The sequence below is a fragment of the Caballeronia sp. LZ034LL genome, assembly GCF_031451215.1.
Lineage (GTDB): Bacteria > Pseudomonadota > Gammaproteobacteria > Burkholderiales > Burkholderiaceae > Caballeronia.
Map to the genome: position 1 here is coordinate 1,022,526 of NZ_JARUXR010000002.1, position 228,428 is coordinate 1,250,953.

Below are 228,428 nucleotides of genomic sequence, written 5' to 3' on the forward strand. Positions count from 1 at the left end.
CGAGATTGAAGCCGCTCTCGAGCCTGAAGTGCGCGTTGTAGCCGCCGCCGAGATCTTCCTTGCCGATGAAATCGAGCCGGTTCGAAGTGAAGAAGCCGTTCGAGTTCATCGAATACTGGTTGCCCAGTCCCGTGTGCGTATAACGAATACCGCCGTCCACCACGCCTGCCAGCGTGACATAAGATTGCGCGTGAGCCACGCCCGCGAACTGACAGGCGGCGAGAACGATTATTAGTTTTCTGATCATGAGATTTGTTCGGTGAGATGCGGTATCGCGTTCCCATGCCGTCCGCGCGACCCGGACGGCATAGGCCCGTCTGTCAGTCATTCGGCGTGCTGCTCCGCGCTCTTTCCCGATGATCCGATGTGTGTCTCGTTCGCTTGCTTGCATGCATGGCTGTCTCCAATATGGCGCCTTGTTTCAGGCTTCTTTTATTGCGGGCGTGAGTGCCCCTCACCGCCTTTTCGGGCAGTGATTCCTGCGTTGATGCGTGACGGGGGTACAAAGGCCGAGGGCCTCCGCAAAGCGCGTATCGGCCTTGAATGAAGGCGTCAGCCGCCCTGCGCGATCTCGCGATGCATGTGCTTGTCTCCTTGCGCGGCTGCATACGCCACACTCTTATGCTTGTAGCTCAAGACACTGTCTTGCAACGTGGCTTGCAGCGAGTCGTCTAAGGCTTTCGATGCTTGCATCGTCTCATCGCGACCCGGCAGCGTCCATTGAATAAATTTCTCGACGCGTTAACCTGCGGGTAAAGGCGCCTGCCCGATTCAGTGCGGGAAGTGGACGATCGCACTCACGCGGGCAGCCCGCATTCTTCGCGCAAGCATTCGATGAACGCCTGCTGCACGGCGGTGCCGAGCCAGTCGCTTCGCACCGTATAGCCCACCGCGCGATCCGCCTCCGGCGTCTTCAGTTCGAGCGCGACCATGTCGCTGCCAGGATAGGCCTCGCGTATCTGCGAGCGCGACAGCAAGGTGATGCAATCGCTCTCGACGAGCATCGCGATCATCATCGCGAGCGAACTCGTTTCGACCACGAGCGGCGGCGTGGCGGGCAGGCGCGCGAAGAGGCGGTCGATCACCGCGCGGCGCGGCACCGTGCGCTGCGGCACGACCCAGTCGTAGTCGGCGAGATGGTTGGGCATGATCGACTTCTGCCGCGCAAGCTTATGGCCCTTGCGCACCGCGACCACATACGGGTCCGCGAACAGCTCGGTTTCCTGCACTGCGCCGGTGAGCCGGGGCTCGCGCAAGCCGCCGACGATGATGTCGATGCCGCCCGCGCGCAGATCGCGCAGCAGCGGCGCGTGCGAGCCTTCGTCCACCGTGATGCGGGCCGCCGGATAGCGTGCGCGCAGCCGTTGAATCACGCGCGCGACGAGCCGCGGCGGCAACAGCGGCAACACGCCGATGGCCACGCGCCCGGTGCGCTGGCCGCGCGCATAGGCGAGATCTTCACGGGCCTGCGCGATCTCATACAGCGCGAGACTGAGCCGCCGCGCAAATTCGACGCCCGCCGGATTCGCCGCGACGCTGTGCACGCGCCGTCGATACAACGACACGCCCACGCTCTGTTCGATCTGTCGCGCCGCGCGATGCACGGCCGGCTGCGAGATGCCGAGTTGCTGCGCCGCCTCCGCCGCCGACCCGGCCTGCGCGATGGCGATATGACAGCGCACCTGGGCGTCCGTGAGGTGCCGGCAGATCGTCGCGCTGTGCGGGGAAGGCTCCTCATGGCCGGTCAAGGCCGCGACCGCGCGCTCCATCTGATCGAGCATGCGCCGCGTGCGCCGTTGCAGGATGCGCCCTTCCGCCGTCAGTTCGCTGCCGCCGTAGCCGCGTTCGAACAGTTGCCCGCCGAAGCTGGCCTCCAGTTTGGCAATGGCAAGGCTCACCGCCGGCTGGGTGCGTCCCGCACGCGCCGCAGCCTGTCCGATACCACCCGATTCGCACACGGCGTCGAACAGGAACAGGCGCCGCAAGCGCGTCAGATCGTCGTTCGACGGGTCGTCTTCGCGGTTCGCCATGGCGTTCGACCCCTATGTGAAAACCCTTAGCTTAACCATAATTTATGCCCAAGCGCAAAGTTCATATTGCGGGATTCGCTCGCAACCGGCTTACAGTGACGTCCATTCCACTGCAAAGAAGTCCCCCTGGAGCCGCTTCATGTCCGTTGTCATCGATACTCACACTCACGCCATTTCCCCGGATAAACAGCGTTTTCCGCTCGCACCGGTTGGCGGCCACCAGTCCGAATGGTCGGCCAAGCGTCCCGTCAGTTTCGAAGGCCTGCTGGCCTCGCTCGACGATGCCGGCATCGACCGTGCCGTGGTCGTGCAGGCGTCCACCGTGTACGGCAACGACAATAGTTATGTGGTGGAAGCGGTGCGCAGTCATCCGGACCGCTTCGCCGGCGTGTTCTCCATCGACGTGCTTGCGAACGACGCCGTCACGCAACTGCAACGCTGGCTCGACGCGGGCCTCTGCGGACTGCGCCTCTTCACGACGGGCAGCACGATGCCCGGGCAAGCGGGCTGGCTCGACGACGAGCGCTCGTTCCCGGTGTGGGAATACGCGGAACGTCATGGCGTGTCGATCTGTCTGCAAATGACGGCGCAAGGCATTCCCGCGCTGCTGAACATGCTCGCGCGGTTTCCGAAGATCCGCGTGTTGCTCGATCACCTGGCGCGTCCCGACCTCGCGGGCGGAGCGCCGTATGAAGCGGCGGCACCGCTGTTCAGCCTGGCATCGCATGAAGGGGTGTATCTGAAGCTCACGAACCGCACGATCGCGGAAGCGTCGCGCGGCGCATCGACGCCGGAGGCGTTCTTCCCGCGCGTGCTCGACGCCTTCGGTGCGCATCGTATTGCTTGGGGCTCGAACTTTCCCGCAGCGGAAGGCGCGCTGCCGCAATTGCTCGCCGATGCACGCGCCAGCCTCGCGATGCTGCCCGCCGATGCGCAGCAAGCCATCTTCGGCGGCACGGCGCTGACCGTCTATCCGGCGCTGGCCGTCTGAATACGCTTTTTATGAGTCATGACATGCAACCGCTGCTGCTGAAAACCGCCCTCAAGACCTACCCGCACACGCGCGCCCTGAAGCGTGGCGAACTGACCGATCCCGCCGTACAACTCGTGTTCGACGAAGTCGAGCCGATTCACAACGCGTTCGCGCCGATGGCGCGTCGCCAGGCTTATGACGTGAGCGAGCTCGCCATCGTCACGTACTTGCAGGCCAAGGCTTATGGCAAGCCGCTTATCCTGCTGCCCGCCGTCGTGGCCGCGCGGTTCCAGCAAGGCTGCATTATTTATAATGCGCGGCGCGGCAAGCTCGATATCGATCAGTTGTCGGGCAAGAAGATCGGCGTGCGCACTTATACGCAAACCACCGGCATGTGGGTGCGCGCCATCCTGTCGGGCACGTACGGCGTGCCGGTCGAAGCAAACGAATGGATCACCATCGAAGGCGCGCATCTCGAAGAGTATGCGGACCCGTCGTTCGTGCAACGCGCCGCGCCCGGCAAGCAACTGTTGCCCATGCTGCGCGCCGGTGAACTCGATGCCGCCATCCTCGGCAACGACCTGCCCGACGAAGCGGGTCTCGAACCGCTGATTCCGGAAGCCGCGACAGCCGATCTCGCGTGGTACGCCGCGCATCGCTACGTGCCGATCAACCATGTCGTCGTCGTGACGCAAGCGCTGGCCGATGCCCATCCGCAAGCCATGCGCGCCGTGTACGACCTGCTGTGCCGCGGCAAGGCCTCGGTGGCCGCAGAGAATGCCGGCAAGCCCGACAAGCTGCTGTTCGGTTACGACGCATTGCGCGCGCCGCTCGAAGAAACGCTGGCGTTCTGCGAGGAACAGGGTCTGCTGCCGTGCAAGCTGACCGTCGATGAAATCTTCGCGGACAGCGAACGCATTCTGGGCGACGCGGGGCGCTGAGTCGCCTCGCATGCCGCCTTTTCACTTATTTCATTTTTAGAAGCGAATCCGAATTCGCCACCCGCACCGCAAGGAGACACCCATGAGCTTGCCCGGCAACGCCGCCACGCAACCCAGGAAACGCCGGCCGTTCTATCGCGACCTGTCCTTCCAGGTCCTGGCCGGCATGGCGCTCGGCATCGCCACAGGCTATCTGTTCCCGAAGTTCGGCATCAACCTGCAACCGGTCGGCGACGCCTTCATCCGCATCATCCAGATGCTGATCGGCCCGATCATCTTCTGCACGGTATGCAGCGGCATCGCGGGCGTGAAGGACTTCAAGAAAGTGGGCCGCGTCGCGATCAAGGCGCTGTTCTACTTCGAAGTGGTCACGTCGCTCGCGCTGGTGCTCGGGCTGGTGGTCATCAACGTGCTGAAGCCGGGCGTCGGCATGAACGTGGACATGCACAGCGTGCATTCCGCCGCCGTCGATGCGTATGTCGCGAAGGCTCATCATGTCGTCACGACGAGCGAGTTCCTGCTCAATGTAATCCCGCACACCGCGTTCAGCGCGTTCTCGGGCGGCGATGTGCTGCAAGTGCTGTTCTTCTCGGTCCTGTTCGCTTTCGGTCTTGCCGCAATCGGCGACCGAGCGAAACCCGCACTCGATTTCATCGACTCGGTCTCGGGCGCGCTGTTCTGGATGATTGGCCTGACGATGAAGATCGCGCCCATCGCGGCGTTCGGCGCGATCGCGTTCACGGTCAGCAAGTTCGGCTTCGGCACGCTGCTCTCGCTCGGCAAGCTGATCCTCGAGTTCTACCTGACCTGTGCGCTGTTCATCGTGCTGATCCTGTGGCCCATCGCCCGTGTGAACGGCTTCAGTCTGCTGCGGCTGATGCGCTATATCGGCGCGGAGTTGCTGCTCGTGATCGGCACGAGTTCCTCCGAAACCGTGTTCCCGCAATTGATCGACAAGCTCGAACGACTGGGATGCGAACAGTCCGTCGTGGGTCTCGTGCTGCCGACGGCCTACACCTTCAATCACGACGGAACCTGCCTGTACTTCGCCGCTGCCGCCGTGTTCCTCGCCCAGGCCACCAACACGCCGATGGGCTGGCACGAGCAACTCGTCCTGCTCGCGGTGCTGCTGCTCACCTCGAAAGGCGCGGCGGGCGTGTCCGGCGCAGCCATCGCGGTGCTCGCGGCCACGCTGGCTGCATCGAACACGATTCCTGTCGAGTCCATCGCGCTGATTCTCGGCATTCACAAGGCGATGTCGAGTGCGTTCGTCTTCACGAACATCATCGGCAACAGCGTGGCGACGATTGTCGTCGCGAACTGGGAAAAGGCCCTCGATCGCGTAGCCCTGACGCGCGAGCTGAAGTCCGGATTCCGTCCGTCCGACGTCCAGATCGGACCGATCAAGCAGGCGAGCGGCGGCTCCGCCGGTCATTGACTGACCGCCGCCGGCATCGACTCGATTCCGGCGGCCTTATTTTCGGAAAGAAAAGTTCCGGAAATAACTAGTCATACCGATCGCAAAAAATTCTAATGAAGTTGGAGACACGTTGTGAAAAAGATAGCTTGGAAAAGGCTAGGACTGACCCTGTCCGCAGCCGCCGGAATGTCGTCGGCATTCTCTGTACATGCGCAAACCAGCGTGACGCTGTACGGCACCGTGGATGGCGGCATCCGCCATCAGACCAGTGCGGCCAAGGGCGGCGGCACCGTGACCACGATGAACTCGAACGGTTACTACAGCTCGAACAAGCTCGGTTTTCGGTTGAAGGAAGATCTGGGCGATGGCTGGAACGCACACGCCCAGCTGGAAAGCGGCTTCAATCTCGGTAACGGCCAGTTCGACAACACGGCCAACCGCGAATTCAACCGGCAGTCGTTCGTCGGTATCGGGCATCGGACTTATGGCTCGATCGATCTCGGCCGGCAGTACACGATCGCGCACGACATCATCAGCATCTACGACCCGTTCAGTTTTCATTTCACGCCGATCCTGCCGCTCACCGTCGCCTCTGACGGCACGCGCAACGACAACGACGTGAAATACAGAAACCGGATCGGTTCGTTGCTGTTCGAAGCGGACAACTCGTTCGGCGGTGTCGCGGGCAATTTCAGCAGCGGCGCAGCCCGTGCCGTGGGCATGAGCTACGCGGCGGGCCCCGTGGCCGTGGGCGGCGTGTATGGACACCGCAATGTGCTGAACGGCACGCGCTACCTGGGCGACAGCTACTACATGCTCGGCACCAGCTATGCGATCGGACCGGTCAAACTGTCCGGCGGCTTCATGGCCGAAGACCTGCAGGACCCCGCCGCGCCGCATACGGTGACGAACAATGCGTTCGGCGGGCTGGCATGGACGATCACGCCGTTCATCGTGTTTCGTGGCGGCTATTACCAGACCAACGTCTCCACCGACAAGGCCGGCCGCCGCAGCTTGTCAGCCCTGTCGCTGGCGTATCTGCTGTCCAAGCGCACGACGCTCTATGCCGAAGCCGACTACACGTCCTATCGCCACGCTGTTGTCAGCACGCTGAACCCGGCCGGGGCGAACAGTCAGACTGCGTTCACCATCGGCATCGATCATCTGTTCTGAAGTGACATGCGCTGTTCACGCCGGATGCGGGACAGCGCATAGCCGCCAACCGATACGGCGGCGAACCCCGACAGCGCGCCGATCCCCAATGCCCAGCGCGGCCCCAGGTGGTTGGCGACCCAGCCGACCACCGGCGCGCCAATCGGCGTGCCGCCCAGCGCAATGGCCAGCCGCAGCGCCATGACGCGCCCTCGCATCGCGGGTTCGGTCGAGATCTGCATCAGACTGTTCGTGGTGTTCGTAAAAGTGAGCGCCGCCACGCCGATCACGACCAGCGCACCGGCGAACAGCCAGTAGGTGGGCGCTACGGCCGCGAAGGTGCAGCCCACGCCGAACAGGCCTGCTCCGGCCAGAATGGCGCCGAAGCGCGGCCGGCCGCGTCCCGCCGCGAGCAAGGCGCCGGAAATCGTGCCGATCGCCATGAACGACGAAAGCAGGCCGTAGCCGCGCGCGTCGGTATGGAAAACGCCGACAGCCATCGTCGAAATGAAAATCGGAAAGTTGAGGCCGAAAGTGCCGATCAGGAAAAGCATCACGAGAATCGCCTTGAGGTCGGGGCGTGACCACGCATAGCGGAAACCTTCGGACATGCCCTTGCGGGCGCGCCCGGCCCGCGCGCTCTCGCGCAGCTCGGACCTGCGGAACCACGACATCGAAACCAGCACGGCGACGAAGCTGACACCGTTGACGAGAAAGGCCCAGCCTGTGCCGATCGAGCCGATGACCAGCCCCGCCACCGCCGGGCCGATCATCCGTCCCGCGTTGAACGACGTGGAGTTGAGCGCGACCGCGTTGTGCAGATCCGCGTCGCCCACCAGCGAGCCGACGAAAGTCTGCCGAACCGGCCCGTCGAAAGCCGATGCACATCCAAACAGCAGCGCGAACACATACACATGCCACAGCACGACGACGCCGGTCACCGTCAGCACGCCCAGCGCCAGTGCCAGCGCGCCCATGGTCGCCTGGGTGAACATCAGCAGCTTGCGCTGGTCGTAGTGATCCGCCGCATAGCCCGTCCACGGCAGCAGGACGATCTGCGGCCCGAACTGGAGCGCCATCACCGTGCCGACCGCCGAGGCGTTGTGATGCGTCAACTGCGTCAATACGAGCCAGTCCTGCGCGGTACGCTGCATCCAGGTGCCGACGTTGGAGACGAGCGCGCCGGCAGCCCACAGGCGATAGTTGAAAACCTTCAGGGAACGGAATGCCTGCACTGCTCGAAACCTCACGTCCGCGTAGTCATCCGGCCACCATGGAAGCGGCCGAAGTGCCTGGCTAGAAACAGCCCGATGACCAGCATGCCGAGGCCGAATGCCAGGGCATCAAAGCTGTTGCGAAAATCGAAATGACCGACGTGACACACCAGCGCGTAGCCGATGACGAGATTGAAGAAGCCCCACACCACGTTCACCGTCGATGAGGAAAGCCCCTCGCCGGGTGGTGACGCAAAGGGGCTCTGGAACGGTTCGCCTCGGACGCCGCTGACCAGATGCGGCAATGCGTTGCAAAAAAAGACGCCGCCGAAGAACCAGGCGATGAGATCGAGCCATTCCATTTTTTCAAACGCCTCGTGTGTCGAAAGGGTCAAGGCGTCGCGCTTTCCGGCGACGCAAGAAGACAAGCAGGTTCACTCGTCCACCAGCCGCGCGAGCAATGCCACGGCCGCTACGACTTGCGCCTGCTCGGTGGCGGACAGCCGCGCGCGGATGGTGCGGGACAACCAGTCCTGCCGCGCGCTGCGCCCTTTGCGGATCATCGACAGACTGGTTTTGGTGAGGGACAGGATGGTGCGGCGTCCATCCTCCGGGTCCGGCTTGCCCACGACATGCCCGCCGGCCATGAGCGCCGCAACCGCCGTTCCCATGGATTGCGTGCGGATGCCTTCGGCTTGTGCAAGCTCCGACACCGAGGCCGGGCCATCGCGCTCCAGACGCAGCAGCACGGCTGTCTGCGTGCCGGTCAGATCGCCGTAAGTCGACTGCGCGCGCATGTTGCGCTTCAGCCTGGATACGACGGAACGAAGCGCGGCCGCGAGTTCGTCGGCGCTGTCGAGCTTTGGGTTTGCGGATTGATCTGCCATGGCGTCACTCTGACAGATGCAAAGCAAACTGCCAAGTTAACTTACTAATTTGGGCGAAGCGAAAAGCCGTACGCCCTTAACCAAACCGTCAACTCACACGCCGATAAATTCAATAGACTAGGTAATTACCCTAGTGTGAAATACGACCTGTCGCCGCCGAAAACAATCACGCGGCTCTCATCACGCAGAAAGGTCAAAACATGAAACTCGCCATCCACGCCGTATTGGTCGCCGCCGCCATCCTCGTTCCCGCAGCCGCCTTCGCTCAGACGAGCGAGCCGCTCACGCGCGCACAGGTCCGGGCAGAACTCGTGCAACTCGAGAAAGCCGGCTACAACCCGCTCAGCAACTGCGACGGCAATTGCCCGGACAGCCTCCAGCGCGCCGAAGCCGCCCTGCTGCGCAGCCGGAATGAGGCGACCGCCGCGTACGGTCCCGCATTCGACGGCACGCAACAAGCCGGCCGATGAACCCCTGGCGAACACTCGGCGCTGCGTTCAATGCAGCGCGTCGCGCGTGGCGAGCGGCTTGAACAGGCGGCTCCACGCAAGGCTCACGAGGATCGTCGCAACGCCGCCCGCGACCACTGAGCCGATCACGCCGAGCCCTGTCGCCGTGACGCCGGACTCGAATTCCCCGAGCTGATTGCTGGCCCCGATGAAGAGCGTATTCACCGCCGCCACGCGACCGCGCATGCGATCCGGTGTCTCCAGCTGAATGAGCGTCTGCCGCACGACCACGCTGATGGTGTCCGCACCGCCCGAAACGGCCAGCAGGATGAGCGACAAGGGAAACCATGTCGACAGCCCGAAGCCGACGATGGCAACGCCATAAATGCCCACCGCAACGAGCAGCTTCTTGCCGACGCCGCTGGCAATCGACCGTCGCGACAGGAACACGCCGACACACAATGCACCGACGGCGGGCGCCGAGCGCAGCAGTCCGAGCCCTTGCGGTCCAACATGCAGGACTTGCCGCGCATAGACCGGCAGCAACGCAGTCGCGCCGCCGAACAGCACGGCGAAGAGATCGAGCGAAATGGCGCCGAGCAAAAGCGGATGGCTCCAGATGAAGCGCAGGCCGGCGAGGATCGAATCGGCGGTGACGGGTTCACGCGGCGGCGGCGTGAAGTCATAACGCACGAAGAAGTACAGCAAGGCGCTGAAGCAGAACAGCGCCGCACTGGTCAGATACACCGTGACCACGCTGATAGCGAACAGCACGCCGCCCAGCGCAGGCCCGGCGATGACGCAGGTCTGCTGGACCACGGTGCTCAGCGCCATCGAGCGTGCAAGGAGCCTGGGCGGCACGAGCATCGGCAAAAGCGCCTGCTGGCCAGCCATCTGGAACGGCCTGATGGCGCCGAGCACGAGCGACAGCGCCAGCAACGCGTCGCGCGTGACATGGTGCGTGGAGGTAGCCGCCGTGAGCAGCGCTGCCGCAACCGCTTGCAGCGCGAGACACGCGGCGACCATCCGCCCGCGATGCAGGCGGTCCGCGCAATGACCGGCAACGAGCGTCGTCGCGAGTCCCGGCGCGAACTGGAACAGACCGACGAGGCCAAGGTCCCATGCGCTCGATGTCAGGTCATACATGTGCCAGCTGATCGCCAGCATCAACATCTGCTGGGCCGTGATGGAGCCGATGCGCGCGATCAGGAAGCGCGTGAGCGGTGCGTGGCGCAGCAACGACGTCACGTCATCGGAACGGGTCTGCATGGCGGGTGATGAAGTCATCTCTTGTATCGCGGGGCGCAGCCGCTCACGAGCCTCGTATCAACCGAGGCTGCCGGTCACATCGTCGAAGAGCTCATCCACGGACAGGCGCCGCGGAATGATCTTCTGGTCGAGCGCCCAGTCCACCGCGAGTTGCAGACCCTTGCGGTTCGCCTCCAGCCCGAGCGGAGGAAACACGGCCGGAACGCTCTCCGCAGCCGCGCGGCTCTCGGCCACCATGCGATACAACTCGCGCACGATATCCGGCCGCTCCTTCGACAAGCGCTCGTGCACCACGAACATGTGATTGATCGGCACGACGCCCGTGCGCGCGAACCAGTCTTTCGCGGCGTTCTGCGCATCGGGCACGAGGGTGCGCACGCGCTCGTCCTTGGGCATGTCCTCGCCCAGGAGCGCCGCCGTCAGCTCGCCGTCCATCATCATCTGCGGAATCGACGAACCGGCCGGCAGACGCTGGCAGTTCGAAGGATCGCTGTATTCGGCGAGGTGACCGTCGCCGAGCGTCATCCACGTGACCTTGTCGAGATCGACACCGTACTCATGGCGCAGGATGCCGCGAATCCACAGCGCAGTAGTCTGCGTGTAGGTGCGCACGCCAACCTGCTTGCCCTCGATATCCTTCGGGTCAAGATGACCGAAGTCGAGGTTATAACCCGCGCAGTGATGCTGGAAGCGGCCCGAGATCGGCGCGGGCAGCAGGACATACGGCTTGCCATAAGCCTTTGCCTGCAGGAAGGTGACGATGGCGAGCTCGCCGGCATCGAACTGGTTCTCGCGCACCATCGCCTTGAAGCCGTTGTGCGCGGGCGTCGGTCCGCAGTAGTCGAGTGTGACGAGGTCGGACTTCACGCGGCCATCGCGCATGGCCTTCGTCACGCCGTATTCGGCGAGATTGACGCGGAGCGTCGTTGTCATGATGTGTGCTCCTTCATTGCTTGTATCGTGCTTTGATGGGTTCAGAGGCGCACTTCGATCAGGCAAGGTCCGTCCGCGTGCGTCGAATCGGTCAAGGCCTTGTGGAAGCCCTCGGCTGTCTCGACCGCCACCGCCGGCACGCCCATGCTCTTCGCCATCGCCAGCCAGTCGATGCGCGGCTTGTCGATGTCGATCATCGACAGCGCGCGCTCACCCGGCGCACCCGCGCCCATGTTCGCGTACTCGGCCTTGAGAATTGCGTAGCTGTTGTTGGCGAAGATGATCGTCGTGACGTTCAGGCTCTCGCGTGCCTGCGTCCACAGCGACTGGATGGTGTACATCGCGCTGCCGTCGCCGACCATGCAGAACACGCGGCGATCGGGACACGCTAGCGCAGCACCGGTGGCTACCGGCGTCGCATAGCCGATCGACCCGCCCATGTTGTTGATGAGATCGTGCGGACGCGCGCCCATCGTGAGATTCATCGACTCGCGCCCGGTCGTCAGCGATTCGTCGACGACGATGCAGTGTTCCGGCAACGCCGCCGCCAGCGCATGCGCGATGCTGGTCGGATTGAGCGCGCCCGTCGGTACCGGCGTCTCGATGCGTGCCTGCAGCAACGGCGCCGTGCGGGATGCACCGAGCGCATCCAACAGCATGTCGAACGCGAGTTCGCTGTCTTCGTCGGCTTCGACGAGCGCATGCACCAGCGTGCCTTCGGGTTTCAGCAAGCTCGGCTTGTCCGGATACGCGAAGAACGCCACCGGCTCGCGCGTCTCCACCGTGATGATGTGCTTGAAGTCCTTGAGGAACGCCGTGGCCTGCGCGACCGCATACGGAATGCGCGCGAGCGGCACACGCCCCGCGCCCCGCTCAATGCGCGCCGTGAAGAACTGCGAGCCGAGCACGGCGCCGGTCGCGGCGGCGACACGGCCGGCCTTGTCCAGCGCCACGCCGCGCGTCGCCTTGTTCGCAAGCACGATCAGCGCGGGCTCGCCCGAACGAAGCACGCGCGCAATGTGCTCGATGCGTTGCGCGGACGGCGCCTTGCGGCCCGTCGCTCGCGTCGGCAAGGCTTGCGGCGCGGCACCGGCTTGCTGCCAAGAGGTGTCGCCTGGAAGAATCAGCGTCGCGATCTGCCCCGGATGCTCGCTTGCCTTGGCCACCGCTTGCGCGGCATCCCAAGCGATGGTGTCCGCGGATTCGGCACGCCGCACCCAATGACTCAACGGCCGCGCGAGGCCTTCGATATCCGAGGTCAGCGGCGGATCGTACTTGAGATGCGACACCGAATGCTCGCCGACCACATTGACCATGCCCGACGATGCGCGCTTCGCGTTGTGGATGTTTGCGAGACCGTTCGCCAGGCCCGGTCCGAGATGCAGCAGCGTGGACGCGGGCGTGTCCTTCATGCGATACCAGCCGTCGGCGGCGCCTGTGGCCACGCCTTCGAACAGGCACAGCACGCTGCGCATGCGCGGGTTGTTGCCGAGCGCGGCAAGGAAGTGCATCTCCGAGGTGCCCGGATTCGCGAAGCAGATATCGACGCCCTGATCCACCAGCGTCGCGACGAGACTTTCGGCGCCGTTCATCAGTAGCCTGCCAGTTCGCGTGCGAGACCGACGACGCCATACGTGCGCGCCGGCGCCGACATCAGGAAGCGATAACCTTCTTCCTGCAAGCGGCGATGATTCTTCGCGGTCACATGCGGATTGCCGACGACCACGTTGTGCTTGTGACAGGTCTCGGCAATCTGGCGCATCGCGGCGACCACTTCAGGATGTTCATACTGACGCGGCAGCCCCAGTTCCTGACTCAGATCGCCCTCGCCGATCAGGATGAAGCCGATGCCCGGCACGTTGGCGAGGATGTCGTCGAGGTTCTCGATAGCCTGCGTGCTCTCGCACATCAGGCCCACGAGAATCTCGCCTTGCGGCGCGAGCGGCCAGACATCGGCCTTCTCGTAGTACTGCTGCATCGACAGGCCCCAATAGCGCGCGGCGTTCGCGGGGCCGTCGCCGCGCACGCCCTTCGGCTCGTACAGCGGCGCGTTCTTCGGGCGCGCATAGCGGCACGAGGCCACGGCGTTATAGGCCTGCTCGACCGTCGCCACGTGCGGCCAGATCACGCCGTATGCGCCGCGGTCCAGCACCTGCTTGGCGAAGCTCTGGTTCATCTCCACGCCGTTCGCGGGAATGCGCGCCAGCGGCGTCACCTTGGGCGCGACCGAGCCGGATTCTGCAATCTGCTTGCGGTTCAACATGTACTGGAAGGCATCGCCGAGCGCGGCCACGTCGTACGGGTTGTGCTCCATCTCGAAGACGATGCCGTCATACGGCGAATCGCTCATCTCGATGGCGGTCTGCTTGTCGAGCTTCGCGAATGCCGCGTGCGCGGCCTTGCCCGATTCGAAAGCGCGAATGATGCTGTTCAGGCGAGTGTCTGACATGATGGTCTCCGTTATTGGCTCAATGCCGGATAGAGCTTCTGCGCGGTCTTGCCGAAGATCCATGCGCGATCTTCTTCGCTGAGGCACGCAAGCCCTTGCTGGGCCGTCGCGAGAATCTCGCTGAGCGTGCCGGGCGACGTCGGGAAGTTCGAGCCCCATGCAAGACGTTGCGCGCCGAATGCCTCGACCACGCGCGGAAAGAACGTCTCCGCGCTGGCCTTCTCCTTCTTCACGTCGCCGAAGATGCGCGGCGTGAGCTTCATGTACACGTTCGACAAGTCGCCCAGTTCGAACAGTCCCGCTGACTTCGCATACGGCGGGCCGTCGAGGACATCGGGACGCGCGAGGTGATCGAGAATGATGTTCACGCCGGGAAACTTCTCCGCGAGCATGCGCACCTGCGGCAAGCCGACCGGGCCCGTCTGGATGCACATCGGCAGCCTGAGTTCGGCGAGCATCTCCCACGCCTTGAACGACTTCGGGTTATCGAGCTCGCTCGGATCGAAATCCTTGGTGGAGCCGCCCGTGAAGATGCGCAAACCCGCAAGACCCTTGTCGGCCCATCCCTTGATGACGGCGGCCACGTCGTCGGCCAGCATGTCGACGGAACCCACCGCGATGAGCCGGTTCTTGTACTGGTTGCAGCCATCCACCACGTAGCTGTTGTCGAAACCATAGGTGGTCGACGAATGCACGACGGCGGCCTTCGCAACGCCTGCCTGGTCCATCGCTGCGATCAGCGCCTCGACGGTGTTCGGGCGTTCCTGCGACCAGTCCGAGCGCTTGCCGAACAGCGGCGCCGGCGGATAGCGCGTCTCGTCGTCCGAGATGATGTGCGGATGAATGTCGATAATGTTCATGTCTTCATTCCTGGTCGGGTCACAGGCCGCGCGCCTTGAGTTGCTGGTCCAGGCGCGGATAGACGCGGCGCGCGTTGCCTTCGAAGATCGCGTGGCGGTCCGCGTCGCTGAGCGCTTCGCAGGCGTCGATATAGCGCTTCGTATCGTCGAAGTACTCGCCGGTGTTCGGATCACGCCCGCGCACCGCGCCGATCATCTCCGAACCGAACATCACGTTGCTCGTCGGCACGACCTTGGTCAGCAGTTCCACGCCCGGATGGTGATAGACGCAGGTATCGAAGAAGATGTTGTTCAGCAGGCCTTCGAGCGGACGCTTGGCGATCTCCAGCGACATGCCGCGATAACGTCCCCAGTGATACGGCACCGCGCCGCCGCCGTGCGGAATGACCAGGCGCAGCGTCGGGAAGTCCTTGAACACATCGCCTTGCAGCAACTGCATGAACACCGAGGTATCGGCGTTCAGATAGTGCGCGCCGGTGCCGTGATGGCACGGATTGCACGAGGCAGCGACGTGGATCATGGCGGGCACGTCGAGATCGCACAGCGCTTCATAGACGGGATACCACTCGCGGTCCGTCATCGGCTTCCCGGTCCAGTAGCCGCCGCTCGGATCCGGATTCAGGTTGCAGCCGACGAAGCCCATTTCCTCGACACAGCGGCGCAACTCGGGCACCGAGTTCTTCGGCGGCGCTTTCGGCGATTGCGGCAACTGGCACACCGGCGCGAAGTTCTCCGGATACAGGTCGCATACGCGCCGCACCAGATTGTTCGATACCTCGGCCCATTCGAGGCTCGTGCGCTCGTTGCCGAGGTGATGGCTCATGAGGCCGGCGATCGGCGAGAACAGCGTGAGGTCGCCGCCGCGTTCCTGTTGCAGACGCAGCTGACCATTGCCGACGCCTTCGCGGATCTCGTCGTCGGACACATGCGCGCCGGAGAGCGGCGGCGCATTGGAGGGGTCGTCGGCGGCTGCGATCTGCTTGGCGCGCCAGTCGCGGAAAGAAGCGGGGACGGTCGTGAAGTGACCGTGACAGTCGATGATCATGTTCCTGGCCTTACGTGTGATTTAGACGCGGGGATCGACGAACAGCTCGTTCATGGACATGCGGCGCGGCGTCAGGCCTTGCTTGAACGCGGTCGCTTCGAGCGCTTCGATGGTCTTGCGGTTCTCTTCCACGCCATACGGCAGCGGATCGTTGCCGACGATCTTCTGCAGCTCGATGTACTTCTTGTTCTTCTTGTCGGTCAGTTCGCCCGCGTTGAGCTTCGCGAGCCAGTCCTGCTTGGCCTTGTCGAAGGCGTCGTAGAGTGACTTCGCCACCCACGGATGCTCGGCCAGCACCGAGTCCTTGACGACGATGGTGCCGTGCATCGGGTACACGCCGGTGCGCGCGTAGTACTCGGATTCGAGTTCAGCCGCATTCGGGAACATGTCCGGATAATCCGCTTCGACTTCCTTCCAGCCGCCCGTCGGGTCGCCGGTGCGGCCAATGCCCGCGTTGCCGTGGAAGCCCGCAACCAGTTCGCCCTTGGCCATCATCTCGGCAAGCGACGTGCCCTTCGGCGCATGGATCACGTTCGGCGGCAATTGCAGCTGCGTGACGTGCTCTTCGTCATCGACGACCCACGTGACCTTCGAGGGATCCAGCCCGAACTCGTCGATCAGCACCTGGCGCGTCCACGCACCGGTGGTCACCGAATACGCGCGCACGCCGACCTTCTTGCCTTCGAGATCCTTCGGCGTCTTGATGCCGGCATCCGGACGCACCAGCAGACCCGAATGATGGAAGCGGCGCACGACGAAGATCGGCAGCGCAACGAACGGCGCGCCATACGCACGAGCGATGATGTAAGTGGTTGGCGCGAGTTCGCAGACATCGAATTCGACGTCGCGCACCATGCGGCGGAACGCGCCGATCTGCGGCTGCACCGTGATGAATTCCGCGTCCACGCCTTCGATGGGAATGGAGCCGTCGCGGATGGCCGAGGTATGCGGATGCTCGGCGATCGCGAGCTTGAGATGGACTTTCTTGGTCACTGGAGTCTCCTGGGAGGATTGATCGTGCGAGTCGAACTCGTGTCGGTGCCGACATGATCTTTCGAGACGCCCTGCTCCGTCTATTGAATAAAGAAGCAAGGGGCTTAACCGTTTGGTAAAGAGTGGGGCGAACGTAGCAGATACGGAACCCTAACTAATTGGCCGATGCAAAACCGAAAACACGTCGCCGTGCTTTCGGCAGTCAGGCCTTCGCGCTTTGCAGCTGTTGCGCAGCCTCCTCCAGACACGCGACCATGAGTTGCGCACTCGGCGTCAGGCCGCGATTGCGGTTCCACAGCACGCCGGAGGGGCGCAACAAGCGCGGCAAGCTCAGGGGCAGCGCATACAGCGGTTGCGTGGGATCGTTCGCGGGCGTGCCTACCATGACGGCAATGAAGTCCGATATCTGCAGATGCGCCCGCGTCACGTGCACGGACAAGGTCTCGATGTAGTTGTTGGTCAGCGGTACGTCATGCGCTCTCAGCGTGCGTTCGAGTGAATCCCGCAGGATCGAGTTCTGCGGCGGCAGGATCCAGGGATAGGGAAGAAGGTCGGACCACTTGATCGTCTTCGCCCGCGCCAATGGATGATGCCGCCCGGTCATCAGCGTCACGGGCTCTTCCAGCAGCGGCTTTTCCTCGAAGCTGCCGAGCGTATCCGGCGCGGGCAGGCGCCCGACGATCAGGTCGAGACGGCCCTGCCACAACTCCGGCAGCAACGCGCCGCGCGTGCCCTCAACGACTCTCACGTTGGTGCCCGGCGACTTGTTCTTCAACAGGTTGAGCGCGAGCGGCAGCAGCGCGGACGCCGAAGCCGGCAACATGCCGATATGCACCTTGCCCTCGGTGCCCGCGCTCAGTGCCTTCATTTCATCGCGCGCCTGATGCAGGATGGTCAGCATCTCGCGCGCATGACGGATGAGGCATTCGCCGTGCGGCGTGGGCACGAGCCCTTGTGCCGTCCGCGCGAACAGCGTGAGGCCGAGCCCGCGTTCCAGCTCGGCCAGCGACTTCGATACCGCCGGCATCGTGACATGAGTGACTTCCGCCACCTGCGTCAGATTGCGATAGGTATCGATGGTCACGAGCAGGCGCAGATGTCTCGCCTTGAGATTCACTTGCAGATAACCGTCGAGTTCCGACACGATCTTTCTCCTACTGCCTCATAACCTGAGCTGTTCAGTCTTTGGGCTGCAATGCATGCAAGGTCATGCCGAGCGAGATCGACGTGAAATAACCGATCGTGACGAGAAGTTCGGCGATCACCGCCCGGCCCAACTCAGCATCGTACTGGGCAAAGCGCGCATCGTCGACCGCGCCGCCTGCGAGCAGCGCACTCACCGCGTCGCACACCAGCGCAAGACGCCCCTCGTCCGCCTCGGGCTTGCGCCGCTCCAGGATCGCGGCGACGACCGTTTCCGGAACGCCTGCCTTCAGCGCGTGCCGCCGATGATTGGCGATCACATACGGGGCATTCCAGAACACGGCGGTGGCCAGGATCGCGACCTCGGTTTCCGCTTCGCTCAGCACGGGCGAATGATCCACATGCGTGCCGATGATCTCCATCCCCTCGGCCAGACGCGGGTTATGCAGCCAGATGTTGAACGGCGTGGGAATTCGTCCGCGCCCTGCGCCCAGTTGCGCGATGACGCGCTGCTGATGGTCGGTGGCCTGCTGCGCGTCGATGCGCGCCAGTCGGTCTTGCGTCATGCTTCGCTTCCTTTCGATGATGAATCAGGCTCCGCCCAGTCCAGGCAACCACTGTCCGAGAAAGCTCTCCGGCCAAGGGATATGCAGGATCTGATCGAAGACGATGTACAGGAACACGGTCACGCACGCCGCGAGAATCAGGCTCAGCTTCCACGACTCGCGGCCTTCGATGCGCATGTACGCAACGATCATCAGCGGCACCGTGGGCAGCATGCCGATCACCGACATGCAGGCGAGAAACGCGAGAAACCAGCTGAAAAAACGGGCCGCGCGCTTCAGCACGGTCCTGACGGGAAGCTTCTCGTCGTGGTCGCCGGATACGTCCATGTGAACGCCGCTGCTTGCCCGCGCCACGCCATGCGCCGGAATCACGAAGACCTTGTACGCGAGACTCAATGTTCCCGCGATGACGAGAATGCTCGCGACCACCGTCGGCCCGATGCGCGCCATCAGCAGCCAGTCCTGCGAGCTTGCCAGCATGTAAATCCCGACGACGATGAAGAACACATGCACCAGATCTTCGCGCTTGAAGTGCACCGAGCCGCTCGGCTTGAACTGCGCGAAGCCGCCGCTGCGCAAGGCCGTGAAGAGCGGCTTGAAGAACACCAGCGCGGCGAGCCCCAGCAACACGATGACGACAGGACGCGCGAGCCAGTCGGTGCCGTAGCGGACGAAGGAGATCGACATGTAGCGCTCCATCAGCACGCCGAGCACGAGGCCGAGGATCAGCGGCGGACGCGCCCACCTGAGCCGCTTCATGGTCCAGCCGATGACGCCCGCGATCAGCAGCACGAAGAGGTCGCCCCAGCTGCGCGAACCCTGGAACGCGCCGACATAGATGACGGGCATGATGACAGGCAGAATGAGCGTGTAGCGCAGCGTCGATACCTTCGCGAACTGGCCGCTCAGCAGGAAGCACAGCCCCGCGCCGAAGATGTTGGCGAGCGCGATGGACCAGACCATCGAATAGGTGAAGTCGAGATGCTTGGTCAGCATGTCGGGGCCGGGGATGAAGCCGTGCACCATCATCGCGCCGAGCAGGATGGCCTGCGCCGCGCCGCCCGGCACGCCGAAGGACAACATCGGCACGAGGCTGCCGCCTTCGCGCGCGTTGTTGGCCGCTTCAGGCGCGATCACGCCGCGCACGTCGCCCTTGGTGAACGTCTCCTTCGCGCCCTTCGCGGTCTGCAATGCATGACCATAGGCGATCCAGTCCGTCACCGCGCCGGTGATGCCCGGCACCGCGCCGAGAATCGCACCGAGACCGCCGCAGCGCAGCACCAGGAACCAGTTGCGGAAGCTGTCGAGCACGCCTTCGCGCATGCCTTGCCGCGATGTGAACTGCACGTTCTGCGCAATGGCCGCGCGGCGGATGGCCAGTTCGCACAACTCCGGCAACGCGAAGATGCCGAGGATGATGGGCACCAGCGGAATGCCGTCCTGCAGATAGAGCAGATTGCCGGTCCAGCGCATCTGTCCGGTCGCGACATTGGTGCCGATCATGCCGACCAGAATGCCGAAGCAGGCCGCGACAACGCCACGAAGCGGCGCGTTGCCGGACAGCGCCGACACCATCGACACGCCGAACACGGTCAGCGACAACATCTCCGGCGTGCCGATGGACAACACGAACGGACGCACCAGCGGCAGCGACACCGCGAGGATGACCGCGCCGATCAAACCGCCCATCAGCGAAGACATGTAGCACGCGCTCAGCGCGCGCGAGGCTTCACCGCGCTTGGTCATCGGCAGGCCGTCGAGCACCGTGGCCTGCGACGCCGCATGGCCGGGCACGCCGAACAGCACGGCCGGAATCACATCCGAAGTGGTGATGACGGACGCCATGCCGAGCAGCATCGCGAAGGCGGAATACGGGTCCATCGTGTAGGTGAACGGCACCAGCAGCGCAAAGCCCGTCAGCCCGCCGATGCCCGGCAGCAAGCCGATCGCGAGACCGACCGCCACGCCGAACACGAGAAACATGATGCGGTGGAATTGCAGGAGCGTCGACAGCGCATGTCCGGCCGCCATCAACGTTGCATCGTTGAAGAACTCCATGTCTCATCCTGATGGAATGGCGAGCTGCACAGGCTCGCCTGTTATCGGTCGTGCAGGAACGGACTCAGCCGGCCAGCATCGGATACAGCTTCTTCGCGGTGCCGCCCCAGATCCAGGCGCGTTCGTCGTCGCTCAAGCCCGCGAAGCAGGCATTGCCTTGTGCAACGAGATCCTTCAACGGGCCGGCCGAAGCCGGATAGTTCGAGCCGAACGCGAGATGGTCGGCGCCGAATACCTCGACGAGCTTCGCGAAGAACGGCTGCGCGCCGCCCGGCGCGGCCTGTGCGAGATCGAAGGTACGCGGCGTGATCTTCATGTAGACATTGGGGAATGCAGCCAGCGCGAACAGGTCCGCGCAGTTCGCATACGGCGGTCCGGCTTCGAGGTTGGGCCGGCCGCAGTGATCCAGCACGATGTTCACCGCAGGAAAGCGATCGGCCAGTTCCGCCACCATCGAAAGGCCTTCAGGCGTGGTCTGCACCGCCATGGTCATGCCGATCCCGGCGCAGCGTTCCCAGATCGGAAAGGTCGCGGGATTCACCAGCCAGCTGCCGTCGCTCTGATGCGTGGCGCCGCCGGTGAAGAGGCGAATGCCGCCCATGCCGCGAGCAAGCCAGTAGTCGAACGTCTGCAGCGCGTCGGGCGCCAGCAGGTCGAACGAATAGACGCCGGTGAAGCGGTCCGGATGTTGCGCGACGCTGTCGGCGACGTAGGCGTTGTTGGTGCCGTAGGTCGTCGATGAATGCACGATCGCGGCCTTGGACACGCCCGCCTCATCCATCTCGGCGATCAGTTGCTCGAACGTGATGGGCCGCGTCGCCGACCACTTCGACCGGTGTCCGTGCTGAGGCGCGATCGGATACCGTGCCGTGTCGGTCGAGATGATGTGCGGATGAATGTCGATGATGTCGGGCGTCATGGGAAGCTACCGTAAGGGTGTTGATGTTCTCTCAGGTTCTTTCTCGCTGCGGCTGCTCAATGCGAGCTGAAGATGAGCTTGCGTGCATCGTCGAGCTGACGTTGGGGCGTGGCATACAGCTTCGCGATGATCTGTTCCACCGCATCGCCGCTGATGGGATCGATCGGATAGCCCGACTGCTTCATCGCGTCGATGAAATCCGGATCCGCGATGGTCTTCGCGAACGCCTCGCGCAGCGCATCGAGCCGGTCTTGCGGCACGTCCTTCGGCACGGCGATGGGACGGCCCGCCTGGAACGGCAGGATGAACAGGTTGAACAGCGCCTTCACGTCCGGCTGCGTGATGTAGGAAGAGAGGTTGGGCACGTCGGTGTACCCGGCCGGGCTTTGCCAGCCCAGATGCAGCAGCACCTTCATCTTGCCGTCCTTGAGGAGCCGCACCGGTTCGCCCTGTTGCAGCCCGTCGATGGTGGAGGCCCAGCCATCGACTTCACCGCGCTGCATCGCCAGATACACTTCGCCGCGGCCCGTATAGCCGGGCACGATGCTCATCTTCGCGCCCATGTATTCGTTCAGCAGCGCGGGCAGCGTGCGGTCCTCGTTGGCGAAGCCGGTCGCGCCGATATACATTTTCTTCTTGCTCAGATCGTCCGCCGTGGTGACGCCCGAACGGGTCATCGAGACCAGGCAGTACTCCACCTTGTTGAGGCTGCCGAGCCATCTCACCTTGCGCGGATCGAAGCGGTTCTGCCGCTCATCGAGCAGCGGGATATACAGGTTGTTCCGTTGCAGGAAGCCGATCACGGTACCGTCGCTCGGCTGCCGCGATTGCAGCGATGCCGCTGCCACCATGCCGCCCGCGCCCACCACGTTCATCACGATGGCCTTCGGATGACCTGGAACATACTTGACGAAGAAGCGTGAGAACTGGCGCGCGACGATGTCCGTCACCGTGCCTGCGTCCGCGCTGACCAGAAGCGTCAACGCCTTGCCGCGATAGAAGTCCGCGACCGACTGCGTGGATGCCGGGGCCGCGCATGCATGTGCGGCGAAACCGAACAGCGCCGCGCAGGCGCAGAGCGCGGTCCTCAGATTCATCATCGTTCTCGTCTCCGTGTAGATGCGCGGAACTGTCCGTGGAATGGCCGGGAAAGCGTGCTTCCCGGTGGCAGTTCGCGTCGTCGCCCGTGTCGTTGAGCGTGAATGAATTGTGCCAGCGCCTCGAATGGCCCGGTTTGAGAAAAACTGCGGGCCGGTTGAGGAAATGGTTAAGGGGGCGACGGGACGACGTCAGCCGCGCTTCTGGCCTTCCTGGGACAGGTGCTGCGCGGTTTCTTCGAGGCAGGAGATCATCAGTTGCGCGCTCGGCGTGAGCGTGCGGACGCGGTTCCAGAGCACGCCGGCGGGCCGCAGCAGGCGGGGAAGCGTGAGCGGCAGCGTATGGAGCGGCTGGGGCAGCGTGGCCTCGCGCGCGGAGGTGTCGGCCATGACGGCGATGCAGTCGGACACCTGCAAGTGCGCGCGGATCACATGCAGGGACAAGGTCTCGATGTAGTTGTTGGTCAGCGGCACGTCGTGTACTTCGAGCGCGCGCTCCAGCGGATCACGAAGAATGGAGCCCGCGGGCGGCAAGATCCACGGATAGGGCAGCAGGTCCGCCCACTGCACGTTTTTCCTGCGCGCCAGCGGATGCTGCCGGCCCGTGACGAGCACGACGGGCTCTTCCAGCAGTTCCTTCTCTTCGAAGCTGCCCGGCGTATCCGGAGGCGGCAGGCGGCCGACGACGAGATCCAGATGGCCTTGCCACAACTCCGGCAACAGCGACTCCGCGGACCCTTCGACGATCTTCACGTTGGTGCCCGGCGAGCGCTGCTTGAGCAGGTTCAACGCATGGGTCAGCAGGCTGGACGCAGAGACAGGCAGCACGCCGATCTCGATCTTGCCTTCCGTGCCGGCGCTGAGGGCCTTCAGTTCGTCGATGGTCTGGTGCAGCACATGCAGCATGGCTCGCGCGTGGCGCGTAAGACATTCGCCGTAGGGTGTCGGCACCAGTCCCTGTGCCGTGCGCGTGAAGAGCGTGAGGCCAAGTCCGCGTTCCAGTTCAGTCAGCGACTTCGAGACCGCGGCCAGCGTGACGTGCGAGACCTCCGCCACCTGGCTGAGATTGCGATAGGTATCGATGGTCACCAGCAAGCGCAAGTGCCGCGCCTTGAGGTTGATCTGCAGGTACCAGTCGAGTTCCGCCGACACGTTGCCTCCTCTCCCGGTATGAGTAATTCGTTAAGTCGTTGCCCATTTTACTCAATCGACCCGGCCGCGACGGTTCGGCACAATGCGCCCTCGTGCCAGCGCTCCTCGATTGATAACGACCGGCATCCGGAGACACAAAGATGACCTGTGATTTGAACCGTCGCGGCTTCTTGCGCAAGGCGGGCGCCCTTGGCGTGGGCCTCGCCGCGGGTCCGTTTGGCGCGCCTTATGTCGCACGCGCCGCCAACAGCGAGATCCGCATTGTCAGTAACCCGGGTCTGGAGAACGCGACGCTCAACGCGCTGATGGACGAGCTGGAATACTTCAAGACCTATGACGTCGATGCGCGGATCATCCAGATCCCCGGTCCCACCGGTCCGTTCGACGCCATCGCACGCGGCGCGGCCGATGTCTGCATGGTGTCGGGCTACAACCTCGTGCTCACACGCATTGAACAGGGCGCGCCGGTGAAGATCGTCGGTGCAGGGATGAAGAAGTGTGCGCTGACGGTGTACGCAGGGCCCGGCGGCATGCGGACGCTGGAAGGGTTGCAGGGGAAGACCGTCGCGGTTGGCCCGCAACATGGCCTGCTGCATACCCTGATGCTTCAGCTATTGAAGGAGAAAGGCGTCGATGCTTCGCGCATCACGTTCGCCGATCATGGCAGCAACGACCACTGTTTCGATGCGGTCGCAAGCGGCGCCGCCGATGCCTGCCTCGCCAGCATCTCGCATCTGAACGATGATGCAGGGCCGCAGGTCATCAGCGCAGGAAATCTGTGGCAAGCCTTGCCGGATTGCGTGTTTCAAACGGCCTATGCGGCGGACGCGGCGCTTGGCGCGAAGCATGAAGGTCTGGTGGCCGTCATGGCCGCGTATGGCGCGCTCTATGACTATCTGATGTCGCCCGCCTCGCACGATGCCTTCCTCGATGCCCGCAAACGGGCGCAGAAGCGTTTCGATGCTGCATCGGCCGAGGCGATCTGGTGGTTCAATCAGACGCAACGGCCGTATTCGCGCAACCTGACGCTGAGCGAGCGCGAGATCGGTTATCTGCAGGACATGGATATCGGCGTCGGCAGCCTGAAGCGCAAGCAGGCGTTCAGTGCGGTGGCGGATATGTCGGTGGCACGCGCGGCCGCAGCCAGGTTCACGGCTTAGTCCTTCCTTGCCGAACGCTCCGCGATCTCGCGCATGATGGCCGCGAATGCGGCTGGATCTTCTGCGCAGGACGTGTGGCCCGTATCGAGTACATGCAGCACGGCGTGCGGCATGCCCGCCGCCAGTTGCTGCGCATGGGCCAGCGTGCGCGCGGCGTCGGACTTTCCATGCACGATGGCAGCCGGCAAACCGCCAAGCTGGCCGAGCAAGGGCGTGAGATCCGTCTCCATCTGACTGCGGATGGCCGCCGCGACCGCTTCCTTGCGCACGCGCGACGGGTAGCTGCGCACCTCCTCCAGCAAAGGCTCTTCGGGAAGACGCAGGAAGCAACGCGCCAGGAAAGCCTCCCAGAACTCGACGCCCCATTCGGTTTCGATGCGCCTCACGATGGCATCGGCATCGCCATGACCGCGCGTATTGGCGCCGCTGTTCGACAGCACCAGCCCACACACGCGCGGGTCGTCGCGTTGCATGTCCTGCAATGCGGCGAGCACCGCGAGCGGCGTGCCGAGCGAGTGGCCGACGAGCACGATGCGCGGTTCATCGGCGACGCATTGCAAAGCACGCCCGGCGATGGCTTCCAGCGAAAACGGACCATCATCCTCGAGCCATGCGAGCGCCAGTGCGCGCAGGCCGGACAGGCGCGCGGCCTCCGCGAACACGGCGGGACTGCACATGGCCCCGGGCAGGCAAATCAAGGTAGGCAGCGACCGGTCTCCGTCGCCGATAGGAAGGATGCGCATGCTGTTCGATGGAAGGATGGGCCGCAAGGGCGCCCGAAGGTGACCGACTTTATCAGATCGGTTTGCCTAATGCGTCCGCGCCGGCACTAAAGCTCTCTATGCCTCACGCATATCGCATGCAGAACACAAAATGCCATCCGGCATCTCGAATGCAAACGTAATGCGCTTTCTTCGACGGATCGCAAGGCATCGGAAACCACGCTGAAAGCCTTGACGGAACAGGATCCGGGCGGTGCGAGGGCCGGGCCACGTTCTTGCTGGCAGCGCCTCGGACGTCCTGTGATCCATCCATCTCTTTTACTCGCCAAGGAGCCCTCTTGCGACGCTACACTTCCCTCATTCTGATGTTCGTCACCCTGTTCTCCGGCTGTGCGGCTTACCGGACCCACGAGGCCCGCAAGGACTCCGGCGCGCTGATCGGCTCGAACGTGCTCGACCTGGTGGCCGCTGTCGGCATTCCCGACAAGACCATGAAACTCGTGGACACGAACTCCCCGAATGACCGCATGGTCATGCAGTGGAATTTCTCCAATTCGGATGCCGCATTCGACCTGAACGTGATCCTGCTCGACCTGAAGATCGGCGGCGCGGGCAAGTGCAGCATGACCGCCACCGCCGACCGCTGGGGTGGCAAAGTCCTTTCGGTCAACTTTCCCCAGGCACACAGCGACAGCATGAATTCCGACTACAGCGCGTGTGAGCCGCTGGTCGAAGAAGCGCTCCAGCATCTGGCCCATACGCCCGTCGATCCGTCTTTCGACGCCTTCTCGCTCGTTGGCGCGGCGAAGTAACGATCGCATGGCGGAGCATCGCAAGGGTGCTCCACGCCCCGCTTTCCGATTCGAATAGCACGAGAGAGCCGGCCCGAAGCGTGCGCTTTCTCGTGCTTCCTGCATGCAGCAAGTGTTGTTTTCTGCATGCAGCATTAAAAAACCATAAGCCCCGAACTGGTTCCTCACGGCCCTCGATCAGTGCATCACGGGTGAATCATGCATCGCTTGCGGGCAATTCCACCAGCGCAAACGATCGCCCGCAATCCCTTATGGTGCATGGCTTTGCACGCGGCCGCACGCACTCTTTCGAGCGCATTCTTTTCCGGTTGACGCCAAAAAATCGACTTCATATCGTTCGTCGTCGCGTGCAGTTCTGCATGCAGAAAACAACGACGCAGGGGTGTTTCCATCGCCCCGCAATGGAGCTTCGATGAACTTCGACGTCCGCGAGTGCAGGACCACACTCGCGCAGCAATTGCCCGAGATGACGCACACGCTCGAGCGCCTCGTGAATATCGACAGCGGGTCGTATTGCGTCGAAGGCGTGAACCGGGTCGTCGACATCATGGAAGCCGAACTGCGCGCGCTCGGCTTCACGATCGACCGCCGGCCGATGTCCGCATGCGCAGATCAACTGGTTGCCACGCGCACGCTGTCCGGCAAGGGCCGCCTGCTGATCCTCGGTCACGCCGATACCGTATGGCCCGAAGGCACCGCCGCCGAGTGGCCCTTCAGCATCGACGGCGACCGCGCGACCGGTCCGGGTGTCGGCGACATGAAGGGCGGACTCGTGATGGCGCTGTCGTCGCTGCGCTATCTGCTCGCGCACGGCTTCGACGACCTCGCCTCCATCACCTTCTTCCTCGTCCCCGACGAAGAGCTCGGCAGCGTGCACAGCCGCCCCGCCATCGAAGCGGCGGCGCAAGAAGCGGACTTCGTGCTGGTGCTCGAACCGGGACGCCCCGGCGGCGGCATCGTCACCGCACGCGGCGCGCTCGGCGCGTTCCAGCTCTGCGCGCATGGCCGCAGCGCGCATTGCGCGGTGAACTATGCAAAAGGCGCGAGCGCGATCCGCGAACTCGCCGTCAAGGTCGAACCGCTTGAAGCGCTGAGCGATCCGGAACACGGCGCAGTGGTCAACGTCGGCATGTTCCATGGCGGCGCGGCGCGTCAGGTGGTGCCGCCCGAAGCGCGGATGGATATCGACCTGCGGGCGCGCACGCAAGCGCAAGCCGACGCGATGATCGCGGAGATTCGCCGTATCGGCGCGGAACGGCGCAATGAAGGCGTCGCGCTCGATCTGCGCGGCGGCCTGACGCGCCCGGCCTTCACCGACGCACACAACGGCCCGTTGCGCGACATCGCGCTCGACCTGGCCGCGCAACTCGACATTCCGCTGTTCGAAGTGCCGCCGACAGGCGGTGGCTCGGACGGCAATTTTTCGGCCGCACTCGGCATCCCGACGCTCGATGCGCTCGGCCCGGTCTGCGAGAACATCTGCGCGCGCGATGAATCCATTTCGCTCGCCAGTCTCGCCGAACGTGGCGCGCTCTTTTGCGGCCTCATCCTGCAACTCAATAACACCAGGAAGATTTGACCCATGGCACTGATGACGGGGGATCAATATCGCGCTTCGCTCCGCGATGGACGCGAGGTCTATATCTCGGGCGAGCGCGTCACCGACGTGACCACGCATCCGGCAAGCAAGCCGATGGTCGATGCAATGGCGCGCATGTACGACCTGCAGCACGACCCGCGCTATGCCGACGTCTTCGGCTATCGCACGGAAGACGGCGAGATGGCGAGCCGCGTGTACAAGCTGCCCGACACGCTCGACGACCTGCGCAACCGCCGCGAGATGACCGCCGCGGTGCTGAATGAAGTGAGTCCGGTGATCGACCGCTTCGGCGACGAAACCGTCACGCCGCTGTTCGTGATGAAGGACCGCAAGGACCTGCTCGACCGCTTCGACACGCGTTATGCGCAGAATGTGGAACGCTGGCTCTCGAAGCTGCAGCGCGAGAACCTCTTCATGACGAGCGGCAATACCGATCCGAAGGGCGACCGCAGCAAGCAGCCGTATCAGCAGGACGATCTCGACATGTATCTGCGCGTGGTCGAGGAACGCGACGACGGCATCGTGATTCGCGGCGCCAAGTATGAAACCGGCGCGTGCTATGCGCACGTGGCGTTCTGCAAGCCGACCGTCGGCAACTGGATTCCCGAGAACCGCGACTACGCAGTGGCCTGCATCGTGCCGCTCAATGCGCCGAACGTGCGCCATATCTGCCGCGCGCCGCTGGAAGAAAAGCAGTCCGCCTTCGATCATCCGTTGTCCGCCCGCTTCGACGAACTGGACACGCTGATGGTGTTCGACAACGTGTTCGTGCCGTGGGAGAACGTGATCTTCTCGCGTCAGCCCGAACTCGCCAACCTGATTCGCCAGGACCTGCCGAAGTGGGCCGCGCAAGGTTTCCTGAACCGCTCGTATGCGAAGGCGGACCTGCTGGTCGGCACCGCGTTGCTGCTCGCCGAACAGACGCGCCTCATCAACGTGCCCGCGATCCGCGAAAAGATCGCGACGCTGATGGGTTTCCGCGAAGGCATCCGCTCGTTCATCCTCGCGTCGGAAGCCGCGTATGAAACCAGCCGCACCGGCATGATCATGCCGAACCAGTCGATCCAGAATGCGGGCCGCGTGTTCGCGTCGTCGAACTACTACACGATGACGCAGATCCTGCGCGACCTCGCGGGCGGCGCGGCCGTGATGGCGCCGGACGAAGCCACCTACAACAACCTGGACCTGCGCCGCGATCTCGAGAAGTACTACCGCATCGGCGAAGCGAGCGGCGCGGAACGTCTGCGCACGCTGAACCTCGCGGCCGAACTCACCGCGACGTCGTTCGGCGGCCGCATGCAGGCCTATCAGATGTTCGCCGAAAGCCCACCGCCCGTGCAGGCGATGGCGCTCTTCAATTCGTTCGACAAGCAGGCCTCGGTGGCGCGTGCCCGCGCGCTGATCGGCGCCTGACGAGAAAGCAACGGCCTCGTCCGAAACCGCTTCCGGAGACACGTTCATGAACAACACGATCGACACGCAGGCCGGTGATGCCGCGCTGCTGCTGCCGCCGAGCGACGCCGCGCCCGAACGGGTCGCGGACCAGCTGTATCGCAAGCTGCGCCGCGCGATCATCGAAGGCCAGCTGCCCGCGCGCAGCCGGCTGATCGAAGTCGAACTGGCGCAAGCGCTCAACGCGAGCCGCACGCCGGTACGCGAAGCGATCTCGCGTCTCACGAGCGATCAGCTCGTGCGGCCGCTGAAACACGGCGGCGTGGAAGTGGTGGATACGTCGAGCGAACTCGACGAGATCTACATGATCCGCGAGGCGCTCGAAGGCTGCGCGGCGCGGCTCGCTGCTGAGCGCATCACGGACGAGGAACTGAAGGTGCTCGATGGCCTGATCGACGAGACGCATGCGTCGATGCATGACATCGATGCACGCGTGCAGATCAACCAACGCTTTCACGAAACGATCACCCGCGCCGCGCGCTCGGAACGGCTGGCGCGAATGGTCGAAAGTTTTCAGGAATTTTTCCTGAACGAAAAGATGCTCGCGAGCTACAGCCCGCGCGAAAGCCAGGCGGCCATTGCGCAGCACAGCGAGATTGTCGCCGCGCTGCGGGCCCACGACAGCGCACGTGCCGAGAAGCTGGTGCGCAAGCATCTCGAACAGGACAGAAAGCGCGCGCTGAAGGAAAAGGCCAAGGCCGCCTTGCGCTGAAACAGAACAGCTCGATTTTTATCAACGATTTCCACTACGGGGTAATGCAATGAACCTGAAGCTTGCAATTTCCCGCCGCGTCGCGCTTGCGACGGCGGCCGTACTGACCCTGCTGGGCGCCACCACCGCGCAAGCCGACGAAACCCGTTCCATCACGGTGCTGTCCTGGGGTCTCACGTGGCAGACCGCGCTGCAGGCCGCGAGCGAGGCCTATACGAAGAAGACCGGCGTGAAGGTGAATCTCGTCACGCAGTCGTCGTCGGGCGAAGGACTCGTCAAGCTTCAGGCGATGAAGAGCGCGCCGAGCGTCGATGTGTGGCTCACCACCTCGTCCGTCGCGGAACGCGCGGTGACCGACCAGCAGTTGTTCATGCCGCTGCCCGCCGCGCAGATGCCGAACCTGAAGGACGTGATGCCCGGACTCGCGACGCCCAACTATGTCGCGCTGTATTCGTATCCGCTGTCGATCGTGTATCGCAACGACCTCGTGGACAAGCCCATCACGTCCTGGAAGGAACTGTGGGATCCGCGCTTCGCCGGCAGGATCGCCGTGCCCGCCATGGGCTTCTATCAGGGCCGCATGCTGATGATCGCAGCGAACGTCGGCGGCAAGCCGGGCTCCGCGGACACCGGCTTCGACATGCTGAAGAAGATCAAGCCGAACGCCGCCATGTTCTACAACTCCGATGCACAGGCACGCCAGGCGCTGGCGCAGGGTGAAGTGTCGGTGCTGATCGCGCCGCCGTCGCAGGCCAAGCGGGTCGCGGACGCGGGACGCCCGGTGAAGATCGTCAGCCCGAAGGGCACGCCGATGAACTCCGACGTCGCCGTGCTGGTGCGCACGCCCAACAGCGCGCTCGCCGCCGACTATCTCAACTTCTTGTTGAGCGCAGACATCAACGGCCAGATCGCTGAAAAGCTGAACATGAGCGCGATCAACCGCAAGTCGACGCAGCCCGCCGCGCTGGTGGACGCCCTGCCCAAGCCGGGCGACGAGATGGTGATCGACGAGAAGAACGTCAACGCCAACATCGGCGCATGGACCGACCGCTTCAATCAGGAAATCGCACGATGAGCACCCAACTGTCGGCCGCCGTGACGGCGCCGGATATCGCATCGCCCGTTCGCGGCGAGCCATTGTCGGTCATCGGCGTGCGCAAGCGCTACGGCGATTTCACCGCGATCGACAGTGTCTCGCTCGACGTTCCTGCCGGCGCGCTGCTCACGCTGCTCGGTCCGAGCGGCTGCGGCAAGTCCACGCTGCTGCGTCTGATCGCGGGCTTCGTCACCGCCGACGAAGGCCGCGTGACGCTCGGCCAGCGCGACGTGCTGGGTGTCGCACCGCATCGCCGCGACACCGCGATGGTGTTCCAGAGCTACGCGCTGTTTCCGCACATGGACGTGCTGACCAACGTGATGTTCGGCCTGAAGATGCGCCGCGTGCCCACTGCAGAGGCCCGCAAACGCGCGCTCGAAGCGCTCGAGATGGTGCGGCTCTCCGCGCTGGCCGGACGCTATCCCGCGCAGCTGAGCGGCGGCCAGCAACAGCGCGCCGCACTGGCGCGCGCACTGGTCACGCAGCCGAAGGTCCTGCTGCTCGACGAACCCTTCGGCGCGCTCGACAAGAGCCTGCGCGACCAGATGCAGGTGGAACTGCGCAAGCTGCAACGCGCGGTGGGCGTCACCACCATCTGCGTGACGCACGACCAGCAGGAAGCCATGGCGATCTCGGACCGCATCGCCGTGATGAACGCGGGCCGCATCGAGCAATGCGGCGCGCCCGCCGACATCTACGACCGCCCGGCCACGCGTTTCGTCGCGCAGTTCATCGGTACGTCGAATACCGTGACCGGCATGCTGGCCGCCATGGAAGGTCAGCGCGGCGTGCTGAACCTGCCCGACGGCGGACGCCTCAGCGTGAGCGGGATCGCCGAGCGGCGCGTGGGCGACGCTGTGGACGTGACGATCCGTCCGGGCGCGATACGTCTCGCGGCAGCCGGCGCGGCACGGACCGCCGTGCAGTCGGGCTCGCGTCTCAGCGGCCGCATCGCGCTCGCGATGAATCTCGGCGACAAGGTGACGTATGAAGTGGAATCGCATGGTCTGCGTTTGACCGTCGACGCACCGCGTCATGCCGGCGAGCCGGTCTTTCCCGAAGGCGCGCCGGTCGAACTTTCGATCGCCGTCGCGGACTGCATGGTGCTGCGCGCATGAAGAACCCGCCCATCATCGCTCCGGGCATTGCGCCCATCCTCGATTTCACGCCGCGTGTATCGCGCTGGAATCTGGCGCCGGCCGCCGTGGTGCTGATCGTGTTCTTCAGCGCCTATGCGATCTTCCTTTATACGAGCCTGCTGCATCGGTCGCCGGGACAGGCGGCGAGCGTCGGACCCGTCAGTCTCGACAACTACACCCGCTTCCTGCGCTCCGCCTCCGAGTGGCGCATTCTCGGCGCGACGCTCGGCATCTCCGCCGAACTCACCGTCGCCGCCGCGCTGGTGGGTTTTCCGATGGCGTATGTGATGGTGCGCTGCGCGTCGAGCGGCCTGCGCCAGTTCCTGATGGTGTCGCTGGTCGTAACGTTTCTTTCCGGAACGGTCACGCGCGCTTATGCGTGGGTCATCATCCTCGGCAACAGCGGGCTCATCAATTCGGTGCTGCGCAAGCTCGGCGTGATCGATTCGCCGCTGCACCTGATCTACAACCAGGGCGGTGTCTTCGTGTCCCTGCTGCATTTCGTGATTCCCTTCTTCGTGCTCACGCTGCTCGGCCCGCTGAAGAACGTGCCGCGCGTACTGGAGGAATCCGCCATCAATCTGGGCGCATCGAGGCTGTCCGCGTTCTGTCGCGTCACGCTGCCGCTCAGCGTGCCCGGCGTGATCGCGGCGAGTGCGTTGACCTTCGCGGTCTCGCTGAGTTCGTTCCTGTTTCCGCTGGTACTGGGCGGCGGACACGTGCGCCTGCTGTCGAATGAAATCTACGAACTGATCTTCGTTGCATTCGATCTGCCGTTTGCCGCCGCCACGGCGACTCTCTTTCTTGTTGTTTCGCTCGCGTTCGTGTGGCTGTTCTCGCTGTCGCAACGACTCGCCGGCGGTCATGTTGCCAGGAGCGCCACCCGATGAGCACCGCCCGTGAAGACTATCTCGCCTATGGCCCCGGCGTGCGTCTGTTCGCCGTCCTGGTCGGGTTGTTCATGCTGACGCCGGTGGTGTTCATCGTGTACTACGCGTTCAGCAACGACAGTTATTTTTCGTTGTCCCCTTCCGGTTTTTCCCTGAAGTGGTTTCAGCAATTTTTTTCCAGCGATTCGTTCCGCACGGCGTTCGGCACCAGCCTGCTGATGGGCGCCATTGTCACGCCGGTGAGCCTCATCATCGCGGTGCCGACGGCATGGGCGCTCGTGCGCGGCCGTTTCCGCGGCGTGGAGGCGATCAATGCGCTGCTGATGTCGCCGATCATCATTCCGGGCGTCGTGACCGGCATCGCGTTCCTGATCCTGCTGTATCACACCGGCATCGGCCCGGGATTCACGGGACTCGTGATCGCGATGATCTGCTTCACGCTGCCCTATTCCGTGCGCGCGCTCGTCGCGAATCTGCACGGCATGCGCACCGATCTCGAAGAAGCCGCGCGCAACCTCGGGGCGTCGAACTGGCAGGCCTTTCGCCTGGTCGTCCTGCCGCAACTGAGACCGGGACTGATCGCGGGCGGCACCTTCGTGTTCGTCGAGGCCATCGACAACTTCTCCGTCTCCACCTTCCTCGCCGCGCAGCACAGCACGACGCTGCCCGTCGCCGCCTATGCGTATATGCGCGACTTCGACGATCCCACCGTCGCGGCGATGTCGGCGGTGCTGATCCTGCTCTCCACGCTGCTCGTGCTGGTGGTCGGCCGGCTGATCGGGCTGGAGAAGATCTTCCGTGTCGAATGATCGCGCTGCCCTTCACTGAACATCTGTCGACATGACCTTCTCTCTCGTTGCCCGTTGCGCCGAAACCGGCGCGTTCGGGATGATCGTCACCTCGTCGAGCATCTGCGTGGCCAGCCGTTGCGCATGGGTTCGCGCGGGCGTCGGCGCCGTGGCCACGCAGAACCTGACCAATCCGGCGCTCGGCAACATCGGCCTGGATTTGCTCGCGCAGGGCATTCCCGCCGCGAAGGTGCTCGACGCGCTGCAACGCATCGATCCGCAACCGGACTATCGCCAGTTGAGCGTGATCGATGCGCGCGGCGAAACCGCCGTGTTCACGGGCGCCGCCGCGCTGCCGACTGTCGCGTCGGCGCGCGGGCTGAACTGCGCCGCGGCCGGCAACCTGCTCGCGTCGAGCGAGATTCCCGCTGCGATGGTCGCGGCCTTCGAGGCATCGAATGCGCCCTTCGCGGAGCGCCTGCTCGCTGCCGCCGATGCCGGCCTTGCCGCAGGCGGCGAAGTGCGCGTGCTGCGCTCGGCCGGCCTGCTGTGCGCGCAGGCCGAGCCTTGGCCCGAAACCGATCTGCGCATCGATTGCGCGGAGATGCCCTTACGCGCGCTGCGAGACCTATGGACCGTCCACGCACCGCTGCGCGACGGTTATGTGAGCCGCGCGCATGCGCCGCAACTGACCGTCGTCTGAACCTGTTTCGCCACGAGGACAACTTCACATGCAACTGATGTACGCCGCAACTTCGCCGTTCGTGCGCAAGGTGGTGATCGTCGCGCACGAACTCGGGCTCGATGCGCGCATCGAGAAAGTCGCCGCCACGGCCAGTCCGGTCAGGCGCAATGACACGCTCGGCGCGCTCAATCCCTTGTGCAAGCTGCCCACGCTCGTCACCGGCGACGGCCTCGCACTGTTCGATTCGCGCGTGATCGCCGAGTACCTGTGCGCACAGGCAGCGCCCGAAGCGCCCGTACTGCTGCCCGAAGGCGCGGCGCGCTGGACCGTGCGACGCGCCGAAGCGCTCGGCGATGGCCTGCTCGACGCGGCCTTGCTCATCCGTTACGAGGCGGTGCGTCCTGAAGCCTTGCAGTGGGAACAATGGTCCGCCACGCAATTGCTGAAAGTGACCGCCGCGCTCGATGAAATTGAATGCATGTCGAATGCATTCAATATGCCCGTCGACCTCGGCCAGATTGCCATTGCGTGCGCGCTGGGCTATCTCGACTTCCGCTTTGAATCACTGGACTGGCGCGTGAGCAGACCCGCAGCGGCCGAGTGGTTCGCGCGCTTCGCGCTTCGTCCGTCGTTCGCCGCGACTCGTCCTGCCTGACCTGCCCTGACCAAGGAACCAGAACAATGCTCATCAAAGACCGCCCGCCGCTGCTCGTCCCGATCGAAACCGAAGCCGATGCGCGCCTGCATCTGTGCGCGCTGTATCGTCTGCTCGCTCACTACGGACTCGATGACACCATCTTCACGCATGCCTCGGCCAAGGTGCCGGGCAAAGAGGCCTTCCTCATCAACCCCTACGGCCTGCGCTTCGAGGAAGTGACGCCGGGCGGCCTGCTCAAGGTCGATTACTCCGGCTTCAGCGACGATCCGTCGAACCATCCCGCCAATGCCGCCGGCTATGTGATCCACAGCGCGCTGTTGTCGGCTCGGCCGGATATCGGTTGCGTGGTGCATACGCATACGCGCTCGGGCGTCGCGCTGTCGTGTCTCGAAGATGGTCTGCTGCCGATCAACCAGTTCGCGATCGAGTTCCATGACCGCATCGGCATGCATGAATACGAAGGTCTCGCCTTCAACCTCGACGAAGGTGAACGCCTGCGCCGCGATATCGCCGGCAAGGTGGGGCTGATCCTGCGCAATCACGGCTTGCTTGCCGTGGGTCCGAACATCCCCGCCGCGTTCTATCTGATGTACTACCTGGAGCAGTCCGCCCAGGTGCAGATGGACGTGCTCGCGTCGGGCCGGCCGTTCGTGACGCCGTCGCAGGCGCTGATCGAGAAGACCGTGAGCCAGTTCACCAGCAGCTTCAATCCCGAAGCGGCCGGTCACCGGATGTGGCCTTCGATGCTGCGTCTGCTCGATGAAAAATATCCCGGCTGGCGCGAGGACTGATCCACACGACGCCGAAGGCATGCACGCGGCTCGCCTCCGCTCAAATCACTCGCAGGAGCAGGAATTGCAGATCACCGATCCGGTCATTGAGTTTCAGAAAGCGATGTCGCTGTTCGCCGCCGGCGTGACGGTCATCACCACGATGAGCGACGGCAAGCCGGCCGGTCTGGTCGCGACATCGGTATGCAGTCTTTCATCGACGCCGCCTTCCATCGTCGTGTGTGTCAACAAGAGCGCGGCCACGCACGACGTGCTGATCCAGGAAGGGAAGTTCGCCGTGAACCTGCTTTCGGTGGAGCATCGCGGCGTGGTCGACCGGTTCCGCGACGTGCGCGGCGAAGCCCGCTTCGACACGCATCCGTGGCGCGTGAGCAAGACCGGTTCGCCGATGCTCGACGATGCCGTCGTCGTGCTCGATTGCGAAATCGCCGGGCGCCACGATGGTTTTTCGCATTCAATATTCATCGGCGTGATCCGGGATATTGCATTCGCGCGGCAGGACGATGCCCCGGCGTGCCTGATGTGGCATGGACGGACTTTCGCGCGTTGCAGTCCGTTGAGTGCCTGAACCTTGCATGCAATTCTGATCAGACCCACGCCGCGACGACGGACGCGCCCAGCATCGCGCCCATCGCGAGGTTGAGCACGCGCCATTGAAGCGGCGTGCGGAAGACCCGCGCCAGCACGGCGCCGAGCGCACACCACAGCGCCAGCGAAACGCACGCGGCCACGCCGAACGCCACCGCGAGCAGCATCGCGAGGCGGCCGGGACTGCTTGCGAGCAACTCGAAGGACGCCGCCGCGCCAACGGTCATCGCCCAGCTCTTCGGATTGAGCCAGAGCAGCATCACGCCGTTGATGAGCGTGACCGGCCGTGCGGGGCCCGCTTGCGCGTTCAGCGGGCCGCTGCGCGCAATGCGCCACGCAAGCCACAACAAATATGCGGAGCCGAATGCCTTCACGGCGGTTTGCAGCATGGGCATCGCCAGCAGCATGCCGCCCAGGCCGAGTGCCGCCACCGCCGCAAGCGAAGCGAGACCGGTCGCGATGCCGAGCATCAGCGGCAGCGAACGCGTGAAGCCAAACCGTGCGCCCGATGCGGTGGCGAGCGTGGTGGCGCCGCCGGGCGTGACGGTCGCCACGACGACAAAGAGGCAGAGCGGGAGAATCGAGGCAGTCATCGGCGCAAATCGGGTAATCGATATTTGCACTCTAGCGACCGCCTATGCATCATAAAAGCCAATAATATTGATGCCGTCCATTACCGCGCTTAATGCATCGATGATCCGTAATCTCGACCTCGACCTGATCCGCACGTTCGTGACCGTCGCCGACAGCGGCAGCATGACCGTGGCCGCGCACCTCCTGCACATGACGCAGGGCGCCGTCAGTCAGCAGGTGAAACGTCTGGAAGAGCAACTGGACTGCCCGCTGTTCGTGCGCAAGACGCGCAAGCTGGAGCTGTCGCGCCAGGGCGAACCGTTTCTCGTCAAGGCGCGTCAGCTGTTGAAGCTGAACGACGAGATCTGGGCCGACATGAACGCGCAGCCCTTGCGCGGCAGCCTGCGCGTCGGCGTGCCTTACGACCTTGTCACTCCGCTCGCACCCGCACTGAAGGCGTTCGCCGAAGCCCATCCGCATGTGGACGTGTCGTTGGCGTGCGCAGCCTCGTCCGAAGTTGGCGAAGCGCTGGATGCGGGGCGCGTCGATGTGGCGCTGGTCGAATCCGTCGCAGGCGAAGCCGAGGGCGACGTGATCCGTATCGAACCGCTCGTCTGGGTGAAGGGGCGCGACAGCGTCGCTTGGCAGAAGCGGCCGCTGCCCCTTTCGATGGTGGATGAACGCTGCGCCTTCCGGCCGCTCGTGCTCGGCGCGCTCGCGGACGAAGGCATCGCATGGCGCACGGTCTTCGAGAGCGGCAACATCGAGGCGACCGCCGCCACGGTCAGGGCCGGCCTTGCGATTACGGCATGGCTCGCATCGACGGTGCCCGCCGACCTCGAAACGCTCACGCCGCATCTTGCGGGCTTGCCTTCGCTTCCGCAGTTCGCCATCTGTCTGCGCTTGCCAGCATCGGCCCCGCCTTCAGCGCAGGCCTTCGCGCGCTGTGTGCGGGAAACGATGCCCCAGGAAGTTGCTTCATCAGGGCGGATCGCGAAGATCGCGTGAACGTGAAGCGGCGAACGTATGCTGTCGCTCAATACCCCGCATCCGCATCCAGCGGAAACACCGGACGCTTCAGATTGACGAACGGGAACAGCGCATAGTCCGAACTCGTCGGTCCACGACTGTCGCACTCCACCAGCCCTCCGGCGATCGGCACGAACACCGGCCGGCAATACATGCGCGACTTGAGGATCAGAAAGCGAGCGCCGCGCGGATCGATGCCCACGCTTTCAAACACGCCCAGATCCCACGGCTCATGCGTGCGTTCGGTGAGGAGAATGCGCGCAGCAGGCGTTTCGATAACAGCCGCACGTCCCATGTACGCGCGCTGCCCGGTATAAGTCGGGCCGCTGATCACATACTCGCCGTCCGTCAGCGCACGCACGACGCCGGTCACTTCGAACGGCGGCTTGCCGCGCGAAGTCACACTCGCCAGCTTGTTGCCGATGCCCAGCGTGACCGTCGCGCCTTCGCCCGCCGCAAACAGTTTCGCGACCGCTTCCGGATCGCACAACGGCCCGACGACGATGCCTTCGAGCCCCTGCCGCAACGCTTCCTCGAACGCGTCGGTGGTGTCGCACGTGCCGCCCGACATGCAGTTGTCGCCATGATCGAGCAGCAGGATGGGCTTCGTCGCATCGCGCGCAAGCGCCGCCCCTTCGGCGATGGATTCCGCAAGCGGCGCGCTGCGATACACGAAGTCTTCGCGCTCGTCCCAGATCTGCCGTGCGATACGGTCCGCCACGTCCTGCGCCTTCGCCCGATCGCCGTCCGCCACCACCACCACGCTGATGCACGGCGACGCGATGTCTGCCAGCGAAAAGCCCGACAACACCGAGACGGCCAGCACGCCGTCGCGTCCTTCGGCAGCGCGCGCGGCATCGACGGCCCGCTTCATCGCCCCTGCGGCCGTCGAACTCCTGAGCGTGTGCGTCAGGAGCGGCGGCTGCGCCCATGCGATGACAGGCTTCGCCTTGGCATGAACCAGATCGAACACGAGCCGCGCCGCAAGCTCGCCACTCTCGTACATGTCCACGTGCGGATAGGTCTTGAAGCTCGTGATGACATCGGCGTTGTCGATCATCTTCTGCGTGACGTTCGCATGCAGGTCCAGCGATACCGCAATCGGCGCATGCGGCAGCGCTCGCCGCACGCGTTCGAGCAGATCGCCTTCGCCATCGGGCGAATTCTCGGCGACCATCGCGCCATGCAGATCGAGCATCACGAGGTCGCAGCCTTCGGCGGCATCGACGATGGACTGGCAGATCGCATCGTAGGCCGCCGCATCCACGCGACCGCTCGGATTCGCCGAAGCGGAGATCGGCGTAACGATCTCGGCCTGCGCGCGTTCGGCGGCGTCGATGAACGCGGACATCGCCGTGCGCATGCCCGCATTCTCGCGATAAGCCTCCGCGTCATAACAGGGACCGTCGCGGCCGAAGGCTTCGAGCGGCGTCGGCACCGGCGAGAACGTGTTGGTCTCGTGATTCATGCGGGCGATGAGAATCTTCATGCGCGCGCTCCTTTAACCGATGCATTGGCGGCGCGCAGCATCGCCTGAAGCAGCACGTTGCAGCCCGCTTCCAGATGATCGGCGCGTGCGTCCTCGATCTCGTTGTGACTGATGCCGTCCTTGCACGGCACGAAGATCATCGCGGCCGGCGCGACGCGTGCCAGATACACGGCGTCATGGCCCGCGCCGCTCACCACGTCCATCGATGTCAGACCGAGCGCATCGGCGCCTTCGCGCACCGCCGCCACCAGCGATGCTTCGAAAGGCTGCGGCGCGAAGTAGACGACTTCGTCTACCGTCACCGGCAAGTCCGCCTGCGCGCACAACTCGCGCAGCGCGCGGTCCATCGCGTGCAGCGTGGCATCGTCGGGGGCGCGCAGATCGACGGTCAGCTTCACGCGCCCCGGAATCACGTTGCGCGAGTTCGGATGCACATCCACCCAGCCGACCGTGCCGCGCGCATGCGGCTTATGCGTAAGCGCAATACCGTTGACCGCGCGAATCAGGTCCGCCGCGACGAGCAGCGCATCGCGGCGCAGTTCCATCGGCGTCGGCCCGGCGTGCGCTTCCATGCCTTCGATGGTCACGTCGTACCAGCGCTGCCCGAGCGCGCCCTGCACCACGCCGATCACCTTGTCATTCGCTTCGAGCACCGGACCCTGTTCGATATGCGCCTCGAAATAGGCGCCCACCGCATGCGCCGCAACGCGCTCGCCCGCATAACCGATCGCCGCGAGCGCGTCCTTCACCGTCACGCCTTCGCGATCCGCCTGCGTCAGCGCATGCTCCAGCGTGAACGCGCCGGCGAACACGCCCGAACCCATCATCACCGGCACGAAGCGCGAGCCCTCCTCGTTGGTCCAGACCGCGACTTCGAGCGGCGCCTGCGTGCGCACGTCGTTGTCGTTCAGCGTGCGCAGCACTTCCAGGCCCGCGAGCACGCCATAGTTGCCGTCGAACTTGCCGCCGGTCGGCTGTGTATCGATATGACTGCCGGTCATCACGGGCGGAAGATCGTCGCGCAATCCCGCGCGGCGCGCGAAGATGTTACCGATCGCATCCACACGCACCGTGCAGCCCATGTCCTTCGCCCAGGACACGAACAGATCGCGCCCCTGACGGTCCAGGTCCGTCAGCGCCAGACGGCACACGCCGCCCTTCTCCGTCGCGCCGATTTGCGCGAGTTGCATCAGGCTGTTCCAGAGACGCGCACCATCGATGCGCAAGCCGGCGTGCGCCGGCAGATCGTGAGCTTGCATGCCAGGTTTCCTTCGCTGTGTGCTATGTAGGCGGCGCTCAGACGACGCCGACACCGAGATAACGGTCCTTGACGGATTCATCCGCGATGAAGTCCGCATTCGTGCCTTCGTAGACGATGCGCCCTTGCTCGATGATCGTGTGCCGATCAGCGAGCTGCGTGCAGACTTCGAGGTTCTGTTCGACCAGCAGAATGGTCACGCCTGCCTGCCGAATCAGCTTCAGTTGCGCGACGATCTCCTCGACGATCACCGGTGCGAGACCTTCCACCGGTTCATCGAGCATCAACAGGCGCGGATGATTCATCAGCGCCCGGCCGATGGCGAGCATCTGCTGTTCGCCGCCCGAGAGCTGGCCGCCGCCGTTCGTCCTGCGCTCTTTCAGGCGCGGAAAGATGCGGTAGATATCGGCGAGTTGCCACGGCGAATCCTTGCGCGCGCCGAGCCTCAGGTTCTCTTCCACCGACAGCAGCTTGAAGATGCCGCGATGCTCCGGCACGAAGCACACTCCTCGCGCCGCGATCTTGTGCGGCGGCAGTTTCTCGAGCTGCGTGCCGTTGAAACTCACGCTGCCTTGCTTCGGCGTCACGACGCCCGCGATGCTCTTGAGCGTCGTCGATTTGCCCGCGCCGTTGCGGCCCAGCAGCGTGACCGTCTCGCCCTCGGCAATCTTCAGCGTCACGCCTTGCAGGATATGGCTCTTGCCGTAGTAGCCGTGAAGGTTCTGGACCTCGAGCATCATGCGCGGCCTCCGGTGATCATGTTGCCGAGATAGGCGCTGCGCACGCGCGGATCGCCGCGAATCTCGGCGGGCTTGCCTTCCACCAGCACGCGGCCCTGCTGCATCACCGTAATGGTGTCCGAGATGTCCATCACGATGTCCATGTTGTGCTCGATCAGCACCACCGTGTAGTCGTCGCGCAGGCTGCGGATCAGGTGCTTCATGTCGTCGAGATCGTCGATACCCATGCCTGATGTCGGCTCGTCGAGGAAGATCGCCTTCGGGCGCGCGGCCAGCGCCATGCCCACTTCCAGACGGCGCTGCTGGCCATGCGACAGCACGCCGGCCTGTGTCTGTGCGAACCGTTGCAACGCGAGGCGTTCGAGAATGCCGTCCACCGTGTCGCGATGTTCGAGCGCGCCGCGCGGCGGCGTCCAGGCGTTGAGCGCGCGCTTCGAATCGACGCCCTGTGCGGCGAGCCGCAAGTTCTCGCGTACCGGCAAATTGGTGAACAGACTCGTCACCTGGAACGAACGCGCGATGCCGCGCTTCACGCGCCGATGATCCGGTTCGCGCGTCACGTCATGACCGTCGAACACGATCTGCCCCGCGCTGCTCGGCACGGTGCCGGTGAGCACATGGAACAGCGTCGTCTTGCCCGCGCCGTTCGGACCGATCACCGAATGCACGGTGTTCTTCGCGATGCTCAGGTTCACGTCGGTGAGCGCCGCGAACTTGCCATAGCGCTTGCCTAAGTCTTTTGCCTCCAGTAACACGCTCATGCCGGCTCTCCTCCTTCACGCTTCACCGCGCGCCAGATGCGCTCGCCCAGGCCCCACAGGCCGCGCTGCATGAACAGGCTCACGGCGATCAGCACGAGGCCCAGCAACAGCAGCCATCGCGGCCACAGCGTGGCGAGCCAGTCGGCGAACAACACATAGAAGGCTGCGCCCAGCACCGAAGAAAACAGATTGCCCGTGCCGCCGATCACCGTCATCACGAGGATCATCTCGCTCGTGTGATAGTCGATGTTGGACAGCGGCGCGATGCCGGTCATCAACGCGTGCAGCGCGCCGGCCAGGCCCGTGACCGCACCCGACACGACGAACGCCGCGAGCTTGAAGCGCTTCACGTCATAGCCCACGGCGGCGGCGCGCGCTTCGTTGTCGCGGATCGCGAGCAGCGTGCGGCCAAACACCGAATGCGACACGCGCAGCATGACCCAGAACGCGATCAGGAACAGCACCGCGACGAACGCGTAGTACTGCCACGGCGACGCGATGGATACGAGCGGATGCCCGAGAATCGACAGCGCGGGACGCGGAATGTCGAGCAGGCCGTTGTCGCCGCCGGTGAGGTCGGGCGTCGTGTAGGCGAGGAAGTAGAACATCTGCCCGAACGCCAGCGTGAGCATCACGAAGTACGCGCCGCGCTGACGGATCGAGAACCATCCGACTACCGCCGCCGCCACGGCGCCCACCACGATTGCGCCAAGCAGCGCAGCGGGAACCTGGAGTCCGGCTTTCGTGAGAATCAGCCCGGCGCTATAGCTGCCGAGGCCGAAGAAGATGCCCTGGCCGAACGAGAGCAACCCGGTATGCCCCAGCAGCAGATTGCAGCCGAGCGCCGCGAGCGCGAAGACCAGCACTTCCGTTGCGAGCGATCCGGAGCGGATGGTCAGCGGCAGAATGCAGACGACCACCGCCGCGAGCAGAAGAAAGCGATAGCGGTGCAGCACATGTCGCGGGGAAGGTCGTGACTCGCTCACGTTCAGCGCCTCCGATGTCGGTTTGGAATTCACGCGGCCCTCCCGAGCAATCCGTTCGGACGCAGCAACAGCACCGCCGCCATGGCGACATAGATCATGAGCCGCGCGCCCTCGGGCCACAGCGTGCTCATCACGCTTTGCACGATGCCCACCAGCAGTCCGCCGACGAGCGCACCCAGAAAATTGCCCATGCCGCCCACCACCACGACGACGAAGGCCACGCCGAGCGCCTCGATGCCCATGAAGGGATCGACGCCGCGAATCGGCGCCGCCAGCACGCCGGCAAGCGCTGCGGTGCCCGCGCCCAGCGCGAACACGAGACTGAAGATGCGCGTCACGTTGATGCCGAGCAGCGACACCATCTCGCTCGATTCGCTGCCCGCGCGCACCGCGCTGCCGAGCCGCGTGCCTTCGAGCACCCACCAGAGCAGCGCCGCGAGCACGGCCGTGAACGCGATCACGAAGAGCCGGTACTTCGGGTAGATGAAGCTGCCCCACATCACCACGCCGTTGAGGATGTCCGGCACAGCCACGTTGTCGCCGATCGGCCCCCACGCGATGATCGAACACTCCTGGATCACGAGCGCGAGTCCGACCGTCGCGAGAATATGGAACTCATGCTGTTGCGCGTAGACGTGCCGCAGCACGACCTTCTCGACGACCCACGCCAGTGCGCCCACGATCACGGGCACGATGACGAGCGCGGTCCAGAAGTTCATCGACCATTGCATGGCCTGATAACAGAAGTACGCGCCCAGCAGATAGAACGCGCCGTGGGCGAAGTTCACGAAGCGCAACAGCCCGAACACGATCGACAAGCCGACCGCGAGCAGAAAGTACAGCATGCCCACGCCGATGCCGTTCACGACCTGCAACAGATAAACGTTCATGGCCTTGCGTCAGAAGAGTGACGGAGCGAATGCGGGCCGCACCTGCATTCGCCTGGAAGACACACACGCCACGCGCTTTACGCGAGCTTGCACTGCGTCTTGTCGAGCGGGAGGAACGACTGGCCGGAGCTGACGATATCCGCGTAATCGTCCTTGTCCTTCATCTTGCCCTTGGCCTTGCCCTTCAGCAGATAGTAGTTCTTCAACACCTGATGGTCGCCCGCGCGGATCTCTTCGGCACCCGTCAGCCCCGCGTACTTCATGCCTTCGAGCGCCGCGATGACCTTCTTCGGATCCGAACTGCCCGCCTTCACGATGCCGTCCAGCAAAATCTTCGTGCAGATGTACGAGCCGGCGAGACTGTAGTTCGGGTTCGATTTGTAGGCTGCGTTCACGCGCTTGACGAGGTCATGATTCAGCGGCGAGTCAATGGCATGCCAGTACTGTGCGCCGAAGAACACGCCTTCGCAGATGTCCGGGCCAAGCGCTTCGAACTGTTCGAGGCCCGATGCCCACGCCATCAGGATCGTGCAGTTGTTCTTCATGCCGAAGCTCACGGCCTGCCGCAGCGTGTCCGACGATTGCGAGCCAAAGTTCAGGATCAGCAGGACATCGGGCTTGGCGGCCACCGCGTTCGTCAGATAGCCGCTGAACTCCTTTTCGTTGAGCGAGTGATAGCTGTTGCCCACATGCTCGATGCCCTTTTCCTTGAAGATGTTCTTCGCGGCGGACAGGAGGCCGTCGCCGAACACGTATTGCGGCGTGATCGTGTACCAGCGCTTCGCGTTGGGCATCGTCTGAATCAGCGGCCGCACGGTCTGCTCGATGGCGCCGAAGGTCGGCACGGACCAGCGGAAGGTGGCGCTGTTGCAGTCCTTGCCGGTGAGTTCGTCCGCGCCTGCCGTCGTGATGAAGATGCCGCCGGCCTTCTCGGCTTCCTTGCCCATCGCCAGCGCCTCGGACGAGAGAATGCCGCCCGCGAAGAAATGCGCATTCTTCTGCTGCGCAATTTCCTGAACGCGCCGCACCGCGATTGCGGGTTTTCCCTCGGTATCGAGCGTCGTGTAGGCGAGCGTCTGGCCGAGCACCTTGCCATATTGTTCGATGGCGAGCTTCATGCCGAGGTCGGCGTACTTGCCGTTGGCCGCGAAGGGGCCGGACATCGGCACCGGACAGGCGAACTGGAGCGGCGACCCCTGCGCCAGCGCGCTTCTTGAGACGAGCGCTTCGAACGATCCAGGAATGGCCGACAGAGCGGCCAGCTTCAACATGTTTCGGCGATTCAAAATTGACGCTCCTTGAGAGATGACCTTCGCGACCGCCGCGCTTTTTTTTCGTGATACGTTCAGGCATCGGCTGGCTTCATCCTATTTATCATGATAAATAGGATGAAGCTGATGCTAGGAACAATAAATTCGGGTGTCAATAAGGCAATATTCCGGTCTGCGCGAAAGCGCATGCGAATGAAGGTGCCCGGGACAGGTTGAACGGCCGGCGAGTCGAGAGGAGCAAGGAATGGTGATGGAGCGTGCCAAGCGCGCCGGCGCGGGAATCGAGCTCGCGCGGCAATCGATCAAGCAGCCCAAGCGCGCGGATCTGGTCGCCGAGGAAATCAAGCGGCTGATCACGGAGAAGGACCTGAAGCCCGGCGACAAGCTGCCGCGCGAAGTGGAATTGCAGCAGCTCTTCACGGTGAGCAAGAGCACGATTCGCGAGGCGCTCAAGTCGCTCGAAGTGCAAGGGCTCATCAAGGTGACGACGGGGCCGTCGGGCGGCGGGACCATCGTCGAGGTGCCGCTCGACCGCACCTTGCAGTTGCTGCAGAACTATCTGTTCTTCAAGGACGTGACCATCGACGACATCTATACCGTGCGCCAGTTGCTCGAACCCGAACTGGCGGCCGGTGCGGTGCCGCATCTCACCGAAGAAGACTTCGCGGCACTCGAAAGCAATATCGCCTGTTGCGACGAGCCGTCGTCGGCGCTGGCGGGCAAGGATATCGTCAGGCAGCGTCAGGAAGACGTGAACTTCCACGATATCCTCGCCGCCGCGAATCCCAATCCGTTCCTGCGCTTCAGTTGCGAGCTGATCAACGAGATGATCCGCCAGCTGATCGAATACCGGAACGATACGCCGCAGGCCGAACATGAACGGTTCGGACGCGCCAACGTGAAGATTCATAAAGCGATCACCGAAGCGGCGCGCGCGCGGGACGCCGAAAAGGTGCGTGAGCTGATGGTGATTCACATGACTGAAGCGCCGCGATATGTGAAGCGCATGAAGGGCAAGCTGCGCGGGCGGCTGATTCTCGATTCCGAGATCCGCAAGCGCATGCGCGCGCGCAGCGAGTGATCCAGGAGCGACATGCCATGCCCGGCGAACTGACTTCCTTCTTCTGGAGCGGCGACACGTTGCGTAGCCGCTCGGTCAGCCGCATCGTGCTGTCAGATACGCTCGACGTGCCCGTGCCTTCGGCGCGCGTGCTCGCGGACTGGCAACGGGAGATCGCTTCGCAACTGGATCTGGAAGCCGGCGATGTCGAACCGATGTCCCTCGCGCGCACGCAGGCGCGCTGGCCGGATTATCGCCGCTGCGTGCAGGCCATGGTTGCGTGGACGGATGCGCTCGGATTGCCCGGTGCGCTGGCGTCGAGCGATGTGGCGCTCATGGCCTGTCGTGGCGCTCGCTATCACCATGACGGCGCGCAATACGGCGGCGCGGCGTTCTGCAATCTGTTCCTGAGCGAGGACAAGGGACTGGACGTGCATTTCCCGGTCACGGGCCAGCGCATTCCTTTGGTGCGCGGGACCGCGATGATCTTCGATACGGGGCAGCCGCATGCGGTCATCCCGCGTGGCAGCAGCGGCTTCTGCGAAGCGGACTTCGCGCCGGAAAAGGACCTCACTCAAGTATTCCTGACCTGGGAACTTCCCATCGAAGATGCGCGTGTCGCGCGAGTCTTGAACGTGACCTTCGATACGGCCCGCTCCACTGCCCTGCAACTTGATGACGAGCAAGTGTGGGTGGACGGCGCGCCTGCCAGCTTGTGCCCGGAGACAGGAAGCTGGCGACCAACCGAATAGCCCGGCTAACGCGTACACACGTCAACGCGCTGCCGCGCCCGATGCGGGCGGATATCAGAGCGCGTCGGCGTTATCGTTCGCCAGTGCGCTGAGTTGCTCGAACAGTTTGCGGTTCAGCACGATGCCCGAGCGCTCGCTGGCCGCCGCAATCTCGTGCCGCCGATACCCCGGCAGACGCACGTCGTCATCCGCGAGCATCAGTTTGATCAGCGTCTCGATGCGCTCCTGATAGACCCGCGATCCCGCCAGCGCATCCGGATCGAGCAGCCAGAACAGATGGCCCACGCCCGAGCGCGGACCCTCTTCGGTCAGGAACGATCCCGCCTCCGAACCGAACTGCGCGCCCGACAACGCCGCCGCCAGCAGTTCCACCATCAGCGCCAGCACGGCGCCCTTCGCGCCGCCGAAGGGCAGCATCATGCCGCCGAGCGCGGCGTGAGCGTCGGTGGTCGGCGCGCCATCGGCGGTCGTGGCCCAGCCTTCCGGAATGGGCTTGCCGTCGCGGGCCGCGAGCATGATCTTGCCGCGCGCCACCTGCGACAGCGAAAGGTCGATCATCAACGGCTCGGCCTGCGCGCGCGGAAACACGGCGGCAATCGGATTGGTGCCGAGCAGCGCGCGCTTGCCGCCCCATACCGGCATGGAACCCGGCGCATTGCTGAACGCGAGACCGACGAGTCCCGCCTGCCCCACCGCTTCGAGGTGATACGCGCCCGCGCCGAAGTGATGACTGCGCGTGACGCTCGCCGTCGCCGTGCCGAACGTGCGGGCGCGTTCGATGCCCGTCGCGATGGCAAGCGCGCAGGCGTGGAAGGCGAGGCCATCGGCGGCATCGACGAGAAAAGCCGCGCCCCGGTCGCGCACGATAGCCGGCACGGCCGCCGCATCCACGCGGCCGTTGCGCAGTTGCGCGAGGTACATCGGCAGGCGCGCGACGCCATGTGAAGAGAGACCGCGCGCGTCGGCATAGACGAGCGCCTTTGCCGTGGCTTCCGCGGCCGATGCGGTGGCGCCCGCCGCCAGCAAGGCGCGGCGCGCGAGTGCGTGCAGTGTGTCGGGAGCGAGCGTGATGTCTTCTGAAGCGGTCATTTCTGCAGATCCTGCGCGGGTTCGATCAACATGCGCGTGTCCTCCTGGAGGGCCGCGCGCGGGTCCGCGAGTATCGCACGCGCGGTTTCGACATCACAGTGTGGCCGTCAGCGCGACCCGCGCCGCGCCTGCGCCGCCGCTGTCGATAGTTTTCGCGACGGCGGTCCGCTCGATATTTCGAAAGCTGAACGTTCATTTCCGAAAATTTCTGGTGGGTAGGCGACGCGCGGGCTTATCGTCCGTCCAGGCATCCCGGCCTTTATTGTTGGCTCCGGCCAGGCTGCGGGCGGCTTTACTTTCCATGCGATATTCGATAGATTTTTCGGAAACGAATATTACTGTTCGATTCCGCTTATTTTTGTATCGCACGCTCGCTGGAGAATATCGGAACCATGCAAGGCTTGATCTACGACCTGCTCGTGGCGGGCGGCGGCATTAACGGAGTGGGCATCGCGCGCGACGCCGCCGGACGCGGGCTCTCGGTCTTGCTGGTCGAGCAGGACGATCTGGCGTCGCATACGTCGTCGTCGAGCACGAAGCTCATTCACGGCGGCCTGCGCTATCTCGAATACCGTGAGTTCGGTCTGGTGCGCAAAGCCCTGCAGGAGCGCGAGACCTTGCTGCGCTCGGCCCCGCACATCATCTCGCCATTGCGCTTCGTCATGCCGCACATGCCGGAACTGCGCCCGGCCTGGCTGATCCGCGCCGGACTGTTTCTTTACGATCATCTGGCGAAACGCGAACTGCTGCAGGGGTCGAGCGGCATCGACATGCGCCGCCATCCCGCCGGTGTCCCGCTGGTCGACAGCATCGAGCGCGGGTTCATCTACTCCGACGGCTGGGTCGACGACGCCCGCCTCGTCGTGCTGAACGCCCTCGATGCACGCGAACGCGGCGCAACTGTGCTGACGCGGACGCGGCTCGTCAGCGCGTCGCGGCAGGAAGGCGAGTGGCACGCGCGCATTGGCGGCGGTGAAGGATCGGTCTCGACCGTGCGGGCGCGTTCCATCGTCAACGCGGCGGGTCCGTGGGTCGGCGAGTTGCTGCGCAACGGCATCCACACGCGCGAGAAACCGCAGCATCGCGTGCGCCTGGTGAAGGGAAGTCATATCGTGGTGCGCCGTCTCTTCGCTCACGATGACGCGTACATCTTCCAGAACCCCGACAAGCGCATCATCTTCGCGATTCCCTACGAGCGCGACTTCACGCTGATCGGCACGACCGATCTCGAGTTTCACGGCGATCCGGCGCGAGTGTCCATCGACGCCGAGGAAGTGCGCTATCTGTGCGAATCCATCAATCGCTATTTCAAGCAGAAGATTGCGCCGGCCGATGTCGTATGGAGCTACTCGGGCGTGCGTCCGCTGCTGGAGGACGAGCACGCGCAGAACGCTTCCGCCGTGACGCGCGACTACCGGCTCGAAACCGATCATCCCGATGGCGAAGCGCCGTTGCTTTCGGTTTTCGGCGGCAAGATCACGACCTATCGGAAGCTGGCGGAAGAAGCCGTCGATACGCTCTGCGGCGCGCTTCGGCACGACGGCCGGACCTGGACCGCCGGTGTGCCGCTGCCGGGCGGCGACCTGCCTCATGCGGACATACACGCGTTCATCGCGGCGCTGCAGTCGCGTCATCCATGGCTGCCGGAGTCACTGGCGCGCCGCTACGCACATGCCTACGGTACGCGCGCGGACACGCTCATCGGTGCGGCGCGCAGTCTCGACGATCTCGGGCCGTCGCTCGCGCCGGGCCTCGCTCTTCACGAAGCCGAATTGCGCTATCTGCGCGACGTCGAATGGGCCAGGACTTCCGAAGACGTGCTGTGGCGCCGCTCGAAACTGGGCCTGCACATCGAGGCGGATTCGCGCGGCACGGTCGCTGCCCGCATCGACGACTGGTTCGCCCGGCAGGATGCGGAACACGCGGCCTAGAGCGTACGCGCGGGTCACGCGGGTCAAGAACAATATGCGGAGACGGACAATGAAACGGCGCTTCATCCTGAGCCTCGACCAGGGCACCACCAGTTCACGCGCGATGCTGTTCGACGCCCAAGGGCGGGTCGTGGCATCCGCGCACAAGGAGTTCACGCAGATCTATCCGCGCCCCGGCTGGGTTGAACACGATCCGTGGGAACTCTGGTCGACCCAGTCGGGCGTCGCCGCCGAAGCGCTGTTGAAAGGCGGCGCGGAAGCCGGCGATATCGACGCGATCGGCATCACCAACCAGCGCGAGACGACCATCGTGTGGGACCGGGAGACCGGCAAGCCGATTCACAACGCCATCGTGTGGCAGGACCGCCGCACCGCCGACCTGTGCGACACGCTCAAGGCGGACGGTTTGTCGGCGATGGTGCGCACGAAGACGGGCTTGCCCATCGACGCGTATTTCGCCGCGACCAAGATCCGCTGGATCCTGGACAACGTCGAGGGCGCACGCGAGCAGGCGGCGCGCGACAAGCTGGCGTTCGGCACGGTGGACAGCTGGCTCATCTGGAATTTCACGAAGGGCGCACTGCACGTCACCGACATCACCAACGCGTCCCGCACGATGCTCTTCAACATCCACACGCTCGACTGGGACGACGACCTGCTCGACGCCTTCGACATCCCGCGCAGCCTGCTGCCCGACGTGCGCGCGTCGTCGGAATGCGTGGGGCGCACGGCAGCCGGCGTGCTGACCGCCGAAGTGCCGCTGGCCGGCATCGCGGGCGATCAGCATGCAGCACTGTTCGGCCAGATGTGTACACGTTCCGGCATGGCGAAGAACACTTACGGCACCGGCTGCTTCCTGATGATGAACACCGGCACACAGCCGATCGAATCAAAGAACGACCTCGTCACGACCATTGCCTGGAAGCTCGGCGACGAAGTCCATTACGCGCTGGAGGGCAGCATCTTCATCGCGGGCGCGGTGGTGCAATGGCTGCGCGACGGACTGGGCATCATCCGCAGCGCGGCCGAAGTCGAGGCGCTTGCGCGCAGCGTGCCCGACTCCGATGGCGTCTTCTTCGTGCCGGCCTTCGCGGGACTCGGCGCGCCGCACTGGAGCGCCCGCGCGCGCGGCACGCTGTTCGGCGCTACGCGCGGAACGACGGCGGCGCACATCGCGCGCGCGGCGCTGGATTCGATCGCGTATCAATCGGCGGATGTCCTCAAGGCCATGGAAGCCGACTCGGGCATGCATATCGATGAACTGCGCGTCGATGGCGGCGCCTGCGCAAATGATCTGCTGATGCAGTTCCAGTCCGACCTGCTCGGCATCGATGCGGTGCGCCCGCGCATCATCGAGACGACCGCGCTCGGGGCAGCCTGTCTGGCGGGACTGGCAACGGGATTCTGGCCTGACCTTGAAACGGTGCAGCAGCAGTGGCAGCAAGACCGGCGCTTCAACCCGTCCATGCAACCCGCACGCGTGGCGGCCAATCTGAAGGACTGGCGGCGCGCGGTGGCGGCCGCCAAGGCCTGGGGAGACGACACCGCGTCGCCTGATTCATCACGTCAGAGGGCGTGACGGCGATCGCCCCGGCGAAGCTTATTGCGTCTTCTTGTGCGAAGTGAGATAGGCCAACAGCATGTCGGTATGCATCGCCGCGATGGCTTCGTAACGCGGCTGCTCGCTGTAGTTGCGTCCGGTGAACGCACTGATCGAGAAGCGGTTCGACACCACGTAGTAGCCCATGCCGACCACCGTGATGTAGAAGTCGAGCGGATCGATGCCCGGCCGGAACTCGCCCGACGCCATGCCGCGTTCGAGGATCTCGCGCATGATGGCGATGACCGGCGAGATGGTTTCGCGCAGCGTGCTCGACCGCTCCAGGTATCGACCTTCATGCAGGTTTTCGTTATTGATCAGACTCAGCCATTGGGGGTTTTCACGCAGATGATCCCAGATGGACTCGGCCAGCTTGCGCACGGCTTCGGAAGGCGGCAGACCCGTCAGATCCAGACTGACTTCACGCTCTCCGAAGCGCCCGTACATTGTTTCGAGAACCGAAACGTACAAGCCTTCTTTACTCGCAAAGTAGTAATAGAGCATGCGCTCATTGGTTTCGGCCGCGGTGGCGATGGCATCGACTCGTGCGCCGGCCAGCCCGAACCGGGTGAACTGTTCGGTGGCCGCCTCCAGAATGCGCCGCCGTGTTCCCTCCGGGTCTCGCTTTATTTTTGGTTCGCTCATGATAGCGCTCGCTCAGTTATCAATCCGGAAACGGATTATCTGCATTATGCCGCGCATCATTCGATAGTTAGTCAAAGTATGCATGCGGATTGTTGCTGCCTTGACGTCTCTGTGACAAGACGTTCTCTTATGGCGAATCATTCCTTCACTCACCCCTTCGCAATGCTTGCCGCGACCGCCTCGTCCGCGCAGCGCAGCAAGCCCTGGATCAGCCGCGCGCGCGGCGACGAACGTTGCCACACCATGCCGAAGCGGCGCGGCTCCACTTGCATCGGCAGAGCAAGGCGCGCAATGGAGAGCGCGGCGGTCATCGGCGAAACGATGTCCGGCACGAGCGAGACGCCCAGTCCTCGATCCACCATCATCGCGATGGCCATCAGCGAGTTCAGTTCGAACAGTTCGCGCGGCACGATGCGTGCAGCCCGCAGATAGTTGTCGGCCTGCTTGCCGCCGCCGAGCGTTCGGTCATAGCGGACGAACGGCTCGCGCCGGAGCAACTCATGCGGATCCTCGCGAGCCAGCCTTCCGGGCGCCAGCACGACGAGCGGTTCCTCACGCAGCAAATGCCAGTCATAGGCCTTCGGCAACGCGAACGACGGATGCAGGCAGATGGCGACATCGAGATCGCCGCGTTGAAGCGTGTCGTAGAGCTCCATCGACGTACCCGCGCGAATCAGCACCTTGGCGCGCGGAAAGGCGCGTGCAAAGTTGGCGAGCACATCGGGCAGCAGACTCAGCAGCGCCGTCGTGATGGTGCCGATCCGCAGCTCACCGGTCGGCTCGCCTTCCAGCGCGTGCGCCTTGAGGTCTGCGATATCGGCCACCAGGCCGCGCGCCCGCTCGATCACGCGATGCCCCGCCTCGGTCGGAATCACCGTGCGGCCCGAGCGCACGAACAGCGTGATGCCGAGCTCGCGTTCGAGCGACGCCATTTGCTGCGCGATCGCCGCCGGCGTCACGCCGACGCGCCGCGCCGCTTCCGCCATCGAACCGGTATCGACGACGAGCAGCAAGTTGGAAAGGAACGCTGACTCCATAACGTAGATTTGCTTTTGTTTGAAGATAGACGTGGATAGTTTATCTAAAACCTGAGCCTGCGTAGACTGTTTGATAAAGCAAATACAGTTCAGAACAGTTGGGAGACACATGAGAAGCAAGCTCTTTGTGCCGGCATCGCGCCCGGAACTCTTTGCCAAGGCGCTCGCCGGCGCCGCCGACGCCCTCTCGTTCGACCTCGAAGACAGCGTGACGCCCGAGCGCAAGCCGCAGGCGCGCGCCGACTTGCGCGTACTGCTCGAAAGCAGCGACGCCCTGGCAAGCGACAAGACGCTGATCGTGCGCGTGAACGCGCTGTCCACGCCGCATTTCGCCGCCGACATCGACGCAGTCGCGCGCAACGGCGTCTCCCTCATCAACCTGCCGAAGCCCGAACATCCCGACGACGTGCTGGCGGCCGCCGCCGCGCTGGAAGCGGCCGAGCGCGCCAACGGCGTGAGCGCGCCGATCGGCCTGCTGCTCAACGTCGAGTCGCCGCGCGCGTTGCGCCACGCCGCCGAACTGGCTGCCGCGCATCCGAGAGTCGCGGGCCTGCAACTCGGGCTCGGCGACCTGTTCGAGCCGCTCGGTATCGCGCGGCGCGAGAACGCGGCCATCGAACAGGCGATGTTCGCGCTGCGCATCGCGGCGGGCGAAGCGAACGTCTTCGCCTATGACAGCGCCTTCGCCAACATCAAGGACGTCGACGGCTTTCGCGCGGAGGCGCAACTGGCGCGCGCGTTCGGCTTCATCGGCAAGAGCTGCATTCACCCGAGCCAGATCGCCATCGCCAACGACGTCTTCCGTCCTTCCGACGAAGACATCGCGCACGCGGTGCGGGTCGTCGTTGCCGCGCGCGACGCGGATGCAAAAGGTGTCGGCGCGTATGTCGTCGATGGCCGGATGATCGATCCGCCGTTCGTCGAACGCGCGCGCGTGCTGGTCAGCGACGCCGCCCGGCTCGGCCTGCTCTCCGAAGAGCAGCGCGCCGCTGCAGGAATTTGAAAGGAGAAGGTTTCATGGAACAGAACATGGGGCGCGGCGGACCGCTCTCCGGCGTGCGCGTGCTCGACCTGAGCGCGTACATCGCCGGTCCTTATGGCTGCACGCTGCTGGCGGACCAGGGCGCCGAAGTCATCAAGATCGAGCCGCCCACGGGCGACAACCTGCGCAAGTACCCGTCGACGCTCGAAGCGGAAAGCCGCGCGTTTCTCGGCGTGAACCGTGGCAAGCGCGGACTCGCGCTCGACCTGAAGCAGCCGGAAGCGCTGGACGTGTTGCTCGCGCTCGTGAAGCAGGCCGACGTGCTCGTGCATAACTTCCGTCCGAGCGTGCCGGCGCGGCTTGGCATCGCTTACGAGCAGTTGCGCGAAGTGAATCCGCGGCTCGTCTATTGCGCGGTGACGGGCTATGGCGAAACCGGTCCGAACAAGGACAAGGCGGGCTATGACCAGGTCCTGCAGACGATGACCGGCATGTGCACGCTGCAAGGCCCGGCCGACGGCCCGCCCGAAGTGCTGTACGGCTCAGTGGTGGATTACTACGCGGCGGCGCTGGTGGCGTCGAGCGTGGCGTCCGCGCTGTTCGCGCGCGAGAAGAGCGGCGCAGGACAGTACGTGGGTGTATCGCTGCTGCGAAGTGCATTGACGATGCAGTCCGCGCGACTCATCTGGGCCGACGGCGAACCGAAGGACGTGGGCCGCGACATGCGTTCGGGCGGCATCACGGGCATTCATCCGACGCGCGAAGGATATCTCTACCTCTCCGCGAACACGCCGCATTTCTGGAAGTCGCTGTGCGAGCTGACCGGCCTCGACGCGCTCGCCGCCGACGAACGTTACGACAGCGTGCGCAAGCGTGCGATCCATCGCGACGAGATCGTGCCGCAACTGCATGCGGCGCTCGCGCAACGTAGCGCGCTCGAATGGGAAGCGCGCTTCGGCGACGCGGTGCCCTGCGCCGCTGCACGCAGCGTGGAAGACATGTTCGACGATCCTCAAGTCCTCGCCGAAGAGATGGTCACGCATTTCGAGCATCCGGGCCTGGGCGGCTATCGCGGCTTCCGGCATCCGGTGCGCTTCGGCGCGACGCCGCTGCCCGAGCCGTTCGCCGCGCCCGCCTTCGGCCAGCACAGCGATGCGCTGCTGCGCGAAGCCGGTCTGAGCGAAGCGGACATCGAAGCATTGCGTGCGAAGCGCGCCGTGCTGTGAACGGAGACCTGCCGCGATGAAGTGCGATTCCCACATTCACATCTATGACCGCGCGTTCCTGAAGCAGCCGGCCGCGCACGGCTTCGTCGCCGATGCCGATGTCGCCGCGTACCGCAAGGTGCAGGCGCGCATCGGCACGGAGCGGGTCGTGATCGTGACGCCGCGCGTGTACGGCACCGACAACGCCGTCACCGTCGATGCCATCCGCCAGCTCGGCATCGAGCATGCGCGCGGCATTGCCGTGCTGCATCCGGACGTGACCGACGACGAACTCGCCGCGCTCGACCGGGGCGGCATACGCGGCATCCGCTTTACGCTTTATACGGCGGCAAATGCGGCGGTCGGCTTCGAGATGGTCGAGCCGCTCGCGCGGCGCGTCGCCGAACTCGGCTGGCACGTGCAGCTGCACTGGACCGCCGAACAGATCGTCGAGCATGAAGCGCTGTTGCGCCGCCTGCCCGCGACGATGGTGTTCGATCATCGCGCGCGTCTGCCGCTCACTGACGGCGTGCGTCACGCGGCCTTCGACATCGTGCGCGATCTCGCCGACGCGGGCCGCGCCTGGATCAAGCTGTCCGGTCCTTATCTGGATTCGGCGGCGGGTCTGGAGCAACGCTACGCCGACATCACGCCGATGGCGCGCGCCTGGGTCGATGCCCTGCCCGAGCGTCTCGTATGGGGCAGCGACTGGCCGCACGTGACCGAGACGCACAAGCCCGACGACGCCATGCTGCTCGATCTGCTCGGCGAATGGGCCGAGGACGACAGCACCCGGGAACGCATTCTCGAAACCAATCCCGCCGTGTTGTACGGCTTCGCGATCTAAAAAAGAACAAGACTCACAGGAGACACCGCATGAAATCCACCGCCGCGCCGACGCCCGTTCGCAAGACCCGTTTCACCGAAGCCACCATCCGGCTGTTCGAGCGCACCATTCCCGATCCGTTCGTGCTCGCGATCCTCATCACCGCGATCGTCGCGGCGCTCTCGCTGATCTTCGCGCCGCATGCGTCCGTGCCGGGCATGATCGGCGGCTGGTACAACGGCTTCTTCGGCATCTTCACGTTCGCTTTCCAGATCACGCTCGTGCTCGTCACGGGCCACGCGTTCGCCCACGCGCCGCCGGTGCAGCGCCTGTTCAAGGCGCTCGTGTCGGTCGCGCGCACGCCCGCGCAGGCTGCCACGCTGACCTTCGTGCTGGTGGCCGTCACCTCGTTCTTCAACTGGGGCATGGGGCTGGTCGTCGCGGCGCTGCTCGCGCGTGAAGTGGCCAAGCGCCTGCGCGTGGACTTCGCGTGGATCGTCGCGGCAGGGTTCTCGGGCTGGGTCGTGTGGGCCAGCGGCATTTCGAGTTCCATCGCGCTGGCACAATCGACGCCGGGCAGCGCGATGAACGTCGTGCAGAAGCTGACGGGCGCGGTGCTGCCGTTCGGCGAGACCGTGTTCACGCGCTTCAATCTCGTGCCGACGCTCGTGATGCTCGTCGTCATGCCCTTCGTGCTCACGTGGCTCAAGCCGCGCGACGAAGACGCCGTCGTGCTCGACACCGACAAGCATCCCGACGCCCCGGTGCGCAAGCGCCCCGAAGGCAAGCTGAGCTTCGCGCAGGCCATCGAGCATTCGTGGCTCGGCAGTGCGTTCATCGGCGCGATGGGGATTGCGCTGATCGTGCTGGCGCAGGTTCAGCACATCCCGTTCTCGGGCGTGAATGCGGTGATCTTCGTGATGTTCATCGGCGGCGTGATCTGCCATGGCTATCCGCTCGCCTATGCCGATGCCATCAAGAACGCCGCGAAGCAGACCGGCTCGATGATGCTTCAATACCCGCTGTACGGCGGCATCATGGGCATGATGGACGCCACCGGCCTGCCCGACGTCATCTCGCACTTCTTCATCACGATCTCGAATGCGCACACGCTGCCGTTCTGGAGCTACATCTGCTCGCTGATCGTCACCTTCTTCATTCCGAGCGGCGGCGGTCACTGGGCCGTGCAAGGACCGTTCGTGGTGCCGGCGGCGGTTGCGCTGCATGCATCCGTGCCGGCGACGACGATGGCCGTCGCCATGGGCGAGCAGGTCTCGAACATGTTGCAGCCGTTCTGGGCCGCGCCGGTGGTCGCGATGGCGGGCGTCGGCGTGCAGCGCGTGCTCGGCTTCACCGTGATGACCTTTGCCGTGGGTTTGATCGTGTATGGTGCGGCCTTGCTCATTTTCATCTGACCCGCGATGAACGGAGAACCCTCGATGAAGTCCGCCGCACCCTCGGTCGCCACGCGCGAGAATCCGGGCCTGAAAGAACGCTGGTGGCGCGTGTTCGACGTGCGCATCGGCGCGTTGCCGCTGCCGGTCTATGTGCTGCTGATCCTCGTGCTCGGCGCGATGACCGCGCACGGCAAGCTCGCCGCCGACCTGCCGACCGGCATCGCGCTCGTCACGGTGGGCGGCTTCACCTGCGCCGAACTGGCGAAGCGCATTCCGTGGATCCGCCACATCGGCGCGACCTCGATCTTCGCGGCCTTCATCCCGTCGATGCTGGTGTACTACCACCTGATGCCCGCGCCCATCGCGAAGGCTGTCACGACCTTCACCAAGCAGTCCAACTTCCTCTATCTGTTCATCGCGGCGATCATCGTCGGCAGCGTGCTGAGCATGGACCGGCAGACGCTCGTCAAGGGCTTCGTGCGGATCTTCGTGCCGGTGGCGGCGGGATCCGTGGCGGCGGCGCTCGTCGGCACGACCGTGGGCACGGTGCTCGGACTGGACCTGAAGCACGCGCTCTTTCTCGTCGTGGTGCCGATCATGGCGGGCGGCGTGGGTGAAGGCGCATTGCCGCTCTCGGCGGGTTATGCGCAGATTCTCGGCGTCGAGCAAGGGCCGCTGTTCGCGCAAGTGCTTTCGGCGGTGATGCTCGGCAACATCGCGGCGATCTGCTGCGCGGGTCTCCTGAGCTATCTCGGCACGCGCCGTCCGCAACTCACTGGCAATGGCCGCCTGACACTCGCCCAGGCCGACGATGAAGTCACCGAGGCCCGCGCGCCTTCCTTCGAGTTCGATGTCAGTTCGGTCGCAGCCGCGGGCGCGACGGCCATTGCGCTGTATCTGGTGGGCGTGCTGAGCCATCAATACTTCGACTGGCCTGCGCCGGTGGTGATGCTCGTGCTGGTGGTCGCGGCACAGTTCTTCCAGCTCGTGTCGCCCCGCGTGCGCGGCGGCGCGCGCTTCATGTACGGCTTCTTTTCGACCGCCGTCACCTATCCGCTCATGTTCGCGATCAGCGTCGCGATGACGCCGTGGGGCGAGATCGTTGCGGCGTTCCATTGGATCAACATCGTGACGGCCGTGTCTACGGTGCTCACGCTGACGCTGACCGGCTTCCTCGTCGCGCGCCGCATGGGCATGTATCCGGTCGAGGCGGCCATCGTCAACGCCACGCATAGCGGCCTCGGCGGCACCGGCGACGTCGCCATCCTGACCGCCGCCAACCGCATGGAGCTGATGCCCTTCGCGCAGATCGCCACGCGCATCGGCGGCGCGATCACGGTCATGATTGCGCTCGCGGCCTTCGCCTGGCTGCACTAGCCGCCGCAAGAAAGTTTCCCTCGCCTGGCGCTTCCCCGCGCCAGCTTGACTCCGATTACCGCGTCTTTACGAAACCTCTTTCCGCACCTTTCACATTTCTGCAAGAAAGTCCCGCTAGATTGACGGACTGAATCAGGCGCCCGATTCCATCGGCACGAAGCTTGTCCTCAAGCGCGTGCCGTCCGTCGATCAACCCGCTCCATTCACACCAAGACCACCTACATGACCCGCTTTTTCAAGCCGGGCAGGCCGCTGCTCGCGAGTGCAATCGTTTGCGCTACGCTCGTGCTGGCAGCCTGCGGAGGACATGACTCAGGCTCCGATGCGCCTGCGTCCAGCGACGCTTCCACCTGCAAGACCAGCCACTGCGCACCCGCTCCCTGAGCCACGCGGCCCCTCCCGCCTCTCCTGGCCCTCCAATAACGAGCCCACAAGAACGCATGACTTTCAGTCCATCGAAGAGAAACTTCCTCCGCTCGTCGCTCGGCACGGTCGCATCGGCAGCGGTGCTCTCGACCTTTCCGCCCGCGATCCGCCGTGCCCTCGCCATCGATGCGAACAACGTCACCGGCACCATCAAGGACGTGCAGCACGTCGTGCTGCTGATGCTGGAGAACCGCTCGTTCGACAGCTATTTCGGCACCTTCAAGGGCGTGCGCGGCTATGGCGACCGCTTCGCGATTCCGTCGCCGACGGCTTCGAACGTGTTCTATCAAAGCTATACGAATGGCGGCGCCACCAGCACGCTGCTGCCCTATCATCTCGACGAAAGCCAGGGCAACGCACAGCGCGCCGGCAGCACGCCGCACAGCTGGGCCGATGCACAAGCGGCCTGGGACAACGGCCGCATGGCGGCATGGCCCACTTCGAAGAAGCCGTTGTCGATGGGTTATTACGAGACCGTCGAAGTGCCGTTCCATCGCGCGCTCGCGGATGCCTTCACGCTGTGCGACGCGTATCACTGCGGCATGCATACCGGCACCATCGCCAATCGCCTGTTCTACTGGACCGGTACGAACGGCCCCAACGGCGTGACGCCGGGCGGCAACGTGCCGGTCAGGGTGGCCGCGCTCAACAATGAATTCAACGGCGGCAACGACGTGGGCGCATCCACGGACGGCTGGACCTGGACGACCTATGCGGACCGGCTGCAGTCGGCCGGCGTGAGCTGGAAGGTCTATCAAAGCCTGATCGACAACTTCGGCTGCAACGAGATGATGAGCTTCCGCCACTGGCGCGCCGCCGTCGAGCAGATGCCGGCAGAGCGACGTCCGCTGTATGTCGCGAGCACGGACATCACGCAGGCCGTGACGGCAGCGGGTCCGTTCTACGATGCCTCCATCGACGATCCGTTGAGCCCGCTCGCGAAGGGTTTCGGCAACACGATGCCGCAAGGCTTCCTAGAAACCTTCCGCGACGACATCCAGAAAGGCACGCTGCCGGCCGTCTCGTGGATCATCCCGCCTTCGGTGTACAGCGAGCATCCGGGGCCGTCCAGCCCGACGCAAGGCGGCTGGTACGTGCAGGAAGTGCTCGACGCCCTCACCGCGAATCCGGAGGTGTGGAGCAAGACGGTGCTGCTCGTGAACTACGACGAGAACGACGGCTTCTTCGATCACGTGCCGCCGCCGAGCGCGCCGTCGCATGCGGCGGATGGTTCGATGGCCGGAGGAAGCACGCTGTCGGACATCGAGATGGCGCCCGAATACCATAACTTCACGCCGGCGACGAGCAAGCAGCCCGCCATCGACGGACGGCCCTACGGCCCCGGACCGCGCGTGCCGATGTGGGTGATCTCGCCCTGGAGCCGCGGCGGCTTCGTGAACTCGCAGGTCTTCGATCACACCTCGACGCTGATGTTTCTCGAGAAGCGCTTCGGCGTCGTGGAGCCGCAGATCAGCAGCTATCGCCGGGCGGTGTGCGGAGACCTGACGTCGTGCTTCGACTTCGTGAGCCCGAACAGCGCTACGTTGGCGGCCTTGTCGGGACGCACGACGAAAGACTCTGCCGATTCACTCGCCACCTCGCAGGCGGCGTCCGCGGCGATTGCCGTTCCTGCGGCGACGGCGGCATCGGCGGTGCCCGCGCAGGCCACGGGATCGCGTCCTTCGCGCGCCCTGCCCTATGAACTGCATACGACAGCGCACATCAGCGCGGGGGCGAGTGTTATTGCGCTCGAATTCGCCAATGGCAGCACGAGCGGCGTGGGCGCGGTCTTCCATGTGTACGACCGCAATCACCTCGACCTCGTGCCGCGCCGCTATGTGGTCGAGGCGGGCAAGTCGTTGACGGGAACCTGGACGGTGCCCGCCGCCGACAACGGCCGCTACGATCTCTGGGTGCTCGGTCCGAACGGCTATCACCGCGAGTTCGTCGGCAACCTGAACGAAGTGAGCGCCGCGGCGAACCCCGAGATCCAGGTGTGCTATCTGCCGTGCGATGCGACGTCCGTCAGCGTGAAGCTGCATAACCGCGGCAACCAGCCCGTGACCTTCACGGCCGCCGCGCTCGCCTATCGCACCGATGGTCCGTGGAGCAAGACGGTTGCGGCCAACAGCATCGGCGAACTGAGCTGGCCGGTGACCGACAGCGGCAACTGGTACGACTTCACGGTCACGAGCAGCACGTCGGCTGCATTCAGGCGGCGCTTCGCGGGACGGATCGAGAACGGCAAGGATCTCGTCTCGGATCCGGCGATGGGGATGAAGACGGGCGTGTGATAAGCAAACGGCGCCCCGCACGGGGCGCCGGCTTCATTCTTCTTCGTTCAGTGCATCGAGCAGCAGCGGCAGCCAGGGCGCGGGTTCGCCCCGGCGATGAATCAGCGCGACCGGCCAAGAAGGCAGGCGCGGCGACATGTTGAGGATCTTCACCTGTTCTTCCGCCGGCTGATTCAACAGGGCCAGCGAAGGCAAGACGCTCAGGCCGACGTCGTCCGCCACCATCTGCAGATTCGTCAACGGCTGCTGCGATTCGATCACGGGCACCGGCGGCGGCAAGCCGTCGAGGACGAACATCTCGGCCACCGCCTTGCCGATGATGGAATCCGACGGCGGCAGGATCCAGCGCTTGTCCTTGAGCAAGTCCCAGGGCACTGCATCGAGATTCGTCAAGGGATCGCTTGCGGAAGCGATCACCACGAGATTCATGGTGAACAGCTTCCTGAACTGAAACGATCGCATGGCCGAACTGGGAAGCGCAAAGGTCGTGATGACCGCATCCAGTTCGCCCTGCTCCAGCCGGAACAGCAATTCGGGCACGGGGGCTTCCTTGAGCCGTACACGCAACTGGGGATTCGAGCGAGTGAGCTCGCGAAACACGACCGGCAGATAACCTTGAGCAATGAAAGGGGCGGCGCCGATCTTGATCAGCAGGTCCGGATGATCGCTGAGGGTTTCGCGACGCAGGCGCTCGAGGTCATCCAGCAGGAGCTTGGCGCCTCTCAGCACGGTCTGGCCATACTGCGTGGGCACGACGCCACGGGAATCCCGCTCGAACAGCGCCACGCCGAAGGTCTGCTCCATTTCCGCGAGCGTCTTGCTCAATGCCGGCTGCGTGACATTGAGCTGCTTCGCCGCCGCATTCAGGCTGCGGCACTCCTTAAGCGTTACCAGAATTTGCAGATGACGAAACTTGAGCCAACCAACCAGTCGGTGCGATTTTTCACGACTATTTTCGCCGAATGTGCTCAACATGATTCTCAAAACTCAAGTGGTTGAAATGTTATCACCAATATCTGGATAAACGCCTTGGATTCTCTTGCGGAATGCGCAATTCAACTCGCCGTATTTTCGATTGTTCAATGAATCATTGTTCAAGGCAAAGTCCGTTTTTAACCGTGCAATGTCGATCAAACGATAGCCCGGCATCCGGCCTTGCTCAAGTTCGGCCGCGCACTGCCGTTATCCGCCAGAACGGCGAATCATCGCCTCCTCTCAACGCTTTGCCGCCCGGGCAAACTCACTCGATAAAAACCAGCATGAAACGTGTCGTTGCCTTCTCCGCGCTTACCTTGGTCCTGGCAGGATGTGGCGGAGGCGGCGGCGGTTCGGATGCCGCGCCCGCCACGCCCGCACCAAACGCCGCACAAGGTCTCTATTCCGGCACCGACGCATACGGCCATACGATCGGCGGCGCAGTGCTCGACAGCGGCGCGTTCTACTTCGTCTATGTCGATACGGCCAGCAGCACCTTCGGCCTCGTGCAAGGCACGGCGACTGCCTCTCACGGCACGTTCCAGTCCGACAACGCACGCACCTTCGACATCACCGGTGGCCGCACCAGCGACACCCCGGTGCTCGCCGGCTATAACGGGCGCAACAGCATCCAGGGCGCGCTGTACACGAGCGCGGCGAAGCAGAGCAGCAGCACCTTCAACCTGATGTACGACTTCGCCTATGAACGCCCGATCACGCTCTCGGCAGTGGCAGGCACGTATTCGGGCGCGGCCGGATCCACGCGCGGCGGTGAAACGACGAGCTTCACCATCGGCATGGACGGCTCGATCAAGGGCTCCGGACCGAGCGGCTGCACCTATACCGGAACGACCCGCCCGCACGGCGACAAGAACCTGCTCGACGCCACCATTACGTTCGGTGCCGCACCTTGCCTGTTTCCGGGCGCGACCGTAACAGGCGCGGTGTTCTTCAACAACAGCGAATTGCTGGGCGCGCTGACGCTGGTGGACCGCTCGGATGCATTCGTGGTTGCGGCCACCAAATAAGCCTTCTAAACACGCATGACGACAGCCCGGATAGCCCGGGCTGTCACGCTTCCCTACATTTTCGTTATGTGCGCCGAGCAGCGCACACGTCAATCACGCTATTGACGGACGGTGCGCGAAGAAACCATGATCGACTGGAGATTCAAACAAGAAACTCATCCACGCTAAAGGAATCTTCAATGCTGACACTGGCGCACCCAAGCATAAAACGAATGGAATACATTGAGTGCGGTGAAGCTTTCGTGAACTTGCAAGGCATTCATGAGCGCATTGCCGTGGATATGAGCCGCCAGCTCATTTCCAGCGACGGCGATTATTTCTGCTGGTCCCGGCACGACGTCGCAAAGCGGCTCGTCACGGCGGCACGGCGGCTTCCGCCGCACCTTCGGCTGCTCGTGGTCGAAGCGTACCGATCGCTCGACGTGCAGCGCAGTTACTTCCGCGACTACACCCAGGTGCTCAAGCGCGACTATCCCTGGCTCAATGGCGACGCCCTCTACGAGAAAGTCAGCCAATGGGTCGCGCCGCCGGAAGTGGGCGGCCATCCGACGGGCGCGGCCATCGACCTGACCTTGCAGCATATCGATGGCGGTCATGTCGACATGGGCACCGTCCTCAACGCCAACGACGCCGAGTCATCGGGCGCCTGCTTCACCGACAGCGCCTTCATCACGCGCGAAGCAGCGCGCAACCGCGCCATTCTGCGCGATGCAATGAGCGCCGCCGGCTTCGTGAACTATCCGTCCGAGTGGTGGCACTGGTCCTATGGCGATCGTTATTGGGCCGTGGTCTCCGGCAAGCCGCATGCGGTCTACGGTCCGGTCGAAGAGTTCGAAGTGGAAGGCGTGCGCGTCTAGCCTCCTATCCCAAGCAACGCGTCGCACCCGTCGTACAAACCCCCAATCTCGCGTTTTTGGAAAGTCTTTGCAAAATGCAAATTCTTTCCAATATACTGTGGGCACGCGGCAAGAGCCGCACGAGCCTGGCGGACCAAGCGAGAGGACAGCATGAGTGCGGTGGCGGATCGAATCCTTCGGGTACTGGAAGAGCTGGCGAACGCGCCGGAAGGCAGGACGCTTTCCGAAGTCGCGACCGCGCTCGATGTCCCCGTCAGCGCCGCGCACCGGCTGCTGGCCGACCTGATGGAACAGGACTACGTGCGCAAGGACGAACGGCGCGGCGAGTTCATGCTGACGATGAAACTGCCATCGCTCGGGCTGCGTTTCCTGAGCGCGGGCGGCGTCGTGGATGTCGCCCAGCCGATCCTCGAACGGCTCGCGTCGACTTCGGAGGAACTGGTCCGCCTCGCCATTCTCGATGGCGAGCAACTGATCTACGTGGCCAAGGCCCAGGGCGCGCGCCAGGGCATTCGCTACGATCCCGAGATGGGCAGACCCGTCACGCTGTCATGCAGCGCCGCGGGCATCGTGTGGATGGCCGGCATGAGCGACGAAGAAGCCATGCGCCTGGTGTCCAGACAGGGCTTCGGCGCGCCGTCCGACTTCGGCCCACGCGCGCCGACTACCTTCAAGGCGCTGCTGCCGCTCATCGAAGCCGCGCGCGCCAACGGCTATGCCACCACCCAGGACATGTTCCTGCCGGCCATGAGTTCGATGGCGACGCCGGTACGGACGCCAACCGGCGAGGTGCGCGCCATCCTGATCATCGCAGGCCCGATGTCGCGTCTCACCGAAGAGCGCATGAGCGCACTCGTGCCGGCGTTGATGTCCACGGCGGCTGAACTGTCCGAAGCCAGCGGCGTGTCGCCGATGCTTCGCCGCGCCATGCAGGGCCCCAATTACGCAGTAAGCATGTCGGCATAACTTCGGGCGCGTTCGTCGCCCGTCGCATCAGCATTTTCATTTTAATTAGCATCCCGATGCGAAGGGACGCGCACGCCTGCGCGATCAACGCGCGATCAACGCGCGATCAACAACAGCACATTATCCGGGAGGAGACAAATTGGAATCGGCACACGCAACAAGCGGCAAGCATTCGATGGCGAACCGCGCCGTCAGTGCGGCGACATTCGGCACCGCACTCGAATGGTTCGACTTCACGCTATACGGTTCGGTGGCCGCCACGGTCCTGCCCAAACTGTTCTTCCCGGCGATGGAGCCCAGCTCCGCCCTGCTCGCCTCGCTGGCCACCTTCAGCGTGGGGCTGGCGGCACGGCCGCTGGGCGCGATCATCTGCGGTCACTTCGGCGACAAGATCGGCCGCCGCAATCTGATGCTCGGCACCGTCTCGGTGATGGGCATCACCTCGGTGCTGATGGGCCTCTTGCCCACCTACGCGCAGATCGGCATGCTCGCGCCGATCCTGCTCGTCCTGTTGCGCATCATCCAGGGCTTCGCGCTGGGCGGTGAATCGACGGGCGGTCAGCTGATGGCGCTGGAACACGCCCCCGCCGACCGGCGCGGCAAATACTCCGGCCTGATCGGCATGTGCGCGCCGCTCAGCCAGATCCTCGCCAATGCGGTGCTGCTGCTGTTGTCCGCCACCATGAGCGCCGATGCCTTCACGCGCTACGGCTGGCGCATTCCCTTCGTGATGAGCTTCCTGCTCGTGCTCGTGGGCATCTATATCCGGCTGCGCGTCGCCGAGACGCCCGCCTTCCTGCAGATGAAGCAGTCCGCCGTCGCGTCGGTCAGCAGTCCGCTCAAGGATGCGTTCCGCCTGCACTACAAGACCATCATCCGCATGATGCTGTTCTTCTGCGGACCCACCGCGCTGTTCTATCTCGCGGTCGTGTTCACGCTCGGTTATCTGACCAATACGCTCGGCGTGCCGAAGCAAACCGGCTTCACGCTGTTGATGATCGCCAATGCATGCGCCGTCGCCGGCTCGATTCTCGGCGGCCTGCTGAGCGACCGCATCGGCCGCCGGCGCGCGCTGATGATCGCCTCGGCGGCGACGCTCGTGATCATGTTGTTCTACTTCCCCGTGCTGGGCACGCGCAGCTTCGTGCCGATGGCCATCGCCATGGGCCTGTTCATGGGCTTCACGCAGGTGCAGACCGGCATCCAGCCCGTGGCGTTCGCGGAAGCCTTTCCGACCAACGTGCGCTATTCCGGTTCGGCGCTGGCGTTCACCGGAGCGAGCCTGTTCGCCGGCGGCCCGATCCCGGTGGTCGCGACGTGGCTGCTGAACCTGAGCCATGGTTCGCCGTGGCCGCTGGTCGCGCTCGTCGCGGCATTGAACGTGTTGTCCTTCTGCATGATCGCGATCGGTCCGGAAACGGCCGGCGTGGATCTGAACCGCCTGGATTCCGCCGATGAAGTCCTTGGCAAACGGGACGCCGGCGCGCAGCAGGCCAGCTTTTGAGCGACACCTTATCCACGAATCGAACGAGGAAGCCGATGAACGAATCACACCGCGGCCTGCTGGCGATCTGGAGCACCATCGCCCCGGAAGCCGAAACCGACTATCTGCACTGGCTCACGCGCGAACATGTGTTCGAGCGGGTGAGCGTGCCGGGCTTCTGCTCGGGACGTGTCTTCAGGCGGCGCGACAGCAAGCCGTCCGAGTACCTGATGCTCTATGAACTCGACCATGCCGGCGTGATGTCGAGCGAAGGCTATCTGACGCGGCTCAACGCGCCCACGCCGTGGACTCAGCGCATCATGCCCACGCTGATGCACTTCCGGCGCGGCGGCGGCACGCTGAGCGATGAAGCGGGACATGCGCGCGGCCATGGCAGTCACATCGCGATCGCACGCTTCGAGGATGAACTACCCGCTGCGCTGACCAGCGAGCGCCTGGATGCGCTCGCGCAACTGGACTGGGTCGTCGCGGTCCGCGTGATGCGCGTGCAGTCCGATTCGACCTCCATCTCCACGCGCGAGAAGTCGATGCGCCGCAGTGAGGAAGGCGCGTTCGCCGGACTCATCGTGATCGAGGCGCTGGATCGCGCTTCGCTCGATCGTGCGGTCACGGCAGCAAGCCATGCCGTTCCCGAACTCGACGGCGCCTTTCAACTTCTCGACGCGGTCTTCGGCAGTCACCGATAACTTCGACGCATGAGGCGCGTGATGAAAAGCCACATCACGCGCGTCATGTCCTGCACGATAATGGGTGCCTCAAGAGAACCATAGTCGTGTGACAGGAATTCGCTTCTTCATAGAATATTCCAGTAATATCACTTCGTTGATTTGTAAGTTATCCCCGTCAACGAATTCCGCGATCGATCGATTTGCCGCAACAGAATTCAAACCATCAAAAGCGCGCAGTCGTCATGCAAAACAGTGATATGTCCATTACTGGTTTTCAGCGTCTAGCATTGACTCCATCGATTGTGAAGACGCAGTTCAGGTGCAGCGGATCGGCATGAACGCCGCGCAGGAACTCGAGCTGAACTAGCAAGCCAGCGGCCCGTCTGCCTCTCAAGTCCGGAAGCAGCAGCGCCGCGCGCAAGCAGGATGCGCGCATCATTCAGACGCAAATCATCCCTGAATCGAAGCCCGGTTGCCCGTCGCGCAGTCCAGCGACGGTCGTCTGGTTCCCGTAATTCATTCCGCGTGCTTTCAACTCAACTCTGACGCGCCCGTCATCTTGATGACGTCGATCGCGACATGTTTTAAACCGCCTGACTTCCCTTTCAGATCGAGTGGATTCATTCCACGGCGTCTGGAATGGAAGCCGGGACGGCAGCCGATTCTTATTCGTCGAACTCAAGATGAACATCTCGTCAGATAACGCAGCCGCAATGGAAGCCGATCCGCATGACAGCTCGCTGCTCGAGCCCGTCGCGGATCAGGCGCCGTGTGGCGACGAGCTGACCTACGACCAGGCGTTCATCGATCTCGAACGACTCGCTGTCGGCAAGACCGAACAGCAGTTCGGCTCGACGATCATCCCCGCTGAAAACCCGGACTGGCATCAGGTGGCATTGCGGGCGAGCGGCCTGTTGAAACGCACTAAAGATCTGCGGGTCGCCACGTTGCTGACACGCGCGTGGGCCGAACTCGACGGGCTGGCCGGATACCGGCGCGGCGTCGCGCTGATCGCCGAATTGCTGGAGCGTTATTGGCCGGCGCTGCATCCGCGCATCGAGACCGATGGCGAAAGCGACCCGCTGATGCGCATCAATGCGCTGCGCAATCTCGCCGATCCCGAAAGCATCGGACGTGCAATCCGCAACGCCACCATCCTGCGCCTGAAGCAAGGCAGCCTGAGCATGCGCGACGCTGCCGCCCTCCTCGATGGCCATGCTTCGCAGGCGGCAGCATCGCTGAATCTGGATGGACCCGAACTGCGTCAACAGCTTGCGCTCGCGGCGAATGCGCCGCACAGCCTCACCGCGCCCATCCCCACGATTCTCGCAGCACTGAAGCACATCGCGCAGACCGTGCAGCGGGAACTCGGCGATAGCTGGGTGCCGGACTTCCGCAGTGTCGAAGCGCCCTTGCGCCTCATTGGCGATGCCGCGCAGCCCGTCCGCGGCCATGTCGCCGACGCACCGCCGCGCGATGAAGCCGGCACGTCGCATGAAGCCATCTCCGACGACGCGCCGTCCCACGGTCCCGCAGAGCCGCCAAAGAACCCGGCGCATCACGCGCTGCGTTCGCGCGCGGAAGTGATCGCGTTGCTGCAGAAAGCCTGCGCCTATCTCGAGCTTCACGAACCGGGGCATCCGGCGCCGCTCCTGATTCGTCGAGCGATACGGCTGATGGGCATGAGCTTCTACGAGATCGTGCGGGACATGGTGCCGGCCGGCATTCCGCAACTCGACGTACTGGCGAACAGCCCGAAGCCGGGCGAACCACCGGTTCAGCCAGGCTGAACGATGCGGGATAGACAAGCAACTCAAGCGCACACGACCAAGCTTACTGGAGGCAATCCGTGACGAAAGCAAAACAGACCCGATCGCGTCAGGGCGGTCAGCAATTCATCGGCAGGAATCGTGCGCCGCGCGTGCAGATCGAATACGACGTCGAGATCTACGGCAGCGAGCGGAAAGTCGAGATCCCCTTTGTCATGGGCGTGATGGCGGACCTGGCGGGCGACACCCGCAAGGCGCTGCCCGAGATCGGCGAGCGCAAGTTCCTCGAAGTCGATATCGACAACCTGGATGAACGCATGAAGTCCATCCAGCCGCGCGCCGCGTTCCAGGTCCCGAACAAGCTCGGCGGCGATGGCCGTCTGCAAGTGGATCTGACCTTCGAGAGCATGGACGACTTCACGCCGGGCCGCATTGCCCGCAACGTCGAGTCGCTCAGTCATCTGCTGGACGCGCGGACCCAGCTCGCCAACCTGCTTTCATACATGGACGGCAAGAACGGCGCGGAAGAACTGCTGGCGAAGGCGCTTGCCGATCCGGCGCTGCTCAAGGCGCTCGCTAAAAGCGCGAAGCCGCAGGACGAATCCGCAGCGCCGCCTGACGACACAGAGCCGGACGAACACGACGCCTGAGCGCGCCCTTCCGCGAACGCCACGACATGGACAGCGCAGACTTCACTGACGGAATAAACGCATGACGACCACCAGACACGCCGAGCACGCCGACCATTCGCAGACGATGGAGGTGGATCACTTCAGGGATCTGCTGAACAAGGAGCTCAAGCCCGCGACCGACCAGGCGCATCAGGCCATCGAAAGCGCGGTGAAGACGCTCGCGCATCAGGCGCTCGAACACGCCGCCGTGATGTCCGCCGATGCCTATCAGGGCATCCAGGCCATCATCGCGGAAATCGACCGGAAGCTGTCCGACCAGATCAACGAGATCCTGCATCACCCGACGTTCCAGAACATCGAATCGGCGTGGCGCGGCCTGCATTACCTCGTCACCAACACCGAAACCGACGAGATGCTGAAGATCCGCTTCATGCCGATCTCGAAGAAGGAACTGGCGCGCACGCTGAAGCGCTACAAGGGCGTGGCCTGGGATCAGAGCCCGGTGTTCAGGAAGATCTACGAGGAAGAATACGGACAGTTCGGCGGCGAGCCGCTGGGCGGACTCGTCGGCGACTTCTACTTCGATCACAGCCCGCCCGATGTCGAGATGCTGGGCGAGATGGCCAAGATCTCGGCGGCCGCGCATTGCCCGTTCATTGCGGCAGGCTCGCCTTCGGTCATGCAGATGGATTCGTGGCAGGAGCTTTCCAATCCGCGCGACCTGACCAAGATCTTCCAGAACACCGAGTACGCCGCCTGGCGCGGCCTGCGCGAGTCGGACGATGCCCGCTATATCGGCCTGACCATGCCGCGTTTCCTGGGCCGCCTGCCCTACGGCATCAACACGCTGCCGGTGGATGAATTCGACTTCGAAGAGAACACCGACGGCGTCGATCACCGCAACTACATGTGGATCAACTCGGCCTATGCGATGGCCGCGAACATCAACCGTTCGTTCAAGCACTACGGATGGTGTACGTCGATTCGCGGCGTGGAGTCGGGCGGCGCGGTGGAGAACCTGCCGATGCATACGTTCCCGACCGATGACGGCGGCGTCGACGCCAAGTGTCCCACCGAGATCGCGATCAGCGACCGTCGCGAGGCCGAGTTGGCGAAGAACGGCTTCATGCCGCTGGTCCATCGCAAGAACTCCGACATCGCCGCGTTCATCGGCGCCCAGTCGCTGCAAAGCCCGAGCGAGTACTACGACAACGCCGCCACCGAAAACGCGCGTCTGGCGGCACGGCTGCCGTATCTGTTCGCCTGCTGCCGTTTTGCGCATTACCTGAAATGCATCGTCCGCGACAAGGTCGGTTCATTCAAGGAACGCCGCGACATGGAGACCTGGCTCAACGACTGGATCCTGAGTTATGTCGATGGCGACCCCGTCAACTCGTCGCAGGAAACCAAGGCGAAGAAGCCGCTTGCCGCCGCCGAGGTCATGGTCGAGGAAGTCGACGACAACCCAGGCTATTACACCGCGAAGTTCTTTTTACGCCCGCACTATCAGCTCGAAGGGCTCACGGTTTCTCTTCGGCTGGTGTCCAAGCTGCCGTCTTTGAAGGAAGGCAGTGCTTCGTAGCAGCATTCGTCACGATCACCGTGGCGATAACCTTGTTTCATTTAATCCTGGAGAATCGAAATGGCTGTAGATATGTATATGCGGGTGGATGGCGTTTCGGGTGAATCGAAAGATGCGAATCATCAGAACTGGTCGAACGTGCAGTCCTATGCATGGGGCGCAAACCAGCCCGGCAGCATGGCTTCCGGCAGCGGCGGCGGTCTCGGCAAGGTGAGCTATAGCGATCTGCAAGTGACGGCGCCGATCGACAAGGCATCGCCCGCCATCCTGAAGTACTGCTCGAACGGCAAGCACCTGTCGAAGGTGGAACTCTCGGTCTGCAAGGCCGGCGGTTCGCAGGTCGAGTATCAGCGCATCACGCTCAACGAAGTGCTCGTGACGTCGGTCACGCATGCAGCAGCCAGCCAGAGCGATGCCGTGCTCGTGACCTACACGTTCCAGGCAGCGAGCGTTCAGCAGCAGTACTGGGAGCAGACCGACCAGGGCACGCGCGGCAGCGAAAGCGTGCTCTCGTGGAACATCAAGCAAAACCAGGAAGCCTGATGCACCGGGTCTGAGCGTGCAGGGCCGGGCGGATGCTTTCGCCCGGCATGGCGCCTCATGACCTTCGATCACCTGCCGGCCGCAAGGCCCGCACCCATCTGCATCGACAACCGCTTCGACCACTGCGAGCAGCATGCGCAAATTGCCATCACGTCATACGCAAGCCACCGGCACACCGGCCGGACGCAGGCTGACGCCCGTCTTGCTTGACCGCCTGACCGATCACGCGCCGCACGAAGCGCGCGAGGCGGACGGCGCATTCATGCTGACGCGCGCGTTGCTGCGCGAATCGGTGCTGCGCGACTTGCGCTGGCTGCTCAACACGACGAACCTCGAAGCCTCCGTCGATCTCGCCCCGTATGCGGGCGTGCGCGAGTCCGTCATCAACTTCGGCACGGGCGCGCTGGCCGGGCTGCGGATGTCGGAGATCGAATGGACCGACATCGAACGGACCATTCGCGAGGCGATCCTGGCGTTCGAGACGCGCATCGTCCCCGACAGTCTGCAAGTGAAGTGCGTCGAGAACGACGATTCCCTGTTGCATCACAACCTGCTGGTCCTGGAGATCCGCGGACAGATCTGGGCCGTGCCCTATCCGTTCGAGTTCGTGTTCCGCTCGGAAGTCGATCTCGAGAACGGCTACATGGTGCTGCAAGCGCCGGGGAACGAATGATGGACGGCCGCCTGCTCGACTATTACAGCCGCGAACTGAGCTATCTGCGCGAACTGGGCGCGGAGTTCGCCGCCGAGTATCCGAAGATCGCGGGACGGCTCGGCATGCGCGATACGGAAGTCGTCGATCCGTATGTCGAGCGTCTGCTCGAAGGCTTTAGCTTCCTGGCCGCGCGCATCCACCTGAAGATGGACGCTGAGTTCCCGCGCTTTTCGCAGCGGCTGCTGGAACTGGTTTATCCCGGCTATCTGTCGCCGCTGCCCGCCATGGCGATCGTGCAGATTCCGCCCGATCTCGACGTCGGCAATCTCGCGAGCGGCTATACCTTGCCCGCCGGCACCGCCCTGCGCGCCAACGTCACGGCGGGCGAACAGACGCCCTGCGAATTCAGGACCGCGCACGAGGTCACGCTGTGGCCCATCCGCATCACGTCGGTACGCATGGAGCCGGCGCCGGAGGACTTGCCGTCCGCCTTGCTCGACCCGCAACGCACCGTGCGCAGCGTATTGCGCATCCGTCTGGAAACCGACGGCGCGGCGCGCTTCGCCGACCTGCCGCTCGAACGCCTGAGCTTCTTTCTCGGCGGCCAGACGCAGCAGGCGCAGCATCTGCTCCGGCTGCTGCTCGGCGAGCGCGTGGTGGCCGCGGCTGTGCGCGATCCGGCCAGCAAGACGCCGCTCTACCGAAGCCTGCGCGCCGATGCGATCCGTCACGAAGGACTCGACGCCGGCCAGGCACTGCTGCCGGACGACATGCGCGCATTCAGCGGGCATCGCATCCTGCATGAGTACTTTGCGTATCCGTCGCGGCTGCTGTTCTTCAGCATTGGCGGATTGCGCGACACCTTGCGCACGACCGGCACGGCGTGCGAACTGCTCGTGCTGTTCGACGAGCGCGCGGAAGAACTGTATCGCTCGGTCGATGCACGCAGCCTCGCGCTGTATTGCACGCCCGCCGCCAACCTGTTCCCGAAGCGCACGGACCGCATGCCGGTGTCGCGCCGGCAGCATGAATATCACATCGTCGTGGACCGCTCGCGGCCGCTCGACTACGAGGTGTACCGCGTCAACCGCGTGACGGGACACGGCGGTCCCGAAGGCCGCGAGCAGACCTTCCTGCCGTTCTACTCGCCGCATGCACATCAGCGCAATAGCGCGGGCTGCTACTTCTCGACGCGCCGTGAACCGCGCCTGTCCAGCGCGCGGCTGCGCGGTCATCACCGTAGCGACTACGCGGGCAGCGAAGTGTTCGTGTCGCTCGTCGATCAGCATGAAGCGCCGTTCAGCGGCGAGCTGCGCCACATCTCGGTGGATGCGCTATGCACCAATCGCGATCTCGCCATCCTGATGCCGCTCGGCGCGAAGGCCGACTTCACGCTGACCGTCTCAGCGCCGGCGGGAACCATCAAGGTGCTGAAAGGACCGAGCGTGCCGCGCGCGTCCATCGCGGAGAACGAGATCACCTGGCGTCTCATCAGCCATCTGGGCCTCAACTATCTGACGCTCACCGATCTCGACGGCACGCAGGGCGCCGCCGCCTTGCGCGAGCTGCTCGGGCTCTATGCGGACCTCGCCGATCCCGCGCTGACAAAGCAGATCCAGGGCATCCGCAGCGTGCGCGTCGAGCCGGTGTGCCGCGCGCTGCCGCATGCGGGTCCGATCATGTACGGCCGGGGCGTGTGCATCACCGTGCTGATCGAGGAAGCCGTCTTCGAACCGTACGACATGCATCTGTTCGGCGCCGTGCTGGACCAGTTCTTTGCGCGCCATGTATCGCTGAACAGCTTCAGCGAACTGGTCATCGAAACCTTGCAGAGAGGAGAGATCGGACGATGGAAGCCCCGGATCGGCTGCCGGCCGACAGCCTGACACAGGCGGTCTACGGCCGGACCGAAGAGGCTCCGTCCGTCAGACCCGCCCCGCCGCCACGCGAGGAGCGGCTCGACCGTCTGCTGGAGCAGGCGGCGGGCGCGCCCTACGAGTACGACCTGTTCGAGCTGATGCGCTGGATCGACGCCTGCGCGGTCACGCCGGTGCGGCTCGGCCGTGCGTCCCATCCGCGCGACGAGCCGGTGCGCTTCGGCCAGCGTCCGTCGCTTGCGTTCGCCCCCGCGACACTCGCTGAAGTGCGCCGCAAGAAGCGCGAGCGCGCGCAGGTTTCGGTATATGGCTTCGGTCTGTTCGGGCCGAACGGTCCGATGCCGCTGCATCTGACCGAATACGCCCACGAGCGGGCGCGCAATCACGGCGATACCTCGCTGGCCGGCTTCGCCGACCTGTTTCATCACCGGCTGATCGCGCTGTTCTACCGGGCCTGGGCGAATGCGCAGCCGTGCGCGAGCCTGGACCGCGCAGGCGATGCCCGCTTCGACGACTACATCGCGAGCCTGATTCATCTCGGCCAGCCGTCGCTCAAGGGGCGCGGCGCGGTGGCGGATCACGCGCGCTACTACATGGCCGGGCATCTGGTCAGGCAGACGCGCAACCCGGAAGGCCTGTGCCGGATCCTCGCCGATTACTTCGGCGTGAAGGCGCGCATCAACGAATACGCGCCTGGCTGGATCGCCATTGAACCGGCGCGGCAGTGCAGCTTGCCGCTCCGGCTCGGCGCCAATGCATCGGGCGCAGGCGCGATGCTGGGACGCGCGGTGCGGGATGCGCAGCATGGCTTCGAGATCGTGATCGGACCGTTGCCGATGGAACGCTTCCGCCAGTTCCTGCCCGATACCGAAGCGGCGATGCAGCTGGCGGACTGGGTGCGCTTCTATGCCGGCGACGAACTGGAGTGGAACGTCAGGATCCTGCTGGCGCGGGCCGATGTACGCGGCGCGAGCGTCGGCATGCAGCAGCGCCTGGGCTGGGACACCTGGGTCGGCGAGCGCCTGAGTCCCACCGATGCCGGCGACCTCGTGTACGGCCCCGGCATCGTCGCCCATCATGCGCGCCAGCGGCGCGCCGAACAGACCCGCAACGAATCGCCTGTGACCTGCCATGACTGACATCAACCGTCCCGCCCTGTACGGCAAGCTCAATCCGTTCCTGTTCCGCTCGCTGGAGAGCGCGACGTCGCTGTGCAAGCTGCGCGGCAATCCCTATGTCGAGCTGGTGCACTGGCTGCATCAGATGCTCGCTGAAAGCGACAGCGACCTGCATCGCCTGATCGTGCGTTTCGATCTCAACGCCGGACGGCTCGATCACGATCTGTCCGTCGCGATGGACCGTCTGCCGCGCGGCGCCAGCGCGATCGCCGACTTCTCCGCGTTCATCGATGAAGCCATCGAACGCGCGTGGGTCTACAGCACGATCGCCTATGGCCGCGCGCGCATCCGCAGCGCGTTCCTGCTGGCCGGCATCCTGAAGACGCCGTCGCTGCGCAATCAGCTGCTCGCCACGTCGCAGCAGTGGGGCAAGCTCGTCCCGGATCTCGTGATGAACGAGATTCCCGCCGTCATCGCCGGGTCCGCGGAAGACAACGACAGCGCCGATACGCCCGAAGCCGAAGCCGCCCCGGATAGCGCCGACGCCGAGTCCGCGTTGCAGCGTTTCGCCGTCGACATGACGGCGCAGGCGCGCGCCGACCGCATCGATCCGATCACGGGCCGCGAGTCGGAGATCCGCCAGGTCATCGACGTGCTGATGCGCCGCCGTCAGAACAACCCGCTGCTGACCGGCGAGGCGGGCGTCGGCAAGACGGCCATCGCCGAAGGACTGGCCTTGCGCATCGCCGCCGGCGACGTGCCGCCCGCCCTGCGCGACGTCACGCTCTATTCGCTCGACATGGGACTGTTGCAGGCGGGCGCCAGCGTCAAGGGCGAGTTCGAGGCGCGCTTGCAGCAGATCATCAGCGAGGTCGAGCGCAGCACGCGGCCGGTGGTGCTGTTCATCGACGAAGTGCATCGGCTGATCGGCGCGGGCGGCGCGCACGGCACCGGCGATGCCGCCAACCTGCTCAAGCCCGCGCTCGCACGCGGCCAGTTGCGCACCATCGGCGCGACCACCTGGAGCGAGTACAAGAAGTACATCGAAAGCGATCCCGCGCTGACCCGGCGTTTCGAAGCCATCCAGGTGCGCGAGCCCTCGGAGGACGAAGCCGTCGCGATGCTGCGCGGACTGGTCGGGCGGCTGGAACGGCACCATCGCATCGTCATTCTCGATCAGGCGGTGGATGCGGCGGTGCGCCTGTCGAACCGCTATCTGCCCGCACGGCAATTGCCCGACAAGGCGATCAGCCTGATGGACACCGCGTGTGCGCGCGTCGTCGTGGGCCGGCATGCGCCGCCGCCGGCAGTCGAGGACCTGCAACGCCGGATCAGCGCGCTCGAAGCGGAACAGGCCGCGCTGGAACGTGAACGGCTGATCGGCCTGCCGGTCGAGATCAGGCCCGCGCTGGGCGAGGCGCTGGCCGAACGGCAGCAGGAACTCGCGGCGTCGGAGGCGCGCTGGAAGCAGCAGCGCGAACAGGTGGAAGCGATCGTCGCATTGCGCGCCGAACCTCACGAGGCCCAGGAAGCCGGCGACCGCCGCGCGACGCTTGCGCGCCTGCGCACCGAACTCGCCGCCCTTCAGGGCGATACGCCGCTCGTTCAAGTGGACGTGGACGTGGAAACGGTCGCGGCGGTGCTGGCCGACTGGACCGGCATTCCCGCCGGCCGGATGCTGCGCAACGAAGCGCAATCGGTGCTCGCGTTACCGCAGACGCTGGCGCGCCGCGTGATCGGACAGCCCGCCGCGATGGATGCGATCGCGCGCCGCGTGCAGAACGCGCGCGCCGCGCTGGACGATCCGCAACGGCCGGTCGGCGTGTTCCTGTTGTGCGGTCCGTCGGGCGTCGGCAAGACGGAGACAGCGCTGGCGCTGGCCGAGGTGATGTATGGCGGCGAGCAGAACCTGATCTCCATCAACATGAACGAGTTTCAGGAGTCGCACACGGTATCGACGCTGAAGGGCGCGCCGCCGGGTTATGTCGGCTATGGCGAGGGCGGCATCCTGACTGAGGCGGTGCGTCGGCGGCCGTATAGCGTCGTGCTGCTCGACGAGATGGAGAAAGCCCATCCCGATGTGCAGGAAGCCTTCTACCAGATCTTCGACAAGGGCTGGATGGAGGACGGCGAGGGCCGGCGCATCGACTTCCGCAACACGATCCTGATCCTGACCACCAATGCCGGCGACGCCGAGATCATGCGTCTCGCGCAGGAAGAGCCCGCGCCCGCGAGCAGTCAGGTGGAACGGCGCATCCGCGATGCGTTGCGCGAGTACTTCACGGCCGCCTTCCTCGGCCGCCTGACGGTAGTGCCGTTCTATCCGCTCTCCGGGGCCGTGTACGAGGAAATCATCGCGATGCGGCTGCGCACGATCGGACGGCGCCTCGCTGAACAACACGAGATCGCGTTCCATCACACGCCCGAGGTGGGCCTGCTGATCCACGAACGCTGCGCCGAGGTGGAGTCCGGCGGCCGTCTGATCGACTCGATCATCACGCAGTCGCTCTTGCCGCTCATCAGCCGCGAAATCATCTCCGCGCTGGCCGAGAACCGCACGTTGAATGAAGTGCGGATCTCCGTCGAGAACAATGAATTTCAAGTCACGCTTTGCTGAACCAGATTTCCCCAGGTCTAATCGATAGTGAGCAGAAAGAAATGGCACAGGTAGTAACCGCGTATTGCAGTGCGTTTGATGTCGGCACTCTCAGCTTCCGCTCCATGACAGGTAGTGAAGCCCTTTCCACCCTCTTTGACTTCGAGGTGCAGCTCGTTTCGAGCGACGCCTCGCTTGACCTCAAGAGCGCCCTCGGCAAGTCCCTCACGCTGGAAATCCAGCCGCAGGTCGGCGCTCTGCGTTATCTCGACGGACAGATTGCCCGCTTTGAATTCAATGGCCGCGAGACGCTCACCTCGCGCAGCTATATCTATACGGCCACTGTGCGGCCGTCGCTGTGGTATCTGACGCGTTCCGTCAACGGCCGCATCTTCCAGGAGAAGACGGTGGTCGAGATCATTCAGGAAGTCTTCTCCGCTTATGGGTTTCCGGTGACCAACCGGCTGAGTGCGACCTATCGCACCTGGGGTTATTGCACCCAGTTTCAGGAGACTGATTTCGCTTTTGTCAGCCGGTTGATGGAACAGGAAGGTATCTACTACTACTTCACGCATCAGATGGGCCAGCACACGCTCGTGCTCGCTGATGACATGAGCGGTCATGATCCGTTGCCCGACTATGCATCTCTGCCTTACCTCGCGCCCGATCAGATCGCGTTGCCCGAGACCGAAGGCGTGGATCGCTGGCACACGGAGGACAACGTCACCACGGGCCGCTATGTCGTCGATGACTACGACTTTCGCAAGCCCAAGGCCGATCTGCAAAGCCAGCAGGCCAATCCGCTCAGCGATGAACACGGCTCGTACGAGAAGTACAACTGGCAACTCGGCTATGTCAATGGCGACGAAGGCAATCATTACTCGCGCGTGCGGCTCGAAGAAGAGCAGACCGGCAGCGAAAGCGCTCACGGTCACACCACGATCCGCGCCTTTGCGCCGGGTTATCTGTTCACGTTGACCGGTTGCCCACGCACGGCCGATAACCGCGAGTATCTGATCGTCGGCGCAAGTTATCAGTTTCAAAGCGGCGGCGACGCCAGCGGCAGCAGCACCGCGCGTTACGACACGGAATTCGTCTCCCAACCTACTTCACTGCCTTGGCGCGCGCCCTCCGTCACGCCCTTGCCGAAAGCGACCGGGCCGCAGACTGCGGTGGTCACAGGACCGGCGGGCGAAACCATCTGGACCGACCAGCACGGCCGCGTGAAGCTGCAATTCCGCTGGGACCGCTACGGCAAGAGCGACGAGAACAGCTCCTGCTGGGTACGCGTTTCCGACGCATGGGCCGGTTCCAACTATGGCGGCATCTATATCCCGCGCATCGGTCAGGAAGTGGTGGTGGACTTCATGAACGGCAACATCGATCGGCCGCTCATCACCGGACGCGTCTACAACGCCTCGCAGATGCCGCCGTTCAATCTGCCCGATTCGGCCACGCAGAGCGGCTTTCTTACCCGCACGCCCAACGGCAACAGCAGCAACGCCAACATGCTCCGCTTCGAAGACAAGCAAGGCTCCGAGCAGATCAAGGTACACGCCGAACGCAACTACGACACCTCCGTCGAAGCCGATAGCTCGCTTACCACGGCGGGTTCGCACACGATCGAAGTCGGCCTGCCGCTCGCTTCGGGCGACACCTCGACCTCGCCGCCGCCTTCCGGCGCGCAACGTCTGTTGAATCAGCAAGCGAGTACGAGCACCGGCACGACCGGGCAATTGCAGCAGGGCATGGCCGCACGCAAAGGCAAGCGCGGCTGGAAAGCCTATGCGCGCAGCGGCATGCAGCAGTCCACGCCTGCCACGTCGACAACGACATCGACCTCATCGTCCACGTCTACGTCCACACCCACGTCATCGTCGATCACGCTGGCCAGCCAGGTGCCCGCCTTCCTGCAGAACTTCTCCACGCCCAAGCTCGGCGGCAGCGCGCTGAACATCACCGTGAACGGCATGGAGAAGACGCTCGTGGTCGGCTCGACGCAGAAGGTCTATCTGGGCGAGGAACTCAAGATCACCGACGGTACGTCCACCGTGCTGATCACCGGCATCGAGACCAAGGACGTCGACGGCTCGACCACGACGACGATCACCGGCCTCTCCACCAGCTTCGTGCTAGGCAACCGGGCCGACACGACGATCGGCAACGCCCTCCAGGTCCATGCCGGGCAATTCGAAGGCTTCCAGGTCGCGGCGCTCAACACCTGGGGAAGCAATGTGATCACCGTGGGCAGCCAGGTCCACAACACCGGCAACTGGGTGCAGTCGACCGGCTCGATGATCGTCGACATCGGATCGTCCGTGAACAACATGGGCGTGAAGATGGGACACGTCGGTTACGACGTGAAGTTTTGAGGCAGCGTGTGCGCCGGCGAGTTCGGTTCGATGCCCGGACTCGTCGTGCGGACCGGGAACATCAGCTGCCGGGTCGGGCGCTCTCCACTCGCGATGCTTGGCGAGCGCAGCGCCTGAGATTCATGCAGTGGCAATCGCCATTCCGCTCGAAGTTCGAGGAGACGATCGCCCAACGGCCAATAACCGCATCCGACGAGATGCGGACGCCACCTGTTCAGGCACGCGTGCCTGGCCCTTCATCCGTATCGAGCGAGACGACATGACTCAGATTGTGACCGCCTACAGCGACGCATTTGCATCCGGCATCCTCAGTTTCCGTTCCATGACAGGTAACGAAGCACTCTCCACCCTCTTCGAGTTTGAGGTGCAACTCGTATCGAGCGATGCCTCGCTCGATCTCAAGAGCGCCCTCGGCAAGTATCTGACGCTGGAGATCCAGCCGCAGGTCGGCGCTCTCCGTTACCTCGACGGACAGATCACCCGCTTCGAGTTCAATGGCCGCGAGACGCTCACCTCGCGCAGCTATATCTATACGGCGACCGTGCGGCCTTCACTGTGGTATCTCACACGCTCCATCAACGGCCGCATCTTCCAGGAGAAGACGGTTGTCGAGATCATCCAGGAAGTCTTCTCCGCTTATGGGTTTCCGGTGACCAACCGGCTGAGTGCGACGTATCGCACCTGGGGTTATTGCACCCAGTTCCAGGAAACCGACTTCGCCTTCGTCAGCCGGCTGATGGAGCAGGAAGGCATCTATTACTACTTCACGCATCAGATGGGCCAGCACACGCTCGTGCTCGTCGATGACATGAGCGGTCACGACGCCCTGCCCGATTACGCCTCGCTGCCTTATCTCGCGCCCGATCAGATCGCGTTGCCTGAGACCGAGGGCGTCGATCGCTGGCACACGGAGGACAACGTCACCACGGGCCGCTATGTTGTTGACGACTACGATTTTCGCAAGCCCAAGGCAGACCTGCAAAGCCAGCAGGCCAATCCGCTCAGCGACGATCACGGCTCGTACGAGAAGTACAACTGGCAGCTCGGCTACGTCAATGGCGACGAGGGCAATCATTACTCGCGCGTACGTCTCGAAGAGGAACAGACTGGGAGTGAAAGCGCTCATGGTCACACGACCATTCGCGCTTTCGCGCCCGGTTATCTGTTCACGCTCACAGGATGTCCCCGCACGTCCGATAACCGTGAATACCTGATCGTCGGCGCAAGTTATCAGTTTCAAAGCGGCGGCGATGCCAGCGGCAGCAGCACAGCCCGTTACGACACGGAGTTTCTCGCGCAGCCCACTTCACTGCCCTGGCGCGCGCCTTCCATCACGCCGCTGCCCAAAGCAACTGGGCCGCAGACAGCGGTGGTCGTCGGCCCCGCAGGCGAAACCATCTGGACCGATCAGCTCGGCCGCGTGAAGCTGCAATTCCGCTGGGACCGCTACGGCAAGAGCGACGAGAACAGCTCCTGCTGGGTACGAGTCTCCGACGCCTGGGCCGGTTCGAACTACGGCGGCATCTATATCCCGCGTATCGGCCAGGAAGTGGTGGTGGACTTCATGAACGGCAACATCGATCGGCCGCTCATCACCGGACGCGTCTACAACGCCTCGCAGATGCCGCCGTTCAATCTGCCCGATTCAGCTACGCAAAGCGGCTTTCTCACCCGCACGCCCGGCGGCAACAGCAGCAACGCGAACATGTTCCGCTTCGAGGACAAACAAGGTTCCGAGCAGATCAAGCTGCATGCCGAGCGCAACTACGACACCTCCGTCGAAGCCGATACCACGCATACCACAGCGGGTTCGCACACCATCGAAGTCGGCTTGCCGCTCGCTTCCAGTGACAGTTCGACTTCGCCGCCGCCATCCGGCGCGCAGCGTCTGTTGAATCAGCAGGTCAGTACAAGTGCGGCCGGCCAATTGCAGCAGACCATCATGGCCGGACGACCGCGCAAGCGCGGCAGGAAAGCCTATGCGCGCACCAGCATGCAGCAGTCCACGCCGTCGACATCGACATCGACATCGACATCGACATCGACATCATCGTCAAGCACGTCACAGTCCGGCACGCTCGCCAGCCAGTTGCCCTCATTCGTCCAGAACTTCTTCCAGCCGAAGCTCAGTGGAAGCGCCTACAACGTCACGGTCAACGGCTTTTCGAACACCGTGACCGTGGGTCGCGCGGGCACCTTGATCGCTGGCTTGGGCATGACAACGGTCATCGGCGACTACACGAGCTTCATCGCCGGCAACGAGAACGACTTCAACGTCGGCAACACGTTCGGCGTGAACGTCGGGTCGAACGAGGTGTTTCACACGAGCGATCTCAACACCATCGGAAACGTGGTGACCAATGCGGGCAACGCGGTCAACAACACGGGCCTCTGGGTGGCGAATACCGGCACGATCGTGGCGCAGAACGGCGCCTCGATCAACGAAACCGGCGTGACCATCGTCAAGGTCGGCTATGAAGTCAAGTGGTGAAACCAACTTCCACGCCATAGCCAGCGACGCACTGTTCAACCTCATACATAGCACGGAGAGCAAGGCAGCCATGAGCACCGTTTAAGGAAAGTCCGCCACCAGGGCCGACCCACCAGGTCGGCCGACAGCATCCGGGGTGCGTGCAGCAAAAGACTGCGCCACTCGGGATGACTCACTTGACACGCGTGTCTGAGCAACGATCCGATTATCACAAGAGACCGACATGACCCAGATTGTGATGGCCTACAGCGAAGCATTTGCACCCGGCACCCTGAGTTTCCGTTCCATGACAGGTAACGAAGCCCTTTCCACTCTCTTTGACTTCGAGGTGCAGCTCGTTGCGGGCAATGCTTCGCTCGATCTCAAGAGCGCCCTCGGCAAGTCCCTCACGCTGGAGATCCAGCCGCAGATCGGTGCGCTGCGCTATCTCGACGGACAGATCACCCGCTTCGAATTCAATGGCCGCGAGACCCTCACCTCGCGCAGCTATATCTATACGGCCACCGTGCGGCCATCGCTGTGGTATCTCACGCGCTCCGTCAACTGCCGCATCTTTCAGGAGAAGACGGTTGTCGAGATCATTCAGGAAGTCTTCTCCGCTTATGGCTTTCCGGTGACCAACCGCCTGAGTGCCACGTATCGCACCTGGGGTTACTGCACCCAGTTTCAGGAAACCGACTTCGCCTTCGTCAGCCGGCTGATGGAGCAGGAAGGTATCTACTACTACTTCACGCATCAGATGGGCCAGCACACGCTCGTGCTCGTCGATGACATGAGCGGTCACGACGCCCTGCCCGATTACGCCTCGCTTCCTTACCTCGCGCCCGATCAGATCGCGCTGCCCGAGACCGAAGGCGTGGATCGCTGGCACACGGAGGACAACGTCACCACGGGCCGCTATGTCGTCGATGACTATGACTTCCGCAAGCCCAAGGCGGACCTGCAAAGCCAGCAGGCCAACCCGCTCAGCGATGAACACGGCTCGTACGAGAAGTACAACTGGCAGCTCGGCTACGTCAACGGCGACGAGGGCAATCATTACTCGCGCGTACGGCTCGAAGAAGAGCAGACCGGCAGCGAAAGCGCTCATGGCCACACCACGATCCGCGCCTTTGCGCCGGGTTATCTGTTCACGCTGACCGGTTGCCCCCGCACTGCCGATAACCGCGAGTACCTGATCGTCGGCGCAAGTTATCAGTTTCAAAGCGGCGGTGACGCCAGCGGCAGCAGCACAGCCCGTTACGACACGGAGTTTCTCGCGCAGCCCACTTCACTGCCCTGGCGCGCGCCTTCCATCACGCCGCTGCCGAAAGCGACCGGACCGCAGACCGCAGTCGTGGTTGGCCCGGCAGGCGAGACCATCTGGACCGATCAGCACGGCCGCGTGAAGCTGCAATTCCGCTGGGACCGCTACGGCAAGAGCGACGAAAACAGCTCGTGCTGGGTACGCGTCTCGGATGCGTGGGCCGGTTCGAACTACGGCGGCATCTATATCCCGCGCATCGGCCAGGAAGTGGTGGTGGACTTCATGAACGGCAACATCGATCGGCCGCTCATCACCGGGCGCGTCTACAACGCCTCGCAGATGCCGCCGTTCAACCTGCCGGATTCAGCCACGCAAAGCGGCTTTCTTACCCGCACGCCCGGCGGCAACAGCAGCAACGCCAACATGTTCCGCTTCGAGGACAAACAAGGCTCCGAGCAGATCAAGCTGCACGCCGAGCGCAACTACGACACGTCCGTCGAAGCGAACACCACGCATACCACGGCGGGCTCGCACACGATCGAAGTGGGCCTGCCGCTCGCTTCCGGCGACACCTCGACCTCGCCGCCGCCGTCCGGCGCACAGCGTCTGTTACAGCAGCAAGCCGGCACAGGCTTGGGCGGCCCCTTGCAACAGGCCATGGCCGCCCGGCAAGGCAAGCGCGGCAGGAAAGCGCATGCACGCAGCGAGATGCAGCAATCGACCGCACCTTCGGGCCCGGTCGGACAAATGCTGCAACAGATCCCGGACGTCGTAAATGACTTTTTCACCCCGAAGCTCGACGGTCATGCATTCAACCTCACGGTGAACGGCAATGACAACACGATCATTGCGGGCGAGGCGACGTCCGTGGTGTTCGGCATCGTCAACGACTTTATCGGCGGCGATGAGAACCGCCTCAACATCGGCAACAAACTCGATGTCATCGGAGGGACGCTCGAAGAACTCCATACGCTCGACGTCAGTGCAACCGGCGCGGAGGTCTCGAACACCGGCTCTGTCGTCGAAAACAAGGGCAACGAGATCACGTCGACCGGCTCGTCGATCTCGACTGTCGGTTCGGAAGTATCGACTACGGGATCGTCGGTTCAGACCGTCGGTTACGAGGTCAAGTTTTGAAGCCGGCCTGATCAGGAAATAAAGCGCGCAATGAAGGCCATGAAACTCACCCGGATGATGCTGCGAATGCGCCCTTGTCGCGTCGATGCGACCAGGATCCCGTCACCCAGCATCCCGGGCATGCGCGCATGCCGGGCGTGAAGATCGAAGCAACCATGCGAACCGTTTTGCAAGTTCCGTCACCAGAGCTCGACCCAAGCAGTCGGCCGGCAGCATTCGGGAATAACACGATGCAGTGTGCGTATTCCCGTCAGGATGACAAAGTTTCGCAACACGTTTGTTTGACTAACTATCCGATTATCACGAGAGCGACATGACCCAGATTGTGATGGCCTACAGCCAAGCATTTGAGCCCGGTACACTCAGTTTCCGTTCCATGACAGGAAACGAAGCACTCTCCACCCTCTTCGACTTCGAGGTGCAACTCGTGTCGAGCGACGCCTCGCTCGATCTCAAGAGTGCCCTCGGCAAGTCCCTCACGCTGGAGATCCAGCCGCAGGTCGGCGCTCTGCGCTACCTCGACGGCCAGATCACCCGCTTCGAGTTCAATGGCCGCGAGACCCTCACCTCGCGCAGCTATATCTATACCGCCACCGTGCGGCCTTCGCTGTGGTATCTCACACGCTCCATCAACGGCCGCATCTTCCAGGAGAAGACGGTTGTCGAGATCATCCAGGAAGTCTTCTCTGCTTATGGCTTTCCGGTTACCAACCGCCTGAGTGCGACCTATCGCACCTGGGGTTATTGCACCCAGTTTCAGGAAACCGACTTTGCCTTCGTCAGCCGTCTGATGGAGCAGGAAGGCATCTATTACTACTTCACGCATCAGATGGGCCAGCACACGCTCGTGCTCGTCGATGACATGAGCGGCCATGATCCGTTGCCCGACTATGCATCTTTGCCCTATCTCGCGCCCGACCAGATCGCGTTGCCCGAGACCGAAGGCGTCGATCGCTGGCACACCGAGGACAACGTCACCACGGGCCGCTATGTCGTCGATGACTACGACTTCCGCAAGCCCAAGGCGGATCTGCAGAGCCAGCAAGCCAATCCGCTCAGCGACGATCACGGCTCGTACGAGAAGTACAACTGGCAGCTTGGCTATGTCAATGGCGACGAAGGCAGTCACTATTCGCGCGTGCGTCTCGAAGAGGAACAGACCGGGAGCGAAAGCGCTCATGGTCACACCACGATCCGCGCTTTCGCCCCCGGCTATCTGTTCACGTTGACCGGTTGCCCACGCACGGCCGATAACCGCGAGTATCTGATCGTCGGCGCAAGCTATCACTTCCAGAACGGCGGCGATGCCAGCGGCAGCAGCACGGCAGCCTACGACACCGAGTTCGTCTCTCAACCCACTTCGCTGCCCTGGCGCGCGCCGTCTGTCACGCCCTTGCCAAAGGCTCCCGGTCCGCAGACCGCGGTGGTCACAGGACCGGCAGGCGAAACCATCTGGACTGATCAGAACGGCCGCGTGAAGCTGCAATTCCGCTGGGACCGCTATGGCAAGAGCGATGAAAACAGCTCCTGCTGGGTGCGCGTTTCCGATGCCTGGGCTGGTTCGAACTACGGCGGCATCTATATCCCGCGTATCGGCCAGGAAGTGGTGGTGGACTTCATGAACGGCGATATCGATCGGCCGCTCATCACCGGGCGCGTCTACAACGCCTCGCAGATGCCCCCGTTCAACCTGCCCGATTCGGCCACGCAAAGCGGCTTCCTCACCCGCACGCCCAACGGCAACAGCAGCAACGCCAACATGTTCCGCTTCGAGGACAAGCAGGGTTCGGAACAGGTCAAGCTGCACGCCGAGCGCAACTACGACACGTCCGTGGAAGCCAACACCACGCATGCAACGGCGGGTTCGCACACGATCGAAGTGGGCCTGCCGCTCGCTTCCGGCGACACCTCGACTTCGCCGCCGCCTTCCGGCGCGCAGCGTCTGTTGAATCAGCAACCGAGCACGAGTACGAGCGCGAGTGCAAGCACGGCCGGCCAATTGCAGCAGGCGATGGCGGCGCAAGCCGGCAAGCGCGGCAAGAAGGCCCGTGCCCGCAGCGGCATGCAGCAATCCACGCCGTCGACGTCGTCTTCGAGCACCTCGCAGCCGTCCACTTCGTCCAATACGCTCGCCAGCCAGGTTCCCGCCTTCATCCAGAACTTCCTCCAGCCGGATCTGAGCGGCAGCGTCTACGCCGTCACCGTGAACGGGTTCAAGAACACGCTCGTCGTAGGCGAATCGACCTCCCTGACGTTCGGGGTCGCCAACAACGTCATCAGCGGCATCGAGAACCGCCTCAGCATCGGCAACAAGCTCGACATCATCGCCGGGACGCGTGAGCAGTTTCACGCGGTCAACGTCAGCATCCGTGGCGTTGAAGTCGCGGCCCGGGCCTCCTCCTTCGAGACCAAGGGGGCCGAATTCAAGGCGACCGGCTCCTCCATCTCGACCCTTGGCTCATCGATATCGAGCACGGGCTCGTCGATGCGTACCGTCGGTTACGACGTGAAGTTCTGATACTGGCATTACCTTGAAAGAAGACGCGCAATGAAGATCATGAAACCAACCCGGCTGACGGTGCTCACGCGCCCTTACCGTCATCAGGGCAATGAACTGCTGGGCGTTGCGGTGGCCTGTATGGCAACGCTGGGCGACGCCTCGCGCGTCCTCGGAGAGCAAACGCTGTGGAATACGGTCGGCGCCGAACTGGCCGGCCAGACGCTGGATCTCGGCTTGCCCAAACGGCATCCCGAGTATCTGGCGACCGCCTGGGCCTACGGCGCGCATTGCGACAAGCAGCACGCCTGCGAAGTCGGTCTGCGGGTCGCGCAGAGCAGCAAGCGGATACGCGTCAGCGGCGACCGCGTCTGGGAGGACGGCCGGCCCCGGCCGGCTGCCCCGTTCGAGCGCATGCCGCTCGACTGGACGATGGCGTATGGCGGCGCGGACTATCCGCAGAATCCGCTCGGCCTCGGCTATGAGGCCGATACCCAGGCACAGGCTTCTCCGCGCAAGCTGCCTAACCTCGAATACGTCGACGACCTCATGACGTCATCGGACGCACCGGTGCGCAGCGCCAGCTTTGCCCCAGTGCCCTCTTCCTGGCCGCAGCGCAGCGCGCTGTATGGCGAAGTGGATGACACCTACATCGAAGAAGATTTCCCGGGCTATCCGCGCACCATGGATGCCGCGTACTTCAACATCGCGCCCGCCGATCAGCAGTTCCCCGACCTGAGCGCGCTGCCCGCCGCGTGCGACTATGAACTCGTCAACCTGCATCCCGAGCGCGCGCGCATCGCGGGCCGGCTGCCGGCGCTGCACATGCGCGCCTTCGCCTGGCACACGAACACCGCCCCGGGCCGCGAGATTCCGCTGCGGCTCACGACGCTCTGGTTCCTGCCGCACATCGAGAAGGTCGTGATGATCTATCACGGCGTGATGGCCATCCGTACCTTCGACGCCAGCGATATCGCCTGCCTGATGCTGGCCGCCGAGATCGCCGGCCAGCCGCGTCCCGTCGCGCACTACGAAGACATCCACACGCGCCGGCTCGATCCGCGGCGCGGCGTACTGTACGCGATGCGCGACGGCGATCTGTTTCCGGAAGACCTGGCGGCGAGCGGCGACTCGGCCTGGACGCCCGGCGAACCGAACGCGATGGCCCGCCAGTTCCTCAACCGTCTCGAGCGCGAATCGCAGGCGCTCGGCGCGCCGGCGGCCCCGCCCGCGACGCCCATGCCCGCGCGTCCGGAGCAGCTGGTCGAATACGTCGAGCAGACCCAGCAGGACGCGGAACGCAGGGTTGCCGACCTGCGCAAGCGCGCTGATGAAATCCTCGCGGCTCCGCGCCCGCCCGCTGCCGCCGAGCCCGCGCCGCCTCCGGCGCTGCCGGAGCTGCCGGGAGCGGTCATCGATCCCGCGCTGCTTGCCATGCGCCGCACGACGCAGCTGAAGTCCGCGCAATTCCGGCCCGCGCCGTCGCAGCCGGTCGCGGGTCGGACGGCCCACGCGGCCAGCAGGCGCGCGTGGGTGACGCAGGCGCTCGCGGAAGGCAGGTCGCTGATCGAAGCCGATCTCGCCGGAGCGGACCTCTCGGACCTCGATCTTTCGGGTGTCAATCTCACGCGCGCCAGTCTCGAAGGCGCCGACCTGAGCGGCGCGATCTGCATCGGCGCCTGTCTGAAGGAGGCCAATCTGGTGCGCGCAACCTTGCGCGGCACGCGCCTCTCCAACGCCGACCTGAGCGAAGCGAATCTCTCGCTCGCGGAAGCCGGATCCGCCGATTTCCGCGAGGCCTGCCTGCGGCAAAGCGTGATCGAACAAGGCAATTTCGAACAATGCGATTTCTCGGGCGCGACGCTCGACCGCACGCAGTTCAGCAAGGGACGGCTCGGCACGAGCCTCTTCTGTGACGCGCGCATCAGCAATGTCGTCATGATGGGTCAGGAGATCGGCCAGGCCGACTTCAGCCGCGCGGTGATCCGCAAGTTCGTGCTGTTCCGCTGTCCGTCGCAGACGCTGGACTTCAGCGGCGCCGACATCATCGGTCTCGGCCTGACGGAATCCCCGGTCGAACAGCGCCTGTGCTTCAACGGCGCGCGCCTGCACAAGGCGTGCTTCCTCCAGTGCGCCGCGCTGCATGCGAGCACCTTCGCGGACGCCGAACTGGTCGAAGTGAACCTGCACGCAGCCGATCTCGCCCGCAGCGATTTCACGCGCGCCCGCATTGCCAACAGCGATTTCTCGAACGCCGACCTGCAAGCTTGCACGTTTCTCGACGCCCGCTTCGAGCGCGGCTATCTGGTGCGTGCCGACCTGCGTCTGGCGAGCCTGCAAGGCGCCGATCTGATCGAGGCCCAGCTGCGCGCCGCCGATCTGCGCGGCGCGGATCTGCGCGAGGCCAATCTGTTCCGCGCCAATCTGGGCGACGTGTTGATCGACGACGCCACGCGTCTCGACGACGCCTATCAGGAGCGGGTCATCTGGTGTCCGCGCGCGCGTCCGGAGGCTGCATGATGGATCGGCTCGGCCTTGAACAGCAGGTGCGCGACGGCATGCCGGTGAGGGCGTTGTCGCTCGAAGGCGCTGCATTGCAAGGCATGGATTGCGCGGGCGGCGTCTTCGAGCGGGTGGATTTTCGCGCCGCGAACCTGACGGGCGCACAGTTCGCCGACTGCGTGTTCGACCACTGCCGCTTCGGACACGCGGTGCTGGCCAACGCGCGCGTGACGGGCAGTCAGTTCCTGAATTGCGACATGGAGCAGGCCGACTGGTCCGCCTCGACCCTGCAGAGCGTCAGCTTCGTCGATTGCCGTGCGCCGCACGCGCGCTTCACGCAGGCCGCGCTGGACAGCCTGAATGTCCTGAAGGGCGATCTTGCAGGCAGCGTCTTCGATCACGCGCGGCTCGCGCTCAGCTTCTTCGACGAAAGCGCCGTGGCAGGCGCGAGTTTCAACGCCTGCACGCTGCACAAGGTGTTCTTTCATCGCGTCGATCTGCGCGAGACGCCGTTCCGCGAAGCGTCGTTCGACAACGCCATCTTCGCGGAATGCAACCTGAGCGGCCAGGCCTTGAGCGGCCAGACGCTGCTGCGTTGCCAGTTCATCGAATGCGACATGAGCGAGGTCTGTTTCGAAGACGCGCATCTGCCGCACACCGGTTTCCCCGGCTCGCTGCTGGCAGGCGCGCGCTTCGACGGCGTGCGCGCAGCCTCGGCCTGCTTCTATCGCGCCCGGGCCGAGCGCATCCAGTGCCGCGACGCCGACATGCCCGGCACGATCTGGAGCGAGGCGCACATCGATTACGCCGACTTCTCGCGGGCGCAGTTGCGCGGCAGCCAGTTCCGCCAGGCGCAGGGCCGCGCCGCCCGCTTCGACGCGGCCCGTCTCGAAGCCGCCGATTTCACGGGAGCGACGCTCCAGGACGCCCGCTTCGACGACGCCACCTTCGAGCGCACGCTGTTTCATCGCGCGGAGTCGGAAGAACGGCCCTGGTCGGACAAGGATGGCGCCCGCGACGCCGACGATGAACTGTACGCGGCCGAACAATGGTCGTCCCGGCGCGCCAGCCGGGCGCCTGCCGCTTGATAACCGGAGAACCACTCAATGAGCAATCCTGCCAACCTGTTGACCCAGCAGCACATCGAAGCCCAGTGGCCGCGCATCGGCCGCGTCCAGCAACTCGACGACGACGGCGCGACCGTAGGCGTCGCGCTCGACGGCGAAGTGATCGCCTGCCAGCCCGCGTTCAGCTGCCTGCTCGCGCCGGCCTGCGGCGACACCGTGCTGGTCACGCGCGAACGCACGCACGGGCATTTCGTGATCGCCATCATCGAGCGGCCCGGCGACGCGCCGGCGACGCTGCGCATGGCCCGCCCGATGATCGTCGAGGCCGAAGGCGGCCTGCGGCTGTCGAGCGCGCGCGATATCGAACTCGACGCGGTACAGCGCTGCGCCATTCACGCCGACCACATGACGCTCGACAGCGCGCGTGCCGAGCTGCATACCCAGACGCTGTCGCTGCGCGCGACGGTGGCGCAGGCGAGCGCACAGACGTGGCGCAGCGTGACGCGTTCGCTGGAAACGCTGGCCGATCACATCGTGCAGGTCTGCAAGCAGAGCTTTCGCACCTGCGAAACAGTGGACCACGTGCGCGCCGCGCAGATCGATCACGAAAGCACGGAGCTCATGCGGCTGCACAGCCGCAACGTGCTCCTGAGCGCCGAACATCTGTCGAAGATCGACGGCGAACAAATCCACCTCGGCTGAACTCAGGGAGAACCCACATGGTGATGGTGAATTCGAGCGCGGGCGGCGGCAACGACGCGGTGTCGGTCAACAAGACGCCGCCGGTCGGCACGCCGGCAGGCTACGACAACAACTCGCAGCGCGGGTCCGCGCAGCCCAACGTGACGAACGTCATGGTCGGCGGCGGCTTCGCGCACAACATGGGCACCACGATCCCGGCGTCCAACGGCGATCAGGGCGGCGCGCAGGGCGGCGTGGCGTCGGGCTCGGTATCCGCTTCATCGCGCAATTCGCGCGGCGCGAACACGGTCTTGCTGCAAGGCATGCCGACCACGCGCATGACCGACCCCACCTTGCAGAACAACGCCAATACCACGGGCACCGGCAGTTCGCCCAGCCAGACCAAAGTGCTGAACATGGCGTCGTGACCCGGGAGCACCCATGATGAAACGATTCGCACACCGTGCGGTCTGCGTCGTCGCGGCCATCGCGATGTGCGGATGCGCGTCCACCGAGCGCGACATGGACGTGCCGTACGAGATCACGCTGCACGTCGCCGACGACGCCAATCTCGGCGTTACCGGCAAGCCTTCGCCGATTCTCGTCGGCCTCTACGAACTCAAGTCGACCGGGGCCTTCGAAGCGGCCAGTTTCCCGACGCTTCAGGACCGCGCCAAGGACGCGCTCGGCGAGGACCTGGTCTTCACGCAGCAACTCATCATGCAGCCGGGCGAAACCAAGACGCTCCGCCGCCCGGGCGGCGCGCTCGCCACGCAACTGGGCATCGTCGCGGGGTATCGGCTGATCGACAAGCGTCTGTGGAAACAGACCGTGGCACTCGCGCCGCCGAAGAGCACCAACCTCTACAAGGTGTGGCAGTTCTCGCCCCGCACCGAAAAGATCGCCGTGGAAATCACCCGTCAGAGCGTGACCGTGACGCTCGACAAACGTTGAAGACATCATGAAAAACACCATCCGGGCGCGCGAATCATGGATCGATCACAGCAAGGTCGTGTGGTCCGAAGGCATGTATCTGCGGCCCCAGCACTTCCAGCAACTCGAACGCTACGTCGAGCACTACGTGCAGCACCGCAGCGCGGCCGGCGCGTCGCCCTTCTTCTGGGGTCTCGCCGATCTCGAACTCGATCACGGCGCGCTCAAGATCGGCAAGATCGCGTTGTTGTCGGCGCAGGGCGTGCTGCCTGACGGCACGCCGTTCTCGTTCCACAGCGGCGAGGACGCGCCCGCGCCGCTCGACATTCCCGCCACGCTGCGCGACCAACGCATCGTGCTCGCCGCGCCGCTGCGCCAGCACGGCGCCGTGGACGTGATCTACGAGGACAGCCAGGGCTCGCTCGCACGCTACGTCGCGCAGAACACCGAACTGGCGGACAACGTCGCGGTCTCGCTCGGACCGGCGGCCGTGCAGCTCGGCAAGATGCGGCTGCGCCTGATGCCCGAGTCGGAACTCGGCGCGGACTGGCAGGGCATCGGCGTGGTGCGGGTGCGCGAGCGCCATCCGGACAACCACGTCTCGCTTGATCCGGACTACATCGCGCCGATGCTGTCCGCGATCCGCCATCCGGTCCTGACCGGCCTCGTGCGCGAACTGCATGGCCTGCTCGAACAACGCGGCGCGCTGCTCGAACAGCGCCTCAAGCGTTCCGGGCGCGGCAGCGTCGGCGAAGTGGCGGACTTCCTGCTGCTCGGCCTCGTGAATCGCGCGCAATCCGAAACCTGGCACGTGCAGCAGGCCGGCATGCAGCATCCGGAAATCCTGTTTCGCGACTGGCTCAGGCTCGCCTGCGATCTCAGCACCTTCACCAGCCCGACGCGGCGTCCGGTGGTGTGGCCGGTGTATCGCCACGACGACCTGCAAAGCTCGTTCGGCCCGCTGATGCTCGAACTGCGGCGTTCGCTGTCGAGCGTGATGGAACAGAGCGCGGTGGCCATCGAGTTGCAGGAGCGCGCGCAACGCGTCTGGGTGGCCCGCATCCCGACGCCCGAGCTGCTGCGCCGCGCCGCCTTCGTGCTCGCGGTGCGCGCGGACCTGCCCGCCGAAGCGGTGCAGACGCGCTATCCGGCGCAGGTGAAGATCGGGCCGGTCGAGCATCTGCACAACCTCGTGCATCTGCAACTGCCCGGTATCGGACTGCGCGCGCTGCCGGTCGCGCCGCGCCAGATTCCCTATCACGTCGATCACCACTACTTCGAACTGGACTCCAGCTCGGAACTGTGGGGCCAGCTCGAAAAGTCAGGCGGGCTCGCGCTGCATGTCGCGGGCGATCTGCCCGGACTCTCGATGGAATGCTGGGCGATCCGCAGTCAGGACCGCTAGCCCGACGCGCCGACCCGATCCACTCTTCACCGACCTCAAGACGCTATGGCAGAAGCAATGGCACTGACGCCGCCGGATACGGTTGCGTCGCCGGCAGCCCCGGCACGCGGCGGCACCCCGCTGCTCGCAACGGCAAACAGCCTGCTCGATACGGCTATCCAGATCCGCATCGGCGGGCCTATCGAGCTCGAGGCCTTGCGCACCTATCTCGTCAGCGAGATGCATGCGTTCCAGGAACGCGCGACGCTGTTGGGCATTCCCGTCGAGACGATCATCGGCGCGCGCTATTGCCTCTGCACCGCGCTCGACGAGGCGATCGCGCTGACCCAGTGGGGCGGCGAAGGGCGCTGGTCCACGCACAGCCTGCTCGTCACCTTCCACAGCGAAACCTGGGGCGGCGAGAAGTTCTTCCAGCTGCTGGCGCGGCTGTGCCAGAACCCGGGCGCGCATCTCGACCTGATCGAGTTGCAGTACTACTGCCTGCAACTGGGCTTCGAAGGCCGTTACCGCGTGCTCGACCAGGGCCAAAGCCAGCTCGACGGCATCCGTCAGCGGCTGTTGCGGATCCTGCGCACGCAACGCGGCGAGTACGGCGCGCTGCTGTCGCAGCATGCGCTGCCGGACAAGCGCATCGCGACCGGACGGCGCGGCCGCGTGCCGGTGTGGGTCTGGCTGATCGGCGCGGTGCTGGCGACGGGCGGCATGTACACGGCGTTCAAGAGTTCCGCCGATCGCCGCGGCGACGTCGTCGCGGCCGCGATCCGCCATGCGCGGCTGCCGGACATCGCCGCCCAGAGCGCCAAGGCGCCGACGGCGGCAAGCCTGCTGCAGGGCCTGTGCCGCCTCGGGCTGATCGAAGTGAAGGACCTGCCTGACCGCAGCATCGTGACGATTCACGGCGACGGCCTGTTCGCGTCGGGTTCGGCCAACGAGAAGGACGCGTACCGGCCGGTGCTGGCGAGCATCGCGGGGGCGCTGAACCAGTTGCCCGGCGACATCGTCGTCAACGGCTTCACCGACGACCAGCCCATGCACACCCAGGCATTCCCGTCGAACGACGCGCTTTCGCTGGCGCGCGCCCGGCGCGTCGAACAGATGCTGCTGGTGAACGGTTTGTCGGCGACCCGGCATATCACCGCGGCGGGGCTCGGCGACGCGAATCCGATCGCGTCGAACGACACGGCGAGCGGCCGGTCGCGTAACCGCCGCGTGGAGATCGTGCTGATGCGCTCGGCGTCCTCGCAGATCGGCGACACACCGGGCGGCGATCCGCAGAACACGCAGAGCAGCACACCCCAGGGAGCCGCGCAATGAGCTTTTTCCAACGAATCAGGAACGCGCTGTTCAGCCGCGAAATGGCGGTGACGATTCTGGTGCTGATCGTCGTCTGGCTCATCTGGAACGACTTCTCGCTCATCGCCATCGGCAATGCGCATCCGTTCGAGACGCCCGAGGCCCGCGAGTGGCTGATCGCCGCCGTGCTGCTGATCTGGGCCATCTGGCTGTGCTGGCGGCTCGGCTGGATCGTCGCCATCGCGCGGGCCTGCGGACGCACCCGCACGCGCTGGGTCGACCGCGCCGAGGTGGTGCGGCAACGGCGCGTGCCGCTCGGCGAGACCGAAAAGCGGCTGCGCGACGCCCTCACCGTGCTCCGGCGCGGCACGCACGAGCGCGGCAAGCCGTGGCGCGGCTGGCTCGACCGGCTCACCGGCCATTACGTCTACGCGCTGCCCTGGTACGCGCTGCTCGGTGCGGACGGTGCGGGCAAGACCTCGTTCATCCGTGAAGCCGGGCTGGCGCAGCCGAAGTCGTCCGGGCCTGCTTCGCCGCTCGAAGACTGCTCGTGGTGGTTCGGCAACCGCTGCGTGCTGGTGGACGTGCCGGGCAGCTTCCTCGCGCCCGCCGACGGCGCCGCCGAGCGTTTTCCGCTGATGCGTCTGCTGCGGCGGCATCGCGCGGATCAGCCCGTCAATGGCGTGATCCTCGCGCTGCCCGTCGACGATCTGATGCACGCGGACGAACGCCACTGCCTGGAGCTGATCGCCCGGCATCGCGCGCGTCTCCAGCGCATGCAGGAAGAAGCCGGGATCGTGTTGCCGGTGTATCTCGTCGTGACCAAGATGGACCGTCTCGCGGGTTTCACCGAAACCTTCGACGCCCTGACGAACGAAGCGCGCGCGCAGGTGTGGGGCTGGACCCGTCCCGCCGATCCGGGCGCGGCGCCGGACGTCGCGTTCGAAAGCGGACTCGCGGCGCTGGTCGACCGCCTGAACGACGGCCTCGCCGATACCCTCGCCCGCGAGCCGGACGTGCGCAAGCGCCAGGACATCTATCTGTTCCCGCAGCAGTTCGCCGCGCTCAAGCCACGGCTTGCGCTGTGGTACGGAGAACTGTCGCGCCACTCGCAATACGAAACGAATCTCGCGGTGCGCGGCGTCTACTTCACCAGCGCGCAGCAAGGCGGCAAGCCGCTCGACCTGGTGCTCGGCGAACGGCGCGAGCGGCTGGGGCTGGCGGCGGATCAGGCCATGCCGGCGCTGGCGCCGCGCCACGGCAGCACGTTCCTCGCGCGGCTGCTGCCGGACGTGTTGCTGGAGGAAAGCGCGTGGGCCGGCCGGAACCGCGCGCAGACCGTCAGGCGCATGCTGATGCACGGCGGCGCGCTGCTCGCTACCGGCCTGGCGCTGACCGTGCTGGCCGCGCTCTGGACCAACAGTTATCTCTCCAACCGCACCTTCCTGCGCGATGTCGCCGGGCACACCGCCGAACTCGATCACATCAGCGGCGCGCCGCTGGAAGTGCCGCCCGGCGATGTCACTGCGCTCGCGCCGCTGCTCGAACTGGAGCGCGCGTTGCCGGAGAGTCCGGCCATCGACGTCGATAATCCTTCGACGCTGAGCCACCGCATGGGGCTGTATCAAGGCGACAAGATCGTCGACGCAACCGGCGATCTCTACCGCAAGACGCTGCGGGAAAAGCTGCTGCCGGTGGTTTCGGTGCGCATCCACGACATTCTCGAAGGCGCACCGCCCGCCGACCTCGAATTCACCTACGACGCGCTCAAGGCCTATCTGATGCTCTACGACCAGAAGACCTGGGATCCCGAATTCCTCGCCGCCTGGCTGCAGCTGAACGTCAACCGCGCGCTGCCGGGCAACACCACGAAGGAGGCGCGTTCCTTGATCGACGGGCAGCTCGCGGATCTCGTCGCACTGGGGCCGCTCGCCTCGCCGTTTCCGGTCGACAACACGCTCGTGAGCACCGTGCGCAGCCGCCTGCTGCAAATGCCGTTCGCGCAGCGCACCTACCACTACCTGCGCCGCAAGGAGATGGACGCCATCAAGGCGCCGGCCATTTCGATCGCCTCCGCCGGCGGTCCGGAAGCGAGCCTCGTGCTGACGCGCAAGAGCGGCCGGCCCATCACCGAAGGCGTGCCCGCGCTGTTCACCGCGAGCGGCTACTGGGAGCACATCAACAAGGACATCGACGATGCGGTCGAACAGATGCGCCGCGAGGATCACTGGGTGCTCGGCGTGCCCGCCGACGCCGCCGGCCAGGAAAGCGGCGATTCGCGCCGCCAGTTGATCGACGCGGTCAAGCGCCAGTACTTCGGCGACTTCATCCAGACCTGGGACGACTATCTCGGCGACATCAAGGTCGTGCCGAGCCAGTCGCTGGTGCAGAGCATGCAGATTGCCCGCACGCTGTCCTCGCGCGACTCGCCGCTCAAGCTGTTCTTCACGGCAGTCGCCCGTCAGACCGATCTGCTGGACGGCCACGGCGCGCAGGTCCGGCGCGATACCGGACGCATTGCCGAACGCATCGGCGAGGCGCGCAGGTCGCTGGCGCAGATGTTCGGCGACGAATCGTCGCCCACGAGCAGCAGTTCCGGCGAGCGGCCCGAAAGCATCGTCGACGATCACTTCGCGTCGCTGAGGCATCTGGTGCTGACCGGCGACGTGAACGACAAGGGCCCGGCGCCGATCGACGACGTGCTGAAGACCATCGACGGGCTGTATCAGTATCTGGTGTCGGTGAACGGCGCGGTGGACAGCAACAACCCGCCGCCCCAGACCGATGTGTTCAACCGGCTGAAGGCCGAGGCGGGACGCATGCCGTCGCAGATGCAGGGGATCGTCAACGATGTCTCGAAGACCGGCGAGGCGCAGGTCAACGGCATGATGAAGCGCGACCTGCGCAAGAGCGCCTACTCCAGCGTGGGCGCGGTGTGCGCGCAGACCATCGCGGGACGCTATCCGTTCGCGCGCAATTCGAACCATGACGTGGCGAGCAGCGACTTCTCGCGGATGTTCTCGCCAGGCGGACTGATGGACGACTTCTATCAGAAGAACCTGACGCACGGCATGACGACGAGCGCGGACACGGCGTCGTTCAACTCCGATCCGGGCGGCGGCTTCGCGGCGTCGTTCCGCAATGCGTCGATCATCCGCAACGTGTTCTTCGCGGGCAACGCGGCATCGATGTCGTATGGCTTTTCGATCACGCCGCTCGACCTCGATCCCGCGATCACGGAGTTCGTGCTCGACGTCGGCGGACAGAGCATGCGTTACGCGCATGGTCCGCAGATCCCCGTCAACATGCAATGGCCCGGATCGCGCAGCGAAGTGGTCAGCCTGCAGGTGGTGACGCCGTCGGGCGCGTCGGGCATCCGCGCGCAGGGTCCGTGGGCGCTGCAACACCTGTTCGATCAGGCGAGCATCGTGCCCAACGGCAACGCGGACGGCTTTGTCGCCACCTTCACGGTGGACGGTCACAAGCTCTCGATGACGATTCGCAGCAACAGCGCGTACGACCCGTTCTTCCTGCCGCAGATGAGGGCCTTCGCATGTCCGTCATGAACGCCTTGCACCACAGCACCACTGATAGCGAGTCCCTCATGCGACCTCTCAGACTGACCGCCATTGCGTACGACAACAAGATCCTGACGTCCCGCCTGAGCGCGACCTGCGATGCCGACGGCGCGGGCATCGGCCGGGCGGACGGCAACCTGCTGATCCTGCCCGACGAAGCCTCGCGGGTCATCGAGCGGCACGCGGTGCTGCATCACGAAGACGGCTGGCATATCGAGAACCTGGGGCCCGCCGCGAGCGTGGCGCTGAACGACCGGCCGCTCGCGGCGGGCGAACGGGCGGGCGTCGCGCCGGGCGATCGCATCGCGGTGGGCCCGTACACGCTGCTCGCCAGCGACGCCGCCCCGGCCAACTGGAATCTCGCACCGGCTGCGCCCTCGCCGGAACCCGTCGCTACGGCCAAGGAAAGCACGCTGACCAGCCTGGCCGGCACGGCGCTGCCGGACCTGCTCGATCTGCCTTCCGATCCGCTGCTGCTGTTCGCGCAGCAGGACGGCGTGAACCGCACGCTGCTCAGCGGCCCGGATGATCCGATGGGCATGCCCGGCCTGGCGGAGTTCGGCGCGCCGCTGTTCGCCGAGCGCTCCGGCGGGCTCAAGTCCGAATACTCGCGCACAGCCAGCCTGGACGACGGCGCGATGCACTACGACAGCCACTTCGGCTCACTGCATCCGTATGAGGGCGACGCGCCGGCGTCGTCGTCGCCTTCGCCTTCGCCTTCGCCTTCGACGTCGCCTTCGCCGTCGTCGCGGAACATCGAGGCGAATGCGGACGTACGTGGCGTCCCGGCGGAACTGTCGCGCTGGATCGAACTCGCCCGCGCCCTGGCCGCGGGCGGCGGCTGGCAGGCCGAGCAGGCATTGCCGCCCGCGCGGCTCACGCCGGAACTGATGCACACGGTAGGCTCGCTGCTGCGCTACCTCGAGTTCCGCACGCGCGGCGATCTCCAGTGAACGCCCTCAAGGAGACTTCATGACCTACTGTGTGGCGATCAGCGTGGACGACGGCCTCGTGTTTCTCTCGGACACGCGGGTCAGCGCGGGCGTCGAGGAAGTCGCCGAGGCGCGCAAGATGACCGTGTTCGAAACGCCCGGCGAGCGCGTGCTGGTGCTGCTCGGCGCGGGCAGTCTGGCGCAGACCCAGGCGGTCCTTGACCTGCTGAAGGACGCCTGCGACAACGGCAGCACGTCCCTGTTGACGGCGCCGACGCTGCGCGCGGCAGCCGGCATGGTCGCCGATGCCGTGCGCGCCGTGCATCGGCGTGAAGCGTCGGCGCTGGAGGCGTTCGAGCTCGACTTCAACTGCAGCTTCATTCTCGGCGGCCAGATTCGCGCGCATGCCGCCACGCCGCCCGCCCGTTCACCCGCCGCAGAGCCCGTCGCACTGCCCGACCCGCAGCTCTTCATGATCTATCCGAGCGGCAACACGGTGTGCGCGTCGGCCGCGATGCCGTATCTGCAGATCGGCGAGTCGCGCCATGGCCGTCCGCTGCTCGACTGGGCCTTCACGCGGCGCGCGCTGTCCCTCGACGAAGCCGCCAAGTGCGCGTTGCTCTCGATGGATGCGACCCTGCGCGCGAATCTCTCGGTGGCTTATCCGCTTGATCTGCTGGCTTACGAGCGCGACACCTTTCGCGTGGACCGGTTCACCTCGCTGGACCAGCATCACGACTATCCGCGCAACTTGCGGCGCGCGTGGTGCGAGCGCGTCGATGCCGCGTTGAAAGGCATGCCGTCGCTCATCTGGGGCGAGCCCGAAGGCGTGCCGCGTGCACGCAAGGGAAGACGCACAGGCTGAAGCATGCTCGCTCAGCGGAACCGTCCGAGCAGGCCGACGTCGGCGGCCATGCGGGCGCAGGCGCGGATGTCGTCGAGTCCGAGCTTCTTCTTGATCGACTTGTACAGCCGGTAGACCTGCCGCTGCGTCACGGAAAGATCGGCGGCGGCATGGCGCGCGTCGCCGCCGCGCCGGATCCACTCGAGGATGATGCGCTCGGAGTCGCTGAGCCCGTACTGCAAGGTCGCCGTGCGGCTGAAACGGATCGACGGCCAGTCGAGCAGTTCCTCAGCCAGGCCGCGCAGTTCGCGTTGACCCTGCCAGATCCGCTCTTCGCCTTCCGGCGCGGGCGCATCGGACCCGACGTGCAGAAGGCCAAACACGCGGCCATTGCCGCCGCCGCGGTTGGCGGGAAAGAAGACGTGGTTGAGCAGTCCGTGCTGATGGGCCTCGGCGCCCAGCCAGGAACCGCCCGATCCGGCGAACGTGGCGAGGCCGCGCACCGGAAAATGCTCGTTCCTCGCATATTCCAGCACCGGGTCCGTCACGACGCGGCGCACATAGGTCTGCAGCCAGCCCGGCGAACACGCCGCCAGGATCACATGGGTATCGTAGGTGGCGCGGCCGGGCGCCGAACCCGGCGTGGCCGCGAGCCAGTGGAACAGGGCGAAGGTGCCCCCGTGGCGCCGGCACACCGCGCGCATGAGTCGCGACACGTCGAGTTCGCTCGTGCATTCGGACACGTGCGCCGGATGGTGCGCCGCGCCGTGCGGATGCGCGCGATGCGCAATGGCGTCGAGACAGGTGCGGTAGCGTTGCGCGAGCATCTCCCTGTACGGATCGCTCTCGCGGAATTCGATCAGTTCCGCCACCCCGGACACCGGCAACAACTGCACGACGACGCTGCCGTCACGCCGCGTGAGCACACGCTGGAGCATGACTTCGTCGTCGCCGGCATCGTCGAGCCGCAGTTCGACCGACCCTTCCCGCACCACGACCCGCTGGCTTCCGGCAATGCTGCCGCCCGCCTCACGGTACAGATTGTGGAGCTCACGGCTCATTGCTCGGACTTCCGCCGGACAGGGGTTATCTGTTGCGTGCCCTAGATCCGCACGAGGCCCGAGTTGATCAGCTGCGTGTCCCAGCGCGCGGGTTCGCCAATTTCCTCGATCAGGTGATCGACCAGCACCTTGATGCGCGGCGGCGTGCCCACCGTCTTGCGATACACCGCCGAAATCCGTCCGCCGCACGGCGCGTAGTCCTGCAGCACCGGCACCACGTCGCCCGCCAGGATGGAGTCCGCCGCCAGGAAGGTCGGCAGGATGGCGAGTCCGAGCCCGGCGCGCACGGCCTCCAGCAGCACCGCGCCCGAATCGGCGCGCATGCGCCTGCCAATGCGGAACGAGCGGTACTTGCCGTCCACCATCAGGCTCCACATGCCGTTGGGTTCGAAGTTGCAGTTGTTGAGGCCGTCGTGATGAATCAGGTCGCCGGGATGCGTCGGCGTGCCGCGCTTTTCGAGGTACGCCGGGCTCGCGCACACCAGCGTGTGATTGGCCGTGATCGTGCGGGCCACGAGCCGGGAATCCGGCAGCTCGCCGGTCCGGATCGCGACGTCGTACTGTCCGTCCTGCAGATTGCCGACGCGGTTCTGCGCTTCCACGTCGAGGCACAGGTCGGGATGCCTGGCCGCGAACGTGGTGAGCACCGGCCCGAGATGCGACGCCAGCAGGCTGGTCGGCACCACGATGCGCAGCGCGCCGCGCAGGCTCGACTGGACATCGCGCACCGACTCTTCCGCGAACTCGACTTCCTCCAGGATCTGCACCGCGCTCTTGTAGAACACGAGGCCCGGCTCGGTCGTCCGCAGCGGCCGGCCCCGTTCGAGCAACGCGCAGCCAAGATAGCGTTCGAGCTGGGTGATGCGCTCGCTCACGATCGACTTGGTGGCGCCAAGCCGCCGTGCGGCTTCGGAAATGCTCGCTGCTTCCACGACGGCCACGAACGTCGCCATATCGCTGAACTTGTTCATACTCTTTTCCCCTGATGCGAAAAGCCTGCTCGCGTACCGCTTTTCTGATTCGGCATCCCTGCCTGACCCTTGCATGAAACCGGCAGTGCCGGCGCACATCACGACGCACAGAGATGTCGATTTCGCGAGATTTTCATGCTGCTCAATCGCCACTTAATATCTTTGGCGAATACTGAAATTAAAACCGTATTCAGTGTTTATTTCGCAGGCCAGTTTAGAAAACACTTAATGCCCCGCTTTAGAAAACACTTAAACCGACTGCATATGAAAAGTTTGAACGCGGGTCGCCCCGACGGATAAACCGAGAGTAAGGTAAATGACAGGGAGGCTAAGTCTTTCGAAAAGATTCGGAAAGGCGCCGGCTTTGCCGGGCACCGCCATCAAGGGATTCCGCATGCACGGAGTCCCAGACGGCGTGGCTGATTCATTTCTTTTGGAAAGTCATTCGAGACAACTGGAAAATGACGCGATCGCCCCGGCCCGCGTTGCGCAGTCTACGACGCCATACTCCGGCGCAAATAATGATATTAAATTATAGCGGGATAACTTCGGAGCATCGCTTCCGGAATCCGGCACTCATCCCAACTATTGAAAATACCCGGGATAAACGGACTTATTGCGGAACCGGAAAATCACTTTTGCGTCACTTTTGTAACGCGCGGTAAAGAACCGTATTAGTCCGGCCGATTTTCAGGCGAATGTCATAATCGAATCGGAGTGTGCGGAGGCGCAGAGGGCGGACGCGGGAAGCCCGCAAGCGTGGGCTTGCCGGACTCGTGGAAAAATCAAAATGCGCCGCGGCTCGCCCCGATGGAGTCGACCGGCGCAAAAAGGATCAACGGCCTGCGGTGCGCAGATTGCGGCTTTCGAGTTGCGTGATGACCCGCTGCAACGTGCGTTCCGCGCGACCGGAGAGTTCGATGAATCGGCAGCCGAGGACGGTGCGCGTTTCGCCGGAAGGCGTGATGGTCTGACGCGGCGCGACAATTTCGAGATTGACCGTCACCAGGCTGAACGCGCCCATTTGCAGCGTGACTTCGTTCCAGACGGTCCCGCGCGGCAGCGTTGCAAAGCGCGCGTCGGAGGTCCGCAACGCAATCCCGCCGAGCGACATGTCCTGCAGGTCGAGATCGAACGGTTCGCCTTCCGCATCGATGCCGCTCGCGACGAACGGTTCGCCCACCGGCGTCTCCACGCGATGAAACTCGCGCCGCTGGACGAAATACAGCAGTGCGGGAAATGCGGTTTCGAAGGCCGGGCGGCCCTCGAAGCTCACCGGCGTTGCGCGGCCCGTGTCGAACTCCGTGCGGATGCCGCCCGGATGACTGCGAAACGTGAGGCTGTCGGCGGCGGCGAGCGCGGCGTTGTCGCTACGCGCGCCGCCGTAGTCGAACACGAAGCGGGCCCTGCGGGAATCGACATCGAGGAGTTGCGTGACAATCTGGCCGCCTTCGAACCCGGCCACCAGAAAGTCCCGGCGGGCCACCAGCCCGCGCAGACAAAGCGCCATCTGCAACGGATGGCGCAACGCATAGCGCGCGTCGATCTGGCTCGGGCGCGCGGCGGTATCGGCGAAAGTGAGTTCGGCAGTCATGTTGGGTTGGTCTCAGCGTATGGTTTTTTTTCGGCACATGAAGCGCCGCCTTTCACCATGCAGAGTCCGTGCCAACCTGCGCTGAGGCCGTCTGGTCAAGCGGGAGCGGGTTTCAGCCGCTCCCGAAGTGCCCGACGTTACGTTACGTCACGGTCCTTCGTCACGCACGTCGAAACGCACGCGGCGCGTTACTTCTTGCCGTCCACCACCGCGACCACCTCCTCGCGCGTGTATTCCTTGTTCGCGAGCGCGCCGGCCGGCGTCTTCGCGAGCACGGCATCGAGCTCCTCCGGCTTCACTTCGAGCACCGGCATGCGGATATCGTGCGGCACCTTCTTGCCGGCGAGGATCTGCTGCGTGGCCCAGAACGCAAACGACGACGCCCCCGGCGGAATGGTCACCGACATCGTCTGATAGCCGCTCTTCTTCTGCTCGGCCCACCACGCGAGTTCTTCCTGACGGTTGCCGAGGATGATGATCGGCGTCGGACGGCCGGCTGCCTTGAGCGCCTGCGCCGCGCCGAAGCCGTCGCCGCCCTGCGTGACGACTGCGTCGATCTACGGCAGCGTCGTCAGGAAGCCCGCCACCAGCTGCTGCGCGACCGTTTGCGTCCCGTCGCCCTGCACCGACCCGACGATCTTCATGTCCGGATACTTCTTCAGCTCGTCGACGATGCCCTGATGGATCTCGTCATCCACCGACACCCCGGCCAGCCCGCGGATCTCCAGCAGGTTGCCCTTGCCGTTGAGGCGTTTGGCCAGGTAGTCGACCTGCATGCGCCCCATGCCCTGGAAGTCCACGGCGATGCGATACGCACACGGTTCGGTGGCGATGCCGTCGAACGACACGATGGTCACGCCCGCGCCGCACGCCTGCTTGATGACGCCGTTGAGCGCCGTCGGCGAGACCGCGTCCACCGCGATGGCCTTGTAGCCCTGCAGGATCAGGTTCTGGATCTGCTGCACCTGTTCGGTGGCCTGGCTCTCGGCCGTGGTGAAGCTCGGCGCCGCCGCAACCACCTTCTGCTTGACCGCCGGATCGGCGACATTGGACCAGCTCTTGAGCATCTGCTGGCGCCAGCTGTTGCCGGCATAGTTGTTGGACAGGGCGATCTTCATCGCCGAGGTGTCGCCAGTGGCAACCTGTGCAAACGCGGATGCCGACGATGCCGACAGTGCCGTCATGAGCAGGCCCGCGGCCAGTCGATGCAAGTGCATGCTGAGTCTCCTGTGGTTGTGCTTGCCGCTCAGCGGCCCGCGCCTCGCACGCCCACGTGCAGCGAGTAGATGGACGAGGTCGCGGCAATGAACAGCCGGTTGCGGTTGAATCCGCCGAAGGTGAGATTCGCCACCACTTCGGGGATCAGGATCTTGCCGAGCAGCGTGCCGTCGGGGGCGTAGCAATGCACGCCGTCGTCGGCGCTGGTCCAGACGTTGCCGTGTTCGTCGAGGCGCATGCCGTCGGGCACGCCGCTCTGCATCTCGATGAAGACGCGGCCATTGCGCAACGCGCCATCCGCCGCGACATCGAATACGCGGATATGACGCGGCGCGGCGTCGTCGTGTGACGCGCCGGAGTCCGCCACATAGAGCTTCGTCTCGTCAAGCGAGAACGCGAGGCCGTTGGGCTTCACGAAGTCGTCGCAGGCAATCCGCACCTGCCCGTTCTCCGTCACGCGATACACATTGCAGCGCCCGATCTCGCTGTCCGCGCGATAGCCTTCGTAGTCGCTGAGAATGCCGTAGTCGGGATCGGTGAACCAGATTTCGCCGCGCGAATCGACGATCACGTCATTGGGCGAGTTGAGCCGCTTGCCTTCGAACTTGTCGGCCAGCACGGTCACGCTGCCGTCGTGTTCGGTGCGCGTGACGCGCCTTGCGCCGTGCTCGCAGCTGACGAGCCGCCCTTCGCGGTCGCGCGTGTTGCCGTTGCTGTAGTTCGACGGCGCGCGATACACGCCCACGCCCATGCCGGGCGCCCAGCGCAGCATGCGGTTGTTCGGGATGTCGCTCCAGATGAGCAGGTCCGCGGCCGGGAAATACACCGGGCCTTCGGCCCACAGACACTGGTCCGTCAGCTTGCTCAGGAAGGCGTTCGGCTGCAGCAGCAGTCTGAAGCGCGGGTCATGGACTTCGATATCGCTGGCTTTCATGTCTCCTCGTCCGGTTGGTTCTTCAAGTTATGCGGATCAGCGCAGCGCCTTGCCGCCCGCCGCGACCGTCACCGCGATGATGAGCACGCCATAGACGATCGAGCGCACGCCCGCGTCCGCGCCCACGGCGTTGAGCACGGCGTTGGTCAGGAACAGGAACATCGACGCGCCCCACACGCCCGCGATGCTCGCCTTGCCGCCGGTCACGAGCGTGCCGCCGATCACGACCACGGCGATCGAGATCAGCATGTACTCGACGCCCATGTCGAGCGACGCGCCGCCCGACACCGCCGCGAGCAGCAGCGCCGCGAGCGCCGCGATCATCGACGACAGCACATAGGCGAGGCAGCGCGTGCGATGCACGTTCACGCCGGCGAGCCACGCGGCGCGCGCATTTTGGCCGATGGCCGAAAGCCTGCGCCCGTACACCGCGCGATGCAGCAGCACGGCGAGCGCGCACGACAGCGCCAGCGCGACGAGCGCGATATAGGGCACGTCGAGCAGACGGCCCGTCGCGAACGCGCCGAGCGCGGGCGGCGGCGGCGGCAGCTGGCGGCCCTGCGTGATCGCGACCGACTGGATGATGAAGCTCGAAGACAGCGTCGCGATGATCGGCGGAATGCGCAGCAGGCGGATCAATGCATAGTTGGCGATGCCCACCACGACGCCCACGCCGAGCGCGGCCGCGACGCCGGTGGCGATCTGGGCGTTGTCGGCGTGCATGGCGTGCATGCCGACGACGCCCGCGAGCGCGATGGTCGAAGGCACGGACAGGTCGATGTTGCCGACGCCCGAGGTGATGACGAGCATCTGCCCGAGCCCGACCAGCACCATGAACACGCCGTAGGTGAGCGCCGTCTGCGCGACGTTGCCCGCGATGCCCAGCCCGAAGATCCCGGCGATGGCGATCCACACCAGCACCGCGCCCACGAACGACCACGCCCAGGGCGCCTGGATGTTGCGCAGCCGCGCCCAGCCGCTTTGCGCGGGGGTGGCGACGGCGTCGCTGGAGGATTGCGGATTCATCGGCGTTCTCCCCGTTGCAGCAGCACGCGCAGCGACAGCACGACGATCAGGATCGCGCCCTGCATGCCGACCTGCCAGTCCGCCGAGATGTTGAGGAAGGCTAGGAACGACGCGGCCAGCGTCAGCGTGATCGCGCCGAGCACCGCGCCGATCACGCTGACGCGCCCGCCGACGAACTCGCCGCCGCCGAGGATCACCGCCGCGATCGAGAGCAGCGTATAGCGCAGGGCGAGATTGGCATCCGCGGACGTGGTGAGGCCGAGCAGCGACAACCCCGACAACACGCCGAAGCAGCCCGCCACGCCGTACAGCGTCGCCTTGCTGCGCACCAGCGACCAGCCGAAGCGGCGCATCGCGCGTGGATTGCCGCCCGCGCCGCGAATCCGCACGCCCGCGGAGGTGCGCATCAGCAGCAGATGGCCGATGGCCGCGATCAGCACGGACCAGACGATGGGCGCGGCAATCCACGGCGTCTGATAGCTCATGGCCGTGCCGAGCCACGCGGGACTCGTGCCGCCCGGCGACGGCAGCAGCACGATGGCGAGCCCGCTCCATACGAACGAGAGCCCGAGCGTGACCACGATCGACGGGATCTGCCGCAATTCGATCAGCGCGCCGACGGCGGCATACGCGAGCACGCAGCCAATCAGCGCCAGCACGCCGAGCCACGGCTGTTTGACGAGCAGCGTCGCGCCGATGCAGGCGACCAGGCTCACGAACGGACCGATCGAGAGATCGAGATCGTTCACGGTGATGATCGCGAGTTGCGCGAGCGTCGCAAGCACGATGGGCACCGCCAGATTCAGCAGCAGGTTGGAGCCGAAGTAGCTCATCACCGCGGGCTGCATGACGAGGATCGGCACCAGCACGGCGATCAGTGAAATGGCGGGCAACGCAGCGCGCAAACGCCCTTGGGCAATGGCGAGACTCATGCGGCGTGCTCCTGGAAACTGGCGGCGAGCAGCGCTTCTTCCGTGCATTCGTCGGCGTGCAGGATCCGCGTGACCGCCGAAGAGCGGAACACATAGGTGCGGTCGCAGTGCGACAGCTCTTCGTTCTCGGTCGTGTACCAGACGAAGGTGCGGCCCTTCGCGGCCTCGTCGTGAACGAGCTGATAGATGTCGCGCTTGGTGCCTACATCGACGCCGCGCGTGGGATCGTCCATCAGGATGAGATCGGCGTCCGATGCAAGCGCACGCGCAAACAGCACCTTCTGCTGGTTACCGCCCGACAGCGACAGGATGCCCGCGCTCATCGACGCACCGCGGATGCCGATCTTCGTGCGCCACGCCTCCACCACCGCGCGCGCCGCCGCGAAGTCGATCAAACCGCGTTTCCTGCGCGCGCCGCCGAGCAGCCAGCGCAGGTCGAGATTGCCGGCGATCGACCAGACCGGAAACACGCCGTCGCGGCCACGGTCGCCCGCGACGAACGCGACTTTTGCGCGCGCCGCGCCATGGCCCGTCGCGGCCGTGTAGATGGACAACAGCGCCTCGGTTTGCCCCTGTCCCGCCAGCCCCGCGAAGCCGACGATCTCGCCGCGCGCCGCCTCGATCGCCGTGTGCCTGCGCGCGCCGACCTTCCAGTGGAATTGCGGCCCGGCTTCGCGCACGGCACGCGCGCGCTGCGCGGCGGGCGTGCGTTCGGCTTCGAGATGCTGGCCCATTGCCTGGATGATCGACGCACGGCTCGACGCCTCGCGCGGCAACACGCTGACGATGCCGCCATCGCGCATCACCACGACCCGGTCGGCCACGCGCTCGATCTCGCCCAGCATGTGCGTGATCAGCACGCACGTGATGCCGCGCTCCGCCGCCTGGCGCACGAAGGCAAGCAACTGGTCGGCCGTGTGGGCGTCGAGCGAGGACGTGGGTTCGTCGAGAATCACGAGCCGCACCGGCGTGTCCGTCACCGTGAAGCCGCGCGCGATCTCCACCATCTGCTGCTGCGTGAGCGTCAGGTCGGAGACGAGCTCGTTGCCCTTCAGGCCGTTGCCCGGAAAGATGGCTTCCAGCGTCTCGCGCATCAGCGCCGTCGCGCGACGCCGCCAGCCGCGTCCGTGCAGCTGCGGATGCACGATGCACATGTTCTCGGCCACCGTCAGGTTCGCGCACAGCGACAGTTCCTGGAACACGCAGCGCACGCCCGCCGCGCGCGCCGCGTTGGCGTCGTAGTGCGGCGCGGCCTGTCCGTCCACCTCGATGCGGCCGTGCGTCGGCGGATAGACGCCCGCGAGCACGGCCATCAGCGTCGACTTGCCTGCGCCGTTGTGTCCGGCGATGCCCACGCATTCGCCGCGCTCGAACGCGAAGTCCACGCCTTCCAGCGCGCGCACCCGGCCGAACGTCTTGCCGATGCCTTCGAAGCGAATCAGCGCGTCATTCATCCACACACTCCTTGCGGGCGGTTATTTCTTGTCGAGCAGCGCGACCGTCTGCGGCAGCGTGTAGGTCACGTCGGCGATGCCGCCCGGCGGCGTGGCCGCGAGCGTCGCCGGCAGTTGCTGCTGCGAGATGGCGAGCAGCGGCACGTTGATGGTCACGTCCTTCGGCAGCTTCTTGCCGGCCAGCACCTGCTGCGCGACCCAGAACGCGAAGCTCACCGCGCCCGGCGGATTCGACAGCGAACGCGACTGGTAGCCGCTCTTCGTCTGCTCGTTCCACCACTGGAGTTCGGGATAGGTGCTGCCGATGATCATCGGCGGCGCGGGACGGTTGGCCGCCTTGAAGGCCTGCGCGATGCCGAACGACATCTCGCCTTCGGTCGCGACGCCGTCCACTTGCGGGAGCGTCGGCAGGATGCCCGCGACGGCCTTCTGCGCGACCGACTGCGTCCAGTCGCCATTGACGGAGCCGACCAGCTTCATCTCCGGATGCTTCTTGAGCCCTTCGAGGACGCCTTCGTGCATCAGGTTATCGACGGAAATGCCCGCGACGCCGCGCACTTCCAGGATGTTGCCCTTGCCGTTCAGCCGCGCGGCCAGATACTCGACGCCCTGCTCGGCCCAGCCCTTGAAGTCGAAGTTCACGCGATACGCGCAGGGCTCGTCGACGATGCCGTCGAATGACACGACCACCACGCCCGCCGCGCAGGCCTTCTTGATGGTGCCGTTGAGGGCGGTGGGCGAGACGGCGTCGATGACGATCGCGTTATAGCCCTGCAGGATGAGGTTCTGGACCTGCTGCGCCTGCTCGGTGACCTGGTTCTCGGCGGTCGTGAAGGCGGGCGCGGCGGCGACCTTCTTCTCCGTCACGGCTTGCTGCGACACGGCGTTCCAGCTCTTGAGCATGGACTGCCGCCACGCGTTGCCGGCGAAGCTGTTGGAGAGCGCGATCTTTTTCTGCGATGTGTCGCCGGTGGCGACCTGCGCCTGTGCGGCCTGGGTGAGCATGCAAGCGGCCAGCGCGGCCGTGGCCAGCATTCCTGTGCGGAACATACCGTTGTCTCCTGCTGTTCTTGTTGAGCGAACTGCGCCGATGTTCAGCGGCGGTGACGGGAAGCGCGGCAGGCGGGAAAGCGGGTGTGGCGGGCGTGGCCCGAATGCGGGAAGGACGGATGGAACGACATCATCTTGAGCACGCCTCTTTGGGAGCGCTTCGGTGCGATGACCGAAGCCTTGCTTTCGAACAGCTGCCGGAGTGTTTCCATTTTGGTCAGGCCAATCAGAGTGGTCAGGCCAGACCGCCGACGCAGTATAACGATTGCTCAACGGGCATGCAATTCGTTCGAGGAACGGCTTGAGTGTGGCGCGGAGCGTGTGCCCGCGCGGCTGTCGTCAATTTATGTTGCCGATGGTCAGCGGAACGCGCGCTTCCCTAGAATCTTTAACCGCGCCCGCATTGCATCTCAGGCCGGGCTCCGAACATCCGCACAGGAACGCCTCATGTATCGATTCCCCATCAGGCTTCGAACCGCGCTTCCGAAGCGCAGGCTGGCCACGATTCCGGAACAGGACGAGACCCAGGCGAGTCCTTCGCTGATGCAGGATGCGGGAGCGTCCGCCTCGCCTGGACAGGTCGAGGCGCAGTTGACCGAGGCGCGCGTGCAGGCCCTGCTTAACCTCGCGAGCTTGCCGGAGTGGCAGGCGTTCTGTGACGGCCTGGACCTGAGTGCACCGCTGGACGACGAACTGGAGGGCGCGGCGCCGGACGAGATCTACTCGCGCCGGGCGTTCGCCATGGTCCGCAACCAGTTCAGGAAGGTCGGCTTCAAGTCGGGCAACAAGGTGTGTCCGGACGATCCGGCCAGCGTCCAGCGTGCCGTGATCGCCCACGACATGGTCTGTGCGCTCCAGGATCGTGTGTATGACACCATCCCGCCCGATTTCGTCCTGCCGATGATCTGGGGCTGCGGCAACTGCGGCGAAATGAGTGGCGCCGCAGCGCGCCTGCTCCGACGCGCCGGCGTGCAGGCATCGATCTATGCGGTGGACTACGAGGGCAGTCACGCCTTCACGCTGGTCGGCCAGGTTCCCGATCAGGCGACGGATCACGTCGGGCTGACTGACTATGGCGGCTGCTGGGTGGTCGATACCTGGGCCGGTATCGTGTGCCCCGCACCTGGCTATTGCGAAACCTTTCTCCACAAGATGGACGCGTGGGCGAAACGCGGAAAGAAGATCGTGCACGGCGGCCATTGCATCAACGCCAATGACCCGGATTGGCTCGATGCAGTCATCAACGGGCCCAAACATCCCGCCGTTGCACAGCCGTGAGGTGGCTCGACCGAGGATCGACGCTGAAAACTGCGCGACAGATGCTGCACGGACGCCCGGAGAGCCGAGATTAATTTCTGTCGAAGTGGGGGCGTCCGCGCGTCATATGGAATCTCTGGCGCGCGTCGGCAACGTATTCCGGCAACTTCCTTCGGCAAGATCGTCGCGCAAGCGCGCCTGCGCGCTTGTCAACTGCAAACGCTGTGTGCGGAGTTCTCACATGTTCAAGTTCGAATCGGATTCGAAACGGGTACCGCCGAAAAAACGCATGAGAACTGTGAGTCCGGTTCCTGATCGTACCGTGTCGCCCGTGCCTGGGCCTGCCTGGATGCCGGGCATGCTTCCCTTGCGTCGGGCGGACAGCCTCGAGAATGTTGCGGCCATGCTTGATGAGCCTGATCGCACCCCTGCCGCCTTGAGTGGAAGAATGCCTTTGCTCCGGGCGCTCCAGTCCGCGTGTGGTGCGCTCGGAACGAAGAAGCTGCGTCGCTCAAACAGACGAGGTCTGGGGCATCTCGAAGACGACTCCATCAACGAAAGACGTGACGCGCTCACCGAAGTGGTCTTGTCTCGTCATCAGGATCTTCGTGATCTGCCGAGCGGTCTGCAACAGGCACGCTACGCTGATATCGTTGCCGCCGAATATGCCGGCAAGGAAGATGTAGAGGCGTTTTGCATGGAAATGTCCTATCTGCTTCTGAGTGAACTTCGCAAGACACCGGATATCTCGGCAAACGTCCATGTCATGGAAATCATGGGATGCGAAGACAACGATGAGTCGCATTGCTTCATCCTGTATTCGGAAGCAACATCATTGGATCGGCTGAAGCTCGACTATTACACGGCGGACCTGGACCAATTTGCGGCCCATTTGTTCGAGGGCCGCAAAAAATCCTTGATTGTCGATCCTTGGGGCGAGCAAAAAATGATCGGCTTCGAGCATGTCCAGTCCGAAGCTGAAATAAAGGCAATGCTTCTTGCCCTGGCGGAAAGAAGCGATATTGACCCGGCCGCCCCGATCATTGTGGAAAAAGACCGGCCTTCCGTATCGTTCTTCCAGCCGGATAACGCCGCTTCCGATACATCATCAGACGACGACTACGATGACTAGCCTGCTCATGCAAAGCGTGCTGGACCGCCGTCCGAAGTTCGCAGAGCCCATGAGTCCCATACGGGCTTGAGGAGCGCCCCACGCTACACGGGTCGCTGCCCGGATCGATCGCTCTACCTTGCGCAGCGCTACTTGGCAAGCTTCCTTCCCCGACCGCGCGCCTTTGCCGCAGGCCTGTTCCGGCGCTTTATTACAGTTTGTCAGAAATGTGCTCCACCGCATATTCCGGTGCAGACGTGCACGTGAAACTGGTCGCCGATCTGCTCGCATCGAAGCAGAGAAGCACAACGAGAGGTGGAATTACTCCGCATGGGGCGCTACGTTTGCGCGCCGGCAGGGAAATCACTCATGGGGGCCGGAGACATGAACAGCACATCGGAAGACGGCGGGACGCATCCCGACGGATTCACCCGCAAGGCCGACAGGAAGCTCAGCATCGAGACTTGCCGCGACCTCGAAACCTTTCGGAAACTGCGCGACGAATGGAACGATCTGTCACAACGCGCCCAGGGCCGCTACTTCCAGTCGTTCGAATATTGTCACGGCAGTCTGCTGGCCGAACATGCCGGCACCGCGCGCACGCTGCATTGCGTCGTTGCGCGGCGCGACGGACGGCTCGTCGCGGTGTGGCCATTGCTCACGTCGACGCGGCGTTGCTGGACCTTCGCCGAGCCGCTGGCGCCGCGCAACCAGTCGCCGAGCGATATCCTCGTCGCGCCCGAATCCGACGCCGACGCCATCGTCAGAGCCGTCTGGGAACATGCGGCGCGCACGAGCCGCGCGGATGTGTTCGAGCTGTGGCGCATCCGCAAGAGTTCACCGCTGCACGCCTGCCTGAAGCAGCACGCGATGATGCGTCGCGAAGTCGATGAAGTCACGCCGTTCGCCGCCTTGCGCGAGGAGCGCGACTGGGTCGCATATTGCCGCTCGCGCCCCGCGCGGGAGCGCAATGCGCCCGAGTATCTGAAGCGCCGCCTGGCGAAGCACGGCGCCTTTGCGATCGACATGATCGAGCCGACGGATGCGCGCCTGCCTGCGCTGATCGAATGGTTCGTCGCGCAGAAGCGCAAGTGGGCCGAAGAGAAAGCGTCCGACAGTCAATGGACGTTCTCCGCTGCGAGCCAGCGCTTCTGGCACGCATTGCTCACGACAGATGCAGGCGCGCACACCGGGTTTCGCCTGTTCGTCCTCACGCTCGACGGACAACCCATTGCCGCGAACATTCTCGCCATCGACAGCGATGCGGTCAGCCTCGTCGCCAATACCTACGATCTCGCGCACCGCAAGTTATCGCCGGGAACGGTGCTCGTCGATGAATGCGTGCACTGGGCTTTCGAACGTCAGCTGGACTTCGACTTCGGACCCGGCGAACAGCGTTACAAGACTTCGTGGAGCGCGGGAGCGGCTTATGCCAGCGCGTCGTTCGTCGTCCTCGCCACGCGCTGGGGACACGCGGGCTACATGAGCAAGCAGGCCATCAAGCAGACGCGCGATCTCGTGATGCACGGGGCCGAACGGCTCACGCGCCGCCGCAATTTCAGCGAACGTTTACCACGTGTGGGTTCGACAACAATCGATCCATGCACCAGCAGATAACATTTGGCAACACCTTGCATGCATTGGCAGTTACGCATCGACACGGGATCGGCGTTGGCCGGCGCATCTTTGAAATGTGTCCTTGCCTGTAGCGCTTCGCTACGCATCCCGATGTCGCCTCGAACAGCGCTACGCGACGTATCGACCTGTCCGAACCGTACAACACTAGATAATGGTCCCGAATGTATGGAATCGTCACTCGCCGGAAAATTCCTGAGGTTCGAGCCGAACCGCAAGACCGCGTCCAGCAAGTTTCGCTTTGAAAGCGATCTTCGAACCACGCCGAGCCCCATCGATCAGACAGCGGCGCAGCCGCTCCAGGCCGAAGCGCCGGCAACGGTTCTGGCCGACCCGCTTCCCGCCCGCTCGATCTTCCATGAACCCTGGTGGCTCGACCTCGCGACCGACGGCAACTGGCAAGCGGCCACCGTCCGCCGCGGCAACGAGATCGTGGGTGAAATGCCCTACTCGCTGCAACGCAAGGGATGGTGGACCACGTCGAAGATGCCGCCGCTCACGCGCACGCTCGGCCCGGCGTTCAGGCCATCGACCGGCGATACGACCCGCACGATGCTCGACCGCATCAGCATCACCGAAGAACTGATCGCGCAGATTCCCGAGGTCGACAGCTTCTATCAGATCCTCGATCCGCGCATCGAAGAGGCGCTCGCTTTCGGACTCAACGGCTTCACCGTCGCCACGCGCTATACCTTGCAGTTCGCGCCGGACCGGGACATCGAAGCCTTGTGGAAAGGACTGAACGGCAAGACGCGCAATCTGATCCGCACGGGACAGAAGTTCCTGACGGCGCGGCGCATCGAATCGCCCGAAGAGTTCAACGCGTTCTATGAAGCGAACCTCGCGGTACGCAGTCGCACGAACGTTTATGGCACGCAGTTGATGCGCCGGCTCGTCGAGGCATTCGTCGAGCGCGACGCGGGCTATCTGCTCGGCGCCTACGATGCAAACGGCAAGCTGGTTGCCGCGATCGGCGTGACCTTCGATTCCCATGCTGCCTACTACCTGCTGTCGTCGCGCGATCCCGGGGCGCACGCTGGCGCGATCAGCGTGCTGATCTGGGAAGCGATCCAGGATGCGCAGCGCCGCAATCTGATCTTCGATTTCGACGGCATCCCCAATGCCAGCACGTTCCGCTTTCTGTGCGGCTTCAAGCCGATGCTCAAGCCGCGCCTGGTGATCGAGCGTCACAAGTCGGTGTGGTCGATGGCCCGTGCAGTCAAGCGCGTGTTGCGCCCGGGCCGGTCCGAGTGGTTCCTTCCGACTGCGTGAATGAAGACATGAAATGAAAAGGGCGGACATGATAATTCATGTCCGCCCTTGTTGTTTGCTGCATCGAAACATTCAATACAAGCCGCGGCGCTCACGCGCCGCGGCTTGTTTCATGCTGCCGGATGTTCGGCTCCGTTGCCGCTGGCCGGCACGGTAGCGACATGTCGACGCGAGCGATTCGCGCGCCATTCCTTGATTTTCTTCGACAGCAGTTTCGCGTGGAAAGCAAAGCGCCCCCAGCCCGATATCGCGATCTGATAGCTGCGCGTCGAGTCGACATTGCCGCGGCTCCAGTACGCCTTGAACTCTTCCTTGCCGACGCCGAAGTCAAGATCGAGCCGATGGTCCCAGCACCATTTCACGCAGTGCGCCATCATGATCGCGCCGGGCGAGAAGCGCGAGAAGGCTGGATCGAAACCGGCGATCAGACCGCTCGCCGACGTATCAGCCAGCCCCACGATATTGACGACGAGCGGCACGCCGTCGAGCGTCATCACGAACATCACGCCGAACGGCTTTGCACGCGTGCCGTCGAGCAGATCGACGAGGAAGCTGCGATATTCCTTCGAGTACAGCCAGGGTCCGTTCTTGCCCGAGCGCTCGGCCCATTCGCGCTTGCGCGCAAGCATCCAGTCGACCCATTGCGCGTGGGCGACGGTATCGTCGGCGGCGAGCTCGCGGATCTCGACCGCGCCCTCTTTCATCAGGCGCCGTTCGAGCGCGGCAGGCTTCTTCTTCGAGAGCTTGCCGAGCGAATCGCGATACGCGTCCCAGTCCGGCTCCGCGCGCAGCAGCGCCGTGGCGCAGACATCGGTGGTGGTTTCGGCGAGTCCCGGATCGCGTGTCGCAAGCTGGTCGAGCCGCGTGTCCCGGCCGACGTAGGGCAAGGCAAACACGTCGCCGCGGCATTGCCGGGTCGCCGCCTGCCACGCGGCGTCGATGGCCGCGCGGGCATCGCTGCGGGCAAGGATCGCGCTATGTTCGGCCGAGCCCGGCGTGAGCGGCTCGATGACATTCCACAACACGCGGCGATGACTGACGAGCGGCCACACGAGCACCAGTTCGCCCTTCTCGCGAACCACGATGCAATGCAGCCGACGGCCACGCGGACCGGCCACGCGCGTCCAGCACAGCCGGCAGACCTCGAAGGCCTGGTTGTGCTGTCCTTCGACGGCGCTCCAGAGCGCGTCCCACTCGCTCTTCAGTGCAAGAAACGCGGCTTCATCGCTGATGATGCTCAGGCCGTCGGGCTGAACTTCCGTGTTGCGGTCTGGGTTGCTCTCTGATGGCATGGCGCTGGTCGTTTTGTTTTGATGGTCGTCGATCGTGCCTCGCACGTCCCGATGCATGTTGATACAAGCAGCAGGGACGAACACGGACGCCTCGGGACATCGGCACATGACAGCCGACGGCCTTCGACATCCATCAAGCTATCGGATGTCGCGTTCGGCAAATGGGCGCTTGCGCACGAGCAGCGCAGCGATGGCGACAATCCACTCGGCTTTGTCGCGACACGACTGGAGCCATCCGGCACGACGACCGGCGGACGGCTGCGACGGCATCCGGCGCGCCGCCTGACGACGCGTCGCTGGTTCCCTGAAGGCAATCCCCGGCCTCATGTCGATGGTCCTTTGCTGGTTCTTTTTGTGCGTGGCGGGCATCGCGAAGATGCGCCAACCCGGTGCAAAGTCTAGACCCGCTCGCGTCCGTGCGAACGTTCGATCACGCGCATTGCTGGTTATCGCGGCTGGAAGCTCAGCCCGGACTCGCCCGCATCACGCGATTGCGCCCGCGCGCTTTCGCGTCATAGAGCGCTTCGTCGGCGGCACGGATGAGCGCGCTGACATCGTCGTCGCGTTCCGGCTTCCAGCTCGCGAGCCCGATGCTCGCCGTCACCCGGCCGAACTCGCTGCCTGCGTGCTCGATCGACAGATCGCTGATCGCCTTGCGAATCTGCTCGGCAACGCGCGCGGCGCCGTCGGCGGGGGTATCGGGCAGCACGACGACGAACTCTTCGCCGCCATAGCGCGCCGCCGTATCGAGCGGCCGCCGGATGTTCTCGCCGATGCAGCGCGCAACGGCCGCGAGCGCATCGTCGCCGGCCTGGTGGCCGTAGGCGTCGTTGAAGGCCTTAAAGCGATCGATATCGACGAACAGCAGCGAGAACAGACTCCGGGTACGCCGCGCGCGCCGCCATTCCTGATCCAGGATCTCGCCCAGCGTGCGGCGATTGTGCAGCCCCGTCAGGCCGTCCGTGCGCGCCAGCAATTGCAGCTCGGACTCGGCGCGGATACGCCGGCGGAACTGCGCGGCCAGCACGAATGACAGCGTGATGAAGCCGATCGCGAGCGCGCTCATCGACGAGCCGATGATGATCGCGCGCCGCGTCCACGCCGCATAGATGTCCTGCTCCGCTTCGGCGACCATGATGATGAGCGGCAGGTTCGGGAAGTTGCGATAGAAGTAGAGGCGTCGCGTGCCGTCGATCGACGAGGTCTCGCTGAAGCTGCCTTCGGGCGCGTTCCGGAAGCGCCGGAAGGTGTCGGCGCCGCGAATGTCGCGGCCGATCACCTGCGAGTCGTACGGCTGTCGCATGATCATCAAACCGTCCTTGCTGATAAGCGAAACGGCGCCATGCCGCCCGAGCGACAAGCCCGCGAACAGAGTCCGGAAATAATCGAGATTGATCGTGATCATCGCGATGCCGGCGAACGAGCCGTCCGGATTCTTCAGCCGCCGGCTGAGCGCGATGCTCGGCGCGCCGCCGCGCAACCGCGACAGGAACGGGCTGCTGATGTACAGCCCGGCATTGGGATTGTCGCGCTGCACGGTGAAGTAACTGCGGTCGGCGAAGTTGCCCTTGCGCGGCGTGACGCTGCTCGAATCGATGACGATGGTGCCGTTCGCATCCAGCACCAGCAGCGAACCCAGGTCGCGCGCGGTCGCGGCGCGGTCGAACAGCACGTCGTTGCGCAGCGCCGGCGGCAGCGCGACCACCTCCGGCCGCTCGACGCCCTCGACCACCGCCTGCAACGACAGCTCATACAGCTCGAAGTTACGTTCGATATCGCGTTCGGCGAGCAGCGCCAGGTTGCGCGAGGTGTCGCGTGCGCGGTCCAGTGCGTCGACCCGGCCCTGATACAGCACCAGCGCGCACAGGCCCATCATGACGAGCGCGATCAGCGTGCCGCACAGGACGATGATGTTCGGCGTTGAGATCTCCGGCTTCGCCGCCGGTGGATTCAAGGTCGGGTGAGAGAGTTTGTCGATTGCCACTATTAGGATTTCTCGAATGCCGCAAAGCAAATGCATCTTTGCTCAGCACGGTCCTGGTTAGCGAACGTCGACGGTATTCTCTCCTATTTGTCCGATACGGGTCGAAAGAGGAACAAATCGACCGATTCATTTCGGTTCTTGCAATCATCGGCCGGCACGGAAGCTCAGGCAGCTTTCCGTCGCCTGAGACCATCGTCGATGGCGTCTTTCGCGGCCGGCACGGCGGCGATGGCCGCGGCCAGATCGGCGAAGCCATCATGCGGCAGGCGGCCGTCCAGCTCGTGCAGATCGCGCAGCGGGCACGGCTCTCCGCCCACCGGATCCTCGACGATCAGCACATAGCGCCCCGCGTGATTGGCGCTCACGCGCAGCAGATAGCCACGATGCGATTCGCGATATTCGATCGACGACGGTCCCGTGACCTGCGTCGCGGTGAATGCGTCCGCCCCTGCGGGCGGCTCCGCGCGCCTATTTCGCCGCAACGTCCTCCGGATCAATGATGGCAAGCACATGAAGTTGATACCCCCGAAACGGCCGCTTGGTCATTCGAGCACCATGGGCAGGCGTGAGCGGCCTTGCGCCTTTGTCGTCGCCGCGAGCGCCGCGCCGGTCGTAAACGACCAGCTGACGGAAAACGCGGTGGGCGTGGTGATCGAGGTGTTCGTGAGTGAACCGGTCACTGTCACGAAGTATTTCGAATTGGCCGCCAATGGCGCGTACGGCACGCACAGCGCGAGGCGGGTCGAATCATCGTTGTTGGAGTTGTCGGATTCTTCGCACGGCACCGCGTTGCCGGACGCGTCGGTGATCGCGAAGCGCACGTTCGAAAACGCACCGTTGCCCGACGCATTCAGCGTCACCGGATAGCCGACGCTCTTCATGATGTATTGCGGGACGCGCGCCATCGGGTTCGGGCTTTCGTTCGCGACCCACGAGGGCTTCACGTTCGTCTGGCCGTCGTACGGGTAGGCAATCAGCCGGTTGTCCGGCGTCGCCGCGACGTAATCGACGAAATCGGCAACCAAGGTTGCGTATTGGGTGGGATCGGTCGTCGGAACCTGGCCGATGCCCACGCTCGTCGTGTCGAACAGGAAGATCGAGCGGTGGAACGGGGCGTCGAAGAGGGCTTCGATCGCCTGGGTCGAATTCAGGAAGCCGCCGCCATAGCCCGCCGCGATTTCTCCCGTCGAATTCGTGTTGTAGCCGGCCGCCGCAACGCGGTCCGCAGGCTTCACGCCCGAGAAATACGGTTGCCCCGCCGTCTCATAGTGGCCGATGGCCCCGGCCGCCTGCATGTAGCGCGCGTGATTCGCCGCCGCCACGCCCACCGCCGACACGTACCCGAGCGCTCCAAGGTTCAATTCCGCGCGGCGCGCGTTGATGTAGGCGAAGGAATCGTTGATGGTGTCGCCGGTCATGGCTGTTGCGGGGGCCGCCGCAGCGCCCGCCGGAGCATACAGCGCGATGGCCGCGGCATCCTTCGTGGGAGCCGTCGTGGGCGTGGCGACCGGCGTCTGGGTTGAGCTACCACTTCCATTTCCGCTGCCACTGCCGCTGCCCTTGCTCGATTGCGTCGCACCCGTGGTCTGCGCCGCCGCGCTGCTATCCCCGCCTCCGCCACCGCCGCCACAGGCAGCAAGCAGACATGACAACGCCGTTACGGCAGTCCAAGCCGTCTTTTTCATCCAATACCCCGTCAAAATTCGTTATTCGTCCACGCGCTCGCAGGAACGCACGGTAAGTGTTTGCATGGGTGTTATCGGCGCGTCAGCTCAGGACTTTCGGTTTGCCTCTCAGGTTCGTTCAAGTTCGTGTATCCGCCATGATCTCCCCGCGAAACTGTCGACGTCGGACAAAGTGTCCGCAAAATCTTCCCAAATCGTCCGGAGCTGTGTCTTGCGACGAGCTTTCAGAGTCACCGCGCCACTTAAGCTCCAGCTTAAAACCGCCGATAACCCGGAAAACCTGAAAGAATTCAATACATAACGAGACACCGGCCCCCTTCGCCGCGGACCTTTTCCATGCCGCAACCGCTCCACTTCGACAGTGCATTCATCGACGCCCAGGCCGCCGAGGAAATCTGGCGCGAGAGCCTCAGGCCTATGTACGAGATCCATCGGCCGCGCGGCGCGCCGTTCCGCGCCTCGATCCGCACCTGGGATCTGGGCGGCGCGCTGCTGATGACGCATCACGGCGCCGGCGACGAGGTCCAGTTCCGGCGCACGCGGCGGCGCATCGCGACGAGCGGCGTCGATCATTACCTGCTGCATTGCCTGCTGGGCGGCGCGCTGACGTCCGAATCCGTCGATGGCGAGCAGCGCGTGCCGGTCAACAGCATCGCGATCCGCGACATGGCGGTGGAAAACGTCGGCATTGCCCGCGATGCGCCGATGCTCACGCTCAGCATTCCGCGCGCGGCGCTGGATCGCCGCATGCCGGCTGGCGCGCGGCTGCACGGCGCGTGCTGGGACGCGCAGGATCCGATCGGCGGAATGATTGCCGCCCATCTCTGCTCGCTGGCGAAACTTGCGACCGACATGGACGACGCGCAGGCTGCGCTCGCCGCCGAAGCCACGCTCGAACTGCTCGGCGCGTGCCTGATCCCGAAAACCAGTTTGGATGTGAAGAAGGACGATCCGCGACTCGCGCCGATGCTTCGTGCGCGGGCGTTGTCCTATATCGAGCAGAACCTGTCCGATCCGACGCTCGGCGCGGACACGCTGCGCGGCGCGCTGGGCGTATCACGCACGGCGCTGTATGCCCTGTTTGATCAGACGGGCGGCGTCGCGCGGCATATCCGCGACCGTCGGCTTGACGAATCGATGCGGCGTCTGGTTGCTCCGCGGCATCGTCATGAACGCATCGTGGAAATTGCGTACGCGATGGGCTTCGGCAGCGAGAAGACCTTCAATCGCGCGTTCCGGGAGCGCTTCGCGTGCGCGCCGGGCGAAGTGCGCGAGCAGGACGAGATGCGTCCGGCGAAGCGTGCTGCGTTCGATGAAGCGGGCGATGTCGGCGCGATCGCCGCGCAGTATCACGCGAAGGTGCGCGGCATACGCGGGTGAGAGCGGACCGCGGGCATGCTTGACCGCTGAAGGTCAGCGACTATGATTCGGCGACGGCCATCGCATGCGTGCATGGCGTTCACTTGCCTGTCGATTCAAGGAGACCCACGATGCTCGAACTGCGCCCCAGCTGCGAATGCTGCAACAAGGACCTGCCTCCCGATGCCACCGATGCCCTCATCTGCTCGTTCGAATGCACCTTCTGCAAGGACTGCGCGGATCATGTGCTAAACGGCCTATGTCCGAACTGCGGCGGCGAACTTGTCTCGCGTCCGCGACGTCCCGCTGCGAAGCTGGCGAAGAATCCGGCTTCCACGAATCGCGTGTTCAACGCGCAATGTCGCGAGCAACACGCGAAGGCTTGAGTTATCGCATGGCCATCATGCAAGCCTGAGTATCGAAGGTCTCTCCGCATGCAATTCGAAAGGCGCAGGCGCGGGGGACAGTTAGTTGCTCATGCGACGACGCTTCTGTTCAGCAAGCCCGATCGCGATGAGCATCAACACCACGCCCACCAGTTGCACATTGCCGAGACGCTGATCGAGCAACAGCCAGTCGACGACGATGCCCACCGCCGGATAGACGAACTGAAGTACGGCGATGCGTGCCGTGTCCAGCCGCGCCATGCCGCTATACATGAGCGTGTAGGCAAGACTGGTATGGATGACGCCGAGCCCCGCGAGCCAGAGCCATGACGCGCCCCATGCGGGCCAGCCGTGCTGCATGGGCCAGATCCACAACGTCGACGTGCCGATCGCGCATTGCCACCACGCAAGCGTGCCGGCGGGCAGATCGCGCAAGCGGCGCGCGATGATCGTCACGCAGGCCATGCAGAACGCGCCCAGCAGACACGATGCGACCGCGAGCCAATACCCCTCGCCGTCCACTCCGTGTCCGATGACGCCGGTCGCGAGCACGAGGCCGATCATCGCCACCGCGACCGCTCCGGCGCGCCGTCCGTCGACGCGTTCACCCAGGCACAGCGCGCCGAGCGCCAGTACCCACACGGGTTGCACATGGAACAGCACGATCGCCATGCCGGTGGGAATGTGTTCGATGGCGGTAAAGAACAAGACCCAGCTCAAGACCATCAGCGAACCGGCTGCCAGAACCCACGGCCCCGTTCGTACCGTAAGCCGCAGGAAGCGCGTCTGATCGCGCAGCACGAGCCAGAGCGTCAGGCCGGCCAGACCGAAGACACAGCGAAACCATGTGGCAGTCAGCGGAGCGGCGTGCGCCTCATGCACGAAGAGCCCGATGGTGCCCAGCAAGACACAGCCGAGAACGAAGGGGACTGCGCCGGATGGCTTCGCAAAGCTGGCCGCCGCGGATTGAATGTGCGGGTTCGTGTTCATGCGGCCAGTGTGGTCCGCATCGACCTGTCAGAAAAGCGCATAATTCATCTGGCATCCATTCGAAAATCGAAAGCAGCCAAAGCGATGAAACAAGGCGATCTGCAAACCGACTGGCTCAAGTGCTTCGTCGCGGTGGTCGATGCGGGTTCGTTGTCGAACGCGGCCGGCGAGGTCAATCGCTCGCAATCCGCGGTGAGCATGCAGCTCAAGAAACTCGAAAGCGCGCTCGGGTTGCGGCTCATCGAACGCGGCGCGCGCACGCTCGAACTCACGCACGACGGCCAGACCTTGCTCGGTTATGCGCGCCGCATTCTCGACCTGCACGCGCAGGCGCAGGTCGCGCTGCAAGGCGAGCAGCTGACCGGGCGCGTGCGCCTCGGCGTGCCCGACGACTACGCGGAAAAGTACCTCACCCCCGTGCTGAAGCGCTTCGCGCCGCGTCACAGCGGCGTGGAGATCGAGTTGTCGTGCGAGCAGTCAACTTCGCTGATTCCGCGCGTGGCAAGCGGCGAACTGGACCTCGCGCTGATCTCACGCGATCACGCGCGGCGCGGCACGCTGCTGTTTCACGAGCCGATGGTCTGGGTCGGCGCGCCGCAGTTCGAGTTATGGCGGCGCGATCCTTTGCCGATCGCCGTGTATGAAAGCACGAGCCTCGCACGGCAGAGCGCGATTCATTCGCTGGCGCAGCAAGGAAGACGCTACAAGGTGGTCTATCACAGCTCGAGTCTCGCCGGACAGATCGCGGCGGTCGACAGCGGCCTCGCCGTAGCGGCGCTCACGCAATGCAGCGCGCCCGGACATCTGCGCATACTCGGCAGCGAGGAAGGCCTGGGACCGCTCGGGCCGATGCAGGTCGCGGTCTATCGCAGCCGCGATTCGCGCGGCTCGAAGGCGGTCGACGGCCTGCATGGTCTCCTGCTCAAGACCCTGCGCGAATCGGCTTCACTGTGAGCCGTGGCGCCTCGCGATCCCCTCGATCTCGACGAGCAGATCCGTACGGCAGATATCGACTTTCAGGAAGCGCACCTCGGCGCGCGGATGAAACGCTGCGCGCGCCAGCTGCATCACCTGCGGTAAATCCTCCGCGCGCCGGTAGTAGACCTTGATCTGATCGAGATCCTGCAACGTGTAGCCGTCCGACACCCCATGCGCCGCGAGATTGCCCGCGCTGACGAGATGCGCCACGTTGCCAGTGGCCACGTCCCACTGTCTCGGCAGATCGCCTGCATGCAGCGTTTCGTGTCCGACAATGCTCGCCGTGCCCGACACATACAGCACACCGTGTCGATACGTGGCGCGCGCGAAGCTCGGCGGCTTCGGACCATAGCGCTCGGGATAGCGATACGCGGGCATCTGCCGCGTGTTCTCGATGTGCTGCGCGGCATCGTCACGGCAAGCGAGCAAGTAGAAGCCGACGCCCTCGCCCCAGCTGCCGATCCCCGTGGCCGCGGGCATGCCCGCATGTCCAGCGTCCTCCGCTTCGAACGCGAACGCGCGTCCCCGGCAGAAATCGCGATAGACCTCGAGCCCGTCCGGATTCTCGCCATTGATATCCGGGATGTAGTTCCACATGCGGAAGATCGTCGGGAAGCCGAGCGTGCGAACCAGCGCGAAGGCATCGGCATAGGCCTGGCGCGCGGTTTCCGTATAGCCTGCGCCGGCCGGAATGAAGCCCGCGCAAAAGAGCAACGCGTCATCGTGACCGTAGACGAGACCGTTCTCCATGCCGCAACGCGTTGCGCCGGCCGTGCGCCAGTCTTCGGCGAAGGCGTCGCGGGCGTCGTCGACCATGTGCAGACAGAGCGTCGGCACGCCGTCTTCCAGACGCGGCGCTCCGCTCACCGCACCGAACACGACCCGGCCGAGCACGCCGTCACCGTCCACTGCGCCGCAATCGACGAAGCGCGCCTCGATCCCTCCACGATCAGCCGGTCTCAATCCGTTTCCTCCGCGTGCTCCGTGCCGAACAGATCGGCGGTCGGGGGGTTGTCCTTCGGCGTCGGCAACGCGCCGCTGCGCACTTGTTCCAGCACGTCCGGCGGCAGCCAGGTGTCCTCCAGCGCACCGATGCCGTTTTCGATCATCTGCTGGAGGAAAAACGATTGCTTGCGTCCCGTCACTTCTGCCAGGAGTCGCAGCCGTTGTTCGAATTGCGGATCGACCCGGACTGCGACCACCTTGAGCTTGTTTTCGGCGGTCCTTCTCACTGCGTGCTCCTGTTACGTTGATGGCGCGCCGCCCTGCGGCGCATCGATGCGGTGCTTCTACCATGGCGAATCGCAGCGCAGCAAGCGAAAGCTTCGCTCGGCCTGCCGGCATCCCGCGTGCGCGGCCCGGCGCCCATGCAGGGCGGACGAAAGCTCAACCTGTTAAAGAGTGTCCGACACCCCGACGACCGCCACGGAGACTTTCGCTCATGACCGACGCCGCATCCGTCCGCGTACATCCCGATGCGCTGCGCGCATTTGTTTCGCAAGTTTACCGTTCCGCGGGCGCGCCTCCCGAAGATGCGCTTCTCGCCGCCGATGCAATGGTGCAGGCCGACCTGTGGGGTCATCAATCGCACGGCGTGCTGCGGCTCGGCTGGTACTATGCGCGCCTGCGTTCCGGCGCGATGAAGGCGGTGACGCAGCCGAGCTTTCCCGTCGATGCCGGCGCGATCGCCGTGCTGGACGGCAACGACGGCATCGGTCCCGTCATCGCGCGGACGGCGGCGCTCGATGCCATCCGCCGCGCGAAGGCGCATGGTATCGGCGCGGTGTCGGTGCGTCACTCGAATCACTTCGGCACGTGCATGTATTTCACGCGCATGGGCGCCGAAGCGGGCTGCATCATGCTGGCGATGACCAACGGCGGCCCGAACATGGCGCCCTGGGGCGGTCTCGGCAAGATGATCGGCACCAATCCGTGGTCGGTGGCCGCGCCCGCGGGCCGCTATCCGCCGATGGTCATGGACGTGGCCAACTCGGGCGTCGCGCGCGGCAAGATCGTGCTGGCGCAGCTGCGGCGCGAAAGCATCCCGCCGGGCTGGGCCATCGACGTGCGCGGCCGGCCGACCACGGACCCGGTCGAAGGCCTCAAGGGCTTCATCCTGCCGATGGCCGGGCACAAAGGCTATGCCATCGGCACGATGGTGGACGTGCTGTCCGGCGTGCTGTCGGGCAGCGGCTTCCTGGACGACGTGCGCGGTCCCTATGAACCGGTCGGGCGCAGCAACGTCGGGCACCTGATGATTGCGCTGAACATCGCCGCGTTCCAGCCGCTCGATGCCTTCGAGGCCCGCATGGAGCGGTATGTCGAGACCTTAAAATCGGCGCCGCGCGCGGAAGGCGTCGACGAGATTTTTTATCCCGGCGAAAAGGAAGTTCGCTTGCAGGAAACGCAGCTGAAGCAAGGCCTTTGTCTGCCCGCCGATACCCTCAAGGGCCTTGACGACGTAGCCTCGCAAGCCGGCGTGACGGCGGTGGCGCGGGGCTGATTCCCTGCACGACCGTGCCGGGTGCGTGGCGATGCGCGTGCTAACATCGACCACGCTTCGAGCCGACCGGTTCATGCTGTCGAACGTACCTGCCTGCACTGGCTTCATGGAAGAACCAGAAGAACTTTCCGGCTTCGGCACAGCGGAGCCGCTGCCCGCACTGCCGCCTCTCGACTTTCGCGCCGCGCGCAGGCGCCTGTTTGCCGCGCTCGCCGCGTCCATCGCCATTCCGGTCGCTTTCTTCGCGCTGTACGGTTACTACACTTACGGACGCGCGCTGAGCGAAACCGGCGAGTCGCTGCAACGGCTCGTGCGCGTGATCGATCAACAGGCGAACACCGTCTTCAGCATCAATCGCGAACTGATTTCGCGCGTCGAGGAGATGCTCGGCAGCGGCGATGCGGACTTCATCGCGCGCAGCCAGACGGAACTGCACGACAAGCTGGGACATCTGGTCGAGAGTCATTCGCAGATCGCGGCCATCTCGGTACTCGACAGCAACGGCAAGCTCCTCGCCAGCAGCCGCTTCCTGCCGGCGCCGGACGTGTCGATCGGCGATCGCGAGGACTTCATCGCCGCGCGCGATACGCGTTCGAAGTTCCATGTGTCGATGCCCGAACGCGGCCGCATCAGGAACACCGACATGATCAACACGCTCACGTCGCGCTTCGCGCAGGACGGGCGTTTTCTCGGCGAGATCTCGATTGCATTGCGGCGTGACACGCTGATCGATTTCTATCGCCAGCTCTCGCTGGACGATCCCGCGCTGACGCTCGCCCTGCATCGCGCCGACGGCGGCGTGCTCGCGCGCTTCCCCGCCCCGACCGTACCCAATGCGCCCGCTCGCCACGACGTGCTTGCGAATGCCTTCGCGTTGCAAAAGACCGAGGGCCTGATGCGCTACGTCTCGCCGCTCGACAACGACGAGAAACTCTCCGCATGGCGGCGCGTCGGCGGCTTTCCGTTGTATGCGGCCGCGGGCTTCTCGATCCACGATGTGCGGCTCGCATGGTGGCGGCGCGACGTGTCGATTGCCTCCATCGCGTTGATCCCGTGCGTCGCGGTATGGATGCTGATCGGCTTCTCGTTGCGGCGGCTTCGCGCGGAAGAGGCGGCCTGGCACAACTGGCGCGGCGAACTGGCGCTGCGCCGCAGCGCCGAGGCCACGACGCGCCGCATGCAGCGCATGGGCGCGCTCGGCAATCTCGTCGCGAATGTCGCGCACGACTTCAACAACTTGCTGATGGTCGTCACATCGAACATGGAGATCGCGCGGCGCAAGTGCTTCAACGGGCTCGAGAAGGAAGTGACCGCCGTGGAGCGCGCATCGGTCAACGCGCAGGCGCTCGCGCGCCGTCTGATGAGCGTCGCACGCCGCCAGCCCTTGCAGATGCAGGTCGTTCATCTGGACCGCTGGATGACGGAAGCGGAGCCGCTGATCCATGCATCGGTGGGCGAGAAGATCCGCGTCCACACGCGCGTGCCTGAAGCGACTTGGCCGGTGCGCGTCGATGCCACCGAACTGAACTCGGCGCTCATCAACATCGCCGTCAATGCGAAGGACGCGATGCCGGACGGCGGCACCTTCCATATCCAGTGCAGCAACGTGCGTCATCTGGACGGACAGGAAGGACTGGATGGCGGCGAGTACGTCGTGATCTCGTGCAAGGACAGCGGCACCGGCATGCGGCCGGAGGTGGCCAAGCATGCGTTCGAGCCGCTTTTCACGACCAAGGGCGCGGGCGCCGGCACGGGGCTCGGGCTGGCGCAAGTGCAGGCGATGGCCGAGCAGGCCGGCGGCGGCGCACGGCTCAACTCGGCGTGGGGCTACGGCACGACTATTGTCATCTATCTGCCGCACTGGACCGGCGACGACGACACCCCCGCCGACTCGCCGCCCGTCGCAAACGTTACGCGCGATGCGCCCTCGTCGACGGTGCTGCTGGTGGAGGACAACGAGGAAGTCGCGGCGGGCCTGTGCGCGGTGCTCGAAGTGCTGGGCTGGCAGGCGCGTCACGAACCTTCGGGCGACGCGGCGCTGCGCGTGCTGGAAGCGGGCGACGAGTTCGATCTCGTGCTCTCGGACATCCAGATGCCCGGCGCGTATGACGGCATCAAGCTCGCCGAGTGGATCAAGGCGTGTCGGCCGAAGCAGCCCGTCACGCTGATGACCGGTTATGCGGATCAGCTCGAACAGGCGCGACGCACGGGCTTCGCGATCCTTGCCAAGCCCTTCAACATCGACGATCTGAAGGCGCTGCTGAACGGCCTGCCGATGCGCGGCGCAGGCAGGGCCTGACGCGCTTTCAAACGGTCGTCTGGGCCTTACATCTGGAAGCGTTCGCGCGTGGTGATGTAGTCGCTCGCGCCGAAGCGGCCGACCGGAAAATAATGTTGCAGCCGCACGCGCCATGATTCGAGATCGATAAGTTCGTCGCGTGCATGCAGCATCAGCACCTTGCCGATGAAGATGTGACGGCTCGCGGTCGTCAGCGTCTCCCACAGTTCGCATTCGAATGCGACCGGCGCCTGCGCGATGCGCGGCGGCTTCACGCGCGACGAAGCCATGGCCGTGAAGCCCACTTCGTCGAGTTCGGAGACGTCGGCGGCAAAGCGTTCGCCGCAACGATGCATCTGCTGCGCGATGGCTTCGTCGGCGAGATGCACGACGAACTCCTTCTCGCGCGGAATGTTCACCGCCGTGTCCTTCAACGTGCCGTCCGCCAGCCGGTTGATGCTGAGCATCACGATGGGCGGCTCCTCGCCCAGCATGTTGAACATCGAGAACGGCGCGGCATTCACGGTGCCGTCCGGGCCGAGCGTCGTCACGAGCGCGATGGGCCGCGGCACGATGAGGCTCGCCATCAGCTTGTAGCGCTGATATTCGGTGATCGCTTCGAAGTCGATTTCCATGTCACTCCACTGCGGTTCGTTATGCGGGATCGATGCCGAGCAGATGCGCGAGTCCCTTGGCGCCCGGCATGCGCGAGGTCTCGATACGCGCCTCCAGCGCGCGCAGATGCGCGCTCATGTGAGCGATGGCGCCTTCGGCATCGCGGGCTTCGAGACAATCGAGGATAGCAGTGTGTTCGTCGTGTTCGCAGGGCGCATGACCCGCCGACTCGTATGCGCCGACGATCAGCGAACAGCGCGACACCAACTCCGTCAGATAGTGCTCGAGGATCGCATTGCCGGCAAGCGCCGCGATGCGCAGATGAAACGTGCTTGCGAGCCGCGCCCATGAAGGCTGATCGAAGCGATGCATGGCTTCGTGCTCCTGATGCAATCGCTCGCGCAGCGTGGCGATGTCGGCGGGTGTTGCGCGCTGTGCGGCGAGTTCGACCAGCGCGCGCTCCACGCCGCGGCGCGCCTCGAAGATCGCGCGGGTTTCCTCGCGCGTCGGCTGTGCAATCACTGCGCCCTTGTTCGGACGCAGGACCACGATGCCGTCATAGGCGAGCTTTTCGAGCGCACGCCGCACCACCGCCCGGCCCACGCCGAACAGCGCGCAGAGTTCCGGCTCGGGCAGCTTCGTGCCGGGCGTGAGCTTGCGGCTCAGCACGCCTTCGAAGATCGAGCGATAGATGCGCGCGTCGGCGCTGGCTTCGCGCGGCTTCATGCGACGGACGCCAGGCGCGGTACGACCGCATCGACATGCTGTGCGATTGCACCGGGTGTCGTGAGCCAGATGTCCTGCCGTGCCGACACGATATGCGCGAGTGCGCGCCGCAGATGCCGCAGCCGATACGGCTGCCCCACGACATACGGATGCAGCGCGATGCCCATCACCAGCGTCTGCGGTTCGCGCGCGCGTTGCGTCTGTTCGAGCATCTCGTCGAACTGGTCGACGATCATGTCGGCGAAGTCGCGCATGTCCATCTGCCGCGCCATGATCATCGGCAGATCGTTGAGCTCCTGCGGATAAGGAATGGACCACAGCGGACCGCCGCGCGTGTCCATGCGCACCGGCCGGTCGTCGTGACACCAGTTGAGCGTATAGCGATAGCCGGTCTCCGTGAGCAGGTCCGGTGTGCGGCGCGATTCGGAGATCCATGGCGAGAGCCATCCCGTCGGCGCGATGCCCGAGCGCTCGGCCATGCGCGCGCGGCAATGCGCGAGCAGCGCGCGTTCGCCGGCTTCATCAAGATCGCTCTGGCGGTGCGTATTCGTGTGGCCATGCGCGATCAGCTCGTCGCCGCGCGCGGCGCAGGCTTCGATAAGTTCCGGACAGTGATCGTAGAGCGAAGTGTTGATGAGCGTGCCCGCGGGCATGTCGAGCGCATCGAACAGTTCGATGCAACGCCATGCGCCCACACGGTTGCCGTATTCGCGCCAGCTGTAGTTGAGCACGTCGGGTTGCGGCGACAGCGGTCCCAGCGCGGCGCCGAGTCCCTCGCCGAACGCAAAGTGCTCCAGGTTGAAGCCGAGATAGACGGCGAGACTTGCGCCGTTGGGCCAGCGATATCCATCGCCATCGTGGATCGGGCGATAGCCGAAACGCCCATGCGTCTGCAACGGTTGGAAGTCGTTCATGTGGGTTCCGGATGAACCGGTTTGGTCAGGTCATGCCCCATTGCGGACGTTATCCGCACCTCGATCGCACACGCTGGTCTCGCTCACGTGCCGACGATCGCGCGGCCAAATCGTGTGCAATATGCGCGCCAATTCGTCGACACGCGTTATCGAGCATGCGTCGCGGGGCATCAGGCCATAGTGCTTCGTGACGCTGTGCATCGCGAATGGCATATGTCTTGCAATGGCTTGCGCGCTGCATCCTCCACGCGCTTTTTATTCAGGACAAGCCTTCATGGTTCAGCCGGCATCCACCGTGGTTCACGCAAGCCCTGCCGATATCGAACTCGTGCACGTGACGAAGCGCTATGGCGACGCGCTCGCCGTCGATGCCATCGACTTGCGCATCCCCGGCGGCGCGTACTGCTGCCTGCTCGGCCCATCCGGATGCGGCAAGACCTCGACGCTGCGCATGATCGCGGGCCATGAATGGGTCTCGGAGGGCGACGTGTTGATCGGCGGGCGCAATGTCACGCGCGAGCAGCCCGTCGCACGCGGCACGGCGATGGTGTTCCAGAGCTATGCGCTGTTTCCGCATCTCTCCGCGCTCGACAATGTCGCCTTCAGCCTCAAGGTGCGCGGCGTCGCGAAGGAAGCGCGCAGGAAGCGGGCGGGCGAACTGCTCGACCTCGTCGCGATGTCGCCTTATGCGGAGCGCAAGCCCGCACAGCTCTCCGGCGGCCAGCAGCAGCGCGTCGCGCTTGCTCGTGCGCTGCTCAACGAACCGCGCTGCCTGTTGCTCGACGAACCTCTCTCCGCCCTCGATCCATTCCTGCGCGTGCAGATGCGCGCCGAACTCAAGCGCTGGCAGAAGGAACTGGGCATCACCTTCGTGCACGTCACGCATTCGCAGGAAGAAGCGATGGCACTGGCCGATCTCGTCGTCGTGATGAGTCACGGTCATATCGAACAGAGCGGCACGCCGTTCGACGTCTTCAACCGGCCGCGCACCGAATTCGTCGCGCGCTTTCTCGGCGGCCACAACGTGCTCGGCACGCACGGGAGGCTCTTCACGGTGCGCGCGGATCATCTGCGCATCGCGCCGCAAGGCAGCGTGCCCGGCACGAGCGCAAGCGAGAGCGGGCTGTCGCGCATCGGCGGACTGGCCTGCACGGTGCGCGAGGCCGAGTACCAGGGCACGCATCTGCGCATGACGCTCGATCCGCTCGACGGTTCGCCCGAACTCGTCTCGGTCATCAGCGACGCCGACTACGATCCGCAGCGCGCCGGCCCGGGCACGCGCGTGACCGTGTGGTGGGACGAACAAAACGCGCATCCGCTCGCTGCGTGAAATCCGGCATTCACAAATCATATTCGAGGAGAGTCACATGAACGACAAGGTCAAGGCACGCGAAGATGACAGTTCAGACAAGGGCATTTCACGGCGCACGTTCATCAAGGGCGCGGTCGCTGCGGCGGGCATTGCCGGCTTCCCCTATGTGCATGCACAGGAAAAGATCACGCTGCGCTATCTCGGCACGGCCGTGAACCAGAGCGCGGAGATCGCGAAGAAGTTCAAGGAAGATACGGGCATCGAGATCCAGTACATCCCGGTCACGACCGACGACGTCACCAAGCGCATCATCACGCAGCCCAATTCCTTCGATATCGTCGATACCGAATACTTCGCGCTGAAGAAACTGATTCCGGCCGGCACGCTGGCGGGCATGGATGCGAAACGCATCAAGCTCGCCGACAAGATCACGCCCGTGCTCACCAAGGGCGAGGTGAACGGCAAGAAGATCGGCGATCAGGGCACCGCGCCGAAGAAAGTGATGTTCCTCAAGGGCGCGCGCTCGACCGAGTTCAGCGCGACGCCCACCGAATGGATGACGCTCATTCCCACCACCTACAACGCGGACACGCTCGGCATCCGCCCGGACCTGATCTCGCGTCCGGTGAGCACCTGGGCCGACCTGCTCAACCCGCAGTTCAAGGGCAAGGCCGCACTGCTCAACATTCCGGCTATCGGCATCATGGACGCGGCGATGGCCATCGAGGCGATGGGCCAGGTGAAGTACGGCGACAAGGGCAACATGACGAAGGCCGAGATCGACCAGACCATCAAGGTATTGATCGAGGCCAAGCGCGCGGGCCAGTTCCGCGCGTTCTGGCGCGACTTCAACGAGAGCGTGAACCTGATGGCGTCGGGCGAAGTCGTGATCCAGTCGATGTGGTCGCCCGCCGTCACGAAGGTCCGCACGATGGGCATCGCGTGCAAGTTTCAGCCGCTCAAGGAAGGCTATCGCTCGTGGGCATCGGGCTTCGGCTTTCCGCGCTCGCTGCAAGGCAAGAAGCTCGATGCGGCGTATGAATTCGTCAACTGGTTCCAGGACGGCTGGGCGGGCGCCTACCTGATGCGCCAGGGCTACTATCCCGGCGTGACGGATACGGCGAAGTCGCACATGCAGGCCTACGAGTGGGACTACTGGATGGAAGGCAAGCCCGCCGCGCAGGACATCAAGGCGCCCGACGGCCAGTTGCTCGAGAAGGCCGGCACCGTGCGCGACGGCGGCTCGTACACCCAGCGCATGAGCGCGATTGCCTGCTGGAATGCCGTGATGGACGAGAACATCTACATGGTCCAGAAGTGGAACGAGTTCATCGCTGCGTGAAGGAGCGCCATTAAAGATGGCTTCTGTCGACTATCTCCCGCAGTCGAAGCCGGCGCCGGTGCGTCACCGGCGCGTGAGCGCATGGCTCCAGGCCACGCCGCTCACGCTGACCTTCGCGCTGTTCTTCATCGTGCCGCTGGTCATCACGCTGATCGTCAGCTTCTGGGACTTCAACGAGTACCAGATCATCCCCGCGTTCACGCTGAAGAACTATGCGGCGATCTTCGACGGCTGCGGCTCGCTCACGGACGTCTGCGTGACCTTCAAGACCTACTGGTCCACGCTGCGGTTCTGCGCGATCGTATGGGCCGTGACGCTGCTGCTCGGCTTCACGATCGCCTACTTCCTCGCCTTCCATGTGCGCACCACGGCGATGCAGACCGTGCTGTTCCTCGTCTGCACGATTCCGTTCTGGACCTCCAACGTGATCCGCATGATCTCGTGGATCCCGCTTCTCGGGCGCAACGGCCTCGTGAACCAGGCGCTGCTTTCGGCGCATCTGGTGGAGCGGCCGGTGGACTGGCTGCTGTATTCGAACTTCTCCGTGGTGCTCGCCTTCGTGCACCTGTACACGTTCTTCATGATCGTGCCGATCTTCAACGCGATGATGCGGATCGACCGCTCACTGCTCGAAGCCGCGCGCGACGGCGGCGCGAACGGCTGGCAGGTGATCCGCGACGTGGTGCTGCCGCTCTCGAAGACCGGCATCGTGATCGGCTCGATCTTCGTCATCACCATCGTGATGGGCGACTTTCTGACGGTCGGCGTGATGGGCGGACAGCAGATCGCCTCGGTCGGCAAGATCATTCAGGTGCAGACGGGCTATCTGCAATTCCCCGCCGCCGCCGCCAACGCCATCATCCTGCTGGCTGTGGTGCTGATGATCGTGTGGGCGCTGACGCGCGTGGTCGATATCAGAAAGGAGCTGTGACATGGCGGGCGCCATCATGCATCGAGAACATCGGCCGGCGAGCTTCTACTGGCTCGCGCTGGTCTTCGGGCTCTTCGTGCTGTTCCTTTATGGACCTGTCATAACCATCTTCATCCTGTCCTTCCAGGGACCGGAAGGCGGCCTGACCTTTCCGATGCGCGGCGTCTCGCTGCACTGGTTCGCCGCTCTTCGCGACGGCGTGGGCGACATCGACATCTGGGCCGCCTTCGGCCGTTCGGTGAAGCTGGCGCTCGCCGTGACCGTGCTCACCGTGCTGTTCTCGGTGACCGCCGGGCTCGCATTCAGACGGCGTTTTCGCGGCGATACGGCGGTATTTTATATATCGGTGGCGAGCCTGATCATGCCGTCGATCATCGTCTCGCTGGGTATCGGCCTCACGTTCCGGCTGCTCGATACGTGCATCAAGTATCTCGCGAACACATGGGGCTTCGAGTCCTTCGCCGACACCTGGACCACCTCGATGGGACTCTATACGTCGGCGCTCGGCGCGCATCTCACCTGGACCTTGCCGTTCGGCCTGCTCGTGATGTTCGCCGTGTTCAACCGTTTCAACCCTGCGTACGAAGAGGCGGCGCGCGACCTCGGCGCGTCACCGTGGCAGTCGTTCAAGCATGTGGTGCTGCCGATCATCGGGCCTTCGGTGATCGGCGTCGGCATGTTCGGCTTCACGCTCTCGTGGGACGAGATTGCGCGCACCTCGCAGGCCATCGGCGATCAGAATACGTTGCCGCTCGAATTGCAGGGCCTGACGACCTCGGTCACGACGCCCGTGATCTATGCGCTCGGCACGATGACCACGTTGCTGTCGCTGGCGGTGATGATCGGCGGATTGCTGATCGTCCGGGCGATCTCGAAGCGCAGGGGTTGAACGGACGCGCTTGCCTTCCTATTTTCCTTGAGCCATTCCCTGATGCATCCTGACTCGCACGACGCCCTCGACGCCTACGCCGATGCCGCGCTCGCCCTGCACTTTCCCGAGCTCTCCCGTGAAGCCGCCCTGCGCGTGAAGGCTCAGTTCATGCGGATCGCGCAACTCGCCGCGCCGGTGCTCGCCTATCCCCTCGAAGCTGGCGACGAAGCCGCTCCGGTGTATCGCCCATGAACGCACACGAGCATTTTCCCGGCGATGCGCTCGCCATTGCGCGCGCTTATGCGGACGGCGCGTTCAGTGCGCGCGATCTGATCGAAGCGACGCTCGCGCGCATCGATGCCGGCAACCCGCATGTCAACGCATTCACCGCGATCACGCGCGACCGGGCGCTTGCCGAAGCAGACGCGCTCGATGCACGCCGCGCGCGCGGCGAGCCCTTGCCGCCACTCGCGGGCGTGCCGTTCGCTATAAAAAACCTGTTCGATATAGAAGGGCTCACGACGCTCGCCGGATCGCGTGTGCTGGCCGACGCACCGCCCGCCACGCACGATGCCACCCTCGTGCAGCGCCTTGCCGCACAGGGCGCGATCCTCGTCGGTGCGCTCAACATGGACGAGTTCGCGTACGGCTTCACGACCGAGAATCATCATGCGGGGCCGTGCCGCAATCCGCACGACCTGACGCGCTCGGCAGGCGGCTCGTCCGGCGGCAGCGCGGCTGCAGTCGCGGCGGGCTTCGTGCCGGTGACGCTGGGCAGCGATACGAATGGCTCCGTGCGCGTGCCGGCGTCGCTGTGCGGCGTGTTCGGCGTGAAGCCGACGTATGGGCGCCTGTCGCGGCATGGCGCCTGGCCGTTCGTCGCCAGCCTGGACCATATGGGTGCATTCGCGCGCAACGTCGACGACCTCGCCGCCGTCTACGATGCCTTGCAGTTCGCCGATCCGCTCGACCCCGCCTGCGCCGCGCGCCCCTTCGAGACGGCGCGCAAGACGCATGGCGCGTTGCACGTCGCGCGTCTGGGCGGCTACTTCGACGAGCATGCGAACGACGATGCCCGCGCCGCCTCGCACGCCGCTGCCGACGCGCTGGGTGCGACGCAAACCGTCGAATTCCCTGACGCCGATGCCGCACGCGGCGCGGCTTTCCTGATCACGGCGGCGGAAGGCGGACAGCTGCACGCGAAGAACCTGCGCGCGCGTTATGACGAACGCGAGCCTTTGTCGCGCGACCGGCTGATCGCCGGCGCGCTGCTGCCGGCGGCGTGGATCGTACAGGCGCAGCGTGTGCGTGCTGTCTTGCGGCGGCGCGTGCTCAAACTCTTCGCGCATCACGACGTGCTGATCGCGCCCGCGACGCCGAGGGTCGCGCCGCGCATCGGCGACGAATTCATGGAGATCAACGGCGAGACGCTCGCGGTGCGGGCCAATCTCGGCCTGCTGACGCAGCCGGTATCGTGTCTGGGGCTGCCGGTCGTTGCCGTGCCGATGCGCACGGCCGGCGGCCTGCCTATCGCCGTGCAATTGATTGCGGCGCCGTGGCGCGAGGACCTCGCGTTCGAGGCCGCGCGCCGGCTCGAAGCGGCGCAGCTTGCGTACTGTCCGCCGGCGCCATCGTTCGACGCTGCACTCGCATGATGGAGATGAATCGTCCGGACGTGCTCGCCGAAGTCGATGCGGCCTTCGACGCCTATGAGCAGGCGCTCGTCAGCAACGACGTCGCCATGCTCGACCTGCTTTTCTTCGACTCGCCGCACACGCTGCGTTATGGCGCGGCGGAGAACCTGTACGGCTATGACGCCATCCGCGCGTTTCGCGCCGCGCGGCCGGGCAAAGGTCTCGCGCGCACGGTGACGGCGCGTGTGGTCACGACGTATGGCGACGCGTGCGCCGTGACTCACATCGAGTTTCGTCGCGATGGCGAGCCGCGTACCGGACGGCAAAGCCAGACCTGGGTGAAGATGCCCGAAGGCTGGCGCGTGGTCAGCGCGCATGTCAGCTGGATGGAGGGCTGAGCCACAGCAGCGCTATTCCATCAAGCCAGCCCCAGCACCGACTTCGGCTCCAGAAACGCTTCGATGCCGAAGACCCCGTACTCCCGCCCGATCCCCGATTGCTTGAAGCCGCCGAACGGCGCGGCCGGCTCATGCGCCAGCGTATTGACCAGCACGCGTCCCGCCTCGATGCGCGACGCCACTGCGCCGGCGCGGGCCTGATCGGCGGAACAGACGTACGCCTGCAAGCCGTAGGGCGTGTCGTTGGCAATCGCGATGGCGTCTTCGGTATCGCGATAGGGAATGATCGACAGCACCGGCCCGAAGATTTCCTCGCGCGCGATGGTCATGTCATTGCGCACGCCGCTGAACACGGTCGGGCGCACGAACCAGCCCGCGCTCACGCCGTCCGGCCGCCCCGCGCCGCCCGCAATAAGCCGCGCCCCTTCCTCGATGCCGATGCCGATATAGCGCTGCACGCGCTCCCATTGCTTGCGGCTCACCATGGGACCGACTGTCGTGCGCGCATCGCGCGGATCGCCTGCCTGCACGTCCGCAACGGCGCGCGCCATCTTGTCCTCGAACTCGCGCAAGCGCGCCTGCGGCACCAGAATGCGCGTGCCCGCGATACACGCCTGTCCGCTGTTCATGAAGCCGGCTTCGAGAGCGAGCGGCACGGCAATGTCGAAATCGGCGTCATCGAGAATGATCATCGGCGACTTGCCGCCGAGTTCCAGCGTCACGCGCTTGAGCGTCTCGGCGGCGTTGCGCAGGATCGACTTGCCGACCACCGTCGATCCGGTGAACGACAGCTTCGCCACATCGGGATGCGCGCCGATCTCCGCGCCCGCCGTCTCGCCGCGACCCGTGACGATATTGAACACGCCCGGCGGCAAGCCGGCCGCATGCAAGGCCTCGGTCACGACGCGCGTCTGCATGGCGCTCATCTCGCTCGGCTTGATGACGGCGGTGCAGCCCGCCGCCAACGCCGCCGCGAGCTTGCCGCAGATGAAGCCCGCATTGCTGTTCCAGGGCGTGATCAGCCCTGCCACGCCGAGCGGCTGCATGACGACCCGTGCCGATCCCGCACGGCGTTCGAACGCATAGTCTTCCAGCACGCGGGCCGCGTCGAGCAGCACGGCGGCGGCATGCCGCGCCATCCAGCGTCCGCGCGATATGGGCGCACCGTACTCCTCGGTGATCGCCTCGAACAGTTCGTCCTCTCTTGCGCTCACCGCTTCGTGCATGCGCTTCAGCATGTCGATGCGCTCTCCCTTGCTGGTTTGCGAGTGCGTCGGAAACGCCCGCTTCGCGGCGGCAATGGCGAGCCGCGCATCCTGCGCATCGCCCAGCCGCACCCGGCCGATCACCTGTTCCGTGGCGGGATTGACGAGCTCGAAAAGCTCGTCGCCGTGCGGCGTCACGAAGGCGCCATCGATATAAATGTGCTCGATAGTTCGCATGTCCGATCCTTTATAAAAAAACCCATGCGGACAAGATAAGGACATTCGATTGACTCAACTAGCCGTACAATCAAGGACGCCTTGTTGAGCCATTCAGGATAATGAGAACCACCGGCATGACCGAACTCGAAGCGGTGCTCGCCGTTGCGCGTCATCGCAGCTTTCGTGCGGCGGCAGGCGACCTGAGCGTGTCCACGTCCGCGCTGAGTCACACCGTCGCGGGGCTGGAGGCGCGCATCGGCGTGCGGCTCTTCAACCGGACCACGCGCAGCGTCTCGCTCACGGAAGCGGGCGCGCAGTTCGTGCAGAACGTGGCGCCTGCGCTCACGAGCATCCGCGAGGCGCTGGAGCAGGCGGGCAGCTTCCGCGACACGCCCTCGGGCACGCTGCGCATCAATACATCGGCGGGCGCGGCGCATCAGGTCATGGCGGTGTTCATCGCGTTCCTCGAGCGCTATCCGGACATGAAGCTGGATATCGTCACCGAAGGCCGGCTGATCGATATCGTCGTCGAAGGTTTCGATGCCGGCATTCGCCTGATGGACACCGTGCCGCAGGACATGATCGCGGTGCCGTTCGGGCGGCGGCAGCGCTTCGCGGTGGTCGGCAGCCCGGCCTATTTCGCGCGCCGCAAGCCGCCGCGCACGCCCGCCGATCTCGCCGCGCACGACTGCATCCGCAGCCGCATGCCGAGCGGTTCCATCTATCAATGGGAATTCGAGAAGCATGGCCAGGCCGTGCGGATAGACGGCGCGGGCGCGCTGACGCTCGACGATCCCGGCCTCATGCTCGCGGCGGCGCGCGCCGGCATCGGCCTTGCGTACCTGACCGAATGGACCGTCCACGCCGATCTCGCCAACGGCACGCTGAAGCGCGTGCTCGAAGACTGGACGCCGCCGCTCGACGGACTCTGCCTCTACTACCCCGGTCGTCGCCATGTGCCGGCGGGTTTGCGCGCGCTGATCGAGATGATCCGCGAACATGCCGATGCCAGCGCTGAACAGCCTGCCCGGCCGCGCCGGCGACGGACATGAGGTCGTATCTCTTTTGCTGATCGCAGGCCGCGTGCATGGCAGGCGGTCGGCCAGGTCTATCAGATTTGATGCAAGGACGATGCAACCACGCTTTGCGAAGCATTGTCGACCCCATCAGTTTTGTTTATCGCATTTCATCCGGCTCGCCGCATGCATGGCGCCCGCATGCGCCGCTTCCGACAAGGCCCGAGCACGTCTTGGGCCTCTCCTGAGTGAATTCACCCGCTGGTTAACCCTTTCTGTTTGCCCCGATCCATCGGAGTACGTTCGGTTCCGCAGGCGTGCGGCGCACCATGCATCCCGCCTTCACACAAGCACACAAGCACACCAACGACAATCCAGGAAGGGGCACACAAGAGTGAGACATTCACTGAAACAGCTGAGGCCGTTGCAGCGTCTGGGCGCGGGCATGATCGCAGGCACGGCGGTCGTCGCGGCGCCCGCGTTCGCCCAGAGCAGCGTGACGCTGTACGGCATCGTCGACGATTCGATCGTCTATCAGAGCAGCCAGACGAATCTCGCGAAGTCCAACGCGGGCCGCTCGAACGTCAAGATGGCCTCGGGCATCTGGGCAGGCAGCCGCTTCGGGCTGAAGGGCGCCGAAGATCTCGGCGGCGGCAACAAGGCCATCTTCCAGCTGGAATCCGGCTTCGACATCAACAGCGGCGGCCAGCAGTTCACCAACGCGATGTTCGGCCGCCAGGCCTGGGTCGGGCTGACCAATCCGGCCTACGGCACGTTGACCTTGGGCCGCCAGTACGCGTCGTACTACACGCTGCTCTCGCCCTATAGCCCGACCAACTGGCTGACCGGCTATTTCGGCGCGCATCCCGGCGATCTCGACGGCATGGACACCATCTACCGCGCGAACAACTCGGTGGTCTACACCTCGCCCAAGTTATACGGCTTCACCGTCAGCGGCTCGTATTCGCTCGCAGGCGTGCCGGACAGCGCGTATCAGGGCTCGACGTGGTCCGCTGCAATCCAGTATCAGCAAGGTCCGATCGGCGGCACGGTGGCGTTCTCGCGCATCAACAACGCGGCGAACGGCGGCGGCGTCTACAGCAGCAGCTCGACCACCATCAACAGCACCAGCGCCACCGATGGTTCCGGTCAGGCCGGCGTCTCGGCGATCACGGCGGGCTACCAGCGGGCGCAGGCGCAGCAGCGCTTCGCGGTCGCGGGCGGCTATCAGATCAACAGTGCGTGGGACGTCTCGGTCACGTATTCGAACGTCCAATATATTCCGGGCGTCAATTCGCTCTTCACCGACGAAGCCGTGTTCAACACAGTCGGCTCGGTGCTGCATTGGAAGGCTACGCCTGCCTGGGACTTCGCGGCGGGCTACAGCTATACGTGGGCGAGCAAGGCGAACGGCATCGACGATGCTGCCTCGTATCACCAGTTCAACCTCTCGCAGTATTACTCGCTCTCGAAACGCACCGGCCTCTACGCGCTCGAAGCCTTCCAGCGCGCCAACGGCCGCACGTTGGCGGTGCCGTCGGGCACGACGGCCAACCGCCAGACCGCGGCGAACGCGTCCATCGGCGACGGCTTCCAGGGCGCGCCATCGGCCTCGCGCAGCATGTTCGCGGCGGGTGTCGGCATCATCCATCGCTTCTGACATCCAGTGTCATCCAGCCTGCGCGGACAGTGACGGACATTAACGCACAGTGACGCACAGTCGCGCAGGCTGTCTTCCGCTGTTCGACATCACAAGAAATTTCAGGAGAGAACCATGAGAGCTCTGGTTTCCGGAAGGCTCGTCGCGGCCACGCGCGCGCGGGCCGCATCGTTGTGCACGGTGTTCGCGTGCGGCCTCGCCGCCGCGTTCCTCGCCGCATGCGGCGGCAACGGCGGCAATGACAGTAGCCAGACAGCGGCGAACACTCCGCTGACAGTCGTCAAGCCCGTCACCGACTGTTCGAAACTGGCATCCGTCGATCTCAGCGACGTAGGCGGCGCAGGCAGCACGATCACGTCGGCGACGGTCACGGCCGCGACCGTCAATGGCGCATCGGTCAACTTCTGCACGGTGAAGGGCACGCTCGCGCCGGCCAACACCTTCGAAGTCGCCTTGCCCGTCGATTCGTGGACCCAGCGTTTCGCCGCGCTCGGCTGCGGCGGCCTGTGCGGCAATCTCAGCGATCCGACCAAACAGACGTCGTTCAGCTTCAGCTACACCTGCCCGCTCGTACAGCAGGGCGGCTTCGTGACGGCCGCCACCGACATGGGCCACTCGGGACAGGATGCGTCCTGGAGCACCGATCCGCAAAAGCAGGCCGACTTCGCCTATCGCGGCCAGCACATCACCACGCTCGCCGCGAAGAAGCTCATCAAGGCCTATTACGGGCAAACGCAGAAGTATGCGTACTTCGTCGGCTGCTCGGACGGCGGGCGCGAGGCGCTGATGGCGGCGCAACGTTATCCGTCGGACTACAACGGCATCGTCGCGGGCGCGCCGGCCGCGCACTTCCAGATTCAGAACTCGCTCTATCACGGCTGGAACGTGGTCTCGAACAGCACGACTGCCACCAGCGCGGGCAAGGCCGTCCTGTACGCCGACAAGGCGCAGCTGCTGCACAAGGCCGTGGTCGCGGCATGCGGCGGCCAGGCGGGCGTGCCGGATGGCCTGCTCGCCGATCCGCGCACGTGTCACTTCAATCCCGCGACCATCCAGTGCGCCGCGAGCGCGACCGACACCAGCACGTGTCTCACCGCCGCCGAAGTCGCCACCGCGACGAAGATCTACAGCGGCCCGAGCGATGCAAGCACCGGCATGCCGATGCTCGGCGGCTCGCCGCAATACGGCTCCGAAGCGAACTGGATCGGCGTGGAAGTGCCGACCTCGAACTCCACGGATGCCGCGGTGCCCGTCACGAGCCTGTTCAGCTACATGATCGTGAGCGGCGCATACAACCTGATCTTCACGGGATCGCCGGCCATCCCCACGGTCGATACCTTCGGCTATCAGGACGCGAGCTTCTATCCGACCTATCTGCAAGCCAACCATCCGCTCAACGACGCCACGAGTCCCGACCTCTCGGCATTCAAGAGCGCGGGCGGCAAGCTGATCCTGTGGCATGGCTGGGCCGACCAGCACATCTCGCCGCTCTTCACGATCCGCTATTACGAGGCCGTGCAGCAGACGATGGGCGAAGCCAACGCCAGCGCGTTCTCGCGGTTGTATGTGGTGCCGGGCGTCGGACATTGCGGCGGCGGCGAAGGCTTCCCGAACATCGACCTGGTGTCGCAGATCACGGGCTGGGTGGAGCAGGGATCGGCGCCGAATGCGGTCATGAGCTATCAGACCGATGCCGACAGCAAGGTGACCGCTTCGCGTCCGGTGTATCCGTATCCGGCAGTCGCGAAGTTCAGCGGCAATGGCGACTGGCACGACGGCGCCAACTGGACACAGGGCGCGCCGCTGGTCACCGATGCGTTGCCGGCGTGGGCAGGTGCGAGCTTCTATACCTCGTACACGCCGAAGACGCAGGGTGTAGCGGCGCCCTGAGCACTAACCTGAGTCGCGCCGCATCCCATGCGGTGCGGCTCGCGAGTCGTTTAGGTTGTCATCGGCTTCACATTTGCGCAGTTCATCAGCGGCACCGTGCTCGTGCTCGCACTGCTATGGCTGCTCGCGCCGACACTCGCCTATCAGCCACCCGTGCTCCCCTGAAACAATCTTTCCTCTGAAGAAAACAAGGTAATCGGTATCTCGTCTGATGCTTGAAAACGGCTGCGATAAGGACCATTAAACACAGAACAAATTTTCGCGGCCGCCTTTCAACGAAGAGGTTTTTTCCGGCTATCCGGTTTACTTCCACTTCGTATCGAAGTAACCTTTCCTCCGCTGCGATGGTTGTCCCGCATTGTTTTCGACGGCACACCCAATCCGCCTGTTAGTTAGTAAATCTGACGTATCTCGCGGGCCATCACAGCACATGTTACCGACGTCACGTCGAATCCGTTCGGCATGACTCATCAAGCCGCTCGCCATGTATATGGCCCGGCGGCGTCCGCGCCCGAACGCATGGTGAGCCATGCGCGTCGGCATGCGGATATCAGCCAAGCCAGTACGACCTGGACCGCACGACTCCCCTTCATATGACCGGGAGCCGCGTTCGTTCGCGTGCTGTTCTTCGGATAACTAACGCCCGTTCGAAATAAGACTGGCGGCCTTACCGAAACTGGAAGCTCTCAATTCGAACCGTTTGATTCGCCATCCTCATGTTCATGAAACCATCGACCCAAGCTACAACATCCTCGCCCCTCCACACACCGAAACGCGCCGCGTTGATCGCCACGATGCTCGCAAGCGCACTGCTCGCAGCTTGCGGAGGCGGCAACGACAGCGCAGTGGATGCCGCCACGGGCAAGGCCGCGACGCCCAAGGCCACGTCGAAGGCCGCGAGCAACGGCTCGATCTTCTACGGCATGAACGGACACAACACCAATGGCGGCGCCTACGATGCCACCAGTCCGCAGACCCAGCTCGCGCAGCTCCAGGACCTCGGCGCGACGATCTATCGCAACGACGTCTATAGCGCGACCTCAGCGGCGGCGCTGGCCAACGTCGCCAAGGTCATGGCCGATGGCGGCGTGACGATGTATCCGGTCCTGATGGCGAACCTGAACTACAACAGCGAAGACGATGCCTACCACGCCGGCTATCAGCTCGGCCAGCAGACGGCCAGTTCGTATCACTACGCGTACTACGAGGTGGGCAACGAACTCGAAGCGAAGACGCTCAACGGCAACGTGGATGGCGTGCTGTGGAAGCACTACGACAACAGCTCCTACATGCTTGCTCGCGGCGCGATTCGCGGGATGATCGCGGGCGTGAAGTCGGTGGATGCATCGGCGAAGATCATCCTCGGCGGCACCTGGCTGCACTATGCGTTCTTCCAGATGCTCGCGGACGGCTCGCAGCCGGACGGCACGTGGGGACATCCCGCCGTGTCGTGGGATATCACCTCGTGGCACTGGTACTCGAACGAAGGCGACATCACCAACGCCTGCGGCGGCACGGGCTGCCATGACGTGCTGCAAGTGCTGCACAACATGGGCAAGCCCATCTGGATCAACGAGTTCGGCGTACGGCCCGACTATGGCTCGGTCAACCAGATCGCGTCCTATCTGACGGGCGACACGATGATGGCGCAATACGTGAGCGTCGCGTCGAAGTACAACATTCAGTCCATCCAGGGCTTCCAGCTCTACGACGACAGCGAAGGCAACTACGGTCTGATCGAGGGCGACGGCACGACGAAGAAGCCCGCGTACTACTCGTACAAGAGCTTCGTGCAAAGCCACCCGATGTAAGTAAGGAAAGGAAAGATCCGCGCGTTCAAGCGAGCGCGCGGGCTCGCCGTTATTGCAGTCCGCCAGACCGATAACGACGAGGATAGCGATGCAGATCTCCGGTGCGACGACCACGAGTGCCTACGTGAGCGCGGACGCGCCCGTGCCGCGCCGCATGGCCGATGCGGATGCCGACACAACCACGGATGCCTCGACAGACACCACCACCGACCCTTCGTCGGTGAAGTCGTTCGCTTATGGCGCGCTGGGGCTTGAACGCCCTGAGGTGCAGGCCACCGATGCCAACGGCTTCTACACGGCGGGCAAATGGGTGGCGGCTGCGGCGACGATCGGCGGGATCATCTCGCTGTTCGTGTGAGTTTGAGTCAGAGCTCGAGCATGAAGCTGCCGGATTAATACCTGGAAACAACTTGTCGAATCGGCGTGTTGCTCGCCGGATCGGGACACGTGTCCATGCGCGACGATGCTGTTCCTCATTCGACATTACGCCAGGTCATGCAAGCTCAACACATCGCCACCCGCTCCTTCACTCTCGCGCTGGGCCGCGCGCTCGCCGCCGCCGCGCTGCTCGCGCCGGTGCTCCCCGCCGCCGCCGAAGATCTGCCTGACGTCTGCACGGCGTTGCAGACGATCGTCGCCGCGCCGTCGTTCGGCACGCTCGCGCAAAGCCGCCCGCTGCTTCCCGCCGGTTCGCCGGGTCAGGGCGCGTGTCGCGGCAGCGCGCACGCCTACGATTGCCGCTGGCGTGCCCATTGGGGCGCGGACGGCGGCGTCGCCGACCCGTTGCAGGAACTCGGCGCGGACATCGCCTCATGCTTCCCCGACGTGCGTCACGACATCAACACAGCCACGCGCCAGCGCTTCGTCCTGCGCACGGCGGACACGTCGCGCGTCACGACGCTGACCGCCACCATCGAAGGGGCGAACACCGTGCGCCTGCGCGTCGTGCGCTGAGCCACCCCTGACGCAACGACACCGCCATGCCCGGGCGTCTCTCCCTCGCGCTGGCGCTCGCTCTCAGTGCGAGCGCGCTGACCGGCTGCACATGGACGCTGATCACCGCAGCCGATGCCGCCGGCTCGCTTGTGCAAGCTGGCTTTTCGGTGGCGTCGAACTATTCGTCGCCGACTTCGGTGACGGGCGAGCCGGCGGCGCTGCAATCGGTCTGCATCGAGCTGAACCAGACGGTCGCGACCGGCGACTTCGTGCCGAACTTGCAAGTCTCGCTGCAGCGGCGGGGCGTCAATTCGACGGTCTATAACCCCGGCACGTCGCCACCCGGCTGCGAGGCGATGCTCGTCTATGCCGCGACCACGAGCTGGGACAAGCATGCGTTCAGCAGCAATCCGGTGTCGTATCTGTCGGCCATCGATCTGACGCTGGTGCGGCGCGGCCAGATCCTCGTCACCGCGCGATACGAGACCAATAGCCTCAGCATGGACCGCTTCGCCAGCGCACGGCAGAAGCTGGATGCGCTCGTGGAGCGCATGGTGGTGGCGCAGGCGCCATGAAATGCATCATGAAAGGCACCTTCCTTTCCGCATCTTTCCATCGGGTCAGGGAACGATGCCGCGGTGCTAATCTGCCTGCGTTGTACGAGTTGTACCGATCCCTCTTGCGGCTCACCCGTCTCGGGCGAGCCGTTTTTTTTCAGCGAGCGTCTCGTATCAAGCCAGCAGCTTCGCGCGCAACATGCCGATGTCGTCTCCGCTCAACGACAGCCCTTGCGACAGATAATCGTTGAGCGTGCCGAAACCGCCATACATCTCGTCGAATGCGGCTTCGAGGGTGGCGCTCTGCGCCTGATACAGCGGCGCCACGGTCGCGGTGGCTGTGCCGAGCCGCCCCGCGTGCGCCTGCATGCGCGCGGCGATCTGCGGCTGGGCCGCCGTGTTGGTCAGCAGATAGTCCTGGATGATCACGTCGAGCGGCACTTCCGCGATGGCCAGCAGCAGCGCCGCCGCCCAGCCGGTCCGGTCCTTGCCCACCGCGCCATGAATCACTTGCGGCCCGCTGACGCGCGCCAGCCGCGTCAGCAGCAGACCGAATTGCAACCGTGCCACCGGATCCGTGACCAGCTTGCGCTGCCGTTCGATCATCCATGCGCTTGCCGCCGCCGCATCGCGCGGCATGGCGGAGACGACATCGATCGGCGCGACTTCATGCGTCTCGCGCACCGCATTCGCCGGCACGCGATCCACTGCCAGCGAAGCCTCGGCCACCGTGCGCAGATCATGCAGCGCGCGCAGACCGAGCCGCGCCAGCGTGGCGGCATCGGCGTCATTGGGCGTGAACGCACCCGAGCGATAGAACACGCCGCGCCGCAGACGGCGTCCATCGACGGAGGCGTAACCATCGCCGATACCCGCCACGTCGCGGAAATTTTCGACCGACGCCACGCGCGGCGTCTCCGCCACGGCGGCATCGTCGCTTGCGCCGCCGCATGCCGATAGCAGCGCACTCGCGCCGAATGCGGTCGAGAGCAGCGCGGCGCCGCGCAGAAAGGCGCGACGCGAGGTCGGAGTCGGGAGCGAAGTGACGATCATGTTGATTGAACGGGAATGACGATACGCACGACCAGCCCGCCGCCCTCGGCATTGCCGATCTCACAGCGGCCCTGCTGCTCGCGCACCAGACGTTCGACGATGGCAAGACCCAGCCCGCAATGTCCGTTGCCGCTGCGCGCGGGATCGAGCCGCACGAAGGGGCGCAGCGCATCGTCGAGTTGTGCGTCAGGAATGCCGGGGCCGTGATCGCGCACTTCGATCAGCCAGTCGGCACGCAGTCGCGCAGTCCTGATCTCCACAGGCGGCTCGCCATGTTCGAACGCGTTATCGACGAGATTGGTCAGCAGCCGGTCGATGAAGGTCCGCGGCAACACGAACCCGTCGCCTGCATGCAGCGACAGCCGGAACAGCGCATCGTCGCCGTCCTCGGGCGCAGCGAACTGTTCTGCGATGAAGGCATCCACGCCCGCCGGCGCGCTTTCGGACGGCGCGCGCGCGGCGAACTCGAGGAACTGCTGGACGATGCGCGTCATCGAGTCGATGTCGCGCAGGAAATGCGCGCGTTCGCGCTCATCCTTCGCGAGCACCGTCGCGCGCAACGACAGACGCGTGAGCGGCGCCTTCAGATCGTGCGCGATGCCGGCGAGCATGACCGCGCGGTCGTCGTCGGCCTCGGCGATCTTGCTCACCATCTGGTTGAACGCACCGATCAGATCGCGCAACTCGCGCGGACCCCGTTCGCCCACCGGCACCGGCCGCTCGCCGCCGCCGAAGCGCCGCGCGGCCTGCGCGACCCGCGCCAGCGGACGCTGCAATTGCCACGTGACGAACAGCGACAGCAGCAACGCGCCGCACAGCAACACGACGGACTCGGTGAAGATGGGCGCGGGCGGCGGCAGGTCGATGGGCGTGACGATCCAGAACGCGCTCGACGGATAGCGCACCCACAGGCGCGGCATCTTGCGCCCGATGCTGTCGATGGCGATCTGCGAGCCGGGCGGCAGGCCGTCGGCAATCTGCTTCGCGAGATGCGCGTGACGCGTCGTCAGCGGATCCTGGAGTTCGAGCGGCTCCGGCATGTTCCAGACCGGCACGATATGCACGCGCGTCTGGCGCATCAGCTTGCCGCCGAGCGTCACGTCGTTGTGCGCGGCTTCCAGCACGATCAGCAGCGCGCGTGCGTAGCCATCGGCTTCCTTGTGCGGCGCTTGAATGTGCAGCATCGCGAACCATCCGCCTTGCAGCACCAGCAGCACGCAGACCGACAGCAGCGCCATGCGCCCGAACAAGGTATCCGCGATGACGCGCGGCGAGAAAGCAGCCAGACGCATCGCCTTAGGTCCGGATGCGTTCGTGTGCGGCGTCTTCCCCATCGGGCACGAAGACAAAGCCTTGTCCGCGCACGGTCTGCAAGTGACGCGGTTGCGACGGATCATCTTCGATCAGACGGCGCAGCCGCCACACCGGCACGTCGAGGCCACGGTCGCGGAACGGCAGGTCGTCGCGATGCACGAGGTCGTGCAGCAAGACGCGCGACAGCACCTTGTACGGATGCTTGATGAACACCTTGAGCAACGCGAACTCGCTCTCGCGCAACGGAATGCGCTTCTCGCCGCAGATCAGCGCGCGCGTGACGAAGTCCACTTCGAAGCGTCCGAAGCGTTCGCGAGCGCAGCGTTCGGGCTGGCTCGGCGTGCTTGCGCGACGCCGCAACACCGCTTCGATGCGTGCGAGCAGTTCGCGTGGATCGAAGGGTTTCGCGAGGTAATCGTCCGCGCCGGTCTGCAGCCCGGCGATCTTCTCGGCCACGCTGTCGCAGCCCGTCACGAAGATCACCGGAATGTCCTCGCCCGCCGCGCGCAGGTCGCGCAGCGCGCGCAGGCCGTCGGTGTCCGGCATCATGATGTCCAGCACGACGATGGAAGGACGCTCCAGTTCCAGCCGACGGCGCAGCCCCGCGCCGTCGTGCAGCACGGAAACCTCGATGCCTTGCGTATGAAAGAAGCGGCGCAGCAGATCGCGCACCGCGGAATCGTCGTCGACGATCAGAACCGATGTAGCCATATCGAAATTTTATTCGGTGCTTATTGCAATCGGCGCGCACCACTTTATTCGGCACATTACCGTTTCTTACGACAGCACACGCCGCGCCCTTGCGTTACTGCACGCCATGCCCCGTCAGACCAGCCGCCACGGACGCCGGCGGCATGCGCCACTCGTCAGGAATCCCGTAACAGAAAGAAATGGAAAGTTTCGCGCGATGGCCAGGCCGCCGATGCCGAACATAGAATCGGCGCATGACATCACATGTACTCATGGTCGACGACGACCCCGTCGTGCGCGAACACGTGCGCGGCTTCCTGACGCAACACGGCCTCGAAGTGTCGGTGCTGGACGACGGCATCGCGCTCAGGAGCGCCGTGCAGAACCTGCGGCCCGCGCTGGTCGTGCTCGACGTGATGATGCCCGGTAAGGACGGCATCAGCGCATTGCGTGAACTGCGCCACGCACACGACGACGTTCCCGTGATCCTGCTCACCGCGCGGTCGGACGTGCTGGATCGCGTGATCGGACTCGAACTCGGCGCGGACGATTATCTCGGCAAGCCTTTCGATCCGCGCGAACTGCTGGCGCGCATCCGCACCATCCTGCGACGCCGCAACGGCGCATCGTCGTTCGTGCCGGGCGCGCCGGAAATGCGTCCGAGCTATCGCTTCGGTCCCTTCGAGATGGACTTCAGCGCGCGTGAACTGCGCCGCGACGGCGAACGCATCGCGCTGCGCTCGGGTGAGTTCGCGCTGCTGAAGACGCTCGTGAAGAACCAGATGACCGTGCTCTCGCGTGCGCAGCTGAACGAGCATCTGCGCGGCGCGGGCGCGCATCGCGACCGCAGTCTCGACGTATCGATCTGGCGGCTGCGCCGTCTGCTCGAAACCGACCCGTCCGAGCCGCGCTATGTGCAGACTGTCTGGGGCCAGGGCTATATCTTCGTGCCGCATGGCGATCCGAGCGCGGCGGGACGCATCGCTGCGCGGCCGGCACAGTGACGCGATGTCGTAGGCTCAGAACGTCAGCACGCTCATGAAGAGATGCTGCAACCATCCCATCGTGGTCGAATCGGCGAGCATGCCCACGCCCGCCTGTTCGATGCGCGCATTCGCCACCTTGTTCGACGCCACGTAATTCCCCGCCTCGATGTCCTTCGGATTGACGATGCCGGAGAAGCGCAGCTGATCCTGATTGCCGCTCATCGCGATGATCTTGTCGCCTGCCACCACGAGATTTCCGCCAGGCAGCGTACCGATCACCGACACCGCGAGCGTGCCGCTCATCGCGCTCAGGTTGCTGGTGCTGCCATTCCCTTTGAACGACGTATCCGCCGAGCCCACGTTGAACAGCCGTGCAAGGCGCGCGGCCGCGCCGGTCGATTGATCGGCGGCCGTGGCGCTGATGCTGCTCGCGCGGCTCGCGCTGGCATCGGCGGTATTGCTGCCCGAGTAAGACTCGGAGAGGCGAATGGTCAGCACGTCGCCGACGCGCTGCGCCCGCGAGGTCTCGTACAGCGACACCGAATTGCCCGCCTGATAGATCGCGCCGAGCGTGTTGACGTTGACCGGCTGCGCGACGGCCGGCGCATAAGTCGGCATCTCGACGATGGACCGCGACGACGAACACGCCGACAGCGCACATGCGCACAACAAGACTGTCAATTTCATGACGATGCTTTCCGGAATTCAAGGGGTGTCATGCAAGGCGGCGAGACGCCATTTGTCGTCCGTCTCGCGCAACCAGGTTTCGTAGGCCTTCAGGCGATAGATCACGCGCGCCGTCGCCGACGCGCCGTTCGCCTCCAGCGTGATGGAGCTCGACGCGTTCTCCCAGCGGCGCGTCCGGTAGCCGTTCGCCCGCTCGACGCGGCCCGCGCCGAACCGCGACGACAAGGCCGCGCCGAAATCGTCGGCCATGCGGGCATCGATCACGAACGACATGCGATACAAACGCGGCGCGGCATCGCCCGGCATCGCGGCGAAACGCAGCACGTGGTCGCGCGCGGGGGCGCCGTCGACGACTGCTTGCGACGCCTGCCATCCCGCCTCGCCGCGATGCGCCCACTTGCAGCTGATGGTCAGGCTGTGCGGATCGCGCAGCACCATGCCGAGCGCCGCCGATTCGACGTCGGTGTCGCACAGCGCGACGCTGCGCGGCGGCGTGGCGCGCGCGGGCTCTTCGCGGCGGAACACATCCAGCGGAACGCCGAGCCGCAGCCCGCGAAAATCGAAGGGCTGCTGCGCGTGTGCTGCTGCGGGCAACAGCATCGCGACGAACAGTACGCAAGGGAGAAGGAGGCGCTTCATGTCAGTCGATCGCCGAGGCGCACACATCGAACGGCGTGGCCGCCGCGTGGCCGACCACCGGCACGACCTTGAGCGTCGCCGCCGTCACGCGGCACGGCAGCGCGGCGAGCGCGCAGCCTTCGAGCGTCAGCGGACACGCTGCGAGCGCCGCGCACGCGAGCGCAAATCGAACGATCGCGGGCATGGCTCAGGCGGTCGTATCGACGTGATTGCCGAGATGCGCGGGGTTGCTCACCGGCGTCTTCGTCGTGGTCGAGGGAAGGCTTTCCGCGGCCGGGACTTCGGTGTTGCGCCGGATCGGCAGCGTGTTCGCCGTCTGCGGCACCGCGTGGCTGTTGAGGGGACTGTTGACGTTCATGCTGCGCGCTCCTTGGAGAAAATGGACGTTGCTTCTTGCAACGGCAGCCATCTTCTCCGGGCGCGAGGCACGGCGATCGGTTGAGAAAAATGCGCTTTTCGTCAGTGCTTACGAGGCGTTACCCACGCGTTACCGATTGTTTTATGTGGTGCGTTTCCACGCGTGCTGACGCAGTGCGTCGGTAAAACGCCCGACCGGCCAGCCTTCATGCAGCGCCTCGCGCAACAGCACTTGCTGGCTCGGCGGCGCGAGACCGCCCGAAGGCGGATCGCGATCGAGATTCGTCGGAAACGCATAGCCCTCCGCGCACGAAGCGATGACCGCCTCGATCTCCTCATCGCTCATGCGGCCGCTGGACTTGCTTTCGCTCAGGACCGGATACACGGCTTCGCACAGGCGCGCGCGATCCACTGATTCCATCGCGCGACCGTAGGCCGACGACACCTGCAACAGGTTGGCCATGCGCTGCACGTCGCGCGTATGGTTGGCGCCCGCTGCATGGAACAGCGCGGGACTGAAGAACAGCGCATCGCCCTTTTCGAGCGGCAATTGCACGCAGTGCGCCTCGAAGTACGCGCGAAAGTCCGCACGCCGCCACGCGAGGTAGCCCGGTGCATAGCGCTGCGAAAACGGCAGGAGCTTCGTCGGGCCGCTTTCCACCGGCATGTCGCTGTGCGCCACCGCGCCCTGCAAGGTCAGGAACGGTGACATCGCGTGAACATGCGCGGGATAGCGGCGCACTTCCTCTTCGGTCTGGAAACCCAGGTGATAGTCGCGATGCGCCTCCTGCGCCGCGCCGCCCGGCCGCACGACATTGACCTGCGACGTCATCTGATACGCCGGGCCGAGCCACGCTTCAGCCATGCACGCGAGGAACGGGTTCGCGAAGTAGCGCGCGAAGACATCGGGCGCTTGCAGGCAGAGCTTTTCCTGCGCGTTCCAGATGCGGTCGTTCGCGCCGGCCTTCGCGAAGTGATCCGCGCGGCTCGTGCCCTGCTCGCGCTCTTGCCGGATGATGTCTTCGAAGACGGCGGTGGCGTCGTCGATCGGAGCGATGTCGGCATAGGCATGCTTCAGCACCAGCACGCCGGCGCCCGCGCGCAAGACCTCGGCCCATTCAGCCTGCAAGGCCATGCGTTCGGATGGGTCGCTGCCCAGCGCGGCGCAATCGTAGAGCGGAATGCCTCGCTGAACCGAAGCGGCGTGACGCGGCGGATGCGCCTCTTCCTGCGCGAGGTCGCGTTCGAAGTCATCGAGGGAACAGGCGTGCTCGTCATACCAGTTCGTCTGGTTCATGTCTCCTCCGTCGCTTGTCCGTCCGACGATAGTATCCCGAACCGTCCCGCCAGCAAGCCAGACGCGTTCAGCCGTTCGCGTGGTAACGGCCGGGCGTCGTGCCGAACGTGCGTCGAAACACGTCGATGAACGCGCTGATGTTCTCGTAGCCCGTTTCCAGCGCGATGGTCGTCACCGGCACACGATCGGCGACGCGCTCCAGCGCCCGCAGCATGCGCGCCTGCTGACGCCACTGCGCGAAGGTCAGCCCGGTGTCGGCCATGAAGCGGCGGCTCAGCGTGCGCGGCGATACCCCGGCCCACGCGGCCCATTCTTCGAGACGGCGGTTATCGGCGAGATCGTTGGCGAGCGCGTCCGTGATCTTCAGCAACGCCGGATCACGCGGACGCTGCAGATGAAACGGCGCTTCGGGCGCGGCGGCGAGTTCATCGAGGATGACGTCGGCGATACGCGTCCGCGCCGCATCGAGCAGGTCGTCCTGCCACGAGGACGCGCGATGCACCGCTTCACGCAGCAGCGGCGTGGCGCGAATGGCGCGCGGCTCGGCGGGCAAGGCCGCGCAACGCGCCTCGGCCACGAACACGCTCCAACCCGAGAACGGTCCGTAGGACCGCACCGAATGCGCCCGATGCGGCGGAATCCAGATGGCATGAACGGCAGGCACAACCCATTGGCGCGTATCGACGCCGATCGACACCAGTCCGCTCGACGCCCCCATCAACTGGCCGCGCGCGTGGCTGTGCGAAGCCACTTCGCGCGGCTCGCTTTGCGTGAGCTCGGCGGCGGCGAGGAACGGGCCGTCCTGCGACATCACCAGTTCGGGGCGGATCAGGGGTGTATTCATGGCCGGATTTCGGTATCGAATGGCCTTTATACCGGAGACGGGCCTCGGGCGCACGTCTAGACTCGGCTTCATTGATTCACTCATGGAGCCAGTTGCAATGCGAGCCAGCCAGATGCTTCCCGATCATCTCGACGAAACCCGTCTCAACGGCACGACGGTCCGCAAGGGCACGGTCGGCGCCTTCCTCGTCAACTCGCGTGTGTGGAGCGATCCGCACGCCAGCCCCGCATGCCGCGCCGAGGCCGCACGCGACATCGAAGAAGCCTTGCCGGCATTGCTCGCGCTCGGCCTGTTCGACGTGCTGGACATCCGTGATCCGGCATTGCGCGCATGGCTGGCCGGACTCGGCGCCTCAATCAAACAGGAGCAAGCATGAAAGCAGCAGTCGTCAAACAGGCAGGCATCCAACCCGTATGGGCTGAATTCGAAGAACCGGTGGCCTCGCGTGAACAGGGCATCGTGACGGTCGGCGCGTCGGCATTGAGCCGACTGACGCGCGGACGGGCATCGGGCGAACACTATTCGTCGTCGAAGACCTATCCGTTCGTCGCGGGCGTCGATGGCGCGGGTCGTCTCGACGACGGCCGGCGCGTCTACTTCTTCGGTCCGGCAGCGCCGTTCGGCGCGATGGCCGAGCGCACGCTGGTGCCGCTCGAACATTGTTTGCCGCTGGCCGATTCCATCGATGACATTGATGCCGCCGCCATCGCCATTCCCGGCATGTCGTCATGGGCGGCGCTCACGGAGCGCGCGAAGTTCGTTGCCGGAGAGACCATCTTGATCAACGGCGCGACCGGCGCGTCGGGGCAGCTTGCCGTGCAGGTGGCGAATCGGCTCGGCGCGGGCAAGATCATCGCGACGGGACGCAATCGCGCGATGCTCGAGAAACTGCAAGACATGGGCGCGGACACGATCATCACGCTGGACGGCGACGAAGCCGCCCTGAGCCGTGCATTCGAAGCGCAGTGCACGGAGGGCGTCGATATCGTGCTGGACTATCTGTGGGGGCCGAGCGCGCGGGCGTTGCTGATTGCGGCCGCGCGTGCATCCGAAGCACAACGCGCGTTGCGCTTCGTGCAGATCGGTTCGATGAGCGGGCAGGAGATCGCGCTGCCGGCGGCCGTGTTGCGATCGAGCGCGATCAGCCTGCTCGGCAGCGGCCTGGGAAGCGTCGCGATGCCGCGTCTGTTCGCGGCCATGCAGGCGGTGTTGAACGCGGCAGCGGAAGGCGGCCTGCACGTCGAAACGGAAGCCGTGCCGATGCCGCATCTCGCCGACCACTGGAACGACGATGCCGGACGCGACCGCATCGTGTTCGTGAACGGCTGAGGGCACGCGCGCTCATTTGAGCGGATCGTGTCCCCAGTTCATCAGCGAGTAACGCCAGTGCGAATGCTCGACCTCATGCGGACGCTGCGCAAGGTGTCGCTTCACATAGCCGTTCACCTTGCGCATGTGCGCGTAGTCGCCCGTGCCGAGATCGGCTTTCTTCTTGCCGAGAATCTCGATGATGTGCCGCCCCGACTTGTGCCCCACCGACTCCCCGCCGTCTTTCTTCTGTCCAACTTCGCGGGACTCGTCGGTATCAAGCCACTTGTCGAGTTGCGACGCCGTCATGTTGACGAGCTCCTTGAACGTCGCGTACGTCTCTGCATCGTCGTCCGATGAATCCTGATGCGCGGTCATGCTTGCCTCCTTTTTAAGTCGAACGGACCTTGCACGCTGAGTCAGCAAGCCCCGCTCCCGCCTTCAGGAAGCCATTCACGAAGCCAGTTCGACGAGCACATCCGCCAGCACGCGCGTCCCGGCAGCCAGATCCGCCGACGCCGTGAATTCCGCCTCGCAGTGCGTCAGCCCGAGATGCGACGGCACGAAGATCATGCCGCTCGGACACACCGCGTGCAGATAGCGCGCATCGTGGCCCGCCGTGGACAGGATGTCGCGCTGCGGCAGATCGAGCCGGGTCGCGGCTTCACGGATCAACGTGCGCATCCGTTCAGGAAAGTCGAGCGACATCGCCGTGGAAAGCTCCGTCACCTGCACCGTGCACACGCCCGCATGCGCCTCGCAGATCGGCGCGATGCGGTCGCCGAGACGCGTCAGCGTGTCCGAGTCGGGATGCCGCAAGTCGATGGAGAAGTCCACCGAACTCGCCACCACCGACGGCGCGCTCGGCTTCACATCGAAACGCCCGACCGTGAACTTCACGATGTCCTCGGCGTCGTGCATCGCATCGGCCAGCGCCTGCACCATCGCGATGGCGGCCAGCAGCGCGTCCTTGCGTTCCGCGCGCGTGGACGTGCCCGCATGCGCCGCCTCGCCGTCCACGCGCACCTTGAACGTGCGCTTGCCCTGGATGCCCGTCACGACGCCGATGGTCAATCCCTCCCTCTCCAGCATCGGCCCTTGCTCGATATGCGCTTCGACGAACGCGGCCGGCCGCAGCCCCAGCGCGCGCTCGGGCACATCGTGCAAGGATTCACGCACGTCCGCGAGCGCCGCCGCCACGCTGACGCCAGCCTTGTCCGTCACGGCGCGCACATCATCGAGTTCACGCGCCCCCGCAAACACCGCCGATCCCATCATGCCGGGCGCGAAACGCGAGCCCTCCTCGTTCATCCACGCAACTATATCGATGGACGCACGCGGCCTCGCGCCCGACGCGATGATCGCCTCCACGGCCTCGAACGCGGCCAGCACGCCATAGACGCCGTCGAACTTGCCGCCGGTCGGTTGCGAATCGAGATGTGATCCCGACATCACCGGCGGCGCGTTCACGTCCGTGCCTTCGAGGCGCAGGAACAGATTGCCGATGGCATCGACGGACGGCTTGAGGCCCAGCGCCTCGCCCCAGCGCACGAGTTCGCGCTGCGCCTGCGCATCTTCCGCCGAGAGCGCCTGCCGGTTCACGCCGCCCTTCTCCGTGGCGCCGATGCGCGCCATCGCGTCGAGCCGGCCAGCGAGACGCTGTTCATCGACGAACGCGCTTGCGCGGGTCTGTGCCGGCGCGCTCATGATGTCTTCATGATCTGCGCGGGCACCGCGCGCGGATCGCGCGGCAGCCAGCGGTCCTGCTCGACCATCGCGAGAAACTCGGCGACATGCTGATTGAACAGCGCCGGTTCTTCGAGATTGAGCGTATGGCCGGTCTTCGCCATCACGACCAGTCCGCTCGCCGGCACCGTGCGCTTCAGGAAGATGCCGGGCTGAAGACAATGATCGTCCTCGTCCCCGACGACGATCAGCGTCGGCACCGTCATCGCCTGAAGACGGGCTTCGAGGTCATAAATGGACGGACGGCGCGCCTGCACGCCGCGCATCGTCAGCGCCGAGCCGCGCGCGGAATGTTCGCCGAGCATCGTCGCGAATTCGAGCCAGCCGCGCGGGTCCTTCACCTGGAACGCAATGCGCGATGCCGCCAGCGCGTAAGTCTTCGAGAACTGCTCGGCGCCCTGCGCCTCGAACTGCTTCGCCACTTCGAGCGACACGTCGCGGAAGTGATCCTCGAATGCCTTCTCCGCGCCATAGCCCGCGCCCGCGACCACGAGCGAACGGGCACGCTCCGGATAGTCGAGCCCGAAGTGCAGCGTGGCGAGGCCGCCCATCGACAGGCCCACGATATGCGCGCGATCGATCTTCAATGCGTCGAGCACGTCGCGGATATCGCGCGCGGCGATGGACTGCGAATAGCGCTCGATGTCGTCGGGCACGTCGGAGGGCGCATAGCCGCGCGCCGCGAAGGCAATGCAGCGATAACGCCGGCTGAAGTAGCGCATCTGCGGTTCCCAGCTGCGCAGGTCGCCGCCGAATTCATGCACGAAGACGAGCGGCGTGCCTTCGCCGGCTTCTTCGTAGTACAGGTTCACATCGTCGGTGGTTTTCAAATACGGCATGTCGGTTCCGGCCTCGTCAGAATTGATTCGCGGGCTGCTTGATGGACCGCGCGCGCTCGACCATCGAAGGCAGCAGTTCGCAGAAGCGGTCGGCCCAGGCTTCCGGCACCGTCAGACTCACCTTCACGAAGCGATGCCCGAATTCCTTCGTGTGGTATGCGCCCTGACGGATCATCACACGCTCGGCCTGGAACGCCTCCACCAGCGCTTCCGGCGTGATGCCCGCGTTGATGGTTTCCACGACGAGCAGATTCGCCTGCGACGGATACACCGGCACGCTCAATCCTTCCACATTCTTCGCTGCCTCGACGACCGCCGCCTGATTGCGTCGCTGACGCCGGTTGATCTCGGGAAACCAATCGTTCTTCGTGCGCAGCCCGGCGATGGCCGCGCGTTGCGACAGCACATTGCTGCCGAGATTGTTCGGCGGCGCGGAAGCGAAGCGTTCGATCAGATCCGGATGCGCGATCACCGCGCCGAGCCGCATGCCCGCCAGACCGAGCCACTTCGAGAAGCTGTACGTGACGATGGTCTTCTCGGGATAGAAGCGGTAAGCAGGCGTGAAGCTGTCGGCGAACTGGAAGTAGGTGGCGTCATGAATGAAATAGGCGCCGACCGAACGCGCGATCTCCGCGAACTCGCGAATCTCGTCTTCCGTGTGACAGGTGCCGAGCGGATTGTTCGGGTCCACCAGATAGATCACACCGGTGTTCTCGTTCACCGCCGCGCGCAGTTGCGCGGGCGTGAGCTTATAGTGCTGGCCGGCCGAGTAAATCGGCAGTTCGATCACGCGCGAGCCGGCGCGCGCGGCGAACTGCATCGGCCAGGCCCAGCTCGGATTGGTGGTGACGAAATCCTTGCCCGCTTCGCAAATGTTGCGGCAGACGTTGTACAGCCCTTCCACCGCGCCGTCGGTGACCATCACCGACGCATCCGGCAAGCCGATGTCCTCGCGGATCAGCTGCCGCAGTTCCTCGAAGCCGAGCGGCGGCGCATAGGCGTGGTACTCGCCGCCATCGAGTGCGTCGATGACGGCCTGGCGCACGGCAGGATGCGGCTCGAAGTGATTGGTGTTCTGGCCCAGCCACATCAGCCCTTCGCTGTTGCAGAGCCGGTCGAAATAGGCGTTGCGTTCCTCGAATCGACGCATGTCGTCCCCCTCAGATGATGGAACGGCGCGACGCAATGCCGCCGTCGATGGTCACGATCGTGCCCGTGATATAAGCCGCGCGATCCGACGCAAGCCATACGATCAGGCCGGCCACTTCGTCGGCACGGGCTGCACGCTTGCCGGGATATTTGTCGAACAGTTCTTCCCAGCGGCTTTCGTCGTTGTACCAGTCGAGCGCGCGGCGCTTCATCAGCTTCACCATGCGGTCGGTGGCCACCGGTCCCGGATTCACGCCCACCACGCGGATGCCGTCGTCCAGCGCCCAGCCGCCGATCGCACGCGTGAAGGCCATCATCGCCGCGTTGCCCGTCGAACCGATGATGTAGTTCGCGTCCCAGTTCTCGCCCGAATTGCCGATGTCGTTGACGATCACGCCGCTGCCGCGCTGCTTCATTGACGCATACAGTTCGCGCGTCAGCGTGACGTAGGAAAAGATCTTCATGTCGAGACTCGCGCGCCACTCCGCGTCGCTCATCTTGTCGAGCGGGCCGGGGCTGGAATCCGCCGCGTTGTTCACCAGGATGTCCGCGTTCGAGCAGGCGCGCGCCAGGTCGATGGCGTTCTGCGTGACGGAGAGATCCGTCGCATGCACGTGGACGCGCGTGCCGTGCTTCGTCGCGATCTCGTCCTGCGCGCGATGCAGCGCATCCGCCGAACGCGCCGCCAGGTGCAGCTCCGCCACGCCTTCCGCGGCGAATGCCCACGCCGTCGCCAGCCCGATGCCTTTCGATGCGCCCGTGATCAGCGCCGATTTGCCTTTCAGGTTCAAGTCCATGATTGTCCTCCTTAATGTATTTCTATGTGGTTTCTATGAATACACAAACTAACACGAAGAAATACAAATTCACACTGCTGTGGACGAAAAAAAACCGGCATGCGCATCACGCGGCATGCCGGCTTCCCTACTGCGAGATTCGAAAAATCAGCGGTTCACGAGCTTGGCGGGAATCAGCAGGATCATCGCGGCCCCGACGACCAGCACGCCCGCCGACACATACATGGCGATCACGGAGGTATGCGTGAGATCGCGCAGCCAGCCGATCAGATAGGGACTCACGAAGCCCGCGAGCCCGGCGAACGCATTGATGGCCGCGATGCCCGCCGCCGCGCCCGTGCCGGCGAGGATCGCGGACGGCAGCGCCCAGAAGAGCGGCCCGGGCGTCAGCACGCCGGCCGCCGCCAGCGAGAGGCCGAGCAACGCGAGCGGCACGTTCGATCCCGCGCCGGCCGTGACGGCATAACCCACCGCGCCGACGAGCATCGGCACGATCAGATGCCAGCGGCGCTCGCCGGTACGGTCCGAATTGTGGCCGCAGGAGACCATGGCGATCGCGCCGAAGATGAACGGGATCGCCGAGAGCACGCCGATATGCAGCGCGCCCGAGACGCCCGATGCCTTGATGAGTGTCGGCATCCAGAAGGTCAGGCCGTACTGGCCCATGATGACGCAGAAGTAAATCAGCGCCATCAACAGCATGCGCGGGTCGCGGAACACCTGGCCGACCGTCTGCGAGATGCGCGTGTGCTTGGACGGGACCGAATCGAGCGCATTCGCGATGATCGCGGCTTCCTCGCGTGTCAGCCACATCGCCTTTTCCGGACGGTTCTCCAGATAGAAGAACGCCGCGATGCCCAGCACGAGCGACGGCAGCGCCTCGATGAGAAACAGCCAGCGCCAGCCCGGATGCCCGTGCGAGCCATTGAAGGCTTCGAGGATCCACCCCGACAGCGGCCCGCCGATGATGCCCGCCAGCGGAATGCCCACCATGAAGATGGCCAGCACGTGGGAGCGGCGGCGCGCCGGATACCACTGCATGAGATAGAGCACGATGCCGGGATAGAAGCCTGCCTCGGCCGAGCCGAGCAGGAAGCGCAGCACATAGAACTGGGTGGGCGTCTGCACGAAGAAGAAGGCGCCGGAAATGAGCGCCCACGTCACCATGATGCGGGCGATCCAGGCCTTCGCGCCGACGCGCTGCATCATCAGGTTGCTCGGCACCTCGAAGAGGAAATAGCCGATGAAGAACACGCCCGCGCCCAGGCCGTAGATGGTTTCGCTGAACTGGAGGTCGCTCAGCATCTGGAGTTTCGCGAAGCCGATGTTCACGCGGTCCAGATAGGCCGCGACATAGCAGAGGATCAGGAAGGGAATCAGCCGCAGCGTGACCTTGCGGTAAGTGCGGTCCTCGATCATCTGCGCCTGCGCTACGTCGCCCGGCGCATGCAGCGTGTCGCTCATTGACTGCTCCTTGTGGTGCGTGCCTTCGGTTCAGTGGTGGAAAACCCGCTCTCTGTATCTGGTTCGGGCTTCAATGTATTCCGATGATACTCAAACAAAATACATTGCAAGCGGTTTTTTAGGTGGAATGGGGCGTGCGTAAGTCATCAGGTGATGTCAGCAGGTTTCCCGGCGAGACGGCACACTGATGCGATACGCCTCCGCGTCGGCCGGAACCGACCGCATTCACCCACCCGAACAGAAAGAGAAGCAATGGATAAACGAGCACTGATCATCGGCGGCACCGGTATTGTCGGACGCAACCTCGCCGAGCACCTTCACGCGCGCGGCGACTGGACGATTGCCGGACTGTCGCGCGGCCGCACGCCCGTTCCCGCCGGCATGGAACCGATCACGGCGGACCTCACGTCGGCGGCTTCGGTGGCGGACGCGCTCAAGGAGCGCCAGTTCAGCCACGTCTTCTTCACCGCATGGGCGCGTCAGGCGACCGAAGCCGAGAACATCCGCGTCAACGGCGCGATGGTCGGGAACGTGCTCGCGGCGCTCGGCCCGGGCGGCGCGCTGTCGCATGCCGCGCTCGTCACCGGCCTGAAGCACTATCTCGGTCCGTTCGAAGCGTATGCCCAGGGCAGCGTGCCCACGACGCCGTTCCGCGAGGAACAGGGCCGCCAGCCCGTCGACAACTTCTATTACGAGCAGGAAGACCGGCTCTTCGAGGCCGCCAGCCGCTATGGCTTCGGCTGGAGCGTGCATCGGCCGCATACGATCATCGGCTATGCGGTCGGCAACGCGATGAACATGGGCGTGACGCTCGCCGTCTACGCCACGCTGTGCAAGGAAACCGGCGCGCCCTTCGTGTTCCCTGGCTCGGCCGCGCAATGGAACGGACTCACCGACATGACCGACGCGCGTCTGCTCGCCCGCCATCTCGAATGGGCCGCGACGTCCGCGCCGGCCCGCGACGAGGCGTTCAACGTCGTCAACGGCGACGTGTTCCGCTGGAACTGGATGTGGGCGCGCATCGCCGGGTATTTCGGCATCGAGCCGGCGCCTTTCGACGGCGAGACGCGTCCGCTCGACAGCCGCATGCAGCAGGCGCGCGCCCAGTGGACGGATATTGCGGCGCGGCATGGTCTGGCCGAGCAGGATATCGACCGGCTGGTGTCCTGGTGGCATACGGACGCCGACCTCGGCCGCCCGATGGAAGTGCTCACCGACATGTCGAAGAGCCGCAAGCTCGGCTTTCTCGACTATCAGAGCACGCCCGATGCGTTCTTCGACCTGTTCGACCGCCTGAAGCGCGAACGCATCATTCCCGCGTGACGAACCGGGCGGGCATTCCCGATGCTCTGTGTTTGTCTCAACGTACACGGGAGCCGGACATGAGCAAAGACGTGAAAGTGACCCCTGCGAAGCCCGGCTGGAAAGCCGAAATCCCTCGGGAAGACCATACCTTCGTGGTGGTGACGGCAAAGAAGGACGATGCAATCCATGCCGCCAAGGCCCTGGAACCGGAGGCGCCGGTCGAAGTCGAGGACGAGCCCGGCCAGCCTGACAAGCCTGACGCCGATCCATCCTGAGGGCGATGCCGGCGTGCGCCGCGCCTGCCGGCCGCGCGGGCATCGTTCATACTGCCGGCAGCGCCATCAGCGGAGACGCACCATGAAGCTGTCAGGAACACGACTAACCATAACCATCGGTGCGCTGGCCGTTGCGCTGGCCGGCTGCGTCACCTCCGCCGGGCAATACGGCACCGGCGCCAATGGCCGGCACCTGAGTCCCCAACAATGCGTGGATCTCACCGCGCTCAAAAGCCAGGCGCCCCTGACGCGCGCGCGCAACGACAGCGAACTGGCCGCCCTCGAAGAAGCGGGCTACAACCCGTCGCTGTTCTTCGACCCGTATTACCCGGACGACCTGCATCAGGCGCAGCGTATCGTGGACCAGTGGTATCAGGCGGAGTGCCGGTAACGCGGGATCGACGGCCGGGACTCTCATTTACCTACCCTCATTCCCATTCCTAACGTATATTTCTCGGCAGTGACTTAAGAAGCGCGTCATCGAAGGGACCGGACGTCGCCTGCTCGCTCGAGCGGCGACGTCCGTCGCATTGCGCACGATGAACAAGCAACACAGCAATCGCGATGTCCCGTTTCACGGCCCCGGCCGCACCAGCTTCTCCCAGGTCACGCAGCGCACGTTGCCATTCCAACCGCACTTCTCCGCCCTGTGAGAGGAACTGCCGTGTCCGACATCAAGCGCATCAACCCAGCCCCCGTTCGCCTCGAGCGCCGCCACTTCCTCGGCATGACCGGCGCCGGCCTGCTCGCCACCCTGCTGCCCGGCTGCGGCAGTAGCGACGACGATCATTCGTCGTATCCGCAGACCGTCGCGATGGGTCAGCAGATGATCCAGCAGGCCATCAACGATCCGGAAGAACCGGTGGCGGGCATCTCCGTCGCCATGCTCAAGGGCAATACGGTGTTCTGGCAGCAGGCTTTCGGGGTGTCGTCGGTGCCGGCGAAGACCGCCGCGACGACGCAGACGCGCTTCAACATCGGCTCGGTCAGCAAGCTGTTCGCGGCGCTGTCGGCGGCGATCCTGCAGGACCGCGGACTTCTCGCGCTCGATACCCCGATCGTCAAGTATCTGCCGACCTTCACGATGCTCTCGCCGGAATTCGCGCAGATCACCACGCGGCATCTGCTGTCGCACTCGTCGGGATTTCCTGGAACGAATGGCCGCAACCTGTTCACGTTCGCTCCGGTGGCGGGCTACGCCGCCGACACGCAAGCCGAACTCGCCAACACGCACCTGAAACATCTGCCGGGCGAGCTGGCCGTGTATTGCAACGACGGCTTCACGATGGTCGAACAGCTCGTGCTGGCGCTCAGCGGGCAGACCTACGCGGATTTCGTGCAGACGAACATCCTCGCGCCGCTCAAGATGACGAGCTCCAGCTATCTGACGAGCGTGCCCTCCAGCGGCTCGTTCTCTTATCCGTTCGTGAACGGCACGCAGTATCAGGAATTCGTCAACGCGTATGCCACCGGCGGCCTCAGCTCCACGCCGACCGACATGATGAATCTCGCGCAGATGTTCCTCGGCGGCGGCGTGTTCCAGGGAACGCGCGTGGTGTCGTCGGCGGGCATCGCGGAGATGGGCATGGACCAGACCACACAACTCACGATCAACCCCGCGCCCGATTTCCACTGGGGTCTCGGCTGGGATTCGGTGCAGCAGCCGGCATTGGGCGCCGCCGGCGTGCTCGGCTGGGAAAAGGATGGCGGCACCGCGTACTACTCGACCGAGTTCTTCGTCGTGCCGAAGGCGCAGCTGGCCCTGCTCATCACCGGCAATTCCGGTTATGACGCGCGCGGCATCGCGGAAGCGCTGGTGCTGTCCGCGCTGAAGGAAGACGGCACCATCGCCGCGCTGCCGCCGAAGGTAGGCACCACGGTGGCGCCGGTGTCGTCGGGGCCGAATATCGCAGCGGCCGGCGGCATCTACGGCAATTCGGACTCGCCGCTGCAAGTCATCGCCAATGCGGACGGCAGCGTGCAGTTGAACCAGTGGAACGGGAAGACGCGCGTATGGAAGCAGCTCGGCGCGTATCAGTATCGCAGCGACGGCTGGTGGGCGAGCAGCGCCGATCCCACCTCGGCCTATCAATTCACCGTGGTGACGGGCACCGACAGCGGCGGCAATCCCTACAACTTCCGCTACCTGATGAAGCGCGTGGTGCCCGGCGCGGGCTATGCGTATCTGACGCTGCCGCTCGGCCAGCAGTTGGCGCCGCTCGCCCCGCTCGACGCCGCCTGGCAACAGCGCCTCGGCACGCAATGGACGCTGACGAACGACGCACCGTCCGCCGTGCCCATCGTCGTGCTCGGCAACGAGCCTGCCTTCCTTACGAGCCTCCCGGAACTGCCGGGCTACGTGCTGTACGGCAACGAGGATCTGCGCTATCAGCTCATCGTGCCGCTCGAAGACGATCGCGGCTTCATGTCGGTGAAAGTGCCCGGCAACTTCGGCCGCGATCTGTACGAGATCCGCTTCGCGCCAGGCAACGACTCGACCCTGACGCTGGGCAGTTCGATCTACGCGAAGCTGTAAGCGCGCGCGGTCTGGCTCAGCCCTTGACCAGACCGCCATCGACGACGAGGTTCTGTCCCGTCACCGCGCGCGCCCACGGCGACAGGAAGAACAGGACCGCATCGGCGAATTCGGCGGGCGTCGTGACGCGGCGCAGCGGCGTGAAGCCCGCGACCATGTCGAAGACGGCTTCGGGCGTCGCGCTGCTGGCGTCGGTGGTGCGCAGCAGGCCGCCCGACACCATGTTCACCGTGATGCCGTCCGGCCCGAGATCGTTCGACGCGGTTCTCGTCAGCGCCAGCAACGCCGCCTTGGCCGCGGTGTAGTCGTGATACGGCACGACCGGATTCTGGAACAGGTTGGTCCCGACATTCACGATACGGCCGAAGCCCGCCGCGCGCATCGCGGGCAGCGCGGCCTGGATTGTGTTCAGCGCGCCTTTCACAGCGCCTTCGATCTGCTGCTGAAAGCGCGTCCATTCGATGTCGCCGAGCTTCGGACGCGCGTCGCCGTCGAAGCTGAAATCGGCCAATGCGTTGTTCACCACGGCATGAATGTGCCGGCCGGTCTTGGCGTTGGCTTCGTCGAACAGGCGGGCGACCGAAGCGGCGTCGGTGACGTCGCCCTGCACAGCCACCACGCGCGGCCCGAGACGCTCGGCCAGCGCGTGCGCCTGCGCCTCGCTCTGCCGATAGTTGATGACGACGCCCGCGCCTTCGCGAGCCAGCGCTTCCGTGATGGCCGCGCCAAGGCCCCGCGCGCCACCGGTCACCAGTACGTTTTGTTCAGACAGCAGCATCGACTTCTCCGATGTTTGTTTGGACTGGGCGGTCCATTATGCAGGACCGCACGCACTGAACCGGATCGCCAGCAAATAAAACGGCGCACTCCGCCGCGCGCCATCGCGCGATAACGATATCTGCATTCGTTGGTTTGCCCGACGGTCATCTCTCGCGACAATGCTTTTCCCCCGGCGTGCACACCAGGCGCACGCCGCCTCAGCATTCCACGAGACCACGATCATGGCTGCCGCGCCTCCCCGTCGCATGCATCTCGCGACGCTCCTGCAACCGAACGGACATCACACGGCGGGCTGGCGTCACCCCGACGCGGAACTCGGCGGCGACCATGGCTTCGAGCTGTATCGCAAGCTGGCGCAGACGGCGGAACGCGGCCGCTTCGACGTGCTCTTCCTCGCGGATGCCGTCGGCCTGCGGGAGCGCGAGACGGTCGAACAGCTGAGCCGCTCGCCGATCACCGTGAATCTCGAACCGCTCGGCCTGCTGTCGGCGCTGTCCGTGGTGACGTCGCGCATCGGACTGGCCGCGACGGCATCGACGACCTACAACGAGCCGTATCACGTCGCACGCAAGTTCGCGACGCTCGATCATCTGAGCGGCGGACGCGCGGGCTGGAATGTCGTGACGTCGTTCACCGATGGCGAAGCGCGCAATTTCAATCGTGAGCATCATCCGGATCATGCCAGCCGCTACAGCCGCGCCCGCGAGTTCGTTGCGGTCGTGCGCGGTCTGTGGGACAGCTGGGACGACGACGCCTTCGTGCGCGACAAGCACACGGGCCGCTACTTCGATCCGGCGGGACTGCACGTGCTGGATCATCGCGGCGAGCATTTCTCGGTCCGCGGGCCGCTCAATCTCGCGCGCTCGCCGCAGGGGCATCCGGTGATCTTCCAGGCCGGTTCGTCCGATGACGGCATCGGCCTCGCCGCTGCCACGGCCGATGCCGTGTACGTCGCCGCGCAGACACTCGAGGAAGCACAGACCTACTACGCGCGCCTGAAGCTCGAGGTGGCCGCGCTGGGCCGCGCGCCCGATGCCGTGAAGATCCTTCCCGGCATCCAGCCGTTCATCGGACGCACCGAAAAGGAAGCACAGGAAAAGCATCGCGCCTTGCTGGACCTGATTCACCCCGACGCGGGGCTGGGCATTCTCTCCACGCTGATCGGCGTGGACATGTCCGCTTATCCGCTCGACGGCCTCGTGCCCGACCTGCCCGTCACCGAAAGCCATCGGAGCCGGCAGAAGCTGCTGCTCGATCTCGCGCGCCGGCACAAGCTCACGGTCAGGCAGCTCTACGGTCACGTGTGCAATGGCGCCGGCCACCATACCGTGACGGGCACGCCCGTGCAGATCGCCGACCGCCTGCAGCACTGGTTCGAAAACGGCGCCGCCGACGGCTTCAACATTCTTCCGCCCTGGCTGCCGGGCGGCCTCGACGACTTCGTCGATTACGTGATTCCCGAACTGCAACGGCGCGGCCTGTTTCGCCGCGAATACGAAGGACGCACGCTGCGCGATCATCTCGGGCTGCAACGGCCGGTGCGGAGTCACGCATGAGCACACCCGCCATGTCGGTTGTAAAAGCACCGATCCGCATCAACGCGTTCGCGATGCAAAGTCCGGTGCATCAGTCGCCGGGGCTCTGGCGTCATCCGCGTGACCGTTCGCTCGACTATGCGTCGCTCGATTACTGGGTGTCGCTCGCGCGCACGCTGGAGCGCGGGCTCGTCGATGCCCTCTTCATCGCGGACAGCCTCGAGTTCAACGACATCCACGGCGGCAATACCGACGCCGCGCTCCGCCATGCCGCGCAAGTCCCGAAGCACGATCCGCTGATGTCGATCTCGGCGATGGCCTTCGCGACCGCGCATCTTGGCTTCGGCGTGACGAGCAATGCGAACCATGAGCCGCCTTATCCGTTTGCGCGCCGCATGTCGACGCTCGATCATCTGACCGGCGGACGCATCGGCTGGAACATCGTCACGGGATACAGCCGGAGCAGCGCCCGCGCGCTGGGACAGTCCGGCGTGATTGCGCATGACGACCGCTATGCCATCGCCGACGAATACATGGACGTGGTCTACAAGCTCTGGGAAGGCAGCTGGCAGGACGGGGCCGCCGTGCGCGACCGCGCGACCGGCGTCTATGCGCGGCCGGAACAGGTGCGGCGCATCGTCCATGAGGGCCGTCATTTCAAAATGGACGCGATCCATCTGGCCGAGCCCTCGCCACAGCGCACGCCCTTGCTGTTCCAGGCCGGGTCGTCGGCGCGCGGCCAGCGCTTCGCCGGCAGACACGCCGAATGCGTGTACGTGAGCGGACCGAGCCAGGCGGTGCTCGCGCCGGTGGTCTCCGCCACGCGCGCGGAGGCCGTGCGCGCGGGGCGCCGCGCCGACGACATCCTGTTCTTCGCGATGGCGACGATCATCGCGGGCCGCACCGAAGCCGAGGCGCGCGACAAGCTCGCCGACTACGAACGCTTCATCAGCACCGACGCGGCGCTCGCGCTGTTCTCCGGATGGACCGGCATCGACTTTTCGCGGCTGGATCCGGACGCGCCGATCCGGCATCTGAAGATCGAAGACGGCATTCGCTCCGCGCTCGAAAACTTCACGACCGGCGACCCGGAGCGCGTGTGGACCGTCGGCGAACTCGCGCGCCACAACGCGATTGGCGGACGCGGGCCGCTGTTCGTGGGCTCGCCGGAACAGGTGGCCGACGAGATGGAAGCATGGATGGATGCGACCGGCATCGACGGCTTCAATCTGAGTTATGCCGTCACGCCCGAGGCCTACGAAGATTTCGCGGACCTGATCGTGCCCGAGCTTCAGCGCCGTGGCCGCTACAAGCACGGCTACACCCCCGGCACGCTGCGCGAGAAGCTGTTCGCCCCGCGCGGCGCGCGGCTTCCCGACCGGCATCCGGGCGCGGCATTCCGTTTCGTCGAGTAAGACCGCTCGACTTCGTCTCTCGCAGCACTCATCCACACCATAGAAAAGGAAGCAGCACCATGTTCTCCAAAACCGTGCTCAAACTGGCCATCGGGGTCATTGCAAGCGGCCTGCTCGCGGCCGGCGCGCAGGCGCAGGTCGCCCATGCGGCGCCCGCCAAGCCGCGCGTGCTCAAGGTCGCCACGGGAGGCGTCGCGCCTTATGCCGACATCCTCAAGTTCGCACTCGATCACTCCGACCTGAAGCAACAGGGCATCGACGTGCAGGTCGTGCAGATGACCGACTTCGTGCAGATCAATCCGCTGACGGCGCAGAAGCAGCTCGACGCCAACTTCTTCCAGCACTTCCCTTTCCTCGACCAGTCGAATCACGACAATCACACGCAGCTGGTGCCCGTGACGCCCGTCTTCACGTCCGTGTTCGGCGCGTATTCACGCCGCTACAAGTCGATCAAGGATCTTCCGGACGGCAGCCTGATCGTGTTCCCGAACGATCCCGCCAACAGCGGCCGCTCGCTCGCGCTGTTCGCCGACTACGGCCTCATCACGCTGCGCCCCGGCGCCGGCATCAAGGCGACGCAGGCCGATATCGCCGGCAATCCGCATCACTTCAAGTTCCGCGAAGTCGATCAGCTGATGCTCACGCGCACGCTCGACGACGCGGACCTCGTGGCCATCAACGCCGCCTATATCCTGCAGCTCGGCATGAGTCCCGCCAAGGACGCGCTGATCACGGAAAAGGTGGACCGCTTCCCGAGCGGACTGGTGGCGCGGCCCGACAACAAGAACGACGAAGCGGTGCAGAAGCTCGCGAAGGCGCTGACCACGCCCGAGGTCCGTCAGTTCATGACGCAGAAGTTCGGCGACTCGGTCAAGCCGCTGTTCTGATCACCCGATCCCACCTTTCGTGAGGCGCTCATGTTCGAACTGGACAACGTCAGCAAGCACTACGAGGCGCGCAAGCAACGCGTCGAAGCCGTCACGCAAGTGTCCCTGCGGGTCGAGGAAGGCGACATCTTCGGCATCGTGGGCTTTTCGGGCGCGGGCAAGTCGTCGCTCATCCGTATGATGAACCTGCTCGACCGCCCGTCGAGCGGCAGTGTGCGCCTGAGAGGACGCGACCTCACGGAACTGAGTCCCGCCGAATTGCGCGAGGCGCGGCAGTCCGTCGCGATGATCTTCCAGCACTTCAATCTGATCAGCAACAAGACCGTGGCGGCGAACGTCTCGTTTCCGCTCGAGATCGCGAGGCTGCCGCGTGCGCAGCGTGACGCCCGGGTACGCGAATGCCTGTCGATCGTCGGGCTGCTCGACAAGCACGATGCCTGGCCCGCGACGCTGTCAGGCGGCCAGAAGCAGCGCGTGGCGATTGCCCGTGCGATGGCAAACCGTCCCTCGGTCCTGTTGTGCGACGAGCCGACCTCGGCGCTCGACCCGCATTCGTCCCGGGAAATCCTCGACTTCCTGCTGAAGCTCAATCGCGAACTCGGCGTGACGATCGTCATCGTCACGCATCAGATGTCGATCGTGAACGAGATCTGCAACAAGGTGGGCGTCATGGAAGCAGGCAGGCTCGTCGAAACCTTCGCGCTCGCCGATCGCCATCATCAACCCGTCACCGATATCGGCCGCCTGCTCGTGCGGCAACGTGACACCGTCATCGCCGCACCGGCGGAAGCGAGGCGCGCCTATGCATGACACGATCGACCCCATCGTCGCCAATATCCTGCACCGTCTGCCCGAACTGCTGGTGTCCCTGAGCGAGACCTTCCTGATGGTGGGCATCGCGCTGGCGGCCGCCGTGCTGATCGGCATTCCGGTGGGCACGCTGCTCTATCTCACCCGCCGTGGCGGGCTGGTGGAACGGCCCCGGCTCTTCGCGCTCTTCGACGTGCTCGTGAACATCGTGCGTTCGTTCCCGTTCATGATCCTGATCGTCGCGCTCATTCCGGTCACGCGCTTCCTGCTGGGCACGTCGCTCGGCACGGTGGCCGCTTCGGTGCCGCTGTCGATTGTCGCGGTCGTGTACTACGGACGGCTGGTGGAACAGTCGCTGCTCGATGTCGATCGCGGCGTCATCACCGCCGCCGTCTCGATGGGCGCCACGCTGCCCAGGATCGTCTTCGGCGTGCTGCTGGTCGAAGCGCGCTCGGGCATCGTCTACGGACTGACCATCGCGACCATCAGCTTCTTGTCGTTTTCGACGCTGGCCGGCGCGGTAGGCGGTGGCGGCATCGGCGACTTCGCGATCCGCTACGGCTACTTCCGTTTCGAGACCGACACCATGATCTTCACGATCATCGTGATCGTGCTGCTCGTGCAGCTGATCCAGTTCTCGGGCAGCCGGCTGTCACGCGTCATCGACAGGCGCTGAGCCGGCCAGGCCGGTTCAACGGTGATACTTCGCATCCACCTGATCGATCGCCTTCACATTGCCCGCACTGCGGCCGTTTTCATCGAAGGTGTTGGTCAGGAACGAATCGGCGATGGCCTTGGCCACTTCCGGACCGATCACCCGCGAGCCCATCGTGATGATCTGCGCGTTGTTCGAGAGCGCCGCGCGTTCGGCCGAATAGGTGTCGTGACACAGCGCCGCGCGAATCCCCGGCACCTTGTTCGCCGAGATACTGACGCCGATGCCCGTGCCGCACACCAGAATGGCGCGATCATACTCGCCGCTGACCACGCCGGACGCGACGCGGTCGGAGAGATCCGCGTAGAACTCGCCGGGGTTCTTCTCGTTGTTCGATACCTCGAACACGTCGTAGCGGTCTTTCAGATAGTCCGCCAGCACGCGCGCCAGACCGACGCCGGCGCTGTCTCCGCCAATGGCAACCTTCATGATGAACTCCTTGATGTATGAATGGGCGCTTGCATCCGGCGTCACAGCACCGCTGCCACGCGTTTGAGAATGTCCAGATAGCCCTCGACGTTCCATGCCGAACGCCCGATGAACAGGCCATCCACGTTCGGGCACGCGGCGAGTTCCGCGCAGTTGTCCGGATTCACCGAGCCGCCATAGAGACAGGGCACGCGACGGCCCAGCATCTCTTCCGCCAAGCGGCTGATTTCGGCCTGACGCGCGTCGGCATAATCCGGGCTGGCCGGAATACCGTTCTCGCCAATGGCCCATACCGGTTCATAAGCGAACAGGATGGGCGCTGCGTGCTGCTCCGGCGTGAGACGCGCGAGCGCGCCGCGCACCTCGGCGGCCAGCACTTCCTGCGCGCGTCCGCCGTTGCGGTCCGCGAGCGTCTCGCCGACGCAGATCAGCGGCGTCAGCCCATGGCGCACGGCGGCTTCGACCTTGCGGCCCACGGTGTCATCGGTTTCGCCGAAGTGCTCGCGCCGCTCGGAATGGCCGAGTTCGACCAGATCCATGCCGCAATCCACCAGCATCGGCGGGGAGATTTCGCCGGTCCACGCGCCGCGCTCGGCCCAGTGCATGTTCTGCGCACCGACCTTGACGTTGGTCTCGGCGAGGATCGACTTCACTTCGCGAATCGCCGTGAAAGGCGGAATCACGAAGCACTGGATACGCGGGTCGTCGTGACTGGCGAGCAAGCCCTCGGCGAAAGCACTCGCTTCCGAGAGCGTCTTGTTCATCTTCCAGCTCGTGCCGACCCAGAACAAAGATTCAGACATGATTTCCTGGCCGATCGGAAAGTCTCATCGAACGGCCCGCGCCCTCTTCGACGCGGGCCGAACCCGTCAACTCACTTCGAGAGCACGAACGGTGCGGTGTACTTCGACACGTTCGCCTTCGTGATGAGCACGCAGTCGAACAGTTGCTTCTCGCTCGCCGCGCCCGTCTTGCCGGTCTTCAGGAACTGATCGGCTTCCTGCACGGCCTTCGCCGAGAACTCCGCCACCGGTTGCAGCACCGTGTATTGCAGGTCGCCGGCCTTGACCGCTTCCACGGCGGCGGGCGAGCCATCGAAGCCGCCCACCTTGACGCTCTTCAGCTTGCCCGACTGCTTGAGCGCGGCGATGGCGCCGAGCGCCATTTCGTCATTGCCGCTGATGATGCCGATCACGTCCGGATGCGCCTGCATCAGGCTCTGCGTCGCGTTGAAGCCTTGCGTGCGGTCCCAGTTCGCCACTTGCGAGCCGACCATCTTCAGATCCGGATACTGCGAGAGCACCGACTTGTAGCCGTTGGAACGCGTCGCGGCGTTGTTGTCGGACGGCGCGCCGAGCAGTTCCACGTAATTGCCCTTCGAGCCGACGTCCTTGACCCATTGCTGCGCGCCGAGCGCCGCGCCTTGCGCGTTGTTGGAGACGAGCTGCGCCTTGGCGAGACCGGTCTGGTTGATTTCCGCGTTGACGAGGAACACCGGGATGTTCGCGGCCACCGCCTTCTTCACCGCGCCTACCGAGCCGCTCGCATTGGCCGGATCGAGGATGATGGCCACCGACTTGTTGGTGATGGCCGTGTCGATCTGCTGGCTTTCCGTGTTCGTGTCGCCCTTCGATGCCGAGACGTTCGCGCTATAGCCGAGCTTCTTCGCTTCGGCGGCCGCGATGTTGCCTTCGGCGAGCCAGTACGGATTGGCCGGATCGTTCACGATGATGCTGATGAGTCCGCCCGCCGCTTGGGCTTGCGCGGCGAACAGCGGGGCAGCCAGCGCAACGGCGGCGAGGAGCAGCGTTTTCTTCTTCATGTTCATGTCTCTCTCCAGAGTCAGTTGTGGATGCAGAACTACGTGATACTTCTCGCGGACGTACCGCTCATGCCTTGCTGCCGCCTTGCGGAGAAGCCAGCTGGCCGCCGCCCGGCGCAGGACGCTTGACGCGGCGGCGATACTGAATGGCGTTGAGCAACACCGCGAGGACGATGACCGCGCCGGTGAAGACCGTCTGCCAGTAAGACGAGATGCCGATGATGACGAGGCCATCGGACAGGAAGCCGATCACGAACGCGCCGAGCAGCGTGCCGCGGATGTTGCCGGTGCCGCCCATCAGCGACGCCCCGCCGATCACCACCGCCGCGATGGCCGTCAGTTCGTAGGTGGTGCCGGCGGTCGGGCCGGCCGACGTCAATTGCGACGACAGGATCAGCCCGGCGATGGCCGCGCAGACGCCCGACAGCATGTACACGCTGATGAGCACGCGCTTGACGGGCACGCCGGACAGTTCGGCGGCGCGGTCGTTGCCGCCCGACGCATAGAGCCAGCGGCCGAACGCGGAACGGTTGAGCGCGATGCTGCCGAGGATCGCGATGACGGCGAGGATCAGCACGCCCACGGGCACGTGGAACAGGCGGTCGAAGCCGAGATAGTCGAAGCCGGTGTTGCCGAGGTCCGCCTGGCCGCCGAGGTTGTTGTACGTCAGGCCGTTGGTCATCAGCAGCGCGAAGCCGCGCACGACATACATCACGCCGAGCGTCGCGACGAACGCGGGCACCTTGAAGCGCGCAATCAGAATGCCGTTCACGAGGCCGATGAACGCGCCCAGCAGACAGCACAGCACCACGACCACCCACACGGACGGATACAGCACCACGCCGAACAGGTTCAGCGTGACGCCCTGCATGAAGAAGCCCGCGACGACGCCGGACAGCCCGAGCGTCGAGCCCACCGAAAGATCGATGCCACCGTTGATGATGACGAGCAGCATGCCGATCGCCAGGATTCCGTAGATGGCCACGTGCGAGGCCATCGTCAGGAAGTTTTCCAATGCGAAATAATTCGGCGAAAGGAATGAAAAGATGATGATGATCGCGATCAGCGCAAAGAACGCGCGTCCTTCGAGCAGCATGCGGCCGAGATCGAATCCTTCTCCGTTCGATGCGGAGTGAGTCGACCTGGAAGTCTTGGCGGCGTCGTTCATGTTGAATGTCTCCTTGTGCTGCGTTCAGGCCACCACGGCTTCGCCGGAGGCGGCCATGATGTCGTCCTTGTCGGCGTCGGGGCCGAATTCGGCGGAAATCTTGCCGCGCCGCATGACGATGATGCGATGCGCGACGCTCAGGCATTCGCCCACCTCGGAAGTCGAATACACGACCGCGAGGCCCTTCTTCGCGTTCTCGGCGAGCAGCCGGAACACTTCGGCCTTCGCGCCGATGTCGATGCCCCGGCTCGGTTCGTCGAGCAGGATCACCTTCGGGCCGGTCGCGAGCATCTTGCCGATCACCACCTTCTGCTGGTTGCCGCCCGAAAGCGAACGGATGGAGGCGCCCGCGCCCGAGGTCTTCACATGCACGTTGCGGATCGATTCGCCGACGAGTTCGCGTTCGGCGGGCGGCGACATCAGCACGCCCCTGACGAAGCTGCGAATGCTGGCCAGCGACAGATTCGAGCCGACGCTCATGGTCGGCACGAGGCCGTCGCGCTGACGGTCTTCGGGCACGAGCACAAGTCCCCGGCCGATGCGCTGCGCGATGCTCAGGCCCGCGAGGTTCTCGCCTTCGAGCCGGATCGTGCCGCCGGTGACGGGCAGGCGTTTTCGTCCGGCCACGGCTTCGAGCAGTTCGGTGCGGCCCGCGCCCATCAGTCCATAGATGCACACGATCTCGCCTGCGCGCACTTGCAGCGACAGGTGATCGACCACCGAGGCGCCGGAGCCGGATTCGTCGGCGACGCTGACTTCGTCGATATCCAGCGCGACTTCGCCGAATGCATAGCCGGTCGGCGGCGAACCGAGGTCGAAGTTCTCGCCGACCATGTTGCGCACGATCCAGCCGAGGTCGATGTCCTTGCGCTCGGCCGTCGCGGTGATGCGGCCGTCGCGCAGCACCACGGCGTAGTCCGTGACCTGCAAGGCTTCTTCGAGATGATGCGAGATATAGACGATGGACACGCCGCGGCTCGTCAGGTCGCGGATCACCTTGAACAGCACTTCGACTTCCGACGCGCTCAGCGCCGACGTCGGCTCGTCCATGATGAGGATGCGCGAGTCCACCGACAGCGCGCGCGCAATCTCGACCACCTGCTGCTGGCCGAGCCGCAGATCGCGGATCAGCGTCATCGGATCGACGTCTTCTTCGAGTTCCTGCATCAGCTCGCGGGTCTGGCGCGCTTCCTCCGCGAAGTTCACGCCGGTGCGCGTGCGGATCTCGCGGCCCATGAAGATGTTGTCGCGCACGCTCAGGTTCGGCGCGAGACTCAGCTCCTGGTGAATGATCGAGATGCCGTGATTGCGGGCATCGGTGGAAGACGTGAACGCGACGGGCGCGCCATCGAGTTCGATCTCGCCGGAGGTCGGCTTCTCGACGCCGGACAGGATCTTCATCAGCGTCGACTTGCCCGCGCCGTTCTCGCCGAACAGCGTCGTGACCTTGCCACGATGAATCTCGAAGTTCACGCCCTTCAGCGCATGCACGCCGCCGTAGGACTTGACGATGTCGCGCGCCGACAGCAACACGCTGTCCTTCGCCGCGCCGGTTGGAGCAGGAGTGGGAGTGGCGGTGCTCATTTCACGTCCAGTTTCACGGGAGTCACGAGCCAGCCGTTCGGATTGACGAGCTGGAACACACCGGTGACCTCGATGGTCTTGCCGGACAGCTTGGCCGTATCGACTTTCGACAAGACCTGCTTCTTCATCTCGGCATTGATCGCGTAACCCGCGTTCTGATAGTCGATCTGATTCGTGAACTGGCCGAAGCTGATGTCGCCGGTGGCGTCGCGCAGGTCGGTGCCGTTGATGGCCGGGCCGGTCTGCACGCGGATCTTGAGCGTATCCGGCAGGCCGGGCACCTTCACGTCATAGATGCCCGAATCGTCGTTGCCCGCGACGCCGGTGAACTTCACCGACATCTCCGGCCCGATGCCGCCGCCCGCAATGCCGTACTGCTTGCCGGCCGCGTCCTGATCCTTGGCGATGGCGGCGGCGAGCGTCGCGGCATCGACGGCGCGCTTCGAGATCGCCGCCTGCGTCTTCGGGAACTGTTTCGCGCCGTAGGCGGCGGGCTCGAACTCCTTGCTCGTCGCATCCGGACCCGAACCGATCTTCACGACCTTCGTGCTCATGGCCATCGCGACCAGCACGACCAGCACCACGATCACTTCGATCGCGATACGCAGGCCGCGCGAGGACGACCCCTTGGTTGAAGCGACTGCATTCATCGACACACCTCCGTCTCGAAGGAATCACAAAGTGGCTGGCATGCAGCCCGTTCATTCGGTGTCACGCTTGCCCCAGTCGGCGGCGATGACCGCCAGCACCATCGACGCCGACGCCGCGCCCGGATCCATATGGCCGAGACTGCGTTCGCCGAGGCGCGCGGAGCGGCCCTTGGTGGCGACCATCGTCTTGGTGGCTTCCGCGCCTTGAGTCGCGGCTTCGCGCACGCGCTGCATGATGTCGCGCACGGGCAGGCCGTCCGCCATGCCTTGCGATGCACTTGCTGCGGCGGGCGCCCACACGTCCACCATGGTCTTCTCGCCGGTCTCGGCCTTGCCGCGCGACTGGATGCCTTCAGCCATCGCGACAATCAGACCGGGCGCCTCGGCGAGCGGCAACTCGGTGCGCGCGCCCGCTGCTTTCGCGGCGCGCATGAAAGCGGTCGCGTACAGCGGCCCCGACGATGCGCCCACCGCATTCAGGAAGCCCTTCGCCGCCGCGTTCCATTGATCCGCGAGCGTGGCCTCGGGCGGCAGCGCATCGATGGCTTTCGATGCCGCCGTGAAGCCCTGTTCCATCGCGATGCCGTGGTCCGCGTCGCCGATCACGCCGTCGAGGCGGCACAGTTCGTCGCGGGCGGCGGCGATCGTGCGCGCCAGTTCGCGGAACAGTTGGGCGATGTCGGCGGTCGTCAGCGCGGGCATCATGCGGTCCTCTGCTGGAACATCGCGCACTCGCACGGATGATCGATCAGGCGTTGCAATTCGTCGTCGAGATGCATCACGGTAATCGACGCACCCGCCATTTCCAGCGACGTGCACAGCGGCCCCACCAGCGTGCGATGCACGACAAGGCCCGCGTCCTTCAGGCGTTGCGACACGCGCCGGTTGAGGATGTACAGCTCCATCAGCGGCGTGGAGCCGAGCGAATTCACCAGCACCGCGACGCGATCGCCCCGGGCCGCGCCCATCTCGGCGAGGATCGCGTCCATGATTTCGTCGGTGATGGCGTCGGCGGAACGCAGGCTTTCGCGGCGCATGCCCGGCTCGCCATGAATGCCCATGCCGATTTCCATTTCCCCGACGGCAATCTCGAAGTTAGGCTGGCGCGTCTGCGGCAGCGAACACGGCGCGAGCGCGACGCCCAGCGTGTACGTGCGGGCATTCGCGTGCCGTGCGATGCGCTCCACTTCGTCGAGCGGCAGCATCAGGTCCGCCGCCGCGCCTGCTGCCTTGAAGATGAACACGTTGCCCGCCACGCCCCGGCGCGTCTCGCGTTCCTCGCGCGGCGCGGAGGCGATGTCGTCGGTGGTCAGCACCGTGCGCGCCTCGACGCCTTCGAGTTCGAGCATCTCTGTTGCCATGTCGAAGTTCATGACATCGCCGGCGTAGTTCCCGTACATGAACAGCACGCCCGCGCCGCCATGCGCGGCAAGCGCGGCATCCACGGCCGGTTGCGGCGGCGGCGAGGCGAACACGTTGCCGATCACGGCGGCATCGGCGAGACCCTGGCCGACGAAGCCGAGAAAGGTCGGCTCGTGCCCCGACCCGCCGCCGATGATCAGCGCCACCTTGCCTTCTCGCGGTCCGTGGCGCGCAATGATCGCGCGCGGCGCTTGCTCGCTGCGGGTCAACAGATCGCCGTGCGCGGCCATGATGCCTTCGAGCATTTCATCGACGGCGGCGTTGCCGTCGTTGATCAACTTCTGTGTCATCGTGCCTGACATGGCCGGGTCCTCAGATGTGGAGACTGGCGACGCCAGTATCGAAATGCGGCGCCCAGAAGGCCACCGATTCCGCGATCTGCGCGACCACTTGCCGGTCGGTCGGCTCGCGTTCCTTGAACGACAGTTCCAGACAGATCTCGTTGTCGCGGCCGCCGCCCGCGTGCAGCGCCTCGATCAGCGGTTCCGGCTGAATACGGCCGCGCGCGTTGTGCTCGGCGGTGAAGGGCCGGTGACCGCCCTTGTCCAGCAGCGACTGCTTGATATGGATGATCGGCGACACGGGCGGCACCGCGCGGGCCCAGGCATAGGGATCGAAATCGTCGGGATTGGAGCTGGTGACGTCGCCGTGATCGATGTCCGCCATCATCCACATCGGCACGGCCATGTCCGCGGCGCTCAGGCGCTGCTGCAACGCCATGCAGGCGTCGATGGTCTCGCCGAACTCGCGCCCGATCGACATCGGTTCCCAGAACACGTACTTCAGGCCCGCCGCCTTCGCGTGCTCGGCCACTTCGGCCCAGCAGTCGATGGCCGTCTGAATGAGCGTCTCGCGGCGCTGTGCATCGTCGAAATCGCGATAGGTGAAGATCGCGAACTGTGTGCCGATGGACTCGCCGCCCAGATCCGCCGTGATGTCCGCGAAGGTCTTGAACCAGTCGATGTAATAGCGGCGCACGTCGGCATCCGGATGGCCGAAGTGATTCAGCCGCCCGTACGGTCCCGTCATGCCCGAGGTGATGCGCACGCCGGTGCGGTCCATCGCGGTGCGCATCTCGCGCGTGAGACGGCGCGTGACCGCCGCCGGCCACGACGGATTGATGAACTCGTGCGTCAGCTGCACGTCGCGGATCTTCATCTCGTGCGCGATGCTGTCGATGAGATCCGCCGGCTCGGCGAAGCGGTTCACCAGCGGATTCGTGTTGAGTGAAAGCGTAAAGGGCATGTTCGTCTCGTAACGTTCAGGCGGATTTGCGCATCAGGCCGTCGAGCCAGGTTTCGAAGGCGGTCTTCTGCGCCGCGCTCATGTGCAGTCCGTGCTTGGTGCGGCGCGTGAGCATGTCTTCCGCCGTCGCGGCCCATTCGTGCGCCATCAGGTAACGCGCCTCGGCTTCGTAGAAGTTCGGCCCGAACTGCTCGCCCAGGCCCGCGAGCGAGGTCGCGCCGTTCAGCACGTCCGACGTGAGCGAACCGTAGGTCTGCGTGTAGTAGCGCGTGAGCGGGCGCGGCAGCCACTCGTGCGCCGCCTGCAGCGACGCCATGAAGCGCGGCACGTCCGCACCTTCGATATCGCCGCCCGGCAGCGTCGCGGACGCGGTCCAGTCGGCGCCCATCTTCGGGAAGGCCGGCTGGAGCTTTTGCAGCGCATGTTCGGCGAGCTTGCGGAAGGTCGTGATCTTGCCGCCGAACACATTCAGCAAGGGCGCGCCGCCGCTGTCGTCGAGATCGAAGACATAGTCGCGCGTGACGGCGGACGGGTTGCCCTTGCCGTCGTCATAAAGCGGACGCACGCCGGAGAAGGTCTGCACGATGTCCTGGCGGCGCAACGGATGCTTGAAATAGCGGTTCACCGCCGACAGCAGATAGTCGATTTCCTCGCTCGAAATCTGCACGGTTTCGGGGGCGCCGTCCCACGGAACATCCGTGGTGCCGATCAGCGCCTTGTCGCCTTCGTAGGCGTTGATGAAGATCACGCGCTTGTCGTGGTTCTGCACCAGATACGAATGCGGACCGTCCCAGAATTTCGGCGTGACGATATGGCTGCCCTTGACGAGCCGCACCTTGCGCGTCGATTTTGCATTTGCGCGGCCGATCACGTCCGACACCCACGGCCCCGCCGCGTTGACCAGCGCCCGCGCGGTGACGGTGCGGGTCGAGCCGTTGCGCGTATCGCGCAGCTCGACGCGCCACGCGCCGTTCTCGCGCCGCGCCGCCACGCAGGCCGTGCGCGTCAGCACCTGCGCGCCGCGCTGCGCGGCATCGAGGGCGTTGAGCACGACGAGGCGCGCGTCATCGACCCAGCAGTCCGAATACTCGAACGCCCGGCGATACTCGTCCTTGATCGGCGCGCCTTCGGGCATGCGGTGCAGGTCCAGCGAACGCGTGCCCGGCAGCTTCTTGCGGCCGCCGAGATGATCGTAGAGAAACAGCCCGGTGCGCACGAGCCACGCGGGCCGGTCGCCGGGACTGTGCGGCAGCACGAAGCGCAGCGGCCAGATGATGTGCGGCGCGGCGTTGAGCAACACTTCGCGTTCGATCAGCGCCTCGCGCACGAGCCGGAACTCGTAGTACTCGAGATAACGCAGCCCGCCATGCACCAGCTTGCCGGAGCGCGACGACGTGCCTTGCGCCAGATCGTCCTTCTCGCACAGGATCACCGACAGCCCGCGACCCGCCGCATCGCGCGCGATGCCCGCGCCGTTGATGCCGCCGCCGATGACACACAGGTCCACCATGTCGTTGTTGCTCATCTCAGCGTTCCATGTTCGACGTTAGTTCAGGCTCGCGGGCAGCGTCTCGGGCCGCTGCCGCGCTTTCAGCAGCCGCGCGGTTTCGTCCCACGTCGGCACCAGCGCCTGCCGCGCCTGCCGGTACGCGGGAAAGAGCCGCGCATACAACTGCATGAGGTCGGCGTCGGGCGTCTCGGGCTGGCCGAGCAAAGGCGTCACCCATTCGGCGATGCACGCCTCCATGTCCGGATACACGCCCAGCGCGACGGCCGCCATCATCGCCGCGCCCGCCGCGCCGGCTTCGTCGCGGGTGGAGATGCGCGTCGGCGCGCCGACCACCGCGCCCAGCACGCCGCGCAACGCACGCGAACGCGTCGCGCCGCCGGTGAGGCGCAGTTCTTCGGGCATCGGCACGCCCATCGAGAGATAACAGTCGCGCGCGGCCATGCCGAGCCCTTCTACGACCGCGCGGAACAGGTCGGGATAGCGGCTCTCGCTCGTCAGGCCGATGAAGTCCGCGCGCGCGTTCGGATCGACGAACGGGCCGCGCTCGCCGGCATCGGAGATATAGGGGTGATACAGGAGCGCACCTGGACGGCCGGAGTGCAGCCAGCCGTCGATGCACTTCATCCGGTCCGCATGCGACAGGCTCGTGCCGAACTGTTGCAGCAGGTCCGACGCGAGGTTCAGCACCCAGTCCACATTCAGCGTCGCGGCCATGTTCGACTGCACCTGCGCCGACATGCCCGGCAGCGGCAGCGCGATCACATAGCCCGTGCCTTCCGCGTTGAGATGCACGTCTTCGTTGCGCATCGCGCGCATGTGCATCCCGGTCGAGCCGACGATCGAGCAGCTCGCGCCCGCCGCGCCTTCCGTGTGGATGCCCGCGCCCAGCGCGGTCAGCACGATATCGACGAAGCCCAGGCACACGGGCGTGCCCTCGGCGAGGCCCGTCGCCGCCGCGGCTTCGGCCGAGAGCGGATGCGTGGTTTCCGTGCCATCGACGATTTCCGGCAGCAGGCGCCGGAACGACGTCAGGCCGAGTGCGTCGATCACGGTGTCGTCGTAGCGGCGCGTGCGGAAGTTGCCATACGTGAAGCTCGCTTCCGAAGGATCGGTGGCGCGCACGTCGGTCAGCTTCAGGTACAGCCAGTCCTTGCAGTGCAGCGCGACTTCGGTCCGCTTCAGCACCTCAGGCGTCGTCGCGGCCATGTGCGCGATCTGCGCGCCCTGACTGCATGACGCGAGGCCGGTGCCCGTCGCCTCGAACCGCGCCCAGCTGGCAGGCGCTTCCTGCAAACGCCGCACCGTGGCGGCGGCGCGTGCGTCGAGCCAGAGCCAGGCATCGCCCGCCGGACGGTTGTCCGCGCCGACCAGCCAGGTGCCGTCGCCTTGTCCCGTGACCGCCAGCGCGAGCGTGCGCTGCGCCAGTCCGTCGATTTTCGTGCCGAGAGCGCGCAGCGTCTGTGCGCAGTCGGCCCAGGTCTGATCGAGCGATTGCGTCGCGGCGCCGTCGGCGCTCGTTGCATAGCGGTTCGGCACGGACGCGACGGCGATCTGCCGTCCCGTCAGGTCGAAGGCCACGGCCTTGATGACCGAGGTGCCCGCATCGATGCCGATCAGAAGGTCGCCGTTCATCACCCTTGCTCCGCGTCGTCGGAGTCTTCGCGCAGGGCTAGCGCGGAGGCTTCGTCGGTAATCAGTCCGCTCAGCAGGCCGCTCTTCAGCACCGCACGGATCGCCGCGATCTTCGACGTGCCGCCCGCAATCGCGACGATGCGCCTGCCCTTCACGTCGGCGAGAGCGGGCGCAACCGTGCGCGCCGCCAGCGAGGTTTCGACGGACTCGCCCGCCGCACTGAAGAAATGCCCCAGCAATTCGCCGCGGCCGCCGCGCTCGTGCACTTCGCTGATCTCGGCGGGCTCGATCATCTGCGACGCGACGAGCTGCGCTTCCGCATTCGCCGTGCCGATGCCGACCACCATCAGATCCGCGTGCGCGGCGAGATCGAAAACCTCGCGCACGCCGCGCTGCGACATCAGCACTTCGCGATCCTCAGCGGTGTTCGCGAAGAACGGCAGCGGCATGACATAGGACACCGCGCCGGTCTGTTCGGCCAGCTTATGGATCACGTCGTAAGGATTGGCGGTGTACTTGCGCGTCACGCCGCCGAGCAGCGACACGAAGCGCACCGTACCCGCGTCCATGCGCGGCATGCTCGCAACGACCGCCGCCAGCGTCCGGCCATGACCGATGCCGATCACGCCGTCCTGGCACGCCATGATTTCGCGCTGCAGGAACTGCGCGCCCGCGACGCCGAGCGCGCGCAGCGGCAGATCGTCCTCGCCCAGGTCCGGCACCACTTCGCAATAACTCAGACCATAGCGCTGCGCCAGTTCGGCTTCGAGCCCCACGCATTCCGCCACATCGCCGTCGATGGAGAACTTCACCGCGCCGCTCTGGTTGGCGCGCATGATCAGCCGGTGTGCCTTGAGACTGCTCACACCGAGGCGCGCGGCGACGTCCGCCTGCGTCTGCCCGGCGACGTAATGCAGCCACGCCGCCCGGATCGCCAGGCTTTCATCTCCATCGCGCCTTTCGACGGACTTCGTCATGTGCTCTCCGTTTTTGCGTGAGTGATATTTTTTCCACGCGATGAAATTTTTTTCAGTCCGCCCACGATATTCGCGTGCTACCTCGATTAACATCGGCAGTAACCCTAGATGAGCGTCGTGGGCGGAAGAGACCGGACAGGCCCTGCTGCGACGCAACAAAAATCATTCGGAGACACGATGGAGACGTATCTGCTGGGCGTCGACAGCGGTTCGACGGCCACCAAGGCGGTCATCTTCGACACCGCCGGGCGCGCGCTGGCCACCGGCAGCCGGCGTGTGGAACAGCGCCAGCCGCATGCGCGGCATGTCGAGCGCGACATGCAGGACACCTGGCTGGCCGCCTGCGGCGCGATCCGCGATGCACTGGCGCAAATGCCGGATGTGGCGATTGCGGCGGTCGGCGTGACGGGTCATGGCGACGGTCTCTATCTCGCCGATGCCGCGGGCGCGCCGCTCGGGCCGGGCATCCTGTCGCTCGACAGCCGCGCGTTCGGCGTGCGCGAACAGTGGCGCGAGGCCGGCGTGCTCGATGCCGCGCTCACGCTGACGGGGCAGCAGCCTTATCCGTACGCCGCCGTGAGCCTGCTCAAGTGGATCCAGCTCAACGAGCCCGAGCGCTTTGCGCGCATCGGCCATGCGCTGTTCTGCAAGGACTGGCTGCGGCTCTGCCTGACCGGCGTGCCCGCGACGGACCCGACCGAGGCCAGTTCATCGTTCACGGAAGTGCGCTCGCAGACCTATCACGACGATGTCCTCGCGCTCTACGGACTCGAAGCGATACGCGGCGCGTTGCCGGAGATCGTGCCGTCCGCCGCGCAGGCCGGGCGGGTCAGCGCACTTGCCGCCGCGCAGACGGGCCTGGCGGAAGGAACGCCGGTCGCGTGCGGGCTGCACGATGTCACGTCGAGCGCGGTGGGCATGGGCAACACGGAACCCGGCGTGCTCTCGATCACGGCGGGAACGTTCAGCATCAACGAGATCCTTTCGGCCCAACCGCGCACCGATGCGCGCTGGGCGTGCCGCAACGGCACGCGTCCGGGCCAGTGGATGAACATGTCGATCTCGCCGGCGTCATCGAGCAATGTCGACTGGGCCACGCGCGAACTCTTCCGGCACGAGGCGCAGGAAGCCATGCGGCGCGGCTGCTCGCTGTTCGATCTGATCGGCGACGAAGTCGAAGCGGCCTTCAATGAGCCGAGTTCGGTCATGTTCCATCCGTTCCTGTTCGGCTCGCCGTTCGAGGAGCCGGCGAGCGCGTCGTTCTTCGGCGTGCGCTCGTGGCATTGCCGGGCGCATCTGGCGCGGGCGGTGCTCGAAGGCATGGTGTTCAACCATCGCTGGCATGTCGAAGCGCTGACCAGCGCGTTTCCCGCCGCGCGCGCCGGGCTGACGGGCGGAGGCTCGTCGAGTCCGTTGCTCGCGCAGTTGTTCGCCGATGCGCTCGGCGTCGCCGTCGATATCCCCGAAAGCCAGGAAGCCAGCGCACTCGGCGCGGCGCTGTGTGCGGGCGTCAGCGTGGGCGTGTATGCATCGCTCGACGATGCCGCCGCCCGCGCATGCCGCGTGCAGCGCACGCATGCGCCCGACCCTCAGCGTCACGCCCGTCTCGACGATGCGTATCGCCTGTGGACGCAACTCGCCGAGGCCGTACAACCGCTGTGGGCGTCGCTCGATCGCTCGGCAAGCGCGCATTGAAGAAGGAGAAGAACCGATGACCGAACGAAGCCGCGACTTCTTTCTCGACCGGCTCAGGCAGAGCCCGAAGGTCAGCGTGTTGATCATCGGCGGCGGGATCAACGGCGCCGGGCTGTTTCACGATCTGTCCATGCAGGGCGTGGACTGCCTGCTGATCGACAAGACCGATTTCGCGGCGGGCGCAAGCAGCGCGCCGTCGCGGCTGATTCATGGCGGCGTGAAGTATCTGGAGACCGGCGAGTTTCGTCTCGTCGCCGAATCCACGCTGGAGCGCAATCTCCTGTTGAAGAACGCGCCGCATTTCGTATTGCCGCTCCAGACGGTCCTGCCCATCCATTCGTACTTCGGCGGCTTGATCGCTTCGGCGCGGCGCTTCTTCGGCATGAAGGCGAAGCTCACCGAACGCGGCGCGATCATTTCGAAGATCGGTCTCGCGCTGTATGACTTCCTCGGGCGGCACGATCGCACGATGCCGCGTCACCACTTCGCGCTCAGGGCGCAGTCGCTCGCTTCGCTGCCCCTGCTCGATCCCACCATCAAGGCGACGGCCACGTACTACGACGCCCAGGTGACGCACGCCGAACGCCTGAACTTCGAACTCGTCGCCGATGGGCTCGCGGCCTGCGAAGGTTCGGCGGCGGCGAACTACATGAACGTGGATCGGGCGCAAGGCGGCGTCGTCTGGCTGCGCGATCTCGAAACACGCGCGCTCATCGCAGTCGAACCGGCGGTGATCGTCAATGCGGGCGGCGCGTGGATCGACAGCGTCAATGCGGCGCTTGGCATCGAGCGGAAGTACATCGGCGGGGCGAAGGGTTCGCATCTGGTCGTCGACCATGCGGAGCTTTACAAGCAGTTGCAGGGACGCATGGTGTACTACGGCTCGAACGACGGACGCATCTCGCTGGTCTATCCGTTCATGGGCAAGCTGTTGATCGGCTCGACCGATATCCGCGTGAGCGATCCCGACAACGTCCGCTGCGACGACGACGAAGTGGCCTACATGCTGAACGTCTTGCGCGAGGTGTTTCCGGGCGTCATGCTCAGGGAGTCGGACATTCGCTTCCGGTATAGCGGCGTGCGCCCGCTACCCTTCTCCGATGCCGCGAACCCCGGCGACGTCAGCCGCGACCATGTGATGCATGCCGACCCTCTGCCCGATGCGCAGACGCCGGTGCTCTCGCTCGTCGGCGGCAAGTGGACGACGTTTCGCGGCTTCGCGGAAACCGCCGCCGATGCCGTGCTGACCCGGCTCAGCCGCACGCGCAAGACCGGCACGCGGCATGAAGCGATAGGCGGCGGACGCGGCTTTCCGCGCAATGCGAAAGAACGCGCCGGATGGACCGATGAAACCGTGCAACGGTATGGCCTATCTGCGTCGCGGGCCGAGTCGCTGTTGACGCGCTATGGCACGACTGCGAGTCGCATCGCTGCCTATTGCGCACAGGCGCTGGACAAGCCGCTCGTCAGCGAACCCAGCTTTACCGCGCGGGAGATTGCTTATCTGTGCAACGACGAAATGGTGACGCACCTGTCCGACCTGCTCTTTCGCCGCACGACGCTCGCCATCTCGGGACAGCTGACGCATGCCTTGCTGCTGGAAGTCGCGGAGATCGCAGCGCAGACGCTGGGATGGAACGCGGACCGCATGCAGACTGAAATCGACGCGACGCGCGAGATGGCGCGCGATCGACATGGCGTCGTGCTTGACGCCACCGCGCGCGACACGGCCTGAACGCGTCTTCAGAGCGCCTTGCGATACACGAGAAAGCCCGACTTGTTCGCCACCTGATCGTAGAGCTTCATGGCGGTTTCGTTGGTCTCGTGAGTCTGCCAGTAGACGCGTTCAGCGTTGGCTTTCTTCGCTTCGACATAGACCGCTTCGATCAGCGCGCGGCCAATGCCCTTGCCTCGCACCGAACTCAGCGTGAACAAATCCTGCAAGTAGCAGATGGGGCCGGCCATCGTCGTATGACGGTGGTAGAGGAAGTGAACCAGTCCGACGAGCTTGCCTTCGCTTTCCGCGACCATCGCGTGCATCGGTTCATAGCCGTCGAAGAAGCGGCCCCAGGTGATGTCGGTGACCGACTGGGCCAGCGCCGTCTCGCCTGAACGTCCGTAGAACGCGTTGTAGCCGTCCCAGAGCGGCAACCACGCGTCGTAGTCGTCGAGAACGGCATAGCGGATGGTGAGTGAACTGCTCATGTCGATAAGTCCTCGCGGATGGGAGCGTGCAGTATAGGCACGCGCATGGCGCGTTGGTGAGAACCAATCAGGACATCGGCATGGGAGCCATTGCGGAGCCGCAATGGCGTAAAGCGGATCGCGGCGTTGCGCGACCCGCTTCGGACTTCAAGCCATATGAAGCTTATTGCGCAGCAGGCGACTTCACGCTTGGCGTGGCGAGCGTGTTGTTGCTCGTCGGCGGCGCGTTCGTGGCGGCCGGATTGGCGTTCGTCGCGCTCGGCAGACCCGAGTTCGGCGCGCGCGTGCCCATGCCGCTGCCAGAGTTGGTCATGCCCGGCGTGCCATAGCCGCCTGTGTCGTTGGCGCGATTCACCTGATTGGCGGGGCTGGCCGTGCTGCCTGACGTACCGCCGCCGCTGGAGCCTCCGGCGGACTGTGCAAACGCGGCGCCCGACAGCGTAAGTGCGGCGACGGCCGCGATAAGCATTCCATTTGCCTTCTTCATGATCCGTCCCTCCTTGACCTGAATGGGTTTTGAGCGCAGGCCTTAATAGCCCGCTCGATCATGGGTCAGCAATGACCGTGCCGCGGCCTTATTTGCCCATGTATTTCTGGGCGAGTGCCTCATACAAGGCCGGCGCAAACAGCTTCGAAACCTGACTGGAAATGAGCGCGGTTGCCATCAATGACAAAACGAGCGCATGCCCGTTGATCATTTCGATAACGATCACGAACGCCGTGATGGGGCTCTGCGTAACGGCCGCGAGATAACCGACCATGCCCAGTGCGATGAGCATCGGCAACTGCATGTGGCCGAACACGAGATGCAGCGCGTTGCCGATGCCCGCACCAATCGCGAGCGACGGCGCGAACAAGCCGCCCGGTGCGCCGGGAAGATAGGAACCGACCATCGACGCCATCTTGAGCAGCGGATAGCTCACGCCCAGCTGAGTCTTGCCTTCGAGCATGCCGCGCGCTTCCGCATAGCCGCTGCCGAACGTATGGCCGCTCGCAGCCACGCCGATCACCGCGATGAACAGGCCGCATGCCGCGCCGAACGCGACGGGATGGGACTGGCGAAAGCTCACGACTGAAGTGGGCATCCAGCGATGTGTGTTCAGCAGCAGCCAGCAGAAGATCCCGCCCGCGACGCCCGTGAGCGCGCCGACCAGCACGACGGCCAGCGCCAGCGAATTGGGAAACTGCCCGGTGAGGTCGATGGTGCCGAAATACGTGTAGTTGCCTTGCAATGCAAGCGAAACGACACCCGCAAAAATGATGGCGGTAATGAGCACGCCGCTCGTGCGTTGCTCGAAGCTGCGCGTGAGTTCTTCGATGGCGAACACCACGCCGGCAAGCGGCGCATTGAAGGCCGCGGAGAGCCCGGCCGCCGCGCCGGCCAGCGCGAGATTACGTTCCAGCGCGCCGCCGCGCATGCTGCGCAACCGTGCCGGATAGAAGCGGCGCAGGCTGAACATCAAAGCCGCGCCCACATGAATGGTGGGACCTTCGCGGCCGATGGTGAAGCCGCCGAGAATCGAAAGAAACGAAATGACGATCTTGCCGACGAGGATGCGCAGCGTCAGCAGTCGCGGGCCGAGTTCACGGCCGTCGTGCAGCATCGCGATGACTTGCGGAATGCCGCTGCCCTCGGACCCCGGAAAGAAGCGACGCGTGAGCCACACGGCCAGCGCGGAGATGGCGGGCGTCAGCAGCAGCGGCAGCCACCAGTGCATGGCGATCATGCGCAGGAAGGCGTCATAACCGAAGTCGATCAGCCGTGCATACAGGACCGCGATGAGTCCGGTCGCGACCGCGCCCAGCCAGAACACGCCGTAGTGCAGCCACAGCCGCCTGCCGCGCAGCATCGTGCGTCGGTCGATGAATCCAGGGAAGCGCATCGGGAAACGAAAAGGATAATTTAAGGCACATTGTGACATAAATCGAAACTGTCCTGACTTCGTGCCTTACGGAAGCTGCGTTTCAGGATGATGCCGGCTGCGCTGCGAACACCCAGGCAAACGAGCCGTAATGCGCCTTGTGCTCGGCCGCGAGCTTGAGCAGGCAGCGCGCGCCCTTGGCCGTCAGATGCACCTGCACCTGGCGTCGATCCGTCTTGTCGGCCTTGCGGGTCACGAGGCCCGCTTCCTCGCAGCGCGAGACCAGTGCGGCCGTGCCGTTCGGCGCCGCTTGCAGCCGCTCCGCCAGTTCGCCGACCGTGGCCCATTGCCGTCCGGGAAACCCGCGCACGTGCAGCAGCAGTTGATATTGAAGCGTGGTGACACCCGCCGCGTTCGAGATTTCCTCCGAAACGCGCAGGAACTTGCGCAACTCATAGCGAAAAATCGACATCGCTTCCAGATCGTGCTTGTCCGGAAGCGCGGGCTTGGGTGTGCTGTTCGATGCCATCGGCGATCCTGGTCCGTAGTGGATTCGAGGATCATACCCAGCCAGGATCGCATCGCGCAAAGGAGGTCGAGGACCGGGACGCGCCCGATCCTCGTGTTGCGCCGCGTTACTGCGACATCGCGCCCGATGCCGGATGACCCATGCCCATTGCGTCGTGCTTCTTCATCTTGCCGCCCTTGCCCATCGAATCGTGCGACATGCTGTCCTTCTTCATGCCGTCCTTCGACATCGAATCCTTGGACATCGAATCCTTTGCCATGGAATCCTTCGACATCGCATCGTTTGTCTGCGCGAACGCGGCGCTCGTGCCGATGGCCATGGCTGCTGCGATCACTACCGTCATCAATCGTTTCATCTTGCTTCTCCTTGGTCAGTCAAACATGGCATCCGGACCATCCGGAACCGGTGAATGGCGCGGGGCTCACGAGCCGCCGAACCAGTTGTATCCCTGATCGACCCAGTAACCGCCCGGGTACGTGTTCGTCACGAAGATCTCGACGATATGCTTGGGATTTTTGTAGCCGAGCTTGGTCGGCATGCGCAGCTTCATCGGATAGCCGTACTTCGCGGGCAGGCGCTGGCCGTCGTATTCGAAGGTCAGGAGCGTCTGCGGATGCAGCGCTGTCGGCATGTCGATGCTTTCGTAGTAGTCGTCGGCGCAACGGAAGCCGACGTATTTCGCACTCGTGTCCGCGCCCACGCGCCGCAGGAACTCGGAGAACGGCGTGCCGCCCCAGCGTCCGATCGCGCTCCAGCCTTCCACGCAGATATGCCGCGTGATCTGCTCCGCGTGCGGCAGTGCATAGAGCTGCGGCAAGGTCCAGACTCTCTGCCCGGTAATGAGTCCGCTCACCTTCAGCCGATAGTCGTCGCCGTTCACGGCAGGGACATCGTCGATGCCATAGAACGCATTGAACGGGAACGGCCGCGTGAGTTGCGCCTCGGTGTACGTGGGCGCCAGACGCTGCGGATCGAACAGCAATGCCTGCGCGCGATCGTTGAGACGCGAGACCGCCGTGAGGAAGGTGTTCACGGAGTCGTTGTCGGTGATCGAGCATCCGGTCAGCAGCGACAGGCCGCCGAGCGTCAGCATGCGCTTGCCGAACAGACGGCGCGACGGCATGTCCAGTTCGCGACGGGCATCCGCCAGCACGGCCGCGCGATCTATCTGGACGATGCGCTTCGGTTCGTTCTTCATGATGTGATTCCGTGTTCAGTCATGGCCGCGCAGCATCGTGAGCAGCGAGCGCGGCACGAGCGCGACCATCGACACGTGCACGACGACGAACGCCGCCATGATCGCCATCGCGCAGAAATGCACGACGCGCGCGCGGTCGTAGCCACCCATCAGTTCGCGCAGCAGCGGCAACTGCACCGACTTCCAGATGGCCAGCCCCGAGAGCACGAGCACGATCAGATCCGCGATGACGACGAGGTAAGCCAGCTTCTGCACCGCGTTGTAGCGGCGCGGGTCGGCATGCGAAAGCTTGCCGCTCAACGCCGCGCCAAGGTCGCGCAACACCGCGCGCGGCGACAGCGGAAAGAACTTCGAGACGAAACGTCCGCTCGCGAGATTGAGCGCGAGATAGACGAAGCCGTTGAAGACCAGCAGCCACATGGCCGCGAAGTGCCATTGCAACGCGCCGCCCAGCCAGCCGCCGAGCGTGATCGACGGCGGGATGACGATGCGTTCGAACACCGGCGACGCGTCATAGATGCGCCAGCCCGAGAACATCATGATGAGCGCGGCGAGCGCATTGAGCCAGTGCGTGACGCGCAGCCAGACCGGATGCACCGGGGCGCCGGGCTGCCGCAATGCATTGTGTGGCGCATTCAAGGTGTCCATGCTTGTCCTCCTTTTCGTCCGATGTGGGTTAGTTCGCCACCCGTGCCGCGCCGGTTACAAGCACGCGAAAAAAGTTTCAGCGCCGCTTGTAACGCCCGGCAGGCCGCCGGCGAACTAACAGTAAGGAAAGGAGAACCCGGAGATGATTCGGAACAACGCCATTGCGGCGCACCATGCCATCGGCTATTCTGAAACGCTCGATCCAAAACGCGGCAGCGCGGCGCTTGGAAACACTTCGTCCAGCTCTTTCCCTTCAACAGGCTCCATGGCGCACGATGCCGAAATCCGTCTGAAAGCCTTGCTCACCGGTGGGCTCGAAGGTGACCAGGCCGCCTATCGCGGTTTTCTGCAACTGCTCACGCGGCATCTGCGCGGCTATTTGCGCAAGCGCCTGCCGCATCGGCCCGATGACGTGGAAGACCTCGTGCAGGAAATCCTGCTCGCGGTGCACAACGCGCGGCATACCTATCGCCCTGAAGAACCGTTGACGGCCTGGCTGCACGCCATCGCGCGCTACAAGCTGATGGACTTCTTCCGCGCCCACGCACGCCGTGAAGCGCTGAACGTGCCGCTCGACGATCAGGAAGACCTGCTCGCCGCCACCGACGACGAACCCGCCCGCGCGCGTCATGACATCGGCAAGCTGCTCGATCATCTGCCGGACAAGCAACGCCTGCCGATCGTGCACATGAAGCTGGAAGGCTTGTCGGTCACGGAGACGGCGCGCATCACGGGGCTGTCGGAATCGGCGGTGAAGGTGGGCGTGCATCGCGGCCTCAAGGCGCTCGCGGCTAAAATCCGGGGACTGCGATGAATACCGACGACCTCATCTCCCTCCTCTCGAATCAAGTGACACGCGTGGATCGCGCGGCGGTCGCGCGCCGCTTCGTGCAGGCGCTCTTGGTCGGCGCGCTGGGTTCGCTGATCCTGTTGAGCCTCGTGTTCGGGCTGCGTCACGACCTCGGCGACGTGGCCCGCTCGGGCATCTTCTGGGCGAAGCTGGCGTTTCCGCTGGCGGTGGGCATCGGCGCGCTGCTGACGCTGACGCGCATCGGGCGTCCGGGCGCGCGTGCGGGTCTGGCCTGGGCGCTCGTCGCGCTGCCCTTCGTGGCGGTGTGCGGCGCCGGCTGGATGGTCTTCGAGCACGCCGCGCCCACTGCGCGCGCAGCGGTCGTCTTCGGCCACACGTGGCGCACCTGTCCGTTCAATATCCTGCTGCTGTCCGTGCCCACCTTCCCTGCCGCGATGTGGGCCATGCGCTCGCTCGCGCCCACGCGGCTGCGCGTGGCGGGCGCCGTGGCCGGCTTGCTGGCGAGCGCGACGGCAACGGTCGTCTATTGCCTGCATTGCCCGGAGATGAGCCCGGCGTTCTGGAGCGTGTGGTACGCGGCCGGCATGCTGATGCCGGCCTTGATCGGCGCGTGGCTGGGGCCGAGGCTGCTGCGCTGGTAAGCACAAGCGCTACGCGAAGACGCGCGCCCAGAGCGCGCGAACGCGGCGCGCGCGGTCTTCGAAGACGTAGGAGCCGAGCAGCGTCAGCACGCCCGAAGCGACACCGGTGATGATGTGCTCCACGAACGGCAGACGATAGTGGCTCGTGTGCGCATAGACATCGCCGATTGCCGTGAGCAAGCCGACGAGCGCGGCATTGCCGAAGCGGTTCTCGAACAGCCTCGCGGCCGGCGTGAAGGTCAGGAGAATCGCCAGGATCCCGGTGAACAGTCCGGTGCGCAGCGCGTTCGCCCAGTGCGCGCTGCTCGTGATGAACTGCCAGCTGCCCGGCATGCAGGTCATGCAGGCGCTCGTCGGTTGCCAGAACCGTTGCGCGAACAGTCTGACGCGGGTCTTCCAGTCCATTTTCATGTTCGGCGTCCTTGTTCAGCGGCTTTGTTCAACTTCCGCAAGCGCGCCAGCGATGTCCCGTTGTGCATGCAGAAAGCCCAGTTCTGTTGCTTCGACGTCGAGACGTGCGAGTTCGTTCAGCACGGCCTGCCCTCGCGTGCCCTTGCCAACCGCCGCGAGCGCACGCGCCCGCGCCACGAAGAACGCGGAGAAGCGCGACGGCTCACGGCAAGCATAGGCTTCGAGCGCGTCGGCATGATGCAGGGCGGCGTCCCAGCGACGATGATCGATGCAGGCGTCGATGGCGTCGCGCCGGAACAGGAAGTGATTGTGACTGACCGCGCCCGCTGCGAGCACGGCCTCGCCTTCCGCAAGCGCCTGATCGACCACGTCCGGATCGCGGGTCACGCGCGCGAGCGTGCCGAGATAACTGGCGCCGAGATAGGCCATGCCGGTTTCGTGACTGATCGCCAGCGCCGCGTTGATATCCTCCAGCGCCTCACGCCGTCTGCCCGCCACGCGCTGCAACTCGGCGCGCAGCGCCAGCGCCTCCCCTTCGAAGCGCCTCGACTTGAGTTCGAGCGCGCAGTGCAACGCCGGCTCGACATGCTCCCATGCGCGCGCCCACTCCGCGCGATCGTGCAGGCAGTGCCAGGCCGCGTGATGCGCGACGGCCAGTGCCCGCAGATGTCCCACCTGCTCCGCCGCGGCGATGCTGGCCAGCGCGGCATCGAGTCCGCCGCGCGCGTCGCCGGTGAACCAGGCCGTGATGGCGCGCATCGGACGATTCGCGACTTCGATCCGGCCAAAGCCGTGACGCTCGCATAGCTCGATGCAGCGGCTGAAGGCATCGTGTGCGCTGATCAGGCGGCCGCGCAGGTATTCGCCGTCACCCAGCCCGCCGAGCGCGGCCGCTTCCTGTTCGGGATCGGCGGCCGCGCGGGCGAGCGCAAGACTCTGGCCGTGTTCTCGCACGCAACCATCGCTGTCGCCGCGCGGGAAACACAGGTTGCCCCGCAGGAAATGAATGCGCGCGGCCTGCGGCAGCAAGCCCTGGGCATCCGCGACGAGGGCGGCCTCATCGAGGTCGGCCCAGGCGCCTTCGAGATCGTCGATGACCCGCTTCACGGTCGCGCGTCCGATCAAAGCCTGGCAGCGCTCGGCGTCCGTCGCGGCATCGGCGAGCGCGGCTTCGAACGATGCCAGCGCCGACGTCATGTCGCCGGCATCGTGCAGGACCGTGCCGCGCAGACACGCGAGCGCCACGCGGTCGGCTGCGGCGCGCGCCTGCTGCAAGCCGCGTTCGACGAGCCGCAACGCCGGTTCGTAGCGATACGCGGCGGCCTGCACGCGTGCGGCGTCGCAGTAAGCGCGTGGCGCGTCGCTGTCCGCTGCGCGATCGAGATGTTCGGCGCGCAGGATCAGGTCATGTTCGCCGTACCACTGTGCCGCGCGTCGATGCCACTCGCGGCGCCGGCTTTTCAGCAGGCCGTCATAGACGGCATCGCGGATCAACGCGTGATGAAAGATGAAGCCCGTGCCCTCGCGGCGCAGCAGAAGTGACGCGGTGAGCGGTTCCAGCGCAGCCGATGCGCCATCGACGAGATGGTCCAGCACGTCGCTCTCGACCAGCTGGCCCAGCACCGACGCCGCCTGCAAGGCGGTCCTGTCAGCGGGATCGAGTCGGTCCAGGCGCGCCTGCACGAGACTTCGCACCGTGCCGGGAACGCCGCTGGTCTCGTCATCCTGCGCGTTGTCGAGCAGTTGTTCGAGAAACAGCGGATTGCCCGCCGCCCGCGCCATGCAGCGCTCCGCGACGTCCTTCGATGCCGCCGGGAACGCGCGCGCCATCCGCTCGGCCTCGTCGGTGCTGAGCGGCGCGAGATCCATCTTTGATGCGCGCGCGCTCAAGGCTTCAGGCCAGGACAGGTCGTGTGCGGGTCGTGCGGTCATCGCCAGGATGACGGGACACGCGCACGCCGCCTCCGACAGCACGGCAAGATCGCGTCGTGTCGAAGGTTCGGACCAGTGTGTGTCTTCGACGAAGATCAGCCGGGGACGCTCGCGAGCAGTGCGTCGCACGAGCCGGCGCAAAGCATTGTCCCGGCCACGCAGACGCATTGCGCTGTCCATGGCCTCAAAGACCGTGCGTTGTTCGAGCGTCATCGGCATGTCGAGCAGGTCCTTGATGAAGGGCGCGTCATCGCCTTCGATCACGCCGCTGATCTGCGCGTCGCTCGCTACTTCGAATGCGAGCAAGCCGCGCACGATCGATTGCATCGCACCGCGCCCCATGGCCGCGCCGAAGTCGAGCACGAGCCCGCCATGAACGGCGAATCCCGCTTCGGCAGCTTCGCGTTTCCACTCTTCGAGCAGGCGTGTCTTGCCGAGCCCGGCTTCGCCGCTGAGTATGACCGTCCTTCCTTGGCCGCTTGCCCGGCACGCCGCGAGCATGTCGCGAAACTGCCGCAGTTCGTCATCGCGGCCGACGAACGGTCGCACGGATTGCGTGGCATGCCGCAAGCCCGCGAGGCACCACGCCGCAACCGGCTCCGCGAAGCCTTTCACGCTCAGCGCCTTGCGCGCGACGCAATCGAAACGCTCGCTCAATGCACGCCGCACGCCTTCCGAGATCAGCACTTCCCCGCGACCGGCTGCGCCGGTAAGGCGCGCGGCAAGGTTGACGGTCTCGCCGGTGACGGTGTACGCGCGATGGGCCGCGCTGCCGGTGCCGCTCGCCACGACCTCGCCGCCCGCAATGCCGATGTGCACCGCCAGCGGCCAATCGGGTTCGCGGTCGAGCGCCGGGATGGCGTCGAGGATCGCAAGCGCCGCGCGCACCGCACGCTCGACATCGTTGCCATGCGAGACGGGCGCGCCGAATACGGCCATGCTCGAATCGCCGATATGTTTGTCGACGTGACCGCCATGTTGCTCGACGATGCGGTCAACCTGCTCGAAGTAACGGTCGAGCACCGCGACGACTTCCTCCGCATCCACCGACCGGCTCATCTCCGTGAAGCCGCACAGATCGGCGAACAGCACCGTCACCTGACGCCGCTCTCCCGGCTTCGTGCATGAGGCGTTTTCATGGGCGCGCAGGTCGGCCAGTGCATCGAGCAGCTTGCGGCGATGTCCCACGGATACCACGCCCAGATCCTTGAGATCATCCGCGGTCAGATGGCGCAGCACGTCGGCGTCGATGGCGTTCTCGCGGAACACCGTAACGTAACGTTCCATGCCAAGACTTTGCAGCCAGAGCGCGATGTCCATCATCCCTCCCGCCAGGAAGGCATACGCACTCTTTCAACATAGCAGGTTCTGACTGACGAGCCCCTTTCGTCTGGCACGGCGTGCAGCAGGCATCTTTATTGCACCTGCACCCGGGCGCCTCCATTCAGCGGCATTGTCGAGCACTATGGCAAGCTGATATGAGGATTCGCGCTCGTGCACCGCCCGCAAAGGAGAGAACCATGGGACGCGAAAGTCAGCAGGCTTTTCTACAGGGCACCGACGCGCACCTGGCATGCGCGAATGAACAAGTTCAGCGCCATACCGACCTCGTACAGAGGTTGATCAAGAACGGCTACAACGCGACTTCCGCCATCCGGCTGTTGAACCTGTTTCTCAGTTTGCGGCAGGAAATGATCGACTATAGAAACCTGAGCGCTGCCGTGCTCAAGGAAGCAGAACGCCGCCACATGCCCACGGCCTCGAAGAAAGCAACGCGATAACGCCCGTTTCGTATTGCTTCCTTCAACATTAATGACAAATTCATTTCGGCCAATACGTTATCTTGATGCCCACCCTTGCATGAGCATGGGTGGGTTTTCTTCGCATTTGAATCGCGGATAAAACGTGCAAATCCGTTTTGCACTTCTTGTCCGAATGAATTCATATTCAATCAGGATATCCAAATGGCTCTTTCGCAGGTTCTGACGGCTTACGATTTACTGGATAGCGCGATTGTCACCGGCACGGACGCCGTTGCCTTGTTCAACCCTTATCAAAGCCTGGGCGTCGTCGCGACGAGCACGGCCGTGGCGGACGACCAGCCCGGCACGCAGCCCAGCTGGACCACGTATTTCGTCAAGGTGCTGATTCCCGGCCTCACGGGCAAGACCCTGGGCGGAACGTCGCCCACGCTGGGCATCAACGGCCGGAGCGGCTGCACGGGCGCGCGCCCGCAGCAGATCGGCATGGTCTCGGACGCGGACGGTCCCATCAGCGGCCTCGCGGCGGCGCTCAAGCTCGCCGACATGAAAGCCAAAGGCGACGACCTTCCCGGCGATGTGATCGTCACCTTCCATATCAGTCCGCAAGGCTATATCGACAACTCGAAGACCCCGCCCATGATGGCGCTGCCGGTGTCGAACGCCACCATGAACCAGTATGAAGTCGATGCCGACATGGACGCCATTCTTTCCGTGGACGCGTCCAAGGCGAACTACCTCAGCAAGCAGCGCGGCTTCGCCCTTTCACCCACTGCGAAGAGCGGCTACGTGCTGAAAGTGAGCGCCGATCTCATCGACATCATGGAAGCCACCACCGGCCGCCACGCGTTCACGTTCCCGCTGGCCATCCAGGACATCACGCCTTACGACAACGGCATCAGCCACTTCAACAGCATCATGCAGCCGAGCGTCGCGACGGCCGCGCCGGTGGTCGGCGTCGCCATCACAGCGGAGTCGCCGGTTTCCGGGGCGGCCCTGAACGCCAATCATGAAGCGGATCTGGCGGAGGCCGTGCAGTTTTGCATCGCCACGGCGAAGGCGTTCACATCGGGAACCTGCCAGTTCTACGACGCGAACGAATACGACGCGCTGGTGCAGCGCTATGGTTCGCTGAGCGTCTTCCAGACCGAAGGCAACGTGGCCTGAACCGGCGTGGGCGGTGACCATCGCTGAGGTCTTGCTCAGGCCGAGAGCTTCTTCATTTCAGCGATGAGATCCGCCTTGCCTTCGAAGCCGACGCCCGGCAAATCCGGCATGGTCACGAAGCCATTCTCCACCTTGACGCCATCCGGAAAGCCGCCATAAGGCTGGAACAAGTCCGGATAACTTTCATTGCCGCCCAGGCCCAGACCCGCGGCAATGTTCAGCGACATCTGGTGCCCGCCGTGAGGAATGCAGCGCGTGCGTGACCAGCCGTGTTGATGCAGCATGTCCAGCGTGCGCAGATATTCAACGAGCCCATAGCTCAGCGCGCAATCGAATTGCAGCCAGTCGCGGTCCGCGCGCATGCCGCCGTATCGAATCAGATTGCGTGCATCCTGCATCGAGAACAGGTTTTCTCCCGTTGCCATCGGCTTGTCGTAGTAGTTGCGCAGCGTGGCCTGCAATTCGAAGTCGAGCGGATCGCCGGCTTCCTCGTACCAGAACAGATCGTATTCCGAGAGCGCCTTCGCATACCGCACAGCCGTGTCGAGGTCGAAGCGGCCGTTGGCGTCGACGGCGAGCTTTTGCCCGTCCTGCAGCACGCTCAGGATCGAGTCGATACGCCGCAAATCCTCGTCGAGCGTCCCGCCGCCAATCTTCTTCTTCACCACCGTATAGCCCCGGTCGAGATAGCTGCGCATCTCGTCCTTCAGCTTTCCGTGGTCCTGGCCCGGATAGTAATAACCGCCCGCCGCATACACAAAGACCTTGCGGTCCGGCTGGCCGTTGCCATAGCGGTCCGCGAGCAACTGGAACAAGGGCTTTCCTTCGATCTTCGCGACCGCGTCCCACACCGCCATGTCGATCGTGCCGATGGCCACCGACCGCTCACCATGACCGCCGGGCTTCTCGTTGGTGAACATCGTCGCCCAGATCTTGTGCGGATCGAGGTTATCGCCCGCATCGTTCACGAGCGCGGCGGCATCGGCTTCGAGAATGCGCGGAATGAAGCGCTCGCGCATCAGCTTGCCCTGACCATAGCGGCCATTCGAATTGAAGCCGTATCCGACGATCGGCTTGCCGTCGCGCATCACGTCGGTGATGACCGCGACGAGACTCAGCGTCATCTTGCTGAAGTCGATGTAGGCATTGCGGATGGGCGAACTGATCGGGACGGTTTTCTCGCGAATCTCTACGATTTTCATATGCGTGCTCCAGGGCATTCGACGGGAGGCCAGCATAACCCCGGAAACCGCTGCTAAACTTCACTTCCATTCATTTCATTCTTCACATCGAGTGAATACTGAAACGCAATCCGCGAGCGATTTCGAGTTCTTCATTCTGCTGGCGAAGCTTCGCAGCCTGTCGGGCGCGGCGCGGGCGCTGGATCTGTCGCCGCCGGCTGCCACCAAGCGGCTCAGCGTCATCGAACAGCGGCTGGGCGTGCGTCTCGTGAACCGGACCACGCGCAGTGTGAGCCTGACGCCGGAAGGCGAGACCTATCTGCGCCACGCGTTGCAGATCGTCGGGCAGATTCGCGAGATGGAAGAGGAAATCGCCGGCGCCACGCGCGACCCGCAGGGTCTGCTGCGCATCAACGCGACGCTGGGTTTCGGACGGACGGCGATTGCGCCGATCGTGTCGGAGTTCGCGAAGAAATTCCCGAGCGTCGAAGTCCAGTTTGAAGTGACCGACCGGCCTGTCGATCTGATCGAAGGCGCCTTCGACATGGCGATCCGCTTCGGCGAATTACCGGACAGCCGTCTGAGCGCGCGACGCATCATGAGCAATCGCCGCTTTTTGTGTGCGTCGCCGAAATATCTCGACAGGGTTGGAAGGCCGGAGCGGGTTGAAGATCTGGCGAATCATCGCTGCATCATCCATCGGCAAAACGACGATGCGTACGGTGTGTGGCGCTACATCGTGAACGATCACATCGAGGCGATCAAGGTCAAGGGCGCGCTGTCGAGCAATGACGGCGACATTGTTCTGCGCTGGGCGCTGGACGGCCACGGCATTCTGATCCGGTCCGAGTGGGACCTGGCGAAGTACGTGCAGAGCGGCCGGCTGCATCTCGTGCTGCCTAATACCGTCCTGCCTTCCGCCGATCTGTTCGTCTACTACGCGCGGCAGAGAAACCAGACGGCCCGGGCGCGGGCGTTCATCGATTTCCTGGTCAGCCGGTTTCAGGCGCCGTTCACGCCGGTGGATATCGGCGTCGATCAGCGCGAACGGAAGCGGCGCAGTCCGCGCGGCGCGAAAGCCTGACGCGAACCGGCCGCCTGTGCACTTTTACTGCGATTGACCCGAGTTCAGCTTCTTCTGGGCGTTCTGAAGATCCTGCGGATAGTTCGGGTCATTGGCCCGTCCGGGGTTATAGCCCGCGTCTTCCAGCTTCTTCAGTTCGGCGTTCTTCTTGGCGCGCGCCTGTTTTCTCGCGGCCTTCTTTTCTGCTTTGGTGGCGGGCGCGGCCGGGGCCGCGCTGGTGGCGGCCGAACCGTTGTCCTGACCGTAGGAGAGCGGAGCCGCCGATACCCCGACAGCACCAATGACAAGTGACGCAACAACGCTTGCCAGGCTGGTTCTCACGTTTGATTCTCCGTTCGTTTGAGGTGAAGAAACCGTCGCGTGCAGTATAAGCGTGGAATGCGCCAACGTGCCCGCTACCCGCTATCCGCTACTTCGCGATGCGCGCCGGTACGGTGGCGAACAACAGGTTCAGGCCTTCGGTCAAGGTGGGATGCGCGATAGGCGCATCGCGCAGCACGGTATAGGGCAGCTTGCCGAGCATCGCGATCTGTACGGTTGCCACTACTTCGCCTGCTTCGCTTCCGAACATCGTGAAACCGAGGATCTCGTCCGACTCGGCCGCGATCAGCGCCTTCATGAAGCCGCGCGTATCCGAGTTGGTGCGGGCGCGCGGGACGGCTGCCATCGGCAGTTTCGCGACCCGGTACGCGATGCCTTTGCGCGCCGCTTCCGTTTCGTTCAGGCCGATACGGCCCAGCTCCGGCTCGATGAACAGAGCATACGGAATTTCGCGCCCGCGCGTGGTTCTGGCTTCGCCGCGAAGCTGCGCGCTCAGCACGCGATAGTCGTCGAAGGAGGCATGCGTGAACATCGGCGTGCCGGCGACTTCACCGATCGCATAGACGTTCGACGCAGTGGTCCGGAGCTGCTCATCCACCTCGATGAAGCCGCGACTGTCGAGTTCGACGCCCGCGAGTTCCAGCCCGATATCCTTCGTGTTCGGAATGCGTCCCGTCGCGGCGAGAACATGCGTGCCCTCGATGAGTTCTCCGTTCGCGAGCCTCACGCGCACCGGATCGTGCGAATCGCCGGAATGCCCGGACACCGACTCGATCTCGACATTCAAGCGAACATCGATGCCATCCTCCTTCAGCGCGGAGGCAATGGCTTCGCTGACATCGGCGTCCTCGCGCACTGCCACGCGCGGTTCCTTCTGCAAGACGGTCACGCGCGCGCCGAGCCGCAGGAACGCCTGCGCCATTTCCAGCCCGATATAACCGCCGCCGATCACGATCAGATGCCCGGGAATCTCGTCGATGCGAATGGCTTCGACGTGCGTCAGCGGGTCCGCTTCGCGCAGGCCGGGCACGGAAGGAATGGCTGCATGCGTGCCGGTATTGATGAACACGTGCTCGCCTTCGAGCACGCGGACGCCGCCATCGTTGAGATCGACGTGAATCCTGCGCGGCCCGACGAAGCGGCCTTCGCCCAGAATCAGGTCGAAGCCTGCCTGGATGAAGCTGTTGAGATTGACATCGACGAGCGCGTCCACCACACCCTTGACGCGGCTGCTGACGCGCTTCATGTCGATGCGCGGCTCACCCACTTCGACACCGAACGCATCCGCATGCCGCACCGTATGCGCGACCCGCGCGCTGCGGATCAGCGCCTTGGTGGGAATACAGGCCACGTTGATGCACGATCCGCCGATCATCCCACGCTCGACCACGGCCACGCGCTTGCCTGCCTTGGCCAGTTCCGTCGCAAGCGATTTGCCGCCCTTGCCGCCGCCGAGAAACAGATACTCGACCTGCTCGATGTTCTGCATGGTGAACTCCAGACAAGCATCCACGATCCGGCGTCTTTCACGGCCGGGCTGAAGTCCATGTTAAGGAACCTCGCCCGGCGTGACATGCTTCAGAAGCTCACAATCGCTCGCGATCGTCTCAATCGGGAGTGGCGGATCACCTTACATCAGTCGAATAGTCGAGCCGTGACTAGAACTCCATCCGCGCATTCACCGATACTGTGCGCGGCTCGCCCGGCTGGATATAGTCCGCATACTGGTATTCCCAGTAACGGTGATTGGTCAGATTGTCGATGGCTGCACGCACGCCGACCGTATGACCCGCCACCCGGGTCGTGTAAGTCGCGCCGAGGCTGTAGAGCATGTAGCCGGGCACCTTGATGTCGCCGGCCGGACGCAGGCTGGTATTGCCCGTGAACTTGGCGCCCGCGCCGAGCGTGAGGCCCGGCACGACGGGCACCGCGTAATTCACGTGCGCCGCCGCGACGAAGCCCGGTGCGCCCGCCACGCGATTGCCGTCGAAGTCCGAGCCCTTCTTGTATTTCGTCGCGATCCACATCACATCGCCGCCGACGGTCCAGTCGCGCCCGATACGCACGTCCGTGCCGGCTTCCACACCCTGGAACACCGACTCGCCGTCTTCCACGAAGACGTTGTCGCTGTTCGCGTACTGCGCGCCCCGCTCGATGCGGAACAGCGCGGCCGTCGCGCTCCAGCGTTCGTTCTGCGTCTTCACGCCGACTTCGTATTGCTTGCTGCGCAGCGGGTTGAGCACCGCGCCCGAATTGGCGTAGGTCGTGCCGACCACGTTGCCCGCCTCGAGCGACTCGACATAGCTCGCATAAAACGTCGTGCCGGGCGTGAGCTTGTACATCAGCGCGACGGAAGGCGTCGCCACGCCGTTCTTCGAATAGGTCGAGGTCGTGGAGCCGTCGAGGCCATAGCCGTGCTGCTCGTAGTTCGTGAAGCGCACGCCGCCGAGCACCGACCAGCGCGATGTCAGCGCGATGGTGTCGCTGGCGAACAGCGCCTTCTGCACGATATCCGCGTTGCGGTACGTGTAGAAGCCGGTGCTGTCGTAGCGATTGACGTTCGGCTGATAGAGATTGCCGGTGCCGATCTGATCGTAGAACGAGTTCGCCGTGTAGTCGCTCGTCTGCTTCTGATACGACGCACCGAACACCAGCTGGTGCGCAAACGGCCCGGTCTTCACGAGGCCTTCCGCCATGACCTGCCACTGGTTCAGCTGATGCCCTTCCTTGCCTTCGAAGCGCGTGTCGTCGTAATCGCCCGCCAGATCCGTCAGAAAGAAGGTGCTTTCGTTGCGGTAACGCGTGCTCTTGCTGAAGCTGTAGCTCGCGGTGACCGTCCAGTCCTGGTTAAGGTTGTAGCGCAGGCCCGCCGTGTAGATCTGCAAGTTGGTGTTCAGATGCTGGTCCGGCGTGACCAGCGTGCTGCTGCCGCCGCTCAGCGGCACGGGCAGCGCATTGCCGACGCCCGTCAGTTGCGCCGTCGAAATCGCGGTGGTGATGCCCGACGCATGACGTTCCTGATACAGCGCGCCGAAGGTGGCGGTGAGATCGCGGGTGAGGCGCGCATCGGCGGCGAGCGAGAACGAGTCGCGACGGATATTGCCGTCGTTATAGGTCTTGCCTTCCTCATGCGTCGCGTTGAAGCGATAGCCGAACATGTTGTCCGGCCCCACGCGGCCGCCGACGTCCAGATGCTCGCTCCACACATTGGTGGACGCATAGCCGACATCGACGCTCATGATCCGCTTGTCGCCGACCGGCGGCTTCTTCGTCACGTAGTTCACCACGCCGCCGGGCGCGCCGAAGCCGTACATGAAGCCCGACAACCCCTTCAGCAACTGCACGCTTTCGAGCTGCTCGTAGGGCATCGTGATGCCGTAGGCGTTGATCTGCTGGCCGTCGATACGAAAGCCGCTCTGCCAGTCGAGCTGCAAGCCGCGCACCGTGATGTAGCTCGCCCACGCGTTGTACGGGTTGCTGTTGTCGGACACCGAGGCGTCCTGCGCGAAGACGTCGCCGAGCTTCTTGGCCTGACGGTCCGCGAGATCTTCGCCGGTGACGATGGTCGTCGAATACGGCGTGTCCAGCTGCGAGCGGTTGCCGAGCGCGCCGGTGGCGACATCTTCATGCAGGTGCTGGCCCTGGTCGCTGTCGGTCGTGGCCTTCACGGCGATGGCGGGAAGCGTTGCTTCAGCAGGCGCGGATGCGGCGGTCTCGTGCGCCAGCGCCGGCCGGATGCCCGCGAAAAGCAGAAGTACCGCACAAGTCGAGGGCCGCAAGGTCCAACTGCCGCGTCTGGCGGCATCGCGCGCTGCTGAAGTCATCTAATCCCCAGTTGTCGAGCCCGGCAAATGCGAACCATTCGCATTTGCGAAGCGCGATTCTGACGAATTAGAAGGCGTTTGTAAACAACTGTCTCAGAGCTTCGCCACTGCGATGCCGCGTTCCTGTTCGAACGCCTCCTGCGCGGGCGCACCGGGCGGATGGACGCCGCGCGAGCGATAGTAGTCCGCGTACTGACTACAGAACGCATACACGCGCCGCAGTTCATCCACTGCGCGCTCATGAAGATCGACGCGGATGTTCACGGCGTCGAGCGTGTCCGATGCGCTCACCAGCAGCGCGCCCGAGCGCTCCGCCAGCGGCCTGCTGCCGTTGCTCTGACCGCCGGCATCGCGCCCCGCTTCGAGCGCGCGCAGCAGGCGTTGTTCGAAAGGCTCGGCAGTGCCGTGCTCGTAGGTTTCCGCCATCGCGAGGACCACCGGTTCTCCGCTCAGCACGTTGCCCATCGCCACGAAGCCGTCACCCACGCAATGCCCCGCCCAGCCCCGCGTGTGTTCGCCGGTGTGGCAGGCGGCGCGTCCGTCCTCCGAAATCGTGCCGATCTGCCGGTAAGAGGCGAAATCGTCATCGCGCACCAGCGCCTCGGTGACGTAGCGTGCGGAATGCCCGAGCTTCAGCAGATTCAGCGCAAGCGCGTTGTTGGTCGTGCGCACGAACGCCTGGCTCATCGTCACGCCCGCATGACGGTGCAGGCCATCGCACCATTGGCCCACCGCCACCGAGTAGGTTGCGATAGCCATGCCGAAGCGGCCCGTTTCACGGCACCGGGCCAGAATGCTATAAGTCATCGATTTTCCTTGAACAGAGAAACAACCCTTCAGACCGCCGCAGCATCGGCGGCTTCCTTCGAATGCTTCGTCTCGGGCAGCCAGAACAGCACGAAGCTCGTGAAGAACAGGCAGATCACGACGTACCACGCCGCGGGCATGATGTCCGCGCTGACGCCGACGAAGTAAGTGGACACGAATTGCGCGACCACGCCCGACAACGCCACTCCGAGGCTATAGATGATCGCCATGCCGGTGGCTCGCGCGGAGGCCGGGAACAGTTCGGTCATGCTGCCGATCGCGGTCGCGCCGCCGAATGCGGCCAGTGCCGCGAGCACGCCTTCGACGACCAGCAGGCGTGCGAGCGTCGGATCGTGCTTCAGCCAGACGAACAGCGGCACGACCGCGACGATCACCAGCACGCGCGAGATCCAGATCACCGGCTTGCGGCCCACGATGTCCGACACATGGCCGCCGAGCGGGCTGAGGACAAAGCCGGCGATACCCGTCACGACGCCTGCGAGGACCGCGTCGGCCTGTGACATGCCGAGCGATTTCATCGCGATGATCGGCAGCGAGAACAGGATGATGAAGTTGGCCGAAGTGCCGCCGAAGGTCAGCAGCGTGCCGAGCGTGAGTTCCTTTACATGGCTGCGCAGGATGCCGCCTAGCGTCTGCGTCTGCTTCTGCTTCTGCTGCGCCGTATCCCCGACATGCAGCGTCTCGTTGATACGCAGGCGAATGTAGATGCCGACCGGCGCGATGATGGTGCCCATCAGGAACACGGTGCGCCATCCCCATGATGCGAGCGCAAGCGGATCGAGATAGCGCGACAGCAACGCGCTGACGATCGCACCGAACGCAATGCCCAGGCTCTGGCTCGCGAACTGGAAGCTGCCGAAGAAGCCGCGCCGGTGCGGGCCTGCATATTCGACCAGCAACGCCGTCGATGCGCCGACTTCCCCGCCCGCCGAGATGCCTTGCAGGATGCGCGAGAACAGGATCAGGAGCGGCGCCCAGATGCCGATGGTTTCATAGGTCGGCGCAAGCCCGATCAGCGCGGAACTGAGCGCCATCATGCCCACGGTGAGCGTCAATGCGGCCTTGCGGCCGATCTTGTCCGCATACGCGCCGATCAGCACGCCGCCCAGCGGCCGGAAGAAGTAGCCGATGGCGAACGTGCCGGTCGACATCACCAGCTGGAACAACGGGCTCAAGGTCGGAAAATACAGCTTGCCCAGCAGCACGGCGAAGAAGTTATAAGCGGTGAAGTCGAAGAATTCGAGTGCGTTGCCGATTGTCGTCGCGACGATGACTTCCGTGCCCGATACCTTGCGGGGCACGGTCCCGAGAGTCTTGTCGGCAGCATCCATTGCAGTGTTCATGTTCGATCCATTCTGGCGTTTCATCGAAGTCTGGAGGCTCAAAATTGCTTGTACAATCGGGAAAAAGTTAAACGACTTCAAGTTTTTCCTAAGGAGCGCAATGCGATTCGACGTCTCTGATCTACGCATCTTCAAGGCGGTGGTGGACTCGGTCAGCATGACCAAAGCGGCAACCCGCGTTCACCTCACCGTCGCGTCGGTCAGCGAACGGATCCGGCAAATGGAAGATCAGGTCGGCGTGCCGCTGCTCTCGCGCACGCGCTCCGGCGTGGTGCCCACGGAAGCGGGACGGGTGCTGCTGCATCACGCGGTGAAGGTGCTCAAGCAGGTCGACTTCATGAACGAAGACCTGGTCAACTTCACGAGCCGCCTGCGCACTAACGTGCGTCTCTACACCACCACGTACGCCGTCTCCGAAATCCTGCAGAACGCCGCGCCCGCTTTCTTCAGCGACAACCCCAACTCCGACCTCATCATCGAAGAACAGCACAGCGAGGACATCGTCTTCGCGGTGACGAGCGGCGCGGCGGAGATCGGCATCATTGGCGACTTCGTCGAAACCGGCGCGCTGGAAGTCATCCCGCTGCTGCAGGACACGCTCGTCGCACTGTGCGGTCCGCAGTTCGCGGACACGCTCGGCACGCGCAGCACGTTCGCCGATCTCCTCTCCTTCGACTTCCTCGGACTGGGCCCGGGAAGCCGCCTGCAGGAACAACTCGAAGCTCGCGCCCGCGAACTCGGCGCGTCGATGCGCTATCGCGCGCGGGCGCGCAATCTCGATGCGATCTGCCGTCTCGCGTTCAACAACGTCGGCGTGGCCATCGTGCCGCGTCGCGTGGCGCTGCGCTTCTCGCCGGAGCAGTGCCGCATCATCGAACTGGCCGAGGACTGGGTCGGGTACGACACCGCGGCCGTCGTGCAACGCCGCGTCGACTTGCCCAACACGGCGGCTTCGTTGCTGGACTGCCTGATCGCGGCTGCGCATTGAGCGCCGCCATCGTGACTAGAAGCGCACGCGCAATCCGGCGATGGCCGCGACCTGCGATGGCGTCGAGGACGGGGACAGCAGGTTGATGTTCGCGACCGCGCGGTTGCCCGTGGAATCCGTTCCGCTCGCGTGTTGATAGATGCCCGTGAGATACACGTCGGTGCGCTTCGAGAGGAAGTAATCGAGCCCCGCGACCGCCTGGTGATAGTGCGCGTGATTCACGCCATAGCCCGACGTGAAGTCATACGCGGCCCCGAGCAGCAGCGCCGCCGTGATCTGGATCTTGTAGTTGACTTCCACGTTATGAAAGCGCGCGCTGCCTTCGGCGGCCGGAACGCCGCTCACCGCTTCGCTCCCGAGGTCCTTGAACTGCGTGTTGCTATACGTGAACCCGAGCGTCGATCCGCCGATGGCATAAGCCGCGCCTGCGCTGATCACCTGCTGCTTCCCCGCCGACGCATAGCCGCTGTACACGCGCGACGTCATGTTGCTCGCGGTGGCGCTGGATGACGCGTTGTTGCCGAAGAACCCGTAGTTCGGATCGGACACGTTGAGATAGGCCGCGCCCACCGTAAGCGCACCGGCCGCATAGCGCGCACCGAGCGACCAGACCTGATTGCGATGAAACGCGCCCGCCACACCGCCCACGCCATACACGCCGCCGAAGCTCAATCCGCCGAAGCTCGCGCTTGCGTACTTGATGGCATTGTTGACGCGATTCGAGTTGTTCATGTTGTCGAGATCGCCGGGATGCGCGCCGAACGACGTCGCCCATTGCGTGCCCGATTCGAACGGCCCCGTGTAATCGACCACCGAATCGTACTGACGCCCCAGGGTCAATGAACCGAGCTGCGTCGAAGCGAGTCCGGCGTAAGCCTGCCTGCCGAATTCATCGTTGCCCTGTCCGAACTTGCCGTTCGCCACGCTGAAGCCGTTCTCCAGCACGAACAACGCGGCAAGACCGCCGCCCAGGTCTTCCGTTCCGCGCAATCCCCAGCGGCTTCCCATGATGTTGCCGCTGTTCATCTGAAACTGCGCGTGCCCTGCCGCATTGTTTGCATAGACGAGGCCGTCGTCCGCCACGCCATAGAGGGTCACGCTGCTTTGCGCCTGTGCGCCGACGCTGATTAGCGCCGCCGCGCACCCGCTGATCACGCTTGATCTCATCATCACTCGACCGATTGAATCGCCAGCACATTGCGTGCTGACGAAGGTTCTTCGACTGCGCGCTTGATGGCGCAGACTCGTGCCGCGTATCCGACATTCGCGGCAGGCCGCAGTGTTGATGCTCAGAAACCAGAGTTCAAACTGGAAATTCCCGGGGGTACGTCAGGCAAAACCTGAAGCATGCATCGTCAGGAATTTCCGAAGCTGACGCCGATGACTTCCTGATTGCCGTGCGCTTTATCGCCAAGAAGAATGAATGACGATTTCACCCACAGGAGACTGCCTTGAAGACGCTTCCCGATGTTCGTGCTCTGCAAGCCATGATGGACACCCGCAAGTTCGATGCGATCGTCTGCACCAGCCCGGAGAACTTCACCTATCTCGCAGGCGCATTCGTCACGACCATCAAGACCATCCGGCCGCGCCAGGCGCACATGATCCTGACGCGCGACGGCCGGGCGCGCGTGATCGTCTGTTCAATCGAAGAGAGTCTCGTGCGTGAAGAGGGCTGGTGCACGGAGGTGCGCGGCTATACCGAGTTCGCCGACGATCCCGTCGACGAACTCGCCGACACCCTCATGGAATTGAAGCTCGGGCACGCCACGCTCGGGCTCGATCTCGACTATCTGCCGGCGGCTTCGTTCGCGCGCCTTCAGGAAGGCTTGCCGCACGCGCGCCTGCTCGACGCGAGCGAGTCCGTCGCGGCCGTGCGCGCGATCAAGTCGGAACAGGAAATAGCCTTGCTGGAGAAGATCGCAAAGCAGACACACGGCGCGATCCTGCGCGGGCTTGCAGAGAGCCGTGTCGGCGACACGGACCGGACCATCGCCAACCGCATCATCAAGCGCATGTTCGACGAAGGCGCGAACGGCGTGCAGCATCTGCATCTCGCGTCGGGCCCACGCACGCCGCTGGTCCACAACCATCCTTCCGACGACGCCACGCAATCCGGCGAGATCCTGCGTCTGGATATCGGCGGGACCTACGGACAATATGCAAGCGATGTCGCGCGCACCTGTTCGACGGGTGAGCCGCTGGCGCATCATCGCGAGGTGTATCGCACGCTGATCGACATCCAGCGGGACACCATCGGCCAGATGCGCCCCGGCGTCGCAGCTGAAGACATCTACTTCGCATGCCGCGATGCCTTCGAGAAGCACGGCCTGCCCTGCTCGTTGCCACATATCGGGCATTCGTTCGGCATTGAGGCACACGAGCGCCCGATGATCCGGCCCGGCGAGAAGATCCTGCTGCAGCCCGGCATGGTCATCAACATCGAACCGATGACGCGCGATCAGGACGGCAATCTCTATCACACGGAGGATCTCGTCGTCATCACCGCCGACGGCTGCCGCCTCCTCACGCATGGTCTCGCGCCGCTCGACATTCCCGTTCTCGGCGAACCCGTCCGCTTGCCCCACTGAGCCGTTCCACTTCGAAGGAGGCGCACGATGCGTGCTCGCTGGTCGATCGTATCCCTGCTGTTCTCCGGTGGCGCCATCAGCTATCTGGACCGTGCGGCGCTGTCCGTCGCCGCGCCGCTGATTGCCACCGCGCTGAATCTCGAACCGACGCAACTCGGCATCGTCTTCAGCGTGTTCTTTCTCGGCTATGCGCCGATGTCGTTCATCGGCGGCTCGGCGGCGGACCGCCATGGTCCGTGGAAGGTCATGCTCGTGGCCATGACGATCTGGTCCATTGCATGCGGCGCCACCGCCGCCGCCACGTCGCTTGGCGCGCTCATCGTCATCCGGCTGATCTTCGGCATGGGCGAAGGTCCGTTCTGCGCGACCGCCGTGAAGATGGTCGCGCGGCGCTTCGAGCCGGATCGTCAGGCGAGCGCCATCGGCCTCGCGTATGCGGGTCAGCCGCTCGGCGCGGCGCTCGCGGGTCCGGTGGTCGGACTCGTTGCAACGGCCTGGGGATGGCGCGCGTCGTTCGTCGTCATTGCGTGCTTCGGGCTCGTATGGGTGATGTTCTGGTATGTCTTCGCTTCGGAACGCAAGGCGGAAGCGGTCGATGAGATGCCTGCGCAAGCCTTCGTATTGCAGAAGCCGACTGCGGGCGCGCTGATCGAAGCGCTGCGCCATCGCTCGATCGTCGCGACCTGCATCGCGTTCTTCGCCTACGCGTATGTGCTGTACTTCTTCCTTTCGTGGTTCCCGAGCTATCTCGTGAAGAGCTATCACCTCTCGCTGACGGAGATGGGCTTCGTCAGCACGGTGCCCTGGCTCGCGGGCTCGGTGGGACTCGCGGTGGGCGGACTGTTGTGCGACGGCCTGTCGAAACTCATCGGCAACGCGATACTCGCGCGCAAGCTGATGATCGGCTTCTGCCTGCTGGGCACTGCGCTGTGCGTGGGACTCGCAGGCCGCGCGACGAGCGTCGCCGGCGTGATGTCGCTGATGACCGCGGGCATCTTCGCGCTCTATGTGACATCGAGCCTGTACTACGCGCTCGTGCTCCGGATCGTCCCGGACACGATGTCGGGCGCCGTGAGCGGATTCATCAATCTCGCGGCGAACCTGGCAGGCGTGGTGGCGCCGGTGCTCACCGGCTACGTGCTGGCATGGAGCGGCAGTTTCGCGGGCGCGTTCGCGCTTGCTGCCGCCGTGGCCGTGGTCGGCGGATCAGCGGTGATGTTGCTCGTGCGCGCTACGGACGGGGCGCTTGTCACGCGCCACGCGTGAAATATGTGAAACGCCAAAGAGCGAAGCCCACCAGGACTTCGCTCTTCCTTGCTTCGCCAAACAAAAGCCTCAGTTACAAGCCGGCGCCGCCTTCTTGCACGCATCCGCAAGCTGCGGCGGCGGGTCTTTCTTGAACACGGTCTTGTACGACTCCAGCACGTTCGACTGCACCACCGGCAGCGACTGCACGCCGATCCACGCAGGCGGCGTCTGTCCGATCAGCGCCTTCATCATCGCCATGGCTTCGGCCACGCCCTGATCGTACGGACGCTGCGAGCCCGTTGCCTTGAGCGGCCCGCCCTTCGCGATCTCGATGGCGGATTCCAGCCCGAGATCGACCGTCGTCACCGGCGTGTTGATGCCCTGCGCGCGCATCGAGGTCAGCGTATCGAGCGCGGGTTGATCCCACACCGCGAACACGCCCTTCACATCCGGATTCGCGGTGAGGAAGTCGCCCGCGATCTGCCCGACCTTCGACGGATCCGTGAACGCCACCTGCTTGATCTTGATGTCCGGCCGGTTCTTCTTCAGCCAGTCGTTCACGGCCTTGGTGCGCTCCGTCGTGCTGAAGTAGTCCACGCCGAAGTTCACCAGCCCCACCGTGCCGCCCTTCGGCACGCACGAAGCCAGCACCTTGGCCGCGATCTGGCCGTTGCCTTCGCTGTCGGCGGAGACCATCGCCGCGTATTCCTGCGGATGCTTCAGCCCCTTCGGCACGTTGTCCATGAACACGAGCTTGATGCCCGCCTGCGAGACCTTCTTGTAGGTCGCGGCCGTGGCCGTGCCGTCGACGGGAATCGAAATGATGCCGTCCGGATGACGCTGGATGGTGTTCTCGATGTCGGCGATCTGCTTGTCCACCTGGTATTCCGCCGATGCCGTGCCGATCACCTCCACGCCATATTTCTTGAGCGTGTCCGTGATGCCCGCCACTTGCAGCTGAGACCAGTCGAGGTTCATCGTCTGCATCGAAATGCCGACCTTGAACTTGCCGGCCTTGACCTTGGCGGCCTCGGCGTCCGTCAGCTTCACGGCATCGGACGATGCGGCCTTCTCGCCGTTCGGCCCTTGTCCGACGATGCCCGCAGGCCCGATCGACGCTACCGACAGCTTCTCGCACGATTGCGCGAATGCCTGCGATGCACACAGCGCCAGGGTCGTCGCCGCTGCGACGCTTGCCAGCCTTGCCCCAGATCCACGACGATGTTTCATGACTTCCCTCCGTTGGTCGTCTTGTTACTGCGTCTCCTGCTTCTTATGGGATCGCGCGCGCTGCGCTCATGTGTTCATTTGCGCGTGAAGGCGACGGCCGCGACGATGATGATGCCCTTGATGACCAGTTGCAGCGACGAGCTCACGCCGAGCAGCACGAGCCCGTTGTTCAGCGTGCCGATGATGAGACTGCCCAGCAGCGTGCCGAGAATGAAGCCGCGTCCGCCGAACAGGCTGCATCCGCCGAGCGTGACCGAGGCGATCACGTCCAGTTCCATGCCCTGCACCACATCCGGCCGCGCGGCATGCGAACGCGCCGACAGCACGAGCGCGGCCAAGCCTGCCAGCGCGCCCGTCAGCACGAAGGCGAGCGTGGTCACGCGGCGGATGTTGATGCCCGAGTACAGCGCGGCCGTGGGATTGCCGCCCGCTGCATAGATGCGCCGGCCGAACACGCTGTAATGCAGCAGCAGCACGCCGCCGATGACCGCGAGCAAGGTCCACAGGATCGGCACCGGGACGCCCAGGATCGAGCCTTCGCCGAAGATCGAGATGAAGGTGTCGTTGGTGATGATTTCGGGGCGCGTCGTGGTGACCATCAGCGCGAGGCCGCGCGCCGCCGAGAGCGAGCCGAGCGTCACGAGGAACGACGGAATGTTGAGGCGTGTGGTCACCAGTCCGTTGATGGCGCCGACGATCGCCCCCGTGCCGATGCCGGCAATCGCGCCGATGATCCAGCTGTCGCCGACATGCGACATCGCCAGCGCGGCCGCCATGCCGGACAGCGCGAGCGACGAGCCCACCGAGAGATCGATCTGCCGCGCGATGATGACGAAAGTCATGCCGATCGCGATGATCGACACCAGCGCGGTCTGTCGGCCGATGTTGAGGAAGTTGTCGATCGACAGGAACCACGGCGAGGCGAAGCTGAACACCACCAGCAGCACGGCGAACGCGATGTACAGCATGTAGGGCCGGTCGCCCTGCACGAGTGTGCGCGCGATGCGCCACGCGCGCGAATGGCGCGATGCGGCCTGTTCTCCGGCGGGCAGCGGCGTGGGCGAGACGGAATCGTTCATGTTGCAGGCTCTTCGTGAGTGCGCAAGGTCTGGATGAGGTGATGCAGTTCTTCGGCGTGGCGCAGCGCTCCGCGTTCGATGGTCTGCCGGATCGAGCCCTCCACGACGATCGACACGCGGTCGCACAGCCGCAGCAGTTCGTCGAGATCCGACGACACCACCACCACGCCGGTGCCCGCGCGCGCCGCGTCGCGCACGACGCCGTAGATCTCTTCGCGCGCGCCGACATCGACGCCGACGGTCGGTTCATCGAGCAGCAGCACCTGCGGACGCGGATGATTCCACTTCGCGAACACCACCTTCTGCTGGTTGCCGCCGGAGAGAAACTTCACGCGCGTCGCGGCATCGGGGGCTTTCACGGAGAGCTGCTTCATCGCGCTCAGGGCCTGCTGCGCGGCAGCCTGCGCGCGCAGCCAGCCGCCACGCGAAAAATGCGGCAGGCGCGGCAAGGTCAGGTTGCGTTCGATCGAATGATCCAGCACGAGTCCCTGCACATGGCGATCTTCCGGCACGAGCGCGATGCCGCGCGCGATGGCATCGGCGGGACGGTGCGCGGCGAGCGGCTGGCCGTCGAGTTCGATGCGGCCGTCCTGTACCGGCAGCAGGCCGAAGATGGTTTGCAGGATCTCCGTGCGGCCACTGCCGATCAGGCCCGCCAGACCATGCACCTCGCCCTTGTGGACCGTCAGGTTCACATCGCGCAGACGGGCATTGCTGACGTGCGAAAGCGTCAGCACGGGCGGGCTCGCCGCCGGTTCGGCGCAGGGCGGAGCCTGCGTCGGCGCGATGCCGGATGCCGTCTCCTGGCGCGCCTGCATCGCGGCATGTCGCGGGCCGACGATCGCCGCGACGAGTTGCTTCATGTCGGTCTCGGCGGTGACGAAATGGCCGGCGTTCGCGCCGTCGCGGAAGATGGTCACGCGCTGCGAAATGCGGAACACCTCGTTCAGCCGGTGCGTCACGTAGATCACGCCGACGCCGCGTGCGGTCACGGTGCGGATGGCGTCGAAGAGAATCTGTTCCTCGCCCCCGGTGAGCGCGGACGTGGGTTCGTCGAGGATCAGCACGCGCACGTCGCCCATCAGCGCCTTGCAGATTTCCGTCATCTGCCGGTAGGCGAACGGCAGGGAATCCACGGGAGCGCGGGGATCCAGAGGAATGTGGTGTTCGCGCAGGAAGGCGCTGACTTGCGCCATGAGTTCGCGCTGCCTGACGAGTCCGAAGCGGGTGCGCGGCTCGCGGCCCAGCATGAGATTGGCGCCGACCGAAAGCGATTCGACCAGGCTCAGATCCTGATAGACCACCGCCACGCCCGCTTCGCGCGATTTGGCCGGGGAATCGAAGGCAACCTTCTGCCCGACGATTTCGATCGAGCCTTCGTCGTAGCTATGGACGCCGCTCAGGATCTTGATGAGCGTGGACTTGCCCGCGCCGTTTTCGCCGAGCAGCGCATGCACTTCGCCCGGCAGCACTTCCAGATTCACGCCGCGCAGCGCCTGAACGCCGCCGAATTTCTTGGTGACGCCGGCAACGCGGATCAAGGGCGCACGGGCCGATGAAGCGGCCGCGACCGCAACCGGCTCACTCATCTGTTGTCTCCTTCGCCGCGCGGGCGAATTCTTATGATTCGCGTCGTCATGCGCGAGTTGGGATGTGATCTTCGCATCACACATTTGGTGCGTCAATCACATTTAACCCCTATCCGGACGGGTGAAAACGAGATGATCCCAACAATTGCGCGTTGATTTGTGATGATCCTATCGCTTTTGCGTCGCGGCACGCTAGCGCGAGCTCATCGAGGCACTATTCCTTTGATCTACTTGGAGGGAGGCCGGGATATGCAATCCGATAGCGGAAATGTTTTCAGCGTGCAAACGCAGCGCAGCGCGGAAGAACAGGTCGATGCACTTACGACCGGACCCGGCGTGACCGTCGAACGAATCGTGTCGATGGGTCATGCCAGCCCGGAAGGCTTCTGGTACGACGACCCGCGCGCCGAATGGGTGGTGCTGCTGTCCGGCGAGGCCGTGCTCGAATTCGAAGCCGATGCGAGCCGTCGCCACCTGCGTCCCGGCGATTACGTGCTGATCGAACCGCATTGCCGGCATCGCGTGGCTTGGACGCATGAGTCGGAGCCCAGCGTCTGGCTTGCGGTCTATCACAAGCGCTGATGTGCGGACCGGCTTGACCTCGCGCAAGCTTGCGTCCGAAATTGACGCTTAAAAAACTTCCAGCAGACATTTCTTCTCGGGCAGAATTACATCATCTTCGGCGAAGACCGAAAAAATGACTGAGAGAGCCGTCACCACCATGACGGCGATGTGATTGCCTTTCGAGGAGGCGCCATGTCTGCAACAAGCAAGAGCGCATCGTTCAACGTGACCGTGCGCAAGGACGGCAGTGGCGCGTGGAGCATCGCCATGCCTCACGCGGAACGTCCGGACGACGTCTTCGTCACGTTCGTCAAGGATCAGGAAGAAGGCACATGGCTGGCCGAGCAAATGCGGCCCGGCTTCGACATCGTGCTGGAAGCCGCGACCTGAATCCGTTTCATCAGGCCAGCGGGCCGGAATCGCCGGAAGCAGGCATTTCATACTTCGCGCGCGGGCGCAGCAAAAACGCCTGCGTGCGCTGCTCCATCACGTGCGCGACCCATCCGGCCGTGCGGCTCACGATCCAGATGGCGGTGGCCGAGCCGTCAGGCAAGCCGAGCGCCCGAGCCAAGGTCACGAGACCCAGCGCAACGCCAGGCTGCGCGTCCAGTTCATGCCGCATCCGTTCGAGAAAGGCCAGCGTCAGCCGGGTCCTCTCGCGTGCCGCCGGGGCGCAGCCGTCATGCGCCACGACTTCTGCGGCCGCCTGCAGCATCAGGTCCGCGCGGGGATCGCCGCCCGCGTACAGCGGGTGATTGAAGCCGAACAGGCTCGCCCCATACTCGCGCACGCGGTCCGCGCGCGACTCCAGCGCCGACAACGGTTCGCACAACAGCAGCGTCTCGACCTTCTCGGTGCCCGTGCCGGTCGAAAAGCCGATGTGCGAACCGATGGCCGCCGCAACGCAACTGAAGATGTCCGCATTCGTCGATGCCGCCACGCGCGCGGAGAACGTGGCGGGCGCCAGTTCGTTGTCGGCAAGCACGACGAGCGCCGTGCCGAGCGCGCGTAACGTCTCGGGCGTGACCGCCGCGCCCGCCGCGCGCAGGATCTGCCCGGCGATGCTCTCATCGGCCGCACGCGGACAGAAGACGCGCTCCGGCCCAAGGAAGCCGACGCAGCCCGCCATGCTCTGCAGCATGAGCCGCGCGGCCTGTACCGCGCCGCCATCGGTGATCTCGCGTGTGCCGCGTCCCTGCATGCCCAACGCGAAGGGCACCATGCCCAGCAGCGCGCCGATATCGCCGCTGGCCACCCCGCCTTCATGCACCGACAGCACGCGCAGCACGTCGGGCGGCGTCTCCATGGGCGACCAGACCGCGAGTCCGCTTTGCCACACGCCGGTCATCAGCAGATGGACGACGGATTCGAACGCGGCCCCTGAACTCGCCAGATCCACCGCCAGACGATTGCGATAACGCGGCCCGTGCGGCGTGACTTGCGTGATGGCCGAATGCAGCACCGGATCGCCCAGACGCAGCGTGGATTCCGCCACCGCGCCGCTGGGGGCGCGGCCGCGTTTGCGCGCGGCGAGCCGTTCGATATCGCGCCGCAGATACAGCCGCTTGCGTCCGTCTTCGTGAGGCGTGGCACGCACCAGTCCGCGGCTGACGTAGGCATAGAGCGTCGCGGCCTTGATGTTCAGCCGCGCCAGCGCCTCCTCGCAACTCAGCACGTCGTTCCAGTTTCCGTCACTCATGTCTTGAGCCCTCAACCGCTTCAATCTCTTTATATTGATTTTAAAACTCAATATTGATAGCTATAAAGGCTATCAGTAAAGTGAACTCCGGAACACCACAAAGGCCATCGCGAACCATCCGGGTTCGAACGACAGGCCACCGATATCCGGAGACACCGCATGACCCTGGACACCACGCCGGCTCAGCGCAATCGGGTTGACCTGCGCGAGACGCTGCAGGCCGCGCCGCTCGGCGCGTATCACTTCCGTCTCGCCATCCTGCTCGCGCTGATCCTCTGGTACGACGGCTTCGATCTCTACAACGCGTCGTACATCGTTCATGACGTCACGCCGGTATGGCATCTGTCACCGAGCCAGATCGGCTTGTTGCTGTCGTGCGGACTGGGCGGCTTTGCGATCGGCTCGGCGGTCTCGGGACTGTTCGGCGACCGCTTCGGTCGGCGTCGCGTAATCCTGCCGGGCGTGTGGGTATCGAGCGCGATGAGCCTCGCGATCGCCCTCTTCGCGCACGACCTGTCCTCCTTCGTCGTGCTGCGATTCATCATGGGGCTCGCGCTCGGACTGCTGATGCCGATGTGCGTGACCTACATCAACGAGATCGCGCCGAAGCGTTCGAACAACGTCTTCACCATCGGCTTCTTCTCGCTCGGCTGGATTGGCGGCGCGACCTGCTCAGGCTTCATCGCCGCCTGGTTGATGCCGCGCTTCGGCTGGCAAAGCATGTACTTCACCGGCGCACTGGCGATGGCCCTTGCGGTCGTGCTGCAGTTCGTGTTGCCGGAATCCATTGCGTTTCTCGCCAGCCGCAACCGCATGGACGAGGTGCGTACGCAACTGACACGCTTCTGGCCGGCGCGCGCGGCGGACTTTCGCACAGCCGAAGTCGTCGTGCCCGCGCCCACGGTGAAGGCCGGCTCAATCCGCGCGCTGTTCGCAATGCGCTTTCGCCGTCAGACGCTGTGCTTCTGGGCCATGGGCGCACTCTCGCTGTTCTCGTCGTATGGACTCTCGGGCTGGCTGCCCACCATCCTGCTCAAGCGCGGCGAAAACCTCTCGCATAGCTTCGCGTACGGTTCGCTGCTCGTGTTCGCATCGGCGTTCGGCAGCCTGCTTTCAGGGTTCGTCGCCGACCGCACCGGCAACCGGCGTCTCACCATGTCCATCGCGTGGCTGCTCGGCGCGAGCGCCATCGGCATGCTTGCATTGCTGGAGAACGTGCAGGTCTTCTGGATCATCGTGATTGCAGGGATGTTCGTGATCGGCACGCAGACCGTGCTCAACAATCTCGTCGCCGTCAGCTATCCCACCGAGATTCGCAGCACGGGCGTCGGCGTGTTCTTCGGCATCGCGCGCTTCGGCGCCATGTGCGGCCCGGCTATCTCCGGCGTGCTGCAGCAGGCAACCGGCGGTCCTGGCGCGATGTTCTCCGTGCTCGCCGCGTCGCTGGTCACGGCGGCCGTGCTGGTCTTTCTCGTCGAGCGGCCGGAACGCCTGCCCGATGCCACCGCCTTCGGACACTGACATGCCCAGGCTCACGCTATCACTTGCCGTCAATGACTACGATCACGTGCGCGATCTTCTCGACGTGCGCGTGCATGCCGAGGGCATCGACCTGATTCCTACGGTGCTGCCGGTCGAGGAGATCTTCTATCGCACGACGCATTTCCAGGAGTGGGACGTGTCCGAGATGTCGCTCGGCAAGTACGCCTCGCTGCGCTCGCAGGGCGATGACCGGCTGATCGGACTGCCGGTGTTTCCGTCGCGCGTGTTTCGGCTCTCGTCGCTGTATGTGCGGCGCGGGAGCGGTATCGAACGGCCGGGCGATCTGCGCGGCAAGCGCATCGGCGTGCCGGAGTGGGCGCAGACGGCGTCCGTGTATTCGCGCGGCTGGCTGGCGCACGATCAGCACGTGCCGCTCGATGAAGTGGAATGGATTCAGGCCGGGGTCAATCAGGCCGGACGCCGCGAGAAGGTCGAGGTGCGTGTGCCCGAGGGCGTGCGGTATCGGCCAGTGCCGGAGCGGTCACTGACGGCGATGCTGCTCGCTGACGACATCGACGCCATCTTCAGCGCGCGTCCGCCCGCGCCGCCGCCCGGCCACAGCGATGAGATCGTGCGCATGTTCGAACCGTTTGAGCCAGTGGAGCGCGCGTATTTCAGCGCGACCGGCATCTTTCCGATCATGCATCTGATCGTGCTGCGGCGTGAGGTGTTCGAGCGGCATCGATGGATTGCCGGGAATCTGCTCAAGGCTTTCACGCAGGCGAAGGCGAACAGTCTCCAGCGTCTCGCGGACATCACCTGCTCGCACTTTCCGCTGCCGTGGATGAACGCGCGCGCCGATGAAGCCCGTGCGCTGTTCGGCGGCGATCCCTGGCCTTATGGCGTCGAGCCGAACCGCATCACGCTCGATGCCTTCCTGCGCTATGCGCACGAACAGGGCGTGTGCCATCGACGGCTGGCGCCTGAAGATCTGTTTCCCATCGAGATGTCGGCCGCGGTGCGCGTCTGACTTTTCTCCTTACTCGCAGAGTTTTGACCATGACGCAGAACACGACCTACACCGCCGCTCCCGTCACGCACGATGCGCTCGACATGCCGCGCCTGCTCGACGACCTCGCCGCCGCCAATCACATCCTCGCGCAGCATGAAGTGCTCGATGGCTTCGGTCACGTCAGCGTGCGGGATCCGCGCGATCCGCTGCGCTTCCTGATCGCGCAGTCCATGGCGCCGGAGCTCGTGCAGACCGATGACATCCTTACGCTCGACTTCGACTGCCAGCCCGTCGACGGCGACACGCGCAAGCGCTATCTGGAGACGTGGATTCACGCCGAGATCTATCGCGCCAGGCCCGATGTGCAGGCGGTCGTGCACAGCCATTCGCCTTCGGTGATTCCGTTCGCGGCTTCGTCGGTGCCGCTGCGGCCCATCTATCACATGGCGGGCTTTCTCGCGACGGGGTCGCCGGTGTTCGATATCCGTCGTTGCTTCGGCTGCACCGACATGCTCGTGCGCAACGGCGCACAGGGGCGTGCGCTGGCGGAGACGCTGGGGACATCGGACGTGGCGTTGATGCGCGGGCATGGCTTCGTGGCGACCGGGCCTTCGCTGCCGGCGGCGGTGTATCGCGCGATTTATACGGAGCTGAATGCGGGCATGCAGCAGAAGGCCATCGCTTTGGGTGGGGAAGTAACTTACCTCGATGAAGGCGAAGGCCGCGCCAGCACGGAGACGAATCTCGGCGTGATGGAACGGCCCTGGACCTTGTGGAAACGGCAGGTGGAGGGGCAGCGATAAGCATCGGGTTAGGGGCTGTTAACCATATGGGCAATAAAGTCGCGTTGTAGTGAGAATGACTTAGGATATGTATCGGCGATAGGATTTGGCCTTTTGCATCCTCTGTCCCTACCCATGCGCTTTTTCGACTCGACCGCCTCACATCCCCTCCTCCGTTCAGTCGCTGCCGCCCTCGCCAGTTTCACGCTCGCCTGCACCGCGCACGCCGCCAGCTTCAGCGTGACCAGTCCCGCGTTCGAAGACGGCGGCGCCATCGCCGCACGCTATGCCGGTCCCGGCGTGTGCGGCGGTGAGAACGTCAGCCTGCCCGTCGCCTGGCACGATCTGCCGCCCGCCACACGCAGCGTCGTGGTCACGCTCACGGACCCGAACGGGCCGAAAGGCATCGGCGTGACGCACTGGATTGCCTATAACCTCGCGCCGGAGCCTTCGAGGCTGGACGCGGGAGCCGTGGTGTCCTCGCCGGCGTCAGTGGGGTTGAACATGACGAAAGCCGCTGCGTATCGCGGTCCCTGTCCGCCGGTGGGAGATACGCCGCATCACTATCTGCTGACTGTCACCGCGACGGATCTTGCTCCCGGTGATCTTCCGCAAGGACTGGACTATGCAGCGTTGCAAGCGCGCTTGACGGGACATACCCTCACGGGATCGACGGTCGTTGGGCGATATGGGCGATAAGTCATGAATATATGCGCGCCGGGTTTCGCAGCATCATGGAGCACCCGACCGCTCACATCTTCTCCTTGACTCCAAGACGGATCAGCCACCAGTTCACCGGGTAACTGGTGGCGAACCCGGCCAGCATCGCGATCTGCATCGCAAACCAGAATTCCGGACTGGCCACACTGGCAATCCCGCCGTACACGCGCCTGAACCAGAGAAACTGGATGACGGCCATCATTCCGTACATGCCAAGCTGCCATGCCGTAATCGACGCGATGTCGGCCTTGACCGCAGCGCGCAACGCCTGGAGCGGCGACAGCTCGCGCATCGGCTTGATGCTGCTGTACTGAAACCAGATGCCCAACAGGAATGCAACCAGGAAATCCGGAATCCAGACGGCAAAGGTCTTTTCCGCAAAGAAGCCGTGCCACCCGAACCAGACGGCGATTGCCGGGAACATGAAGGCAGCCCACTCCACAACGATATCGGCAAGCGCACAACCTGCGCCGCAGTGGCTCGTCCCCTTCATCACCACCGCTGCGAAAGGCTGCTCGACGTTCGTAACGTTGCTGTCCGGAACATTGCGGCCCCAGAGGAAATAGGCGGCGAGCCAGAGTACCGAGCCGAACAGCGCCGTGAGGGGCCACACAGCATTCATCACCCCCATCTTTTGCGGATGGCGGACCTCGTCGATGACGATGATCGCGGCGCAGACGAGCGCCAGCACAATCGATGCTGTCGACACAACGTGCAGCCAGGACGGAAAGGTTCCGTAGGTCATTGCCAAACTCGTTTCCGTTGATGGATTCAGCCACCTGGCCTTCCAGCGGCGCTGCTGGTCAAACGCAACGCGGTGTCGACCAGCGCCAGATGTGAAAGCGCCTGTGGAAAGTTGCCGGAGAGATGGCGGCCGGGCAAGTTGTACTCTTCTGCCAGCAATCCGAGGTCGTTGCGCACTGCCAGCACGCGCTCGAACTGCGCGAGGGCTTCGTCGTGACGCCCTTGCATGCTCATGCAGTCGGCGAGCCAGCACGAACAGGCGAGAAAGCTGCCTTCCGCAGGCGCATCGACAGGCGCCTTGAGCCGGCGGACCAAACCGCCTTCGGAAAGCTCCCGCTCGACGCGCGCAATCGTACTGGCCATCCTGGGTTCCGTCGCGGCAATGAACCCGACCGCGGGCAGCCGCAACAGACTCGCATCGATTGCCTGACCACCATAGGTCTGCACGAATGAACCGAGACCGGCGCTCCAGCCTTCACACAACACTTCCTGTCTGACCGTTTCTCGCAGCGCGACAAGGCGGGCACGGGTCACCGCGTCGAGCGTGGCGGCATCGGCGAGCGTGGCAATGAAGCTGTTCAACGCCGCCCATACCATCACCTTCGAATAGGTGTACTGGCGCGGCGTCCCGCGCGATTCCCAGATGCCCGACCCTCCGCTCTGCCAGACCTGTTCCAGATGCAGGACGATGCGCGTCGCGACTTCGGCCTCGCGCTGCGAAGGCGGAATGCCGCCGCGCCGCGCGAGCGCAAGGCATTGGATGACCTCGCCGAGCGCGTCGATCTGATGCTGGGTCGACGCCGCATTGCCGACCCGCACCGGTGTCGCGCTCCGGTAGCCCGGCAACGACCCGACGACGCGTTCCTCGGCGTGCCGCGAACCATCCACGCGATACATGATCCGTACATGCTCGGGCGAACCGGCAATCGCGCGCAGCAGCCAGTCGCGCCAGCCGAGCGCTTCCTCGTGAAAGCCTGCTCGAAGCAGTGCGCCGAGCGCGAAACTCGCATCCCGCAGCCAGCAGTAGCGATAGTCCCAGTTCATGTCACCGCCAGGCACTTCGGGAAGCGACGTGGTGGGCGCCGCGATCAGCCCGCCGCTCGGGCCGTGGCATAGCGCCTTGAGCGTCAGAAGCGAACGACGCGTCGCTTGCGGCCAGGCACTGCTGCTGTCGTCAAAGTGGCCGATCCAGCGGCGCCAGAACCGCAAGGTTGCGCTGAGCGCCCCTTCGGCGTCGATCGGTTCGGGCGGCGGCAAGTGCGAGGGTCCGTAGCTCATCACAAATGCGAGCCGCTCGCCGGCGCCGATGTTGAATTGCGCTTCGATGGCATCGTCGCGAATGGTTAGCTGCATCGGCGCGCGCACGGCGATTAGATCAGGTCCGACACGCGCGACGACACCGCCCGCCTCGCTGCTGAGCCACGGTGGCACCAGGCCATAGTCGAAACGCAGCCGCAGTGTCGATCGCATCGGGACCGTGCCGCGCAGTCCCACCACGATCCGCACGAGCGACGGAAACCGCTTGCGCAACGGCATGAAGTCGATGATGCGGACGGCGCCGTCTTGCGTCTCGAAGTCCGTTTCGAGCACGAGCGTGTCGTCACAATAGCGGCGCTTGAGTTCACCCGGCTCGGCGACCGGCATGATCGACCAGTTCCCGTGTTCACTCCTGCCGAGCAACGCGGCGAAGCATGCGTCATCGTCGAAGCGTGGCCAGCACAGCCAGTCGATCGAGGCATCGCGGCTTACCAGCGCGGCGCTCTGCCCATCCCCGATCAGGCCATAGTCTTCAAGTGGGCGACTCATGTCTGGATCCTGTCCCCGCGTCATGCAAAACGGATCAGGCGCGCAGCTTTCGCATCAGCAGCGCCGCGCCCGTCAGCAGCCCGACGCCGGCGGCTGCCCAGAACGCGTTGCGATGCCGGTCGGTGAACATCTCCCAACTGTCGGCGCGGGAATGCGCGTCGAAGCGCCCATGCGCACCATAGTCGCCCGACACGGGCTGGAACAGGTTCGACGGCGCGTCGGCGGGGGCTGCTTCGTCGGTCAGCTGTCCGCTGTAGCCGGCGCGCGCCAGATAGCGGTCGATCAGGCCGGGCGCAATGCGGTTCGCGAGAATCGCCTTGACCGTCGGGAAGCCGACCCAAACCTGGCGACGCCGATGCGTTGCAGCAAAGAAAATTGCTCGCGCGGCCACCTCGGGCTGAAAGATGGGCGCCACAGGCCGGGCCTTTCTGCCGGTCTTGTTCAGCGCCCAATCGAACTGCGGTGTGTTGACGGCGGGCAGGTCGACCATCGTGAGATGAATGTCCAGACCGTCGTGGATGATCTCCGACCGTAATGAGTCGGTAAAGCCGCGAATGGCGAACTTGGCGCC

General features: G+C 64.7%; 209 protein-coding genes and 1 pseudogene (2 of these 210 cut by a window edge). 108 read left to right on the forward strand and 102 right to left on the reverse strand.

Annotated features, from left to right (window positions below; genetic code table 11):
• A protein-coding gene (locus QCE83_RS19160) for a porin (RefSeq protein ID WP_309814292.1) crosses the window boundary here: on the reverse strand, positions 1-247 show its beginning. 767 nt of this gene lie to the left of the window's left edge; only the first 247 of its 1,014 coding nucleotides appear in the window; the start codon lies at positions 245-247; its stop codon lies beyond the left edge, outside the window.
• Between the two features lie 550 nt (positions 248-797).
• On the reverse strand, positions 798-2,030 hold the full coding sequence (locus QCE83_RS19165) for a LysR substrate-binding domain-containing protein (RefSeq protein ID WP_309814295.1): 1,233 nt from the start codon (positions 2,028-2,030) through the stop codon (positions 798-800).
• A 139-nt stretch (positions 2,031-2,169) separates the two neighbouring features.
• On the opposite strand from QCE83_RS19165, the gene QCE83_RS19170 reads away from it, so the two are divergent.
• The 4 genes from QCE83_RS19170 to QCE83_RS19185 all read left to right on the forward strand — a co-directional run bounded on the left by QCE83_RS19170 (position 2,170) and on the right by QCE83_RS19185 (position 6,537).
• Positions 2,170-3,021, forward strand: coding sequence for an amidohydrolase family protein (locus QCE83_RS19170; protein WP_309814299.1), 852 nt, complete (start codon positions 2,170-2,172; stop codon positions 3,019-3,021).
• A gap of 23 nt (positions 3,022-3,044) precedes the next feature.
• Positions 3,045-3,944 (forward strand): hypothetical protein, encoded by a 900-nt coding sequence (locus QCE83_RS19175; protein WP_309814301.1) that lies wholly within the window; start codon positions 3,045-3,047, stop codon positions 3,942-3,944.
• Positions 3,945-4,026: 82 nt separating this feature from the next.
• Positions 4,027-5,382, forward strand: a complete 1,356-nt coding sequence (gene dctA, locus QCE83_RS19180; RefSeq protein WP_309814306.1) for a C4-dicarboxylate transporter DctA — start codon at positions 4,027-4,029, stop codon at positions 5,380-5,382.
• 168 nt (positions 5,383-5,550) lie between these two features.
• A complete protein-coding gene (locus QCE83_RS19185) occupies positions 5,551-6,537 on the forward strand; it encodes a porin (protein WP_309814309.1) in 987 nt (328 codons plus the stop codon).
• On the opposite strand, the gene QCE83_RS19190 is transcribed toward QCE83_RS19185, so the two are convergent.
• From QCE83_RS19190 to QCE83_RS19200, 3 genes are all read right to left on the reverse strand, one after another.
• Positions 6,525-7,766: an MFS transporter gene (locus QCE83_RS19190; RefSeq protein WP_309814312.1), complete on the reverse strand. Its 1,242-nt coding sequence runs from the start codon at positions 7,764-7,766 to the stop codon at positions 6,525-6,527. The two genes, QCE83_RS19185 and QCE83_RS19190, sit on opposite strands and share 13 nt — an antisense overlap.
• Entirely contained in the window at positions 7,763-8,092 is a 330-nt protein-coding gene (locus QCE83_RS19195; RefSeq protein WP_309814314.1) for a hypothetical protein, read from the reverse strand. Before QCE83_RS19195 ends, QCE83_RS19190 begins: the two co-directional genes overlap by 4 nt.
• Before the next feature lie 72 nt (positions 8,093-8,164).
• Positions 8,165-8,617, reverse strand: coding sequence for a MarR family transcriptional regulator (locus QCE83_RS19200; RefSeq protein ID WP_309814317.1), 453 nt, complete (start codon positions 8,615-8,617; stop codon positions 8,165-8,167).
• A gap of 200 nt (positions 8,618-8,817) precedes the next feature.
• On the opposite strand from QCE83_RS19200, the gene QCE83_RS19205 reads away from it, so the two are divergent.
• Positions 8,818-9,087: a DUF4148 domain-containing protein gene (locus QCE83_RS19205; RefSeq protein ID WP_309814321.1), complete on the forward strand. Its 270-nt coding sequence runs from the start codon at positions 8,818-8,820 to the stop codon at positions 9,085-9,087.
• 27 nt (positions 9,088-9,114) lie between these two features.
• Here the strand turns inward: QCE83_RS19205 and QCE83_RS19210 are convergent, their stop codons facing one another.
• The 13 genes from QCE83_RS19210 to QCE83_RS19270 form a co-directional block, all read right to left on the reverse strand.
• Positions 9,115-10,335 carry an MFS transporter gene (locus QCE83_RS19210; RefSeq protein ID WP_309815480.1) on the reverse strand — a complete coding sequence of 407 codons (1,221 nt, stop codon included), beginning with the start codon at positions 10,333-10,335 and terminating at the stop codon, positions 9,115-9,117.
• A gap of 57 nt (positions 10,336-10,392) precedes the next feature.
• Positions 10,393-11,268 (reverse strand): phosphate ABC transporter substrate-binding protein, encoded by an 876-nt coding sequence (locus QCE83_RS19215; RefSeq protein WP_309814323.1) that lies wholly within the window; start codon positions 11,266-11,268, stop codon positions 10,393-10,395.
• Between the two features lie 41 nt (positions 11,269-11,309).
• Complete coding sequence (locus QCE83_RS19220) at positions 11,310-12,860, reverse strand: acetolactate synthase large subunit (protein ID WP_309814326.1); 1,551 nt, start codon at positions 12,858-12,860, stop codon at positions 11,310-11,312.
• Entirely contained in the window at positions 12,860-13,717 is an 858-nt protein-coding gene (locus QCE83_RS19225; protein ID WP_309814329.1) for an aldolase/citrate lyase family protein, read from the reverse strand. Before QCE83_RS19225 ends, QCE83_RS19220 begins: the two co-directional genes overlap by 1 nt.
• 11 nt (positions 13,718-13,728) lie before the next feature.
• The gene (locus QCE83_RS19230) at positions 13,729-14,577 is read right to left on the reverse strand and encodes an amidohydrolase family protein (protein WP_309814332.1); all 849 of its coding nucleotides are present in this window, start codon (positions 14,575-14,577) and stop codon (positions 13,729-13,731) included.
• 19 nt (positions 14,578-14,596) lie between these two features.
• Complete coding sequence (locus QCE83_RS19235) at positions 14,597-15,622, reverse strand: amidohydrolase family protein (RefSeq protein ID WP_309814335.1); 1,026 nt, start codon at positions 15,620-15,622, stop codon at positions 14,597-14,599.
• Between the two features lie 21 nt (positions 15,623-15,643).
• A complete protein-coding gene (locus QCE83_RS19240; protein ID WP_309814338.1) occupies positions 15,644-16,615 on the reverse strand; it encodes an ABC transporter substrate-binding protein in 972 nt (323 codons plus the stop codon).
• A gap of 202 nt (positions 16,616-16,817) precedes the next feature.
• The gene (locus QCE83_RS19245) at positions 16,818-17,759 is read right to left on the reverse strand and encodes a LysR substrate-binding domain-containing protein (protein ID WP_309814340.1); all 942 of its coding nucleotides are present in this window, start codon (positions 17,757-17,759) and stop codon (positions 16,818-16,820) included.
• A 34-nt stretch (positions 17,760-17,793) separates the two neighbouring features.
• Entirely contained in the window at positions 17,794-18,324 is a 531-nt protein-coding gene (locus QCE83_RS19250; protein ID WP_309814343.1) for a carboxymuconolactone decarboxylase family protein, read from the reverse strand.
• A 24-nt stretch (positions 18,325-18,348) separates the two neighbouring features.
• Entirely contained in the window at positions 18,349-20,382 is a 2,034-nt protein-coding gene (locus QCE83_RS19255) for a tripartite tricarboxylate transporter permease (RefSeq protein ID WP_309814346.1), read from the reverse strand.
• A 64-nt stretch (positions 20,383-20,446) separates the two neighbouring features.
• Entirely contained in the window at positions 20,447-21,301 is an 855-nt protein-coding gene (locus QCE83_RS19260) for an amidohydrolase family protein (protein WP_309814348.1), read from the reverse strand.
• 56 nt (positions 21,302-21,357) lie between these two features.
• A complete protein-coding gene (locus tag QCE83_RS19265) occupies positions 21,358-22,401 on the reverse strand; it encodes a hypothetical protein (protein WP_309814351.1) in 1,044 nt (347 codons plus the stop codon).
• A 189-nt stretch (positions 22,402-22,590) separates the two neighbouring features.
• Positions 22,591-23,550, reverse strand: a complete 960-nt coding sequence (locus QCE83_RS19270; RefSeq protein ID WP_309814354.1) for a LysR substrate-binding domain-containing protein — start codon at positions 23,548-23,550, stop codon at positions 22,591-22,593.
• Between the two features lie 140 nt (positions 23,551-23,690).
• Here QCE83_RS19270 and QCE83_RS19275 point away from each other — a divergent pair, with 140 nt between their 5' ends.
• Positions 23,691-24,710, forward strand: coding sequence for an ABC transporter substrate-binding protein (locus tag QCE83_RS19275; protein WP_309814357.1), 1,020 nt, complete (start codon positions 23,691-23,693; stop codon positions 24,708-24,710).
• Here the strand turns inward: QCE83_RS19275 and QCE83_RS19280 are convergent.
• On the reverse strand, positions 24,707-25,453 hold the full coding sequence (locus QCE83_RS19280) for an alpha/beta hydrolase (protein WP_309814359.1): 747 nt from the start codon (positions 25,451-25,453) through the stop codon (positions 24,707-24,709). The genes QCE83_RS19275 and QCE83_RS19280 overlap by 4 nt on opposite strands.
• 317 nt (positions 25,454-25,770) lie before the next feature.
• On the opposite strand from QCE83_RS19280, the gene QCE83_RS19285 reads away from it, so the two are divergent.
• The 12 genes from QCE83_RS19285 (at position 25,771) to QCE83_RS19340 (ending at position 36,623) form a co-directional block, all read left to right on the forward strand.
• The gene (locus tag QCE83_RS19285; RefSeq protein ID WP_309814361.1) at positions 25,771-26,244 is read left to right on the forward strand and encodes a hypothetical protein; all 474 of its coding nucleotides are present in this window, start codon (positions 25,771-25,773) and stop codon (positions 26,242-26,244) included.
• Between the two features lie 412 nt (positions 26,245-26,656).
• Positions 26,657-27,823 (forward strand): M20 family metallopeptidase, encoded by a 1,167-nt coding sequence (locus tag QCE83_RS19290; protein WP_309814365.1) that lies wholly within the window; start codon positions 26,657-26,659, stop codon positions 27,821-27,823.
• Between the two features lie 3 nt (positions 27,824-27,826).
• Positions 27,827-29,257, forward strand: a complete 1,431-nt coding sequence (locus QCE83_RS19295; RefSeq protein ID WP_309814370.1) for a 4-hydroxyphenylacetate 3-hydroxylase N-terminal domain-containing protein — start codon at positions 27,827-27,829, stop codon at positions 29,255-29,257.
• A 46-nt stretch (positions 29,258-29,303) separates the two neighbouring features.
• Entirely contained in the window at positions 29,304-30,008 is a 705-nt protein-coding gene (locus tag QCE83_RS19300) for a GntR family transcriptional regulator (RefSeq protein WP_309814373.1), read from the forward strand.
• A 49-nt stretch (positions 30,009-30,057) separates the two neighbouring features.
• Positions 30,058-31,083 (forward strand): extracellular solute-binding protein, encoded by a 1,026-nt coding sequence (locus QCE83_RS19305; protein ID WP_309814376.1) that lies wholly within the window; start codon positions 30,058-30,060, stop codon positions 31,081-31,083.
• Positions 31,080-32,222, forward strand: a complete 1,143-nt coding sequence (locus QCE83_RS19310) for an ABC transporter ATP-binding protein (RefSeq protein WP_309814379.1) — start codon at positions 31,080-31,082, stop codon at positions 32,220-32,222. The genes QCE83_RS19305 and QCE83_RS19310 overlap by 4 nt, the downstream gene beginning before the upstream one ends.
• Complete coding sequence (locus tag QCE83_RS19315; RefSeq protein WP_309814381.1) at positions 32,219-33,133, forward strand: ABC transporter permease; 915 nt, start codon at positions 32,219-32,221, stop codon at positions 33,131-33,133. The genes QCE83_RS19310 and QCE83_RS19315 overlap by 4 nt, the downstream gene beginning before the upstream one ends.
• A complete protein-coding gene (locus tag QCE83_RS19320) occupies positions 33,130-33,942 on the forward strand; it encodes an ABC transporter permease (RefSeq protein ID WP_309814383.1) in 813 nt (270 codons plus the stop codon). Before QCE83_RS19315 ends, QCE83_RS19320 begins: the two co-directional genes overlap by 4 nt.
• Before the next feature lie 31 nt (positions 33,943-33,973).
• Positions 33,974-34,624: a DUF1028 domain-containing protein gene (locus tag QCE83_RS19325; RefSeq protein ID WP_309814387.1), complete on the forward strand. Its 651-nt coding sequence runs from the start codon at positions 33,974-33,976 to the stop codon at positions 34,622-34,624.
• Between the two features lie 28 nt (positions 34,625-34,652).
• Complete coding sequence (locus tag QCE83_RS19330) at positions 34,653-35,261, forward strand: glutathione S-transferase N-terminal domain-containing protein (RefSeq protein WP_309814389.1); 609 nt, start codon at positions 34,653-34,655, stop codon at positions 35,259-35,261.
• 26 nt (positions 35,262-35,287) lie between these two features.
• Positions 35,288-36,055 (forward strand): class II aldolase/adducin family protein, encoded by a 768-nt coding sequence (locus QCE83_RS19335; RefSeq protein ID WP_309814391.1) that lies wholly within the window; start codon positions 35,288-35,290, stop codon positions 36,053-36,055.
• 64 nt (positions 36,056-36,119) lie between these two features.
• A complete protein-coding gene (locus QCE83_RS19340; RefSeq protein ID WP_309814395.1) occupies positions 36,120-36,623 on the forward strand; it encodes a flavin reductase family protein in 504 nt (167 codons plus the stop codon).
• Positions 36,624-36,642: 19 nt separating this feature from the next.
• Here QCE83_RS19340 and QCE83_RS19345 read toward each other — a convergent pair whose 3' ends face one another.
• Entirely contained in the window at positions 36,643-37,236 is a 594-nt protein-coding gene (locus QCE83_RS19345; RefSeq protein ID WP_309814398.1) for a LysE family translocator, read from the reverse strand.
• A gap of 100 nt (positions 37,237-37,336) precedes the next feature.
• On the opposite strand from QCE83_RS19345, the gene QCE83_RS19350 reads away from it, so the two are divergent.
• Positions 37,337-38,224, forward strand: a complete 888-nt coding sequence (locus tag QCE83_RS19350) for a LysR substrate-binding domain-containing protein (RefSeq protein WP_309815483.1) — start codon at positions 37,337-37,339, stop codon at positions 38,222-38,224.
• Between the two features lie 28 nt (positions 38,225-38,252).
• Here the strand turns inward: QCE83_RS19350 and QCE83_RS19355 are convergent, their stop codons facing one another.
• The 7 genes from QCE83_RS19355 to QCE83_RS19385 form a co-directional block, all read right to left on the reverse strand.
• Positions 38,253-39,734: a M81 family metallopeptidase gene (locus QCE83_RS19355; protein WP_309814401.1), complete on the reverse strand. Its 1,482-nt coding sequence runs from the start codon at positions 39,732-39,734 to the stop codon at positions 38,253-38,255.
• The gene (locus QCE83_RS19360) at positions 39,731-40,993 is read right to left on the reverse strand and encodes a Zn-dependent hydrolase (RefSeq protein ID WP_309814403.1); all 1,263 of its coding nucleotides are present in this window, start codon (positions 40,991-40,993) and stop codon (positions 39,731-39,733) included. The genes QCE83_RS19355 and QCE83_RS19360 overlap by 4 nt, the downstream gene beginning before the upstream one ends.
• A 37-nt stretch (positions 40,994-41,030) precedes the next feature.
• Positions 41,031-41,732 carry an ABC transporter ATP-binding protein gene (locus tag QCE83_RS19365; RefSeq protein WP_309814406.1) on the reverse strand — a complete coding sequence of 234 codons (702 nt, stop codon included), beginning with the start codon at positions 41,730-41,732 and terminating at the stop codon, positions 41,031-41,033.
• A complete protein-coding gene (locus QCE83_RS19370) occupies positions 41,729-42,493 on the reverse strand; it encodes an ABC transporter ATP-binding protein (RefSeq protein WP_309814409.1) in 765 nt (254 codons plus the stop codon). The genes QCE83_RS19365 and QCE83_RS19370 overlap by 4 nt, the downstream gene beginning before the upstream one ends.
• The gene (locus QCE83_RS19375; protein ID WP_404985226.1) at positions 42,490-43,485 is read right to left on the reverse strand and encodes a branched-chain amino acid ABC transporter permease; all 996 of its coding nucleotides are present in this window, start codon (positions 43,483-43,485) and stop codon (positions 42,490-42,492) included. The genes QCE83_RS19370 and QCE83_RS19375 overlap by 4 nt, the downstream gene beginning before the upstream one ends.
• Positions 43,486-43,508: 23 nt before the next feature.
• Positions 43,509-44,369: a branched-chain amino acid ABC transporter permease gene (locus tag QCE83_RS19380; protein ID WP_309814415.1), complete on the reverse strand. Its 861-nt coding sequence runs from the start codon at positions 44,367-44,369 to the stop codon at positions 43,509-43,511.
• Positions 44,370-44,446: 77 nt separating this feature from the next.
• Positions 44,447-45,655, reverse strand: a complete 1,209-nt coding sequence (locus QCE83_RS19385) for an ABC transporter substrate-binding protein (RefSeq protein WP_309814417.1) — start codon at positions 45,653-45,655, stop codon at positions 44,447-44,449.
• Positions 45,656-45,884: 229 nt separating this feature from the next.
• On the opposite strand from QCE83_RS19385, the gene QCE83_RS19390 reads away from it, so the two are divergent.
• Entirely contained in the window at positions 45,885-46,721 is an 837-nt protein-coding gene (locus QCE83_RS19390; protein WP_309814420.1) for an FCD domain-containing protein, read from the forward strand.
• Between the two features lie 17 nt (positions 46,722-46,738).
• A complete protein-coding gene (locus QCE83_RS19395; RefSeq protein ID WP_309814423.1) occupies positions 46,739-47,452 on the forward strand; it encodes a hypothetical protein in 714 nt (237 codons plus the stop codon).
• Positions 47,453-47,506: 54 nt separating this feature from the next.
• Here the strand turns inward: QCE83_RS19395 and QCE83_RS19400 are convergent, their stop codons facing one another.
• Positions 47,507-48,541, reverse strand: coding sequence for an Ldh family oxidoreductase (locus QCE83_RS19400; RefSeq protein WP_309814425.1), 1,035 nt, complete (start codon positions 48,539-48,541; stop codon positions 47,507-47,509).
• 392 nt (positions 48,542-48,933) lie between these two features.
• Between QCE83_RS19400 and glpD the strand changes: the two genes are divergently transcribed.
• Positions 48,934-50,472, forward strand: coding sequence for a glycerol-3-phosphate dehydrogenase (gene glpD, locus QCE83_RS19405; RefSeq protein ID WP_309814427.1), 1,539 nt, complete (start codon positions 48,934-48,936; stop codon positions 50,470-50,472).
• 49 nt (positions 50,473-50,521) lie between these two features.
• Entirely contained in the window at positions 50,522-52,051 is a 1,530-nt protein-coding gene (glpK, locus tag QCE83_RS19410; protein WP_309814430.1) for a glycerol kinase GlpK, read from the forward strand.
• A gap of 21 nt (positions 52,052-52,072) precedes the next feature.
• Here the strand turns inward: glpK and QCE83_RS19415 are convergent, their stop codons facing one another.
• Entirely contained in the window at positions 52,073-52,717 is a 645-nt protein-coding gene (locus QCE83_RS19415; RefSeq protein WP_309814433.1) for a TetR/AcrR family transcriptional regulator, read from the reverse strand.
• 149 nt (positions 52,718-52,866) lie between these two features.
• On the reverse strand, positions 52,867-53,754 hold the full coding sequence (locus QCE83_RS19420) for a LysR family transcriptional regulator (RefSeq protein ID WP_309814436.1): 888 nt from the start codon (positions 53,752-53,754) through the stop codon (positions 52,867-52,869).
• 109 nt (positions 53,755-53,863) lie between these two features.
• On the opposite strand from QCE83_RS19420, the gene QCE83_RS19425 reads away from it, so the two are divergent.
• From QCE83_RS19425 to QCE83_RS19450, 6 genes are all read left to right on the forward strand, one after another.
• Entirely contained in the window at positions 53,864-54,757 is an 894-nt protein-coding gene (locus QCE83_RS19425; protein WP_309814440.1) for a CoA ester lyase, read from the forward strand.
• Positions 54,758-54,771: 14 nt separating this feature from the next.
• A complete protein-coding gene (locus tag QCE83_RS19430) occupies positions 54,772-55,962 on the forward strand; it encodes a CoA transferase (RefSeq protein WP_309814443.1) in 1,191 nt (396 codons plus the stop codon).
• A gap of 16 nt (positions 55,963-55,978) precedes the next feature.
• A complete protein-coding gene (locus QCE83_RS19435) occupies positions 55,979-56,788 on the forward strand; it encodes an amidohydrolase family protein (protein ID WP_309814448.1) in 810 nt (269 codons plus the stop codon).
• Between the two features lie 29 nt (positions 56,789-56,817).
• Positions 56,818-58,182, forward strand: coding sequence for a TIGR00366 family protein (locus tag QCE83_RS19440; RefSeq protein ID WP_309814449.1), 1,365 nt, complete (start codon positions 56,818-56,820; stop codon positions 58,180-58,182).
• A 24-nt stretch (positions 58,183-58,206) separates the two neighbouring features.
• Positions 58,207-59,541: a 2-hydroxycarboxylate transporter family protein gene (locus QCE83_RS19445; protein ID WP_309814453.1), complete on the forward strand. Its 1,335-nt coding sequence runs from the start codon at positions 58,207-58,209 to the stop codon at positions 59,539-59,541.
• A gap of 440 nt (positions 59,542-59,981) precedes the next feature.
• Positions 59,982-62,261 (forward strand): phosphocholine-specific phospholipase C, encoded by a 2,280-nt coding sequence (locus QCE83_RS19450; RefSeq protein WP_309814456.1) that lies wholly within the window; start codon positions 59,982-59,984, stop codon positions 62,259-62,261.
• Positions 62,262-62,294: 33 nt separating this feature from the next.
• Here QCE83_RS19450 and QCE83_RS19455 read toward each other — a convergent pair whose 3' ends face one another.
• Entirely contained in the window at positions 62,295-63,236 is a 942-nt protein-coding gene (locus tag QCE83_RS19455) for a LysR family transcriptional regulator (protein ID WP_309814460.1), read from the reverse strand.
• 284 nt (positions 63,237-63,520) lie between these two features.
• Between QCE83_RS19455 and QCE83_RS19460 the strand changes: the two genes are divergently transcribed.
• The 27 genes from QCE83_RS19460 (at position 63,521) to QCE83_RS19590 (ending at position 102,030) form a co-directional block, all read left to right on the forward strand.
• Positions 63,521-64,264 (forward strand): hypothetical protein, encoded by a 744-nt coding sequence (locus QCE83_RS19460; protein ID WP_309814463.1) that lies wholly within the window; start codon positions 63,521-63,523, stop codon positions 64,262-64,264.
• A 242-nt stretch (positions 64,265-64,506) separates the two neighbouring features.
• Positions 64,507-65,121: a M15 family metallopeptidase gene (locus QCE83_RS19465; RefSeq protein WP_309814468.1), complete on the forward strand. Its 615-nt coding sequence runs from the start codon at positions 64,507-64,509 to the stop codon at positions 65,119-65,121.
• A gap of 150 nt (positions 65,122-65,271) precedes the next feature.
• Positions 65,272-66,087 (forward strand): IclR family transcriptional regulator, encoded by an 816-nt coding sequence (locus tag QCE83_RS19470; RefSeq protein ID WP_309814470.1) that lies wholly within the window; start codon positions 65,272-65,274, stop codon positions 66,085-66,087.
• A 175-nt stretch (positions 66,088-66,262) separates the two neighbouring features.
• Positions 66,263-67,591, forward strand: a complete 1,329-nt coding sequence (locus tag QCE83_RS19475) for an MFS transporter (RefSeq protein ID WP_309815486.1) — start codon at positions 66,263-66,265, stop codon at positions 67,589-67,591.
• 35 nt (positions 67,592-67,626) lie between these two features.
• A complete protein-coding gene (locus QCE83_RS19480) occupies positions 67,627-68,277 on the forward strand; it encodes a DUF4286 family protein (protein WP_309814474.1) in 651 nt (216 codons plus the stop codon).
• A 665-nt stretch (positions 68,278-68,942) separates the two neighbouring features.
• Entirely contained in the window at positions 68,943-70,049 is a 1,107-nt protein-coding gene (gene tssA / locus QCE83_RS19485; RefSeq protein ID WP_309814479.1) for a type VI secretion system protein TssA, read from the forward strand.
• A 59-nt stretch (positions 70,050-70,108) separates the two neighbouring features.
• Positions 70,109-70,678, forward strand: coding sequence for a type VI secretion system contractile sheath small subunit (gene tssB, locus QCE83_RS19490; RefSeq protein WP_309814483.1), 570 nt, complete (start codon positions 70,109-70,111; stop codon positions 70,676-70,678).
• 106 nt (positions 70,679-70,784) lie between these two features.
• Positions 70,785-72,242 (forward strand): type VI secretion system contractile sheath large subunit, encoded by a 1,458-nt coding sequence (tssC, locus tag QCE83_RS19495; RefSeq protein ID WP_309815492.1) that lies wholly within the window; start codon positions 70,785-70,787, stop codon positions 72,240-72,242.
• Positions 72,243-72,302: 60 nt separating this feature from the next.
• Complete coding sequence (locus tag QCE83_RS19500) at positions 72,303-72,785, forward strand: type VI secretion system tube protein Hcp (RefSeq protein WP_309814487.1); 483 nt, start codon at positions 72,303-72,305, stop codon at positions 72,783-72,785.
• Between the two features lie 133 nt (positions 72,786-72,918).
• On the forward strand, positions 72,919-73,458 hold the full coding sequence (tssE, locus tag QCE83_RS19505) for a type VI secretion system baseplate subunit TssE (protein ID WP_309814489.1): 540 nt from the start codon (positions 72,919-72,921) through the stop codon (positions 73,456-73,458).
• Positions 73,458-75,326, forward strand: coding sequence for a type VI secretion system baseplate subunit TssF (gene tssF, locus QCE83_RS19510; RefSeq protein ID WP_309815495.1), 1,869 nt, complete (start codon positions 73,458-73,460; stop codon positions 75,324-75,326). Before tssE ends, tssF begins: the two co-directional genes overlap by 1 nt.
• Entirely contained in the window at positions 75,290-76,456 is a 1,167-nt protein-coding gene (gene tssG, locus QCE83_RS19515; RefSeq protein ID WP_309814492.1) for a type VI secretion system baseplate subunit TssG, read from the forward strand. The genes tssF and tssG overlap by 37 nt, the downstream gene beginning before the upstream one ends.
• The gene (gene tssH, locus QCE83_RS19520) at positions 76,449-79,052 is read left to right on the forward strand and encodes a type VI secretion system ATPase TssH (RefSeq protein ID WP_309814495.1); all 2,604 of its coding nucleotides are present in this window, start codon (positions 76,449-76,451) and stop codon (positions 79,050-79,052) included. Before tssG ends, tssH begins: the two co-directional genes overlap by 8 nt.
• A gap of 41 nt (positions 79,053-79,093) precedes the next feature.
• Positions 79,094-81,403 (forward strand): type VI secretion system tip protein TssI/VgrG, encoded by a 2,310-nt coding sequence (locus QCE83_RS19525; RefSeq protein ID WP_309814498.1) that lies wholly within the window; start codon positions 79,094-79,096, stop codon positions 81,401-81,403.
• A gap of 259 nt (positions 81,404-81,662) precedes the next feature.
• A complete protein-coding gene (locus QCE83_RS19530; protein ID WP_309814501.1) occupies positions 81,663-83,894 on the forward strand; it encodes a type VI secretion system tip protein TssI/VgrG in 2,232 nt (743 codons plus the stop codon).
• Positions 83,895-84,117: 223 nt separating this feature from the next.
• The gene (locus QCE83_RS19535) at positions 84,118-86,277 is read left to right on the forward strand and encodes a type VI secretion system tip protein TssI/VgrG (protein ID WP_309814503.1); all 2,160 of its coding nucleotides are present in this window, start codon (positions 84,118-84,120) and stop codon (positions 86,275-86,277) included.
• 328 nt (positions 86,278-86,605) lie between these two features.
• On the forward strand, positions 86,606-88,795 hold the full coding sequence (locus QCE83_RS19540) for a type VI secretion system tip protein TssI/VgrG (protein WP_309815498.1): 2,190 nt from the start codon (positions 86,606-86,608) through the stop codon (positions 88,793-88,795).
• A gap of 30 nt (positions 88,796-88,825) precedes the next feature.
• Positions 88,826-91,294 (forward strand): DUF2169 domain-containing protein, encoded by a 2,469-nt coding sequence (locus QCE83_RS19545; RefSeq protein ID WP_309814507.1) that lies wholly within the window; start codon positions 88,826-88,828, stop codon positions 91,292-91,294.
• Entirely contained in the window at positions 91,291-92,364 is a 1,074-nt protein-coding gene (locus tag QCE83_RS19550; protein WP_309814510.1) for a pentapeptide repeat-containing protein, read from the forward strand. Before QCE83_RS19545 ends, QCE83_RS19550 begins: the two co-directional genes overlap by 4 nt.
• Positions 92,365-92,382: 18 nt before the next feature.
• The gene (locus QCE83_RS19555) at positions 92,383-93,045 is read left to right on the forward strand and encodes a DUF3540 domain-containing protein (protein ID WP_309814513.1); all 663 of its coding nucleotides are present in this window, start codon (positions 92,383-92,385) and stop codon (positions 93,043-93,045) included.
• A 17-nt stretch (positions 93,046-93,062) separates the two neighbouring features.
• Entirely contained in the window at positions 93,063-93,452 is a 390-nt protein-coding gene (locus QCE83_RS19560; RefSeq protein ID WP_309814517.1) for a PAAR-like domain-containing protein, read from the forward strand.
• 13 nt (positions 93,453-93,465) lie between these two features.
• Positions 93,466-93,978, forward strand: a complete 513-nt coding sequence (gene tssJ, locus QCE83_RS19565; protein ID WP_309814520.1) for a type VI secretion system lipoprotein TssJ — start codon at positions 93,466-93,468, stop codon at positions 93,976-93,978.
• A gap of 7 nt (positions 93,979-93,985) precedes the next feature.
• Complete coding sequence (gene tssK / locus QCE83_RS19570) at positions 93,986-95,362, forward strand: type VI secretion system baseplate subunit TssK (protein ID WP_309814523.1); 1,377 nt, start codon at positions 93,986-93,988, stop codon at positions 95,360-95,362.
• Positions 95,363-95,419: 57 nt separating this feature from the next.
• Positions 95,420-96,676: a type IVB secretion system protein IcmH/DotU gene (gene icmH / locus QCE83_RS19575; protein ID WP_309814526.1), complete on the forward strand. Its 1,257-nt coding sequence runs from the start codon at positions 95,420-95,422 to the stop codon at positions 96,674-96,676.
• Positions 96,673-100,221, forward strand: a complete 3,549-nt coding sequence (gene tssM / locus QCE83_RS19580) for a type VI secretion system membrane subunit TssM (protein WP_309814529.1) — start codon at positions 96,673-96,675, stop codon at positions 100,219-100,221. Before icmH ends, tssM begins: the two co-directional genes overlap by 4 nt.
• A gap of 38 nt (positions 100,222-100,259) precedes the next feature.
• The gene (locus QCE83_RS19585; RefSeq protein ID WP_309814531.1) at positions 100,260-101,186 is read left to right on the forward strand and encodes an FHA domain-containing protein; all 927 of its coding nucleotides are present in this window, start codon (positions 100,260-100,262) and stop codon (positions 101,184-101,186) included.
• 19 nt (positions 101,187-101,205) lie between these two features.
• Positions 101,206-102,030: a peptidase gene (locus QCE83_RS19590; protein ID WP_309814534.1), complete on the forward strand. Its 825-nt coding sequence runs from the start codon at positions 101,206-101,208 to the stop codon at positions 102,028-102,030.
• An 11-nt stretch (positions 102,031-102,041) separates the two neighbouring features.
• Here QCE83_RS19590 and QCE83_RS19595 read toward each other — a convergent pair whose 3' ends face one another.
• The 9 genes and pseudogenes from QCE83_RS19595 to QCE83_RS19635 all read right to left on the reverse strand — a co-directional run bounded on the left by QCE83_RS19595 (position 102,042) and on the right by QCE83_RS19635 (position 112,249).
• On the reverse strand, positions 102,042-103,070 hold the full coding sequence (locus QCE83_RS19595) for a hypothetical protein (protein ID WP_309814537.1): 1,029 nt from the start codon (positions 103,068-103,070) through the stop codon (positions 102,042-102,044).
• 41 nt (positions 103,071-103,111) lie between these two features.
• Complete coding sequence (locus QCE83_RS19600; protein ID WP_309814540.1) at positions 103,112-104,041, reverse strand: LysR substrate-binding domain-containing protein; 930 nt, start codon at positions 104,039-104,041, stop codon at positions 103,112-103,114.
• Between the two features lie 835 nt (positions 104,042-104,876).
• Positions 104,877-105,635 (reverse strand): flagellar regulator YcgR PilZN domain-containing protein, encoded by a 759-nt coding sequence (locus tag QCE83_RS19605; protein ID WP_309814543.1) that lies wholly within the window; start codon positions 105,633-105,635, stop codon positions 104,877-104,879.
• Between the two features lie 188 nt (positions 105,636-105,823).
• Positions 105,824-106,819: pseudogene (locus tag QCE83_RS19610) on the reverse strand (ABC transporter substrate-binding protein).
• Positions 106,820-106,881: 62 nt separating this feature from the next.
• A complete protein-coding gene (locus tag QCE83_RS19615; RefSeq protein WP_309814546.1) occupies positions 106,882-107,787 on the reverse strand; it encodes an SMP-30/gluconolactonase/LRE family protein in 906 nt (301 codons plus the stop codon).
• A gap of 36 nt (positions 107,788-107,823) precedes the next feature.
• A complete protein-coding gene (locus QCE83_RS19620; protein WP_309814548.1) occupies positions 107,824-108,813 on the reverse strand; it encodes an ABC transporter permease in 990 nt (329 codons plus the stop codon).
• A complete protein-coding gene (locus QCE83_RS19625) occupies positions 108,810-109,745 on the reverse strand; it encodes an ABC transporter permease (protein ID WP_309814553.1) in 936 nt (311 codons plus the stop codon). Before QCE83_RS19625 ends, QCE83_RS19620 begins: the two co-directional genes overlap by 4 nt.
• Positions 109,742-111,199 (reverse strand): sugar ABC transporter ATP-binding protein, encoded by a 1,458-nt coding sequence (locus tag QCE83_RS19630; protein ID WP_309814554.1) that lies wholly within the window; start codon positions 111,197-111,199, stop codon positions 109,742-109,744. Before QCE83_RS19630 ends, QCE83_RS19625 begins: the two co-directional genes overlap by 4 nt.
• Before the next feature lie 21 nt (positions 111,200-111,220).
• A complete protein-coding gene (locus QCE83_RS19635) occupies positions 111,221-112,249 on the reverse strand; it encodes an ABC transporter substrate-binding protein (RefSeq protein ID WP_309814556.1) in 1,029 nt (342 codons plus the stop codon).
• Positions 112,250-112,696: 447 nt separating this feature from the next.
• Between QCE83_RS19635 and QCE83_RS19640 the strand changes: the two genes are divergently transcribed.
• The 4 genes from QCE83_RS19640 (at position 112,697) to QCE83_RS19655 (ending at position 117,524) form a co-directional block, all read left to right on the forward strand.
• Positions 112,697-113,527, forward strand: coding sequence for a hypothetical protein (locus QCE83_RS19640; RefSeq protein ID WP_309814559.1), 831 nt, complete (start codon positions 112,697-112,699; stop codon positions 113,525-113,527).
• 220 nt (positions 113,528-113,747) lie between these two features.
• Entirely contained in the window at positions 113,748-114,638 is an 891-nt protein-coding gene (locus tag QCE83_RS19645; RefSeq protein ID WP_309814561.1) for a hypothetical protein, read from the forward strand.
• A gap of 363 nt (positions 114,639-115,001) precedes the next feature.
• Entirely contained in the window at positions 115,002-116,234 is a 1,233-nt protein-coding gene (locus tag QCE83_RS19650) for a GNAT family N-acetyltransferase (protein WP_309814562.1), read from the forward strand.
• Between the two features lie 186 nt (positions 116,235-116,420).
• Positions 116,421-117,524, forward strand: coding sequence for a GNAT family N-acetyltransferase (locus tag QCE83_RS19655; protein ID WP_309814565.1), 1,104 nt, complete (start codon positions 116,421-116,423; stop codon positions 117,522-117,524).
• Positions 117,525-117,634: 110 nt separating this feature from the next.
• Here QCE83_RS19655 and QCE83_RS19660 read toward each other — a convergent pair whose 3' ends face one another.
• From QCE83_RS19660 to QCE83_RS19675, 4 genes are all read right to left on the reverse strand, one after another.
• Positions 117,635-118,816: a GNAT family N-acetyltransferase gene (locus QCE83_RS19660; RefSeq protein ID WP_309814568.1), complete on the reverse strand. Its 1,182-nt coding sequence runs from the start codon at positions 118,814-118,816 to the stop codon at positions 117,635-117,637.
• A gap of 463 nt (positions 118,817-119,279) precedes the next feature.
• Positions 119,280-120,836, reverse strand: coding sequence for a diguanylate cyclase (locus QCE83_RS19665; RefSeq protein ID WP_404985116.1), 1,557 nt, complete (start codon positions 120,834-120,836; stop codon positions 119,280-119,282).
• Positions 120,837-120,964: 128 nt separating this feature from the next.
• A complete protein-coding gene (locus QCE83_RS19670) occupies positions 120,965-121,282 on the reverse strand; it encodes a hypothetical protein (RefSeq protein WP_309814570.1) in 318 nt (105 codons plus the stop codon).
• Positions 121,283-121,342: 60 nt separating this feature from the next.
• A complete protein-coding gene (locus QCE83_RS19675; protein WP_309814574.1) occupies positions 121,343-122,218 on the reverse strand; it encodes a CAP domain-containing protein in 876 nt (291 codons plus the stop codon).
• Here QCE83_RS19675 and QCE83_RS19680 point away from each other — a divergent pair.
• From QCE83_RS19680 to QCE83_RS19690, 3 genes are all read left to right on the forward strand, one after another.
• On the forward strand, positions 122,202-122,786 hold the full coding sequence (locus tag QCE83_RS19680) for a hypothetical protein (RefSeq protein WP_309814576.1): 585 nt from the start codon (positions 122,202-122,204) through the stop codon (positions 122,784-122,786). The two genes, QCE83_RS19675 and QCE83_RS19680, sit on opposite strands and share 17 nt — an antisense overlap.
• A gap of 35 nt (positions 122,787-122,821) precedes the next feature.
• Positions 122,822-123,865: a helix-turn-helix domain-containing protein gene (locus QCE83_RS19685; protein ID WP_309814579.1), complete on the forward strand. Its 1,044-nt coding sequence runs from the start codon at positions 122,822-122,824 to the stop codon at positions 123,863-123,865.
• Positions 123,866-123,975: 110 nt separating this feature from the next.
• Positions 123,976-124,230, forward strand: a complete 255-nt coding sequence (locus QCE83_RS19690) for a DUF1272 domain-containing protein (protein ID WP_309814582.1) — start codon at positions 123,976-123,978, stop codon at positions 124,228-124,230.
• Positions 124,231-124,311: 81 nt separating this feature from the next.
• On the opposite strand, the gene QCE83_RS19695 is transcribed toward QCE83_RS19690, so the two are convergent.
• Positions 124,312-125,220 carry a DMT family transporter gene (locus tag QCE83_RS19695; protein WP_309814585.1) on the reverse strand — a complete coding sequence of 303 codons (909 nt, stop codon included), beginning with the start codon at positions 125,218-125,220 and terminating at the stop codon, positions 124,312-124,314.
• A gap of 84 nt (positions 125,221-125,304) precedes the next feature.
• On the opposite strand from QCE83_RS19695, the gene QCE83_RS19700 reads away from it, so the two are divergent.
• Positions 125,305-126,174 carry a LysR substrate-binding domain-containing protein gene (locus QCE83_RS19700; RefSeq protein WP_309814588.1) on the forward strand — a complete coding sequence of 290 codons (870 nt, stop codon included), beginning with the start codon at positions 125,305-125,307 and terminating at the stop codon, positions 126,172-126,174.
• Here the strand turns inward: QCE83_RS19700 and QCE83_RS19705 are convergent.
• Together QCE83_RS19705 and QCE83_RS19710 are read right to left on the reverse strand one after the other, a co-directional pair.
• On the reverse strand, positions 126,166-127,161 hold the full coding sequence (locus QCE83_RS19705) for an FkbO/Hyg5 family chorismatase (protein WP_309814591.1): 996 nt from the start codon (positions 127,159-127,161) through the stop codon (positions 126,166-126,168). The two genes, QCE83_RS19700 and QCE83_RS19705, sit on opposite strands and share 9 nt — an antisense overlap.
• Entirely contained in the window at positions 127,158-127,430 is a 273-nt protein-coding gene (locus tag QCE83_RS19710; protein ID WP_309814594.1) for a hypothetical protein, read from the reverse strand. Before QCE83_RS19710 ends, QCE83_RS19705 begins: the two co-directional genes overlap by 4 nt.
• Positions 127,431-127,639: 209 nt before the next feature.
• Here QCE83_RS19710 and QCE83_RS19715 point away from each other — a divergent pair, with 209 nt between their 5' ends.
• Positions 127,640-128,701, forward strand: coding sequence for an Ldh family oxidoreductase (locus QCE83_RS19715; protein ID WP_309814597.1), 1,062 nt, complete (start codon positions 127,640-127,642; stop codon positions 128,699-128,701).
• A gap of 106 nt (positions 128,702-128,807) precedes the next feature.
• Positions 128,808-131,000 (forward strand): ATP-binding protein, encoded by a 2,193-nt coding sequence (locus QCE83_RS19720; RefSeq protein WP_309814600.1) that lies wholly within the window; start codon positions 128,808-128,810, stop codon positions 130,998-131,000.
• Positions 131,001-131,026: 26 nt separating this feature from the next.
• On the opposite strand, the gene QCE83_RS19725 is transcribed toward QCE83_RS19720, so the two are convergent.
• The 3 genes from QCE83_RS19725 to QCE83_RS19735 are packed head-to-tail and all read right to left on the reverse strand — an operon-like array spanning position 131,027 to position 133,234.
• On the reverse strand, positions 131,027-131,614 hold the full coding sequence (locus tag QCE83_RS19725; protein WP_309814603.1) for a flavin reductase family protein: 588 nt from the start codon (positions 131,612-131,614) through the stop codon (positions 131,027-131,029).
• Positions 131,615-131,633: 19 nt separating this feature from the next.
• Positions 131,634-132,320 carry a GntR family transcriptional regulator gene (locus QCE83_RS19730; RefSeq protein WP_309814606.1) on the reverse strand — a complete coding sequence of 229 codons (687 nt, stop codon included), beginning with the start codon at positions 132,318-132,320 and terminating at the stop codon, positions 131,634-131,636.
• Complete coding sequence (locus QCE83_RS19735) at positions 132,317-133,234, reverse strand: polysaccharide deacetylase family protein (protein WP_309814609.1); 918 nt, start codon at positions 133,232-133,234, stop codon at positions 132,317-132,319. Before QCE83_RS19735 ends, QCE83_RS19730 begins: the two co-directional genes overlap by 4 nt.
• A gap of 274 nt (positions 133,235-133,508) precedes the next feature.
• Between QCE83_RS19735 and QCE83_RS19740 the strand changes: the two genes are divergently transcribed.
• From QCE83_RS19740 to hpxZ, 7 genes are read left to right on the forward strand one after another with little or no spacing between them, the layout of a single operon-like run.
• Complete coding sequence (locus tag QCE83_RS19740) at positions 133,509-134,564, forward strand: ABC transporter ATP-binding protein (RefSeq protein WP_309814611.1); 1,056 nt, start codon at positions 133,509-133,511, stop codon at positions 134,562-134,564.
• Positions 134,565-134,601: 37 nt separating this feature from the next.
• Complete coding sequence (locus tag QCE83_RS19745) at positions 134,602-135,888, forward strand: extracellular solute-binding protein (RefSeq protein WP_309814614.1); 1,287 nt, start codon at positions 134,602-134,604, stop codon at positions 135,886-135,888.
• 16 nt (positions 135,889-135,904) lie between these two features.
• On the forward strand, positions 135,905-136,819 hold the full coding sequence (locus QCE83_RS19750; RefSeq protein ID WP_309814617.1) for an ABC transporter permease: 915 nt from the start codon (positions 135,905-135,907) through the stop codon (positions 136,817-136,819).
• A gap of 1 nt (position 136,820) precedes the next feature.
• Entirely contained in the window at positions 136,821-137,708 is an 888-nt protein-coding gene (locus tag QCE83_RS19755) for an ABC transporter permease (RefSeq protein ID WP_309814620.1), read from the forward strand.
• Between the two features lie 42 nt (positions 137,709-137,750).
• Positions 137,751-137,942, forward strand: coding sequence for an AtzG-like protein (locus QCE83_RS19760; RefSeq protein ID WP_309814624.1), 192 nt, complete (start codon positions 137,751-137,753; stop codon positions 137,940-137,942).
• Positions 137,939-139,345, forward strand: coding sequence for an AtzE family amidohydrolase (locus QCE83_RS19765; protein ID WP_309814627.1), 1,407 nt, complete (start codon positions 137,939-137,941; stop codon positions 139,343-139,345). Before QCE83_RS19760 ends, QCE83_RS19765 begins: the two co-directional genes overlap by 4 nt.
• A complete protein-coding gene (hpxZ, locus tag QCE83_RS19770) occupies positions 139,342-139,722 on the forward strand; it encodes an oxalurate catabolism protein HpxZ (RefSeq protein WP_309814630.1) in 381 nt (126 codons plus the stop codon). The genes QCE83_RS19765 and hpxZ overlap by 4 nt, the downstream gene beginning before the upstream one ends.
• 20 nt (positions 139,723-139,742) lie before the next feature.
• Here hpxZ and QCE83_RS19775 read toward each other — a convergent pair whose 3' ends face one another.
• Entirely contained in the window at positions 139,743-141,164 is a 1,422-nt protein-coding gene (locus tag QCE83_RS19775; protein ID WP_309814633.1) for an aldehyde dehydrogenase family protein, read from the reverse strand.
• 101 nt (positions 141,165-141,265) lie between these two features.
• Between QCE83_RS19775 and QCE83_RS19780 the strand changes: the two genes are divergently transcribed.
• The 7 genes from QCE83_RS19780 (at position 141,266) to QCE83_RS19810 (ending at position 149,034) form a co-directional block, all read left to right on the forward strand.
• On the forward strand, positions 141,266-142,198 hold the full coding sequence (locus QCE83_RS19780) for a LysR family transcriptional regulator (RefSeq protein ID WP_309814636.1): 933 nt from the start codon (positions 141,266-141,268) through the stop codon (positions 142,196-142,198).
• A 409-nt stretch (positions 142,199-142,607) separates the two neighbouring features.
• Positions 142,608-143,822, forward strand: a complete 1,215-nt coding sequence (locus tag QCE83_RS19785; RefSeq protein WP_309815503.1) for a porin — start codon at positions 142,608-142,610, stop codon at positions 143,820-143,822.
• A 114-nt stretch (positions 143,823-143,936) separates the two neighbouring features.
• Positions 143,937-145,712, forward strand: a complete 1,776-nt coding sequence (locus QCE83_RS19790) for a tannase/feruloyl esterase family alpha/beta hydrolase (RefSeq protein WP_309814639.1) — start codon at positions 143,937-143,939, stop codon at positions 145,710-145,712.
• A 794-nt stretch (positions 145,713-146,506) separates the two neighbouring features.
• Entirely contained in the window at positions 146,507-147,523 is a 1,017-nt protein-coding gene (locus QCE83_RS19795; RefSeq protein ID WP_309814641.1) for a lipopolysaccharide biosynthesis protein, read from the forward strand.
• 88 nt (positions 147,524-147,611) lie between these two features.
• A complete protein-coding gene (locus QCE83_RS19800) occupies positions 147,612-147,881 on the forward strand; it encodes a hypothetical protein (RefSeq protein WP_309814644.1) in 270 nt (89 codons plus the stop codon).
• 137 nt (positions 147,882-148,018) lie between these two features.
• Entirely contained in the window at positions 148,019-148,477 is a 459-nt protein-coding gene (locus QCE83_RS19805; RefSeq protein ID WP_309814647.1) for a hypothetical protein, read from the forward strand.
• A gap of 26 nt (positions 148,478-148,503) precedes the next feature.
• Complete coding sequence (locus QCE83_RS19810; protein ID WP_309814650.1) at positions 148,504-149,034, forward strand: hypothetical protein; 531 nt, start codon at positions 148,504-148,506, stop codon at positions 149,032-149,034.
• Positions 149,035-149,190: 156 nt separating this feature from the next.
• On the opposite strand, the gene QCE83_RS19815 is transcribed toward QCE83_RS19810, so the two are convergent.
• From QCE83_RS19815 to QCE83_RS19825, 3 genes are read right to left on the reverse strand one after another with little or no spacing between them, the layout of a single operon-like run.
• Positions 149,191-150,069: a tyrosine-protein phosphatase gene (locus QCE83_RS19815; RefSeq protein WP_309814653.1), complete on the reverse strand. Its 879-nt coding sequence runs from the start codon at positions 150,067-150,069 to the stop codon at positions 149,191-149,193.
• A complete protein-coding gene (locus tag QCE83_RS19820; RefSeq protein WP_309814655.1) occupies positions 150,066-151,361 on the reverse strand; it encodes an ATP-binding protein in 1,296 nt (431 codons plus the stop codon). The genes QCE83_RS19815 and QCE83_RS19820 overlap by 4 nt, the downstream gene beginning before the upstream one ends.
• Positions 151,362-151,365: 4 nt before the next feature.
• Positions 151,366-152,094, reverse strand: coding sequence for a response regulator (locus tag QCE83_RS19825; RefSeq protein WP_309814658.1), 729 nt, complete (start codon positions 152,092-152,094; stop codon positions 151,366-151,368).
• 233 nt (positions 152,095-152,327) lie between these two features.
• Here QCE83_RS19825 and QCE83_RS19830 point away from each other — a divergent pair, with 233 nt between their 5' ends.
• Positions 152,328-153,077: a response regulator gene (locus tag QCE83_RS19830; RefSeq protein WP_309814660.1), complete on the forward strand. Its 750-nt coding sequence runs from the start codon at positions 152,328-152,330 to the stop codon at positions 153,075-153,077.
• Positions 153,078-153,092: 15 nt separating this feature from the next.
• On the opposite strand, the gene QCE83_RS19835 is transcribed toward QCE83_RS19830, so the two are convergent.
• From QCE83_RS19835 to QCE83_RS19860, 6 genes are all read right to left on the reverse strand, one after another.
• Positions 153,093-153,746, reverse strand: a complete 654-nt coding sequence (locus tag QCE83_RS19835; RefSeq protein ID WP_309814664.1) for a flagellar basal body L-ring protein FlgH — start codon at positions 153,744-153,746, stop codon at positions 153,093-153,095.
• Positions 153,747-153,764: 18 nt separating this feature from the next.
• Entirely contained in the window at positions 153,765-154,385 is a 621-nt protein-coding gene (locus tag QCE83_RS19840) for a hypothetical protein (protein ID WP_309814667.1), read from the reverse strand.
• Between the two features lies 1 nt (position 154,386).
• Positions 154,387-154,569 carry a DUF6726 family protein gene (locus QCE83_RS19845; protein WP_309814669.1) on the reverse strand — a complete coding sequence of 61 codons (183 nt, stop codon included), beginning with the start codon at positions 154,567-154,569 and terminating at the stop codon, positions 154,387-154,389.
• 3 nt (positions 154,570-154,572) lie between these two features.
• A complete protein-coding gene (locus QCE83_RS19850) occupies positions 154,573-154,743 on the reverse strand; it encodes a hypothetical protein (protein ID WP_309814673.1) in 171 nt (56 codons plus the stop codon).
• Between the two features lie 141 nt (positions 154,744-154,884).
• The gene (locus tag QCE83_RS19855; RefSeq protein ID WP_309814676.1) at positions 154,885-156,039 is read right to left on the reverse strand and encodes a phytanoyl-CoA dioxygenase family protein; all 1,155 of its coding nucleotides are present in this window, start codon (positions 156,037-156,039) and stop codon (positions 154,885-154,887) included.
• Between the two features lie 67 nt (positions 156,040-156,106).
• Complete coding sequence (locus QCE83_RS19860) at positions 156,107-156,883, reverse strand: helix-turn-helix transcriptional regulator (protein ID WP_309814679.1); 777 nt, start codon at positions 156,881-156,883, stop codon at positions 156,107-156,109.
• A 97-nt stretch (positions 156,884-156,980) separates the two neighbouring features.
• Here QCE83_RS19860 and QCE83_RS19865 point away from each other — a divergent pair, with 97 nt between their 5' ends.
• Both QCE83_RS19865 and QCE83_RS19870 read left to right on the forward strand, forming a co-directional pair.
• Positions 156,981-157,259: a hypothetical protein gene (locus QCE83_RS19865; protein ID WP_309814682.1), complete on the forward strand. Its 279-nt coding sequence runs from the start codon at positions 156,981-156,983 to the stop codon at positions 157,257-157,259.
• Positions 157,256-158,212 carry a zinc-binding alcohol dehydrogenase family protein gene (locus QCE83_RS19870; RefSeq protein ID WP_309814685.1) on the forward strand — a complete coding sequence of 319 codons (957 nt, stop codon included), beginning with the start codon at positions 157,256-157,258 and terminating at the stop codon, positions 158,210-158,212. Before QCE83_RS19865 ends, QCE83_RS19870 begins: the two co-directional genes overlap by 4 nt.
• A 12-nt stretch (positions 158,213-158,224) precedes the next feature.
• Here the strand turns inward: QCE83_RS19870 and QCE83_RS19875 are convergent, their stop codons facing one another.
• The 6 genes from QCE83_RS19875 to QCE83_RS19900 form a co-directional block, all read right to left on the reverse strand.
• Positions 158,225-158,569, reverse strand: a complete 345-nt coding sequence (locus QCE83_RS19875; protein WP_309814688.1) for a DUF3140 domain-containing protein — start codon at positions 158,567-158,569, stop codon at positions 158,225-158,227.
• Positions 158,570-158,644: 75 nt separating this feature from the next.
• Positions 158,645-159,898 carry a hydantoinase/carbamoylase family amidase gene (locus QCE83_RS19880; protein WP_309814690.1) on the reverse strand — a complete coding sequence of 418 codons (1,254 nt, stop codon included), beginning with the start codon at positions 159,896-159,898 and terminating at the stop codon, positions 158,645-158,647.
• Complete coding sequence (locus tag QCE83_RS19885; protein WP_309814693.1) at positions 159,895-160,776, reverse strand: alpha/beta hydrolase; 882 nt, start codon at positions 160,774-160,776, stop codon at positions 159,895-159,897. Before QCE83_RS19885 ends, QCE83_RS19880 begins: the two co-directional genes overlap by 4 nt.
• A gap of 16 nt (positions 160,777-160,792) precedes the next feature.
• Positions 160,793-161,926: a pyridoxal phosphate-dependent aminotransferase gene (locus QCE83_RS19890; protein WP_309814696.1), complete on the reverse strand. Its 1,134-nt coding sequence runs from the start codon at positions 161,924-161,926 to the stop codon at positions 160,793-160,795.
• Positions 161,927-161,936: 10 nt separating this feature from the next.
• The gene (locus tag QCE83_RS19895; protein WP_309814699.1) at positions 161,937-162,722 is read right to left on the reverse strand and encodes a short-chain dehydrogenase/reductase; all 786 of its coding nucleotides are present in this window, start codon (positions 162,720-162,722) and stop codon (positions 161,937-161,939) included.
• A 147-nt stretch (positions 162,723-162,869) separates the two neighbouring features.
• A complete protein-coding gene (locus tag QCE83_RS19900; RefSeq protein WP_309814704.1) occupies positions 162,870-164,186 on the reverse strand; it encodes an MFS transporter in 1,317 nt (438 codons plus the stop codon).
• Positions 164,187-164,438: 252 nt separating this feature from the next.
• Between QCE83_RS19900 and QCE83_RS19905 the strand changes: the two genes are divergently transcribed.
• The 4 genes from QCE83_RS19905 to QCE83_RS19920 all read left to right on the forward strand — a co-directional run bounded on the left by QCE83_RS19905 (position 164,439) and on the right by QCE83_RS19920 (position 168,302).
• The gene (locus tag QCE83_RS19905; protein WP_309814707.1) at positions 164,439-165,509 is read left to right on the forward strand and encodes an SDR family oxidoreductase; all 1,071 of its coding nucleotides are present in this window, start codon (positions 164,439-164,441) and stop codon (positions 165,507-165,509) included.
• Positions 165,510-165,568: 59 nt separating this feature from the next.
• Positions 165,569-165,766 carry a hypothetical protein gene (locus QCE83_RS19910; RefSeq protein ID WP_309814710.1) on the forward strand — a complete coding sequence of 66 codons (198 nt, stop codon included), beginning with the start codon at positions 165,569-165,571 and terminating at the stop codon, positions 165,764-165,766.
• 82 nt (positions 165,767-165,848) lie between these two features.
• Positions 165,849-166,157 carry a DUF4148 domain-containing protein gene (locus QCE83_RS19915; RefSeq protein ID WP_309814712.1) on the forward strand — a complete coding sequence of 103 codons (309 nt, stop codon included), beginning with the start codon at positions 165,849-165,851 and terminating at the stop codon, positions 166,155-166,157.
• 336 nt (positions 166,158-166,493) lie between these two features.
• On the forward strand, positions 166,494-168,302 hold the full coding sequence (locus QCE83_RS19920; protein WP_309815507.1) for a serine hydrolase domain-containing protein: 1,809 nt from the start codon (positions 166,494-166,496) through the stop codon (positions 168,300-168,302).
• 16 nt (positions 168,303-168,318) lie between these two features.
• Here QCE83_RS19920 and QCE83_RS19925 read toward each other — a convergent pair whose 3' ends face one another.
• Positions 168,319-169,080, reverse strand: coding sequence for a 3-oxoacyl-ACP reductase (locus QCE83_RS19925; RefSeq protein WP_309814715.1), 762 nt, complete (start codon positions 169,078-169,080; stop codon positions 168,319-168,321).
• 223 nt (positions 169,081-169,303) lie between these two features.
• Between QCE83_RS19925 and QCE83_RS19930 the strand changes: the two genes are divergently transcribed.
• From QCE83_RS19930 to QCE83_RS19950, 5 genes are read left to right on the forward strand one after another with little or no spacing between them, the layout of a single operon-like run.
• The gene (locus QCE83_RS19930) at positions 169,304-170,638 is read left to right on the forward strand and encodes an LLM class flavin-dependent oxidoreductase (protein ID WP_309814717.1); all 1,335 of its coding nucleotides are present in this window, start codon (positions 169,304-169,306) and stop codon (positions 170,636-170,638) included.
• Positions 170,635-172,032, forward strand: coding sequence for an LLM class flavin-dependent oxidoreductase (locus QCE83_RS19935; protein ID WP_309814720.1), 1,398 nt, complete (start codon positions 170,635-170,637; stop codon positions 172,030-172,032). The genes QCE83_RS19930 and QCE83_RS19935 overlap by 4 nt, the downstream gene beginning before the upstream one ends.
• 59 nt (positions 172,033-172,091) lie before the next feature.
• Complete coding sequence (locus QCE83_RS19940; protein ID WP_309814723.1) at positions 172,092-172,919, forward strand: MetQ/NlpA family ABC transporter substrate-binding protein; 828 nt, start codon at positions 172,092-172,094, stop codon at positions 172,917-172,919.
• 30 nt (positions 172,920-172,949) lie between these two features.
• Positions 172,950-173,729 (forward strand): methionine ABC transporter ATP-binding protein, encoded by a 780-nt coding sequence (locus QCE83_RS19945; RefSeq protein WP_309814726.1) that lies wholly within the window; start codon positions 172,950-172,952, stop codon positions 173,727-173,729.
• A gap of 13 nt (positions 173,730-173,742) precedes the next feature.
• On the forward strand, positions 173,743-174,405 hold the full coding sequence (locus QCE83_RS19950) for a methionine ABC transporter permease (RefSeq protein WP_404985231.1): 663 nt from the start codon (positions 173,743-173,745) through the stop codon (positions 174,403-174,405).
• 15 nt (positions 174,406-174,420) lie between these two features.
• On the opposite strand, the gene QCE83_RS19955 is transcribed toward QCE83_RS19950, so the two are convergent.
• The 12 genes from QCE83_RS19955 to QCE83_RS20010 all read right to left on the reverse strand — a co-directional run bounded on the left by QCE83_RS19955 (position 174,421) and on the right by QCE83_RS20010 (position 186,883).
• Complete coding sequence (locus tag QCE83_RS19955; RefSeq protein WP_309814731.1) at positions 174,421-174,873, reverse strand: RpiB/LacA/LacB family sugar-phosphate isomerase; 453 nt, start codon at positions 174,871-174,873, stop codon at positions 174,421-174,423.
• Positions 174,874-174,914: 41 nt separating this feature from the next.
• On the reverse strand, positions 174,915-175,676 hold the full coding sequence (locus QCE83_RS19960; RefSeq protein ID WP_309814734.1) for a triose-phosphate isomerase: 762 nt from the start codon (positions 175,674-175,676) through the stop codon (positions 174,915-174,917).
• Positions 175,677-175,747: 71 nt separating this feature from the next.
• Entirely contained in the window at positions 175,748-176,701 is a 954-nt protein-coding gene (locus QCE83_RS19965) for a D-ribose ABC transporter substrate-binding protein (RefSeq protein ID WP_309814736.1), read from the reverse strand.
• Between the two features lie 61 nt (positions 176,702-176,762).
• Positions 176,763-177,863, reverse strand: coding sequence for an ABC transporter permease (locus tag QCE83_RS19970; protein ID WP_309814739.1), 1,101 nt, complete (start codon positions 177,861-177,863; stop codon positions 176,763-176,765).
• Between the two features lie 24 nt (positions 177,864-177,887).
• Positions 177,888-179,447, reverse strand: coding sequence for a sugar ABC transporter ATP-binding protein (locus tag QCE83_RS19975; RefSeq protein ID WP_309814742.1), 1,560 nt, complete (start codon positions 179,445-179,447; stop codon positions 177,888-177,890).
• Positions 179,444-180,097, reverse strand: coding sequence for a DUF2291 domain-containing protein (locus tag QCE83_RS19980; RefSeq protein ID WP_309814744.1), 654 nt, complete (start codon positions 180,095-180,097; stop codon positions 179,444-179,446). Before QCE83_RS19980 ends, QCE83_RS19975 begins: the two co-directional genes overlap by 4 nt.
• Before the next feature lie 51 nt (positions 180,098-180,148).
• Entirely contained in the window at positions 180,149-180,802 is a 654-nt protein-coding gene (gene dhaL / locus QCE83_RS19985; protein WP_309814747.1) for a dihydroxyacetone kinase subunit DhaL, read from the reverse strand.
• The gene (locus QCE83_RS19990) at positions 180,799-181,809 is read right to left on the reverse strand and encodes a dihydroxyacetone kinase subunit DhaK (RefSeq protein ID WP_309814750.1); all 1,011 of its coding nucleotides are present in this window, start codon (positions 181,807-181,809) and stop codon (positions 180,799-180,801) included. Before QCE83_RS19990 ends, dhaL begins: the two co-directional genes overlap by 4 nt.
• 22 nt (positions 181,810-181,831) lie before the next feature.
• Positions 181,832-182,764: a TIM barrel protein gene (locus tag QCE83_RS19995; RefSeq protein WP_309814753.1), complete on the reverse strand. Its 933-nt coding sequence runs from the start codon at positions 182,762-182,764 to the stop codon at positions 181,832-181,834.
• A 16-nt stretch (positions 182,765-182,780) separates the two neighbouring features.
• Positions 182,781-184,289, reverse strand: coding sequence for a glycerol-3-phosphate dehydrogenase (locus tag QCE83_RS20000; protein WP_309814756.1), 1,509 nt, complete (start codon positions 184,287-184,289; stop codon positions 182,781-182,783).
• A 21-nt stretch (positions 184,290-184,310) separates the two neighbouring features.
• Positions 184,311-185,906 (reverse strand): FGGY-family carbohydrate kinase, encoded by a 1,596-nt coding sequence (locus QCE83_RS20005; protein WP_309814758.1) that lies wholly within the window; start codon positions 185,904-185,906, stop codon positions 184,311-184,313.
• A complete protein-coding gene (locus QCE83_RS20010) occupies positions 185,906-186,883 on the reverse strand; it encodes a sugar-binding transcriptional regulator (protein ID WP_309814762.1) in 978 nt (325 codons plus the stop codon). The genes QCE83_RS20005 and QCE83_RS20010 overlap by 1 nt, the downstream gene beginning before the upstream one ends.
• A 177-nt stretch (positions 186,884-187,060) precedes the next feature.
• Between QCE83_RS20010 and QCE83_RS20015 the strand changes: the two genes are divergently transcribed.
• Together QCE83_RS20015 and QCE83_RS20020 are read left to right on the forward strand one after the other, a co-directional pair.
• Positions 187,061-188,578: an FGGY-family carbohydrate kinase gene (locus tag QCE83_RS20015; RefSeq protein ID WP_309814766.1), complete on the forward strand. Its 1,518-nt coding sequence runs from the start codon at positions 187,061-187,063 to the stop codon at positions 188,576-188,578.
• A gap of 16 nt (positions 188,579-188,594) precedes the next feature.
• Entirely contained in the window at positions 188,595-190,313 is a 1,719-nt protein-coding gene (locus tag QCE83_RS20020) for a glycerol-3-phosphate dehydrogenase/oxidase (RefSeq protein WP_309814769.1), read from the forward strand.
• An 8-nt stretch (positions 190,314-190,321) separates the two neighbouring features.
• Here QCE83_RS20020 and QCE83_RS20025 read toward each other — a convergent pair whose 3' ends face one another.
• The 7 genes from QCE83_RS20025 to QCE83_RS20055 form a co-directional block, all read right to left on the reverse strand.
• The gene (locus tag QCE83_RS20025; protein WP_309814772.1) at positions 190,322-190,783 is read right to left on the reverse strand and encodes a GNAT family N-acetyltransferase; all 462 of its coding nucleotides are present in this window, start codon (positions 190,781-190,783) and stop codon (positions 190,322-190,324) included.
• Between the two features lie 163 nt (positions 190,784-190,946).
• The gene (locus QCE83_RS20030) at positions 190,947-191,270 is read right to left on the reverse strand and encodes a hypothetical protein (protein ID WP_309814775.1); all 324 of its coding nucleotides are present in this window, start codon (positions 191,268-191,270) and stop codon (positions 190,947-190,949) included.
• A gap of 88 nt (positions 191,271-191,358) precedes the next feature.
• A complete protein-coding gene (locus QCE83_RS20035; RefSeq protein ID WP_309814779.1) occupies positions 191,359-192,666 on the reverse strand; it encodes a chloride channel protein in 1,308 nt (435 codons plus the stop codon).
• Positions 192,667-192,748: 82 nt separating this feature from the next.
• Positions 192,749-193,174, reverse strand: coding sequence for a MarR family winged helix-turn-helix transcriptional regulator (locus tag QCE83_RS20040; RefSeq protein WP_309814782.1), 426 nt, complete (start codon positions 193,172-193,174; stop codon positions 192,749-192,751).
• Between the two features lie 106 nt (positions 193,175-193,280).
• A complete protein-coding gene (locus QCE83_RS20045) occupies positions 193,281-193,529 on the reverse strand; it encodes a pentapeptide MXKDX repeat protein (RefSeq protein ID WP_309814785.1) in 249 nt (82 codons plus the stop codon).
• 66 nt (positions 193,530-193,595) lie between these two features.
• Entirely contained in the window at positions 193,596-194,372 is a 777-nt protein-coding gene (locus QCE83_RS20050; protein WP_309814788.1) for a molybdopterin-dependent oxidoreductase, read from the reverse strand.
• 15 nt (positions 194,373-194,387) lie between these two features.
• The gene (locus tag QCE83_RS20055; protein WP_309814791.1) at positions 194,388-195,020 is read right to left on the reverse strand and encodes a cytochrome b/b6 domain-containing protein; all 633 of its coding nucleotides are present in this window, start codon (positions 195,018-195,020) and stop codon (positions 194,388-194,390) included.
• A gap of 265 nt (positions 195,021-195,285) precedes the next feature.
• On the opposite strand from QCE83_RS20055, the gene QCE83_RS20060 reads away from it, so the two are divergent.
• Positions 195,286-195,834 (forward strand): sigma-70 family RNA polymerase sigma factor, encoded by a 549-nt coding sequence (locus QCE83_RS20060; protein WP_309814793.1) that lies wholly within the window; start codon positions 195,286-195,288, stop codon positions 195,832-195,834.
• Positions 195,831-196,472: a DUF1109 domain-containing protein gene (locus QCE83_RS20065; protein ID WP_309814796.1), complete on the forward strand. Its 642-nt coding sequence runs from the start codon at positions 195,831-195,833 to the stop codon at positions 196,470-196,472. Before QCE83_RS20060 ends, QCE83_RS20065 begins: the two co-directional genes overlap by 4 nt.
• Before the next feature lie 9 nt (positions 196,473-196,481).
• Here QCE83_RS20065 and QCE83_RS20070 read toward each other — a convergent pair whose 3' ends face one another.
• On the reverse strand, positions 196,482-196,883 hold the full coding sequence (locus tag QCE83_RS20070) for a hypothetical protein (protein ID WP_309814799.1): 402 nt from the start codon (positions 196,881-196,883) through the stop codon (positions 196,482-196,484).
• A gap of 15 nt (positions 196,884-196,898) precedes the next feature.
• Positions 196,899-200,138: an adenylate/guanylate cyclase domain-containing protein gene (locus tag QCE83_RS20075; protein WP_309814802.1), complete on the reverse strand. Its 3,240-nt coding sequence runs from the start codon at positions 200,136-200,138 to the stop codon at positions 196,899-196,901.
• A gap of 197 nt (positions 200,139-200,335) precedes the next feature.
• Between QCE83_RS20075 and QCE83_RS20080 the strand changes: the two genes are divergently transcribed.
• Together QCE83_RS20080 and QCE83_RS20085 are read left to right on the forward strand one after the other, a co-directional pair.
• A complete protein-coding gene (locus QCE83_RS20080; protein ID WP_309814806.1) occupies positions 200,336-200,596 on the forward strand; it encodes a hypothetical protein in 261 nt (86 codons plus the stop codon).
• Positions 200,597-200,779: 183 nt separating this feature from the next.
• The gene (locus tag QCE83_RS20085; protein ID WP_309814810.1) at positions 200,780-201,742 is read left to right on the forward strand and encodes a DUF1177 domain-containing protein; all 963 of its coding nucleotides are present in this window, start codon (positions 200,780-200,782) and stop codon (positions 201,740-201,742) included.
• Between the two features lie 35 nt (positions 201,743-201,777).
• Here QCE83_RS20085 and QCE83_RS20090 read toward each other — a convergent pair whose 3' ends face one another.
• Positions 201,778-202,944 (reverse strand): mandelate racemase/muconate lactonizing enzyme family protein, encoded by a 1,167-nt coding sequence (locus QCE83_RS20090; protein ID WP_309814813.1) that lies wholly within the window; start codon positions 202,942-202,944, stop codon positions 201,778-201,780.
• 91 nt (positions 202,945-203,035) lie between these two features.
• On the opposite strand from QCE83_RS20090, the gene QCE83_RS20095 reads away from it, so the two are divergent.
• Positions 203,036-204,007 carry a LysR family transcriptional regulator gene (locus QCE83_RS20095; RefSeq protein ID WP_309814815.1) on the forward strand — a complete coding sequence of 324 codons (972 nt, stop codon included), beginning with the start codon at positions 203,036-203,038 and terminating at the stop codon, positions 204,005-204,007.
• 24 nt (positions 204,008-204,031) lie between these two features.
• Here QCE83_RS20095 and QCE83_RS20100 read toward each other — a convergent pair whose 3' ends face one another.
• The 5 genes from QCE83_RS20100 to QCE83_RS20120 form a co-directional block, all read right to left on the reverse strand.
• The gene (locus QCE83_RS20100; protein WP_309814818.1) at positions 204,032-204,328 is read right to left on the reverse strand and encodes a DUF4148 domain-containing protein; all 297 of its coding nucleotides are present in this window, start codon (positions 204,326-204,328) and stop codon (positions 204,032-204,034) included.
• 88 nt (positions 204,329-204,416) lie between these two features.
• Complete coding sequence (locus tag QCE83_RS20105) at positions 204,417-205,817, reverse strand: FAD-dependent oxidoreductase (protein ID WP_309814822.1); 1,401 nt, start codon at positions 205,815-205,817, stop codon at positions 204,417-204,419.
• Between the two features lie 169 nt (positions 205,818-205,986).
• Positions 205,987-208,152 (reverse strand): TonB-dependent receptor, encoded by a 2,166-nt coding sequence (locus QCE83_RS20110; protein ID WP_309814825.1) that lies wholly within the window; start codon positions 208,150-208,152, stop codon positions 205,987-205,989.
• A gap of 93 nt (positions 208,153-208,245) precedes the next feature.
• A complete protein-coding gene (locus QCE83_RS20115) occupies positions 208,246-208,959 on the reverse strand; it encodes a DUF1028 domain-containing protein (protein WP_309814826.1) in 714 nt (237 codons plus the stop codon).
• Positions 208,960-208,988: 29 nt separating this feature from the next.
• Positions 208,989-210,323, reverse strand: a complete 1,335-nt coding sequence (locus QCE83_RS20120; RefSeq protein ID WP_309814830.1) for an MFS transporter — start codon at positions 210,321-210,323, stop codon at positions 208,989-208,991.
• A gap of 100 nt (positions 210,324-210,423) precedes the next feature.
• On the opposite strand from QCE83_RS20120, the gene QCE83_RS20125 reads away from it, so the two are divergent.
• Positions 210,424-211,311 carry a LysR family transcriptional regulator gene (locus QCE83_RS20125; RefSeq protein ID WP_309814833.1) on the forward strand — a complete coding sequence of 296 codons (888 nt, stop codon included), beginning with the start codon at positions 210,424-210,426 and terminating at the stop codon, positions 211,309-211,311.
• Between the two features lie 15 nt (positions 211,312-211,326).
• Here the strand turns inward: QCE83_RS20125 and QCE83_RS20130 are convergent, their stop codons facing one another.
• Positions 211,327-212,478, reverse strand: coding sequence for a porin (locus tag QCE83_RS20130; protein ID WP_309815509.1), 1,152 nt, complete (start codon positions 212,476-212,478; stop codon positions 211,327-211,329).
• Positions 212,479-212,762: 284 nt separating this feature from the next.
• On the opposite strand from QCE83_RS20130, the gene QCE83_RS20135 reads away from it, so the two are divergent.
• Both QCE83_RS20135 and QCE83_RS20140 read left to right on the forward strand, forming a co-directional pair.
• Positions 212,763-213,902 carry a Xaa-Pro peptidase family protein gene (locus tag QCE83_RS20135; RefSeq protein WP_309814835.1) on the forward strand — a complete coding sequence of 380 codons (1,140 nt, stop codon included), beginning with the start codon at positions 212,763-212,765 and terminating at the stop codon, positions 213,900-213,902.
• Between the two features lie 27 nt (positions 213,903-213,929).
• On the forward strand, positions 213,930-215,168 hold the full coding sequence (locus QCE83_RS20140) for an MFS transporter (RefSeq protein ID WP_309814837.1): 1,239 nt from the start codon (positions 213,930-213,932) through the stop codon (positions 215,166-215,168).
• A 69-nt stretch (positions 215,169-215,237) separates the two neighbouring features.
• Here the strand turns inward: QCE83_RS20140 and QCE83_RS20145 are convergent, their stop codons facing one another.
• The 3 genes from QCE83_RS20145 to QCE83_RS20155 form a co-directional block, all read right to left on the reverse strand.
• A complete protein-coding gene (locus tag QCE83_RS20145) occupies positions 215,238-216,380 on the reverse strand; it encodes a substrate-binding domain-containing protein (protein WP_309814839.1) in 1,143 nt (380 codons plus the stop codon).
• A gap of 74 nt (positions 216,381-216,454) precedes the next feature.
• Positions 216,455-217,459 (reverse strand): ABC transporter permease, encoded by a 1,005-nt coding sequence (locus QCE83_RS20150; RefSeq protein WP_309814841.1) that lies wholly within the window; start codon positions 217,457-217,459, stop codon positions 216,455-216,457.
• A complete protein-coding gene (locus QCE83_RS20155; RefSeq protein WP_309814844.1) occupies positions 217,456-219,048 on the reverse strand; it encodes a sugar ABC transporter ATP-binding protein in 1,593 nt (530 codons plus the stop codon). Before QCE83_RS20155 ends, QCE83_RS20150 begins: the two co-directional genes overlap by 4 nt.
• 249 nt (positions 219,049-219,297) lie before the next feature.
• Here QCE83_RS20155 and QCE83_RS20160 point away from each other — a divergent pair, with 249 nt between their 5' ends.
• A complete protein-coding gene (locus QCE83_RS20160; protein ID WP_309814846.1) occupies positions 219,298-219,630 on the forward strand; it encodes a cupin domain-containing protein in 333 nt (110 codons plus the stop codon).
• Between the two features lie 174 nt (positions 219,631-219,804).
• Positions 219,805-220,002 (forward strand): hypothetical protein, encoded by a 198-nt coding sequence (locus QCE83_RS20165; protein ID WP_309814849.1) that lies wholly within the window; start codon positions 219,805-219,807, stop codon positions 220,000-220,002.
• Positions 220,003-220,012: 10 nt separating this feature from the next.
• On the opposite strand, the gene QCE83_RS20170 is transcribed toward QCE83_RS20165, so the two are convergent.
• Positions 220,013-221,311, reverse strand: coding sequence for a citrate synthase (locus tag QCE83_RS20170; RefSeq protein ID WP_309814852.1), 1,299 nt, complete (start codon positions 221,309-221,311; stop codon positions 220,013-220,015).
• A 159-nt stretch (positions 221,312-221,470) separates the two neighbouring features.
• Between QCE83_RS20170 and QCE83_RS20175 the strand changes: the two genes are divergently transcribed.
• From QCE83_RS20175 to QCE83_RS20190, 4 genes are all read left to right on the forward strand, one after another.
• The gene (locus tag QCE83_RS20175; protein WP_309814855.1) at positions 221,471-222,832 is read left to right on the forward strand and encodes an MFS transporter; all 1,362 of its coding nucleotides are present in this window, start codon (positions 221,471-221,473) and stop codon (positions 222,830-222,832) included.
• A 1-nt stretch (position 222,833) separates the two neighbouring features.
• Positions 222,834-223,823 (forward strand): 4,5-dihydroxyphthalate decarboxylase, encoded by a 990-nt coding sequence (locus tag QCE83_RS20180; RefSeq protein ID WP_309814856.1) that lies wholly within the window; start codon positions 222,834-222,836, stop codon positions 223,821-223,823.
• A gap of 29 nt (positions 223,824-223,852) precedes the next feature.
• Positions 223,853-224,608 carry a class II aldolase/adducin family protein gene (locus QCE83_RS20185; protein ID WP_309814858.1) on the forward strand — a complete coding sequence of 252 codons (756 nt, stop codon included), beginning with the start codon at positions 223,853-223,855 and terminating at the stop codon, positions 224,606-224,608.
• Positions 224,609-224,827: 219 nt separating this feature from the next.
• Positions 224,828-225,286, forward strand: a complete 459-nt coding sequence (locus tag QCE83_RS20190) for a YbhB/YbcL family Raf kinase inhibitor-like protein (protein ID WP_309814860.1) — start codon at positions 224,828-224,830, stop codon at positions 225,284-225,286.
• 52 nt (positions 225,287-225,338) lie between these two features.
• Here QCE83_RS20190 and QCE83_RS20195 read toward each other — a convergent pair whose 3' ends face one another.
• The 3 genes in view from QCE83_RS20195 to QCE83_RS20205 are tightly spaced (at most 34 nt apart) and all read right to left on the reverse strand, a layout consistent with a single transcriptional unit that may run on beyond the window.
• Complete coding sequence (locus QCE83_RS20195) at positions 225,339-226,052, reverse strand: DUF4396 domain-containing protein (protein ID WP_309814864.1); 714 nt, start codon at positions 226,050-226,052, stop codon at positions 225,339-225,341.
• A gap of 26 nt (positions 226,053-226,078) precedes the next feature.
• Positions 226,079-227,857 (reverse strand): glycoside hydrolase family 15 protein, encoded by a 1,779-nt coding sequence (locus QCE83_RS20200; protein WP_309814865.1) that lies wholly within the window; start codon positions 227,855-227,857, stop codon positions 226,079-226,081.
• A gap of 34 nt (positions 227,858-227,891) precedes the next feature.
• Positions 227,892-228,428 carry the 3' portion of an SDR family oxidoreductase gene (locus tag QCE83_RS20205; RefSeq protein WP_309814868.1) on the reverse strand. Its footprint extends 459 nt past the window's final position, so 537 of the gene's 996 nt are visible here — the last part of the coding sequence; the start codon falls outside the window, past its right edge; its stop codon occupies positions 227,892-227,894.

What these genes read in the sequence shown, in the direction of transcription:
- glpK (WP_309814430.1), top strand. Translation starts at nt 50,522, where the DNA reads ATGAAACGGCGCTTCATCCTGAGCCTCGACCAGGGCACCACCAGTTCA.
- QCE83_RS19930 (WP_309814717.1), top strand. Translation starts at nt 169,304, where the DNA reads ATGGCTGCCGCGCCTCCCCGTCGCATGCATCTCGCGACGCTCCTGCAA.
- QCE83_RS19225 (WP_309814329.1), bottom strand. Translation starts at nt 13,717, where the DNA reads ATGTCAGACACTCGCCTGAACAGCATCATTCGCGCTTTCGAATCGGGC.
- QCE83_RS20165 (WP_309814849.1), top strand. Translation starts at nt 219,805, where the DNA reads ATGTCTGCAACAAGCAAGAGCGCATCGTTCAACGTGACCGTGCGCAAG.
- QCE83_RS19400 (WP_309814425.1), bottom strand. Translation starts at nt 48,541, where the DNA reads ATGACCGCTTCAGAAGACATCACGCTCGCTCCCGACACACTGCACGCA.
- QCE83_RS19195 (WP_309814314.1), bottom strand. Translation starts at nt 8,092, where the DNA reads ATGGAATGGCTCGATCTCATCGCCTGGTTCTTCGGCGGCGTCTTTTTT.
- QCE83_RS19620 (WP_309814548.1), bottom strand. Translation starts at nt 108,813, where the DNA reads ATGAATCCGCAATCCTCCAGCGACGCCGTCGCCACCCCCGCGCAAAGC.
- QCE83_RS19765 (WP_309814627.1), top strand. Translation starts at nt 137,939, where the DNA reads ATGAACGCACACGAGCATTTTCCCGGCGATGCGCTCGCCATTGCGCGC.
- QCE83_RS20035 (WP_309814779.1), bottom strand. Translation starts at nt 192,666, where the DNA reads ATGCGCTTCCCTGGATTCATCGACCGACGCACGATGCTGCGCGGCAGG.
- QCE83_RS19525 (WP_309814498.1), top strand. Translation starts at nt 79,094, where the DNA reads ATGGCACAGGTAGTAACCGCGTATTGCAGTGCGTTTGATGTCGGCACT.
- QCE83_RS20045 (WP_309814785.1), bottom strand. Translation starts at nt 193,529, where the DNA reads ATGAAACGATTGATGACGGTAGTGATCGCAGCAGCCATGGCCATCGGC.
- QCE83_RS19220 (WP_309814326.1), bottom strand. Translation starts at nt 12,860, where the DNA reads ATGAACGGCGCCGAAAGTCTCGTCGCGACGCTGGTGGATCAGGGCGTC.
- QCE83_RS19420 (WP_309814436.1), bottom strand. Translation starts at nt 53,754, where the DNA reads ATGGAGTCAGCGTTCCTTTCCAACTTGCTGCTCGTCGTCGATACCGGT.
- QCE83_RS20140 (WP_309814837.1), top strand. Translation starts at nt 213,930, where the DNA reads ATGCGTGCTCGCTGGTCGATCGTATCCCTGCTGTTCTCCGGTGGCGCC.
- QCE83_RS20020 (WP_309814769.1), top strand. Translation starts at nt 188,595, where the DNA reads ATGACCGAACGAAGCCGCGACTTCTTTCTCGACCGGCTCAGGCAGAGC.
- QCE83_RS19810 (WP_309814650.1), top strand. Translation starts at nt 148,504, where the DNA reads ATGCCCGGGCGTCTCTCCCTCGCGCTGGCGCTCGCTCTCAGTGCGAGC.
- QCE83_RS19335 (WP_309814391.1), top strand. Translation starts at nt 35,288, where the DNA reads ATGCTCATCAAAGACCGCCCGCCGCTGCTCGTCCCGATCGAAACCGAA.
- QCE83_RS19430 (WP_309814443.1), top strand. Translation starts at nt 54,772, where the DNA reads ATGGAACAGAACATGGGGCGCGGCGGACCGCTCTCCGGCGTGCGCGTG.
- QCE83_RS19440 (WP_309814449.1), top strand. Translation starts at nt 56,818, where the DNA reads ATGAAATCCACCGCCGCGCCGACGCCCGTTCGCAAGACCCGTTTCACC.
- QCE83_RS19835 (WP_309814664.1), bottom strand. Translation starts at nt 153,746, where the DNA reads ATGAAATTGACAGTCTTGTTGTGCGCATGTGCGCTGTCGGCGTGTTCG.
- QCE83_RS19635 (WP_309814556.1), bottom strand. Translation starts at nt 112,249, where the DNA reads ATGTTCCGCACAGGAATGCTGGCCACGGCCGCGCTGGCCGCTTGCATG.
- QCE83_RS19800 (WP_309814644.1), top strand. Translation starts at nt 147,612, where the DNA reads ATGCAGATCTCCGGTGCGACGACCACGAGTGCCTACGTGAGCGCGGAC.
- dctA (WP_309814306.1), top strand. Translation starts at nt 4,027, where the DNA reads ATGAGCTTGCCCGGCAACGCCGCCACGCAACCCAGGAAACGCCGGCCG.
- QCE83_RS19480 (WP_309814474.1), top strand. Translation starts at nt 67,627, where the DNA reads ATGAACGAATCACACCGCGGCCTGCTGGCGATCTGGAGCACCATCGCC.
- QCE83_RS19955 (WP_309814731.1), bottom strand. Translation starts at nt 174,873, where the DNA reads ATGAAGGTTGCCATTGGCGGAGACAGCGCCGGCGTCGGTCTGGCGCGC.
- QCE83_RS19390 (WP_309814420.1), top strand. Translation starts at nt 45,885, where the DNA reads ATGGTGATGGAGCGTGCCAAGCGCGCCGGCGCGGGAATCGAGCTCGCG.
- QCE83_RS19170 (WP_309814299.1), top strand. Translation starts at nt 2,170, where the DNA reads ATGTCCGTTGTCATCGATACTCACACTCACGCCATTTCCCCGGATAAA.
- QCE83_RS19590 (WP_309814534.1), top strand. Translation starts at nt 101,206, where the DNA reads ATGACCTACTGTGTGGCGATCAGCGTGGACGACGGCCTCGTGTTTCTC.
- tssM (WP_309814529.1), top strand. Translation starts at nt 96,673, where the DNA reads ATGAGCTTTTTCCAACGAATCAGGAACGCGCTGTTCAGCCGCGAAATG.
- QCE83_RS19175 (WP_309814301.1), top strand. Translation starts at nt 3,045, where the DNA reads ATGCAACCGCTGCTGCTGAAAACCGCCCTCAAGACCTACCCGCACACG.
- QCE83_RS20175 (WP_309814855.1), top strand. Translation starts at nt 221,471, where the DNA reads ATGACCCTGGACACCACGCCGGCTCAGCGCAATCGGGTTGACCTGCGC.
- QCE83_RS19905 (WP_309814707.1), top strand. Translation starts at nt 164,439, where the DNA reads ATGGATAAACGAGCACTGATCATCGGCGGCACCGGTATTGTCGGACGC.
- tssF (WP_309815495.1), top strand. Translation starts at nt 73,458, where the DNA reads ATGGACGGCCGCCTGCTCGACTATTACAGCCGCGAACTGAGCTATCTG.
- QCE83_RS19165 (WP_309814295.1), bottom strand. Translation starts at nt 2,030, where the DNA reads ATGGCGAACCGCGAAGACGACCCGTCGAACGACGATCTGACGCGCTTG.
- QCE83_RS19720 (WP_309814600.1), top strand. Translation starts at nt 128,808, where the DNA reads ATGGAAGAACCAGAAGAACTTTCCGGCTTCGGCACAGCGGAGCCGCTG.
- QCE83_RS19645 (WP_309814561.1), top strand. Translation starts at nt 113,748, where the DNA reads ATGTTCAAGTTCGAATCGGATTCGAAACGGGTACCGCCGAAAAAACGC.
- QCE83_RS19790 (WP_309814639.1), top strand. Translation starts at nt 143,937, where the DNA reads ATGAGAGCTCTGGTTTCCGGAAGGCTCGTCGCGGCCACGCGCGCGCGG.
- QCE83_RS19785 (WP_309815503.1), top strand. Translation starts at nt 142,608, where the DNA reads ATGATCGCAGGCACGGCGGTCGTCGCGGCGCCCGCGTTCGCCCAGAGC.
- QCE83_RS20015 (WP_309814766.1), top strand. Translation starts at nt 187,061, where the DNA reads ATGGAGACGTATCTGCTGGGCGTCGACAGCGGTTCGACGGCCACCAAG.
- QCE83_RS20030 (WP_309814775.1), bottom strand. Translation starts at nt 191,270, where the DNA reads ATGAAGAAGGCAAATGGAATGCTTATCGCGGCCGTCGCCGCACTTACG.
- QCE83_RS19925 (WP_309814715.1), bottom strand. Translation starts at nt 169,080, where the DNA reads ATGCTGCTGTCTGAACAAAACGTACTGGTGACCGGTGGCGCGCGGGGC.
- QCE83_RS20085 (WP_309814810.1), top strand. Translation starts at nt 200,780, where the DNA reads ATGGCTCTTTCGCAGGTTCTGACGGCTTACGATTTACTGGATAGCGCG.
- QCE83_RS19920 (WP_309815507.1), top strand. Translation starts at nt 166,494, where the DNA reads ATGACCGGCGCCGGCCTGCTCGCCACCCTGCTGCCCGGCTGCGGCAGT.
- QCE83_RS19200 (WP_309814317.1), bottom strand. Translation starts at nt 8,617, where the DNA reads ATGGCAGATCAATCCGCAAACCCAAAGCTCGACAGCGCCGACGAACTC.
- tssG (WP_309814492.1), top strand. Translation starts at nt 75,290, where the DNA reads ATGGAAGCCCCGGATCGGCTGCCGGCCGACAGCCTGACACAGGCGGTC.
- QCE83_RS19680 (WP_309814576.1), top strand. Translation starts at nt 122,202, where the DNA reads ATGGTGTCGCCGGTCATGGCTGTTGCGGGGGCCGCCGCAGCGCCCGCC.
- QCE83_RS19965 (WP_309814736.1), bottom strand. Translation starts at nt 176,701, where the DNA reads ATGAACATGAAGAAGAAAACGCTGCTCCTCGCCGCCGTTGCGCTGGCT.
- QCE83_RS19940 (WP_309814723.1), top strand. Translation starts at nt 172,092, where the DNA reads ATGTTCTCCAAAACCGTGCTCAAACTGGCCATCGGGGTCATTGCAAGC.
- QCE83_RS19665 (WP_404985116.1), bottom strand. Translation starts at nt 120,836, where the DNA reads ATGCATTTGCTTTGCGGCATTCGAGAAATCCTAATAGTGGCAATCGAC.
- QCE83_RS19585 (WP_309814531.1), top strand. Translation starts at nt 100,260, where the DNA reads ATGCGACCTCTCAGACTGACCGCCATTGCGTACGACAACAAGATCCTG.
- QCE83_RS20155 (WP_309814844.1), bottom strand. Translation starts at nt 219,048, where the DNA reads ATGAGTGAGCCGGTTGCGGTCGCGGCCGCTTCATCGGCCCGTGCGCCC.
- QCE83_RS19945 (WP_309814726.1), top strand. Translation starts at nt 172,950, where the DNA reads ATGTTCGAACTGGACAACGTCAGCAAGCACTACGAGGCGCGCAAGCAA.
- QCE83_RS19915 (WP_309814712.1), top strand. Translation starts at nt 165,849, where the DNA reads ATGAAGCTGTCAGGAACACGACTAACCATAACCATCGGTGCGCTGGCC.
- QCE83_RS20185 (WP_309814858.1), top strand. Translation starts at nt 223,853, where the DNA reads ATGACGCAGAACACGACCTACACCGCCGCTCCCGTCACGCACGATGCG.
- QCE83_RS19560 (WP_309814517.1), top strand. Translation starts at nt 93,063, where the DNA reads ATGGTGATGGTGAATTCGAGCGCGGGCGGCGGCAACGACGCGGTGTCG.
- QCE83_RS19740 (WP_309814611.1), top strand. Translation starts at nt 133,509, where the DNA reads ATGGTTCAGCCGGCATCCACCGTGGTTCACGCAAGCCCTGCCGATATC.
- QCE83_RS19535 (WP_309814503.1), top strand. Translation starts at nt 84,118, where the DNA reads ATGACCCAGATTGTGATGGCCTACAGCGAAGCATTTGCACCCGGCACC.
- QCE83_RS19315 (WP_309814381.1), top strand. Translation starts at nt 32,219, where the DNA reads ATGAAGAACCCGCCCATCATCGCTCCGGGCATTGCGCCCATCCTCGAT.
- QCE83_RS20075 (WP_309814802.1), bottom strand. Translation starts at nt 200,138, where the DNA reads ATGATGGACATCGCGCTCTGGCTGCAAAGTCTTGGCATGGAACGTTAC.
- QCE83_RS19685 (WP_309814579.1), top strand. Translation starts at nt 122,822, where the DNA reads ATGCCGCAACCGCTCCACTTCGACAGTGCATTCATCGACGCCCAGGCC.
- QCE83_RS19380 (WP_309814415.1), bottom strand. Translation starts at nt 44,369, where the DNA reads ATGAACGTTTATCTGTTGCAGGTCGTGAACGGCATCGGCGTGGGCATG.
- QCE83_RS19980 (WP_309814744.1), bottom strand. Translation starts at nt 180,097, where the DNA reads ATGAATGCAGTCGCTTCAACCAAGGGGTCGTCCTCGCGCGGCCTGCGT.
- QCE83_RS19730 (WP_309814606.1), bottom strand. Translation starts at nt 132,320, where the DNA reads ATGAAGCCGCGCGAAGCCAGCGCCGACGCGCGCATCTATCGCTCGATC.
- QCE83_RS19215 (WP_309814323.1), bottom strand. Translation starts at nt 11,268, where the DNA reads ATGACAACGACGCTCCGCGTCAATCTCGCCGAATACGGCGTGACGAAG.
- QCE83_RS19350 (WP_309815483.1), top strand. Translation starts at nt 37,337, where the DNA reads ATGATCCGTAATCTCGACCTCGACCTGATCCGCACGTTCGTGACCGTC.
- QCE83_RS19450 (WP_309814456.1), top strand. Translation starts at nt 59,982, where the DNA reads ATGACTTTCAGTCCATCGAAGAGAAACTTCCTCCGCTCGTCGCTCGGC.
- QCE83_RS19210 (WP_309815480.1), bottom strand. Translation starts at nt 10,335, where the DNA reads ATGCAGACCCGTTCCGATGACGTGACGTCGTTGCTGCGCCACGCACCG.
- QCE83_RS19455 (WP_309814460.1), bottom strand. Translation starts at nt 63,236, where the DNA reads ATGTTGAGCACATTCGGCGAAAATAGTCGTGAAAAATCGCACCGACTG.
- QCE83_RS19700 (WP_309814588.1), top strand. Translation starts at nt 125,305, where the DNA reads ATGAAACAAGGCGATCTGCAAACCGACTGGCTCAAGTGCTTCGTCGCG.
- QCE83_RS19300 (WP_309814373.1), top strand. Translation starts at nt 29,304, where the DNA reads ATGAACAACACGATCGACACGCAGGCCGGTGATGCCGCGCTGCTGCTG.
- QCE83_RS19355 (WP_309814401.1), bottom strand. Translation starts at nt 39,734, where the DNA reads ATGAAGATTCTCATCGCCCGCATGAATCACGAGACCAACACGTTCTCG.
- QCE83_RS19625 (WP_309814553.1), bottom strand. Translation starts at nt 109,745, where the DNA reads ATGAGTCTCGCCATTGCCCAAGGGCGTTTGCGCGCTGCGTTGCCCGCC.
- QCE83_RS20195 (WP_309814864.1), bottom strand. Translation starts at nt 226,052, where the DNA reads ATGACCTACGGAACCTTTCCGTCCTGGCTGCACGTTGTGTCGACAGCA.
- QCE83_RS19805 (WP_309814647.1), top strand. Translation starts at nt 148,019, where the DNA reads ATGCAAGCTCAACACATCGCCACCCGCTCCTTCACTCTCGCGCTGGGC.
- QCE83_RS19345 (WP_309814398.1), bottom strand. Translation starts at nt 37,236, where the DNA reads ATGACTGCCTCGATTCTCCCGCTCTGCCTCTTTGTCGTCGTGGCGACC.
- QCE83_RS19975 (WP_309814742.1), bottom strand. Translation starts at nt 179,447, where the DNA reads ATGAGCACCGCCACTCCCACTCCTGCTCCAACCGGCGCGGCGAAGGAC.
- QCE83_RS19990 (WP_309814750.1), bottom strand. Translation starts at nt 181,809, where the DNA reads ATGACACAGAAGTTGATCAACGACGGCAACGCCGCCGTCGATGAAATG.
- hpxZ (WP_309814630.1), top strand. Translation starts at nt 139,342, where the DNA reads ATGATGGAGATGAATCGTCCGGACGTGCTCGCCGAAGTCGATGCGGCC.
- QCE83_RS20160 (WP_309814846.1), top strand. Translation starts at nt 219,298, where the DNA reads ATGCAATCCGATAGCGGAAATGTTTTCAGCGTGCAAACGCAGCGCAGC.
- QCE83_RS19820 (WP_309814655.1), bottom strand. Translation starts at nt 151,361, where the DNA reads ATGCGTCTGGCTGCTTTCTCGCCGCGCGTCATCGCGGATACCTTGTTC.
- QCE83_RS20105 (WP_309814822.1), bottom strand. Translation starts at nt 205,817, where the DNA reads ATGCAGAACATCGAGCAGGTCGAGTATCTGTTTCTCGGCGGCGGCAAG.
- QCE83_RS19630 (WP_309814554.1), bottom strand. Translation starts at nt 111,199, where the DNA reads ATGAATGACGCGCTGATTCGCTTCGAAGGCATCGGCAAGACGTTCGGC.
- QCE83_RS20000 (WP_309814756.1), bottom strand. Translation starts at nt 184,289, where the DNA reads ATGAGCAACAACGACATGGTGGACCTGTGTGTCATCGGCGGCGGCATC.
- tssH (WP_309814495.1), top strand. Translation starts at nt 76,449, where the DNA reads ATGACTGACATCAACCGTCCCGCCCTGTACGGCAAGCTCAATCCGTTC.
- QCE83_RS19650 (WP_309814562.1), top strand. Translation starts at nt 115,002, where the DNA reads ATGAACAGCACATCGGAAGACGGCGGGACGCATCCCGACGGATTCACC.
- QCE83_RS19910 (WP_309814710.1), top strand. Translation starts at nt 165,569, where the DNA reads ATGAGCAAAGACGTGAAAGTGACCCCTGCGAAGCCCGGCTGGAAAGCC.
- QCE83_RS19815 (WP_309814653.1), bottom strand. Translation starts at nt 150,069, where the DNA reads ATGATCGTCACTTCGCTCCCGACTCCGACCTCGCGTCGCGCCTTTCTG.
- QCE83_RS19695 (WP_309814585.1), bottom strand. Translation starts at nt 125,220, where the DNA reads ATGAACACGAACCCGCACATTCAATCCGCGGCGGCCAGCTTTGCGAAG.
- QCE83_RS19615 (WP_309814546.1), bottom strand. Translation starts at nt 107,787, where the DNA reads ATGAAAGCCAGCGATATCGAAGTCCATGACCCGCGCTTCAGACTGCTG.
- QCE83_RS19365 (WP_309814406.1), bottom strand. Translation starts at nt 41,732, where the DNA reads ATGATGCTCGAGGTCCAGAACCTTCACGGCTACTACGGCAAGAGCCAT.
- QCE83_RS19460 (WP_309814463.1), top strand. Translation starts at nt 63,521, where the DNA reads ATGAAACGTGTCGTTGCCTTCTCCGCGCTTACCTTGGTCCTGGCAGGA.
- QCE83_RS19675 (WP_309814574.1), bottom strand. Translation starts at nt 122,218, where the DNA reads ATGACCGGCGACACCATCAACGATTCCTTCGCCTACATCAACGCGCGC.
- tssC (WP_309815492.1), top strand. Translation starts at nt 70,785, where the DNA reads ATGGAGGTGGATCACTTCAGGGATCTGCTGAACAAGGAGCTCAAGCCC.
- QCE83_RS20170 (WP_309814852.1), bottom strand. Translation starts at nt 221,311, where the DNA reads ATGAGTGACGGAAACTGGAACGACGTGCTGAGTTGCGAGGAGGCGCTG.
- QCE83_RS19540 (WP_309815498.1), top strand. Translation starts at nt 86,606, where the DNA reads ATGGCCTACAGCCAAGCATTTGAGCCCGGTACACTCAGTTTCCGTTCC.
- QCE83_RS19760 (WP_309814624.1), top strand. Translation starts at nt 137,751, where the DNA reads ATGCATCCTGACTCGCACGACGCCCTCGACGCCTACGCCGATGCCGCG.
- QCE83_RS19205 (WP_309814321.1), top strand. Translation starts at nt 8,818, where the DNA reads ATGAAACTCGCCATCCACGCCGTATTGGTCGCCGCCGCCATCCTCGTT.
- QCE83_RS19605 (WP_309814543.1), bottom strand. Translation starts at nt 105,635, where the DNA reads ATGACTGCCGAACTCACTTTCGCCGATACCGCCGCGCGCCCGAGCCAG.
- tssK (WP_309814523.1), top strand. Translation starts at nt 93,986, where the DNA reads ATGAAAAACACCATCCGGGCGCGCGAATCATGGATCGATCACAGCAAG.
- QCE83_RS19545 (WP_309814507.1), top strand. Translation starts at nt 88,826, where the DNA reads ATGAAGATCATGAAACCAACCCGGCTGACGGTGCTCACGCGCCCTTAC.
- QCE83_RS19305 (WP_309814376.1), top strand. Translation starts at nt 30,058, where the DNA reads ATGAACCTGAAGCTTGCAATTTCCCGCCGCGTCGCGCTTGCGACGGCG.
- QCE83_RS19435 (WP_309814448.1), top strand. Translation starts at nt 55,979, where the DNA reads ATGAAGTGCGATTCCCACATTCACATCTATGACCGCGCGTTCCTGAAG.
- QCE83_RS20040 (WP_309814782.1), bottom strand. Translation starts at nt 193,174, where the DNA reads ATGGCATCGAACAGCACACCCAAGCCCGCGCTTCCGGACAAGCACGAT.
- QCE83_RS19890 (WP_309814696.1), bottom strand. Translation starts at nt 161,926, where the DNA reads ATGCGTCGATTCGAGGAACGCAACGCCTATTTCGACCGGCTCTGCAAC.
- QCE83_RS19995 (WP_309814753.1), bottom strand. Translation starts at nt 182,764, where the DNA reads ATGCCCTTTACGCTTTCACTCAACACGAATCCGCTGGTGAACCGCTTC.
- QCE83_RS19875 (WP_309814688.1), bottom strand. Translation starts at nt 158,569, where the DNA reads ATGACCGCGCATCAGGATTCATCGGACGACGATGCAGAGACGTACGCG.
- QCE83_RS19895 (WP_309814699.1), bottom strand. Translation starts at nt 162,722, where the DNA reads ATGGACTTGAACCTGAAAGGCAAATCGGCGCTGATCACGGGCGCATCG.
- QCE83_RS19745 (WP_309814614.1), top strand. Translation starts at nt 134,602, where the DNA reads ATGAACGACAAGGTCAAGGCACGCGAAGATGACAGTTCAGACAAGGGC.
- QCE83_RS20055 (WP_309814791.1), bottom strand. Translation starts at nt 195,020, where the DNA reads ATGGACACCTTGAATGCGCCACACAATGCATTGCGGCAGCCCGGCGCC.
- QCE83_RS19265 (WP_309814351.1), bottom strand. Translation starts at nt 22,401, where the DNA reads ATGATGAATCTGAGGACCGCGCTCTGCGCCTGCGCGGCGCTGTTCGGT.
- QCE83_RS19780 (WP_309814636.1), top strand. Translation starts at nt 141,266, where the DNA reads ATGAGAACCACCGGCATGACCGAACTCGAAGCGGTGCTCGCCGTTGCG.
- QCE83_RS19850 (WP_309814673.1), bottom strand. Translation starts at nt 154,743, where the DNA reads ATGAACGTCAACAGTCCCCTCAACAGCCACGCGGTGCCGCAGACGGCG.
- QCE83_RS20180 (WP_309814856.1), top strand. Translation starts at nt 222,834, where the DNA reads ATGCCCAGGCTCACGCTATCACTTGCCGTCAATGACTACGATCACGTG.
- QCE83_RS19865 (WP_309814682.1), top strand. Translation starts at nt 156,981, where the DNA reads ATGCGAGCCAGCCAGATGCTTCCCGATCATCTCGACGAAACCCGTCTC.
- QCE83_RS19690 (WP_309814582.1), top strand. Translation starts at nt 123,976, where the DNA reads ATGCTCGAACTGCGCCCCAGCTGCGAATGCTGCAACAAGGACCTGCCT.
- QCE83_RS19320 (WP_309814383.1), top strand. Translation starts at nt 33,130, where the DNA reads ATGAGCACCGCCCGTGAAGACTATCTCGCCTATGGCCCCGGCGTGCGT.
- QCE83_RS20120 (WP_309814830.1), bottom strand. Translation starts at nt 210,323, where the DNA reads ATGAACACTGCAATGGATGCTGCCGACAAGACTCTCGGGACCGTGCCC.
- tssE (WP_309814489.1), top strand. Translation starts at nt 72,919, where the DNA reads ATGCGCAAATTGCCATCACGTCATACGCAAGCCACCGGCACACCGGCC.
- QCE83_RS20115 (WP_309814826.1), bottom strand. Translation starts at nt 208,959, where the DNA reads ATGACTTATAGCATTCTGGCCCGGTGCCGTGAAACGGGCCGCTTCGGC.
- icmH (WP_309814526.1), top strand. Translation starts at nt 95,420, where the DNA reads ATGGCACTGACGCCGCCGGATACGGTTGCGTCGCCGGCAGCCCCGGCA.
- QCE83_RS19600 (WP_309814540.1), bottom strand. Translation starts at nt 104,041, where the DNA reads ATGAACAAGTTCAGCGATATGGCGACGTTCGTGGCCGTCGTGGAAGCA.
- QCE83_RS19475 (WP_309815486.1), top strand. Translation starts at nt 66,263, where the DNA reads ATGGCGAACCGCGCCGTCAGTGCGGCGACATTCGGCACCGCACTCGAA.
- QCE83_RS19870 (WP_309814685.1), top strand. Translation starts at nt 157,256, where the DNA reads ATGAAAGCAGCAGTCGTCAAACAGGCAGGCATCCAACCCGTATGGGCT.
- QCE83_RS19230 (WP_309814332.1), bottom strand. Translation starts at nt 14,577, where the DNA reads ATGAACATTATCGACATTCATCCGCACATCATCTCGGACGACGAGACG.
- QCE83_RS20145 (WP_309814839.1), bottom strand. Translation starts at nt 216,380, where the DNA reads ATGAAACATCGTCGTGGATCTGGGGCAAGGCTGGCAAGCGTCGCAGCG.
- QCE83_RS19725 (WP_309814603.1), bottom strand. Translation starts at nt 131,614, where the DNA reads ATGGAAATCGACTTCGAAGCGATCACCGAATATCAGCGCTACAAGCTG.
- QCE83_RS19470 (WP_309814470.1), top strand. Translation starts at nt 65,272, where the DNA reads ATGAGTGCGGTGGCGGATCGAATCCTTCGGGTACTGGAAGAGCTGGCG.
- QCE83_RS20005 (WP_309814758.1), bottom strand. Translation starts at nt 185,906, where the DNA reads ATGAACGGCGACCTTCTGATCGGCATCGATGCGGGCACCTCGGTCATC.
- QCE83_RS19595 (WP_309814537.1), bottom strand. Translation starts at nt 103,070, where the DNA reads ATGAGCCGTGAGCTCCACAATCTGTACCGTGAGGCGGGCGGCAGCATT.
- QCE83_RS19640 (WP_309814559.1), top strand. Translation starts at nt 112,697, where the DNA reads ATGTATCGATTCCCCATCAGGCTTCGAACCGCGCTTCCGAAGCGCAGG.
- dhaL (WP_309814747.1), bottom strand. Translation starts at nt 180,802, where the DNA reads ATGATGCCCGCGCTGACGACCGCCGACATCGCCCAACTGTTCCGCGAA.
- QCE83_RS19445 (WP_309814453.1), top strand. Translation starts at nt 58,207, where the DNA reads ATGAAGTCCGCCGCACCCTCGGTCGCCACGCGCGAGAATCCGGGCCTG.
- QCE83_RS19855 (WP_309814676.1), bottom strand. Translation starts at nt 156,039, where the DNA reads ATGAACCAGACGAACTGGTATGACGAGCACGCCTGTTCCCTCGATGAC.
- QCE83_RS19260 (WP_309814348.1), bottom strand. Translation starts at nt 21,301, where the DNA reads ATGACGCCCGACATCATCGACATTCATCCGCACATCATCTCGACCGAC.
- QCE83_RS19530 (WP_309814501.1), top strand. Translation starts at nt 81,663, where the DNA reads ATGACTCAGATTGTGACCGCCTACAGCGACGCATTTGCATCCGGCATC.
- QCE83_RS19845 (WP_309814669.1), bottom strand. Translation starts at nt 154,569, where the DNA reads ATGCCCGCGATCGTTCGATTTGCGCTCGCGTGCGCGGCGCTCGCAGCG.
- QCE83_RS20200 (WP_309814865.1), bottom strand. Translation starts at nt 227,857, where the DNA reads ATGAGTCGCCCACTTGAAGACTATGGCCTGATCGGGGATGGGCAGAGC.
- QCE83_RS19660 (WP_309814568.1), bottom strand. Translation starts at nt 118,816, where the DNA reads ATGCCATCAGAGAGCAACCCAGACCGCAACACGGAAGTTCAGCCCGAC.
- QCE83_RS20090 (WP_309814813.1), bottom strand. Translation starts at nt 202,944, where the DNA reads ATGAAAATCGTAGAGATTCGCGAGAAAACCGTCCCGATCAGTTCGCCC.
- QCE83_RS19795 (WP_309814641.1), top strand. Translation starts at nt 146,507, where the DNA reads ATGCTCGCAAGCGCACTGCTCGCAGCTTGCGGAGGCGGCAACGACAGC.
- QCE83_RS20025 (WP_309814772.1), bottom strand. Translation starts at nt 190,783, where the DNA reads ATGAGCAGTTCACTCACCATCCGCTATGCCGTTCTCGACGACTACGAC.
- QCE83_RS19715 (WP_309814597.1), top strand. Translation starts at nt 127,640, where the DNA reads ATGACCGACGCCGCATCCGTCCGCGTACATCCCGATGCGCTGCGCGCA.
- QCE83_RS19275 (WP_309814357.1), top strand. Translation starts at nt 23,691, where the DNA reads ATGACCTGTGATTTGAACCGTCGCGGCTTCTTGCGCAAGGCGGGCGCC.
- QCE83_RS19830 (WP_309814660.1), top strand. Translation starts at nt 152,328, where the DNA reads ATGACATCACATGTACTCATGGTCGACGACGACCCCGTCGTGCGCGAA.
- QCE83_RS19900 (WP_309814704.1), bottom strand. Translation starts at nt 164,186, where the DNA reads ATGAGCGACACGCTGCATGCGCCGGGCGACGTAGCGCAGGCGCAGATG.
- QCE83_RS19330 (WP_309814389.1), top strand. Translation starts at nt 34,653, where the DNA reads ATGCAACTGATGTACGCCGCAACTTCGCCGTTCGTGCGCAAGGTGGTG.
- QCE83_RS19295 (WP_309814370.1), top strand. Translation starts at nt 27,827, where the DNA reads ATGGCACTGATGACGGGGGATCAATATCGCGCTTCGCTCCGCGATGGA.
- QCE83_RS19325 (WP_309814387.1), top strand. Translation starts at nt 33,974, where the DNA reads ATGACCTTCTCTCTCGTTGCCCGTTGCGCCGAAACCGGCGCGTTCGGG.
- QCE83_RS20080 (WP_309814806.1), top strand. Translation starts at nt 200,336, where the DNA reads ATGGGACGCGAAAGTCAGCAGGCTTTTCTACAGGGCACCGACGCGCAC.
- QCE83_RS19885 (WP_309814693.1), bottom strand. Translation starts at nt 160,776, where the DNA reads ATGCCGTATTTGAAAACCACCGACGATGTGAACCTGTACTACGAAGAA.
- QCE83_RS20110 (WP_309814825.1), bottom strand. Translation starts at nt 208,152, where the DNA reads ATGACTTCAGCAGCGCGCGATGCCGCCAGACGCGGCAGTTGGACCTTG.
- QCE83_RS19395 (WP_309814423.1), top strand. Translation starts at nt 46,739, where the DNA reads ATGCCCGGCGAACTGACTTCCTTCTTCTGGAGCGGCGACACGTTGCGT.
- QCE83_RS19250 (WP_309814343.1), bottom strand. Translation starts at nt 18,324, where the DNA reads ATGACGCAAGACCGACTGGCGCGCATCGACGCGCAGCAGGCCACCGAC.
- QCE83_RS19860 (WP_309814679.1), bottom strand. Translation starts at nt 156,883, where the DNA reads ATGAATACACCCCTGATCCGCCCCGAACTGGTGATGTCGCAGGACGGC.
- QCE83_RS20050 (WP_309814788.1), bottom strand. Translation starts at nt 194,372, where the DNA reads ATGAAGAACGAACCGAAGCGCATCGTCCAGATAGATCGCGCGGCCGTG.
- QCE83_RS19750 (WP_309814617.1), top strand. Translation starts at nt 135,905, where the DNA reads ATGGCTTCTGTCGACTATCTCCCGCAGTCGAAGCCGGCGCCGGTGCGT.
- QCE83_RS19425 (WP_309814440.1), top strand. Translation starts at nt 53,864, where the DNA reads ATGAGAAGCAAGCTCTTTGTGCCGGCATCGCGCCCGGAACTCTTTGCC.
- QCE83_RS20150 (WP_309814841.1), bottom strand. Translation starts at nt 217,459, where the DNA reads ATGAACGATTCCGTCTCGCCCACGCCGCTGCCCGCCGGAGAACAGGCC.
- QCE83_RS19735 (WP_309814609.1), bottom strand. Translation starts at nt 133,234, where the DNA reads ATGAACGACTTCCAACCGTTGCAGACGCATGGGCGTTTCGGCTATCGC.
- QCE83_RS19360 (WP_309814403.1), bottom strand. Translation starts at nt 40,993, where the DNA reads ATGCAAGCTCACGATCTGCCGGCGCACGCCGGCTTGCGCATCGATGGT.
- QCE83_RS19255 (WP_309814346.1), bottom strand. Translation starts at nt 20,382, where the DNA reads ATGGAGTTCTTCAACGATGCAACGTTGATGGCGGCCGGACATGCGCTG.
- QCE83_RS20010 (WP_309814762.1), bottom strand. Translation starts at nt 186,883, where the DNA reads ATGACGAAGTCCGTCGAAAGGCGCGATGGAGATGAAAGCCTGGCGATC.
- QCE83_RS19935 (WP_309814720.1), top strand. Translation starts at nt 170,635, where the DNA reads ATGAGCACACCCGCCATGTCGGTTGTAAAAGCACCGATCCGCATCAAC.
- QCE83_RS19825 (WP_309814658.1), bottom strand. Translation starts at nt 152,094, where the DNA reads ATGGCTACATCGGTTCTGATCGTCGACGACGATTCCGCGGTGCGCGAT.
- QCE83_RS19775 (WP_309814633.1), bottom strand. Translation starts at nt 141,164, where the DNA reads ATGCGAACTATCGAGCACATTTATATCGATGGCGCCTTCGTGACGCCG.
- QCE83_RS19550 (WP_309814510.1), top strand. Translation starts at nt 91,291, where the DNA reads ATGATGGATCGGCTCGGCCTTGAACAGCAGGTGCGCGACGGCATGCCG.
- QCE83_RS19310 (WP_309814379.1), top strand. Translation starts at nt 31,080, where the DNA reads ATGAGCACCCAACTGTCGGCCGCCGTGACGGCGCCGGATATCGCATCG.
- glpD (WP_309814427.1), top strand. Translation starts at nt 48,934, where the DNA reads ATGCAAGGCTTGATCTACGACCTGCTCGTGGCGGGCGGCGGCATTAAC.
- tssA (WP_309814479.1), top strand. Translation starts at nt 68,943, where the DNA reads ATGAACATCTCGTCAGATAACGCAGCCGCAATGGAAGCCGATCCGCAT.
- QCE83_RS19970 (WP_309814739.1), bottom strand. Translation starts at nt 177,863, where the DNA reads ATGAACGACGCCGCCAAGACTTCCAGGTCGACTCACTCCGCATCGAAC.
- QCE83_RS20065 (WP_309814796.1), top strand. Translation starts at nt 195,831, where the DNA reads ATGAATACCGACGACCTCATCTCCCTCCTCTCGAATCAAGTGACACGC.
- QCE83_RS19880 (WP_309814690.1), bottom strand. Translation starts at nt 159,898, where the DNA reads ATGAGCGCGCCGGCACAGACCCGCGCAAGCGCGTTCGTCGATGAACAG.
- QCE83_RS19555 (WP_309814513.1), top strand. Translation starts at nt 92,383, where the DNA reads ATGAGCAATCCTGCCAACCTGTTGACCCAGCAGCACATCGAAGCCCAG.
- QCE83_RS20070 (WP_309814799.1), bottom strand. Translation starts at nt 196,883, where the DNA reads ATGAAAATGGACTGGAAGACCCGCGTCAGACTGTTCGCGCAACGGTTC.
- QCE83_RS19185 (WP_309814309.1), top strand. Translation starts at nt 5,551, where the DNA reads ATGTCGTCGGCATTCTCTGTACATGCGCAAACCAGCGTGACGCTGTAC.
- QCE83_RS20130 (WP_309815509.1), bottom strand. Translation starts at nt 212,478, where the DNA reads ATGAGATCAAGCGTGATCAGCGGGTGCGCGGCGGCGCTAATCAGCGTC.
- QCE83_RS19840 (WP_309814667.1), bottom strand. Translation starts at nt 154,385, where the DNA reads ATGAAGCGCCTCCTTCTCCCTTGCGTACTGTTCGTCGCGATGCTGTTG.
- QCE83_RS20125 (WP_309814833.1), top strand. Translation starts at nt 210,424, where the DNA reads ATGCGATTCGACGTCTCTGATCTACGCATCTTCAAGGCGGTGGTGGAC.
- QCE83_RS19415 (WP_309814433.1), bottom strand. Translation starts at nt 52,717, where the DNA reads ATGAGCGAACCAAAAATAAAGCGAGACCCGGAGGGAACACGGCGGCGC.
- QCE83_RS19290 (WP_309814365.1), top strand. Translation starts at nt 26,657, where the DNA reads ATGAACTTCGACGTCCGCGAGTGCAGGACCACACTCGCGCAGCAATTG.
- QCE83_RS19235 (WP_309814335.1), bottom strand. Translation starts at nt 15,622, where the DNA reads ATGATCATCGACTGTCACGGTCACTTCACGACCGTCCCCGCTTCTTTC.
- tssJ (WP_309814520.1), top strand. Translation starts at nt 93,466, where the DNA reads ATGATGAAACGATTCGCACACCGTGCGGTCTGCGTCGTCGCGGCCATC.
- QCE83_RS19280 (WP_309814359.1), bottom strand. Translation starts at nt 25,453, where the DNA reads ATGCGCATCCTTCCTATCGGCGACGGAGACCGGTCGCTGCCTACCTTG.
- QCE83_RS19500 (WP_309814487.1), top strand. Translation starts at nt 72,303, where the DNA reads ATGGCTGTAGATATGTATATGCGGGTGGATGGCGTTTCGGGTGAATCG.
- QCE83_RS19370 (WP_309814409.1), bottom strand. Translation starts at nt 42,493, where the DNA reads ATGAGCGTGTTACTGGAGGCAAAAGACTTAGGCAAGCGCTATGGCAAG.
- QCE83_RS19655 (WP_309814565.1), top strand. Translation starts at nt 116,421, where the DNA reads ATGGAATCGTCACTCGCCGGAAAATTCCTGAGGTTCGAGCCGAACCGC.
- QCE83_RS20060 (WP_309814793.1), top strand. Translation starts at nt 195,286, where the DNA reads ATGGCGCACGATGCCGAAATCCGTCTGAAAGCCTTGCTCACCGGTGGG.
- QCE83_RS19755 (WP_309814620.1), top strand. Translation starts at nt 136,821, where the DNA reads ATGGCGGGCGCCATCATGCATCGAGAACATCGGCCGGCGAGCTTCTAC.
- QCE83_RS19960 (WP_309814734.1), bottom strand. Translation starts at nt 175,676, where the DNA reads ATGTCTGAATCTTTGTTCTGGGTCGGCACGAGCTGGAAGATGAACAAG.